Consider the following 224,363-nt stretch of genomic DNA (forward strand, 5'->3'; position numbering starts at 1 on the left):
CGTGGAGAAGGCCGTGTTCTGCGGCCACGACTGGGGCGGCATCATCGTCTGGGCCATGCCGCTTCTGCATCCCGACCGCTGCGCGGGGATCATCGGGCTCAATACGCCGTTCACGCCGCGTCTGCCGCTGGACCCGATCGAGATGTATCGCAACGCCTATGGCGACGCGATGTACATCGTCCACTTCCAGACGCCCGGCGTGGCCGACGCGCAGCTGGGCGCCGATCCGGAAAAGACCATCCGCTTCTTCATGCGCGCGCCCGGAGACAGCGTCGAGGCCTTCGAGGCCCGACCGGCCGAGCGCAAGAGCCTGGCCCTGCAGGAGGGTCTGGCGCGCTACGACCCGACCAATGATCCGCTGCAGTTTCTGCGCCCCGAGGAACTGGCGGTGTTCACCGAGAGCTTTCAGCGCACGGGCTTCACCGGCGGCATCAACTGGTATCGCAACTTCACGCGCAACTGGGAGCGATCCGAAGCCCTGCCCCGCCGGATCGACGGGATACCCTGCCTGATGATCATGGCCGAGCATGACGTGGTCCTGCCCCCGTCCCTGTGCGACCGCATGGGCGAGCAGATCGAGGACCTGGAGAAGGTGCTGATCCGGGGCAGCGGCCACTGGACCCAGCAGGAAAAGCCCGGCGAGGTGAACGCGGCTCTGATCGACTGGCTGGACCGGCGGTTCCCGAACGGGGAGCTATCGCCTCCAGATCAGGCGTCAAAAGCCTAGCCTTCCTGGGCCTTGTGCCCAGGATCCAGGGCGCCGCTGATGCGAGTTTGGGTCAGTGTTGCGGGACGTTCAGCCGCGAATAGAGCCCAAATCAAAGCCTGCCTCAACCATGGGTCCTGGGCACAAGGCCCAGGAAGGCAAGAGTCTTAGAGCTCCACCCAAGCTTGAACCCGTCAATCGCCCATAGGCGATAGCCCTTCCCGAACGAACCGGCTAGTTGACGCCGTCGGCCATTTGCTGGGCGCGGCGACGCATGGCGGCGGCCAGTTGCAGCAGGGCGATGGCCGAGGTCTCGTCCCTCTGGACGGCGCGCAGCGAATAGACTTGGGCCAGGGCGAACAGCGCCTCGGCGCGATCGACGCCGCCGTCGGCGAACGTCTCGCCGATCGTGCGATTCAGCTCCGCCAGTTGATAGGGCGTGAGCATGTCCAGCAGCTCTTCGTCAGTGAGATCTTCAGGCGAGTCCATGCCCCTAACATAGCAAGTCGCTGGCCCGACGCATCCATGAAGGCTTCGCCGGCGATCTTCCGTTCACAGGATGACGTCCAGGCTCTAGGCTTGGCGCATGGATCGTCATGCTTCCTCCACCGTCATGTCCTCAAGCGGCCGGCGCGGCCTGTTTCGCGAGGTCGAGCCCTATTCCTTCGGTTGGATGCCCACCGGCGGGCCGCACGAGATCTACTATGAGGAATGCGGCAATCCGCGCGGCAAGCCGTGCGTGATCCTGCATGGCGGTCCCGGCGGGGCGGTGAATCCGACCATGCGGCGGTTCTTCGATCCGGCCAAATGGCGCATGGCGCTGTTCGACCAGCGCGGCTGCGGCCGCTCGCGCCCCAACGCCAGTCTCGACGACAACACCACCTGGAGCCTGATCGAGGATATCGAGCGGCTTCGCGAACATCTGGGCGTCGAGAAGTGGACCGTGTTTGGCGGCTCCTGGGGCTCGACCCTGGCCCTGGCCTACGCCATCAAGCACCCTGACCGGGTGGAGGGCCTGGTGCTGCGCGGTATCTTCCTGCTGACCCAGAAAGAGTTGCACTGGTTCTACCAGGACGGCGCCTCGATGCTGTTTCCCGACGCCTGGGAACGCTTCCTGGCCCCCATCCCCGAAGACGAACGCGGCGACCTGATGGCCGCCTATCACCGCCGGCTGGTCGCCCAGGATCGCAAGGTGCAGCTGGAAGCCGCCGCCGCTTGGAGCCAGTGGGAGGGCGACACCATTTCGCTGCGAGGGCCGGAGGCCCGTCCTCCGAAATTCAACGAGGAAGACTTCGCCATCGCCTTCGCGCGGATCGAGTGTCACTTCTTCACCAACAAGGGGTTCTTCGACCACGACGGCTGGATCCTGAAGAACATCGACAAGATCAAGCACATCCCCGGATGGATCGTGCAGGGCCGCTTTGACGTGGTCACGCCGCTCGACAGCGCCTGGAGCCTGCACAAGGCCTGGCCGGAAGCCCGCTTCGATATCATCTGGGACGCCGGCCACGCCTCGACCGAGCCCGGCGTCATCGATGGCCTGGTGCGGGCGACCGAAGCGGCGCTGGTCTCCTAGGACGCTTCGGGACGATCCACGACGCACACGCCGCACCATTCCCACCGGTCGCGGGCCAGGGAGTGCGCCAGACGCTGACCGCCGGGGCTCATGCCCAGGCGTTGCATGACCGCGAACGAGGCCTTGTTCTCAAGCTGGGCGACCGCCTCGATCCGCTGGATCGGCATCATGTCCCACAGGATGGCGATCGCCGCCCGCCCCGCCTCGGTCATATAGCCCTGGCCATGGGCGTGTTCGGCCAGGTGATAGCCGATCTCGAAGGTCTCGCCGGTCGGATCGATGTCGCCGCCAAAGCCGCCGATCAGGACGCCGTCCGACAACCGCTCGACGCCGTATCCGACATGCCAGCCGACCCGGGCGCCCTCGCGGGCGATCTCGATCCGCTGGGCCGCCAGTTCGACGGTGACCGGGTCCGGCCAGGTGGCCAGCCAGCGCGTGACCGCGGGCGTCAGATTGGCGGCGAGGCTCGGCGCGTCGCGGGCCTCGAAACACCGCAGGCGCAGGCGCGGCGTCTCGATGACGGGCAGAAGGGAGCCCGCCTTCGTCATCACATCAGCGAGCCCTTGCCGCTGGTGACCTCGGTATAGCGGTGCACCCGCACGGCCTGAACCAGGCCAAAACCGATCATCACCGTCAGCATGACGGTGCCGCCATAGGACAGCATCGGCATCGGCACGCCCACGACCGGCGCCAGACCCATGACCATGGCCCCGTTGATCAGGACATAGAGCGCGAAGGTGGCTGTGGAGCCGGCGGCGGCGAGCCGGCCAAAGTGGCTGTGGCTGATCGAGGCGATGCGCAGGGCCATGAAGATCACCGCGCCATACAAGAACAGCACGGCGAAACAGCCCAGGAAGCCGAACTCCTCGGCCAGGGTGGCGAAGATGAAGTCGGTCTGCTTTTCGGGCAGGAAGTTCAGCTGGCTTTGCGATCCGAGACCAAAACCCTTGCCCATCAGCCCACCCGAACCCAGGGCGATCTTCGACTGCATGATGTGATAGCCGTTGCCCGACGGATCGTTCTCGGGATGCAGGAAGGTCAGGATGCGGTTGCGCTGGTAGTCGTGCAGCACGAACAGCACGAACGGGGGGATGGCCACCAGGGCCGCCGCCACGCCGGCCGCCATGACCCGCCAGTCGAGGCCGGCCAGGACCACGATGGCCAGGCCCGTGAGCGCGATCAGCATCGCGGTGCCAAGGTCGGGCTGGTGGGCGACCAGCAGCACCGGGGCCCCGATCATCATCACCGGCACGATCAGTCGCCAGGACAGCCGGGCGCTATCAGCCGACAGCCCATGATAGTACCGGGCCAGGGCCAGGACGACGCCGACCTTCATCACCTCCGACGGCTGGAAGCGGAAGCCGCCGATCGACAGCCAGCGCTGGGCGCCCAGCGAGGTGTCACCGACCGCCGCCACCGCCACCAGCAGCAGCAGTCCGACGCCATAGACCGGATAGGCGATCATGAACCAGATGCGCAGATCGACCATGGCCAGGGCGACCATGATGATGAAATAGATGCCGAACCGGATCAGGTGCCGCGCCGCCCAGGGCTCCCATTGCGCGCCGGCGATCGAGAACAGCATCAGGGCGCCCGTGCCCGCGATCATGCAAAGCGCCAGACAGAACGTCCAGTCGATCTCCATGAACTTGATGATCGGCCGGTCCCGTTCACCAGGCCGGCTAAGGCCGCCGCTGAGGGTCATATATGCTGTCCTTGCGGCGGGGGCGGCGTGCCATCGGTCGGATCTTCGGGCGCGGCCCCCTCGATCACGTCCTCGACGGGCGCTGCTGGTAGAGGCATCGGCTTTTCAATGCGGGCGCGGATCTCGGGATCCTTCAGCAGGGCGACGCGCATTACTTCCCGAGCGCGCGGCGCGCCGGCGGTGCCGCCGCCCAAGCCGCCGTGCTCGACAATGACCGACACGGCGTAGCGCGGATCGTCATAGGGCGCGAAGGCGACGAACAGATTGTGGTCCTTCAGGCGCCAGCGCACGTCCTTGCTGTTGCGCGACACGCCCTTGTCGAAGCTGCGCACCTGGGCCGTACCGGTCTTGCCGGCCATCTGGATGTCACCCAGACCCAGCTGGCTGCCGGCAAAGGCCGTGCCGCCCGCGGCGGACACCGCCGCCATGCCGCCCCGCACAAGAGCCAGATGCTCGGCCGAGAACGGCATGTCGGGCACCGCGGCGCCGCTGGGCTGCTCAACCCCGCCCACCGACTTGATCAGGCGGGGCACCAGGGCCTTCCTGCCGTTGGCCAGACGCGCGGTCATCACCGCCAGCTGCAGCGCATTGACGTTCAGGGCGCCCTGCCCGATGCCGTAGCTGGGCGTCTCGCCCGGAAACCAGATCTGGTTGGCGGGGTTGCGCTTGAACGCCCGCTTCTTCCATTCCCGGTCGGGCACCAGCCCCTTCTTCTGACCCGGAATGCCGATGTCGAAGATCTGGCCAAAGCCCATGGCGCGGGCGGCTTCGGCGATGACGTCCGGTCCGATCTTGAGCGCCGTCTGGTAAAAATAGATATCGCACGAGTTCTTGATCGCATCGTGCATGTTCTGCGGGCCATGGCCCCGTTTCTGCCAGCAACGCCAGGTGCGGCCGCCATAGTACCAACCGCCCGTGCAGTTGATCCGGACTTCCGGGTCGACGCCCGCCCGCAGCGCTGACAAAGCCACGGTCGGCTTGAAGGTGGATCCCGGCGGATAGGTGCCGGTCATCGCCTTGTCGAGCAGCGGCTTGCGCTCGTACTCGGCCAGGGCCTTGTACTCTGGACTGCTGAGCCCGCGCACAAAGCGGTTGGCGTCGAAACTGGGCGCCGAGACCATGCACAGAAGGTCGCCGTTGCGGATGTCCATCACCACGATGGCGCCGCTCTCCTCACCCATCACTTCCAGGGCGCGGTTCTGGATGTCGGCGTCGAGGGTGAGACGGATCTCCTTGCCCGGGGTCGGGCGGATGTCGCCTTCCGGGTCCAGCCGCACGACGCGGCCCTGGGAATCGACCTCGGCCTTGGTCGCGCCGGCCCGACCGCGCAGGGCGGTGTCAAAGGCCTTTTCCACGCCCTGCTTTCCGATCCGGAAGCCAGGATGGTGCAGCAGTTCCTGATCCTGGGCCGGATCCTTCTTGGCCGCCTCCAGGTCCCGGTCGGAGACCTTGGCGACATAGCCGATCACGTGGGCGAACGCGCCGCCGAACGGGTAGACCCGCACCTCGCCCATGTCGGCGGTCACGGCCGGCAGTTCGGGCGCACGGATATTGACCCGGGAAAACTCCTCCCAGGTCATGTCCTCCATGACCGCGACCGGGGCCTTGCGCGGGGCGCGGGCCAGATCCCTGATGATGCGCGCCCGGCGGGAACCGTCGATGGGCACCAGTTTGGCCAGGTCGTCGAGCGTCGCCTCGACGTCGAGCCCCTTGTCCTTGGTGACCATCAGCCGGAAGTTCGGGCGATTGGACGCCAGCGGCACACCGTTGCGGTCCAGGATCAGCCCGCGAGGCGGCGGCGTCAGGCGGTAATTGAACTGGTTGCCGGCTGACAGCTTCTGATAGCGCTGGGCCTCGACAAGCTGCAATTGGGCCAGACGGCCGCCGAGCGCCGCCAGGCCCAAGCCCGCCAGGCCACCCATCAGGAACGCCCGACGGTGGAACACCCCCTGGCGCTCATTGACCTCAAAAAACAGGATAGAGGGTTCGCTCATCGCCCTACCGGAAGCGCACGTCGGCGTCGTCGTAGCGATCGACCAGACGGTGGGCGAAGGGGAAGAGCAGCGCCGTGGCCAGGAACTGCCAGAACACGGCCAGCAGGCTGGGCATGGCCAGACTGTCGAGCATCGAAAACAGGAAGCCTGCGATCATGGTCACAGCCGAGACGCCGGCGAACCAAACCCACATCATCGGCCGGCTCTGACCGGTCATCATGTTGCGGGTGCTCAGCACCATGGCGTAGCCCACCAGGAGCGACAGGCCCCAAAGGCCGATCGGGCCGCCCCAGAACAGGTCCAGGAACAGGCCCAGCAGCAGGGTCGCGAACGGCGCCAGGATCGAGGGCCGGATCAGCGCCCAGCCAAAGGCGGGCACCATGGCGAAAACCGGCTCGGGAAGCTGCAGACCCCAGATCCGCAGCGGCGCGGCGAAGACGATCGTCGCGATGACACAGATCAACAGCGGGATGCCAAGCCAACGCGCCGGATGCAGCGGCCGGGCGCCATGCATGTTCATCGCGGCGCTCCGGTCTCGGCCGGCGCGGGCGTGGCGGATCTGGGAGCGGGCGGCCTGGGCGCGGTGACGGTCTGCGCGGCGGGTTGCGAGCCCGCGGGCCTCGCCCCCGAGGTGGTCGCGGGAGTCGGTCTGGAGGGAGGCTTCGCCTGCGTGGTCGTCGGCGCGGCGGGCTGGGAGCCCGGCGTCCGCGGCGCTGAGGCAGGCGGCCTGACGGCCTGGGGGACGATCGCCGTCGAACCCGGCGCCGTCGGTTGAGTGACGGCGGGCTTGGGCGCAGGAGTCGTGGGCGGCTTCGGCGCGGGCGGTTTGGCGGGCGGCGTGACCGGGCTGAGGATCGAGGCCTGCGGGTCTTCGGTGGTCACCGGCGGCAGGCTGCGCGTCTGCAACTGCTTTTCGTCCGCCAACTGAGCGAAATCCTTGAACAGCAGGATGCGCACGAAGTCGATCGCAGCGTCGTCGGAGAACAGCACCACGCGCCAGTGGCCGTCCAGGCCCTTGACCGCCGCGCCCACCGGCAGGCCGCGCGGCACGACGCCGCCATCGCCCGAGGTGACGACCCGGTCGCCCTGCTGGATCGGATCGACGCCGCGCAGATATTCGAGTTTGGGATTGGGCCCGCCGTCGCCCGTCAGGACGGCGCGGGCATTGGTGCGGTCGATCATCACCGGCATGCGCGAGGCGATATCGGTCAGTAGCAAGACGCGGCTGACGCCGCTCGAGACGCCGACCACGCGACCGACCAGGCCGCGCTCGTTCAGCACCGGATTGCCGACCATTACGCCCTGGTCCGCGCCGGCGTCCGCCAGGCGCGTATTGGCGAAAGGTCCGCGACTGTCGCTGACGACCCGCGCCGAAGCCATCGGGATCGGCGGATCCGTGCGCAGACCCAGCAGCGACTTGTAGCGATCATTGGTGTCTTGCAGCGCCAGGGCCCGATCACGCCACTGGCGCATTTCGGCGACCTCGGCTTTGAGCCGACGGTTCTCCGACGCGGTGAAGAAATAGCTGCGCGCGAAGTCGAGACCCAGGCCGGTCCACCGCCCCGGGGCGGCGATGACGCCGCTGACCGGTTTGGAGACGGTGTCGACCGTTTGGCGGGTCACGCCATAGGCATGGTCCTGAAGCGTCTCACGCCGGTCGGCCAACAGGAACGCCACCGCGATCACGACAGCGACGATCAACGCCACGGCCGCGGTCCAGGTAAGCGGCACTTTCAGGTCGCCAAGGGGACCTTCGCGAAAGGGCACGAACTGTTTCTCCTGACGCCCCCGGGGCGCCCTTGTCGGAAATTAGGCCTAGGCCAAGGTGGATTCCAGCACGCCCTTCATCCACTTGGGATGCTCGAGCACCTTGCCGCAGCCCAGGGCCACGCAGGACAGCGGATCATCGGCCACGGTGACCGGCAGGCCGGTGTGGTCGCGGATCTCGGCGTCAAGGCCGCGCAGCAGCGCGCCGCCGCCGGTCAGCATGATGCCCTTGTCGGCGATGTCGGAGGCCAGTTCAGGCGGCGTCGCTTCCAGGGCGACCTTCACGGCCTCGACGATCTGCCCGACCGGTTCGGCCAGGGCGTCGGCGGCTTGTTTCTCGCTGATGCGCACTTCGCGCGGCACGCCCTGCATCAGGTCGCGACCCTTGACGTCGATCGACAGGCCTTCGCCGTCGGCCGGGGCGCGGGCGGTGCCGATTTCCTTCTTGATCCGCTCGGCCGTGGTTTCGCCGATCAGCAGGTTATGGTGGCGGCGCATGTAGCTGATGATCGCCTCATCCATCTTGTCGCCGCCGACGCGGACCGAGCGCGAATAGACGATGCCCGACAGCGACAGCACGGCCACTTCGGTGGTGCCGCCGCCGATATCGACCACCATCGAGCCGGTCGGCTCGTGGATCGGCAGACCGGCGCCGATCGCGGCGGCCATCGGCTCGTCGATCAGGCCGACTCGGCGGGCCGAGGCGTTGAGGCAGGAATCGTTGATCGCGCGGCGTTCGACGGCGGTGGCCCCCGACGGCACGCAGACGATGACCTTGGGGTTCACGAAGCCCTTGCGGTTATGAACCTTGCGGATGAAATACTTGATCATCTCCTCGGCGACTTCGAAGTCGGCGATGACCCCGTCGCGCATCGGGCGGATGGCTTCCATATGGCCCGGCGTGCGGCCCAGCATTTGCTTGGCCTCGATCCCGACGGCATGGACGATCTTCCGACCACCGACATTACGGAGCGCCACCACCGAGGGCTCGTTCAGAACAATTCCCTTACCCTTCATATAGATAAGGGTATTGGCTGTTCCGAGATCGATGGCGATGTCGTTGGAGATCACGCCGAAGAGAGAAGAAAACATTGAAAGCCCTGACTGAGGGATAGAGGGGCACGACGCGGCAATTCAAGACAAAACAAGGATCAAAGACACCGGCACGACGCGAAGCAGACATCACGCGTGCAAGTTTCCTAAACCACTACCAGACAAGGACAACATGATTCCCCGAGAATCGCCGTCTCGTCCGGGCCTTGGCGCTTTAAAATGCGACGGAAGCGACACCCTTCGGCCGCGCTATCGCCTGACAACCCTAAAGCGCGTCGACCTTGCCCGTTTGCCCTGCGAAAGCGTTGATTTCAAGGTCTATTCGCGGCGCCGCCAAAGGCTTTTAACCGTAGCGCCCCGAACCAGCCGATCATGGCGAAATCTAGCCGAGCGCCGCCATGATTACGCCGATTGCTGTGATTACCCCCGCGACCAATTGAACCAGGCTCAGGCGCTCGGCGAACAGGCGCCGGCCCGCCAGGGCGGCGATCGGCATTTCGACGACGCCCACCGCCCGCACGGGCCCCACGGGGCTCATCGCCATGGCCGTGAACCAAAGGCCCGAGGCCGCGGCGCCGCAAAATCCCGCGCCCAGCGACTGCCGCCATGCCGCCGCTACCGCCCTCAAGGCCGCAGGGTTTCTGACCGCCAGAAAACCGGTCAGGGTCACGGTCTGGATCGCCTGTACGACCATCACCGTCACCAGAGCCGATGCGGCGGGATGACTGGGATCAAAGGCCAGGCTGGCCTGGCGGAAGCAGTTGGCGCTCAGGGCGAAGATCGCGCCGGAGCCCAGGCCGGCCAGAATAGCCCCGCGGCGCATGACCACCTCTCCCCGAGGCCAGGACAGGGCCGTCAGGCCCAGCGTGACCACCAGGCCGCCGATCCAGGCCCAAGGGCCGACATGATCCCCAAACAGCAGCACGCCCCAGACCAGGGCGAACGGCAGGCCGCTCTGCTGCATGGCCGTTCCCAGGGCGAAGGTCGAGCGGTGCATGGCGGTCAACAGCGCGGCGGTGGCCGCGATCTGCAGTCCCGCCCCAGCCGCGCACGCCAGCCAGAACCATAGTGTGGCGTGCGCCTGCGCGCCCGGCGTCGCCAGCCAGGCGACGGCCGCGAACACGGTGGCGAACGGCAAGCCAAACAGGAAACGCACAAGGGTCGCGCCCCACGGCCCCGCGGCCCCCATGACCGAGCGCTGGGCGGCATTGCGGGCCACCTGCAAGGCGGCCGCGCCGATGGTGATGGGGATCCACAACATGCTCTACCGCCGCGCCGCGATGATCAGGCCCGAAGCCCACGCGAGACTGACCGTCACCAGGTCCGGACGGCTTTTGAGACGCGCGGTGAGCTCATCAGCGCGCGCCTGATGTCCCTCCGGCCAGTTGGGTTGCGGCAGCATGTCGTCAACGACATAAAGCCCGCCAACCGCCAGCAGCGCCAGGGCCTCGTCCAGCCCCTCGTATTTGCCAGGCCAGGCGTCGGCGAAAATCAGGTCGAAAAGCCCCTGCCCCTGCCCTCTCAAGACATCGAGACCATCGGCGATCATGAAGGTCACACGCGGATCGCCGGCCAGGGCCTCGCGAGCGATGCTCTGGACACGGAAATCGGTGTCGACGCTGATCAGGGTCGACTCGGCGCCCATGCCCGCCGCCAGGCAGGCCGTCGCCAGACCTGTCCCCGTCCCCAGTTCCAGCAGCCTGCCGCCAGGCTTTGAGGCGGCCAACAGGCGCAGCATCGCGCCGGTGTCGGACTCGGACGGCATGTCGAAGCCGAGCGCGGCCGTGCGAACGCCGATCTGGCTCCACGACGCGGGCAAGGCGGCGGCATTGTCCTCGAACCCAGACGTTGTCGCGAAAGAGACAGGGGTCATCCGGTCACCCATTCATTTTCGGCGCGCGGGACAGCGCCCCATCGCTCGACGCGATGGGGAGCATGGCCAAAGCCGATGGATCTGTGAGGGCGCGAACGCCCCGCTCGGCGCCTAGAAGCCGCTGGCGATCGCCGCTTCGGGGCGGCTCTTTTCCTTGCGGGCGAAGAGGTTGTTGAGCGCGTTGACATAGGCCTTGGCCGAGGCGGTCAAGGTGTCGGTGTCGGCGGCCTGGCCGGTGGCGATCCGGCCGTCCTCTTCCAGACGCACCGAGACCTGGGCCTGGGCGTCGGTGCCTTCGGTGACCGCGTGCACCTGGAACAGGCGCAGGGCGGCCTTGTGCGGCACGACCTTGTGGATGGCGTTGAACACCGCGTCGACCGGACCATCGCCCGTCGCCTCGGCGGTGCGCTCCTGGCCGTCGACATCCAGGGTCAGTTCGGCCGACTGGCCCTCGGTGCCGGCCACGACGCGCAGGTGCAGAACGCGGATCTTTTCCGAGCCACGCGCCAAAGCGTCGTCGACCAGGGCGATGATGTCGTCGTCATAGACATGCTTCTTGCGGTCAGCCAGGTCCTTGAAGCGACCGAAGGCCTCCTTCAGCGCGTTCTGGCCCAGCTCGTAGCCCAGGTCCTTCAGCTTGGCGCGGAAGGCGTGGCTGCCCGAATGCTTGCCCATCACCAGGCTGGACGGAGCCTGCCCCACCGATTCCGGGGTCATGATCTCGTAGGTCTCGCGGTTCTTCAGCATCCCGTCCTGATGGATGCCGCTTTCATGCGCGAAGGCGTTCTTGCCGACGATGGCCTTGTTGTACTGCACCGGGAAGCCGGTGATGGCCGAGACGTAGCGGCTGGCGCGGGTGATGTGGGTCGTGTCGATCTTGGTCTCGTAAGGCAGGCGGTCGCCGCGCACCTTCAAGGCCATGACCACTTCTTCGAGGGCGGCGTTGCCGGCCCGCTCGCCCAGGCCGTTGATGGCGCATTCGATCTGACGCGCCCCGCCCTGCACGCCGGCCAGGCTGTTGGCCACGGCCAGGCCCAGGTCGTTGTGGCAGTGGGTCGAGAAGATCACCTTGTCGGCGCCCTCAACGTTCTGGGTCATCCAGGTAAACAGCTCGGCATATTCCGACGGGTAGGTGTAGCCGACCGTGTCGGGCAGATTGATCGTCGTGGCGCCGGCCTTGATGGCGGTCTCGATGGCGCGGCGCAGGAACTGGCGGTCGCTGCGGGTGGCGTCCTCGGCCGACCACTCGACATCATCGCGGAGGTTGCGGGCGTGGGTCACCGAGCGGGCGATGACGTCGATGACCGCGTCGGGCTCCATCTGCAGCTTGTGCTTCATGTGAAGATCGCTGGTGGCGATGACCACGTGGATGCGGCCGCGCTCCGTGGGCTTCAGCGCCTCGGCGCAACGGTCAATGTCGACCTGGTGGGCCCGGCACAGGCCGGCGATGGTGCTGGTCTTGACGATCTTGGCGATCTCGCGGACGGCCTCGAAGTCGCCGTTCGAGGCGATCGGGAAGCCGGCCTCGATGATGTCGACGCCCATTTCCTCGAGGATCTTGGCCAGTTCCAGCTTCTCGTCCAGCGACATCGAGGCGCCGGGCGATTGCTCGCCGTCGCGCATGGTGGTGTCGAAAATGACGACGTTGTCGCGCTTGTCGAAAGCGCCTGCGGATACGGTGGTCATGTGAATACTCGTCGGAAAGTGTCTGCGTGCGGGGCGGCGGCTGGGTCAAACATCCCCTGTGCGCCCGACCACGACAAAGCGCGGCCCTAGAGCGCCCAGGGGCTGATAAGCCGAAGCGGAAGGATGGCGCGCGCAACGTTCATGCGTACTTTCTACACAGAGCCCCCGAATCCAGCAAGCATTTTGCGCCACGCGCGCCTTTGGTCGCACGCGGCGCAAGTTCTATCCGAACCCGGCCTATTTCGGGCGCGTGACGATCGGAAAATCGGTCGGAAAGGCGTCAAACCACCCCGTCAGCCGCCCCATCGCGGCGCGATCGCCCGCCAGCTTGACCTCCCCCGTCAGGATCTTGGGCAGCAGCGGGGTCCCCCGAAACAGCGAGTCCAGAAACACCGGCCGCGCCACGGTCAGGGTGGCGTCGACGCCTTGGGTGTCCGTCGAGGCCTGGGCCACCAGGACGCGGTTTCGCACCTCGACCACGAAACGCTCGTTGCGGTCCGGGAAGACAAAGGCCAGCTTCAGTCGCGCGTCCTTGACCTTCTCGGGGTTCAATCGGATGGCCAGAACGTCGAAAATCATCTGGCTGGGCAGGCCCTGCACCATGTCCAGCGGCGCCAGCGAGTCCGGCAGCTTGCGCACGCCGCCGCGCAGTTCATCGGCCCCGGTCAGGTACATGTTGCGCCAGATGGCGTTCTCGGTCTGGTAGCCGAGCTGCTCATAGACGGCCGCCAGCTGGGTCTTGGCCGCACGGTCAGCGGCGTCGGCCATCACCAGGTGGTTGAGCAGGCTGGCCGCCCAGGCATAGTCGCCCGACGTCGCGGCGGTCCTGGCCATCGCCTTGACCTTGTCGGCGCCGCCCATCGCCTCGACATAGCGCCGCCCGGTCTCGGCCGGCGGCGCGGGATTGAGGTGGGCGGGATTGGCGTCGTACCAGCCCATATAGCGCTGATAGACCGCCCGGCTGTTGAAACTCATGTTTCCGTAGTAGCCGCGATTGTACCAATCGTTGGCGAGGCTGGGCGGCAGGGCGATCCGGTCGGCGATCTCGTCGCCGGTCAGGCCCTCATTGAGCATCCGCACCGACTGGTCGTGCAGATATTTGTAGGCGTCGCGGTGATCGGCCAGCACCGTCGCCACCGTCTCCTGTCCAAAGCGCGGCCAGCCATGGCTGGTGATCATGATGTCGGAGCCGCCCGCGAACAGCCGGATCGACTCGGTCAGGCCGTCGGCCCAGGCCTTGCTGTCGCGCACCAGCGCGCCGCGCGGCGTCAGCACATTGTGCATGGTGACATTGGCGTTCTCGGCCATGTCCAGGATCCGCAGGTCCGGGAGATAGAAGTTCATCTCGGCCGGCGCCTCGGTGTCGGGCGTGTACTGGAAGCGGAACCTGACGCCGTCGAGCACCAGCTCCTGACCCGTGTGGTCGATGATCTGGGTCGGCGGGATCAGGGTGATCGTGCCCTTGGGGATGGTCTGGCCGATGCCCGAGTTGATCTGGCCTTCCGGTCCAGGCGGCAGCAGGATGCCGAACTGATATTGGGCCCGGCGGCTCATGGCGTTGCCGGCCAGGACGTTCTCGCTGACCACCTCCTTCATGAAACCTTCGGGCGCGATGATCGCCACCTTGCCGGCCTCGACATCCTTCTGGTCGACGATGCCGCGCACGCCGCCAAAGTGGTCGGTGTGGCTATGGGTGTAGATGACCGCCCTGATCGGCAAGGCGCCCAGCTTTTCCGTGACCAGATCAAAGGCGGCCCGGGCCGTCTCGGCCGTGGTCAGCGGATCGACGACCACCCACCCGGTGTCGCCCTTGATGAAGGTGATATTGGCCAGATCAAAGCCCCTCACCTGCCAGACCCGGTCCGAGACCTGGAAAAGGCCATGGCGCGCCAGAAGCTGGGCCTGACGCCACAGGCTGGGATTGACGGTCGCGGGCGCGTCGCCCTTCAGGAAGTCATAGGCCGAAAGATTCCAGGCGACTCCGCCGTCAGCGCGCTTGATCAGGGGATCGGCCCGCGTACCCAAAAAGCCGCGATCGGCGAACTCGAAGTCCTGCCGGTCGGAGAAGGGCAGAGCCTGGGAGACCGCCGCCTGGTGCTGGGCTGTGACAGCCGACGCGGGCTCTCCCGCCTGCGCGATCAAGGGCGACACCAATAGCGCAAAGGTTGAAACCAAAAGCGTCGCCTTGAGGCTATACCTGCAACCTGACATCGAATCCGCCCTGACTTCTCTTATTGAAACTTTATAGTTTCATTTTGCATATCATCGAAGATGACCAACGAAAATCCTGTTCGAACACCCGCGCTCCGTGGTCGGCCCGGTCAACCCAAGCCCCGGGTGGATCGCGACGCGCGCGCTCAGGCGGTGCTCGACGCCGCTGTCATGGTCTTCACCGAAAGAGGCCTGCACGCCACCACGATGCAGCACATCGCCGACCGGGTGTGCATGGCGAAGATCCTCATCTACCGGCTCTATCCGTCCCGTCAGGCCCTGATCGACGCCCTGTTCAGCGATGTGCTGATCGAAATTGAATCCGTCGCCCGCCAGCCCTGGGGCGGCTATGGCTCAGGCTTGGCGGCTCTGATCGAACTGGGTCGAACCCGCTCCGCACCCATCCTGCTGTTGCTGCGTGATGCGCGGGGCGGACCCGAGACCGCCCCGTGGGCGACGGCCTGCGACGCCTTGCTCGCCGGACTGGCCGAGCCTTTCGTGGCGCCGCCACCCGACGCCTCCGACGCGTTGAAGGCCGCCTGCGCCCATGCGGCCCGATGCTTTTTGCCCTTCATCACCCAGACCTGGATCTCGGGCATCGAACAGAACGACGGCATGGCCGACGCGGCGCGGATCAGATGGTTCGCAAGCATGGTCAAGGCCTGGCGGGCCGCGACACGCGAAGCGCTCGGCCTCGCGGACGGGGCCGGTTCCCCCAACCAGCCTAGTCCGCAGCCTCACGCTTCTTGAGCCAGGCGCGCGCGACCAGACCCGCGCCGATCCAGATCAGAACGGCGACGCCCAGCAATATGATGTGCTGCTGACCACCGCCGCGCATCGCCTGAACGATCGAATTGCCGGCGAAGGCCGTCAGGGCGATCTTGGGGATAATGCCGACCGCCGTGCCGGCGGTGAAATCCCGCAGGCGCATGGGCGTCACGCCCGCCGCCATGTTGACGACGATGAACGGCGCGGACGGCACCAGGCGCACGATCAGGCTGGCCAGAAAGCCGTTCTTGCCGATAAGCCGCATGAACTTGGCCACGCCCTCGCCTGCGAAATCCCGCAGCACCTTGGCGCCAAAGGCCCTGCCGAGCCAAAAGCCCACCAGGGAAGAGACCAGCGTGCCGACCCAGCTGTAGAAGAAGCCGGTCCAGGGCCCGAACGCAACGACTGCGGCGGCGATCAAGACAAATTGCGGCACGCCCAGGAACGCGAGGAAGGCAAAAGCCCCGACGGCGACCGGCAAGGCCCAGGGACCGCTCGCCGCGCCCAGCCAGTGCTCGACCGTCGCCTCGCCGTTGAAGCCCAGGAACTGCGCGCCGAACAGGAAGACGATCCCCACGCCGCCGAACAGCACAAAGGACACCGCCACCGTGCGCCAGGCGCGGGCGTCCATATTGGTCACGAACTCGATCAGGCGGCGCATCACGTCCCTGCCTCGCCCAACGGCGCCTGCGGGTCAAGCACGCGAGCAGCCGCCAGCGCCTCATCTGCGGGCGCATTAGCCACGTTAGAGTCCCTATCTCTTGATTTTGAAGGGCCCGCACTCGCCCGTGGCGACAATTCGTTTGCCAAAACTTTCATATTACAGCGTTACTTATCCACAGGCCGGTGGGGCAAAAAACCGCGTCTGAACTGGAGTAAGCCGTGAAAACTGTCGCTTTGGTGTCCCGCAAGGGGGGGGCCGGCAAGACCACGCTGGCGGTCAATCTGGCTATCACCGCCCATCTCGCCGGATTCAAGACCATACTGGCCGATATCGATCCGCAGCGCTCGGCGACGGACGCCCTGAAGGCCCGCGTCGTCCCAGGCCCCATGGTTATGGATATCAACGCCGGAAAGCTGTTCCAGACCAAGGTTCACGCCCAGAATTCCGGCATTGACCTGCTGTTTGTCGACACCCCCGCCGCGCCTGAGACTGACGTCCTGCAAGCCGTCCAGTGCGCGGACCTGTGCATCCTGGTTTGCCGCCCCACCTTTCTGGACATTGCCTCAGTGGCGCGCTCGACCGAGGCGGTGCGGCGATTGGGAAAGCCGGGCATCATCGTGCTGAACCAGGCGCCGGCCAAACGGCTGGGCGAGGAACCGACGACGGTGCTGCAGGCGGTTCAGGCCCTGCGGTTCTGCGGCCTGCCCATCGCGCCGATCGGGCTGAGGGCGAGGTCCGCCTATCAGCACGCCATCGCCCGGGGTCTATCGGCCTGCGAATGGGCGCCGGGTGATCCCGCAAGCCAGGAAATTCAGCGACTGTGGGGTCACATCGAGACCCTGGCGCTCAGCACCCAGGACGTCCGACAAACCCAAGCCAACTGACACGGGCCGCGCCAGGATAGCCTGGCGCTGCGCAGTCGTGGAGGTTGTGTTTTCGTTTACCCCTTTTCGGTACCGTCAGTATGCTGCCGAGGTGCAGGCAGCTGAGAAATGGGGTGCACCAAAGGGCGGGGGCGTAGGCGAACAGTGAAAACCGTTACTGTGCTTTCAAGAAAAGGGGGTTCGGGCAAGACAACACTTGCAGTGAACCTGGCCATAACAGCTTACCTTCAAGGCCATAAGGTTATGCTGGCGGATATCGATCCGCAGAGATCGGCGTCACACGCCCTTCGAGCCCGAAAGACCCCCGGTCCAGTTCTGGCCGAAAGCTGCGCCGGCAAACTCTTCCACGCCCAGTCCGCCGCCATGCGAGACGGCATGGAGTGGCTGATCATCGATACCCCGGCGGCGCCGGAGAGCGACGTCGCCCAGGCGATCAATATTTCGGATCTCTGCCTTGTGATCGGCAGACCCTCCTTTCTGGATCTGGCTTCGATCGTGCGCACCGCCGACGCGGTTCGGCGCCTTGGACGGGACGGCATGGTGATCCTCAACCAGGCGCACACCAATCGCGCCGAGGTCGGTCCGGTGGCCTATCCGGACGTGATGGAGGCGTTGAAGCTCTGCGGCCTGCCCTTGTCGCCTTACGGCCTGCGGTCCCGCGAAGCGTTTCAACGCGCGATCGCCCAGGGACAGTCCGTCAGCGAATGGAATCCCGGTGGTCCGGCTGACGCCGACCTTCGCCGTCTCTGGAGCCACGTGCAGTCCAGCGTCTTCGGCGGCGCTCAGGTGTCGGAGTCTACGCCGCTGAGGGCGCGAGCCGGCTGATCCCTGGCGCGCTAGGGCGACCGAAATCTGATCGGACCGACAACAGGATCGGGCGGTCTGCCCCGCCGTAAATGGTAGCGCTCCCCCCGAAAGCGGGATGATGCGAGCGACGGCGTTCCCCTGCGCCTGTCGCCGAAAGGTCTCACACGCCTCAAGAGCGGCTCGCCTGCGTTGCGCCGCAGCAAGCAGAGGCGTAAAGACCGCCGCAATCCTGAAAACCGGTTTCCCAGGGGAGTCCCAAGATATGTCGCTCGAGTCCGCCGCCCTGCGGCGCATCGCACCGTCGGCCACCATCGCCATCAGCGCCAAGGCGCGCGCTCTGAAGGCCGCCGGTCGTGATATCATCGCCCTTTCCGCGGGCGAGCCGGACTTCGACACCCCGGACAATATCAAGGAAGCCGCGATCACGGCGATCCGCGCCGGCAAGACAAAGTACACCGACCCCGACGGCATGCCCGAGCTGAAGGCCGCGATCTGCGCCAAGTTCAAGCGCGAGAACGGCCTCGACTACAAGCCCAGCCAGGTCCACGTCGCCCCGGGCGGCAAGCCGGTGATCTATAACGCCCTGGTCGCAACCCTGAACGCCGGCGACGAAGTGATCATCCCCGCCCCTTACTGGGTGTCGTATCCCGACATGGTCCTGCTGGCCGGCGGAACGCCCGTGGCGGTCGAGACCACCGCCGAAAGCGGCTTCAAGCTGACGCCGGAAGCCCTGGAAAAGGTGATCACGCCCAAGTCCAAGTGGCTGATCATCAACAGCCCGTCCAACCCCTCGGGCGGCGCCTATACGCGCGCCGAGCTGCAGTCGATCGCCGATGTCCTGCTACGCCACCCGAAGGTCTGGGTGCTGACCGACGACATGTACGAGCACCTGGTGTTCGACGACTTCGAATTCACCACCATCGCCCAGGTCGAGCCCAAGCTCTATGACCGGACCCTGACGATGAACGGCGTGTCGAAGGCCTATGCCATGACCGGCTGGCGGATCGGCTATGCGGCCGGTCCCGAGCCGCTGATCAAGGCCATGGCCAAGATGATCAGCCAGACGACCTCCAACCCCTCGTCCATCTCGCAATGGGCGGCGCTGGAAGCGCTGAACGGCACGCAGGACTTCATCAAGCCCAACGCCAAGCTGTTCCAGGAACGTCGTGATCTGGTGGTGTCGATGCTGAACCAGGCGAGCGGCATCCACTGCCCGACCCCGGAAGGCGCCTTCTACGTCTATCCGTCCTGCGCCGGCCTGATCGGCAAGACCGCCCCCAGCGGCAAGGTCATTTCGAGCGATGAGGACTTCGCCGTCGAATTGCTGGAAACCGAAGGCGTGGCCGTGGTCCACGGCGCGGCGTTCGGCCTGTCGCCGTTCTTCCGCATCAGCTACGCCACCAGCAACGAGATTCTGGAAGACGCCTGCTCGCGCATCCAGCGCTTCTGCGGCAACGTGAAATAGCAAGACCGTACGGGAGGCCGCAAAGACCTTCCGGACGTTTCGTCCCACCGCGGCGGAAGGCTATCCTTCCGTCCCGTCATAAAATCGCAACCCTTGCCGCGCGAAGCGCGCTAAGGGAACGCCGTCGCGCTTTGAGCGACCAAAGGAGGTCTTAAATGGCGCGTACCCCGAACTATTCCTTCGAACGTCAAGAACGTGATCGTCAAAAGGCCCGCAAGGCTGCTGAAAAGGCCGCCGAAAAGGCCGCCGCCAAGCAGCAACAGGCTTCCGAAAACCCGCCTCCCCCGACCGACGATCAGTGAAAGACCGCTAGTGCCCACCCTGACCATGTACAATCACGAGACGGTGCCGCTGGACGGTGAGCACTTCTCGGACTGCGAGTTTCGTGGCTGCCGCCTGGTCTATGCCGGCGGTCCCTCGCCGACGTTCGACAACTGCCGCTTCGAGGATTGCGAGTGGAAGTTCGATGACGCCGCCGAACGCACCCTGGCGCACCTGAAGCTGGTGTGGAACCAGGGCGGCAAGGCCCCGGTCCAGGCGTTGATCAAGGAAATCACCGGCGGCGGACGCTAAACGCGGAGCCTTCGCATCGGTGGCGGGTTTCAGGTCTGTGACTCTGTCCTGATCGAGCCAAACCAAGATGCGAAGCGCGCAAGACTGCCTGACCATAGCCGATGATCTGGATCGTCAGGCTTCGGAGTGTGAGACGCCCTTCTTCCGGGCGGAGCTCATTGCGATGGGCAAGATCTGGCGCGATCTGGCGATACAGGCGCTTTGGCAAGATCGCTATACGGTCAAACCGATCGCCTGAGTCACACAGGTCACGACATCATTCCGGAAAGCGCGTAGAGCTGAACGATCGGCATCCATCCGCTGCCGTCCGCGCGCCCATCGTCGCGTCGAGGATTGGATCAAATCCCGCCGATGAAGCAATCGACACCCGGACCTGAAGACGCCCAGACTCTGGCCCAGGCCATTGTCGACACGATCCATGAGCCGCTTCTGGTTCTGGACGAACGCTTCAACGTTCTGGCGGCAAGTCGCTCATTCTACGAGATTTTTCAGGTCGACCCTCAGCACACCCTGGGTTGCCCGCTGTTCGCCCTGGGCGATGGTCAGTGGGATATCCCGGCCTTGCGCACCCTGCTCGAGACAATCATCCCCGAACACACCGCGATGGACGGGTTCGAGGTGGATCACGACTTCCCGGGTCTGGGACGCCGCACGATGCTGCTCAATGCGCGGAAGGTGGTCTACACCGCCAGCACAAACGCCACGATCCTGCTGGCCTTCACCGACATCACGGCCCGCCGCCTGATCGAGCGGGAAAAGGCGGATCTCCTCGAAAAAGCCGAGGAACTTCTGCGGCAAAAGCAGACGCTGCTGCAGGAAATGCAACATCGCGTCGCCAACAGCCTGCAGATCATCGCCAGCATCCTGATGCTCAAAGCGCGGGGCGTCACCTCGGAGGAAACCCGCTTCCATCTGAAGGACGCCCATCAGCGGGTGATCTCGGTGGCCGAGGTGCAATCCCATCTGCATGCCTCGGGCGGCGTCGACCAGATCGAGGTTCGCCCCTACCTGACCAAGCTGTGCAACAGCCTGGCCGCCTCAATGATCAATGCGGATCACCCGATCGCCCTTGATATCGATGCGGACCGCGGGCTGATCGGTTCGGACAAGGCCGTCAGCATCGGCCTGATCGTCACTGAACTGGTGATCAACGCCATCAAGTATGCCTTTCCCATCGACAAGGCGGGCGCCCGCATCACGGTGACCTTCACAAGCGACCTGTGCGACTGGGACCTGAGCGTGGTCGACAACGGGATTGGCAAGGCTGCGAGCGCCGGCTCCAAGGCTCACGGCGGCCTTGGCACAGTCATCGTTCAGGCCCTGGTCAAGCAGTTGGGCGCCAACATGACAGTGGACACGGCCGACGGCATGCGGGTGTCGATTACCCGACGCGACGCCCCACCCAGCATCGACAAGGCCGCCTAGCGCGTAGACCGGCTAGCCGTCGATCCAGTCTGTCAGGCCTTCACGGACATGCACCTCGCGCAGCGCAGGGCGCGACCGCATGCGATCGACATAAGACTTCAGGTTCGGCCAATCCGTCGCGGGCCGGGGCATGTTGCGGCTCCAGCGGCAGAGAATCGTCGCCAGCAGATCCACGGTGGAGAAGCGCTCGCCCACCAGGAACTCACGATCGGCCAGGCGAGCGTCAAGGCGCGACATCCCCGCCTCGATGCGCGCCCGGGCGCAGGCCTGGGCGGCGTCGCTGTTCTGAACGCCGGCGACCTCCTGCGGATAGAACCAGGCGCGGAAGGCCGGCTGCAGGCCGTTGGCCAGCCAGAAGCTCCAGCTCAGATAGGCGGCGCGATCCGGCGATCCGACGGCCGGGGCCAAACCCGCCTGGCCATGCCGTTCGGCCAGCAGGGTGGCGATCGCCGCCATCTCGGTCACCGGCGCGCCGTCCACGATCAAGGTCGGCACAACGCCATCAGGGTTGATCGCCAGATAGGCAGGCGCCTTGTGCTCGCCGGCCTCGAAGTCGAGCATCTGGATCTCGAACGGAACGCCCAGTTCCAACAGCAGCCAATGGATCGCCGTGCCCGCGGTGCTGGGCGAACCATAGAGCTTGTACATGCGAGACCTCAGAGGCTTGAATGGGCGCGTTCGAGCCCTCTTCTCCCCCAAGGTCACGCTGGAGGCAAGGCGCGCGGACCCGGCTTGCCGAAGCAGTTTGTTCCGCTTATGTTCGCGCCCAGATAGAGGAGACGCCCATGCTCACCCTGGTTCACGCACCGCGCTCGCGGTCGACGCGGTTTCTGTGGCTCCTTGAGGAGCTGGGTGCGCCCTATGAGGTGATGATCGTCGATATCCACCGGAGCACGGACGGGTCGGGCGCCCGCGATCCTCGCAACCCGCATCCACACGGCCAGGTGCCAGCCCTGATCGACGACGGCGTGCTGATCACGGAATCCGCCGCGATCGCGCTCTATCTGACCGACAAGTTCCCGGCCGCCGGTCTTGGCCCTCAGGTCGGCGATCCGCTGCGCGGCCCCTATCTCAGCTGGCTGGCCTACTATGCCGGCGTGCTGGAGCCGGCGGTGACCAATCTGTGGAAGCAGCGCCAGGACGACGAGGACAAGGCCCTCTATCAGGCGCTGGACGATCGCCTACGCACCACCCTGGAAAGTTCGCCCTGGCTGTTGGGCGAGGCCTTTTCGGCCGCCGACATGCTGTTTGTCAGTTTGCTGCAGTTCGCCCGCCAGATGCTGCCGCCCCATGCGGTCTATGACGACTGGCTGGCCCGCGCCAATGCCCGCCCCGCCCTCGCCCGGGCCCTCTCCAGGGACGCCGCCTGATGGCGCGGCGCGTGCGCATGGCGGCCTTCATTGCGGCGCTCGCGCTGCTGGGCCCCGCGACCTTGGCCCATGCCGATCCCGCGATCGGCGCGCGGGTCGATGCGGTGCTGGCTGACGACGCCGTGACGATCACCGAGGCGGGCAAGACGGTGCTGGTCTATCGCACCAAGCCCCTCGACCCGGCCAACGCGCCAGGACGGCTGAACTATGTCCACCCGCTCTATGCGCCGGACGGAACGGTGCTGACGGAAGACCAGCCCGCCGATCACCTGCACCAGCGCGGGGTGTTCTGGAGCTGGCATCAGGTGCTGGTGAACGGCAAGCGCGTCGCCGACGGCTGGTTCATGAAGGGCCTGACGTTCCACGTGCGGGAAAAGCGTTTCAAGGGCGACGCCCAGGGCGGCGGGACCCTGACGGTCAATGCCGACTGGATCGTCACCTCGGGGCCGGAGCTGGACTATGTGGCGCGCGAAACCACCCGCGTCAGGGTCTATCCGCTGAAGGATGGCGCCCGGCGGATCGACTTCGACACCCTGATCACCTCGCGGGTCGACGCGCTGGGCCTGGGCGGAAGCGATGACGCCAAGGGCTATGGCGGGTTCTCGATCCGGCTGATCCGACCCGATCACCTGGCGTTCGCCTCGGGCGGCAAGGCCGTCACGCCCACCGACACCGCCCTGGACGCGGGCCCGTCCATGGGCTTTGCCTGGCCCGCCGAAACCGGTTCGCCCGCCTGGACCGTGGGCCTGACCTGCAAGGCCAATGACCAGCCGATCAAGACCTGGGTCCTGCGCAAATCGCTATCGATGCAGAACTGCGTCTTCCCGGGCCGAGCGCCCTATGAGATCAAGAAGGGCGAGACCTTGCGCCTGCGCGAGACTCTGATCATCCGACCGTCGACCGCGCCCAACCCGAAGACGTCCTGACCCAGAGCCCCCGCCCCAAAGACGCCAACCCAGAGACGCTGACCATGGCCGAGATCCTCAATCTGAACCAGGCGCGCAAGGCCAAGGCCAAGGCCGAAGACAAGACCCGCGCGGCCGAGAACCGGGCCAAGTTCGGCCGGGCCAAGGCTGACAAGGCGCTGGACGCCGCCCGCGCCGACAAGCTGCGCCGCGACCTCGACGGGGCCAAGCGCGAGGACTGACGGCGCCTATTTCAGATGGCGGTTGATCGCCACCGAATACGGATAGGTCGCCAGGAACCGCTCGGCGACGAGATGCAGGATCACGTCCGGCTGTTCGCGATCGATCAGTTCGCCGATGACGTCGCCGTCGTGCCAGACGAAGACTGACCGCGAAAAATGCTCCGCCAGGAGATCGATGCTGAGCGTGGCGGTCGAATCCCGGAAGATCAGGGCGCGGGGCAGGCTCTTGTCATCCTGCTCCAGGATGATCGTTTCGCGCCCTCCGCCGCCAGGCATGTAGTCGGCCGGCGTGGCCACCACCCTCGCCTTGCGCTTGGGCTGCGGCAGAACGTGCATGATGGTGACCTCCAGCATGGCGCCGCTCCGCCCCAGGACCGCATCGAGCTCGAACTCGGCCTTGGCCGCCTCGGGCAACTGGACAAAAACATCGCCTTCCATGCCGGCGATGTGGTGCTTGAGTTCGCCAAAGGCGATGGGCGGCCCGACGGCCGCGCCCCGCGCCGCCAGCGCCAGGATGGATTCACGATAGAGGTGATAGCCGCCCAGCCAGTTGACGTGGGTGTCGCCCCGAAAATAGAGCAGGCCGAACCGCTTCAAGACCTCGAAACGCTCCGCCAGATACACCACCGCTTGGGGGAACATCCGCGCCATGGCCATGGCGGGTCGCTCCGGGCTCAGCGGCAGTTCGGCCAGGCCCGCCGGCAGCCACTCGGCATAGACCACGCTTTTTTCGGGACAGATCACCATCTGATAGCAGTGATCGCGCAGCACGCGGCTCCGTTCCGTCAGAAGCCCCTGAACCGCCGCCCCCTGAGCCGGCGTCCAGCGCTGCACGCCAAACTGCCAGCCGAGGAAGTCGTTGGTGTCGTTGATCAGGAACACCCAGCCGCCCGCGGCGGCGAGGCCCTTCGCGCCGTCCTGACCGAACTTGATCGCCTTCAGAACGGCTTCGGCGGCGCCGCTCGTGACGGGTCCGTCATCGCGCCCCTCATCCCCCTTCGGCGGCATCAAGACTTGCCCCAGCCCAGGCGTTGACGCCACCCGGGCGCCGTCTTGGCGACGGCGCGACTGCGCTCGACCACCGGATCGTCAAAATTACGCTGCCAGATCACGTTCTCGCGGACAATCCGGGCCGGCGAGCCCACGGCGACGACGCTTTCCGGCAAGGCGCCGACGACGGTCGAACTGGCCCCGACCACGGCGCCGGCGCCAATCCGGGCCCCTTTCAGCACCAGCACCCGCTGACCCAGCCAGACATGGTCGCCGATGATGATGGACCGGGCGGGATTGATGCGCTCCAGCGTATCGCCATCGTAGATCGGATGCATGTCGCTGACGTCCATATGGATATCGGTCGAGAACAGGCAGTCCTCGCCGATCAGGATCTCGCCCGTCTCGTGCATCGAAATGCCCACCGCGCCAAAGGTGGTCCCCGCCCCGATACGAATGACGCCGCCTTCCCCGCGAACGACGCGGATCATGCCCTCAATGATGCACCCATCGCCGATCTCGACAACCGTTCCGGTCCCTTGCAGCCATAGGCTGGCGTTGAGAACGACGTTCTTGCCGACGCGCAAGGTGTTGCGTTCGCCCTGGATGACCACGCGCCCTTGAGGCTCGCTCTGCAGCTCCAAAACTGTGCCGTCTACGGCATGTTCGATCACTCTGTGCCCCATTGTGACGGACTATCGCGCGGTCTTGTACGCCCGCGCTCGGTGACCTGACTATAGTGGGAGACGGGCCATGCAAAGCACGCAGCGGCGCGAGCGGGCAGGTCTGGCGCGCCGCCCCCCTTGGGAAGCCTTTGCGCGACGGGGCGCATCAGGCATCCTCCGGTCGGATCCGAGACGAAGACGCAGCGTCAGCGACGATCAGGAGGCGATCAGCCGGCTATGGGCAGTCTGAAGAAGCGATCGGTCAATCTGGCGGGTCACGCCACCTCGCTGGCGTTGGAACACGAGTTCTGGGCCGTGCTGGAGACCGCCGCCCAGGCCGACGCCCTGAGCCTGGCCGCCCTGATCCAGCGGATCGACAGCGGCCGGGGCGACCGTCCCCTTGCCTCGGCCTGCCGGGTCTTCGCGCTCAAGCGCGCAGCGCTGGGTCAGCCGGGATTGGGTGAAGCCGGCAGCGGAACCGGCTGAGGCTCGGGCATCGTCCGAGAGGGAACGGTCGGGGTCTTGAAATCGAGGCCCGGCGAAAGACCGGTCATCCCGCCCAGACGCCAGGCCATCCAAAGGGTCAGAGCCACGACCCCGATGACCAGGGCAGCCGTCCAAACTCCGAAGCCGCCTCGCGGCGATCGTGCCGATTTCACGGTCATCGTCCGCGATCGCGAGCGGCTGAAAGCTTGACGGTGGCGACGATCACCACCGGCCCGCTGACCGTGGCCGCCCGGCCGAACCGGCCGCTTCTGGAGTACTGAGCCATGCTGGCCTCCCGCGATTGATCTTTCAGATCAACGATGGTCCGCCATGGCGGTTCCCTAATCGCCGCCGAGGGGCTTAAGCCGGCGAGCGTTCGTGCTACATATGTTCCATGTCTTCAGGCTTCGACTCGCGCCCTCCTCAGGGCGACCTTCCCTCCCCGCGCATCTCCGATCTGGCCCGGCCTCGCGGTCCGGCCGGCGGCGCGACCGACTATCTTGAAGGGTTGAACCCCGAGCAGCGCGAGGCCGTGGAAACCACCGAGGGTCCGGTTCTGGTCCTGGCCGGCGCCGGCACCGGCAAGACCCGGGTTCTGACCACCCGCCTTGCCCACATCCTGACCACCGGTCGCGCCCGTCCCTGGGAACTTCTGGCCGTCACCTTCACCAACAAGGCCGCCCGCGAGATGCGCGAGCGGATCACCCATATCATCGGCCCGCAGGCCGAGGATCTGCGCTGGCTGGGCACCTTCCACTCGGTCGCCGCCCAGATCCTGCGCCGCCACGCCGAACTGGTGGGCCTGAAGTCCAGCTTCACCATCATCGACAACGACGATCAGGAGCGCCTGCTCAAGCAGCTGATCGAGGCCGCCAACATCGACGCCAAGCGCTGGACGCCCAAGATCCTGGCCGGCCTGATCGATCACTGGAAGAACCGTGGCTGGACGCCCGATCGCCTGCCCCCGGCCGAGGGCGGCGAGTTCGCCGGCGGAAAGGGCGCCACCCTCTATCGGCAGTATCAGGAGCGGATGCGGATCCTCAACGCCTGCGATTTCGGCGATCTGCTGCTGCACAACATCACCATCTTCACCAGCCACCCGGACGTCCTGACCGACTACCAGACCCGCTTCAAATACGTGCTGGTCGACGAGTATCAGGACACCAATATCGCCCAGTACCTGTGGCTGCGCCTGCTGGCCCAGGGACGGCAGAACGTGTGCTGCGTCGGCGACGACGACCAGTCGATCTATGGCTGGCGCGGGGCCGAGGTCGACAACATCCTGCGGTTCGAGCGCGACTTCCCGGGCGCCAAGGTGGTTCGCCTGGAGCGCAATTATCGGTCCACGGAACATATCCTGGCCGCGGCCTCGGGCCTGATCACCGCCAACAAGGACCGCCTGGGCAAGACCCTGTGGACCGAGGCCATGGGCGGCGAAAAGGTCAAGGTCAGCGGCGTCTGGGACGGCGAGGCCGAGAGCCGGATGGTCGCCGACGAGATCGAGAAGGCCAAGCGGGCCGGTCGCAAGTTCACCCAGATGGCCATTCTGGTGCGCGCCAGCTTCCAGATGCGCGCCTTCGAAGAGCGCTTCGTGATGCTGCAGATCCCCTACAAGGTGGTCGGCGGCCCGCGCTTCTTCGAACGGGCCGAGATCCGCGACGCCCACGCCTATCTGCGCCTGATCCAGTCGCCCGACGATGATCTGGCCTTCGAGCGCATCGTCAACACGCCCAAGCGCGGCATCGGCGACACCTCGGTGCAGAAGCTTCTGCACATCGCCCGGGCCGAAAGCCTGCCGGCGGTGGAGTCCGCTCGCGTCCTGGTCGGCAGCGACGAGCTTCCGGCCCGCACCCGCACGGCGCTGTCCAACTTCCTGCGCGATCTGGATCGCTGGCGGGCCCTGGCCCAGACCATGCCGCATCAGCGGGTGCTGGAAGCGGTGCTGGAAGAGAGCGGCTATACTGACGCCCTGCGCCTCGACAAGGGCCCCACCAGCCAGACGCGGCTGGAAAACCTCAAGGAGCTCGTCCAGTCGATGAGCGCCTTCGACACCCTGGAAAGCTATCTGGAGCACGTGTCGCTGGTCATGGACCTCGACAAGGGTTCCAGCGACGACTCGGTCTGGATCATGACCCTGCACGCGGCCAAGGGCCTGGAGTTCCCGCTGGTCTTCCTTCCCGGCTGGGAAGAAGGCGTGTTCCCCAGCCAGCGCAGCATGGACGACAAGGGGACCAAGGGCCTCGAGGAAGAGCGGCGTCTGGCCTATGTGGGCATCACCCGGGCCCGCGAAGAGGCCCGGATCAGCTTCGTGGCCAACCGGCAGGTCTATGGCCGCTGGACCAGCCAGCTGCCCAGCCGCTTCGTCGACGAACTGCCCCTGGCCCATGTCGAGGCGGCGTCCGAGACCGGCTATTACGGTGGCGGTCCCGGCATGCAGCAGACGGCGGCCTCGCGTTGGGATGACACCGGACAAAGCTCGTTTGGCGGCTCGGGCTATGACAGCCCCGGCTGGAAACGGGCCCAGGACCGCGTCGCCGCCCCGTCGTGGAGCAAGCCGCGCACCGGCGGATCTGGCGGGCGTTCCGCCCCGATCGAGGGCGAAGGCCGGCTGGTGGCGGTGTCGGCCAGCTCGGCCGCCAGCGCCTACAAGCGCGGCGACAGGGTGTTCCACGTCAAGTTCGGTTACGGCAAGGTCTCGGCCGTCGAGGGCAACAAGCTGTCGGTTTCGTTCGACAAGGCCGGCGACAAGAAGGTCATCGACAGTTTCGTCGAGAAGGCGTGACGGTCGGGCTCCGCTCAACGTCTTCGTCACTTGCCCCCTACTGACCGCTGACGCGGTCATCTTCCCCCTAAGGGGGAGGGCTATCGCATATGGGTTGCTGACGGACCCAAGCCTTTAACAAACTCAAAAATCTTGCCTTCCTGGGCCTTGTGCCCAGGACCCATGTTTGAGGCAGGCTTTGATTTGGGCGCTATTCGCGGCTGAACGGCCCGTAACACCGACCCAAGTCCGCATCGGCGGCGCCATGGGTCCTGGGCACAAGGCCCAGGAAGGCTGGGTCTTTTAGCGCCAGATCCATATGCGATAGCCCTGGCCTCCGGGGGGGAAGACGGCTTCGTAGCAGCCCGTAGGGGGCCAGCGCCCTCGGCCGGGACAGGCGAAGAAGGATTTCCCTCGCCCCGATCGAACGAAATCGCGCGCCAGGCGCTATCAGCGTCATGGACATCGACCTCCAGCCCCTGAAGACCTTCGTCCTGTCCCGGCCGGTGGCTTACGGCGCGCCCACGGCCGCCGTGTTGGGCGTGATCCTGGGCCTGATGATCCGCGTGGGCCCCCAGACGTCCCCCTCGGTCAGCATGGAACCCTATGCCGGCAGGCCTGCTGTTGAGGAAACCGCCGAGCCCATCTCGCTGCCGGCAGGGAAGATCCCGGACTATATGGTCGGGACCGACTTCGTCGCCTCCGCTCAAAAACGCCCGATCGAGCCTGCCGACTATGTTTACGAAGCCCGGACGATCGAGCCCCAAGAGGTCGAACCTCCGGCCCCGACCGTGATTTCCGTCGCGAACCCGGCGCGCGCGCCTCGCGACGAGACGCGATGGGCGTCCACCCGGGGCGATATTCTGGACGTTCGCTTGCCTGAAGACATTGCCGTCCCGTCCCAGTTTCAGGACTGATTTCGGCGCTCCGCGCCGCTTGGATCATCGCCAAGGCTCGCCTTTCGGCTCCGAGATGGCTACTGGAGCGGCATGACCGACTATACGCCCCAACAGATCGTGGCTCGTGGCCCCCGCGCCGACGCCGAAGCCGCCGCCGAAGCCATCGATAGCGATGTCGCGCTGGAAGGCGCCACCTACTCGATCCTGGAAGAGGACGAGGACAAGAACATCTGGCGGATCGACGCCTTCCCCACCACCCAGGCCGAGTCCGACGGCCTCAACCGGGTCCTGGCCGGCTTCAAGGTCAAAGTGACCACCGAGGTCCTGGCCGACGCCGACTGGCTGGCCATGGCGCTGTCGGGCCTGCCGCCGGTCAAGGCCGGCCGGTTCTTCGTCTATGGCATGCATGATCGCGGCCGCCTGCCGGCCAGCACGGTCAATCTGCGCATCGAGGCCGGCGCCGCCTTCGGCACGGGTCACCACGGCACCACGGTGGGCTGCCTGCAGGCCTATGACCGCCTGATCAAGGCGCGAAAGTTCAAGAAGGTGCTGGATGTCGGAGCCGGCACGGGCCTGCTGGCCATCGCCGCCGCCCGCACCGGCAGCAAGCTGGCCGTGGGCACCGACATCGACCGTCCCAGCGTGCGGATCGCGCGCGAGAACGCCAAGGTCAACCAGGCGAACGCCAGGTTCGTCCACGCCTCGGGCCTGGGCGATCGCCTGGTAGCCGACAACGCGCCCTATGATCTGGTGTTCGCCAATATCCTGGCCCGACCGCTGATCAGCCTGGCCCAGGACATCAAGCGCGCCCTGGTTCCGGGCGGCACGGTGATCCTGTCGGGCCTGCTGCGCACCCAGGAGCGGATGGTCAAGGCGGCCTATCTGTCGCGCGGCTTCCGCGTGAAGAGCCGCATTCACCGCGACGCCTGGGCGACGCTGGTGCTGCAACGCCCCTGAGACTTCAAGACCGTCCCGATCCGCATAGAGGATCGGGACAGTCTGACGTCAGGCGATGTCCTCGACCTTTCCGTCCAGAGACATCAAGCCCAGCTCGACCTCCAAATGCTCGTGGCGATGCTTGATCTCCGTGCGCAGGGCGTGAAGCGCCTTGGCATGCACGGCCAGTTCCATTTCAGGGGTAGCGACGGCGTCTGACCCAAGGATCACCTTGTAGGCGCCGCAATCACGGTGATCGAGCACCATGACCTTGTGGATGGCGTGCAAGCTAATGGCCACATCCAGATGGCTCCAGAAGGTCTCTCCCCAGCTGGGATATTTGTCCGTAAGCGCGCCCAGCGAAGCTCCGGCCAGAACAACGTGGTCGTATTTGTTTCGCAGTCCGCGCCCGTCCATATAGGTTTCCGTCTCGTCGATGAGACGATAGTCCATGCACGTGAGGAGCAGCATGTCAGTGTGACCGCGCGCGCGGGCGACGCTTGGCGCCAGGGTCGACATCAGACTGACTCCACCGCCCAAGGCGATCAATCCAAACGCTTGTCTGCGGGACAACCCCGATATCGTCGAGGAACAACAGCTCTTCATAAGGGTCTCTCCCAAAGCCAGGATCGCTCGTCCCAGCGCCTAGCTCCACAGTTGCAGGCGCCGCCCACGCTCGCTATGCGACCCGCCGCCGCACAATGTCGGTATTTCAGGAACAAGCCGGAGCGCGCTTGGTCTTTCGGAGTGCAGGCTCTAAATCTTGCGCTATGCGCCAGTCCTTCGATGAATCCACCGACCCGTCCTTTGGCCCCCGCCACGTTCCGCTGATCCGCGCCGCCATGGCCCGCCAGGGTCTGGATGGCTTCCTCGTGCCGCACGAGGACGAGCACCAGAACGAATACCTGCCCGCCGCCAATGATCGCCTGGCCTGGGCCAGCGGCTTCACCGGCAGCGCCGGAGCCGGGGTGATCCTCAGCGACCGCGCCGCCGTGTTCGTCGACGGCCGCTATACGCTTCAAGTTCGCGAGCAGATCGATCAGGGCGTGTTCGAGATCCGCGACCTCGTCGAGGGCGGTGTCCCCGCCTATCTGGAAACCGCCAAGGCCGGCGCGGTGATCGGCTATGACGCGCGCCTGCACAGCCCCCAGGCCCTGGACAGCCTCAAGGCCGCCGCCGCCAAGGCCGGCGCCCAGCTCAAGCCCGTCGTGACCAATCCGCTGGACGAGGCCTGGGGCGCCCAGCGCCCCGCCCAGCCCGCCGCGCCGATCGTGCCGCAACCGGTGGAGTATGCCGGCGAAGACTCCGCCTCCAAGCGCGGCCGCGTGGGCGTGGGCCTCAAGGCCCTCGGCGCCGACGCCGCCGTGATCACCGCCCCGGCCTCGATCGCCTGGCTGTTCAATGTGCGCGGCGGCGACGTCATCCGCTCGCCCCTGCCGCTGTCGCAGGCCATCGTCAACGCCGACGGTACGGCCCGGGTGTTCATTGATCCGGCCAAGGTCACCGACGAGCTTCCCGCCTGGCTGGGCAATCAGGTGTCGCTGGAAACCCCGGACGCCCTGGACGGCGCCCTGGCGGACTTGGCCGGCAAGGCCGTCCTGGTCGACCCGAGCCAATCCTCAGCCTGGTATTTCGACACCCTGGTCGCCGCCGGCGCCAAGGTGGTGCGCGGCATGGATCCCTGCACCCTGCCCCGCGCCTGCAAGAACGCCGTCGAGATCGAGGGCACGCGCGAGGCGCACCGCCGCGACGGCGCGGCCCTGACCCGCTTCCTGCACTGGCTGGCCACCGAGGGGCAGATCAACCCGCCGGACGAAAAGGAAGCCGTCGCCAAGCTGGAAGGCTTCCGCGAAGCCACCGGCGTGCTCAAGGACCTGTCGTTCGACACCATCGGCGCGGCCAATGGCCATGGCGCCCTGCCGCACTATCATCCGACCGAGCGCAGCAACCAGCGCGCGGCCCTGGGCTCGCTGCTGCTGGTCGACAGCGGCGGCCAATATCTGGACGGCACCACCGACGTCACCCGCACGGTGGCGATCGGCCAGCCCTCGGCCGAGATGATCCAGCGCAACACCCTGGTGCTGAAGGGCCACCTGGCCATCGCCCGCCTGCGATTCCCGGCCGGCACCACCGGCTCGGCCATCGACGCCTTCGCCCGCGCCGCGCTTTGGGCTCACGGCCTGGACTATGATCACGGCACCGGCCATGGCGTCGGCGTCTATCTGGGCGTCCACGAAGGCCCGCAGAGGATCAGCAAGGCGCCCAACACCATCGCCCTGCAGCCCGGCATGATCGTCTCCAACGAGCCCGGCTTCTACAAGGACGGCGAATACGGCATCCGCATCGAAAATCTGGAAGTGGTCATGCCGGCCGAGGACATCGCGGGGGGCGAGCGCCCGATGCATCGCTTCGAGGCCCTGACCCTGGCCCCGATCGACCGCCGCCTGGTCGACAAGGCCCTGCTGTCGGCCGAAGAGATCGCCCAATTCGACGCCTATCACGCCCGGGTGCTGCGCGAGATCGGCCCGCGGGTTGAGCCTGAAGTGCGGGCCTGGATGGAACAGGCCTGCGCGGCGCTTTAAACGCGACTGGCCCCTCCTGGCTGCTTCGCAGCCGTCCTCCCCCGTAGGGGGAAGACGAGATCATCTTCCCCCTACGGGGGAGGAGCGCCGCAGGCGCGGAGGGGGCAAGTGCTCGCCTCTACCTCACCCGGTTCCACACCTGGGTCTTGCACAGCGGCGCGACGATACAGCCCTTCAGCTTCAGCTGGTTGTCGCCGAGCATCTCGATCGTGCCCGAATAGGTGCCGCCGTCGTCGGGGTTATAGACCTTGCCGCCAGTCCACTTGGTGGGGCCGCCGGTGAAGTCATACAGCATCTGAAGGTTCTTGAGCGTGCGGCCGCGCTGGCCTGCGTCCTTGTTCCTGGCGTCCTTGACGCTCGGATCGTCCTTGATGTGCTGGGACGTCACCAGCTTGCCGCACAGGCCGGGACCGCAGCGGCTGATTTCCACCTGGCCTCCATTGGTCGGCGTGGCCCACAGGCCCGTAACGTCGGCGGCCAGGGCCGGGCTGGCCACCGCGCCCAAGGCAGCGACGGCGATCAAGGTGGCTCGGAACATGCTCAACTCCCTATAGGTTCGCTTCAATTGCGCGCTTGACCGCACGGTTGCGTCATTCGCGCAGTTGGGACAAGCGCCGCGGCGAAAACGAGGCGCGAATTCCGATTAGGGCGTTCCGCTTCACGCGCGGGCGCGACGCAAGCTGACCGCGCCGCGTGGCGGCGTATAGCCGTCAGGGTGCAGACGTCCCGGGGTCATGCCCAGGCAGCTCGGCAGATCACGAACATGCGCCAGGCTGTTGAGCGCGGTCGCCGCCAGCGCCACCCGCCCGCAGGCATAGGCGTCGGCCGCTGCGTCGTGGTGGGCGAAATCGACGCTGAGATGGCCACAGACCACGTTGAGCTTGTGCGACGGCAAGTCTGGCCAAGCGCCCCGCGCCACCTGCACCGTGCACAGATAGTCGAAGCTGGGCGATCGCACGCCATAGTGCTCGCAGGTCCGGCGGATGACGCTGATGTCGAACGAGGCGTTGTGCGCCAGGATCAGCGCGCCTTCAAGCTCGGGTCGCAGGCGATCCAGAAGGCTCGGAAACTCGTCGGCGTCCTCGACATGCTCGGGCCGGATGCCGTGGAACGCCATGTTGAACTTCGCAAACCGCATGCCCGGCGGGCGGATATAGTGGTGCTCGATCCGCGCCACCTCGCCATCCTCGATCCACGCCAGACCCATCGAGCAAGGGCTGGCCCGCGTCTCGTTGGCGGTCTCGAAGTCGATGGCGATGACCTTCATGTGGCGACCATCGCCAACCACGCGTCCTCAGTCATGACCTGAATGCCCAGCTCGGTGGCGGTCTTCAGCTTGGAGCCCGCCCCTGGCCCGGCCACGACAAGATCGGTCTTTTTGGATACCGACGACGCGACCTTGGCGCCCAGGGCCTCGGCCTGGGCCTTGGCCTCGTCGCGGGTCATCTTCTCCAGCGCCCCGGTAAACACCACGGTCTTGCCGGCCACGGCGGTGTCAGACTTTGGCTTGGCGACAGCCTGGATATCCAGCTCGCCAACAAGATTGGCGACCTTTTCCCGATTGTGCGCCTCGGTGAAGAAGCGCCCCAGCGACTGGGCGGCGACCGGGCCGACACCATCGATCGCGGCGAGATTGAGATAGGCCTCGCCCGGCGCGCCGGTCGCGGCCTCGACCAGAGCGGCCGCGAAGGCGTCCCAGGTCGCATAGCGCTCAGCCAGGGCCGCGCGGGCCGGCTTGGTCAGCTTGGGGACGGCATGGCCGATCTTGATGTCCAGACTGGCGGCCTCGGGCCACGGATCAGCCTTCAGCCCGCCGTTGCCGGCCTCGACCAGCAGATCCAGGGCCTTGGGCCCGACGCCGGGCGCAGTGGACAGTTCCAGATAGGTCGCGGTCGGCAGAGCGTTGGCCGCGAGGGTGGCCGCGTCCTGCAAATCCGCGAAACGGTCGAAATGACGGGCCAGAACGGTCGAGGTCGTCTCGCCGATGTCGCGAATGCCCAGGCCATAGATCAAACGGTCCAGGCCGATGGTTCGCCGCGCCTCGACGCCCTTGACCAGATTGGCCACCGAGGTCTCGCCATAGCCGTCCCGCGTGCGCAGGGCGTCAAGCTTGGCCTCGTCCTTGACCAGCCGGAAGATATCGGCGGGCTCCTTGATCCAGCCTTCGTCGAAAAAGGCCTGCAGCTGCTTCTCGCCCAGCCCCTCGATGTCGAAGGCGCGGCGCGACACGAAGTGGCGCAGGTGCTCGACGCGCTGGAACGGACAGGCGAACTCGCCGGTGCAGCGGCGCACCACCGACTCCGCCCCCGAGGCATTGGTCTCGCGGGCCAGGGGCGTCTTCAGCGGACAAGGGCAATGGGTCGGAAAGACGAAGGGCTCGGGCGCGGGATCAGGCCGCGCGTCCAGGGCCACCTCGACAATCTGGGGGATGACGTCGCCGGCCCTCTGGATGACCACGGTATCGCCAATCCGCACGTCCAGCCGGGCGATCTCATCGCCATTGTGCAAGGTGGCGTTGGTCACCGAGACCCCGCCCACCGTCACCGGCTTGAGCCGCGCCACCGGGGTGATCGCGCCGGTGCGGCCCACCTGCAGGTCGATGGCCTCCAGAATCGTGCGGGCCTTCTGGGCGGGGAACTTGCGGGCGATGGCCCAGCGCGGCGAGCGCGAGACGAAGCCCAGGCGCTTCTGCAGTTCAAGGTCATCGACCTTGTAGACCACCCCGTCGATGTCGAAGCCGAGCTTGGGCCGCAGGATCTCGAACTCGGCATAAACGTCCAGCAGGCCCTGAGCGTTCTCGACCTGGCGGGCCGGCGGGGCCGTGGTGACGAACCCCCACAACTCCAGCTTGGCCAGGGCCTCCCACTGGCTGCCCGCGAAGCTGTCGCTGACCAGGCCCCAGGCATAGCCGAAGAACCGCAGCGGCCTCTGGGCGCTGATCTTGGGGTCGATCTGGCGCAGCGAACCGGCGGCGAAGTTGCGGGGATTGGCGTAGGTGCGCTGGCCGGCCTCTTCCGCCGCGGTGTTGAAGGCGGCGAAGGCTGCGAGCTCGACATAGACCTCGCCGCGCACCTCGATGACATCGGGCCAGCCTGAGCCTTTCAGGCGATGCGGAATATCGGCGATGGTGCGCAGATTGGCAGTGACGTCCTCGCCCGTCCGGCCGTCGCCCCGCGTCGCCCCCTGGACCAGTACGCCCTTCTCATAGCGCAGCGAGGCCGACAGGCCATCGATCTTGGGCTCGGCCGTGTAGGCCAGTGGCTCATGAGCCGACAGACGCAGGAAGCGCCGAACGCGGGCGTCGAACTCGGTGGCCTCCTCGTCAGAGAAGGCGTTATCGAGACTGAGCATCGGCACGCCGTGCTCGACCGGTGAGAACTGTTCGGAGCGCGCAGCGCCCACTTGGACAGACGGCGAGTTCTCGCGCACCAGATGCGGAAAGCGGGCCTCGATCTCGAGATTGCGACGCTTGAGGGCGTCGTACTCGGCGTCGGTGATCGTCGGCGCGTCCTGCTGGTGATAGCGCAGGTCGTGGGCGGCCAGTTCGTCGGCCAACAGCGCCAGTTCGTCGGCGGCGTCTGTCTCGGAAAGGTCGGCGACGGCGGTCGGGGTCACGGGCGAATCCGGCTCGAGGAGGTCAGGTCCCGGTTTTAACCGATGCCGACCCAAAACGCTCCTGCTGGCGCGCGGCTTGCTGACAGATCCGGGAAACTGGAGATCGGCATGTCGAACGTCGCCAAAACGTCCCGCAATGAGCCATGCGTTAAGGCGCGGGACCTCTCGCGCGGCGGCCCGCTGGACGCCCTGCGCTTCTTCGCGGCCTTCTTCATGGTGGTCTATCACTATGCCAACCAGGCGCCGGTAAGCCTGTTCCAGATCCATCCGGCGCTGGGACGCGGCTATCTGGCCACCGACTTCTTCCTGATGCTGTCGGGCTATGTGCTGGGCCGGGCCTATGGCGACCGGGTCGCCCAACGCCAGATCGGCGACCGTGAATTCCTGCTCAAGCGCATCGCGCGCGTGTGGCCGTCCCACCTGGTCATGCTGGCCGGCTTTGTCGCGCTGGTGCTGATCACCGGTCTGGTCGGGATCGCGCCGCAAAACCCGCAGTGGTTCCAGGGGTCGCAATTGCCCGCCCAGATCCTGCTGGTTCAGGCCTGGGGCTTTGACGGCCCGTCGGGCTGGAACACCCCGACCTGGACCCTGTCGGCCCTGATCTTCTGCTATGCCGCCTTCCCGCTGCTGTGGCGCGGCTTTGCCGCCATCCGCTCGCCGTGGATCGCCCTGGCCGTGGGCCTGACGATCTTCGCGGCCGTGGACATGATCTGCCGCCAGACCCTCGGCCAGCCGTCCTATCACCTGCCGCTGAAGTACGGCGTCATCCGCGCCCTGCCGCTGTTCCTAATCGGCGCCCTGATCGCCCGCCTGGGTCGCGAGGTCGTGATCAGCGCCCGCATGGCAGATGGCCTGGGCGCAGCCGCTGTCGCCGGCTTTGTCGCGCTACAGATGGTCGGTCCGTTCGACTATGCGAGCCTGGCGCTGCTCGGCGCGCTGATCTTCGCGGCCGGCGCCTCGGCACGGAAGGACTGGGGCTGGGCCAGGGCGGCGGGCCGTATCGCCTTCTCGCTCTATCTGACCAACCAGTTCGTCAGCGTGACCTGGTTTGGCGCGCAGCATCTGGCGGCCAGCAAGCTGGGTCTGAGCGACGGCGCCCTGTGGCTGACCTGGGCCTTGGCCTTCCCGGCCGCCGTGGTCTTCGCCGCCCTGTTCGAGCGTTTCGTCGACGGCCCGCTGCAGGCCTGGGTCAAGCCGCGCGTCAGCATCGCCGGCCTGAAGGCGATGTTCCGCACCAGCCCGACGATGTGGGCCAAGCGCAAGCTGTCTTCGGCTAGCTGATCAGCGCCCGGGCTGCGGCCCGGGCGGCTTCCGTGACCTCGGCGCCCGACAGCATGCGGGCGATCTCTTCCTCGCGCTGGGCGGGCGATAACGGCTCGACCCGGGTGCGGATCGACTGATCATCGCCGGACTTGGCGATCCGCCAATGGGTGTCGCTGCGCGCGGCCACCTGGGCTGAGTGGGTGACCACCAGGACCTGGGCGTTCTGGGCCAGGCGCTTGAGCCGCAGGCCCACGGCGTCGGCTACCGCGCCGCCGACGCCCTGATCGACCTCGTCGAAGATCATCAGCGGCTGAGGCCCCGCCCCGCGCCCCGCCAGCGCCGCCTTCAGCGCCAGGGCGAAGCGGGCCAGTTCGCCGCCCGAGGCGATGGCCTCCATCGGTCCGAACGGCGCGCCGGGGTTAGTCGCGATCTCGAAGGCGACGCGGTCCATGCCGGTGGGGCCTACCCGATCTTCAGGCAGAGGCTCGACCGCGACCCGGAACCGGGCCTTCTCCAGCTTCAACGGCGCCAGTTCGGCCTCAACGGCCAGGGCCAGACGGTCGCCGGCGGCTCGGCGCTCGGCCGACAGCGCCTCGGCGGCGAAGACATAGCCGTCGCGGGCCGAGGCGGCTTCTTCCTCAGCGGCCTTGAGCGCCTCGCCCGAGGTTTCGATGGCCTGCAGCCGCGCGGCGAACTCGGCGCGCACGGACGGCAGGTTTTCGGTGGCGACGCTCAGCTTGCGGGCCATGGCGCGCAGAGCGAACAGACGCTCCTCGGTCTTTTCCAGGCGATCGGGCTCGAACTCGAAGGTCTCGGCGACGGAGTCGATGGCGGCGCTGGCTTCCTGCGCCTCGACCAGGGCGCGGTCGACCGCGTCGCAAGCGGCGGTCAGACGCGTCATGGCCAGCCCGTCGGCGGGCGCGCCGGCGTGCAAAGCGCGCTCGCGGGCGCGTTCCAGGGCGCGAAAGGCCTGGGCCAGCTTGCCCGACAGCGCGTCGCCGCCCAGAGCGTCCTGGGCCGAGGCGATGTCGGCCAGGGCCTTCTCGGCCGAGCCCAGCAAGGCCCGCTCCTCGGCGAGAGCCGTTTCCTCGCCCTCGCGAGGGTCCAGCCGGTCCAGCTCGGACAGGCGCAGGGTCAGTTCCTCGGTCTCGGCGGCGGCCTGATTGGCGAGCGCGCGCAGGGCTTCGGCCTTTTCGCGCGCCGCCCGCCAGCCGCTCCAGGCCGAGGCGACGGCCGACACGGCGACGCCGCCGAAGGCGTCCAGCAGGGTGCGATGGGTGCGGGAGTCCAGCAGACCGACCGTCTCGTGCTGGCCATGCACCTCGAGCAGAAGGGCGCCCAGATCCTTGAGCACCCCGACGCTGGTGGCCTGGTCGTTGACGAAGGCCCGCGATCGACCGTCGGGCGACAGCTGGCGACGCAGGACCAGGTCCTCGTCGCGGCCATAGTCCAGGCCCTTCTCGTCCAGATAGGCAAAGGCGGGATGGTCGGCGGCCAGGGCGAAGATGGCGGTGGCCGAGGCCTGGCCAGAAGCCCCGCGCCGCACCAGGCCGGCGTCGGCGCGCGCGCCGGTCGCCAGGCCCAGGGCGTCGAGGATGATGGACTTGCCCGCCCCGGTTTCACCGGTCAGGGCGGTAAGGCCCGGCCCTATGGCCAGGTCCAGGCTCTCGATGAGCACGACGTCGCGGATGGAGAGACCGATCAGCATGTCGTGCAGGATCGCCGGGAATCACGATTTCTCAAAGCGCTCAGACGCTCTGATGTTCAGGATGTGTTCCGCGCCCTCGCAAAGGCCCTGGGACTAGAGCCCCAGGATCCCCCGCAGGCCGCCCTTCTTGGCCGGCTTTTCGCCCGGCGGGGTCAGGGTGGCGTTCTTGTCGTGGACCAGACGATCCAGCAGATTCTTCTTGGCGCCGGGGGTCAGGGGCTCGACGGCGGGCTTCAGGCCGGCATTGGTGAGCAGCTTATAGGCGTCGGAATACCAGCGATCGCCGGGGAAATTATAACCCAGCACCGCGCCGTTGCGCTTGGCTTCTTCGGTCAGGCCCAGGGTCAGATAGGCTTCGACCAGACGGAACAGGGCCTCAGGGGTGTGCGACGTGGTCTGGTGACGGTCGATCACGGTCTTGAACCGGCCGATCGCGGCCAGGGTCTGGCCCTGACGCAGATAGTAGCGGCCGATGGCCATTTCCTTGCCGGCCAGCTGGTCATTGACCATGTCGATCTTCAGGCGGGCGTCCTGAGCGTATTCACTATCAGGATAACGCTGAACCACGTCCCGCAGCGCGCCGAGCGCCTGCTCCGTCGCGGCTTGGTCGCGATTGACGTCGACGATCTGCTCGAAATAGCAGACGGACTTCAGATAGTAGGCGTAGGAGGCCGAAGGGTTGCCCGGATAGAGCGAGATGAAGCGATCCGCGTCGCCGATCGCATCTGCGTATTGGTTGCCCTGATAGTGCGCAAAGCCCGTCATCAGGATCGAGCGGCGCGACCATTCCGAATAGGGATGCTGGCGCTCGACCTCGCGGAAATAGTCGACGGCCTCGTTCCAGTTGCCGCGGTCGAGACGATCCGCGCCCGTGGCGTAGAGCAGTTCCACCGGACGCTCTTCATAGGCCAGGGTCGGCTTCTTGGACTTGCCTGCGCAGCCCGCGACAGAGACGGCGACGAGAAGGGCGGCGAAGACGACTGCCGAACGACCCGGAAATTTAAGAAGCACGGACTATCACCCTCGAAGCAACGCGCGCCTCGGCGCCGTGGAAGGCTTCTACACCACGCCGCTTGGGGCGCAAATGAGAAGGCTCGACGATGCCGGTCGCGCTTATCTAGACCGCCTCGGCCAGTTCCAACGCATGAGTGCGAAGGCGCCAGGCGCGCGGCTGGGCCAGCAACGCCCGAACCACGGCGTTATTGAGGCCGTGACCGGCCAGCACGCCTTCAAAGCGACCGATAATCGGCGCGCCCAGAACATAGAGATCGCCCACCGCGTCCAGCGCCTTGTGGCGCACGAACTCGTCGGAACGGCGCAGACCTTCAGGATTGAGCACCCGATCGCCGTCGATCACGACGGCGTTCTCCATCGAACCGCCCCGCGCCAGGCCTATAGCGCGCAGCGCCTCAACATCCCGGAGAAAGCCGAAGGTGCGGCAGTTGGACAGCTCGGACCGGAAGGTTTCCTCATCAACCGTGAAATCAACGCGCTGACGGCCGATGGCCTGGCTGTCGAAGGCGATCTCGAAGGCGACCTCGAAGCGATCGGACGGCGCCAGGCTGGCGAACTTGTCGCCCTCCTCAACCCGGATCGGCTCCAGAATCTCGATATAGTTGCGCGCGGCTTCCTGCTTGCGGCGGCCGGCGCGGTCCAGGATCTGCACGAACGGTTCCGAAGACCCGTCCATGATCGGAACCTCAGGGCCATCCAGTTCGACAATGCAGTTGTCGATCGACAGAGCGGCCAGAGCGGCCATCAGATGCTCGATGGTCGAGACCCGCACGTCGGCGGCATTATTGATCACGGTGCCCAGCTGGGTCTGGCAGACCGCATCAGGCTTCACGGCCACGCGGTTATCGCGATCACGAACGTCGGTGCGCACGAACATGATCCCGGCGTCGATCGCTGCCGGGCGCACCGCGACACGGACGTGCTCGCCGGTGTGCAGGCCAATCCCCGCAAAGATCACCGGTCCCGCGACCGTGTGCTGAAAATACGCCGAAGCCGACACGAAAAACCCTTATCAATCTGTTCGAGCACGGCCCTGCGGCCGCTCTAAACCTTGTGTACCATTTAGGGACTTCGCCGCAGTGCGGCAAAGCAAGTCGTGTTTCGGATTGTTACCGGACAAACCCTTGTAATCATGACATTTTTTCGCCGCAAAATGGCCCTGAAAAATAGAGCGACGTTCGGCGAGACCGGGCTCGATCGCGCCCCCTGCCCCCTAGCCTTGAGCACATGCCCCCGGTAGGCTTGGCCGTCTTCAGGGAAAGAAAAAGGCCCAGATTTTGCGTTTGATGATCAACACCTTGCGTGTCGCCGCTTCGGCCATCGCCCTCTCCGCCGCCTTCACCGGCGCGGCCCTGGCCCAGACCCCCGTGTTCACCGCCAAGGACATGGCCAGCCTTGATCGCCTGGGCGATCCGCGCGTCTCGCCCGACGGCGCCTGGGTGCTCTATGATCTGCGCACCGTCGATTTCCCGGCCAACAAGAGCGCCCACGCGCTGTGGATCGCCGATGCGAAGGGCAAGACGCCGCCGCGCAAGCTGGCGGTCTCGACCGGCGGGATTGGCTCGGCGCGCTGGTCGGCCGACGGCAAGGCGATCTATTTCATCTCGGGACGCGCCGGCGGCGTCGATCAGGTGTTCCGCACCGATATGACCGGCGAGACCGCCGTCCAGGTGACGTCCATGCCGTTCGACGTTGGCGCCTACAAGGTTGCGCCCAACGGCAAAACCCTCGTGGTCAGCCAGGCGGTGTTCCCGGACTGTCCGGATCTGGGCTGCACAGCGGCCCGCCTGGACGCTCGCAAGGCCCAGAAGAACAGCGGCGTCGTCTATGACCGCCTGTTCGTCCGCCACTGGGACACCTGGGCCGACGGGACGCAGAACCATCTCTATGCCGTGACCCTGGACGACAAGGGCGTGGCCACCGGCGCGCCCGTCGCGCTGATGAACGGCTTCGACGGCGACTCGCCGACCAAGCCCTTCGGCGGCGATGAGGACTTCACCATCTCGCCCGACAGCAAGACGGTGGTGTTCTCGGCCAAGGTAGCCGGCCAGGACGAGTCCTGGACGACCAATTTCGATCAGTGGTCGGCCTCGCTGGACGGCTCGACCAAACTGCAGAACCTGACCGTCGCCAACAAGGCCTGGGACACCGCGCCTGTGTTCTCGGCCGACGGCAAGTGGGCGGCCTATCGCGCCATGAAACGCCCGGGCTTCGAGGCGGACCGCTTCGGGATCATCCTGCGCGACCAGACCACCGGCCAGGAGCGCGAACTGGCCGCCGACTGGGACCGCTCGGCCGACGCCATCGCCTTCAGCCCCGACGGCAAGACGATCTACGCCCAGGCCGGCGATGTGGGGCAGGTCAGGATCTTCGCCATCGACATCAAGACCGGCAAGGTCACGCCGCTGACCGGCGATGGCCATGTGATCGCGTTCGAGGTCGCGCCCAAGGGCCTGATCTACACCGCCGATAGCCTCAAGGGGCCGGCCCAGCTGTTCAGCCTGCCCGCCAAGGGCGGCAAGCCGACCCAACTGACCACGATCGCCGCCGAGGCGCTCAAGGGCGTCGCCTGGGGCGAGCCCGAGCAGTTCAGCTTCAAGGGCTGGAATGACGAGACCGTGCATGGCTTCGTGATCAAGCCGGCCAATTTCGACCCGGCCCGCAAGTATCCGGTGGCCTTCCTGATCCATGGCGGCCCACAGGGGTCGTTCAACAACAGTTGGTCGTACCGCTGGAACCCGCAGATCTACGCCAATGCCGGCTACGCCGTGGTGATGGTCGATTTCCACGGCTCCACCGGCTACGGCCAGGCCTTCACCGATGCGATCAGCCAGCACTGGGGCGACCGCCCGCTGGAAGACCTGCAGAAGGGCTGGGCCTTCGCGACCAGCCAGTACAAATTCCTGGACGCCGACCGCGCCTGCGCCCTGGGCGCTTCATACGGCGGCTACATGATCAACTGGATCGCCGGCAACTGGAACGCGCCCTGGAAGTGCCTGGTCAATCACGACGGCGTCTTTGACCAGCGCGCCATGGGCTATTCGACCGAAGAGCTGTGGTTCACCGAGTGGGAAAACGGCGGCGCGTTCTATGACAAGCCCGAGGCCTATGAGCAGTTCAATCCGGTCGACCACGTCAAGGCGTGGAAGAAGCCGATGCTCGTGGTCCAGGGCGGCAAGGACTACCGCATCCCGATGGCCCAGGGCCTGGGGACCTTCACGGCCCTGCAGCGCCAGGGCGTCGAGAGCAAGTTCCTCTACTTCCCCGACGAGAACCACTGGGTGCTGAAGCCGCAGAATTCGGTGCAGTGGCATACCGAGGTGCTGGGCTGGCTGAACACGTACACCGCGCCGAAGAAGGCGCAGTAGAGGCGAACACTTGCCCCCTCCGGGCCTTCGGCCCTCCTCCCCCGTAGGGGGAAGATGAGGTCGCCGCGGTCAGGAGGGGGCAAGCGCCGTGAAGATCAGAAAAGGCCCGTCGCCACCGACCAGGTGAGGCGGGCCTTTTTCTCGAGCTCGCCGAGGTCGCGGCCCCGGGCATAGGCCTTGGCTAGGGCGACCGGCGCGACTGCCGGAAAAGCCGCCACCGGCAGGCCCTTGAGTTCCCCTCGCGCCGCCTTCAACTGCTCGCCGACCCGCCGCCCGACCTCGGCCTGGGTCCAGTCTTCCGGCAGACGCGAACGGCCCGCCTGTTTCAGCCGCCACAGCCCGGCCAGACCATAGGCGCGGGCCGCGCCCTTCACAGCATGCGGATCGGTTGCGGGATCCAGCCGACGCGCCGCCAGCACGGCCAGGGCGCCGGCGGTGGCGTCGACATAGGCCAGGGCTCCAGCCTCGTCGGCGGGCGGCGCGTCGTCCAGATCGGCGAACCGGGCTTCGGCCATCGCGGCCAGAGCCAGCGGGTCGATCCCCGAGGCGGCGATAGCCTCGACATTGGGATGCTTGCGTGGGGTCTTGCCGGCCGCGATCTCTTCCATGGCCTCACGCCACCAGGTCAGGCGGATCTCGCCCATCAGGGCGTTGGAGACCCCGCCGGCCACCCGAGCCAGTTCATAGTTGAAGCCGTAGAGCGCGATGACGGCGCCCCGCGCCCCGGGATCGGCGATGAAGCGGCTGGCCAGCCAGCGGTCGGGATCGACGCGGCGGACGAGGTCGTCGAGGGTTTCGGTATCGGCCATGGTCTCAAACGGAAAAAGGCCCGCTCAGCGCGAGCGGGCCCTTCCCTTACACGAGTCTGGCTCAGATTTAGCCGAACAGAGTCTGGTACATCGTCATGGTGGCCAGCATCGGGATGCTGAGCAGCGTGTTGATGCGGCTAAACAGCATGGCCATCTTGGCCGCCTTGGCCTTGGCGTCGGCGTCCACTTCGATGATGCCCAGCGCGCGCTTCTGGTTGGGCCAGATCACGCCCCAGACGTTCAGGAACATGATCGTCGCCAGCCACATGCCCAGGCCGATGAAGGTGAAGCCCATATCGACGCCGCGCTCATAGCCGCCCCAGAGGCCCAGGGTTGCAGCTTCGCCCAGATAGCCGCGGCTCAAGGCCAGGACCACGCCCATCACCCAGGTCGCCAGGGCCGACCAGCGGAACCAGAACAGAGCCTCAGGAGCGATATACTTGGAAACGGCGGGCTTCAGTTCGGCCGGGATCAGCGGCATCACGCGGATCTGCACGAAGTTGAAATAGTACAGCAGACCGATCCACAGGATACCGAAGAACACATGCATCCAGCGGAACACCGCCTGGAAATAGGCGACGTCGAAACCGTGCGGACTATGGCCAAAGCCAAAGATGATGACCAGCGCCAGCACGAAGCTGACGATCATCGTGTTGCGAAAATTGGAAAGCAGCCCAACCATTTCAGCCCCCTGAAGCTTAAGTCTTTGATCGAGCTATAGGCCGGTTCGAAGAGTCGGCAAAGAGCGCTCCGTCAGACCGCGATCAGGGCGGCGGCCAGACGGCGCCCCTCGCTGGCCAGCACATTGTAGGTTCGCGCCGCAGCCTCGGTGCTCATGAACTCCAGGCCCACGCCTGCGGCCTTCAGGGCGTCACGCACGGTCCGGGGCGGCAGAGCGTTGACCAGCCCGCCGCCCAGCAGCACGAATTCCACCGCGCCGCCGGCCAGGAAGACCTCTGCGAAGTCATTCGGCGTCAGGCTGGTCAGCGACGTCGCCGTCCAGTTCCGCGGCTGATCATCGATGATCAGCAGCGAGCCCGGCCGCCAGTCGCCGGAAACGCGAAAGCCGCCGCCGCCCCAGGCGTCAATCGAGGGCGGGCGGCGAAGCTCGGCCATCTTTACGGACGCGAAGCCGCGCCCAGCTTCTGGGGCGTAGCTTCCTCGTCATTGCGCTTGACGCCCCACATCAGAATGATCGGCGCGCCGACATAGATCGACGAATAGGTGCCGATCACGATGCCGAAGATCATCACGATGGAGAAGCTGAACAGGGCTTCGCCGCCGAAGATCGCCAGCCCCGCCAGGGCCATCACGGCGGTGAGGCCGGTAATGATGGTGCGCGACAGGGTTTCATTGATCGACAGGTCGATCACGTCGCCCAGTGGCAGTTTCTTGTACTTGCGCAGGTTCTCGCGCAGTCGGTCGAACACGACGACGGTGTCGTTCATCGAATAGCCGATCACCGTCAGCAGAGCCGCCACGGTGTTGAGGCTGAACTCGATCTTGAACAGCACGATGAAACCGAACGTCAGGATCAGGTCGTGCAGCAGGCCGGCCACGGCGCCCAGGCCAAACTGGGGCTCGAAGCGGAACCAGATGTAGAGAAACATCAGGCCGACGGCGAGCACGAGGGCCAGGATGCCGCTGCGGAACAGCTCACCGGAGACCTTGGGTCCGACGACGGAGGGGTTCAGGAACTGCACAGACTCACCCAGGGCCTGACGCAGTTCGCCCTGCACCTTGCGCATCGTGCCGTCGGCGTCCGCGCCGGTCGGCGTCTGGAAGCGGACCAGAGCATGGTTGTCCACGCCGAAGGCCTGGACCTGCACATCGCCAAGCCCCTGGGAGCCCAGGGTTTCGCGAACCTTGCCCAGGTCCAGGGCGCGCGGCGCGGTGGAGACTTCCATCACCGACCCGCCCTTGAAGTCGATGCCCAGGTTGAGGCCGGGATAGAACACGCTCACCAGCGAGGCGGCGCACAGCAGAACGCTGATCAGGCCCGCGAGGCGCGCGAACTTGACGAAGGTGAAGTTGGTTGTCTGCGGGAGCAGCTTGATCAGGGGCCAGGCCATGGGTTTGCTCACTCAGATCGGAAGTTTCTTGGGGCGGGCGGCGCGGAACCACCAACCGATGAGAAGCTGGCTGACCATCACCGCCGTGAACACCGAGGTGAACACGCCGATCGACAGCGTCCAGGCGAAGCCCCGCACGGGGCCTGCGCCGAAGACGAACATGATGGCGGCCGCCACCAGGGTCGTGACGTTGGCGTCGATGATCGTGCCCATGGCGCGGGAGAAGCCGGCGTCCGCCGCCATGATCGGCGACTTTCCGGCTCTCGCTTCATCGCGCATGCGCTCATAGATCAGCACGTTGGCGTCAACCGCGACCGCCAGGGTCAGGATCAGGCCGGCGATGCCGGGCAAGGTCAGGGTCGCCTGGGTCAGGGACATGGCCGCCACGATCATCATGCCGTTGATGACCAGGGCGATGACCGAGATGCCGCCAAACAGCATCCCGTAGCTGAGCAGCATGAACACCACGATGGTGACGAAGGCCACCAGGGTGGAAACCGCGCCGGCCTTGACGGCGTCAGCGCCCAGTTCAGCGCCGACCGTGCTGCGTTGCTCCACCTTTAGCGGCGCGGGCAAGGCGCCCGACCGCAGCAGCAGAGCCAGTTCGGAGGCGCTTTCCGGCGTAAAGTTCCCGGTGATGATCCCCGAACCGCCGGGCAGCGGGCCATTGATCACCGGCGCCGAGATCACCTTGCCGTCCAGGACGATGGCGAACTTCTTGCCGACATTGCGGGCCGTGGCGTCGCCAAACTTGCGACCGCCCTGGCCGTTGAACGCGAACGACACCGCCGGCGCGCCGTTTTGGTCAAAGGTCTGTTGCGAGCCCTTCAGCTCATCGCCGGACACCACGGCGCGCTTGCGCACCGCATAGACGGCGACATAGCGGTCCTCGCTGGGCAGAACCTCGGTGCCGGGGGGAATGCGTCCGGCGGCTATGTCATCGGGGGTCACCGATTCGTCGACCATCTGGAAGGTCAGCTTGGCGGTCTTGCCGACCACCGACATCAGCTTTTCAGGATCGCTCTCGCCGGCCGCCTGGATGACGATCCGGTCCACGCCCTGGCGGGTGATGGTCGGCTCCTTGGTGCCCAGGCTGTCGATCCGGCGGCGGATCGTCTCGATCGACTGTTCCACCGCCATCGAGGCGTCGGCCTTGGAGGCTTCCGGGACGAAGGCGATTTCCAGATACTGGTTGTCGCGTTCGTTGACCGAGATGTCGCGACCGCCGACCGCGCCGACCAGGGGCGCCCCCACCGACTTGCGCAGCAGGCTGGCCGCGTCCTTGACCTTGGCCGCATCGGTGATGCGCACCCTGACCACGCCGTCGACGCCGGCCAGCTCCCCGAACGCAATCTGCTCGCCGCGCAGACCCGTCCGCACATCCTCAACGAGGTTGGTCAGACGTTCCTTGCGCAAGGCCTCCGTATCGACGGCGTACATCAGGTACGAACCGCCTTGGAGGTCGAGGCCCAGATTGAGCTTCTGCTTGGGCAGCCAGCCCGGAAACGCATCAAGCGTCTTCTGCGGCAGCAGATTGGGCAGGGTGAACAGCAGGCCGAAGATCACCGACAAGGTGACGACGATGATCTTCCAGCGGGACAGTTTCAGCATGGATTACAGGCTCTGGACGACGCCTTGCGGCGCCTCGGTCGTGGGCGTTTGGACAATCAGCTCTTGGGATCGTTGGCCGGGGCGGGTTCGCCCTTGGCGCGGACCTCGGTGATCATGCCCTTGACGACCTTGACGGTGACGCCCTGGGCGATCTCGACGCCGACTTCCTTGTCCTCGACGCGCACGATCTTGCCCAGCATGCCGCTGGACAGCACGACATTGTCGCCGCGCTTCAGGTTGCCCAGCATCACCTGATGCTCCTTGGCGCGCTTCTGCTGCGGACGGATCAGCATGAAATAGAACAGCACCACCATCAGGATGATGGGGGCGATTTGCATAAGCTGCTGGCTCAGACCACCGGGCATGACGTCTCCAAATATCTGCGGGCGCGTCCCTCATATAGGGTCGCGCCAAGTCGGCGGAAGCTATGCGTTCACCTCCGCTTTTGCAATGAGCCGCCGGCGAGGATACGACCACGCCATGATTGACGCCCAAAACACCCTGCTCGCCCGCATCGCCGAAGCCCTGGAACGCCTGGCCCCGGCCGCGCCCAAGGCGCCCGATTTCAGCGCCGCGCGGCTGTTCCGGCACGACTCCGCCGCCGACGCCTTCATCGCCGCGCCCGACTATCCCATGGCGCTGGACCTGCTGGTCGGCGTCGAGCGGCAGAAAGATCGGTTCGTCGAGAATCTGAACCGCTTCGCCGTCGGCCTGCCCTGCAACCACATCCTGCTGTGGGGCGTGCGCGGCACGGGCAAGAGTTCGCTGACCAAGGCCGCCTTCATGGCGGTCAGCGCCGATCACGCCGGCCTCAAGCTGGTCGAGATCGATCGCGACGAGATCGCCGCCCTGCCCCCGCTGTTCGATCGGCTGCGCACGCGCCCCGAGCGCTTCGTGGTGCTGTGCGACGACCTGTCGTTCGAGGACGGCGCGGCCGCGGCCAAGGCCCTGAAGTCGGCCCTGGAAGGCGGTGTGGCCGGTCCGCCGGAAAACGTGCTGTTCGTCGCCACCTCCAACCGCCGCCATCTGATGCCCCGCGACCATGTCGAAAGCCAGGGCGCCATTGCCGCCGCCGAGGACGCCGAAGAGGAGATGAGCGTCTCCGACCGCTTCGGCCTGTGGATCGGCTTCCCGCCCATGGACCAGCCGACCTATCTGGAGGCGATCCGCACCTATGCGCAGCGCTTCGACCTCGTGGTCGACAATCTCGACCGCCGGGCTCTGCAGTGGTCGCAATTGCGCGGCGCCCGCTCGGGCCGCGTGGCCTGGCAGTTCATCCGCGACCTGGCCGGCGAGCAGGGCAAGCGCCTGCCGGGGTAAGGCGGGCCACGGCCCCCTACGGGCCGCTTCGCGACCATCTTCCCCCGGAGGGGGAAGATGAAACGCGCGGCCCCCATCTTCCCCCTCCGGGCAGGGCTATCGCATATGGATCTGGCGCTAAAAGACCCAGCCTTCCTGGGCCTTGTGCCCAGGACCCATGGCGCGGCGGATGCGGACTTGGGTCGGTGTTACGGGCCGTTCAGCCGCGAATAGCGCCCAAATCAAAGCCTGCCTCAAACATGGGTCCTGGGCACAAGGCCCAGGAAGGCAAGATTTTTGAGTTTGTTAAAGGCTTGGGTCCGTCAGCAACCCATATGCGATAGCCCTCCATTCGCGGGGAAGACGGTTAGCAGACGGCGCGGTCTCCCCCGCCCTCCAGGAGAGGGTTGTTTATCCCCGTCCCTGACCGGGGACGGCGCGATCGCTATCCCCGGTTTTGAGAGACGCGTCCCAGGAACGGGCCTATATTGATGCTGCAAATCCTCCAGGAGTTCGCCATGGGCAAGCCGTGGTTTCGGACCAAGCAATACGGTTTTGGCGCAGGCCTGCCCTGCCGTTGGCAAGGCTGGGCGTCCCTGGCCGTGTTCGGCGTCGCGATCATCGGCCTATCAGCCTTGCCCGAGACGATCACTGAGGCCCATCCCTCGCTGCCCCTCGGCCTGGGCGGCTTTCTGTTCGTCGGCTTTATCGTGCTGGTCTGGCGCAAGAGCGACAAGCCCTGGGGCTGGCGCTGGGGCGGCCAATAGAAGAAAGGCCCGCCTCTTTCGAAGCGGGCCTTCTGCAGTCTACTTCGGCAAAACCAGGGCCGGATCGACCGGCCGGGCCTTGTCCTTCACCGTCGGCGCATAGCGCATCTCGAAGTGCAGCTGGGCCTCCGTGACGCCGCCCGTGGCGCCCACCGTGCCCAGCTGCTGCCCCTTCACGACCTGCTGGCGCATCTTCACATCGGTCGAGCCCAGATGGGCATAGGCCGTGACCCAGCCGTCGGCGTGCTTGACCAGCACCAGATTGCCGAAGGTGGGCACCTGGTTGCCGGCATAGGCGATCTCGCCGTCGTCGGCCGACACCACGGGCGTACCCGCAGCGGCGCGGATGTTCAGGCCGTCATTGCGTTGGCCCGTGCCCTTGACCCCGAAGTCGGAAAGCACCTCGCCGCGCAGGGGCCAGATGAAGCGGCCCTTGCCGGAGGCGATGATCTCGGCCTCGGTCGGGGCGGCGCTGCTTTCGATGATCGTGCGGGTCGGCGCGGGGGGCGGCGAAACCGGCATGGCGGCGACCGGCGCGCTGGGCGTCGAGGCGCTGGGCCGATAGGGAATCGGCGCCGACGGGGTGCTGACCGGAGCCTCCGCCTGGGCGTAGGGGGTCGACGGCGCGCCGGGCCGGGTCGTGGTGGTCCTGATCGGGCCCTTGTCCTTGTAGCCGGCAGGCAGGCGGAGCTTCTGGCCTTTCTTGACCGAGGCGCTGGTCTTGAGGGTGTTGGCGGCGGCCAGCGCCTTGACGCTGACGCCGAAGCGCTGGGCGATCTGGGTCAGGGTGTCGCCGGACTGGGCGACATAGGCCTTGTAGCTGGTCGCGGGGCCCTTGATCTTGGCGCCCAGCTTCAGCGGCTTGTCCACGTTGAGATCGTTGACGTCGGCGACCTCCTTGACGCTCATGTCGAAGCGCCTGGCGATCGCGGTCAGGGTGTCGCCGGACTTCACCGTATAGACCTGACGCGGGCCCGTTACGCTCACCACAGAGCCGGTGACGCTGGTCGTGGTGGTGGTGACGCTGGCGGGCGGGGTCGAGACGGGCGGCGTCGAAACCGGCTGGGTCGTGGGCCGGGCGGCTTCCATCGGACGCGGCGCCGGAGCGGTTTCGCGAACGACCGTCGGGCTGCTGGACGGCGGCGGCGACACGGCGGTCTTGGTCGGCCCCTTGTCCTTGTAGCCTTCGGGCAGCAACAGCTTCTGTCCGACCCGGATCCCGTCGCCGATCTTGAAGTCGTTCAGGGCGGCCATTTCGTCGGGGTCGACGCTGAACCGCTTGGAGACGGCATACATCGTGTCGCCCGACTGGACGACATAGGCCTTGGCGTTGCTGGCCGGGCCGACGATCTTCTGACCCAGCTTCAGGCGATAAGGCGGCTTGAGGTCGTTGAGCTTGACCAGTTCGGCGCGGGTCGAACCAAAGCCGCGGGCGATGGCGTCCAGGGCGTCGCCGGACTCGACGATGCGAACCTTGGGCTTGCCCGCCACATCGATGACCGGGCCGGCCACGGACGTGACGATGATCGGGGCGACGGGACGGATCTGGGCCTGCGGCTGCGGCGCCGGCGGCGGCGGCGGAAGTTCCGTCCTCGAAACCGGCGGCTCGCGATAGGTGGGCTCGGCCGGGACCGGGATCGGCTCGCGGCGGATCACTTCGCTGGGCTCAGGCGTGGTGTCCAGCGGCTGGGCCTGACTGATCGGGAAGTTCGGCGTCGGGGCGCGAGAGGCCGGGCTGGGCGCCTGACCTTCGCGCGGAGGGTACTGGGGTTGCGAGGTCGTCTCGCAAGCGGCCAGGGTTCCAGCCGTCAGGGCGATCACCGCCGCGCGCGTCCACAACTGCCTCATAGCCTCTCCTTTCCCTGCGTGACCTTCAGACGGGCCCGCAAGGGTGAATCAATCGTTAAAACGAGGACGCGACGCAGGTCTCGTCCCCAATAATCGTCACTGGTCGCGGGCCACGCCGTCGAGCAACGGCACGAACCGGACGTCGCAAAGCGCCTCGACCTTGAAACCCCCCTTGCCGTCGCCGGCATAGCGGCGAAGGCTCTGCACCGGCCCCTTGCCGATCGGCGCCACGAGAACGCCGTTCGGCTTGAGCTGGGACAGCAGTCGCTTGGGATCATCTTCGGCTGCGGCCGTGACCATAATACGGTCAAACGGAGCCTGTTCGTTCCAGCCCTCGCCGCCATCGCCGAACTTGGTGATCACATTGGTCAGACCCAGCTTATGGAACCGCGCCTCGGCCTCCTTCATCAGGGTGCGATAGCGCTCGATCGTATAGACGAGGCGCGACACCTTGCTCAGAATGGTGGTCTGGTAGCCCGACCCGGTGCCGATCTCCAGCACGCGCGAGCGCGGCTCGATAGTCAGGGCCTGGGTCATCAGGCCCACGATATAGGGCTGGCTGATGGTCTGGCCGCAGGCGATCGGCAGGGCCGAATCTTCCCACGACCGGTCCTTGAACAGATCGGGTGTGAACAGGTCGCGCGGCGTGGTCTCGATGGCCTTCAGGACCTGGGGGTCGGTGATTCCCTGGTCGCGCAGCGCCTTCATCAGCCGGGGCAGATCAGCCGCCGCCGCGGCCTTGGCCTTGGTCATGCGTCCACACTGTCCTTGACGTCGGGCGCCTTGGGCGGCGCGCCGCCCAGCAGGCCCTTCAGGGCATAGACCGTCTCGTTATGGGTGAGATCGATGTGCAGCGGCGTCACCGAGATCTTGCCCTCATACACCGCCTTCAGATCGGTGCCCTCCTTGGGCGCGGACGCCGTGGCGGTGAAGCCCATCCAGTAATAGTCGCGACCGCGCAGGTCGGTGCGCTTGTCCCAGTGGCGCAGGTGACCGTCGCGGAAGCCCTGGCGCGTAACCTCGACGGTCGTCACCGCTTCCGGCGGCAGGGCCGGGAAGTTGACGTTCATGATCACGTCATTGGGCCAGCCCACGTCCAGCAGGCGCTGGATGATGCCCGGACCATAGGTTTCAGCCGTCTCCCAATGGGCGACGACCTCGTCGTGGAAATAGTTCATCGCCTGCGACAGGGCGATCGACGGAATACCCAGGGCCATGCCCTCGATGGCGCCGGCCACGGTGCCCGACAGGGTGACGTCTTCGGCCAGGTTCTGGCCGCGATTGACGCCCGACAACACCAGATCCGGCGCGGGCCCCTCGATCAGTTGCTGCACGGCCATCATCACGCAGTCAGTGGGCGTGCCCTCGACGGCGAAGCGCTGGGGGTCGAGGCGGCGCACCCGCAGCGGATCGGCCAGGGTCAGGGCCCGGCTGGCGCCCGACTGCTCGTATTCCGGCGCGCAGATCCAGACGTCATCGCTGAGGGCGCGGGCGATCTTCTCCAGCGCGACGAGGCCCGGCGCGTGAATGCCGTCGTCGTTGGTGAGGAGGATACGCATGCGGCTCAGGCCTGCCCGCCGATATGCGTCACGCCGCCCATATAGGGCACGAGGACATCGGGGATGGTGATGCGGCCGCTTTCGTCCTGGTAGTTTTCCAGCACCGCCACCAGGGTGCGCCCCACCGCCAGGCCCGAACCGTTGAGGGTATGGACATGGTGGCCGCCCTTCTCGCCGGTCTTGCGATAGCGGGCGTCCATGCGGCGGGCCTGGAAGTCGCCGCAGTTGGAGCACGAGCTGATCTCGCGGAAGGTGTTTTGCGACGGCAGCCAGACCTCCAGGTCATAGGTCTTGCGGGCGCTGAACCCCATGTCGCCGGCGCACAGCAGCATGGTGCGGAACGGCAGGTTCAGGGCCTTCAGCACCGCCTCGGCGCAGCCGACCATGCGCTCGTGCTCGGCCTCGCTCTGGTCGGGCGTGGTGATCGAGACCAGCTCGACCTTGTAGAACTGGTGCTGGCGGATCATGCCGCGCGTGTCGCGACCAGCCGACCCGGCTTCCGAGCGGAAGCTGGGCGTCAGGGCGGTCATCCGCATCGGCAGCTCGTCCTCGGCGGTGATCTGCTCGCGGATGATGTTGGTCAGGGAGACTTCGGCGGTGGGGATCAGCCAGTGATCCACCGTGGTCTTGAAGAGGTCATCGGCGAACTTCGGCAGCTGCCCCGTGCCAAACAGCGCCTCGTCCTTGACCAGCAGCGGCGGGCTGATCTCGACATAGCCATGCTGCACAGTCTGCAGGTCCAGCATGAACTGGCCGATGGCGCGTTCCAGCCGGGCGATCTGGCCCTTCAGCACCACGAAGCGCGAGCCGCTCATCCGGGCGGCGGCTTCAAAGTCCATGCCGCCCAGGGCCGCGCCGAGCTCGACATGGTCCTTGGGGGCGTTCAGGCGGCCGGCGGGCAGCTTGGAGGCGTCGCCCCAGCGGCGGATCTCGATATTGCCGGCCTCGTCCTCCCCCGGCGGCACATCGTGGGCCGGGATATTGGGCAGGCTGGCCAGCAGGTCGCGTAGCTGGCCGCCGGCCTCGGCTTCCAGCACAGCGGCGTCCGCCATCAGGGTCTTGAGGGTCTCGACCTCGGCCATCAGGGCCTGGGCTTCCACCTCGTCCTTCTTGGCCTTGGCCATGCCGATGCGCTTGGAGGCCTCGTTGCGCTTGGCCTGGCTTTCCTGCAGCGCCGTCTGGGCCGCGCGCAGCTGGGCGTCCAGCTTGACGGCCTCGGCGGCCGCGCCGGACCGCCCCTTGGCCGACCACGCGGCTTCGAAGACGTCGGGATTATCGCGGATGGCCTTGATGTCGTGCATCGGAAGTGGGCTCGAGGAGTGCGTAGGGAGACGACCTCTCTAAGGCGCGTCGTGAATGGCGCCAACCTTTTCGGCCCAAGGCTCCACAACCGCCGCCGAAAGCGCCCCGAGCTGAAAATGGAGCAGACTTTAATATAGATCGGCGGCAGCACACCGAACGTCGGCGCGCTCAAATCGAAGACGCCGCACCCTTAGAGTTCAAACGCAACAGAGATGGAGAAATTTCCCTATTGCGAAGTCATAAGACCTGCATTTTTTACAGGTAATTTTCGTTAATATTGTTTTTGCACCTTGATTTAAGGCGGACATGAAAAACAGCGCGCCAAGTAACCAGCGTCACGATTTCAAACAACAAACAACAGGATAAAAACCTTGAAGAAGTTCGTCGCCCTGACCGCCCTCGTCACCCTCTCCGCCGCCATCGCCGCGCCCGCCAGCGCCGCCACGCTTGTTCGCATTTCCCTGGCCAACAAGTCCGAAGCTCAGATCACCGGCGAGATCAAGACCGCGGCCCAGACCGTCTGCGCGACCGAAAAGGCCGGCTATGTCGAAGACTGCGTCAATGGCACGGTGTTCAACGCGACCCGCCAGCTGAACAGCATCATCAAGGCCCGCACCACGCCCAAGGCGATCGAGAGCAACGAAGTCGTGAGCGTCGTCCGCGTTTCGCTGAAGGGGAAGTCTTCCGACCAGATCCAGACCGAAATCCGCTCCGCCGCTGAACAGGTCTGCAAGGCCGACAACATCAGCCGCTACGACTACACCATGTGCGTCAGCGCCACGGTCCGTTCGGCCAAGGCCCAGGTTCAGGCCATGAACGCCGGCCAAACCAAGACCGCCGCCTAAACCGGTCTTTCTGTCCGATCGTATCAATGCGATCGGTTACAGACTCTCAGGAGACCAGGACAAGCCTCCGCCCTTTTCGAGGGCGGGGGTTTTTCTTTTTCAGACCCAGGCTGAGCCGCGCGTCTAGAGCGTGGCGATCTCGTTGCGCTCGCTCTCGGTCTTGGCCCGGCTGCGCTCGATCAACCACACGCACCAGATGCCGATCTCGTAGAGCAGCACCATCGGCAGGGCCAGGGTCATCTGGCTGATCGGATCGGGCGGGGTCAGGATCGCCGCGGCGATGAACACGCCGACGATGGCGTAGCGACGCCCCTCGCGCAGAAGCTTGCTGCTGATGATGCCCGCCACGCCCAGCAGCGACACCACCACCGGAAGCTGGAAACACAGGCCAAAGGCCAGAAGCAGCGAGGTCACCAGGGTCAGATAGTCGCTGACCTTGGGCAGGAGCTGGATGTTGATACCCGCCGTCGACACCTGCTGGCTCAGGGCGAACCACAGCACGAAGGGCAGCATCACGAAATAGACCAGGGCCGCGCCCAGGAAGAACATTACCGGCGAGGCCAGCAGGAACGGCAGGAAGGCGCCGCGCTCGTTCTTGTACAGCCCCGGGGCCACGAAACGGTAGAGCTGCCAGGCCAGGACCGGGAAGGTCAGCACCACCGCGCCGAAGCCGGCCAGCTTCAGCTTGGTGAAGAAGAACTCCAGCGCCGCCGTATAGACCAGGTCCAGGGCCTTGGTGGAGCCGACAGGAATGTCCTTCAGGCCCAGCAGGGCCAGCAGCAGATCGAACGGGCCATGGTTGCCGCCCGCATGCTGTACGCCGAGCAGTTGCTGGGCCACGGTGAACGGCTTGACCAGAAACAGGAAGATCTGGTCGGCAAAGGCGAAACAGATCCCGAACCCGACCATCAGCGCCAGCACGCAGATGATCAGGCGCGTGCGCAGCTCCACCAGATGCTCCAGCAGCGGGGCGCGCGAGGCCTCGATCTCGTCTTCGGGCTCATGGCCGATAGCGTTCGTCACGAGGCGATATCCGAAGTGGTCGAACCGCCAGCCTTGGCCGCGCGCTTGCGCGGGGCCCGGGTCGGCTTGGGCGCGTCAATCGTCGTCCCGGTCTTGCCGGCGCGCTTGCGGGGCGCCTCGGAGACAGCGGGGGCGGCGCGCTTGCGCGGCGCCTTGGAGGCAGCGGGTTCGACGATGGCGGGGGTCTTCGCGGCGCGGGGCTTGCGAGGCTTGGCGGCGACCGGTTGATCCACGCGCTCCGCAGCCGCTTCCGGCGGCAGGATCGACGGCTCGGAGGGCTGATAGCCGGCATAGGGGTGCGCCTGGACGGTCCCGCTGTTCAGGCTGGCGTCGATCTCGGCGAAGGTCTGGTCGACGCCGACGTCCTTGGCCTGATCGGCCGCCTCGTGCAGCGGAGCGGTATATTGCCCCGAGCGCATGGCCTCGACCTCGCGGCGCAGGTCTTCCAGTTCCGACTGGCGGGCCATTTCGTCGAAACTGGCGCGAAACTCCGACGCCATGCCGCGCATCTTGGCGACGAACTGGCCGAGCTTGCGCAGCAACAGGGGCAGATCCTTGGGCCCCACCACGATCAGAGCGACCGCGGCGATGACCAGGAGTTCTGTGCCGCCGACATCAGGAAGCATGGACGCGCCTTAGAGCGAGGCGGACCAGCCGCCCTCGCCAAATGAAGGGGACGCGCGCGACGGATCAGCCCGCGCGCCCGGAGAATTAGGACTTACGCAGATCTTCTTCTTCGGCCTTGGTGCGCGGCAGCGCGCCCTTGGCCTTGTTGTCGGCGACTTCGTCGCTGACGTCATCCTTCAGGCCGTCCTTGAACGCCTTGATGCCCTTGGCCGCGTCGCCCATGATTCCCGACAGCTTGCCGCGACCGCCAAACAGCAGGGCCACGACCGCGAGGACGATCACCCAGTGAATCCAGCTCATGCTACCCATAGCGACCATGCTCCTTGCGACAGCGGCCCATTAGCCGCTGCGGCGCGTCGTTACAATCTCTCATGCAATATAGGCGGTCGCGAGGCGCAGCGCCAAGGGCTGTAAGTCGTCGCCGCTTTTTACTTCTGCCCTTCTCGCCACAAGGGCGTGTGTTCACCGGGACCGACAAGGCCTCCTGGTCGCGATCTGAAGGTCTGGTTTCAGGGGCTGTGCTGAAGGCCGCCCGCCAGCCTGGGCGACTGTTGACGTCGTGCGTCCTTCGAGGCCCGCTGCGCGGGCGCCTCAGGATGAGGCGCTTTTTGGCGACTGAAGTCCTCATCCTGAGGTGCGAGGCGAAGCCGAGCCTCGAAGGACGCAAGGTGGTGGCGGACATCCACCCCGAACAGACGATGAGAAGGTCCGCTGTCAGGGGCCCCAAAGAGGAATCACCCCTTCTCGATCTCCCCCAGGAAGTCCTGAGCGAACTCCGGCGCGTCGTCGCCGTCTTCCAGGGGGTCCTCGTCCTCGCCGGGGCGCAGGCCCAGAGGATCGGGCACGGAGAACCCGGGCGGCAAGTTCATTTCCAGCAGGCCCGCGGCCTTCATCTCGGTGACGCCCGGCAGGTCTGACAGGGTGGCCAGGCCGTAGTGCTCGAGAAAGGCGTCGGTGGTGCCGAAGGTCACCGGCCGGCCCGGCGTGCGTCGGCGGCCGCGCATGCGCACAAGACCCAGCTCCAGCAGCACGTCGAGGGTGCCGCGACTGGCCTGAACGCCGCGCACGGCCTCGATCTCGGCCCGGGTGACGGGCTGGTGATAGGCGATGATGGCCAGGGTTTCCTGGGCGGCCTTGGACAGCCGGCGCGGCTCCTCGCGCTCCTGCGTCATCAGGAAGGCCAGGTCCGTCGCGGTCTGGAAGCGCCAGCGATTGGCGACGCAGACCAGCGCGATCCCCCGCCCCTCATAGCGCGCACGCAAGGCCGCGATCCCGGCCTGGATGTCCGCGCCTTCTGGCAGACGCTTGGCCAGGTCGACGTCGCTGAGCGGCTCGGCGGCGGCGAACAGCAGCGCCTCGATGCAGCGCTCGGTCAGGAGGGGGTCGAGGGTCATCAGGCCAAGCACACCAAAGTCGTTGTCATCCCGGACAAGCGAAGCGCAGATCCGGGACCGCCGGAAGCGCCGTCGTTCACGCGTCGGTCCCGGATCTTCGCGCTACGCGCTCGTCCGGGATGACAGGCTGTGTTGGAAACGCTCACGCCTCAGCCTCCATCGGCTCAGCCCGCGTGCGCAGGTAGATGTCCGAGAACGCTTCCAGCTGGCGCGCCTCCAGCACGCCCTCCTTCACCAGTTCCAGCGACGCCGCCAGGGTCGAGGCCAGGTACGAGGCCGGCGAGGGGCCCTCGTCTTCATCCTCCTCCAGCCAGCGCTCCATCGGGGCGACGACCGACAGGGTCGTCCAGTCGTCCATCTTCGGCAGCATCGACCTCAGGCGGTCGCGGGCGTCCTCCAGCGGATAGGCCGTGGGCGGCCGCGGCGCGTAGTAGCGGCTGTGCTCGCGTTTGCGCTGGCTGATATAGGCGCTCATCAGGCTGTAGAGATCGCCCTCCAGCCGGGCGGAGGAGATGATGCTGACGGCGTCGGGATCGCCGCGCATGAACACGTCGCGCTTCAGCACCGGGCGCTCCTTCAGGGCCTCGACGGCCTGACGCATGACGTCCAGCTTGGCCAGGCGGAAGGCCAGCTGCGCGGCCATTTCCTCAGCCGGCGGCTCCTCGGCCTTGGCGCGGTCGGGCTTGGGCAGCAGCAGGCGGGACTTCAGATAGGCCAGCCAGGCGGCCATCACCAGATAGTCCGCCGCCAGCGAGAAACGCACCCGCCGGGCCTGTTGCACGAAGGCCAGATACTGCTCGGCCAGCTTGGTGATCGACAGCTGCAGCAGGTCGACCTTCTGGCTGCGCGCCAGGGCCAGCAGCACGTGCAGCGGCCCTTCATAGCCGTCGATGTCGATGACCAGCGCCGCGCCGTCTTCCGCCGCCGCGTGGGCGGCTTCGAAATCAAGCGTGGGCTGGAACCCCGTTGTCACGCAAACTTCCCGTCAAACGCGGCGTCGAACCGGGCCCGGGCCTCGGCGACATCGAAGGGCTCGACCACCTTGACCAGGCGGTTCATCACCGCCTGCGACCGGCGCCGGGCCTCGCGGGACAGACCGCCGACCCCGGACATCACGGCCTTCATCTCGCCCATGTCGCCATTGCAGTGCAAAACAACGTCACAGCCGGCCGACAGGCTGTCCCTGGCGCGCTGCTTGAAGTCGCCGGACAGGGCCTTCATCGACAGGTCGTCGCTCATCAGCAGGCCGTCGAAGCCGAGGGACTCGCGAATGATCTTCTTGATGGCCTTTTTCGAGGTCGTGGCCGGATGCTTGCGGTCGATGGCCGTGTAGACGACGTGGGCGGTCATCGCCATCGGCATGTCGGACAGCACCCGGAACGGCGCGAAGTCCCGGGCGTCCAGCTCGGCCAGCTTGGCCTTGACCACCGGCAGTTCCAGATGGCTGTCGCTCAGGGCGCGGCCGTGGCCGGGGATGTGCTTGATGATCGGCAACACGCCGCCGGCCAGCAGCCCCTCGGCGGCGGCCCGGCCCAGCGTCGCCACTTGCTCGGGCGTGTCGCCATAGGCGCGGTCGCCGATGATCTCGTGGCCCTGGGGATCGGGCACGTCCAGCACCGGCACGCAGTCGACATTGACGCCGATGGCGCGCAGGTCGTGGGCGATCAGACGCGCGCCCAGACGGGTGATCTCGCGGGCGACCAGCGGATCATTGGCCACCAGCGCGCCATAGGCGCGGCCGGGCGGATAGGTCTTCCAGTGCGGGGGTTGCAGGCGGGCGACGCGGCCGCCCTCCTGGTCGATCAGGATCGGCGCGTCCGGCCGGCCGACCGTGTCGCGCAGGGCGCTGGTCAGGGCCCTCACCTGCTCCAGGTCGGCGATATTGCGCTTGAACAGGATGAAGCCCCAGGGCTTCACGTCCCTGAAAAAGGCGGCTTCCTCGGCCGACAGGGTGGTCCCGGCGCAGCCGAAGATCGCGGCGGAGATGCTCAAGCGCCCGCTCCTACTTCACAAAGCAGGACTTGCCCGCAGCCGAGATCGCATCACAGAACGCCTTGGCGGACTCGCGGCTGGCGAAGCCCGTGACCGAGGTGCGGTAGAGCGTCTTGCCGTCCTTGTCGATCGCCTCGACCTTCTTGCCCTTGCCGGCGGCCAGGCCGGGGGCCAGGCGCGCGGCGTCGTTCCAGGCCTTGTCGGCCAGGGCGGTGGATGACAGGGCGCCGATCTGGACCATCGCCGAACCGCTGGCCGTGGTGACAGGCTTGGGCGCGGCGGCGGTGGCGACGACCTTGGGCTTGGGTGGCGCGGGCTTGGGCGCAGCGGCTTGCGGCGCGATCGCGGCGGTCGCCAGGGCTTCGATGGTCGGCGCCGGCTGGGCTACGGCCGGTTTGGCCGGCGGCGGCGCGGCGGCTTCGACCGGGCGGGCCAGCGGCGTCTCGGGCTGAGCGGCGAAGGTCGGCGACGGAGCGGATTCCTCGTTACGATAGATCTGCAGACCCGAGGCCGGATCGCTGGGCTGGCTGCCGGCCGGCGGCGGCGTCTTCATATCGGCCACCTGGTTTCCCACCGTGCGCGGCGGCTCATTGGGGCCGCGCACGCCGCCGCGATAGATCAGGACCACGGCGACCACGAGGGTCAACAGCACCACGGCGCTGATGATCAGGGTCATGGGCAGCGGGCGCGAGCCGCGCACCGGCTGACGCGCATCGAACGACAGGGGCGCATCGGTCGGCGGCGTATAGGCGCCGCGGTGGGGATCGGACATCGCGATGAGGCTCCAGAAGACAACGCACGCGGCTCGACCCGCCGAATCACGCCTGCGCGAACATAGTTTACCGAACCGGCGCGCGCGCCATAAGCATGCGCACACCTTCCTGCAGCCAGGAAGTTCTCACGAGCCCCCGAAAAATGGCGGTCGCGAGGGTCCCTAGTTCCAGACGTCGAGCTGGAACAACTTCCGGTGTTCCTCGATGGCGAAGCGATCGGTCATGCCCGCGATATAGTCGCAGACCACGCGAGCGCGCCCGGCCTCGTCGCGGTTCTGCGACTTCTCGAACCACACCGTCGGCAGGACGTCCGGCTCAGCCAGAAACAAGCTGAACATCTCGGCCAGAATACGACGCGCCTGGCTGCGCGTGCGGTTGACGCGCCAGTGGCGATACATGCGGGCGTGCAGGAACTGGCGCAGCCGCGCCAGATCCTCGGCCATGTCCGGCGAGAAGGCGACCAGAGCGTGATCCAGGCCCCGCACCTCATCGGCGGTCTGCACGCCGGTGGCGGCGGCCCGCTGCAGGGTCTCGCCCATCACGTCGTCGACCATGGCCCCGATCATCCGCCGCACGGCCTCCAGCCGGGTCAGACGCAGGTCCAGGTCCGGGCGCTCGCTGCGCACCGCGAACAGGATCGGGCCGATCAGCGGCACGTCCATCAGCTCGTCCAGGGTGAACAGGCCCGCCTCAACGCCGTCGTCGACGTCGTGATTGTTGTAGGCGATGTCATCGGCCAGGGCCGCGACCTGGGCCTCGGCCGAAGCCCAGGTGTTGAGGCCCAGATTGTAGTCGTTGTCGTACTTGGCGATGGCCTTCCAGGACGGCTTGCCCAGCTTTTCGGTCACCGGACCGTTGTGCTTGATGATGCCTTCCAGGGTTTCCCAGGTCAGGTTCAGGCCCAGAAAGTCCGGATAGCGGTGCTCCAGCTCGGTCACCACCCGGAAGGTCTGGACGTTGTGATCAAAGCCGCCGAACGGCTTCATCTTGTCCTGCAGCTCGTCCTCGCCGGCATGACCGAACGGCGGATGGCCGATGTCGTGGCCCAGGGCGATGGTTTCGGCCAGGTCGGAATCGAGGCCCAGGGCCGTGGCCAGCGAGCGCGCCACCTGGGCCACCTCCAGCGAATGGGTCAGGCGGGTGCGGAAATTGTCGCCCTCGTGCGCCACGAAGACCTGGGTCTTTTCCTTCAGGCGGCGAAAGGCCGAGGTATGGATGATCCGGTCGCGGTCACGGGCGAACGGCGTGCGCGTGCGGCTTTCGTCTTCCTTGAACCGCCGCCCGCGCGAGAGGGCCGGGTCTTCGGCATAGGGGGCGCGCGCGACGTGATAGGGAGAAGACGACATGAATCGCTCTTGGACCGTTCTTGGGCTTTCGCCCCTTCCGTTGAGACGCTGATATCCTCATATAGGTGAACGATGAGTTTTCCACAGTCATGACCGAACCCAACATCACGCTTTCACCCAACGCTGCGCGCCGCATCCACGCCATCGGCCAGACCGAGGGCCACCCCGTCATGCTGCGCGTCGCCGTGGACGGCGGCGGGTGCTCGGGCTTTCAGTACCGCTTCGATCTGGTCGAGACCGCCGAGGCTGATGACCTGCGGATCGAACGCGACGGCGCCGCGGCGCTGATCGACGAGATGTCGATGGTGCTGCTGAAGGGCTCGGAGATCGATTTCGTCGACGAGCTGGCCGGCGCCGAGTTCCGGGTGCGCAACCCCAACGCCAAGTCCAGCTGCGGCTGCGGCGTCAGCTTCTCGATCTAGCCCGGCACAAACTGCAGGACGGTGAGCGTCAGGGCCGCCCAGGCCGCCGGCGCGGCCATCGCCGCCCACGCCTCGGTGGGCTTGCCCTTGCGCCACTGCATCCAGCCGACCAGCGGCCCGATCAGGCAGACGGCCCAGAACAGCGCCCCCAGCAGGAAGCCGAGCCAGGCTATGGGATTCCTGACATTGCCCGGACCATCGAAGACGAGCGGCGAGAACACCGCCAAAACGGCGCCGATCGCCGCCGCCGCCAGCCAAGCCAAGGAGATCAGGGCCAGCAGCATTCGCTGTCCCTTGGCTGAAATCCTGAAGGCCGACTTGAGCGTACGCGTCATGCGCCCTAGCCTTCCGCCCGCCCCTTGGAGCCGTCAATGCGTATCGCCACCTGGAACGTGAATTCCGTCAATGCTCGCCTGGAAGGGGTGCTGGCCTGGTTCGAGGCGCAGGCGCCCGACGTGGCCGTGTTGCAGGAAATCAAGTGCATCGATGAAAAGTTCCCCAGCGAAGCCTTTGAAAGGCTTGGCTATAATGTCGCCGTCCATGGCCAGAAGACCTATAACGGCGTCGCGCTGTTGTCGAAATACCCGCTGGAAGACGTGCGACGCGGCCTTCCGTTCCTGAGCGCCGACGAGACCGACGAACAGGCGCGCTATATCGAGGCGGTGATCGCCGCCCCCCAACCGGTGCGGGTCTGCGGCATCTATCTGCCCAATGGCAATCCGATCGGGACCGAGAAGTTCGACTACAAGCTGGCCTGGATGCGCCGCCTGCACGCCCACGCCCAGACGCTTCTGGCCTTTGAGGAGCCCCTGGTCATTCTGGGCGACTACAATGTCATTCCCGAAGCCGAGGACGTGGCCAATCCCGAGGCCTGGACCGGCGACGCCCTGTTCCAGCCCGAAAGCCGCGCCGCGTTCCGGGCGCTGAAAAACCTGGGCTTCACCGACGCCTATATGCAGGCTGACGGCGCGCCGGGCGGCTATACCTTCTGGGACTATCAGGCCGGCGCCTGGCCCCGCAATCTGGGCATCCGCATCGACCACCTGCTGCTGTCGCCCCAGGCCGCCGACAAACTCGTGGATGTGGTGATCCACCGCGACGAGCGCGACAAGGAAAAGCCGTCGGACCATGTGCCCGTCGTGGCGGCGCTAAACCTGTAGTCACTGTTAGTCTCTGTTGCGAATCCCGGATTCTCTCTAGCTTCACCGCCCATGAGCGAACTCGCCCGCCTTTTGCTGCTCGTCGCCCTCGCTGGATCAGCGGTGACGTTCATGGGCAGCGCGGCCATCTGGTTCATGGACGAAGACCGGCGCGTGCGCCGCGCCCTGCGCCATGTGCTCCGGGGCGAGCCCGAAGTTCTGATCCTGGCGCGCGGCCGCGGCCGGGGGGCGGGCTTTTCCTTCGCGACCGGCCTGTCCGCCGTCGCCTGGGACAGCGGCGCCTGGTGCCTGATCTATCGCATCGACGAACTGATGGGCGCCGAACTGCTGATCGACGGCCAGGTGGCCGGCCGGGTGTTTCGCGGCGAGGCCCGGCGAGCGCTGGACCAGGTGGCGCCGCAGGCCAGTCAGGTCAGCCTGAGACTGATCTTTGACGACCCCCGTCATCCGGATTTCGATCTGGATCTGTGGATGCCGGGCGACGCGCAACGTCGCGAAAGCCGGTCTCCCGCCGACGCCGTTCAGGAAGCCAACCGCTGGCTGGCCCGGTGCGAAGCGATTGTCCGACGTCCGCAACCGCCCCGCGTCGCGCCCGTCGTCCAGGCCCCGCCCCCTGCGCCTGAACCAGCGCCGGCTCCGGCTCCGGCTCCGGCTCCTGCGCCTGCGCCTGCGCCAGCACGAGCTCCGACTCCGGCTCCACCCACGCCGCCGCCGCCGCCGCCAATCCCCGCGCCAGACGACGCATTCGATGACGACCACGAGCCGGCGTTCGATCTGGATGAACCGCCCTGGGAGATGGATCCCTCCCCGCCCCTGGCGTCGGCTTACAAGCCGGTGTCCAAGGCCCGCCGCGAACGCGACAACCCGCAGAGCGACCTGCCCTTCGATCTTGATGACTAGGGCGCGGCGTCATTTGATCGCCATAGGCGGATAGGCCATGGTCCCGGCCATGCCGAGCCTGTCCCTTTCCCCCTTCGACGCCGCCGCCATCCTGATCGTGCTGGCGGCGACGCTGGGCTATCTCAATCACAGGATCTTTGGCCTGCCGTCCTCGGTCGGCATGACGATCATGGGGGCTGTGGCCTCGCTGCTGGTAGTCGGCGCCGACGCCCTGCTGCCCGGCAGTCGGCTCGCGCCGACCGTCGTCGAGTTTCTGGCCGGCATCGATTTCCACAGAACCCTGATGGACGGCATGCTGTCCTTCCTGTTGTTCGCCGGGGCCCTGCATGTCGACTGGAGCCAGATGCGGCGCGGGCGCGTGCCCATCCTGGTGCTCAGCACAGTCGGCGTCGCGATTTCAACAGCGATCGTCGGCGCCGGATTCTATGCGGTGTCCAGCCTGCTGGGGCTGGGCGTGCCGCTCCTCTGGTGCCTGGTGTTCGGGGCCCTGATCAGCCCGACCGATCCGGTGGCGGTGATGGGGGTGCTGAAGCGCTCCAATGTTCCGCCCCTGCTGCAAGCCACCGTGGCCGGCGAAAGCCTGTTCAATGACGGGGTCGGGGTGGTGATCTTCTCCATCCTGCTGACCATGGCGATGGGCGGCCATGAGCTGTCCCTGGGTCAGGCCGGGATCGAGTTTCTGACCGAAGCCGGCGGCGGCGTGCTGCTGGGCCTGACCGCCGGCTGGATCGGTTTCCGCGCCATGCGCAGCATCGACGACTACAATGTCGAGGTGATGATCAGCCTGGCCGTGGTGATGGGTGGCTACAGCCTGGCCAACAGCCTGCATGTCAGCGGTCCGGTGGCCATGGCCGTGGCGGGTCTGGTGATCGGCAACGCCGGCGTCGCCTACGCCATGAGCGACGTCACGCGCGACTATCTGCTCAAGTTCTGGGCCCTGATCGACGACATCCTCAACGCCGTCCTGTTCCTGCTGATCGGCCTGGAGATCATCGCCGTGCCGATGGATATGCGCATCCTGCTGGCGGGCCTGGCGGCGATCCCCCTGGCGCTGATCGCGCGCTCGATCTCGGTGGGCGCGCCCTTCATCCTGATGCGGCCCTGGCTGTCCCTGGGCAAGCCCGCCCTGCCCACCCTGATCTGGGGCGGCCTGCGCGGCGGCATCTCGGTGGCCCTGGCCCTGTCGCTTCCCGATACGCCGATGCGCGGCCCGATCCTGGCGGCAACCTATATCACGGTGCTGTTCTCGGTGATCGCCCAGGGCGGCAGCATCGGCTGGCTGATCGAGAAGCTCTCCAAGCCCGCGCCGGAAAAGCCCGCCTGACGGGCGCGCCGAAGGTGGAGACCACCTTCGGCGTCCTGACCTACAGGTCGGCGTAGATGTGGGTCTCGCCGTCGGAGCCGGGATGGGTGGTCGCGCCCAGATGGGCCGGGCCCACCAGTTGGGCGAACTTCCAGATGGCGCCGCTGTTGTAGTTGGTCTTGCGCGGCGCCCAGGCGGCCTTGCGGCGCGCCAGCTCTTCGGGCTCGACTTCCAGATCCAGAATGCCGGCGTCGGCGTCGATATTGATGATGTCGCCGTCCTGGATCAAAGCGATCGGGCCGCCGGCCTGGGCCTCGGGACCCACATGGCCGACGCACAGGCCGCGCGTGCCGCCCGAGAAGCGGCCGTCGGTGATCAGGGCCACCTTGTCGCCGCGTCCCTGGCCCGACAGGGCCGCCGTGGTCGACAGCATCTCGCGCATGCCCGGGCCGCCCTTGGGCCCTTCATAGCGAATGACCAGGACGTCGCCGTCCTGATAGTCGCCGGCCTCGACAGCGGCGAAACAGGCGTCCTCGCCCTCGAAGCAGCGGGCCGGACCGCGATGGCTGCGGTGCGACTGCATGCCCGCCACCTTGACGATCGAGCCGTCCGGAGCCAGCGAGCCCCACAGGCCGACCACGCCGCCGGTCGGCGACAGCGGGTTGCTGACCGGGCGGATCACCACCTGGTCGTCGCGCCATTTCACGTCTTTCAGGTTCTCGGCCATGGTCTTGCCGGTCACCGTCATGCAGTCGCCGTGGATGTGGCCGCCTTCCAGCAGGGTCTTGAGCAGCACCGGCATGCCGCCGGCCTCGCCCATGTCCTTGGCCACATACTGGCCGCCGGGCTTCAGGTCGGCCAGATACGGGGTGCGCTTGAAGATCTCGGCGACGTCGCGCAGCGTGAATTCGATGCCGCACTCATGGGCCATGGCCGGCAGGTGCAGGCCGCCATTGGTCGAGCCGCCCGTGGCCGCCACGACGACGGCGGCGTTCTCGAACGCCTTGCGGGTGCAGATGTCGCGCGGGCGCAGATTGGTCTCGATCAGCCGCATCACCGCCTCGCCCGAGGCCACGGCATATTCGTCGCGGCTGAGATAGGGCGCCGGCAGCGAGGCCGACAGCGGCAGGGCCAGGCCGATGGCTTCGGAGACGCAGGCCATGGTGTTGGCGGTGAACTGGCCGCCGCAGGCGCCGTCCGACGGACAGGCGTGGGTTTCCAGGTCGCAGAGGTCGTCCAGGGTCATCTTGCCGGCCGAGTGCATGCCCACGCCCTCGAACACGTCGACCACGGTGACGTCCTTGCCGTGCCAGCGACCGGGCAGGATCGAACCGCCATAGAGGAACACCGACGGCACGTTGAGGCGCAGCATCGACATCATCATGCCGGGCAGGCTCTTGTCGCAGCCGGCGATGCCGACCAGGGCGTCATAGCCGTGGCCACGCATGGTCAGTTCCACCGAGTCGGCGATCAGGTCGCGGCTGACCAGGGATGAGCGCATGCCCTCATGGCCCATGGCGATACCGTCGGTGACGGTGATGGTGCAGAACTCGCGCGGCGTGCCGCCGGCCGCCTTGACGCCCTTGGACACCGCGTGCGCCTGGCGCATCAGGGCGGTGTTGCAGGGGGCCGCCTCGTTCCAGCACGAGGCTACGCCGACGAAGGGTTGGGCGATCTCGCGGGTGCCCAGACCCATGGCGTAATAGTAGGAGCGGTGCGGCGCGCGGGCCGGCCCCTCGGTCACGTGCCGGCTCGGCAGTTTGGACTTGTCCCAGCTTCCGTCGGGTTTCCTGGTCATGACGCACGCCCTTTAGAATGAAGAGGGTGTGGTTAGCCCACGCGGCGGCGCGACGAAAGGGTTTGGCGCTCAGTTTTTACCGGGAATTGGCGAGAGGCGCGGATTTCATTGCGACTGGCTCGCGACTAAGGCATCGCAGACGCACGATCACACCCTAGCCGATCGTTTGGGCGACGATGGCTCACATCGCTTCGCCCCAGCCTTCGCCCCCTGCGGAGACGGTCTCAAGCTTGCGGCGCCTCCTTTCGGAGACGCCGCGCGCGAGAGTCTTACATCTTGTAGCGAACGCCGAACATGATCGTGCGGCCGAAGTGGTTGTATTCGTAGTTCCGCTTCGCCTCGAGATCGGTGAAACGATCGCGATATTCGTCGGTCAGGTTGTTACCTTCGAGCGAGACCTCGAAGTTGTCGTTGATGCGGTAACGCATGGAGGCGTCAACATTGAGCGAGCTGTTGTAACCTTCGAAAAGGTTGCCGGTGCCGCTGGTGTTGTCGATGAAGCCGCTGCGATAGGCCGCCGAGGCGCGGGCGCTGAACTTGTCGGCTTCATAGTAAAGCGTGACATTGTAGGCGCGACGCGACAGATCGAAGAGACGCTCGTCGAGGCTGATGGCCGACGCCAGGGTCGGGAACGAACTCGCCGTCGGGTTGGTCGCCGCGCCGCGCAGACCGTCATAGGTGACGTCGGAATCAACCAGCGTGACGTTGGCGATCCCCCCGAAGTTCGACAGGAAGCCGGGCAGGAAGCGGAACGGCCCTTGAACCGCAAATTCCACCCCGTTCAACTTGCCGCCCTGACCGTTGACCGTCGTATTGATGGTCCAGGGCTGCCCCTCGGGATTGGCGGCGGCCGGCGAACTGGCGAGGATCAGCGACAGCGGCAGGCCGGTGGAGGCGTAGGTGCCGGTGGTCGAAACGCCGACCGGGAAGCTGACGATATCCTTGCGGAAGACGGCGACCGAGAAGATCGACTCCCGCGCGAAATACCACTCCACCGAAGCGTCATAGGCGGTGGCGCGGAACGGATCCAGATTTGGGTTGCCCGAGGTGATCCGGTAGTTGAAGCCATCAACCGAACCGCCTGGGGTCAGGTTGCTCAGGCCCGGACGGGTCATGACCTTGGCGATCGCGCCGCGGATGATCAGGTCTTCCCGCGGATAGATCGCCAGGTTGGCGGCCGGAAGCCAGTCTTCATAGGCGCGTTCGATGGTCACGCTCTGGCCGTTGCTGATGCCCGTGGACGCCTGCTCGGTCTTCACATAGCGAACGCCGCCGTTCAACGCATAGTCCAGGCCAGCGAACTGGCTCTTCACGTCGAACTGCAAGAAGGCGCCCGTGTCCTTTTCGGTCACCGAACGGTCATTGCCGGCCGAAAGCGTGAGCGGGCGCTGATAGAGCCCGATCAGGTCGGTCGTCGCCTGCAGGTTGGGCACGATCCAGCTGGTCGTCGTCCCGGCCGGCGCATTGGCCCCCGTGAGGCTGAAGTCGGACGCCAGGGCCGCCGTAACCGGGAGACCGTTGGTGCCCGCCGCGCAGGTGAACGCGGCGCAGTAGGTCGAGTCCCGCGTGCTCATCGTGGTGTCGAACGTATATTCCCGATACGAGCCGCCCGTCTTCCAGGTCAGTTCGTCGGTGATCGCCCAGTCAGCGTTCAGGGCGAAGGTCTTGAACTCGTTGGTGGTGTTCGAGGGGCGATCCCGGAATTCGGCGAATTCGAAATTCGTCGGATCGGAAACGCTGGTGCCGAACGTCAGCACCGGCTTGGCCATATCCGTATAGTCGTAGCTATAGCCGTTCGCGTTCCGGTCATCGAAGGCGATCGTGGTTTCGTACGGGATATCGGCGTCAGACTTGGAAACCCCGGCCAGGACCTGGATCTTGAACTGGTCGTTGAACTCATGGGTCAGGTTGCCGCTGAGTTGGTAGAAGGTCGTTTCCAGCTCACGCTCGTAGTGTTCGATACGCGCGTAGGCGTTATTGAACGTACCCTTGACCATGTTGTTGTTGCCGTCGACCGTATAGTCGACAACATCAATCGATCGCTCGTTCGAACGGAACAGGACTTCGGCCCACTTCTCGTTGCGGATTTCCTTGTACTTCGAATACAGGGCGTCAACAGAGAGCTTGGTGCGATCGGTCGGCGCATATTGAACGCTGCCGGTCAGGCCCAGGCGCTCGCGGTTGTGGTTCACTTCGCCATAGCGCGGAATGCGCGGGTGGAAGGCCAGGGCGGCCTTGTCACAGGCCGCGCTCGACACGTAGGTTCCGCCCGACGTCGGCCTGGTGAAGCAGTTGGTTCCGCCCACCGAGTTGAAGCGCGCCTGCGCCCAACGCACGGTGTTGTTGGTGGCTTCGACCTGTTCCTGCTTGGAATAGGCGCCCGACATCGAGGCGGCCCAGACGCCGCTCGGCGCACGGTAGGAGACCAGCCCGGCCAGACGCGGACCCAGTTCCTTGTTCAGGTCGTTATATTGACCCTGCGCGCTCAGCGCCAAGGTGAAGCCGTCCTTGCCGGCCAGCGGATTGCCGGTGTTCAGATCGACGACCGCGCCCAGCGACCCTTCGTCGAGCGAGGCTTCCGCCGTCTTGTGCACGACCAGCGAGCTGAAGAGTTCCGAGGCGAAGACGTTGAAGTCAAAGCCGCGCTCGCGGTTGTTGCTGGCGCCGTCAGAGGTCGTCGCCGTGGCTTCCATGCCGTTGACGCGAACGCGCGTGTACTGCGAGCCCAGACCCCGCACCGTGATGGCGCGACCTTCGCCGCCGTCGCGGACGATCGAGATGCCGGGAATCCGCTGCAGGGATTCGGCGAGGTTCTGGTCGGGGAACTTGGCGATGTCTTCGGCCACGATCACATCGACGGCCGCCACGGACTGCCGCTTGACAGCCAGGGCCTGGTCCAGTGAGCGCCGGAAGCCGGTGACGACCACTTCTTCGACGGCCGTGTCAGCCTCGGTCGAAGCCGGCGCCGTTTGGGCCGATGCGGCGCTTGCCAGAACAAGGGCGATGGCCCCGCTCGAAACGCCGTATTGAAGCGCCCTGATGGCACGCCGCTTGATATGTTGAGACACGGTTTTCCTCCCTTAGACCTGTTTAAAGCGATGCTCTCGCATCACCTGGTCAAGCTGTCGGTCGCGCTTCTTCCCACGCAGCCGCTCTTGGCCGTCATTTTATGCGTCAGATTGAAGATCGACGGATTTCCCCGCCCGATCTGCAGATTCTGACAATGACACCGGTAGCAAGACCGCGGCTCGGCGACAAGCCTTTAGGTCAGCGGTGAAATGTGTGTGTTGAAAATGTGGCTTTAGGGACGCAGTTCGCCGTATGCCGTCAGAGCTTGATCGGCCGGCGACTATGAAAATCTGAACGCTTTGGGGTGGTTATGGAAACCGGTGGCGCGCGCCGCTAACCGCCAGCGGCCTGCTCTACAGCCAGGGCCAGATCCAGCGCCCTGGCCGCTTCTTCGCCCGTCACCACCGGACGTGGACTCTCGCCGCGCACGGCCGCCAGGAAGCCGGCCACGCTGGCGCCCAGAGGGTCCTTGCCGGCCGGGGTTTCGGTGAAGTCCTCGACCAGCGGGAACGGGGTGGTGTTGCGGAACGTCCGCGCCAGGAAGTCGATCTCGACCTCGCCGGAGGGATAGACCACCTTCATGGTCCGCTCGCGGGCCTCGGCGACGCGCGAGGCGTCGAACACGGCGATAAAGCCGTTCTCGAACATCGCCTCGACCTTCACCCAGTCTAGAGACTCCGAGCGGGTGATCGCGCCCTCGCCGTCCACCGTCATCGGCTGGGCCTCGCACAGGGCCAGGGCCAGGTCGATGTCATGGATCATCAGGTCCAGCACCACCGAAACGTCGAGATTGCGGTCCGACGGCGTGCCGCGGCGCACGGCTTCCAGCCGCAGGGGCTGTTCGGGAATGTCCAGCAGACCCATGGCCTGGAACACCACCCGCTCCTGGTGGCCGCAGGCCAGGGGCACGCCGGCCTTCATCGCCGCGGCGACCATGGCGTCGGCGTCTTCCGGCGTCACCGCCAGGGGCTTTTCCGAATAGACCGGCTTGCCCGCCTTCAGCGCCGCCAGCGCCGCCCTGGCGTGGTGGACGGCGGGCGTGGCGACCGTGACCACGTCGACGGCGGCCAGGAAGGCGGCCATGTCGTCATAGGCGGCCGCGCCCAGTGGCTCTGCCAGGGCCTTGGCGCGCGTCAGGTCGATGTCGAACACAGCAGCCAGTTCGACGCCGGGGAGTTCGACATACTTCTTGGCGTGATAGCCGCCGAACACGCCGGCGCCCACGACGCCTGCCTTCAAGGAAACTTGGGTCATGGCGCTGTCTAACCCGGTTCGCCTGTCCCCGGAAGCGCTGGAACCGGCGCCCGCATCGCGCTAAACAACCGTTTAAATCAAAACAGCTCTGGGAGAGCGTCCATGACCGTTTCACGCGAAATTCGCCTGAAGAACCGCCCCGTCGGCGTTCCGGCCCCCTCAGACTTCGAACTGGCCAGCGTCGATCTGGCCGCGCCAGGCCCCGGCGAGGTGCAGGTCAAGAACCTGTGGATGTCGGTCGATCCCTATATGCGCGGTCGGATGTATGACCGGCCCAGCTATTCTCCGCCCTTCGAGCTGGGCAAGGCGATGCAGGGCGGCGCGATCGGCGAGATCGTGATCTCCAATGATCCCGACTTCGCGGTCGGCGATATCGTCAGCTCGATGTTCGGCTGGCGCGAGGCCTTCAACGTCTCGCCCAAGGCCATGGCGGCGGCGGGCCCGATGGGCGCCCTGACCAAGATCGACACCCATGGCCTGCCACCCCAGACCTTTCTGGGCATCCTCGGCATGCCCGGCATGACCGCCTATACGGGCCTGCTGCGGATCGCGGCGCTCAAGGACGGCGACGTGGTCTTCGTCTCGGCCGCGGCCGGCGCCGTGGGCTCGATCGTCTGCCAGATCGCCAAGCTGAAGGGCCATACCGTGATCGGTTCGGCCGGCGGGGCCGAAAAGGTCGCCTTCCTCAAGTCGATCGGCGTCGATCACGTCATCGACTACAAGGCGACGCCGGACGTGGTGGCGGAACTGGCCAAGGTCGCGCCCAAGGGCATCGACGTCTATTTCGAGAATGTCGGCGGGGTTCACCTGGAGGCCGCGATCAATTCGGCTCGCCCCTTCGCCCGCTTCGCCCTGTGCGGCATGATCTCGCAATATAACGAGACCGGAAAGCCGACCGGCCCCGCCAATATCATTATGGCCGTCGGCAAGAGCCTGCGCCTGGAAGGCTTCATCGTCTCCAACCACTACGATCTCTATCCGGCCTTCGTGAAGGACATGGCCGCCTGGATCGGCGCCGGAAAACTGAAGTGGGAAGAGACCGTCGAGGACGGCATCGAGCGTGCGCCCGACGCCTTCCTCAAACTGTTCAGCGGCCAGAACCTGGGCAAGATGCTGGTCAAGCTGGCCTAGCCGATATCAGCGGGCCTTGAGCTCCACGAGCTCGAGGCCCGCCTTCGCCTTGCGGAACTTGAACGTGACACGCTGGCCCGGAGTCAGCGGCGCCTCGGCCAGCACATCGGCAAAGCCGATGAAGTCGTTGCGGCCCGCGGGGATCTGCGCCGCGCTCGCGCCCTCGTGATCGAGCGTGAGAATCAAGCCGTTCACGGCCGAAATCACGCCGGCAGAGTCGTAGGTGGGGAGCGTTTCAGTCGCTTCCGCAGCCACTTTGGGCGCTGTTTCGGAGGTCGAGCCCTTTTGCTGGGGGCCACAAGAGGCCAAGGCCAGACCCGCAAAAATGGCGATAAAGGTTATATTTTTCATGGCTTTGAATAGATTCCCCAGCTAGGCGAGCGCCGCTCGCGCACGACGTCATCCAAGTTTTTTGCCGCAATTGCGAGATAGGCGTGATTTCCGGTAGCGATTTCGTGATCGAAGTTTTACTGTAGGCGCACCGACGGCTCTCCACGTCGGAAATCGACGCCCTGCAGACGCCGTACGCCACGACCACCGATTCCTAGCGGACGGTTGCTCCAGCGTGAAGGGCGAACCTGAGGCGGCGAAGCGCCCGTGAGAGCCCGGCTCTGGCCGGACAGACCGAGACGATGACCCCATGAGCGATCGCTCCGCCCTTTTCGACATCCGCACCTCGACGAGCGTGTCCTTCGATCAGGTTGTTCAACATCGCGAGACCGTGGAAATCCCGGCCGAAGCCCCGTTGGCCATGCCGGTGCAGCACCTGGCGTTCTGGCAAGGCGGCGCCCGCCGCGCCGGCGCCTTGGCCGCCAACATCACCGCGCGCCGCTGGATCATCTTCCTGGCCACCGCCTTCATGGGCGTCGCCGGCTGGAAGGCGACGTTCGACACCATCGCCCTGGGCGGCGTCACCCGTCTGGAAGCCATCTGCCTGACCCTGCTGGCCCCGCTGTTCCTGGCCCTGTCGCTGTGGTTCTGCACCGCCGTCGCCGGGTTCGTGATCCTGCTGGGCAAGCCCAAGGATCCGCTGGGCATCGACAGCGCCAAGCCGATGCCCAAGCTGCGGGCCCGCACCGCCATCCTGATGCCGGTCCATAACGAGGACGCCGCCGAGGTGTTCGCTCGCCTGCGCGCCATGGACGCCTCGCTGCACGAGACCGGCGCCAGCCGCGCCTTCGACATCTTCGTCCTCAGCGACACCCGCGACGCCGCCGTGGCCCTGGCCGAGCAGGCCTGTTTCGCCCGCTTCCGCCGCGAGGCCCATTCGACCGTCTATTATCGCGTCCGCCAGGAAAACAAGGGCCGCAAGGCCGGCAATGTCGCCGACTGGGTGTCCCGCTGGGGCAGCGCCTATGAGCACATGCTGGTGCTGGACGCCGACAGCCTGATGACCGGCGACGCCATGGTCCGCCTGGCCGACGCCATGGAACGTCACCCCGGCGCGGGTCTGATCCAGACCATGCCGATGCTGATCAACGGTCAGACGATCTTCGCCCGCACCCTGCAGTTCGCCACGCGCCTGTATGGCCGCGTCGCCTGGACCGGTCTGGCCTGGTGGTCGGGTTCGGAGAGCTCCTTCTGGGGCCACAACGCCATCATCCGCACCCGCGCCTTCGCCGAGACCTGCGGCCTGCCCTCGCTGGACGGCCCCAAGCCGTTCGGCGGCGAAGTGATGAGCCACGACGCCCTGGAAAGCGCCCTGCTGCGCCGCGGCGGCTGGAGCGTCCATCTGGCGCCCTATCTGGAAGGCTCCTACGAAGAGAGCCCCTCCAACCTGCTCGACTTCGCCACCCGTGACCGTCGCTGGTGCCGGGGCAATGTCCAGCACATCCCGCTGGTCGCCCTGCCCGGCCTGCATTGGCTGAGCCGCATGCACCTGGTCATCGGCGTGCTGAGCTACGTCCTGTCGCCCCTGTGGTTCATGGCCCTGTCGGCCGGCGTCATCTCGCGCCTGCTGCTGCCGTCGCTGAAGAAGGCGGCCTTCACCATGGCCGACCTGCAGGCCGCCGCGCACGCCCTGATCGACTGGCGCGAGATCCAGGCCACCGCCTGGGCGATGATCATCACCTTCGTGCTGCTGTTTGGCCCCAAGATCCTGGGCTCGATCCTGGTCATGTCGCGCCCCAACGAGCGCAAGGGCTTTGGCGGCCGTCGCCGCATCATGGCCGGCCTGGGCGTCGAGATGCTGCTGTCGGCCCTCGTCGCGCCGATGCTGATGTTCACCCAGACCCGCGCCCTGGTCGAGATCCTGTGCGGCAAGGTCGGCGGATGGGCCACCCAGCGCCGCGACGCCGACAAGGTCACCGGCCAGGAAGCCTTCCGCGCCATGGGCTGGATCAGCGTCACCGGCCTGGTCCTGGCCACGCTGTTCTGGTTCACCCCCGACCTGCTGACCAGCACCCTGCCGATCCTGGCCGGCCTGATCCTGGCCGTGCCGCTGACCATGCTGGGCGCCCACAAGATCGCCGGCCTCAAGGTCAAGGCCAATGGCCTGTTCATGACCCCGGAAGAGCGCCGCCCGCCGGCCATCGTCCGCGCGGCCCTGGGTTCGGTGTGCGAGCCGCCCGCCCGCTGGTTCGCCCGCGACGGCCGCATCGCCCCGCCGACCGAGCCGGTCGCCGAGCGGACCGCCGCCTAGGCAGCCTAATACGCCCGACAGGCGAACGGCGGCTGGTCCCGAGCGCCGGACCGGAGTAGAAGCGCGGCTTCCCTTCTGCTGCCGACGGAGCCTGCCGTGTCGCGCCTGTTCAGCGCCTATGTGATCGTCGACTGGAGCGCCGCGGCCAAACCGACCACGGGCGCGGACTCCGTCTGGATCGGCGTGCTCAAGCGCGACGTGCGCTTCCGTCTGTCCTTCGAGTCCTTCAATCCCGCCACGCGCCAGGAGGCTGAGCTCAAGCTCGCGGCCATTCTCGACGACTTCAAGAAGCGCGGCGAGCGGGCCCTGGTGGGCTTCGATTTCCCATTGGGCTTCCCGCGCGGCTTCGCCAAGGCGTTGAGCCTGCCGGGTGAGGCGCCCTGGCGCGCGGTCTGGGACCAACTGGCCAAGATGGTCAAGGACAAGGCCGACAACACCAATAACCGCTTCGGCGTCGGGTCCGAGATCAACCGGCGCCTGACCGGCGGCCCCTTCCCGTTCTGGGGCTGTCCGCCCAAGGACACCCTGACGACCCTGCAGCCCAAGCGCACCCGCGAGCATGGTCCCGATGACCTGCCGGAATTCCGCTACGCCGACGAGGCGGCCAAAGGGGCGCACTCGATCTGGAAGCTCTATTACAACGGCTCGGTCGGCGGCCAGGCGATCATGGGCATCCCCGCCGCCCGTCGCCTGAAAGACGCCCGCGGCGACGCGGCGCGGGTCTGGCCGTTCGAGACCGGGTTCAAGGCCCTCACCGAGGCCGACCTCGAAGAGGTTCTAGTCGTGATCGCCGAAGTCTATCCGTCGCTGCTGAAGGCTGTTCCGGCTCCGGGCGAGGTCAAGGACCTGGCCCAGGTGCGCGCCCAGGCCGAACACTTCGCCAAGCTGGACGAGGCCGGCAAGCTGGCCGCGCTGTTCGCGGGGCCGAAGGCGTCGGATGACGTGGTTGAAGCGGCTCAAGCCGAAGAAGGCTGGATCCTGGGGGCGTAGCGCTCCGCCACTAGCCCCCTCCGGATGCTGCGCATCCTCCTCCCCCGGAGGGGGAAGACGAAATCATCTTCCCCCTCCGGGGGAGGAGCGCCGCAGGCGCGGAGGGGGCGAGTGGCTAAACCCCTGCCTCCCTCACATCCAGCATCCGGAACCGCGCCAGCAGGAACGCCGCCGAGACGAAGCTGGTCACCACCACCGACCAGACGATGCCGTTGACGCCCAAGCCCATCGGCAGGGCCAGCCACCAGGCCAGCGGGCCCATGATCGCGCCGTAGCTGATCAGGTGGGTGAAGGCCGGAACCCACACCTCGCCGCGGGCCCGCAGGGCCTGGGCCGCCACCACCTGCACGGCGTCAGGCGCCACGAACAGACAGGTCAGGGCCAGGGCCGGCGCGATCAGGCTCAGGGCGTGCGGGTCGGCGGTATAGGCCGAGGCCACCCAGTCTCGCGTTGGGAAGAGCACTAGCGCGGCGACCAGCCCGACCACCGCCGTGAAGCCGAACGAGACCCAGCCGGCACGGGTGATGCCCGCCGGATCGCGCGCGCCATGGGCCCGCCCGACCTGAACCGACGTCGCCGTGGCGATGCCCAGGGGCAGCATGAAGATCACCGAGGCGACATTGACCACCACCGCCCAGGCCGCCACCGACAGACCGCCGATCCAGCCGGCCACCAGACTCATGCCGGCGAAGGCCGCGACCTCGAAGAAGTTCGACGCGCCCGCGCCATAGCCCACCCGCCGCTGGTCGATTTCGGCCGGCCGGTCGCGGGCGGGCTTGTCGAACACGCCCAAGGCCCGGGCGTCTTTCAGGCGCAGGACATAGATCCCCAGCATCAGGGTCAGGGCGGCCCGCGCGGTGAAGGTGGCCCACGCCGCGCCCACCGCGCCCAGGGCCGGCAGGCCGAAGGTTCCCGGAACCAGCAGCAGGTTGACCGCCAGGTTCAGCCCATTGGCCCCCCACATGGCGATCGTCACCGGACTGGGGCGCGACAGACCTTCCAGCCAGAAGCTCAGAACCACCGAAACGGCATAGAGCGGCATCGACAGGGAAAAGACGATCAGCGGCGCCGTCGCGCCATCGGCCAGGGCCTTGGGCAGGTGAACGGCATGCAGCAGAAGCGGTCCCAGGGCCACCAGGGCCAACGCGGAGACCAGGCCGACCTGGAGGCCATAGACGAGGCCGCGTCGCAGCACCGCGCCGGTCTCGTGCGGCTTTTCCGCCCCGAGGGCGCGCGAGGTCATCACCTGCACCCCAACCAGCAGGCCGACAGCCATGGTCACGAACACCGAAGTCGGCGCCCAGGCCATGGCGTGAAAGCCCAGTTGCTGCGCCGAATAGCGCCCCACCACGATGGCGTCGGTCAGGCCCATGACCATGATGCCCAGGCGCGACAGGACGACGGGTCCCGACAGCCGCATCAGTTCGATCAGATCGGTTTGGAGCGCGCCGCGGGGCCGTTGCGGCGACGGCGTCGAGGCCGCGGCGTCGCGGGACATGGGCAGGGCCTTTCAGAGGGGCCGGCAAAGTGGCCCAGGGCGCAGCTTGCGGCAAGGTCGGGGCCAACTCTTTGGCGCATCTGTCCGCGCCCGTGGCTTTCGGGCCGCAGCGGCGCTGATCACACGTCCTGGCCTGACACGTGATAGGAGGCCTTCTGCAAAGGAGTTCTCATGGCCCGCCGCCTTGCCCAACTGTCCCTGCTCGTCGCCGACTATGACGCGGCTATCGCCTTCTATGTCGGCAAGCTGGGGTTCGACCTCATCGAGGACAGCGATCTGGGCGACGGCAAACGCTGGGTGGTGATCTCGCCCGGTGACGGCGGCGCCCGCCTCCTGCTGGCCAGGGCGACGGGCGATCAGGCCGCGATGATCGGCGCCCAGGGCGGCGGGCGGGTCTGGCTGTTCCTCCACACCGATGACTTCGCCGCCGATCACGCCCGGATGACCGCCGCCGGCGTGCGCTTCCTGGAGGCGCCGCGCCACGAAGCCTATGGCAGCGTCGCCGTGTTCGAGGACCTCTACGGCAACCGCTGGGACCTGCTTCAGCCCAGGGGCTGAAGCGCCTAGGTCGCCGCCCGGTCCGCGCCAAACGCCTCGCCCGCCAAACGGCGGAGTTGGGCGGCGATATCGGCGGGCCAGGCCGCGATCTGGGCTTCAAACCCCGCATCATCGCCCGCGAACAGCGCGCGCGTGGCCGCCTCGAAGCCGGGGCGATCGCCCGCCATCACCGACGCGAAACGATAGGTCGCCTCGCGCGCGCGGCGGATGCGGTCCGGCCCCTCGGCCTCGCGCCGGGCGGCCTCGACCAGCTTGCGCAACGCCACCGACGCCCCGCCCGGCTGGCCGGCCAGCCAGTCCCAGTGGCGCGGCAACATTGTGACCTCGCGCGGGACCACGCCCAGCTTGGGCCGGCCACGTCCCCGTGGCGCGGCCTCCTGCGGCATGGTCGGCGCGAACCTTGCGGCGACATCGGCGGGGGCCCCGCTGAGGTCGAAATCCACCTGACGGCCTTCGGCGTCAAAGATCAGCACCGGATCGCCGGAGGCCTCCGCCGTCAAACGCTGGGCGACCAGGGCCACCTCGAGGTCAGAACCCTCGGCGACCCGCTCGGCGCCCTTGAAAACCACATGGCTCATCGGTTCAGTCCCCTGGCGCCCAGCGCCTCGATCCAGGCCGCACGCCGATCCTTCAACAGTGATGAGCGGCCCAGCGGTCCCAGGGCCTCGTCGTCAATCGCTTCCAGGGGCTCGTAGGTGAAAGCGTCCTCGCCATGGGCGCTCCAGGCGGCCTGCAAGGTCTTTTCCATATGCCTGCCGTGACGGAGGGTGAGCCATAGACCATTCCGACGGGTCGCTAGCTCGGGCGTGGCGCCGACCCAGACCTCGCCCGTCACCCCGCAACGCACAGCGTAGATTCCCGCCTCGACCTTGCGATCACGATACTCGCGCATCAGCGCCTTGCGTCCGTTCATGGGACCCTCCTGCGCCGAGCTTTCTATCCGGATAATTTACCGAGTCAATATTATCCGGGTATATATTCGCCTGGCCGTGGTCAGGTCTTTCCCGGCATGGCGCGGAAGACAACATAGCCGCGCTCAACCATCCGCCGCATGGCCTCATAGGCTTCCGCCAGTTCCTCATAGGCCACACGCATATGGGCCAGTTTGGCGATCTGATCGGGCGTCGGCGTATGGCCGGTTTCGGTCATGGACACCGCGGCGGCGACCCACTGGGCCCGCGCCTGGGCGGCCGCGACCGCCATGTGCTGGAAGTGCGTGGCGTCCACATGGCCCAGAGCCTGGCCGATCAGGGCCTTGTTCGAGGCAAAGGCGGTATAGTCGATCTGCTCGAGCGTGCCGCGCAGCCGACGCTGGATCTGGGGATCGTCGTCCGCCGGTTCGAAATGATCAAGGCCGCGGCGGCGAAAGCTGGATGTTACGGTCGACGACATGGCGTCCTCCCACCCGGCGTTTCTTCTCGCGATAGCCGGATCTCCCTTAAGATTGCGCCTGACTGCTTAAGAGTATCTTTCCATTAAAAGCCCGCGCCGGTGACAAACGCCGAGGCTGTTCCTCCAACTTACCGAACCGGCGAATACTCGAAATGAGCACACTTACTGGCTGGCCCCGCGCCATTTAGGTGCGCGTTAATCGAGCTGACCGTAACTGCGGCCGCGTTTCACGTATGATTTCGCAGAATGGGGAACTATGTCCAAGTCCAAGGAAGCCAACGGTCAACGCCCTTTGGAGCGTTTCATCACGCTGATGGTCGTCGGCCTGACCCTGTTTTGCGTCGCTTCCGCCGGCATGGGCGTCGTTTCGCTCGAGCGCCAGAGAGAGGCCCGGGCCGCGGAGTCGGCGCGCGACGAGATTTCGGCGGCCAAGACGCTCGAACTGGCGGTGCTGATGAAGCAGATCCAGCTCGAAATCGTTCAGGTGCAGCAATTCCTGACCGACGTGTCGGCGACGCGCGGCCTGGCGGGCCTGGACGATGGCTGGGACCTGGCCGAACAGAACGCCAAGGCGTTCAAGGCCGATGTGGCCCGCGCGCGCGGCCTGGCCAAGGACCTGCAGACCCAGAGCCTGGTCACCGCCCTCGACAACGTGGAAGCCGCCTTCCCCGCCTACTACGCCAATGGCCAGGCCATGGCCCACGCCTATGTGGACACCGGCACGGACGCCGGCAACGCTCTGATGGGGACTTTCGACGACTCCAGCATCGCCCTGGCCGCCCAGATGGACGGGGCCCGCGCCGCGATCAAGGCGATGAAGGCGGAAAAGGCCGAGCATGACATCGCTATTGAGGCTCGCCTCCGCGCCGACCAGACGCTTTCAATGATCCTGTGCGGCGCCATGGCGCTGGCCGCCTGCGTGCTCGGCGTCTTTGTCGTGGCCTTGACCCGCAAGCGGCTGCTGCGCCCCCTGTCGATCCTCAGCGACTATATGGGCCGGCTGGCGGAAGGCGACTACGAGAAGGAACCTCCGTTCCGCAACCGGGTGGACGAGTTGGGGACGATGGCGCGCTCGATCGCCGTCTTCCGGGGCGCGGCCATTGAACGCCGTCAGGCGCGCGAGGCCCAGGAGGCTGATCGCGACGCCATGGACACCGAGCGCCGTCAAACCGAGCAGGAGCGGGCGACAACCGAAGCCGAACGCACGCGGGTCGTCGGACGTCTGGCCGAAGCGCTGGGCAAGCTGTCGGACGGCGATCTGAGCACCCAGATCGAAACCCCCTTCCCGCCCGCGTTCGAGGTTCTGCGCGGCGACTTCAACAGCGCCGTCACGCGCCTCTCGGCCGCGCTCGGGGCCATCGCCAACGGCGCGGCGTCGATGCAGAACGGCTCAGAGGAAATCGCCTCGGCCGCCGACGACCTGTCGCGCCGCACCGAACAGCAGGCGGCCAGCCTGGAAGAAACCGCCGCTGCCCTGGGCGAGATCGCCGAGACGGTGAACCGCGCGACCGCCGGCGCCAAGGAGGCGGCCTCGGTGGTCGCCCAGGCCAAGTCCGACGCCGAACGGTCCGGCGACGTCGTCAACCGCGCCGTCGCCGCGATGAGTGAAATTGAAAACTCCTCCACCCAGATCAGCCGGATCATCGGCGTGATCGACGAGATCGCCTTCCAGACCAATCTTCTGGCCCTCAATGCCGGTGTCGAGGCGGCGCGGGCCGGCGAGTCCGGCCGAGGGTTCGCCGTTGTCGCACAGGAAGTGCGAGCGCTGGCCCAGCGCTCGGCGGACGCGGCCAAGCAGATCAAGGCACTGATCACCCAGTCCGGGGCCCAGGTCGCCTCCGGCGTCGATCTGGTCGGCCAGACCGGCAAGACCCTGCACAAGATCGTTCAGGAGGTCATTCGCGTCGACACCCTGGTCAACGACATCGCCCGGTCAGCCGAAGAGCAGTCGATCGGACTTCGTCAGGTGAACACCGCGGTCAACCACATGGACCAGGTCACCCAGCAGAATGCGGCCATGGTCGAGCAGACCACAGCGGCCACCCACTCCTTGCGGACGGAAGCCCTGGACCTGGCTCGACAGGTCGCGGGATTCAAGCTCGGCGGGTCCGCGACATCCAACCTGCGAAAGGTCGCCTGAGCCCCGTCGCAGCCAATACCCGAAATGAGTGTGTTTACAACATATAAATCAGTAACTTAACCGGAAATAAGGCAAGTCCTGCCATCCTGACCCTAGAGATCCCACGACGGGTCCGGGGTTGGATGGTGAAGGCTATGAACGACTCAAAGGGCTCGATGTGGGTGCTTGTCAGCATGGCGTGCGGCGCGGCCATGGCCGCCGCGACGCCGGCCGCCGCTCAGGATGATCCGGCGCTGAAGCTCAGCCTGGACTTTACGGGCGATGTCAGCGGCGTCATCGCAGGCGGCGTCGCCCAGCGCGGTCGCGTGCTGGACGACCTGCAAATCGGCGCCGATATCGACCTGGGCAAGGCCCTGGGCTGGTCTGGCGCTACGGCGCACCTGACCCTTCTGAACAATTCCGGCGGCATCCCCAATGACGCCGCCGGCGCCCTGCAGGGCATCAACAATATCGAGGTCAGCCAGCAGCGCACGCGCCTGTTTGAGGCCTGGATCGAACAGAGCTTTGGCGGCGACCAGGGTTCGATCCTGGCGGGCCTCTATGACGTCAACAGTGACTTCTACGCCAATGACAGCGCCGGTCTGCTGATCGCGCCGGCCTTCGGCATCGGCTCGGAACTGGCCGCCACCGGCCCCAATGGACCGTCCATCTTCCCCTCCACCGCCCTGGCCGTGCGTCTGCGCTGGCAGGCGGGGGAGTCGAGCTATGTCCAGGCCGCCATCATCAACGCCCAGGCCGGCGTGCTGGGCGACCCCGGCGGCGTCGACCTGAGCTTCGACAACGGAACCCTGGTCATCGCCGAAACCGGCTGGACCTCGGCGACGGCTGGAAAGCTGGCGGCCGGCGCCTGGACCTACAGCCAAAAGCAGGACGACTGGCGCGCGGTGACCGCTGCCGGCGATCCGGTCCAACAGCGCGCGGGCGGCGTCTATCTCCTCGCGGAACGCCGACTGGCGGGCGAAGAGGACGGCCCCCGTCGCACCACCGGCTTTGCCCGGATCGGCGTGTCCGACGGCGCCACCTCGCCGTTTGAAGGCGGCTGGCAGGCCGGCGTACTGATCGAGGAGGTCTTCGCCCAACGGCCGGACAGCGCGCTGTCCCTGGGCGTCAACCAGGCCTTCATCAGCGGTCGCGAACGCGACAACAGCGTCGACGCGGGCCGCAATATCGGGCGTACGGAGACCGCCTTCGAAATCACCTATTCCGACAGCCTGACCGAGCATGTGAGCCTGCAGCCCGACCTGCAATATATCGTGCGGCCGGCCGGTGACCGCGACATCGACAACGCCGTCGTCGCCACCCTGAGGCTGAAGATCTCGTACTGAACGGCCTAGGGGCGCAGCGCCTTCCAGCCGAAGTCCAGCAGCGGCCGGGCGTCGGCGGCGAAACGGGCGATGACCTCGGGCAGGTCCGGGCCCGCGACCTCCGCCCCTGACAGGTCACGGCGGACCAGCCAGCGGGTGCGCTTCAGGACGGCCTCCAGCGGACCGCCGGCCTGATCCTCGAACCCCTTGGGCATGCGCTTGACCGGATCACCGGGCTCGATCTCCAGCCCCTTGGCCGTCAGGGCCTTCTCGACCGCCGCCCAGCCCTTGGGATCAGCGACGAGAGCATGGCGGAAGGCGTCGATCTGCGGACGCTCCGACAGATAGAACCCCGCCGCCGCGAAGGCCCCGCGACCCGCATAGCCGTCATGGCTTCCCTGGGCGGACGGCAGGGTCGAGGGATCCAGCGGATCGATGGTCTGCGGATCGAAGGCCGGCGTCGCGCCGCCTTCCGGCTCGATATGCACATACAGCATGCCCGGCGACATCTTCTGGCCGTCGCGCGTCAGGGTGGCCGAGACATGGGTCTTGTAGGGCGTCTTGTCCTTGGAGAACCGGGTGTCGCGATGGATGCGGAACACGGTGTGCTTGGGATGCCCCGCCAGGAGCAGGCCCCGGGCGTCCAGGGTTTCGTTCAGGGCCAGGATCAGGGCCGCGAGCGTGGGTTTCAGCCCCGCGTCAAAGGGGGCGCGATGGGCGGCGAACCAGTCTCGATCATTGTGCGCGGCCAGATCGGTCAGGAAGGCGAGATCGGCGGCGGCGAAGCCGGGGAACGGGGCGTGACTCATGGGCGCGACGGTAGCGGAAAACCATCAGGCCTGTCTGCTGCCAGCCACTGTCAGCAACCTGCATCCATTAGAACAAAAAGCGAACATATGGACTTGAACAATCCGGTTTGCCGAGAGAGGGTCGCCGTCGCCAACCCCTCTCTTCAGGAGCTCACCATGACTGTTCAAGACATCGCCGCCGATCTCGTGACCCTCTGCAAGGCTGGAGACTTCGACACCCCCGGGAAAAAATACTGGGCCGACGACGTCGTCAGCCTCGAGGCCATGCCCGGCGACATGGCCCGCATGCAGGGCAAGGCCGCGGTCACCGGCAAGGGCGAATGGTGGGCCGCCAATCACGAGGTCCACAGCGTCGAGGTGACCGGCCCCTATATCAACGGCGACCAGTTCGCGGTCGGCTTCAAGATGGACGTGACCCCCAAGTCCAGCGGCGAGCGCATCACCATGGATGAAGTGGCGGTCTATACCGTTCTCGACGGCAAGATTGTCGAGGAGAAGTTCTTCTACTGAAGCACGCCGGCGCGGTCATTCAACGCTGAGCGGCCGCGCTTCTCTTTGCGGGTCGGATGACGTCTGTCACCGGCTTGGAGGCGATGAATTTTCCGGAGCGCTCTTCACGCGTGCCATGGGTCGCGATCCAGGCGGCGTCTCGCATGGCCTTGGCGATGCTTTCGGGATCTGGCGTCTTGGTCATGACGAACTCCTATCGATCAAGGTAGTCGTTCCATCGCCACTTTCCCAGACTTCCCAACGATCGACCAGCGTCTTGTAGATTTCCAGATTGGCGAGACTGCGCTGAAAGCGTCGACGAAGGTCGATCTCCGGTACGGGATGACCACCCATGCTTACCCGATGGGCGACGCGAGCTATTGACGCCTCGACATCCGGCAATCGCACATAGATCAGCACGACGCTGTATCGGGCCTCGCGCCATTCAGGGATGCGCCGGGCATAGAGCCGACTGGACAGGGTTGTTTCCAGAACGATGTCCGCGCCTTCACTGATGTAAGCGTTGAGATTTTCCAGCATGACACGCCCGGCGCGCATGTCGCGCTCCGTCGAGGAGAGCGCCGGTTCGGTCAAACGCCGAGCAATCTCATCGGCATTGGCAAAGACGTAGTTCGGCGCGCTGGCATTGATCCAGCGTGTCGCGAAAGTTGTTTTACCCGCGCCATTCGGGCCCGCAACGATCAGTATGGTCGGCAAGGTCGCGCTCCAACACCCAAGCGCGACTACCGCATAACGGTAGTCTATGCGACAGCTCTACAACTCCAGGAACGCCTCGAACCCGCCGAAGATCATGCGTTTGCCGTCGAAGGGCATGTTGTCCATGTACGGCTTCATGCGCTCGTCGGCCATCACCTTGGCCATCACCGCGTCGCGCGCGGCGCGGTCGGCATAGGTGATCCAGGAAAAGACGACGATCTCCTCGTCGGTGGCCTGCACGGCGCGCGGGAACGAGGTGACCTCGCCATAGGGCGTGTCTTCACCGAAGCACTCGACGTAGGACAGAGCCCCGTGCTCCATCCACACCTTGCCGCCCAGCCGGGCCATGTCCTTGTAGGCCTCGATATTGGCTTTCGGAACGGCGAGCACGAAACCATCGACATAAGCCATGAGCAGTCCTCCCTGTCGTCGTTGACGAGACTAGAACGAACGGGCGCGATAGGTTCCGACAAGCGGGCGAGAAAACGGCGCGCCGCCGCCACGCTCAGGCTGAAAGTACCGCCGAAACCGGCCGCCGCAAAGACCTCGGCATGGCGGGGCCCGCGCCGAAGCGCACCACCAGATCGGGGCGTCGGACGGGGTCGCCCAGCCAGGCCGCCAGTTCCGCGCGGGTCGGCGCATTCTCGACGGGCTGGTTGAGGAAGGCCAGTTTCAGCCCCCGGGCGGTGGCGGTCAGGGCGAAGCGGGTGAAGGCCCGCCCAGCAGCCACCCAGCCGGCCGGATCGTCGGAGGGCCCGGTGAACACCGCCGCGCCGGCGGTCTGGGCCATCTGGTGGGCGATCTTGTCGGCGGAGCTCTTGACGGTGAACGCGAGGTCAAACATCCGCGAGCCTAGCCAGCGCGGTAGGGCGGGATTGCCCGAAGAGCGCGTGAACAGGCCGTCACGCCGGGCCAGGGCCTCGGCGGCGTCGAAACGGATCCAGGTCATCAGTTCGCGGCGAAAGGCCGGATCGGCGACCTGGGCCTTGTCGCCCTCGATGATCAAGGCTGTCAGCGCGTCGAGGCGGGGACGGTCGGTGATCAGGCTCAGCGCTACGTCGGGGCCGGCGCTGACCGCCAGGGCTCGCAAGGTCGCGGCCGGGACGGGACGCGGATCATAGTCGCCGCGGGTTGAGGCGCGATGGGCGATGGCCGCGAACAGGGGATCGGGGCCCAGATGACGCGGCGACAGCGTGACGGCGACGCCCTCGACGGGTCCCAGGAACCGCGCCTCGCCCGACCAGCCATAGCCGGTGGCGGCGTGCAGCAGGGTCTCGGCGGCGCAGCCCAGGCTGACGAACAGGTGATGGTCGTCGGGATCGACCACCGGGGTGCGTCGCGACAGGTCCGGCTGGAGGATGAGGTCGCGGCCCCGCACGAGGAACCGCCAGGGCTGGGTGTTGTGGCCGCTGGCGGCCAGCGTGGCGGCATGGACCAAGGCCTGAACCGGCAGCCCGGTCGTCGGCCCGATCGGGGGCAAGGCCCAGGTGGCGGCGACCGCCTCGGCATAGGCGTCCCCGCCGGCGGCGCAGCCGGTCGCGCCGATGAACGGCAGAACTCCCAGAACAGCGCGGCGGGTGGTCATCGACAAGGCCTCCAGAAGAGTCCCCACGATTGCCCGCTCCTGCCCGCCCGGCCTTGACGCGGATCAAGGCCGGGCGAAACAAGCCCTATTCGGTCTTCAGATAGATCTCCGAGCCCTGCTCGCGGAACTTCTCGCTCATCTCGGCCATGCCCAGAGCCGCCGCCTCGTTCGGGGCCTGAGCGGCGGCAAATTCCCGCACCTCGTGGCTGATCTTCATCGAGCAGAACTTGGGGCCGCACATCGAGCAGAAGTGCGCAGTCTTGTGCGCCTCCTTGGGCAGGGTCTCGTCGTGGAACTTGCGGGCGGTTTCCGGATCGAGGGCCAGGTTGAACTGGTCTTCCCAGCGGAACTCGAACCGCGCCCGGCTGATGGCGTCGTCCCACATGGCCGCGCCCGGGTGACCCTTGGCCAGGTCGGCGGCGTGGGCGGCCAGCTTGTAGGTGATGACGCCGGTCTTGACGTCGTCGCGGTCCGGCAGACCCAGGTGCTCCTTGGGCGTGACGTAGCAGAGCATGGCCGTGCCGAACCAGCCGATCATCGCCGCGCCGATCGCCGAGGTGATGTGGTCGTAGCCAGGGGCGATGTCGGTGGTCAACGGGCCCAAGGTGTAGAAGGGGGCCTCGTGGCAGTGCTTGAGCTGCTCGTCCATGTTGGCCTTGATCTTGTGCATGGCCACGTGGCCCGGCCCTTCGATCATCACCTGAACGCCCTTGTTCCAGGCCACCTTGGTCAGCTCGCCCAGGGTGCGCAGTTCCGAGAACTGGGCCTCGTCATTGGCGTCGGCGGTCGAGCCGGGACGCAGGCCGTCGCCCAGCGAGAACGACACGTCATACTGGCGCATGATGTCGCAGATCTCGTCGAAGCGCTCGTAGAGGAAGTTCTCCTTGTGGTGCGCCAGGCACCACTTGGCCATGATCGAGCCGCCGCGCGAGACGATGCCGGTGACCCGCTTGGCGGTCATCGGGATGAACGGCAGCCTCACGCCGGCGTGGATGGTGAAGTAGTCGACGCCCTGCTCGGCCTGTTCGATCAGGGTGTCGCGGAAGACCTCCCAGTTCAGGTCCTCGGCCACGCCGTTGACCTTTTCCAGCGCCTGATAGATCGGCACCGTGCCGATCGGCACGCTGCTGTTGCGGATGATCCAGTCGCGGATGTTGTGGATGTTGCGGCCGGTCGACAGGTCCATGACCGTGTCGGCGCCCCAGCGGGTGGCCCAAACCAGCTTGTCGACCTCGTCGGCGACGGTGCTCAGCACCGCCGAATTGCCGATATTGGCGTTGATCTTGACCAGGAAGTTGCGGCCGATCGCCATCGGCTCAAGTTCGCCGTGGTTGATGTTGGCCGGGATGATGGCGCGGCCGCGGGCCACTTCCTGGCGCACGAATTCCGGCGTCACGAAGTCGGGGATCGAGGCGCCGAAGTCGTCGCCGTCGCGCACGCAGGGGCGGTCCTGCTCGCGGCGCAGGTTCTCGCGGATGGCGACATATTCCATCTCGGCGGTGATCTTGCCGGCGTTGGCGTATTCGTACTGGGTGATCAGCGCGCCCGGCTTGCCGCGATAGATCGTGCGGCCAACGGCCGGGAACTGCGGGGCCAGGTGCTTGCCTTGCGCAAAGCCGTTGTCCTCGGGCTTCACCGCGCGGGGCGTTTCCACCACCTCGACATCGCCGCGCGCCACGACGAAGGCTTCGCGGGTGCGCTCAAGCCCCTTCTCGATGTCGATCGTCGCGGTGGGATCGCTATAGGGGCCCGACGGGTCATAGACCGTCACCGGCGGCTCGTTGGCCGACGGGTGGACGGCCACTTCGCGGAACGGCACGCGGATATCGGGGAACAGCTCGCCGGCCTGATAGACCTTGCGCGAGCCGGGGATGGGGCCGGTCGAGATGGTCTCGGCGACGGCCTTGATGGTGGACTGGACGTTCATTTTCGGGCGCTCCTTGGCGTAAAGGAGACCCGGACGTGTCGCGCTAAGTCGGTGTGCGAAGGCGGGCTTTCGCCAGGCTTCGCGTTCCCTCCCTTCGCCGGCATGACCCGGATCAGGTTCGACGGGTCAGGGCCAAGACCCAATCTCAGCCGCGCAAGCGACCCCCCGGTGAACAGGGGGACACTAGGCCGACTGACGTGAGGGTCAAGGCTTGCCGCGCATCCCGCCTTGGTAGGTTCGCGCTCAAGGAGAATCGTTGACCCTTCAGCCCGCTTCACCGTCTAATTTAAGCATCGGAAGTTTCGAGTCGTGATCGGAACGCCGATGGGTTCTTGGCCGTTGACACCATGAGGGCACGTGCACATATGCGCGCGTAAGGAATTGTTAACGTGGCTGGTGTTTCTAAACACAGAGTCACAGCGTTCCATTGCGCCTTGCGTGCGGGTCGATTTGGAGAAGAGTTGCATGACTAAAATCAAAATCGCCGAGGGCTGGGGTGGGTTGAGCTAACCCTCTAGTCAGACAACAGATGGTTGATTAATTTGCCCTCCGGTTCGACGCCGGGGGGCATTTTGCTATGGGCAATAGCGCAACAGTAGCCAGCACCTTTCTGGGCTTGCATGAAGTACATGCAGTGTTCATCACAGCCGCCTTGGCGGCAACGATCGCATGCTGGGGCATCTTGAGCCAAAGAGCACTGGCTTGTCGTCAGGCCACACTGGATATGATCACTGCGTCGGAGTCAGACCGGCAACTGATCGACGCTAGACTGACCTTTATACGGCTAGCGAAGGAGAACGGAGGATTGGCGGTATGGGCCGAGCCTCAAAACGAAGCCACGGTAGAATCTCAAGCCATCCGGCTAGTACTCAACCAGTTTGAACTGGCGGCCATAGGCATTTCACGTAAAATTTTAGATTATCAATTATACGTGCGCTGGTGCGGGTCATCGGCACAAAAGACTTGGGAGCACGCCGATCCCTACGTCCGACTATTACGTCAACGCCAGGCTAGAAATACCTATTTCGGAGAATTCGAAAGCTTGGTGGAGCGTTTAAAAACAGACCCTCCCAGACATCAGAATAAAAGCCCAAAGAAAGCATAGCCAAAACTCTACAGCCGCGCCGAGCCAAACGTGTCGCACGCCGCCGGATCGCCGCGCTCATAGCCGCGCGTGAACCAGCGCATGCGCTGGGCGCTGGTGCCGTGGGTGAAGCTGTCGGGCACGACCTGGCCCTGGGTCTTGGACTGGATCGCATCATCGCCCACGGCCGAGGCCGCGCCCAGGCCGTCCTCGATGTCGGCGGGGTTGATGACGATCTGGCCGCCAGAGGTTTCGCCGGCGTGCGCGGCCCAGACCCCGGCATAGCAGTCGGCCTGCAGTTCCAGTCGCACCGAACCGCTCTGCTCGCCCCGCGCGCCCAACCGTCGGGCCTGGTCGGAGGTCCCCAGCAGGGTCTGCACGTGATGGCCGATCTCGTGGCTGATCACATAGGCGCGGGCGAACTCGCCCTTGGCGCCGTACTTGGTCTCAAGATCGTTCCAGAAGGTCAGGTCCAGATAGACCGTGCGGTCGGCCGGGCAATAGAACGGCCCCATGGCCGACTGGCCGGTTCCGCAGCCCGTCTGCGTGGCGTTGTCATACAGGACCACCGCCTCAGGCGGCGTGTAGCGCACGTTCTGTCGGGCGAAGATCGGACCCCAGACGTCGGTGTTGGAGGTCTCGATGGCGTCAACGAATTGGCCCTTCTCGTCGGACGCTGTCCCACGAACGCCCGCCTCCTGCTGGCCCTGCCCCTGGATCTGCTGGGTCGCCTGCAAGGTGGTCTGCGGATCAATGCCGAACACGAAATAGCCCACCGCCGCCAGGACCAGCGCCCCGATCCCGCCGCCGGCCAGGCCCACGCCGCCCATCCCGCGGCGATCCTCGATATTGCCCTCGCGACGGGCGCCTTTCCATTCCATGAGGTCGTCCTGTCAGTGGTCACTGGCCGGGCGCACGGCCCGGATTCGCGCGTTGCTCCGCGCCAGGGCATCCTGCGTCAGGCGCTCCGTGCGGTCCATTTGCTGCGTGATCGAGTCCGCCGGACTCTCAGGCGGCGCGTCTGATGGCGCGACCGGCGATACGGTCACGCCCGGCGGGTCGGCGCCCGCCCCTTCCAGTTCGCGCAGGACCAGCGCCGTCCGCGCCTGGCCCTGTTGAGCCTGGATCTGGCTCTGAAAGGCCGGCAGGTCCTGACGAGTGATCTCCGCGCCGTGGCCGGCGGCGTTCTGGGCCGTCAGTTCGCGCAGAACATCCTCCTGGGCAGACGCGCCGTCGGCGGTCGCCACGAACGCAAGGCCGCCGGCAATCGCCCATTTCATGCCCCGCATTGACGCTCCTTCGCCTTGAACCCAGCCGGAGCCTCGGCGTGTTTCAGGGCCGCTTGACGGTGAAACGCATCAGCTCACGTTTCGGTGCATCCCACTGGGGATCCAGTTCCGCCGCCTTGGAATAGTCCTGATAGGCCGAGCTCAGATCGCCCAGGCCTTCATTGGCCATGCCGCGATTGAACCAGGCCTTTTCCGGGTCCTTGACCCCCAGGGCCAGGCCCTTGTCGATCTGACCCAGGGCGTCGCCATAGCGTTCCTCGCCGACATAGGTGGCGCCGCGATTGACCCACGCCTCGCCGAGATCCGGATCGATCCTGGAGGCGGCGTCGAAATCGGCCCGCGCATTGGAAAAATCCCTCTGGCGCATCTGCAGCACGCCCCGGTTCACATAGGTGCGGGCCCGGTCGCGGAAATTCAGGTTCTCGGTCTCCAGCGCCGTGGTGCAGGTGAGCACCGATTTCTGGTCGGCCCGCCCGTCAATGGCGGCGACCGAACAATCCTTGGCCGCGCCGCCGCCGAGCACCAGGGTCGAGGCCATCGCCCCGCCCGTCGTCAAAAAGGTCGCCGTCAACGCACTCGCGACCAGAAGGCTTCTTGGCGTCATGTCTTCCTCCCTGTGGCGAGGTCCTTCTGACGGGTGGGCGGAGAAACCTTGTCCCCTCGCCACACCGCGCCGGGCCGCGCTCAACGACGGCAAATCTGCGCTCGAACGACAGCGCCGTCGATATGGATAATAGCACGGTCCCGCGCCGGGCTCAGAGCGGGCCCGGCAAAAAAAACACCTGGCGCGGCGCTTAAACGCCGGCGCCCCGCGCCGGCAGGCTGTCGTCGCAGGCCTCGATCATCCCGGCCAGGGCGGCGGCGCCGCGCGAAGTCTGGGCCATGCGACGCAGGGCGGCCCGGGCATGGCTGCTGTCGGCGATTTCCGCCTGGCGCTCGAGCCGTTCGGCCTCACGGAGATGATCAGTTCGGGTGCGCATGGGATAAATGTTTACAGATTGTAAACTTCATCGCCATGCGACCGCTGGCCGCACGACGCGATTCCCGCCCCATTTCAAGCCCTGCGGACAGGGTCGCGCGAACGCCGCAGTCGCGGTCAATCAGGTCGGCGAAGCCGCACAATAGCGGTCCAGGAAGGCCTGATGGTGAGGCATCCGCTCGACGGCCTGGGCGATATTGCCCTTCAGGTCGTCCAGCGCCCGGCGCAGCTGTCCGGGCGGGATCATGCGGCCCATATGGTGGTGGCCTTTGGGCTCCAGCCTCTGGCCCAGCATCACCTGCAGCCAGGAGTCGACCTGGAACAGTTCGCCCGGCGCCTGGAACACCTGGGCGTTGTCGCGGAACAGGGCGATGCGATGGACCAGGCTGTCGGGGATCTCCATGGTCCGGCAATAGTCCCAGAACGGGCTGTCGGTGCGCTCGGTCAGCGTATAGTGCAGGATGATGAAGTCGCGGATCTTCTCCAGCTCGTCCTCGGCCAGGCGGTTGTAGCGGGCGATCACCGCCTCGTTGACCCCGTCGAACGGGAACAGCTGCATCAGCCGCGTCACCCCGATCATGATCATGTGGATCGAGGTGGATTCCAGCGGCTCGACAAAGCCGCTGGCCAGGCCCAGGGCGATGCAGTTCTTGTCCCAGGTCTTGCGACGCCGGCCGGTGCGATAGCGCAGCAGCCGAGGCTCGGTCAGCGGCTCGGCGTCGATCTGCTGCAGCAGCAGCGCATGGGCCTCGTCGTCCGACAGGTGCTCGCTGCTATAGACGAGGCCATTGCCCACCCGGTGCTGCAACGGGATCTTCCACTGCCACCCCGCCCGGTGGGCGCTGGCGCGGGTGTAGGGAATGGCGGGGCCCGTGGAGCGGGTCTGCACCGCCAGGGCGCTGTTGGTCGGCAGCCAGTGGTTCCAGTCCTCGAAGCCGGCCTTCAGGGTCTGTTCGATCAGCAGGCCGCGAAAGCCCGTGCAGTCGATGAACAGGTCCCCCGCGATCACCTCGCCCGACGCCAGGACCAGGGCCTCGATGAAGCCGTCCTCCGGCCGCTGCCGGACACTGGTGATCTTGCCCTCCTGTCGCCGGACCCCGGCGGCCTCGCTCATCTTGCGCAGGAACTGGCCATAGAGGGTGGCGTCCAGATGGTAGGCGTAGTTGATCGAGGCGTTCTCATCGGTGAAAAAACGCTCGGCCTTGGCCGCCTGCAGTTCGAAACAATAGTCGCCCAGATCGCCGGCGAAGCCTTCGGCGCGGGCCTGCAGCCAGAAATGGTGAAAGCCGCCCATCCAGGTGGATTTGCCGACCTGGCCGAACGAGTGAATGTAGCGGTCGCCGATCTGGCCCCAGTTCTCGAACGAAATCCCCAGCTTGAAGGTCGACTGGGTGGCCCGCATGAACTCGGCTTCGTCGATCCCCAGCAGGGCGTTGAAGGTGCGCGCCGTCGGGATGGTCGACTCCCCTACCCCCACCGTGCCGATCTCGTCGGACTCGACCACGACGATGTCGAGCAGCGGGCCCAACTGCTTGGACAGCGCCGCCGCCGCCATCCACCCGGCCGTCCCGCCCCCGGCGACGACCACCTTCTTCACGACCTGACCGCTCACACCCTGCTCCATCGTTCCTATCGGTTCAGCCGGTCCAGAAGATCGGCGCGCAGCCGACGCGCCTTCATGAGGTCCATCGGCCCCAGAACGCCCCGCGCCGGCTCGGGCAGGTGCGCGCCCGCGCGCTCGGCGGGACCGAAGAGGTAGTAGTCAAACAGCGCCTTCCAGCCCTGCTTCTCGTGCTCGGGGCGGTCGCGCAGGCTCAGCAGGCCGTGCCGCAGGGTGTTCATGGGCGTATCCATGAAGCCCGGCGCCGCGTTCCACCAGTAATTGATCAGCACATTGAACGGGTCCAGCGCCTCGACCTGGTGCCACCACAGGGCCGGATAGACCAGCACGTCGCCGGGCTCCAGCTCGGCCACCTGGGCGGCGGCCAGGGCGTCACGGAAACCGGGATGGCGATCGAAGTCCGGCGCGTCGAAATCCACCAGGCTGACCGCCTGGCCGCCTGGCGTGGGCTCCAGCGGTCCCGGATACAGGTTGGCCACCTGGTCGGGCGGAAACAGCGTGAAGCGACGCCGGCCCACGGCGCAGACCGCGATGTTGTTGGACATGTCGTAATGGGCCGCCGCCACGGTGCGGTTGCCCATCCACAGGCTGGCCATCGGCGGCTCGGCGCCAAAGGTCTCGGGACCAAGGCCCAGATCGTTCTCCGCGCGCAGCGTCGGGAAATAGGCGTCCAGATCGGTCGAGCCGACATAGAGGGCCGGACCGTCGGCCTCGTCCAGCCCTGCCGCGATCCGCGCCAGAATGTCGCCAAGGCCCGCCCGTTCGGTCCGGAAGTTCAGGCCGGTGCGGCTCTCATCATGAAAGAAGCGGCCCTTGATCGCCGGGTCGCCTACATAGACCAGCAGCCGCCCCCCGCGATCCTGGGCCGACAGATAGGCCATCGCCGCCTGGGGAGACTCCAGCCCCGCCTGAACCAGCGGCCAGTCGCGCGACAGGCCGCGGAAGATCATCGGCGTCTGGCCCTCGATCACCGCCGCGAACGGGATGTCTCCGGGCGAGGCGACCGTGGTTTCCAGCACCCTGCGGGCGACATCGCTCATGACGCCGGCCGCCCCTCGCCGGCGCTCAGCGCCGCCCGCTGCGCATTCTTCAGTTCGACCAGGCGCTGGATATTGCCCATCGACGACAAGATCCATTGCGCGGCGCGCAGCAGGCCCGACTGGTGCATCCGCTCCAGATCGGCTCCCGCCAGCGCCGCCAGTCGATCAGCGGCGATGGTGTGGAAATCGGGCAGGTCATAGGACGCGCCGTCGTCCAGCTGGATTTCGATCGACACCGGCGTGATCAGGTCCAGCTCAACAAAGGCCGAAAACATCGGCTTGCTGATTTCCAGCCCGTCATAGATCGCGCCCAGGACGCCGATCATGTGCTGCAGATACGGCGCATTGCCGCCGGCGGGCAGGAACAGGGGCTCGCCCTGGGTGGTGCTGATGCGGGGATGATCCAGATCGACATGGATCATGGGCTTGGCCGGCTCGCCGTCGTCGGCGTCGCGCAGGGCGATGGAAAACGCGCCCCTTTGCTGCACGGCCGGCACATAGCGGGCCCGCCATTCGCCGTCGTGGAGAAACAGGTTCTCGTCCCGGTCCAGGCCCAGAAGCGCCACGGCCTGATAGTCGCCGTTCGGGTCCTTGCGCAGCAGGATCGGATAGTCGCGCTGCGCCGCCTCGAACTCGGTCGGGAGCAGCAGCGCCTGATTGATGTTGTCGCCGAAGCCGGCTCCGTAGCCGACGATCGCCTTCAGATCGGCGTGGTCGACATTGTTAAGCAGCACTCTTTTGGTCATGCGCGCCTTTCGCGTCGGGCGGTCGTTTGGTCGATCCTACGCCGTTTTGGAAGAAAAAGGCCGCTGCGTGAGCAGCGGCCTCTCCCAGTCTCCAGCGTGCGTGTCGTCTAGAAGCGGTAGCGCGCGCCGAGCAGGATACGGCGATCCAGCTCTTGAGCGAACCACAGCTCATGTTCGCTACGACCGTAGGTCCGCAGGCTTTCGCGCGTCAGGTTGATCCCTTCCAGCGAGACGGCCAGCTTCTCGGTCACGTCGTAGCTGACGTTGAAGTCCAGCTGACCGAAAGGTGCGACGAACACCGGGTTACGCGAACCCCCGCGGTTGGTCTGTTGCAGGAACCGGTCACGCCAGTTGTAGGCCAGACGCGCCGAGAGCCCGTTCTTGTCGTAGATCAAGGTGGCGTTGGCCGTGTCGCTCAGGCCCAGCAGGGCGAACTGGTCCTGGCTGGGGTCGGCGCCGATGTTGAAATCAACATCGCCGCGAACCATGGTGTAGGCGCCGGCGACGCCGAAGCCCGAGTCGCCGAAGAAGTGCTGACCGGCGATTTCAAACCCGTGGATCTTGCCGGTCTTGTTGTTGATCGGCTGCGAGACCTGGAAGTTGAACAGCGGGTCCGACGAGTTCGGCTCGATGTCATAGGCCGCCAGGATCTGGTCGACGAAGGCCTGATTGAGGTCGCCGCCCGCACCGCGATTGGCCTGGTACTGAGCGGAAGCCGCAGCCACCGAACCGAGTTGGTCAATCAGGGCCGTCATCGTGAACAGGTTCACGTCGGTCTGATCCGCACCGATGGCGGTGAGTTGCGCCTTGGCGTCGCCCGAGCGGGTGCCCGCCGCGCCGGAGCTGGCGTCACGCAGACCAAACAGGTTCTGGCTGACTGTGCCGGTGCCGACGAAGTTGTTGACGCGCTTTTCGAAGAAGCCCGCCGAGATGTAGCTGCTGGGCTTGTAGTACCACTCCAGCGAGACATCGAAGTTGTCCGAGATCAGCGGCGCGAGGTTGGGGTTACCGCTGCTGCCCAACGGGATGGCGCCGTTGGCCACCGGACGGTTGGGAGCCCCAGCCGACCTGGAGGCGAACAGGTTGCCATAGTCCGGACGGGCGATGGTGCGGCTGAACGAGAAGCGGCCGACGACGTCGTCCCGCAGATCGATCTGGAAGTCCAGGGACGGCAGCAGGTTGTCGTAATCGCCTTCGCCGGAGACCGGCACATAGGTCGCCGTCGTATCGATGCGGAAGTCGTTATCGGCGGTCCAGACGATGGCCCGCGGCGAACGGATCAGCGAGACGGACTTGACCTTGGTCTTCTCATAACGCGCGCCGGCGACCAGGGTCGCGGGACGACCCGCCAGGTCCGCCTTCCAGGTGAGCTGGGCATAGGCGGCGGTGATGTCTTCATCGACCCGATTGTTGTCCTGACCGGTGACGCCCACGGGATTGCCCGCCGCCACATAGACCGGCGACAGCGCGTCATACAGCTTGATCGCGTCGGCGCGGAACGAGGTCAGGCCCTGGCCGGTTTGATGCGCGTCATAGGTGTTGAACTGGCAGGACAGGCAGAAGCTGCTGACCAGGCTGTTGGCGTATTGCGCCACGTCGCCGGGATTGGAGATGCCCCAGCTGCCCAGGTCCTGTTGGGTGTTCAGGGTGGTCTGGATCATCTTCGAGGTGCGGTAGTCCGCCCCGAAGTCGAACCGGCTGCCATTGTCATCCAGATCCCAGGTCACGTCGGCCCGGATTTCCTTGATGTCATTGCGCTGGCGCTGGGCCGAGGTGCGGGCCACCTGGCTGCCCAGGTCGCCGGCGTCCAGCACGCCGTTACCGTTGCCGCGCGGCGCGGCGTCGTTGATCGTGAACGACTGCACCGGAATATCACCGCTGTAGTCGACCGAGTGGCTGGAGATGATCGGCGCGCCGATGCTGACCGAGGTCATGCTGGTGCCGTTGGGCGCGTCAGGGGCGCTGTCAGCCTTCGAAACGTGCCCATCGACCGCGACGTGGAAGCGGTCATTGATGTCCCAGACACCGTTCAGGCCGAACGACTTGAGCGTGTCCTTGTTGGCCCGATACTGCTGCTCAAAGCCCATATCCTTGGTGCCGCTGAGGGTTTCCTGCAGCAGAACCGCCGTGGCGACTGTGGGGTTGTCGTCGAACGTCACCTTGTCGAACGGCCGGTTGAACCAGTTGGTGCTGTCGTTGCGGCGTTCGAAGGACTTGTTTTGCGCATACAGCGCGTCGGCGGTGATCAGCAGGTTCTCGACCGGGCGATACTGAACCGACATCTGACCATTGATGCGTTCCCGCTCGCCTTCGGCGAAGTGGTAGCGGCTGTCATTGGGGATCGCCACCCAGGTGTCGCCGCTGGCCGGCGCATTGGTGATCTGGGTCGCGCCGCCGTTGCGGACGAAGCCGTTCGCCGGGTTGAGGAAGTCCGAATAGCGACGGATGTTCCAGTCGTTGGAGGTGGCGGCGCGGCTGGTGAAGTTGCGCTTCTGATAGCTGCCGAACAGGCTGACGCCGAACTTCTCGGAATCATCCATCCAGTTGAGCAGGCCCGAGATTTCCGGCGTGATCTTGTCAGCGCCATCGAGGGACTTGTCAGCGCCTTCGTCATAGACGGCCTTGGCGCCGAGGCTGCCGCTGAAGCCGGTCTCGCGCGCTTCAAGCGGGCGACGGGTCTTGACGTTGATGGTGGCGCCGATGCCGCCCGACGGGATCGCCGCGCGGCCGGTCTTGTAGACTTCCAGCGTGGTGACGCCTTCCGACGCCAGGTTGGAGAAGTCGAAGGAGCGGCTGGTGCCGCTGGCGAAATCCGCCGACTGGTCGCCGCCGACCGTGGCGACATTCGCACCCGGCATCGTGCGGCCGTTCAGGGTCACCAGGTTGAAGCCGCCGCCGAAGCCGCGAACCGTGACCTGCGAGCCTTCGCCGTTGGTGCGGTCGATCGACACGCCGGTGATGCGCTGCAGCGATTCAGCCAGGTTGGTGTCGGGGAACTTGCCCATGTCTTCGGCGGAAATCGCGTCGACGACGCCGCTGTTGGAGCGCTTGATCGCGATCGAGCGTTCCAGCGAAGCCCGGATACCCGTGACGACGATTTCCTCGACCGCGTTTTCGGAGGCCTGCTGAGCGAAAGCCTGCCCCGCGCCCAGCATGGCTGACAGCGCTATCAAAGATGCAGACATAGTAAGGCGACGTTGCCGCTTCATGATCGTTTCCCCGCATAATGCGCCCCAATGGAATGGGGCATGTTTGTTTTTATCCGTGACGCCAAAAACGTATTTCAGGGCGGACACAAGGACCGACATGAACGCCTTGGCGGCGACGACACAGGTAGCGGTAACATCGGTATGTGGCACTGGTCAAGCCAAGAGGTGACCAGAAACTGAATTTTGACAGCGCTGTTTATCGTATAAATGCTGCTTCAGGGGCCATTCTTGACCAAGATCGAAAAAAGCCTACTTTTTGTCAATACTGATAAAATCTGAAACCTGTCCGCCCCAGATCGCCGCCGGGCGGACCGTTCCAACGTGCGATAGGCGAGCCAGAGGCAGGGCTTGCGCCCCTTCCTGAGCCACCCAACCGCCGCGAGCCGCCATCATGACCCCTCGTCCCGCCCTCGATCGCCGTCAGCTCCTGGCCGCGGGTGCGGGCCTCATCGCAGCGCCTGCGGTCCTCAGGGCCGAGACCCTTTCGGCCGAGCCGGTGATCATCGAATCGGCTGAGGGGCGCCTGCGCGGTCAGCGGGTCGACGGCGTCGAGATCTTCCGGGGCGTGCCCTATGGCGACAGCGTCACCGGGGCGGCGCGATTCAGGCCCGCGCGTCAGGCTCCGGCCTGGACCGGCGTGCGCGATGCGATCCAGTTGGGCGCACCGTCGCTGCAGCATCCCAATAGCGTGTATGGCGTCAATGAACCCGCACCCGCCGAAGACTGCCTGGTGCTCAATATCTGGAAGCCGGCGGGCGGCGGCCGGGGTCGACCGGTGATGGTCTACAGTCATGGCGGGGGCTTCACCACCGGCTCGGCGGGCAGCACCGCCCAGGACGGGAGCCGCCTGGCCCGCGACCATGACGTGGTGGTGGTGGCGACCAATCACCGCCTGGGCCTGCTGGGCTATCTGTATCTGGAGGAGCTGGGCGGCCCCGCCTATGCCGGCTCTGGCAATCAGGGCCTGTCCGACATTGTCCTGGCGCTGCAATGGGTGGCGCGCAACATCGCCGCGTTCGGCGGCGATCCCGACAATGTCATGCTCTTTGGCGAGTCCGGCGGCGGCGCCAAGACCGCCTGCCTGTACGCCATGCCGTCGGTCGCGCCACTGTTCTCGAAGGCGGCGATCCAGAGCGGCCCCGCCGTGCGCATCGGTACGCGTGATGCGGCCGCCGCAACGACGCGCCTGCTGCTGGCCGAGCTGGACATCGCCCCCGCTGATTGGCGGCGATTGCTGGACGTCCCCGCCCCTCGCCTGCTCCAGGCCCAGGACGCCCTGGCCAAGCGCGCAAGCGGCGGCACAGGCCACGGCTGGCGCGGCATCCAGACGGTAGGACCCGGCTTCTACGGCCCGATGATGGACGGCGCGCTTCTGCCCCATCATCCCTTCGATCCCACCGCTCCCGCCTCGGCGCGCGACAAGCCCCTGATGATCGGCTGGCTGGACAACGAGGCGGCGTTCTTCGCCTGGCAGAACAAGGACGCTGAAGCGTTCAGGCTGGATTGGAGCGGCTTAAGGGGGCGCCTGGCCGAAAAGCTGGGCGACAGTACCGACGCCGTGATGACCACCTATCGCGCCGGCCGCCCGGACGCCTCGCCGACGGACCTCTATCTGGCCATCGCCAGCGCCGCCGACATGGGCTCAGGCTCGATCGTCACCGCCGAGCGAAAGGCCGTCCAGGGCGGCGCGCCGGTCTATTATTACAATCTGGCCTATCGCTCGAACATCAAGCCGCCCGGCTCGGACTATGAGCTGGGCGCGATGCACGCCAGCGACATTCCGCTGGTCTTCAACCAGGTGGGTCCGACCACGACCCTGGCCGGCAGCCGCCCCGATCGGGCGCTGGCCGCAGCCAACGCCAGCGCCCTGTTCGCCAATTTCGCGCGCGATGGGATCCCCTCCGCGCCCGGCCAGCCCGCGTGGCCGGCCTATGACCTGACGCGGCGCGCGACCATGGTCATCGACGTCGATTGCAAGGTCGTCGACGACCGGTTCGGCGCCGAGCGGCGTCTCTGGGAAACCCTGGAGCGCCCCGACGGGCGGCGACCGCCCGCCTGATCGATCAGACCGGGTGCACCCAGCCATAGGGATCAGCCGCGCGGCCGCGCTGGATGCCGATCAGGGCGTTGCGCAGGCGCTCGGTCATCTCGCCCTCCGCACCATTGGCGATCGTGAAGTCGCCCGAGGCGGTGCGCACCGTGCCGATCCCGGTCAGAACCGCCGCCGTTCCGCAGGCGAACACCTCGCGCAGGCGGCCGCTGGCGGCGTCGGCGCGCCAGGCGTCGAGGCTGTAGGGCTGCTCGCGCACCTCGATACCCTGGTCGCGCGCCAGGGTGATGATCGAGGCCCGGGTGATGCCCGGCAGGATTGTGCCCCCCAGGGGCGGGGTGATCAGGCTGCCGTCATCCATTCGGAAAAAGACGTTCATGCCGCCCAGTTCCTCGATCCAGCGGCGCTCGACCGCGTCGAGGAACACCACCTGGTCGCAGCCATGGGCGATGGCCTCGGACTGGGCCTGCAGGCTGGCGGCGTAGTTGCCGCCGCACTTGGCCGCGCCCGTGCCGCCCGGGGCCGCCCGGGTAAAGGTCTCCGAAACCCAGACGGAGATCGCCGAGGCCTTGGTCTTGAAATAGGCCCCGACCGGCGAGGCCAGCACCACGAACAGATATTCGCTGGCCGGCTTGACGCCCAGGAACACCTCGGTGGCGAACATGAAGGGCCGCAGATAGAGGCTGCCCTCGCCTTCCGGGATCCAGTCGCGGTCGACGGCGATCAGCTGCTCGACCGCCTCGACGAACAGGGCCTCGGGCAGCTCGGCCATGGCCATGCGCCGGGCCGACTCCTGAAAGCGCCGGGCGTTCTCTTCCGGCCGGAACAGGGCCGCCCCGCCGTCAGCCGTGCGATAGGCCTTCATGCCCTCGAAGATTTCCTGGGCGTAGTGCAGCACTGACGAGGCCGGATCCATTGGAATGGGCCCGCGCGGCTGCACCTTGGCGTCGTGCCAGCCTTCAGCCTGTGAATAGCGAATGGTCACCATGTGGTCGGTAAAGACACGACCAAAACCCGGATCAGCCAGCAGGGCGGCGCGACGCTCGGGCGAGGTCGGCGCGGGATGCGGCAGGTGCTGGAAGGTCGGGGCTGGGGCTGACGTCATGGGAAGCCTGGGTCTGGTTTAGAGGCGGCGGGGTCTCGCCGCTGCGGTGGAAGCGGAACGGCCGACGCTGATCATCCTTGGCCGCGCAGGTAAAGACCGCGGACGTCACTTTTTTGGAGAATACCCACGCGCCCATGCCTGACGCCGCAGGGTTGGGCCGCGCTCACCGCGATCGGGATCAGGCCGACAGGCGGGGCGCGAGGCCTTTCAGCGTGACCAGGCCCATCGCGGTCATCAGCCGATCGGCGGTGACGCCCTCAATGTTGGGGACCCACCTGGCCAGCCAGATCAACATGCCCAGGAGCAGTTGCACCACCAGTTCGGTTTCACAGGGGACGATCGATCCGTCGACAATGCCCTCTTTCACGAACCGCTCAAGCTCATCGGTCAGCCTCTCGCCCCAGGCCGAAACCTCATCGCGTTGAGTTTCCGTTAGGTAAGAGAGGTCGCCAAAATAGAGTTGGGGTCCACTTTTTGCAGAATCGACCAACAGGGCGCGCAGCAGACGCTCGAGTTTTTCGGCCCCCGTCCCACCTTTCCGGTCGGATTCGCTCAGCAGGTTCTGGAATCGCTGCAAAGAACGAAGATGGCACGCAAAGGCCAGAGCTTGCTTGTTGGGAAAATAATAATAAAGCGCGGCATCCCGCAAACCAAGTTTCGCGGCGATCTCCGACATTGTCGCCAGGGCGAAACTCTTGGTGTTTATGATCTCAATAGCGGCGCGGAGGATCGCATCGCGCTTCTTTACGGACTTTTGACTGTGGGACAGCGCCTTGGAGCCTTCAGATCCGGCTGTCGTGTCAGGGTCTTCGCCCCTCAAAATGCGCTCCTCCCGTTCGCCTGTTCGCGGCGATTGGGACTTTATTGAAACGGATAACGCCGGATCGCAAGCGCGCGACTAAAAGTCTAACTTGCATTAAAATATCTAGTTGCTCATAAAAACGGGTAATGCGGCCAGCTCACGAAGTTGGCCCGAATAAAAAAGTTCAGGGAGGTTTACATGAAGAAGATCCAGTTTCTGGGTGTCTCGCTCGCCGCTTTGATGGCCAGCGGTTCGGCGTTCGCACAAAGCGCCGCCCAAGCCCCGACCGTCGACGAAATCATCGTGACGGCGACCAAGCGCGAGCAAACCCTGCAGGACGTGCCGATCTCGGTGTCGGTGACCGGCGCCCTGGCGGTGGAGCGGGCTCAGATCCGCGACCTGATCGACCTGCAATCCCTGGTGCCTTCGCTGAAGGTTTCCCAGTTCAACACCGTCGGCCAAACCAATTTCGTCATCCGCGGCTTCGGCAACGGCAATGGCAATGACGGCATCGAAAGCTCGGTCGGCGTCTTCATCGACGGCGTCTATCGCTCGCGCTCCTCTTCGGCGCTGGACGACCTGCCCGAGATCGAGCGCATCGAGGTCCTGCGCGGTCCGCAATCGACCCTGTTTGGCAAGAACGTCTCGGCCGGCGCCATCAGCATCGTGACCAAGCAGCCCCAGTTCGAGTTCGGCGGCAAGGCCGAGGCCACCCTGGGCAACTACAACCAGAGGCAGTTTAAGGCGACGGTCACCGGCCCGCTCAGCGACACCCTGGCCCTGCGGGTGTCCGGCGGCGTCAACAAGCGTGACGGCTTCGCCACCAACACGGTCACCGGCAGCGACGTCAACAACCGCGACCGCTGGTCAATGCGCGCCGACGCGCTGTGGCTGCCGAACGATGAGACCTCGGTGCGGGTGATCGCCGACTACAACAAGATCAACGAAATCTGCTGCGCCGTGGTGTCGCTGCTGAACGGCCCTGCGACGCAGTTCATCGCCGCGCCCGCGCCCTTTGGCCTGGGAAGGCCGGTCGGCAACCCCGCCACCAAGTTTGACCGGGACGTTGTCTTCAACACCGACCCGGAAAACACCCTGAAGGGCCAGGGCGTGTCGGCCCAGGTCGATCATGACTTCGGCTTCGCGGCCCTGACCTCGATCACCGCCTATCGCAAACAGACCAGCCACTCGTTTCAGGACATCGACTTTACCGGCGCCGACATCGCCAACAACGACCTGGGCAACGACATCAAGACCTTCACCCAGGAAGTGCGGCTGGCGTCGAAGGGCGCGGGTCCGTTCAGCTGGTTGGTGGGCGGCTTCTATCAGAACGAGAAGCTGTCGACCGGCCGCACCATCACCAACGGTAGCGATATACGTGGGTTCGCCGAAGGCCTGAGCGGCCAGGTTCCGGCCGCGCTGCTCGGCGCCCTGCCCGCGGCCCTGCGTCCCGCCCTGACCGGCAAGTCAAATCTCTATGCGCTGGAATTCCTGCAGAGCCTGGTGACTCCGTCGATCGTGCCCGGATCGACCTATTTCACGGCGGGTCCGGCCATCGACGACTATTACTCGATGAAGCAGACCTCGTTCTCGCTGTTCAGCCAGGCCGACTATCAGGTCACAGATCATCTGACGATCACCGGCGGCCTCGCCTATCTGAGCGACAAGAAGAACACGACCTCCAATGTCGTGCTGTACGACAAGTTCTCGGCCCTGAACCTGCAATCGGTTCCGCAACTGACGGCGCTGGGCCTGCCGGGCAACCTCTACGGCGCCTTGGGAGCGCTGCAGTTCTACTACGGCAACACCACCAACCATGCGCCGGTCAACTATCCCAACGCCACAGAGTCGGGACAGCTGAAGGGTAACAAGGTCACCTATGCGGTGCGCGCGGCCTATGACTTCGGCGCGATCAACGCCTATGTCAGCTATTCGACGGGTTGGAAGGCCGGGGCGTTCAACCTGTCGTCCGACAGCCGTCCGCCGAACGCCAATGGCGTGGGCCGCACCGCCGACCCCGAGGATGTCAGCGTCTATGAAGCCGGCCTGAAGGCCAACTTCCCGGGCGGCTATTTCAACCTCGCGGTCTTCGACCAGTCGATCAAGGGCTTCCAGTCCAACGCCTTCACCGGCCTGGGCTACAGCCTGGTCAATGCCGGCGAGGAGTCGGTGCGCGGCTTCGAAGTCGACAGCGCCTATCGCCCGACCTCGTGGCTGGCCCTGACCGGCGCCGTGACCTATCTGGACCCCAAGTTCGACTCCTTCACCGGAGCGGCCTGCGTGAACTATGACACCGTCCGCTGCCCGGTTGATCCGGCCACCGGCCGACGTCCGAACTTCCGCGACCTGACCGGCGACAAGCCGGCGGCCATTCCGACCTGGACCCTGTCGACCTCGGCGACCATCAACCACGATTTCGGCAACGGCTATTCGGGCTATCTGCGGGCCGAATATGACTACACCAGCAAGACCCAGCTGACCGAGACCACCCCGCCCGAGCTGTCGACCTGGGGTCAGAACAACATCAATGCCAGCCTGGGCCTGACCAATGCCGCGCACCAGTTGGAAGTGACCCTGTGGGGCCGCAACCTGACAGACGACGAGAGCCTGATCGCCACCTTCCCGACGGTCGCCCAGGACGGCAGCTACAGCGGCTATCCCACGGCGCCCCGGACCTACGGCGTGACCGTGCGCAAGACGTTCTAAACCTCGGATGAATACCGCCCGGCCACACTGGTCGGGCGGTATCTTTCAGATGACGGCGGACGTCGCGGCCAGATCGACCGACGATCGTCTGGCCCTAGGAGGCCGTCCACGGAGGCCATGGTCAGTTTATCTATATCATGCGATATAGAAAATTGGCCCGGGCGACCGCGCGGGTCAGGCTGTTCGGCCACCGAGGATCAAGCGCTTGTCCAGACCCAAGGGCTCCCGCGACGCGGGCCATGAGGCCAAACGGCGGGATCTGCTCGCCAAGATGACCCTGCACATGGTCCGCCGGGACGGCGCCCGCCCCAGCCTGCGGGAATTGGCGGTCGCCGCTGAGGTCTCGGTTCCGACCCTGCGCCACTATTTCGGCGATCGCGCCCAGACGATCGACGCTGTCCTGGCCGAATGCCTGCGCCGAGGCCGTCCGGCCCTGGATGCGCAACGCCACAGCGACAAACCCTTCGCCCAGTCCATCAGCGACTACGCCGACGACCTCGTCCTGGCGCTCACCGCGCCCAAGACGGTGCGGCTGGGCGATGTGTTCGCGATCAGCCTGGCCGAAGGCTTTCTGGACCCGGCCATGGGATCGTCAGCCCTCACCCACATTGTTGATCCCACGATCGAGGCTCTGCAGGCCCGGCTGGCCGACCACATCGCGCGCGGAGACATGATCGCCACCGACCTGCGGGCCGCCGCCATGGTCCTGGTCTCGCCCCTGCTGATCGCCTGTCTGCACCAGCAGCAGCTTTGCGGCCACGCCACCAGCCCGCTGGAGATGACCCGGCTGGTCGAGGACGTGGTCGCCGCCTTCGTGCGCGCCTACGCCACGCCGCCCCGACCCGACGCTCCCCGACACGACGCTCCCCGCCCCGCGATCAACCTGGCGGCATAATGCCACTTTTCTATATCTCAGTTGAGATATAGAACTCCAGAGATAGCACACGTGCTTCGTGGAGACCTCGATGTCGTCAGCGTTCAAGTCCGCCGTAGCCCACCGCGCCAGCCCCGCCCCTGTCCGGCCCACCCAGGCCCAGGCCGAGGACGCCGTGCGGTTGCTGATCGCCTGGGCCGGCGACGACCCCACCCGCGAGGGCCTTCTGGACACGCCCGCCCGGGTCGCGCGCTCCTATGCCGAACTCTTCAGCGGCTATGGCGAGGACCCGCGCACGCACCTGACGCGCACGTTCGAGGAAACCGGCGGCTATGACGACATGGTCGTGCTGTCCAACATCCGGGTGGTCAGCTGTTGCGAGCACCACATGCTGCCGGTCATCGGCCGCGCCCATGTGGGCTACCTGCCCGGCGCCCGCGTGGTCGGCATCTCCAAGCTGGCGCGGGTCGTGTCGGGCTTTTCCCGCCGCCTGCAGATCCAGGAGAAGCTGACCACCGACATCGCCAATGCCATCCAGGACAGCCTGGACCCGCGCGGCGTGGGCGTGGTGATCGAGGCCGAGCACAGCTGCATGACCCTGCGCGGCGTCGATACGCCCGGCTCCATGCTGACCACCAGCCGCCTGCTGGGCCGGATGCGCGATGATCCCCAGACCCGCGAAGAATTCCTCAGCCTGGTTCGCCAGGCCAGAAGCTGATGCGGCCGGCCCTCTACAACGAAGGCAGACCATGAGCGCCGAGGCCTTTCCGGCCGAGGCGCGCGCGCCGGGCGTGCCGCCCCTGCTGAGCGCCCTGGGAGCCCTGGGCGTCGCGCCCTTCTGGCTGCCCGTTCTGGCGGGACTGGCCTGGCCGGCGTTTCAAACTGTCACGATCGCGGCTCTGGCGGCCTATGGCGCCGTGATCCTGTCCTTTCTGGCCGGCGCCCGCATGGGCATGACGCTGATGACCCTTCGCCCCGACGCCTCAACCCTTGTCGTGTCGATGGCGCCGCCGATCCTGGCCTGGATCCTAGTCTTCGCCCCCATCGCGCCGCCCGCCGTGCGGCTGATCCTTCTGGCCCTGGCCCTGCTGGCCCATGCGGTGTGGGACGGCGGCGCCAGGTCCGCGCCGCAGGGCTATGGCCGGCTGCGGTGGCGTCTGACCCTGGGGGCCGTGACCGGTCTGCTGGCGGGCGCGGCGGTGCTGCATGGCTGAGCCGGCGTCAATCGCGGTGGTCGTCGGCGTCAGCGGCGGGCTGGGCGGCGCCCTGGCCCGGACGCTGGGCGCCGAGGGTCGCTATGATCAGGTGGTCGGCCTGGCCCGGCGACGCCCGGACGACTGGCCCGACGATCCCGCCTGGCCCTTCATCCAGGCCGATATCCTGCAGGACGCCGACCTCGCGGCGGCCGCTCAAACCCTGAGCGGCCTGGGCGCGCTGGACCGTGTGGTCGTCGCCACCGGCCTGTTGCACGGCCCCGGCGTCGCGCCCGAAAAGTCGATGCGGTCCCTCGACGCCGCGACCCTGACCCAGCTCTTCGCGGTCAACGCCGTGGCCCCGGCCCTGATCGCCAAGCACCTGCTGCCCCTGACGCCCAAGGATCGCCCCAGCGTCTTCGCGGCCCTGTCGGCGCGCGTGGGCAGCATTTCCGACAATGGCCTGGGCGGCTGGTACGGCTATCGCGCCTCCAAGGCGGCGCTGAACATGCTGATCGCCACCCTGGCCATCGAGCACCGCCGCACGCGGCCGCTGGGGGTCTGCGTCGCCCTGCACCCCGGCACCGTCCAGACCGGCCTCAGCGCGCCGTTCCGAAAGGACGGGCCGGCCGACACCGCCTTCACCCCCGCCCGTTCGGCCCAGGCCCTGGTCGCGGTGATGGACGGCCTGCAGCCGGAAGACAACGGCGGGTTCTTCGCCTGGGATGGGAGGCCGATCGCATGGTGATCGCGTCATCACAGACGAGTCCTCGCCGGGTCGCGATCATCGGCGCCGGCCTGGCCGGGCTGGCCTGCGCCGAGCGCCTGACCCAGGCGGGTCTTGCCGTGCGTCTGCTGGACAAGGGTCGCGGGGTCGGCGGCCGGATGTCGACGCGCCGGATCCAGACCCTGGCCGGCGAAGCCTGTTTCGACCACGGCGCGACCGCCTTCACCGCGCAGGACCCGGCCTTCCGGCAGTATGTCGACGACTGGGTGCGCCGCGGGCTCGCCGCGCCCTGGCCCGAGGCGGGTCCTGGCGCGATCGTGGGGACGCCGACCATGAACGCCCCGCTCAAGGCCCTGGCGGAGGGCCTGCAGGTCGACTGGTCCACGCAGGTCACGGGCCTGACGCCTGCCCCCTCAGGCTGGAGCCTGAACATCCTGGGGCGCGCCCCGGGGTCCGAGGGACCGTTCGACATTGTGGTTCTGGCGATCCCGCCCGAACAGGCCACGCCCCTTCCGGCTCAACACGCCTTCGATCTCTCCGTCCGCGCCGCCATGGCCCAATCCGACCCGGTCTGGTCGGCCATGGTGGTGTTCGACGGCCGCCTGCCGACGGACGCCGGGCGTCTTGACGATTGCGACACCCTGGCCGCAGCGATCCGAGAGACCAGCAAGCCGGGGCGCTCGGGCCCCGAAGCCTGGACCCTGCAGGCGACCAGCCCGTGGTCCCGTCGCTATCTGGGCGCCTCGCCAGCCGAGGTGGCCGACCGCCTGATGGCGGCCCTGGCCCGGCGCTTCGACGCCCCCCTGCCCCAGGTCTTAGCCCTGCAAGCCCATCGCTGGCGCTATGCGCGCCCCGCCAGTCCCTCATCCGGTCCCATCTGGCGCGCCTCTTTGGGTCTGGGCCTGTGCGGCGACTGGGTGGCCGGCGATGGCGTCGAGGCGGCCTGGCGCTCCGGCGTCCGACTGGCCGAGCGCATCAGCGGCCGGATGGGCGGTCGGTATGAACACCCATCCCGACTCTGCGTAGAGCCCTAGCCGAGCGATGACAGGCCAGATTGGTCGACACCGCAAAGCGCACGCTCTTCGAGCGTCGCAGAGATCGAACGCCGCCCAGCGGCGTCCGCTTCAAGGTTCGCGGCTAAAACTCGTCCCAACCGCCACTGGACTGCGGCGCCGGAGCGGCGCCCATTCCCGCCGCCAGCTTGGCCCTTTGTTGCGCGACGGGGTTCTGTCCGGGACCAGCGTGTCCCGACTGAACCAGCTGCGGACGGGTCCGCGCCACGCCGCCCTTCGTCTGGAACTGCGCCATCAGTCGGTTGAGCTCCTTCGAGTTGCTCCTCAGACTGACCGCAGCGGCGGTGGCTTCCTCGACCATGGCGGCGTTCTGCTGGGTCACCTGATCCATCTGATTGACGGCGGTGTTGACCTCATGCAGGCCCGTAGCCTGTTCCTGGGAAGATTTCGCGATCTCGGAAATCAGGGCGTCGATCTCGGCCACCATGGTCACGATGCCGGTCAGGGACCGCCCGGTCTCGTCCACCAGCTTCACGCCGCGTTCGACCTGGGCGCTGGAGGTGGCGATCAGGATCTTGATCTCCTTGGCGGCGTCGGCCGAGCGCTGGGCCAGGGCCCGCACTTCCTGAGCCACCACGGCGAAGCCGCGCCCCGCGTCGCCGGCCCGGGCCGCTTCGACGCCGGCGTTCAGGGCCAGGAGGTTGGTCTGGAAGGCGATCTCGTCGATGACACCGATGATCTGGGTGATCTGGCGCGAGGAGCTGTCGATCTCGCCCATCGCCGCGACCGCTTGGCCGACGACCTCGCCGGATTTCGTGGCGTCGGACCGCGCATTGGAGGCTGCGGTGGACGCCTGTTTGGCGCCCTCGGCGCTGCGTCTCACCGTGGCGGTGATTTCGTCAAGCGCCGCGGCGGTTTCTTCCAGGCTGGCCGCCTGCTGCTCGGTGCGGCGCGACAGATCCGACGAGGCCGCGGCGATCTGCTCGGCGCCGCTGCCCACGCCATCGGTCGCACCGGCGACCGACCTCATGGTCTCATCCAGCATGTTCATGGCGACATTGAAGTCGTTGCGCACCTTTTCGAAGGCCGGTTCGACAGCCGCCTCGATCCGGTAGCTCAGATTGTTCTGCGCCAGTTGCGCCAGGCCGGACGCCACCGCCTCGACGGCGCGAACGCGCGGCGTGACGTCGGTGGCGAACTTGACCACCTTGATCACCCGTTTCTGGCTGTCGAAGATCGGGTTGTAGGAGGCCTGGATCCAGACCTCGCGGCCGCCCTTGCCGATGCGCTTGAACTCGTCGGCGACAAACTCGCCGTTGTTCAGCTTTTTCCAGAGGTCCTGGTACTCGGACGACTGCGCCAGAGCCGGCTCCACAAAGATACGGTGGTGCTGACCCTGAACCTCGGACAGGACATAGCCCATCGCGTTCAGAAAGTTCTCATTGGCCGTGATGATCTTGCCGTCGGGGGTGAATTCGATCATCGCCTGGGCGCGCGAGATGGCGTCGATCTTTCCTTCAAACTCCGCATTGCGCAGCTTTTCAGCCGTGATCACCGTCGCGACCTTGATGACCCGGGTCACCACGCCCCGGCCATTTCGAACGGGGTTGTAGGAGGCCTGGATCCAGACCTCCGCGCCGCCTTTGCCGATGCGCAGATATTCCTGCGCATCGAATTCGCCCCGCCCCAGCTTGGCCCAGAAGGCGGCATATTCGGGGCTGCGCGCGTATGCCGCGTCGACGAACAGGCTGTGATGCTGGCCTTTGATCTCGGAAAGACCGTAGCCCAGCGCGGCGCAGAAATTCTCGTTCGCGGTGAGAATTTTTCCGGTTGGGTCAAACTCGATGATCGCCAAGGCCCGGCCGATCGCGGCCAGGGCCTGCGAAGCTTCCGCACCGGATTTGGACTGGATACCGAACACGTAGTCTCCGATGTATTCTTGGTGCGGCAGAATTTTAAATTATAAATCGAGAATGGGAGAGTTTTCTTAAGTCGAAAATTACCCTTCCCCACCTATATCAAGCTGAAGTAAATCGGTTATGAGTTCCATTTTCATCAATCGTGTTCCAAACGCGCAAATTTCCAATAGGCTGCATTTTTGGAATATTCAGATCCGACCCGGAACATTTTTCTATGTTTGAGGTAGCAAGTGAATTAAACAATTTTGGATTGATCGAAAAGGCTACCGGAGTGGACAGGCCAAAGCCGCACGAAGACCCCTCACCCTTGGCGTCCTGGCCGATCTTTCAAGCGACGGATCGCGAGACCTTGGCCCGGACTCTTTGGTCCACGTATGGGGCGAGACTGGTCAACACCCCGCTTGACGCAACGCCGTTTTTTGCGTCGGCGAACCGGGTCGAGATCGGCAGCGTGTGCCTGCACTATTGCCGCTATGACGCCCCCGTCGAGATCCATTTCTCCAGCATGGTCGGCGTGAGACAGTTCCTTTGCCTGTCGAGCCAGGGGAGGATCACCTCGGGCGGCCGCCAGCTAGAAATCAATGCCGACACCACCACGATCATCCCGCCCGACTCCTCGTTCGAGGCCCATTATGGGGCGGGCTATCAGCACATTGTCTTGCAGTTCGACGAGGCCGTGCTGCGCCGAAAGGCCGAAGCCATACTCGGCTCCTCACTGCCAGGCCCCTTGGCCCTGCCGGTGCTGGAAGCGCTGCCGACCGCATCGCGCCGTCGCTCCGAGGAAATCGCCAGAGCGTTGGGGCGCATTCTTGCGACACAAGACAGTATCGATTTGCCCTCTGTCGAAATGAGCCAGGCGCTCAGCACCGCATTTCTTTTCGAGAATCTCATCGGATTTCGGGAGCGCATGGTGCAGGACCCCAAGAGCGCTTCCGTCGTCCACGTCAGGGCGCTTGAGGCCTACATCCAGGCCCACTGGAACCAGCCCCTGACGGTCGAAGGCATAGCGGCGGCCTGTAACGTCAGCGTCAGGAGCGTTTTTGCCCGGTTCAAACAACACCGCGGGATCGCGCCCCTGACCTATCTGCGCGAACTTCGCCTCGATCATGCCCATCAACAGCTCCTGGGCGAGGGGGAGGACTCGGTGATCAGCATCGCCATGGCCTGCGGCTTTTCCAGCTTCGGCCATTTCGCCCGGCGCTACCGGGAACGGTTTGGCGAACTCCCCTCCGCCACCCGCGCCCGCAGGTCGCAGACCTGGTAGGGTCCCAGGCGATGCTCGCGGCGTGACATAGAGCGTGATAGCCGAAAGTGTACGCGGTTTCGGCGGCTATCACGCTCTAAATGTTTGATTTAGAGCCTTTTTTAGACGCCTCACATGATTCCATGTGAGGCTAAAAGGCTCTAGGGGCCGTGCCGCCCGCCCCTCATCCGCCGAACATCTTGCGTTCCTCGTCCGTCCAGCCCAGCCCCTCGGGGTCCTTCAGCGTGCCGTCGGGGTTCCAGTAGCGGCGACCCCAGCCGCCGTCCCAGCCGTGCTGGAAGTCTTCGGCGGCCACCGCCGGGCCCATGTGCTTGGCGCGCCAGGCGAACACCTTGCGCGACAGGAAGGCCGGACCGCCGCCCCGGGTGACCATGGCGTGGGCGATGACCATCGCCTTGTCGGCGATCTGGGTCCAGATCGCCTCGGGCTTCAGGTTGGCGTCGGCCTGGGCCTGTTCCACGGCGCGCTGGCGTTGCACGTCCTGCATCCGGTGGCGCATCTTCAGATAGTGCTCGGCCGCCTGCATCAGCCGCAGGGCCTCGGCCCCGCGACCGGCCCGCAGGGCGGCCTCGGCCTCGACCATGGCCAAGGGGAAGGTCATGGCGGGGTCCGGCTCGGTTTTGGCCTCCTCGCTCCCCGGCCCTTCCCTCCCCGGTTCCGGCGGGGGCGCGCTGACCGCCGAGCGGGCCGCAGCATAGGCCTTCTTGGTCCAGCCCTCCCGGCTGGCCCGTCGCTCCAGGGCGGCGGGGGTGACGTCGAAGCGCCTGGCGACGGCGCGGGCGGTGTCGCCGCCCAGATAGGCGGCGCGGATCAGGGCCCAGGTTTCGGGCGAGCGGATCTTGTAAGGCTGGCGTATCGTCATGCCCCCTAGACTAAGGCGGCCGCGAACACCGGGGATAAGTATCGGAAAACTATCCGGTAAGTCTCTGGAATATCGGGATTTGTGGTGTCCGGTTTATGGGGATGGCGGTGCAAGAAAGCTGTCTGTCCGCGATCGCCCGTTGGGCATCAGCTGGCGGGTGGCGACGCCGGTTTCCAGCAGGCTCTTGAGCGCCGACAGGATCACCGGCCAGGCCTCGGCGGCGCTGTGGCGCACCAAGCTGCCGCGCGGAAAACCGTCATGGGTCAGGGTCAGGCGCACCACCCCGTCCAGGGCCTCGATCTGAAAACTGACCCTCGATGGGCCCTCGTCCTGGCCGATATCGGCGTCCAGAAAGGTGAAGGCCAGACCGCCGGACGGGTCGCTCTGCAGCACCACGCCGGTGAAGTCGATCGCGCCGCGAGGTCCGTACATCACCACCGGCGATCCGACCGTCCAGGCGCTGTCGACCCGCGCCCCGAACCAGTAGCGCGCCGTAAGGTCAGGCTCGGTCAGGGCCAGCCAGACCGCTTCGCGCGCGGCGCGGATATAGACGACATAGACGAAGGCTTGGTCGTTCAAGGGGCGGTCTCGAGGTGGATCGTCAGGGCTTGGTCCTCTGATCGCGCGCTACAGGCCCGACCGCTCCAGGGCGTCGCGCACGACGTCCGGAGCATGGTCGATGACCCGCAGATAGGCGGTCAGGGCGGCGTCGGGCCGAGTATCGCCCTGTTCGAGGGCCGACAGCAAATCCGCATCGATGTGAAAGGCGCGGGCGAACTGCGTAGCCGACAGGCCGCTGCGCCAGCGCACGGCGCGCACCAGGGCGCGGGCCGAATAGGTCTGGGCCGGGGCGGCGGTCTCGTCGATCGCGGGATCGGCGGGATGGGCGGATCGGGTCATCGGAACGCTCCTCTTGGGGAGCCCCTCGTCTAGACCGCAGGCGGCGCGGAAGTTCGGCGGGTTTGAGGCTGCGATAAGATCCTAATGTTGCAGCAGCATCGTCTGGGCCTTCGACTCCACCCGTTCAACACCGCGCAGGGCGTCGCCCGAGGCCTCCAGCATGGTGTTGAAGGTGCGCAGGTCGGTGGTCTGGATGCGCTTGATCCGGCGGTCGCGAGCCCATTCCAGGCCGATCATCTGGCCCAGCCGGCAGGCCTTGGGCAGCAGGATGTCGCGCTCGCTCGGACCACCCCGGATCAGCAGCTTGCCGACCACCTCGTTCCAGTTGGGCGAGCCCGGAAAGCAGAAGCTCAGATCCTCGCAGGCGCCGGTCCAGAAGCGCTTGTACCAGAGGGCGTGCTGGGCCGTTTCGAACCGCAGGCTCTGGGTCGCCTGAACGGTCGACCGACAGTCATGACGGACAAAGTCTTCCGCCCCGGCTTCGCCGGCGACCAGCAGCGCCGCCAAGGCCAGACCCCAAGCTCGAATCATCTGCGCCTCCAAGGCCTTAGACCCAAGGACGACGTCTACCCGCCAAGTGTGACGCTCAAGTCTCGGTCAAGAATCCGGCCGTGGCCTCGATGGCCTCGACAAGGCTCATGCGCTCGACGGTGACGCCTTCCGGCAAGCCCGAGAATAGTCGCGTCGGCGCGGCGGCGTCCAGCATCACGAACACGCCGCGGTCGTCCGCCCGGCGGATCAGCCGGCCAAAAGCTTGACTGATACGCGCCCTTGCGGTAGAGTCATCGTAGCCTTTTCCACCAAAGCGAGCACGTCGCGCTTTGTGTAGAATATCGGGTCTGGGCCACGGCACCCGGTCGAAAACCAGCAAACGCAGGCTTCGACCCGGAACATCGATCCCGTCGCGGATGGCGTCGGTGCCCAGCAGACAGGCGTCCTGCTCGGCCCGGAAGATGTCAACCAGGGCCCCCGCCTCCAGCGGATCCACATGCTGGGCGTACAGCGCCAGGCCCTGATCGGCCAGCGGCGCGGCGATGCGCTCGTGCACGGCCTTCAGCCGCCGGATGGCCGTGAACAGCCCCAGCCCGCCGCCGCCCGCCGCCAGGAACAGCTCGCGCATGGCCGCCGAGACCTGCCGCGCATCCTCCTTGTTGACGTCGGTGACCACGATCGCCCGGGCGTTCTTCTCATAGTCGAACGGCGAGACCAGCCGCAAAACCTTGGGCGCCTGGGGCATGCGCGCCGCGCCGGTGCGCATCTCGGCCAGGGCGAACGGATCCTCCAGGGCCGGATCGGTCAGGGTGGCGCTGGTCACCAGCACCCCGTGGGCCGGGCTCAGAACGGCCGCCCGCAGGGGCTCGGTCGGATCCACCCAGTGCCGCCGGCACGCGGCGTCGACCACGCGCCCGTAGAGGAACGTCGCTTCGAACCAGTCCACGAACTCCGGGTCGTCCTCGGCGTCTTCGTCGATCGCCTTGAGGATCGAACGCCAGGCCGGCAGGGTCATCCGGGCCCGGCGATCCAGACCGCGCAAGGCCCCCTCGATGCGGGCCCGTTCCGATGTGCCCAGGTGCTCGGCGTCCTCGTCGAGCACGTCCTCCAGTTGCCGCGCCAGGGCCAGGAGCGGCGCCTCGATCCCGGCCAGAGCCCGGGCGGCCTCGCCGGCCCGCTCGCGCACCAGGTCCACCGCCGGCCGGGCGGCGCATTGCAGCCCCTGCTCGAACCCGCCGCGCTCACCGCTGCGGGCCCGCAATTGCTCGATCACCGCCACCAGATAGGTCTCGATCGGCCCGATCGGATTGGCCTGGCCATCCGGCGGCGCGATCCGGCCCGACCAGCCCTCGCCCGGCAAGGCGACGGCCGCGTGCAGCACCGCCGTCAGGGCCTGACGCGCGCCCTCGCGATCGCCCAAAATGTCGAGCAGCCGCGCCTCAAGGCCCCGGCCCCGCCGACCGCGCCCCTCGGGTCCGCGGATCCAGCGCCGCAGCTCGGCCGCCTCGGCCCCGGACAAAGCCGCCGAAAAGGCGCTGTCGGCCGCGTCGAACAGGTGGTGGCCCTCGTCGAACACCACACGCTTGACCGCCGTGGTCTCGTTGTCGCCCTTCAGCCCCCGAGCCGCCCGCGCCCCGTCAAAGGCCGCCTGGGTCAGGACCAGCGCATGGTTGGCGATGACGATGTCGGCCCGCTTGGAGGCTCGCACCGCCTTCTCGATGAAGCAGATGCGATAGTGCTGGCAGCCAGCATGGACGCATTCGCCGCGCCGGTCGACCAGGTTGGCGGCGCTGGCCTGCAGCGACGGCGCGGTCGCGAACAGGGTCGGCAGCCAGGCCGGGAAGTCCCCGCCGGTCATGTCGCCGTCGCGGGTCGCCCGGGCCCAGCGGGCGGTCAGGGCCAGACCGATCAGATCGCCATTGCCCAGTTGGGCGCCGTTGATCTGCTCCTGGAAATTCAACAGGCACACATAGTTCTCGCGGCCCTTGCGGACCACCGCCTTGCGGGCGCGGACGGCCGGATCGGGATAGATCGACTGGCTCTCGCGCTCGATCTGGCGCTGCAGAGCCCGCGTATAGGTGCTGATCCAGACGGAAGGCCCATTGGCCTCGGCCCACAGCGAAGCCGGCGCCAGATAGCCCAGGGTCTTGCCAACCCCGGTGCCGGCCTCGGCCAGCATCATGCGCGGCTCGCCCTCGTGTTCGCGCGGCTGGAAGACGAAGGCCGCCTCGCGGGCATAGGTGGCCTGGGCCTCGCGCACCTCGTCCAGGCCCGAGCGTTGCAGCAGCTCGGTCAGGCGCTCGCCGGCCCGTTCGGGATCGATCGGCCGCGTGCCGGACTCGCCCAGCGGGGCCTGGTCTTCCCATTCCGTGATGCGCGCCCAGACATCGAGACCCGAGCTGCGAAACTGGTTGCCGACCGGCGCCGAGCGCAAGGCGCCGATCACCGCCGGGCCCCAGGCCCAGCCGGCCTTGGCCAGGGTCTCGGCGACCGCCAGGGCCTCTTCCCGCGACGGCTGAGGGGTCAGGCGCAACTCGCCCAGCAGGGCGTCGGCCGAAAGCCTCAGGCTGGCGGCCTGCTCCGCCGCGCCCTTGGGCTCGGCCAGGCCCAGGGCCATCGACAGACCCACCGCCGACGGCGCGCAGAAGGTCGCCGGTCGCACGAAGGCATAGAGCTCCAGAACATCGAACAGCCGACCGCTGCGGGCCGGGGCGTGCAGGTTCAGCCTCTTGGCGGTCATCGCAGCATGGGCGACCAGGACGGGGCCGTGTTCCAGCAGATCGCGCGCGTCCGGCGCACGCAGCAGCCGGCCGTCGCCCTCGCCGTCCGCATAGCCGGCGCGGGGCCCGGGCAGCACGACGAGCGCGGGCGCGAGATCGAGAGTCGGCGGCGAAGCGGTCACCCGAGTCTGTTAGCACCTTGGCGGCGGAAACAGAATGCGAACAGCGTCAGACGATGCGCGGGTCGTCGTCGTCGCCGCGTTCCAGCCGGTCGATCGCCGTCTGGGCCTGCTGACGCACGGCCGGATCGTCGCTGTCGGCGGCGCGGCGATACATCTCCAGGGCGGTGTCCAGATCGTAGCGGATCCCCTCGCCCGCCTCGCACATCGCCCCCAGACGGTAATAGGCCGGCAGATAGCCGTTGTCGGCCGCCATCTGATACCAGCGTATGGACTCGACATAGTCGACCGGCACGCCCTCGCCGTTGTGGTGCACCACCGCGACATTGGCCATGGCGATGGCCGAGCCGTTGCGCGCGGCGGCCACGAACAGTCGCAGCGCCTCGGCGTCATCCTGGGGCACACCGTCGCCATCCGAATAGAGCGCGCCCAGATCATTCATCGCGCCGGACGATCCCGCCACCACCGCCTTGCGCAGCCAGTAGACAGCCTGGGCCAGATCGGCGCGCACGCCCCGTCCGTGATGATAGGCGTTGGCCACCTGGAACATGCCCAGTTCAGACCCGGCGTCCGCCGCCCGCCGATACCAGCGCAGGGCTTCCTTCAAGTTCTCGGCGACGCCGCCCCCGCCCTCATAGACGATGCCGACATTGTAGAGCCCGTCCAGACTCCCCAGATCTGCGGCGCGGCGATAGAGGTCCAGCGCCTTGCGGCGGTCCTGCGCCAGCCTGTCGCCGTCGAAATAGAGATTACCCAGCTCGACAAGAGCCTCGGGATCACGGGCCGCGGCGCCCGCCGTCAGCCAGCGCACGGCTTCCTCGACGTCGTACCGGGGATTGTCCTCGTCCAGATAGCCGAACGCCAGATCGACATAGGCCGTGACGTCGCTCGCCTTCCCCCGCTTGAGCAGGGCTGAGAAGGCAGGATCCTCCACCGCCTGGATCGCAGACGGCGTCGCGGCCTGACGCGCATGGGCGGGAACCGCCCCGCTCATCGCCAATCCGGCCAGCCCGACCGCGAACACCCTGGAAAACATGATCACCCCAGACAATCCCGGCGATTGTTGCGCGCGGAACGCGTCCGTCAAGCGTTGCAGCGCGAGAGGCGAGTTCGTCAGCGCCCCGCACGCTTCGTCTGGAAACGGAACGGGAACATGCTATATCGGCGGGCAATGCACGCGGCCGCCGCCCTACCTCCCCGCTTTCAGGATTGGTTCACCGCGCGCGGCTGGGCGCCGCGGGCCCATCAACTCGAGATGCTGGCCAAGGCGCGCGAGGGCAAAAGCGCTCTGCTGATCGCGCCCACCGGCGGCGGCAAGACCCTGGCCGGCTTCCTGCCCAGCCTGATCGACCTGTCCGAACGCCCGCCGCGCAACACCCCGGCCGGGATCCACACCCTCTACATCTCGCCGCTCAAGGCCCTGGCGGTCGATGTCGAGCGCAACCTGATGACCCCGATCCGCGAGATGGGCCTGAAGGTCGTCGCTGAAAGCCGCACCGGCGACACCGGGGAGAGCCGCAAGGCCCGTCAGAGGATACGGCCGCCCGACATTCTGCTGACCACACCCGAGCAGTTGGCCCTGTTCTGCGCCTGGGAAGGCGCGCGAGACTATTTCGCAGACCTCTCCTGCGTGATCATCGACGAAGCCCACGCCCTGTGGCCATCCAAGCGCGGCGACCTGCTGGCTCTGCACCTGGCCCGGCTGCAGCTGTTCGCGCCGAACATGCGCCGCGTGGGGCTGTCGGCGACGGTGGAAGATTCCGACCTGGTGCGGCGCTGGCTGGGGGGGCATCGCAGGGAAGAAGATCCTCCCCCTCTGGGGGAGGTGTCGGCGAAGCCGACGGAGGGGGACAGAGCGGCCGTTTCCGAGCTAGCCCCCTCCGGCCCTCCGGGCCACCTCCCCCAGCGGGGGAGGAGCACTGATTTCTCCGTCGATCTCGTCCTCGGCTCGGGCGGTGCGCCGCCGGTGGTCGAGGTGCTGGTGTCCGGCGGCAAGGTGCCATGGGCGGGTCATACCGCCGAGCACGCCATGGCCGAGGTCTATGAGATCATCAAGGGCGCGAATACGGCCCTGGTCTTCGTCAATACCCGCTTCCAGGCCGAGTTTGCGTTCCAGCGCCTGTGGGAGCTGAACGACGAAGGCCTGCCCATCGCCCTGCACCACGGCAGCCTGTCGGCCGAGCAACGCCGCAAGGTCGAGGCGGCCATGGCGCGCGGCGAATTGCGGGCCGTCGTCTGCACCTCGACCCTGGACATGGGCATCGACTGGGGCGACGTCGATCTGGTCATCCAACTGGCCGCGCCGAAAGGCGCCTCACGCATGGTCCAGCGGATCGGCCGCGCCAACCACCGCCTGGACGAGCCCAGCCGCGCCCTGTTCGTGCCGGCCAGCCGCTTCGAGATGCTGGAATGCCGCGCCGCCGCCGACGCCATTCTGGAGAACCATCTCGACGGCGAACTGGAACGCCTCGGCGCTCTGGACGTGCTGGCCCAGCACATCATGGGCTGCGCCTGTTCCGAGCCCTTTGATCTGGTGGCCCTGCACGACGAGATCCGCACCGCCGGACCCTATGCTGACCTGTCCTGGGAAGACTTCGAGACCGTCGTCGATTTCGTCTCGACCGGCGGCTACGCCCTGAAGACCTACGACAAGTTTCGCCGCATCGTGCCGGGCCCCGACGGCCTGTGGCGGGCTCGCAACGCCCAGACCGTGCAGCGCCACCGCATGAACGTCGGGGCGATCGTCACGGCCGCCACCGTCAATGTCAGGATCGGCGGCGGCAAGCGCCCCATGGGCGGGCGCAAGATCGGCGAGGCTGAGGAAGGCTATTTCGAGCAACTGGCCCCCGGCGACACCTTCGTGTTCGCGGGGCAGGTCTGGCGCTTCAACAGCCTGGTCGGAGCCGACGCCTTCGTCAGTCCCGCGCCCCATAACGACCCCAAGATGCCCAGCTGGGGCGGCTCGAAGTTTCCACTCTCAACCTACCTGGCCAGCCGCGTGCGCAAGATGATGCACGACGAAGCCGAATGGGTCGCCCTGCCCCAGGACGTCCAGGAATGGCTAGCCTGGCAAAAGGTGCGCTCAGCCCTGCCGGGCGAGGATCAGATGCTGCTTGAGACCTTCCCACGGGGGAAGCGCTTCCACATGGTCTGCTATCCGTTCGAGGGGCGCCTGGCCCACACCACCCTGGCCATGTTGCTGACCCGGCGGCTGGACCGGCTGGGCGTCGGGCCCCTGGGTTTTGTCTGCAACGACTACGCCCTGAACCTGTGGTCGCTGAAGCCCATGGACGATCTGGACCTCGACGCCCTGTTCGACCAGGACATGCTGGGCGATGATCTCGAGGCCTGGCTGGAGGAAAGCTTCATGATGAAGCGCAGCTTCAAGGCCTGCGCCCTGATCGCCGGCCTGATCGAGCGGCGCTATCCGGGCGAAGAGAAGTCGGGCCGCCAGGTGACCTTCTCGACCGACCTGATCTACGATGTCCTGCGCCGCCACCAGCCCGACCACCTGCTGCTGCGTTGCGCGCGCCAGGACGCCGCCACCGGCCTGCTGGACGTCGCGCGGCTGGGCGACATGCTGGCCCGCGTGAAGGGCAATATCCGCAATGTCCGGCTGGACCGCGTCTCGCCCTTCGCCGTCCCCCTGATGCTGGAGATCGGCCGTGAGCGCGCGCCGGGCGACGCTGCAGGCGAAGCGATTCTAGCCGAGGCTGAAGAAGACCTGATCGCGGAAGCCATGGCATGACCCGGTTCGAAACCAACGCCTGCGGCGGCCTGAGGATCGAGCTGGCCGGGACCAGCGTCGTGCTGCGCGGTTCTGGCGCCCTGTGGTTGGAGGGGGAGCGCACTCTGGTGGTCGCCGATCTGCATTTCGAGAAAGGCAGCAGCTACGCCGCCCGCTTCGGCCAAATGCTGCCGCCATACGACACCCGGGAGACCCTCGACCGGCTGGATCGGGAGGTCGCGGCGCTGTCTCCCGCACGCCTGATCTTTCTGGGCGACAGTTTCCACGACGGCGACGGTGAAAACCGGCTGGCCGCCGATGACGCCGAGCGCCTGGCCGGCCTGGCGCGCGGCCGCGAACTGGTCTGGGCGGTCGGCAATCACGATGAGGAGGGTCCGCGTATCCTGCCGGGCGAGGTGATCGCCGAGACCGCTATATTGGGCCTGATCCTGCGCCACGAACCCCAGGCCGGGCTACAGCCCGGTGAGGTGGCCGGCCACCTGCACCCCGCAGCGCGCGTTACAAGCGGTCGCGGCAGCGTGCGGCGACGCTGCTTCGTCACCGACGGCTCACGCCTGATCCTGCCGGCGTTCGGCGCCTATACCGGCGGATTGAATATTCTGGACCAGGCCTTTTCAGGCTTTTTTGGCGGGCCTGTGCTGGCGGCCGCCTTGGGTTCGACACGCGTACACGCCGTAGGGCCGAAATCACTGCGGCCGGATTGAGCGCTCTTATTGGCTGGCGGCCGCGATCGCGGCGTAGAGCTGCTCCAGCGTGCGGTAGCCAGGCTCGAGCTTTCTACCGTTGATCTCGAAGGTCGGCGTAGCGTTCACGTTGTGGTCCCGAGCATTGGTCTCCACCCGCTTGTTCAGGGCCTTGATCTGGTCCTCGTTCAGAACGCATTTGTTGAACTGCGCCTCGTTCATGCCCACGGACTTGGCGATATCTTCAAGCGTCTCCCGAGGCGAGATGAACACGCCCGGATGGCTGGCGAAGATCGCGTCATTGACGGCGAAGTACTTGTCCTTGCCGGCGCAGCGCGCCAACAGAAACCCGGCCGAAGCCACGGTGACTTCCGAGCCGCCGCCGACCAGCATCTCGCGAAACACGTAGTGCACCTTGCCGGTGTCGATATATTTCGCCTTAAAGGCCGGATAGACGTCCTTTTGCCAGGCTGCGCAGATCGGGCATCCGACGGACGCGTACTCGACGACGGTGATCTTGGCGTTCCTGTCGCCCATATCCATGTCGTCCGGCAGCGCCGTATAGGCCTTGGACTTGCCGCAGGCGGCCAAGCCAAGCGCGATCAGAGCAAAGACCGCGATTTTCAGAGAGCGCATCAGACAGGGACCCTGCGAACAGAAGCTCTACCTTAGGCGCTGTCCATCGAGTCGCAACCACTTGGGCGGCAGGCCGGATGCGGGGCCTACATATGCAGCGCCTGCTCAAGGGCGAAAGCCAGCGACACCGCGGCGCCGGATGTCAGAAGGGTGCGCATGCGCGGGCGCCAGGCCGGCCCATCGTGGTCGGTGACGTCCCAGACCCATTGCAGCAGGAAGACCAGCAGGAAACCTGAAAGTTGCCAGGCCGGATCAAAGCGAAGCTCACCCAGCAGAAGGCCGAAACCGGCCAGGGGGAACAACAACGACAGGCCCAGCACCCGCCAGCGAGGGCTGGGATTTTCAATTTCGAGCCCAGTTCGGACGCCGCCGAAATAGGAGACCATGGCCGTGGAATAGGCCAGCAACGAGATCAGGGCTCCATCCTGTATGCTCGGCGGACCGTAGCAAAACAGACCCGAAGCCACGAAAAACGGGATCAGGGTCGAGAGCCCGAACACCCAGACTGCCGGCGGCGCCGGTACGCGATCCGCCACAGGCTCGCTCATGACTCAACTCCTTCGGAAGGCCGCCGCCGCGACATTCCTTATGCTGGGCGCGACTATAACGAGACACGCCCATAGGTCCACGGACGAAATTGGACCAACAGATTCAGCGGTGACGGGCAAAAGACGACGGAAAACCGACCCAGAACGGGTGGTTGTGATTCAACGCGCGTAGACCGAGAGCCGGCTCAAGGTCTCGCCGTCAAGGGCTCCGGATGACGGCAGCCCCTGGTCGCGCTGGTAGGCCGCGATCGCCATGCGCAGGCCCGGAGAACTCACCCCGTCACGAGGGCCCTGGTAGTAGCCCAGCTGCGACAGGACACGCTGCGCGGTCCCAAGACCGGCGCTGGCGGAAGCGCCCGTGGTGTTCGCCGCTACGGTTGCGCCAACGGTCTGAGCGCGAAAGGCGTAGGCGGAACGATCAGCGGTGCGCTGGGCTTCCGCCGTCAGTTGCGGGCGCAGCGCGGCGGCTCGAGCCTTTGAGGTCGCGTCTCCGGCCCGCGCGGCGATCACATACCACTTATAGGCTTCCGCCGGGTTCTGACTGACACCCCAGCCCCCTTCGTAGAGCTGGGCCAGATTGAACTGGCTATCGACCAGACCCTGATCGGCGGCCTTGCGGAACCAGATGGCGGCCGTGGTCGAGTTCTTGGGGCCGCCCTCGCCCTTGAAGTAGAACAGGGCCAGATTGTGCATGGCCCGCGGATCGCCGGCCGTCGCGGCCCGCTCGGTCCAGCGACGGGCCTCGGCGAGGTCCTTTTTCACGCCGCCCTCGCCAAGCTCGTACAGCTTGCCCAGATAGAACTGGGCGCGCGGCAGGCCGAGATTGGCGGCCTTGCGCATGGTCTCGAGGCCCGAGCGGTCCTTGGCGTCGATCTTGTTGACCGCTTCGTCGAACAGCGCCTGGGCGTCTTCTTGAGACTGAGCCGGCGTCGGCGCCGTTTCGGCAGGGTTTGCGGGCGATGCGACCAGTTGCGGCGACAGAGCGACAGCCGCCCGCGCCGTGCCCGGCGCGGTGTCCGCTTCGCCGGTGCGAATCTCGACATCGGATTTACGGCCGGCAATGGCCTGGGCCACCCGATCAGGTGTCTGGCTCTCGCCGCCATCCGGCAGAAGCAGCAGTCCGGTGCCGCCGCCCAAGGCGCCGGCGACACCGAACACCATCAAAGCCGTAGTGAGGGCAGACCCGACCCGACGCTTCGGCTTGACCGAGGCCTTTGAGCCGAAGCCTGAGAACAAAGGCGCGCGCGCAGGCTTGTCCTTCGCCTTGTCCTTTTTGTCCTTCTTGGGCTTTGCTTCCACAGCGGCTGCGGCGCGGGCGGCGGCGCGCGCCTGCTCGATCACCTCACGCGTCGACAGGGGACGCGCCGGATCGGCGGCCTCGGGCGCGGAGAAGCTTTCAAAATCGGACGCCGGCGCGAAGCTTTCGACAGCGGCCGAGGGTTGCTGGCCGACGAAACCGTCAGCGGCCTCATAGTCCTCGTCGTCGAAACTGGGGGGCTCAGGATCAACCGCCGGGAAAGCAGCCGTCTCGAAAGCCGGCGCGCGAGCTACGGGCGGCGGCGCGTCGAAAACGTCCTCTTCCACGACGGCGTCGCCGCCGAAGGAATAGCTGCTGGTCGCGAACGGGGAGGCCGGGGGGCGAGCCGCTGGCGTGGGCGCCGGCGGGGGAACGACCTGCTCGGCCAGCTTGCGCTGCGCGTCGCTGAGACGGGTGTCGATCTTTTCCCGCGCCTCGTCGAGCATGCGCGCCGTGCGCTCTTCGCTCTGGCGAATGCGGTCGATCAGTTCCTGCGACGAGCGCTCATGACGCTGGTTCAAGCGATCGGTGACGCGCGTGACCTGCTCGCCGACATCGTCGATGGCCAGAGCGTTGCGACGCTCGGCGCTGCCGATGCGTTCGGCCAGCTTTTCGGTGATGCGGGCGATTTCAGCGCCCAGCTTTTCCAAGGCCTGGGCCTGGACGCTATCAGCGCGATTGAGCTTGTGTTCGACGGTCGAGGCGATGCGGGCGACTTCACCGCCCACCTGTTCGATGGCGGCGGTGTTGCGGCTCTCGGCGGCCTGGATGCGGCGGTTGAACGCGTCGGCGACGCCGACGACTTCGCGTCCCATGCGCTCGATGGCCTGGGCCGAACGTTGCTCGGCGGCCTGCACGTGGGCGGCCATCTCTCCGAGCTTCTTCTCCATGCGATCGAAACGACCATCGGCGCTGTCGCGGAGCTTGGTCGCCATTTCCAGGCGCGCTGCTTCCATGCGCTTGGTCAGATCGCCGGCCAGTTGGTCGAGGCGTTCCTGCACGCCGCTCGTCGGGTTTGCGCCCTCGACCGACTGCAAACGGCCGTCCAGAGCGGAAAAGGACGCGCCCAGTTCACGCAGCGCCTCGGCGGTGCGCGTTTCGGCTGCTTCCAGACGTTGGCCCAGCCGCGCCACCACTTCATCGACCAGGGCGTTGGGATCGCTGGCCGTGACGGGTTGAGCGTCGAGACGCGCTTCGAGCGCGGCTATGGCTTCGCGTGTGCGGGCTTCGCCGTCATAAAGATGGCCCGCGACCTTGCCGAGCGCCCCCTCAAGAGCGCGCAGGGCTTCGGCAGAGCGCGGCCCCACGGCTTCGGCTTCCATGCGACGCAGACGTTCGGAGGACCGGACCTGCTCGGTCTTGATCTCGTCGACAACGCCCTCGAAACGGGCGGCCACGGCGATCTGTTCACGCTCGGACAGGGCCAGGCGGCTTAGAGCGCCACGCACCGATTGATCGATACCCGAAATGGCGGCGGCCGAGCGGCCTTCCGCAGCCTCGATGCGATCGGTCAGCCGGTCCAGAGCGATCGCCACCCGTCCGACTTCATCGGCGGGGTGTTCGGCGATCTCGATACGCGGCGGCGCATCATCATCCTTGGCGATGTGAAGATAGGGACGCGCCGAACGGTCCTGGGCTCCGCCACCGAAAGTGTCAGCAACAGCAGCGTCGCCGCCCTGCCCTTCGCCCTCGATAATCATGCGATTGAGCCACTCGCCCAACGTCATGCCAGAGCGACGCGCGAGGTCCTTTGCGACCTCCCGTGCCTTGGGGTCTATCCCCTTTACGCTCCATGGCGCCGCGGCCGTCATACGAATCGTTCTCCCCGCACTTGGGGACCAACGCTAGTCACCGATTCCTAGGGTGTAAACGCGACCAAATCGCTAAATGTAGTGGGTGCGCGATTCATAAGTGGAAGAATCAGAACACAGCTCTGACCTTGTTTATCGTGGTTCAAAAGCAAGAGGGTTAATGCGTGTTAACCAATTGCCAGGCCGATTGTCGCAGGCCATGGAAAGCTCATGACCCTCACCATGACCGTGATCAGCCTTGTCCTGCTGATAGCCCTGGCCGTCTTGTGCGGATGGCGCGGAGCCCGCCCGGCCAATATCCTCAAGGGCCCGCGCATGGTGCCATGGCGTCCGCTGATGATGGTCTGCGTGGTCGCGATGTTGCTGCTTGTGGTTCATCTTCTGAACCTGCTTGGCATGCAGACGGGCGCCCCGGCGCGCTATTAGGTCGCGGGCCGTTTGGGCCGCTTGGTCAGGCCGCCCACGCCGCCCGAAGACAGCAGACCGATGTCAGCGAGCAGGAAAGGGATCGCCCATTTCCGCGGAGCGGCAATATAGCGCGGCTGCCAGACGGGGTCATATTTGTCCTTGTAGCGACGAACGCCCTGGAAATTGTAGATCTCTTCTCCACGCTCATAGAGCAGACGCCCCACGCGCGACATGATCGGCGCCAAAGGTCGATCTTCCAGGCCCGCCAGCGGCGCCATGCCGAACTCGAACGCCTGATAGCCCTCGTCCTTGCCCCACTGCAGAAGCTCGACGAACAGATAGTCCATCACGTTCTTGGGCGCGTCGTCCGAATAGCGCATCAGATCCATGGAGAACGCGGCCTTCTGCGCTGTCGTCCAGAGGGTGGCGAAAGCGACGATGCGCCCCTCAAAGCGCACCAAGGCCACGGGAAACTCCGACACATAGCGCGGCTCGAAGCCGCCCATCGAAAAGCCCTTTTCCCCGCCTGCATGGTGCCCCAACCACGCATCCGAGATCGCCTTGAGCTCATCCATCACCGCAGCGGCGCCGCCCACGGGCAGAACCTCAAAGGCCGCCCCACCCTCGCCGGCCTTACGCCAGTTGCGTCGCAGAACCTCGCGCCGTCGGCCGGCCAGGGAAAACGCCTCCAGCGGCACAGCCGCGCTCTCGCCGGTCTTCTGAATGGCCAGCCCCAGGTCGACGCTATCGGGAAGATCATCAGGGCCCAGCGCGTAGAACCCCGCTCGCGCCGCATGCGCGTCAGCCAGTTCGCGAAACCGCCAGAACAGCTCCATGCGCTCGTCGCGACGACCGATCGGCGGGCCCATCGCGATCCATGACCGCTTGCGCACCCCAAACATCAGAAAGCTCTCGCCCGAAGCGGAGAACAGGAAGCGCTTGTCCCCCAGCAACGCCAGGTTCGATCCGGGGTCAACGCCTTCGGCCTTGGCCAGGATCGCTCGAACGCGATCAAAGGCCTGATCGGTGTCATCGACCACGGGCGGCATGGCGGGGGTTGAGATCATACGCCAGACGCCGATGGCCAGAAGCAGGACCCCGGCGGCCGCGGACGAGCGAATAGCCCGCGCGGCGTCCTGATTGCCCATGACGCGCATCCATGACTGATCGGCGTAGGCGGTATGGGTGAAGATCCACCAGCCCGACAGCGTCACCCCCGCCAGAGCAGCGCCGGCCGATAACAGCCAGGCCGGCGTGATCTCCATGCGGAACAGCGCGGCCTTACGATGGAAGGCTTCGTGGAAGGGCAGGATCAGCAACAGGCAGATGGTCAGAAGCGTCGTCTCTTCCCAGTTCAGCCCCTTGAAAATCGCCAGTACGGCGGCCGCGCCCAGGCAGATGACCGCCGCCCACCAGGCGCCGTCGAGGCGAGAGCGCAGGCCGAAAGCCAGGAGAAGCAGAACCAGCCCAAGGATCGACGACACGAAGTGGCTGATCTCGATCAGCAGACTGGGCGCGAAGGCCAGCAGCAGGGCAAAACGGGTAGGTTCCGACGGCGTGGCGCCGGACGCCAGCAGCATTACCCCGGCAGACGCCGCCAGTATCGCGGCCAGGGTCGGCGCGATTGCCAGGGCCGCGGGTCTCAGTTCAGGCGCGGACATCAAAATTCCGGTTCGGCGAATCCCCAGCGGGACCCCACGGTTGGCCTAGTTATACGCCGGAACGCCTCGGAAGGTCGCGCCCCTTGCGGCAAACGACCGTTTGAATCAACTTGCCCAGCGCGCACGGTCGCGTAGTCTGACGACGAGCGGCGCGCGCAACGCGCCCACAAAGAACGATCCTAAGGGAGAGACGATCATGGCCGACTTCGGGGGAACCGAAATCGACGCCTTCCGCGCAGAGACGCGCGCGTGGCTGGAAGCCAACTATCCGCCATCGCTGAAGGCGCCCATGGGTGAGGACGACGCCCCCTGGGGTGGTCGCAAGATGGTCTGGAAAAATCCCGACGCCAAGCTTTGGCTGGACCGCATGGCCGAACGGGGTTGGACCGCGCCGACCTGGCCCAAAGAGTATGGCGGCGGCGGCCTCTCCAAAGAGCAGGCCAAGATCCTGGAGCAGGAGCTGCGCCGCATCAAAGCACGCCCCGCCTTGATGAGCTTCGGCGTCTGGATGCTGGGCCCGGTGCTGCTGGAATACGCCACCGAAGAACAGAAGAAGCGCTTCCTGCCGTCCATCGTGCGCGGCGAAACCCGATGGTGCCAGGGCTATTCCGAGCCAGGCGCGGGCTCGGACCTCGCCGCCTTGCAGACCAAGTGCGAGGACAAGGGCGACCACTATCTGATCAACGGCCAGAAGGTCTGGACCAGCTACGCCGACCAGGCCGACTGGATCTTCTGCCTGGTGCGCACCGACACGACCAAGAAGCACGAAGGCATCTCGTTCGTGCTGTTCGACATGACCACACCCGGCGTCGACGCGCGGCCGATCAAGCTGATCAGCGGTTCCTCGCCCTTCTGCGAAACCTTCTTCGACAATGTGAAGGTTCCCAAAGAGCAGTTGGTCGGCAAGCTGAACGGCGGCTGGGACATCGCCAAGCGGCTGCTGCAGTACGAACGCCAGAACATCTCGGCCAGCGGCTTCGGCGGCGGCGGCGGGCTCGACGTGGTCGAGGCGGCCAAGTCCGAGGTCGGCGTCGATGATCAGGGTCGCATTGCCGACGGTGATTTGCGCGCCCGCATCGCGGCCCACCGCATGGACGCCCACGCCTTCCTGCTGACGGTGCGCAGGGCTGAAACAGAGTCGAAGACCGGCAAAGGCCCCAGCGCCGCCGTCTCGATCATCAAATACGCCGCCGCCAAGATGAACCAGGACCGCACAGAGCTTCTGGTCGAAGCCCTGGGCCTGCAAGGTCTGGGCTGGGAAGGGCCGGGCTTCAACGCCGAAGAACTTGCCGCCATGCGCGCGATGCTGCGCGCCAAGGGCAACTCGATCGAAGGCGGCACCAGCGAGGTGAACCTCAACGTGGTCGCCAAGCGTGTGCTTGGCCTGCTGGACCACCAATAGGGCCATGCTCACCTTCTGGTACGAGTTCGCCTCGACCTACTCCTACCCGGCGGCCATGCGCATCGAGCGCCTGGCCGAGGAGGCGGGCGTGGCCGTCGCCTGGCGGCCGTTTCTGGTCGGGCCGCTGTTCCATGAGCAGCAGGGACTGACCGACAGCCCCTTCAACAGCTTCCCGGTCAAGGGCGCCTATATGTGGCGCGATCTGGAACGGGTGTGTGACCGCGAGGGCCTGCCGCTGGTTCGTCCCAGCCAGTTCCCGCGCAATGGCCTGCTGGCGGCGCGGGTGGCGATCGTCGGCCTAGAAGACGGCTGGACCCCGGCCTTCACCCGGGCCGTCTATCAGGCCAACTTCGTTGAAGATCGCGACATCAGCGACCCGGCCGTACTCGCGCCGTTGATCGCGTCGGTCGGCGCAGGCCCCGACCACGTCCTGGCCGCCGCCCAGTCCGATCCCGTCAAGGCGCGCCTCAAGAGTCACGTCGCCGAAGCCCGCGCCCAAGGCGTATTCGGCGCCCCCAGTTTCGTCACCGCCGACGGCGAGCTCTTCTGGGGCAACGACCGGCTAGAACAGGCCCTCGAATGGGCCGTCCATCATCAATCAAGGGAGCACGCCTGACATGGCCGTCCTGACCGAAGAACAGACGATGCTGCGCGACGCGGCCAAAGGCTGGACCACCGACAGCGCCCCGGTCGGCGCCCTGCGCAAGCTGCGCGACAGCAAGTCCGGCAAGAGCTTTGACGCCGCTGCCTGGGCCGAGATGGGTCAGATGGGCTGGGCGGGCGTGATCGTTCCCGAAGAGCATGGCGGTTCGGCCTTCGGCTATCTGGGCCTGGGCCTGGTGCTGGAGGAAACGGGTCGCAACCTGGTGGCCTCCCCCCTGCTCTCCACGGCCCTGATCGCGGCCTCGGCCCTGACCCTGGCGGGCACGGACGCGCAGAAGACCGCCTGGCTCGACAAGATCGCCCTGGGCGAGGCCGTGGCCACCCTGGCCGTCGACGAAGGCTCGCACCACGCGCCCGCCAAGGTGGCCCTGACCGCGACCAACAGCGGCGAAGGCTACGTGCTGAACGGCGCCAAGACCTTCGTCCTCGACGGTGACGCCGCTGACCTGCTGATCGTCGTGGCCCGCACCAGCGGCAAGCCCGGCGACACCGAGGGCCTGACCCTGTTCCTCGTGCCCGGCGACGCCGCGGGTGTTACCCGCACCCATCTGGCCCTGGCGGACTCTCGCGGCGCCGCGCGTATCGATTTCAAGGACGTCTCGGTGGGCCCCGACGCCATGCTGGGCAAGATCGACCAGGGCTGGGGCGTTCTGGAGCCGGTGCTGGATCGCGCCTATGCCGGCCTGGCGGCCGAGATGCTCGGCACGGCGACCGCCGCCTTTGACGTCACCCTGGACTATCTCAAGACCCGGACGCAGTTCGGCCAGGTGATCGGCACGTTCCAGGCGCTGCAGCACCGCGCTTCGAAACTGTTCACCGACCTGGAGACTACACGGTCCTGCGTGGAAGCCGCCCTTGAGGCGATCGACGCGGGAGGCGACACTCACGCCCTTGCCTCACTGGCCAAGGCCAAGGCGACCGAAGTTCTGCACCTGGCCACCAACGAAATGGTCCAGATGCACGGCGGCATCGGCATGACCGACGCCCATGACTCCGGCCTGTATATGAAGCGGGCGCGCGTCGCGGAGACGCTGTTCGGCGGGGCGTCGTTCCACCGTGACCGCTACGCACGGCTGCAAGGCTTCTGAGTCCTCGCCCATCCCCAAGGCGGGATGGGCGGAACCCTCAACGGCTGGTTGGCCGCTTGCGCACGGGCATCGGCGCATGGGCCAAACGCAGAAGATTGGCGGCGCCCGGCGCGCCAAAGGGCGTGCCGGCGACGATCAGCAGGCGCTCGCCGGGCGCCACAAGGCCCAGTTCCAGCGCGCGGCTGGCCGCATCGGTCGTGACCACTTCCAGGCTATCGGGTTGGGCGCTGACCCGCGGCTCGACGCCCCAGACCAGGGTCATGCGGCGCACGGCGTCGATCTGAGGCGACAGGGCGAGGACCGGCTGCAGCGGACGTTCGCGCGCCAGGCGACGCGCCGTGGCCCCGGTGGTCGTGAAGGCCACCAGACACTTGGTCGAGCCGGCCTTGGCCGCCTGGGCGGCCGCCACGACCAGCACGTCGGCGTCATCGTCAGCGTGCGGCTGCTCGGCCTGCATCAGTTCAGGCCAGCGCGGATCGCGCTCCACCCGCTCGATGATGCGATTCATCATCGCCACTGATTCCTCGGGATATTCGCCGGCGGCGGACTCTGCCGACAGCATGACCGCATCCGCGCCCTCATAGACCGCATTGGCGACATCAGAGGCCTCGGCCCGGGTCGGGGTCGGCGAGGTGGTCATCGATTCCAGCATCTGGGTGGCGACGATCACGGGGATCCCCCGCTCGCGGGCCGCCCGCAGAATGATCTTCTGGGCGACAGGCACCTCTTCGGGCGCCATTTCGACACCCAGGTCACCGCGCGCCACCATAACGCCGTCACACAGGTCCATGATCGCGCCCAGACATTCCAGCGCCTGCGGCTTTTCGATCTTGGCCAGCACCGAGGCGCGGCCTTCAACGATCCGGCGCAGTTCGGCCATGTCCTCGGGCGCCTGGACGAAGGACAGCGCGATCCAGTCCACGCCAAGACGCAGGGCGAAGGCCAGGTCCTCGCGGTCCTTGGGTGTCAGCGGCGACATCGGGATGACGACGTCGGGCACGGCGACGCCCTTGCGCTCCGACAGCTTGCCGCCGTTGACGACCTTGGTGTCGGCCCAGCCCGGACCGGCCCGGGTGACCGTCATCCGCAGCTTGCCATCGTCCAGCAGCAGGGTCGCGCCGGGGCGCATGGCCACCAGAATCTCGGGGTGCGGCAGATACACGCGCGTTTCGTCGCCGGGCGTCGGGTCGTCGTCAAAACGGAAGGCCTGACCGGCCTTCAGTTGCACCGGACCATTGGCGAACTTGCCGACCCGCAGCTTGGGGCCCTGCAGGTCGGCCAGGATGCCCAGCGGCCGGCCGACGATCGGCTCGGCGGCCCGGATAGCGGCATAGACCGCCGCATGATTGTCATGCGTGCCGTGGCTGAAGTTCAGGCGGAAGACATCCGCCCCGGCCTTGGCCAGGGTGATGATCATCTCCGGCGAACTGCTGGCGGGACCGATCGTGGCGACGATGCGGGAACGACGCGCGCGGATCATGCGGCCGCTCCTCTGGTATGGATCTGGGCGGGTGAAGTCAGGGTACGGGACAGAATGCGTCGCCTTCGTTGGAGGCGAGCTGGATTTCGGTGAAGGTCAAAGCAAAGCGTCCCGATGTCGAAAGCGCGAAGGGGGACGAAACTTGCGTCATATCCGCGCCCTTGGCCTTGAAACAGGAGAGTTTGATCTTGGCAGTGCGCCATTCACCGATCTTCGCGCCTGAGAAAGTTGACGTAACGTCTAGCCCCGCGCCGCAGGATTCGCCACAGGCGATCGCCAGGGTAACCGGTTTCTCCGGAGCCGCCTCAACCCGGTAGCGAAGCATCACCGCCATGTCGCCCGTCGTCTGCCGGGACAGATCCACGGGTTGCCCCAACACCGTCAGGGCGCCGGCGCCCTCCCCGGTCCATTCGGCCAACCGAGCGTTTTCCTGCGCGCCGGCGTCGACGGGCTTCACCGCCACAGCGCCGCCCACGTTCAGCGTCCAGGGCGCCGGTGCGCGGCCGGCGATGAAGTAGCGATCGACATTGACCGCCGTCGAAGTCACGCCGGGGTCTTCAGACAGCGCGGCCACCTTGCCCGGCTTAGCGTAGCTGAGGCCGTAACCGTAGGCGAACTGGGGATCATAGCCGGTCTCGCCGCGATTGAGCGGAACCTGGTTGGCGCGCTTCGGCCAGGAGAAAGACAGCGCGCCCTTGAAATCGTGGCGCGGTTTGCCGGTCTTGTCGCCGACCAGCACGTCTGCCACCCCGCCCCCCTCACTGCCCGGCAGCCAGGCGGCGACAAAGGCGTCGGCGGCGTTGATCTCGGGATTGGTCCAAAGCGGGCGGCCACTCAGAAATACCGCCACCACCGGCACGCCCTGGGCCTTGAGACTCTTGAGCAGCGCCAGATCGGTCTTGTCGCCGGGCTGATATTCCAGATTGATCAGATCGCCCTGGAACTCGGCATAGGGGTTCTCTCCAAACACAACCACGGCCACGTCGGGCTTGTCCTTGAACGCGCCGTCCCTCGACAGCTCGACTTGGCCGCCGCCAGCCTTCACCGCCTCGGCGATGCCGGCATAGATCGACTGGCCGCCCGGAAAGTCGCTGTTCTTGTTGCCCGTGCCCTGCCAGGTCAGGGTCCAGCCACCGGACTGCTTGCCGATGTCGTCTGCGCCGTCGCCGGTCACCAGCACCCGCGCCGAACTCTTGATCGGCAACACACCCTGGTTCTTCAGCAACACGAGGGATTTACGAACCGCTTCACGCGCCACGGCCCGGTGCTCCGGCGAGCCCAGCAGATCAAATCGACTTTCCAGCGGGCGCTTGTCGGCGAACAGGCCCGCCTTGACCTTGACCCGCAGGACGCGACGCACGGCGTCATCCAGCCGCGCCATGGGGATCGTGCCGTCCTTCACCTGGGCCAGGGTGTTCTCGAACAGACCCTTCCAGCTGTCGGGGGCCATGACCATGTCCATGCCGGCCAGATAGGCCTGCGGACAATTGGTGTTGCTGCAGCCTTCGACCTGGCCGTGGGCGTTCCAGTCGCCGACCACGAAGCCCTGGAAGCCCATTCGTCCCTTCAGCACGTCGGTCTGCAGGCTCTTGTTGCCGCTGTGCTTGACGCCGTTCCAGCTGGAGAAGGACACCATCACCGTCAGGATGCCAGCGTCGATCGCCGGCGGGTAGCCCTGGGCATGGAGGCGGATCAGGTCTGACTCAGAAATCTGGGCGTCGCCCTGATCCTTGCCGCCCTCGGTGCCGCCATCAGCCAGAAAGTGCTTGGCGGAGCCGACGACATGGCTGGCCGCCAGCGGCTGGCCGGCCTTCAGTACACCCTGCAAACCCAAAGTCATGGGACCGGCATAGGTCTTCACCACTTCGGGGTCCTCGGCATAGCCCTCATAGGCTCGCCCCCAGCGTTCGTCGCGGGGCACGGCCACTGTCGGACCAAAGGTCCAGTCCGCCCCGGTCGCGGCCACTTCCTCAGCGGTCACCGCCCCAATCCGGCGGATCAGATCGGGATCGCGCGCGGCCCCCAGACCGACATTGTGCGGAAAGACCGTGGCCCCGACGATGTTGTTGTGGCCGTGGACGGCGTCAATGCCGAAGATGATCGGGATCGGCGTGTGTCCCTCGCGCGGCTCCAGCGCCACAGCGCGATAGGCCTTGATCCACTCCACCCACCTGGCGGGCGCGGCGCGGTCATCGCCGTCGGGGGCGGTATTGCCGCCGGCTTCCACCGACCCCAGCGGATACTGGCGCAACTCTTCGGGCGTGATCGAAGCGCCGTCGGCCTGGATCGTCTGCCCGACCTTCTCCTCCAGACTCATGCGCGACATCAGATCGGTGATGAAGGCCTCGGTCTTTGCGTCTGTGATCGCGGCGGGGCTGGCCGCCTTGGGCCACAGGTCAGGATGAGCGGTCGCTGACGGCGTCTGGGCCATCACCGCGCCGCCGAGACTCCCCGATAACAGCAGAGCGATAACCGAGGCGTTGGCGATACGGCGACGAGCGGACATGGGACTTCCCTTGATGTGCTGAGACAGACCCCGATCAAGCCGACACACTAAAAAGCTCGTCGCGGCGATCGCAGGTCCGCCGCGACGAGAAGCATGACGCCTGGACGCCCCAACGTGGGGACGAGGACCAGCGACAAGCGCGGCCCGGCGAGAATGGGGTCGAAATCTCTGTTTCCTCCGGACGTCGCTCCAACGGGCGACGCTCTTGATTAACGCGATGAGACCGCAATCAGACAGCGCTGTCAACAATGAACCGCCGCTGGAACGGCGAGCCGATCCTAAACCGCCGCCGGACCAGTGGATTCTCGGATGACGAGTTCAAAATCGAGAAGCTTGGACGGGGGCGCATCGCCCTCTTCCCAGGACAGGCCATTCAGAAGCATGTCGGTGGCCGCCCCCGCCATGGCCGCGATGGGCTGGCGCACCGTGGTCAGTTGCGGCCAGACGACCTTGGCGCCCGGCGTGTCGTCGAAACCGGCTACCGACAGGGTCTCTGGAACATTGAGCCGCAGGCGGTTGGCGACCGCCATGACACCCAGGGCCATGTCGTCATTGCTGGCAAAGACGGCTGTAGGTCGATCCTCGCCCCCAAGCAGGCGCTCAGCCGCCTCGAACCCCGATCGGAACGAGAAGTAGCCCTGCTCCACCCGTTCGGGCCGAACGCTCAATCCACTGTCGGCCATAGCCGCCAGGAAACCCTCACGGCGCAGATGCGAGGCGCCGTGGTCGGGGTGGCCGATGATGAAGCCGATGTCGCGGTGGCCCAGGCCGATCAGGTGCTTGGTCATCTCATAGGCGGCGAGCTGATCGTCCATGCCGACCCTGGCCGACCGCTCCAGATCGCTGCCAGGGGAAATGCGCACATAGGGTACGCCTTCACGCTCGAGGACCGCCAACACCACGGGGTGATCACAGACCGGCGCTGTCAGGATGACGCCATCCATCCGCAGCGTCGCGAGCATCGGCGCGATCTGCGCCTCGAGATCGGCAGCAGCGGAATCGAGCGGCTCGACAATGAGGTGATAGCCCTCCTGCCGGCACCGCGCGATCGCCCCCAGCTGGACGTCGGTGATGTAGCCCGGGCTGGGGTTGTCGAAGAACACCCCGATCAGATAGGCCTTCGAACCGGCCAGGCTGCGGGCCGAAATATTGGGGCGGTACTGCAGCGCCGCCACGGCCGCCTGAACCCGATCACGGGTGTCGGCCTTGACGTTGGGCTCACGATTGAGGACCCGGGACACTGTCTTGATCGACACGCCCGACTGGCGCGCGACGTCGTGGATCGTGATCTTCGCGTTCAAGTCCGCCCCTCGTGACGCCGAGTCATTCAGCTTGGCTGGCAATAAGCCATGACAGCCTTGTCATGGCGAGCCCCGCCTGCGGTGAAACGTCGTCGACCCTAGCTGATCGACGCACGCCCCTCCGGGGTCATCGCCACAGCCGCTCCGATCAGGGCGGTATGGGGATGCATGATTACGTGAGTCGGGATCGCCTTCATGTAGTCGACGAACCGACCCTTGGCCTCGAAGCGGGCGCGGAACGGGCCAGCCTCCAGCAGATCAATGATCCGGGGCGCGATGCCTCCCGCAATAAAGACCCCGCCTCGCGCGCCCAGCGCCAGGGCGGCGTCGCCGGCGGTCGAGCCGAGGATCGCGCAGAACCGGTCGACGGTCGCCAAACTGTCGGCGCAGCCCTCGATCGCGCGCTCGGTGATCTGGTGGGCGGGCAAGGCCTCAACCGTGCGGCCTTCGGCCTCGGCCAAGGACAGGTGCAGGTCTTCCATGCCGGGGCCCGATAGAATGCGCTCCACCGAAACGCGGCCGAACGACTTCATCAGCGAACGCAAGATCTCGATCTCGATCTCGTCGGTCGGCGCGAAGGCGATATGACCGCCCTCGGTGGTCAGCGGCGTGTCGACGCCATGACGGCGCACCATGCCGGCCGCGCCGAACCCGGTGCCAGGACCGATGATGGCAAGGTTCCCCTCGCCCGAGGTCTGCAGCGGCCCGATCTGACGCAGGTCCTTCGGCGAAAGACGCGGCGCCGCCAGGGCTTGGGCGGTGAAGTCATTGATCAACTTGGCGGTCCGAAAACCGCCTGCGCGACGCAGACTGTCCTCGGAAATCCGCCAGTCCAGATTGGTCATGTGAACCGATCCGTGCTCGATCGGCCCAGCGACGGCCACGACGGCCTGGTCGGGATGACGCACGCCCACCTTGGCCAGGTAGTGCTCCACGGCGTCTTCGGCGGTGGCGTAGTCCTCGCCCTTGTAGGTCATCGGCTCGATCAGACGCGGATCAGGCCCGTCGAACTCCACGAGGGCGAAACGCGCATTGGTGCCGCCAATGTCCCCGACCAGGCCGAGCCCGCCGCTATTCAAGCCGTTCATCTAGACCGCTTCCTCAAGCAAACAGCGCAGATGCGCCGGTGTCGGCCGAACCGACCCCCGCCCGCATCCAGCCGAACAATTCCCGCCCAAAGCCCGGCTTGGACGCCGGGACGTTCGCCGGCGTGCGGGCGCGCAGGGTCGCCTCGTCCACCAGGATTTTCAGATCGCCGTTCGCGGCGTCGACCGTGATCACATCGCCGTCCTGGACATAGGCCAGCAGCCCGCCCTTGGCCGCCTCGGGCGTCACGTGGATCGCAGCCGGCGTCTTACCCGACGCGCCAGACATCCGGCCATCCGTGACCAGGGCCACCTTGTAGCCGCGGTCCAGCAGCACCGAGATCGACGGCGACAGGTTATGCAGCTCGGGCATGCCATTGGCGGCCGGCCCCTGGAAGCGCATCACCACCACGACATCACGGTCGAGTTCGCCGCGCTTGAAGGCGGCGATGAAGTCTTCCTGCTCCTGGAACACCGCCGCCGGGGCGGTGATCGTGTGATGCTCAGGCTTGACGGCCGAGATCTTCATCACGCCGCGACCCAGATTGCCGCCCAGCAGGCGCAGGCCGCCCTCGGGGCTGAAGGGGTCCGACAGCGGCCGAACGATGGCCAGGTCGAGCGACGCGTCCGCGCCGTCCCGCCACGTCAGCTCACCGTCTTCGAGCACGGGTTCCTGAGTGTACCGCGACAGGCCCGGCCCGGCGATGGTCAGGACGTCCTCGTGGACCAGGCCGCCCTTCAGCAGTTCCCGGATCACGAAGGCCATGCCGCCGGCAGCCTGGAAGTGGTTCACGTCGGCCGAACCATTGGGGTAGACGCGCGCCAGCAGCGGCGTCGCGCGCGAAATCTCGTCGAGATCCTCAAGCGTCAGGAAGACGCCGGCCGCGTGGGCCATGGCCACCAGGTGCAAGGCCAGATTGGTCGAGCCGCCCGTGGCCATCAGGCCGACGACGCCGTTTACGATCGACTTCTCGTCGATCATCCGACCGACCGGAATAAATTCATTGCCCTTGTTGGTCACGGCGGCGATGCGGCGAGCGGCCTCCTTGACCAGAGCCTCGCGCAGCGGCGTGTTGGGATGCACGAAGGCCGAGCCCGGCAAGTGCAGGCCCATCAACTCCATCAGCATCTGATTGGTGTTGGCCGTGCCGTAGAAGGTGCAGGTGCCGGGGCCATGATACGAGGCGCTCTCGGCCTTCAGCAGTTCGTCGCGGCCGACCTTGCCCTCGGCATAGAGGGCGCGGATGCGGGCCTTTTCGGAATTGGGCAGGCCGGAGGTCATCGGCCCCGCCGGTACGAAAAGCGCCGGCAAATGGCTGAAGGTCAGGGCGCCGATCACCAGGCCTGGTACGATCTTGTCGCAGACGCCCAGATAGAGGGCGCTGTCGAAGGCGTCATGGCTGAGGGCCACAGCGGTAGCCATGGCGATGACGTCGCGCGAGAACAGCGACAGCTCCATGCCCGGGCGGCCCTGGGTGACGCCGTCGCACATGGCGGGCACGCCGCCGGCGAATTGAGCGGTGGCGCCGACCTCGCGCGCCGCGGCCTTGATCAGCGCCGGATAGGCCTCCAGGGGCTGGTGAGCCGACAGCATGTCGTTATAGGCCGAGACAATGCCGATATTGGGCGCGTTGGGATCCAGCGCCCGCACCTTGTCGACGCCCGGAGAGGCGGCGAAAGCATGGGCCCAATTGGCGCAGGACAGCTTGGCGCGGCCCGGCTGCGACGCGATCGCCGCTTCCATGTTGGCGAGATAGGCCGAACGGCTCTCACGACTGCGCGCGATGATCCGGTCGGTGACCTTGGCGATGACGGGATGGAGGGTCATGATGCTATTCCGCCCAAAGGATACGGACCTTGGCGCGGTCCTGTTTGAGAATGGCCGCGATCGGCAGGGCCGGATCGACCGGTCCTTCCAGCAGCGCCTTCTTGGCCTGGCCGGTGACCAGCAACACGATCAGGTCCGCGCGGGTCAGGGCGCTGAAGGTGAGACTGAGGCGCTGAATATCGGGCGCGGGCGAGCCGGCGGGAACGGCGAGCACCAGGCGCTCGGAATCGGCCTTGAGACCGTCCGCCAGCACGGCCGAGCCCGGAAACAGCGAAGCGAAGTGACCGTCAGGACCGACACCCAGCAGAACCGCGCCAAAGGGCGCGGCGGCGCCCACCCCGACCTCGGCCTGCAGCGCTGAAGCCTCGGGGCTGACGCCGGCAAAATAGAGCGGCGCAAAGCTGGCCTTGGCGGCCTCGCCGACCAGCAGATGCCGGCGAACCAGGCCTTCATTGCTGCTGGGGTCAGACGGCGGCACCCAACGTTCATCGGTCAGGGTGACCGTGATCTTGTCCCATGGGGCCGTCATCGTGGCCAGGCGGTCATAGACCGGCGCCGGGGTGGTGCCGCCCGTCGCCGCAAACCCGGTTTTGCCATGCTTGGCGATAGCCGTGGTCAGCGCCGCGATCAGCACCGAGGCCGCGGCGTCGTAGAGATCGTCTCGCGAGGCGAAGGTTTCGATGCTGGGTTGGCTCATGATCAGGCCTTCCAGGCTCGACCGCCGGGCGCGATCAGGCCGGCCGAAGATTGTGGCCCCCAGGTGCCCGCCGCATAGGGCGCGGGCTCGATATTGGCCTCGCGCCAGGCGGCCGAAACGCCGTCGATGAACTTCCAGGCCTGCTCCACCTCATCACGACGCACGAACAGGGTGCCGTCGCCGCGGAAGACGTCGAGGAACAGCTTTTCATAGGCGATGCGGCGGCGGCCGCCGCTCTGGCTGAACGACAGCGACAGCGGCAGGGATTGCAGACGCATCCCCTCTTCCGACAGTCCGGGCCGCTTGTTCATCAGGGTCAGGACGATGTTTTCATCCGGTTGCAAGTCGATCACCAGCCGGTTGGCGCTCAGGTCGCCGTCGGTCGCCGCGCCGAAGATATTGTGCGGCAACGGCTTGAACTGGACGATGATCTGCGTCCGACGATCCGGCAGATTCTTGCCCGTGCGCAGGAAGAACGGCACGCCGTCCCAACGCCAGTTGTCGATCGCCACCTTCATGGCCACGAAGGTCTCGGTCTTGCTCGGCTTGCCGACTTCCTCGAGATAGCCGGCGCGCGCGCCGCCCTCGACGACCCCGGCCACATACTGACCGCGCACTGTGTCATGCGCGACCGTGTCCTTGGTGAAGCGACGCAGGCTGCGCAGCACCTTGACCTTTTCATCGCGGACAGCGTCCGGATCAAAGCCCGACGGCGCCTCCATCGCCACCAGACACAGCAGCTGCAGCATATGGTTCTGCACCATGTCCCGCAGGGCGCCGTACTCATCGTAATAGGGCCAGCGATCGCCGACCTTCTCGGTCTCGGCGATGGTGATCTGGACGTGGTCGATGGTGTTGCGGTCCCACAGCGGCTCGAACAGCACGTTGGCGAAGCGCAGGGCGGTCAGGTTCTGGACGGTCTCCTTGCCCAGATAGTGATCGATCCGGAAGATCTGGCTTTCATCGACGATCGCGCCGACGGCGGCGTTGGTCGCCTGCGAACTTTCCAGATCCCGGCCGATGGGCTTTTCGAGCACGAGGCGCGTGTTCGCGCCGGTCAGCCCGGCCGACTGCAGCGCCGCGCAGGCCGGGCCATAGAGGCTGGGCGACAGCGAGAAGAAGATGACCAGCGATCCGTGCTCGCCGACGCGCTCGGCCAGCTTGGCCGCGCCCTCGTCCTTGGTGATATCAACGGAAACATAGTCCAGACGGGCGGCGAGACGGGTCCAGGCCGCCTCTTCCACCGTCGCGCGCTTGCCCAACTGCTCGCGAACAAGAGCCTTGTAGCCAGCGGCGTCATGCTCGCCTCGGGCCACGCCGATGATCCTCAGATCATGAGGAAGGAGGCGATCAACCTCGAGAAAATAGAGGGAGGGCAGCAGCATACGCAATGCCAGGTCCCCGGCGCCGCCAAGCAGCACCAAAACCTCGCGGCCATTCTCGCCGTCGTTGGTCATATTCACTAGATCTTCCACCCTATGACAACGTTGTCATGGCATGCCTACCCAAGCTTGGCAAGGCATTGACCCTCAACGTTCCGCCCGGGAAGTCGGGCAGGCCTTACCTAGGCCAAACGCGCAAGGCTCGCCACCAGACCAATGGATTTTCACAAACAGTTTGACGCACGCGAGAGCCAAAGCGCGCGACCGCGTCCAGACCGGCGGACACTCAAGGACCGCAGGCGGGCCTGGTGAGGGTGTAGGCCCAAGGGAAGAGAGGTTATCCGGTCGGACGGGCCGCGCGGAACCGGTCCTTCATCTTTCCGACCCAGCCGCCGAAGGCCTCATTATCAGCCGTCACACGAGCGAAATCGCTGCTGGACAGCGATTCGACGTTCATCCCCGACAAGGCGATCCGAAGCCCCGCGGGATTGCTCGATCCTTCGACAAAGCCGGAATAGCGCTGACGAAGGCGCGCCAGACCCGCATCGTCGTCCGCCAGGCTATAGGCGACACCGGCCCGCAGCAGCCGCGACTCATCATCCACCGCCAGGGCCCCCTGCCCTTTCCAGCGGTCGCCCAGCGACTTCTCGTACAGGCCGGCGGCGACAGGCCAGGTCCGCTGCTTCCAGGCGATCTCGGCGCGAATATCCTGAGAGTCGCGGCTGTTGTCGGTTTCGACGAGCTCCAGCGCGGCGTCATAGCGGCCGAGCCCCATATAGGCGCGCGCGGTGGCCTGGCGGCGTTCAGCGTTCAGACGCGGCGGCAAGATCGTGGTGCGGGTGTCATTGATGGCCTGCAGCGCATTCTCAGGCTGCTTGTTCATTAAATAGATCCAGGCCAGATCCGTCGCGACCTGGGCCTTGGGTACGCCGTTCAGGCGGTTGTCGACCTGATATTTCAGCAGCTTGGCGGCCTCGTCGAGCAGATCGACATCGACCAGACGACGAACGAGGTTTCGCACCATCTGGTCGCCATCGGCGCCCAGCGGGGTCAGGTCCTGGAAATCATAGAACAGACCCACGGCCTGGATCGGCTGCATGCCGTCGGCGAGTCCGTCCAGGAACAACGACCGGAACGCTGTGTTGAGGTCGTTGCGGAGCGCGATCGCCTGAGGGTGGTCGGGCTGGTTGTTTCCGGCCGAGTGGAGGACTTCCAGCGCCTCGCGATAGCGCCCCTGATCGATAAAGAGCTTGCCCAGCCCCCGCATGGTCTCGAGTTCAACGCCGTCGCCGCGCCAGCGGAAGCGGAGCTGGTTGAGCTCGTTAGCCGCCGTGCTCGCGTCGATCTGCCCTTTGGCCAGTCGCAGCTGCGTGGCGTGCAGCATGGCCGGCGCCGCGATCCTGTCGATCGGCGCCTTGGCGATGGCCTGAAACATGCGCAGGGCCCGCATTTTTTCGCCCTTGGCCTCAAACATCCGCGCCTGGGTGAGGCGGATATCGAGCTGATCCTCGATGGGAACCTTGGGCTGCTTCAGGGCGTCGGCGATCAGGCGCGCCGCAGCAGCGAGGTCGCCGGTTCCCAAGGCGGCCTTGGCCTGGGCGTGCAGGAAGCGCGCGCGCCAAAGCGGTGGAAACAGATCAAGCGCCCGGCCCGCATTGGCGAACTTGGCACGCGCATCGGCCCACTCGTTCTGCTGGGCGGCGATATAGCCACGCCACTGGGCGGCTGACGGATCGTCCGCCAGGACCGGCGAGGCGAAATCATTTTCGGCCTCACCCAGACGATTGGCCATAACCCGAGCCATGCCGCGCAAACCGCGAAACTCGCTGTCGCCCAAAAGGGTCTGGTGCTTGCGGGCCGCCGCATTCAGCACCCCAATCGCTTCGTAGGACATGCCCGATCCCACCAGGAATCGCGCCAGCGCCATGCGCGCGCCGATGTCGCCGTTCTTGTCGTCCCCCTCGCTGGCGGCGGGAATGGCGCCCTGAAGCGCATTGTAGCGCGCGAGGAATCCGCCGGACCCGGTCTTGGGCCAATCTTCCAGGTCGATCAGGGCCGGCATGGCCATCGGTTGCGGCGCGCCGGCCGCGGCCTCCTCGGGTGCGCGGGTGACCGAGAGCGGCGACAGCACCAGACCCTTGGGCCTGCCAATACGCAACAGATCGCCGTCAACCGAGACCATCAGATCGCTGGCATAGGCCTCCGCGGCCAAGCCCTGCGCCGAGGGCAGCAGCGCCATCTCGACATATTCACGGCGCGAAGGCAGGCCCTTGGACGGCGCCAGGGCCGGAGCGACCAGCAGGCGATCGCCAACAGCGCCGTCATTGACCCAGACCGCCTTGGTGACGCCGGCCAGGGCGGCTGTCAGCGTGGCGGGCGTGACGGTTTCGTCGCGGGCGACGCGGATCGCATCAGGCGTATCTTGCGAACCCGGGCCCAGATTGATCGACCAATTGCTTCCCATGCCCTGGGCTGAATAGGGCGTTCCATGGGGCGTCACGATCCGCAGCGCGCTGTAGTCGCTGCCCTTAAAGACCTGAATCTTCGAATAGAAGGGGCTGGCGGTCGGGAACTTGGAAATGTCGAGGCGGGCGGGCGTATCAAAAACCACCCACACCGCTTCGCCGCGCCGGAACACCGCAGCGCCGGCGGGCGCGGCCCAGTTGAAGCTCAGGCGGATCTGGGAGTCGACCTTCTCGAACCCGCCCTTGACCACCCCGCCCTGCGGCATCGGATTGGCGCGCCCGACGGGAGCGACAGGCGCCGCCGGATGGGCCGCGTCCGCCATGGCGCCGGCCCGAGCGAAGATATTGACGAAGTCCGCGCCGTCGGCGTTCCCCAGACGCACGTCGGCGTCGTCGGTCAGGGTGAGGATGATCTCCAGCGCCCCGCCCTCATGGCGGGCCTCGGCCGACTTCACCCAGCGCGGTGGCGTCAGGCGCAGCACGCTCATGTCCGGATTGGCGTCACGGCTGAAGCGCAGGGTCAGAACCTGACCGTCGCGCTTGGACGTCAGGCGCGCGCCGCCGGTCCAGTGGAATTCGAGGCGGCTGAAATCCGCCGCCTGCGCAACACGCAGGTCCAGCGATCCGCGCGACGCCGCTGCGGGACCGGCGGCGTTAACCGACGGCGCCGCCACGCTGGCGATGCAAACCGCCGCGACACCGGACCGCAGGATCGCGCGAAGACTCATCGAGCGCCTAACCGGCCTTCTTGGGGGCGGCGGCGCCCGCCAGCGAGGCGTCGGCCGCCTGCTTGGCCTGCGCGTCACCCGCAGACGCGCCGGCATTGTCGGCGATCGCAGCCTTGCCCTTGTTGATAGCGTCGTTGGCGAAACGATTGGCGAGGCGCTCGGTCAGGGTCTTGGCGTCGGCCGGCGACATATTGGCCAGGATCAAGCTCAGCGTCCGCTCTTTCATCTTGGCGGCGATCGGCAGGCGTACGGCGTCTTCGAGGATCGACATTCGCGCGGCGGCGTCCTTGGGCTTCATGCTCGAGAACACGGTCACCATCCGGTCGACCTCGGCCGACTTCTGGCTGTCAGCCTGGCCCAGCAATCCCTGGATATCGCCCTTCAGGCCGTTCAACGCCTTGACCTTGGCGTCCAGCTTGGCCTCAGCGGCCGCCAACAGCTGAAGCTGGACATCGATGTCCTGTTCGCGCTGGTCAAGCTGACCGCGACGCGCGCCCAGGCTCTGCAAGATACGAAGCTCAGCGGGCGACAGGCCCGCTTCGCGCGCCAAATCGGTGGCCGAAGGCGCGCAGACACGCGGCGGCGGAGCCGTCGAGGCCGCCGCGTCATGCCCTGCGGATTCGGCCGACGGCGCCTCTTCGCCATGGCCAGACTTGGCGTCCGGCTTGGCCACGCCCTCAGCGAAGGCCTTCGCTCCGCTAAGCATATCGGGCACAGACTTGGCGCCCGCCAAAGCGTTGATCGCCAGGACGCCGCCTACGGCGACGCCGACGAGTGGCAGGATACGGGGAATGTTCTTCATCACCGGGCTCTGAAATTGGGTCCGGGACGCGGCGGATCGACCGGGCCCTCGAAGAGGTCATCATCAACCCGCGCCCGTGAACGTGGGGTTTCCGGGGCGGGACGGGGTCGCGAAACCGGCGCAGGGGGCGCGGAGGGATCCACAGGCCGCGCGGCCCTGGCTTCCCGATCCAGCAAACGCTCGAAATCCTCAGCCTTGAGGCGACGGTCGGGCTTGGGCTCCTGCTCGGGGCGCGACTGTCCCGCGGCTGGAGCCGCGGCCGGCGGCGGCGTGACCAACGGGCGATTGATCCGCTCGTCGAGCTTGGCGGCAAGGGCCGTGGCGCGCTCGATGCGATCGGCCAGGGTCTCGGACGCCTCATCGGTCGCGGCGCGCAGATCGGCAAGCCCCTGCTCGGCCCGCGCCGCAGCGCCATCGAGATCGGCCACAGCCTTGGCAAAGCCCGCATGACTGTCGCGCAAGGCTTTCAGTCGGCGCTCCAGGCGCCAGCCAAAGCCCAGAGCCACGATCAGCAGAACCGCTAGCAGAGCGTTGAGGGCAAGGGCCGCGATACTCATTTCAGCTTCTGAACCGCTTTCTTGGCCGCCGGCGTCAGCGGCGCCTCGGCGCGGATTGCGATCGAGTGGTTGCGCCGGCCCATGCGACCGCGCGTCAGCGGAATGGCGCCCGCCCGCAGCTCGACGAGGCTGTCAGGCGTCGCGTTCAGCATGAGGGTGTCGCCGACCTGCAGATTCAGGACCCGCGACAAGGGCAACTGCTGCTCATCGAGAACGGCGCGCACCTCCATCTGGGTGGTCCACAGCTCGGTGGCCAAGTGGCCTTCCCAGATGTTGTCGCGGCCGAACTTCTCACCCATGAACTGCTGCAGCAGCATTTTCCGGATCGGTTCGAGAGTCGCGTAGGGCAGCAGCAGCTCGATACGGCCGCCGCGATCCTCCATATCGATACGCAACTTGACCAGGATGGCGGCGTTGGCCGGCCGGGCGATCGCGGCGAAGCGCGGATTGGTCTCCAGGCGATCCAGGCTGAACGAGACCGGGTGCAGGGGCTCAAAAGCCGCCTTGGCGTCGTTCAGCACCACCTCGACCATCCGCTGCACCAGCACCCGTTCGATGGTGGTGTAGGGCCGGCCTTCAATGCGCATCGCGGCGGTGCCGCGGCGACCGCCCAACAGCACGTCGACGATCGAGTAGATCAGGTTGGAGTCGACGGTCAGCAGGCCGTAGTTGTCGAGCTCCTCGGCCCGGAACACCGCCAGGATGGCCGGCAGCGGTATCGAGTTCAGATAGTCGCCGAACCGGATCGAACTGATGTTGTCGAGACTGACCTCGACGTTGTCGCTGGTGAAGTTCCGCAGAGAGGTCGTCATCAACCGCACCAGGCGATCGAAGACGATTTCGAGCATCGGCAGACGCTCGTAGCTGACCAGCGCCGAGTTGATGATCGCCCGGATGCCGGTGCGATCGTCATTGCCGTCGCCGGACAGATCGAAGCCCAGCAGGCTATCGATTTCGTCCTGGTTCAGGATGCGCTCGGTGCCAGCTCCATCGCCGCCGCCGCCATCATCCCAGCCGCCGCCGGCCATGCCGCCGCCCATGCCGCCGCTGAAGTCACCGAACTCGCCAGCGGCGTCGCCGCCCGGCTGACCGCCCGGCGGGTTCTCCGAAGCCCATTGGGCCATCGCGGCCTGATCGTCGAGTTCGTCCGCCATATGGGTTCGCCCAACCAGCTCCCGAAGGGGCTAGTTGATCAGCATCTCCTCGATCAGGACAGCATTCACCTTGGACGGCGCCGCGACGAGATTGACGCGGCGCAGCAGCTCGATGCGGAGCTGGAAGGTGCCCTGACTGCCGTTAAGATCTTCCGGACGTAGCTCGCGCAGGAAGGTCTGGAACATGTCCTGCAGCCTGGGCAGATTCGGGGTCAGCGCCTCGGCCGTTTCCTCGTCAGGGAGCTCAAAGGTCAGTTTCAGCTTCAGGAAGGTCGACTTGCCGTCCGCCGTCTGCATGTTCACGACAATGTCGGGCAAGGTGTAGAACACCACGCCATCGGGCCCCTCCTTGACGATCGGCACCCCAGCGCCGCCTTCGCCGGCCTTGGCCTCGCCGCCACCGCCATGGCCGCCTTCCTTCTCCTTCTCTTTTTTCTTTTCCTTCTTTTCCTTGCCGTGCTCTTCAGCGCCAGCCTCCCCGTGAGCGGCCGGCTTTGGCTTCATCAAAAAGAAGGCGGCCGCCCCGCCGCCGCCCAGAACGAGCACGCCAGCGGCGGCCGCGATCAGCACGATCGGCGGCTTTTTCTTGGCCGGAGCTTCGCCTTCTACAGCGCCCTCTTCGCCTTCGGGGGCGGCTTCCTTCGGGGGTTTCTTGGCCACGCGCGCGGTTCCTTGGAATCTACCTGCATACTCATGCGCGACCATGGTTAACGATGTGTTTTGGAGGCCATTTCGCCGCAGGCTGAATCTGCCCGGCAGACTCCGACCAACACCCCCTCGTTAACCTTCCTATTCCTTGTTTTTACTTGGCTTTTCGAGTTGGCCCGAAGGTTGCAGTAACCCTGTCGGCGCATTTTTCGCGCCAGCCGCCCGAGTTAACTCGTCATGGACAACGCGCTGTATGTGGGCCTGTCGCGGCAGATGACCCTTCGTCGCGAGCTCGACATCGTGGCGAACAACATCGCCAACGCCAACACCACCGGTTTCAAGACCGAGGATCTGATGGTCCGAACCGAGGCGGCCAAGCCCGCCAGAACCCTGGGCGGCTCGAACCCCGTCAGGTTCGTGCTCGACGACGGCGTGACCCGCGATTTCACCCAGGGTGCGATGACCAAGACGGGTGGCGATTTTGATGTGGCCATCGAGGGCAAGGGCTTCTTCAAGGTCCAGACCGCCGGCGGCGAGCGCTATACCCGCGACGGCCGCTTCACCACCAACCCCGAAGGCAAGCTGGTCACCCAACTGGGCGCACCGGTGCTGGACGAAGGCGGCGGCGAGATCCTGATCGATCCCAAGCAAGGCCCCGTCACCATCGGCAAGGACGGTATCATCAGCCAGGGCGCCCTGAGCGTCGGCAAGATCGGCGTCGTCCGTCCCGACGATCTGGCCGTGCTCAGCAAGGACGGCGACAACCTCTATCGCAACACCTCGAACGCCACGCTCCAGCCCGCCCCGGACGCCGTCGTCCATCAGGGCATGCTGGAAGCGTCCAACGTCCAGTCCGTGGTCCAGATCACCAAGCTGATCGAGGTGCAGCGCGCCTACGAGAGCATGGCCAAGATGATGGACAACACCGCCGAACTGACGCGCTCCGCCGTCGAGCGCCTCGGCAAAGTCAACTAGGGAACATAGGTCATGCAAGCTCTACGCACCGCCGCGTCCGGCATGTCGGCCCAACAGCTGAACGTCGAAGTCATTTCGAACAACATCGCCAACATGAATACGGTTGGCTTCAAGCGTCAGCGGGCCGAGTTCCAGGACCTGCTCTACCAGACCATCGAACGGGCCGGCGCCCAGTCGTCCAGCGACGGCAATGTGGTCCCGACCGGCGTTCAGGTCGGCGGCGGCGTGAAAGCCGGATCGGTCTATCGGATCACCGAACAGGGCACGCCCACCATGACCAACAATGAGTTGGACGTGGCCATTCAGGGCAAGGGCTATCTGCAGGTTCTGCTGCCCACCGGCGAAACCGCCTATACCCGGGCCGGCAACTTCTCGACCAATGACCAGGGTCAGGTGGTCACCGACGACGGCTATCTGGTCCAGCCCGGCATCACCATTCCGCAAAACGCCGTCGCCACCACCATCGGCAAGACCGGCCTGGTGCAGGTGACCCTTTCGGGTCAGGTCGCGCCGCAGACGATCGGGCAGATCGAACTGGCCAACTTCATGAACGAAGGCGGCCTAGAAGCCATCGGCGACAACCTCTTCCTCGAGAGCGGCGGCTCCGGCCCGGCCAATATCGCCGCCCCCGGCCAGCCCGGCTTCGGCACCCTTCTGCAGAACTACACCGAAGCCTCCAACGTCGACTCGGTGAGCGAAATTACCGCCCTGATCGTCGCCCAGCGCGCCTACGAAATGAATTCGAAGGTGATCACCACGGCCGACCAGATGCTCCAGGCCACCTCGCAGCTGAGGTCCTAGGCTCATGAAGCGCCTCCTGATCACGGCCTGCGTCCTGACCTTGGCGAGCCCTGCCCTCGCCGGCCAGGCCGTATCGCTGAAGTTCGACACCACAGACTCCGACGGCCGCATCACCCTGGGCGACCTGTTCGATGGGGCCGGTTCGGCCTCGTCCCTTCAGGTCGCCGTCCGCGTGGGACCGACGGCGGTTCTCGAGGCCTCCCGGGTGCAGTCTTTCGCCCACCGCGCCGGGCTGGACTGGACCAATCCGCAAGGTATTCGCCGGATCATCGTTCGCCAGGGCGTCGAGAGCGACGGCGTCGTCGCCGGCGCCAGCCGCGCCAAGGGCAATGTGGAAGTTCTTGCCTATGCCCGCAGCATCGCGGCCGGCGAAATCGTCCAGCCTCAGGATCTGATCTGGACCAAGGTCGCCGCCGCAGCCTCGGACGCCCCGCAAGACGTCGACGCCCTCATCGGCATGAGCGCCCGCCGCCCGCTGCGCGAAGGCGCGGTCGCTTCGCTGCGTGACGTCTCTGCGGCGCAGGTCATCAAGAACGGTGATCTGGTCTCGGTCACCTATGAAGACGGCGGCATTTCACTGACCCTGCAGGGCAAGGCCATGGCCGTCGCTGCGGTCGGCGACAGCTTCGCCGTCCAGAACAGCCTGTCCAAGAAGATCATCGAGGCCGTCGCTACAGGCCCCGGCTCCGCCATCGTCGGTCCCCAGGCCCAGCGCCTGAGGGCCAGCCGCTCCCCTTCCCGCTACGCCGCTCGCTAGAGGTCATCGCCATGCGTCCCGCCCTGCTCGCCATCGCCCTGCTCAGCCTCGCCCCGCTCGCCGGCTGCTCGACCGTCAGCGAAGCGGTGAAGGGGCCTCAGTTGGCGCCCGTCGGTTATCCAGCCCAGCTGGCTCCGATGACCTCGCAATTCGTATCCAGCCGCGAACCCACCCCGCAGGCCGCTTCGGCCAATTCCCTGTGGCGGGTCGGCGCGCGCGCCTTCTTCAACGACCAGCGCGCCAGCCGGGTCGGCGACATCCTGACCGTTCAGATCGACATCGACGACAGCGCCAGCACCAAGAACAATACCGCCAGTTCGCGGACGTCCAGCGGATCGGCGGGCGTCAGCAATTTCCTGGGTCTTGAATCCAGCCTCGGCAAGTTCCTGCCCGGCGGTTTTGATCCGGCCAACGCCATCGGGACCGGCTCGGCCTTCAGCAATGCCGGCGGCGGAAGCGTCAGCCGTTCGGAAAAGATCAGCCTGACGATCGCCGCCGTGGTCAGCCAGGTCATGCCCAACGGCAACATGGTGATCCAGGGCACGCAGGAAGTCCGCACCAACGCCGAACTGCGCCAGTTGACCGTCGCCGGTATCGTGCGGCCGGAAGACATCTCCTCGGCCAACACCATCAAGCACACCCAGATCGCTGAAGCCCGGATCAGCTACGGCGGCCGGGGCGACATCAGCCGCGTGCAGAAGACCCCGGCCGGCCAGGCCCTGGTCGAGAAGTTCTCGCCCTTCTAGCCGGCCCCCAGCAAGGCGTCACAAGCCGCCTTCGATCTTGATGACACGCAGGCGCGGCCACCGCAGGGTAGCCGCGCCTGCCGCATTTGAACCACAGCGCCCCGATCGCGTTTCCTCAGTCAGGAGAACCGCCATGGGACGCTCGATCACCGCCTTCATTGCTCTGGGCTTGCTGACAGCCGGGCTCGCAGGCTTGTCCGGCTGCGCATCGCGCAATGTGGCGACGAGCGACTATCGCTGGGTGCACCTTGCCAACGCCGACGAAGCGCCACGTCTGGCCTATGGCCGGCCGTCGAGTGACGATGTGGTGCTGATGCTGAGTTGTTCGCCAGGCGCCGACAATGTCCGCATCTCGGCCGTCGGCCTCACCGGCGGCGAAATCGTTCTGGCGTCGGACCGCGCGCAGAGTCGCTTCATCGCCGAGAAGACCGATAGCCCAATGCTCGAAGCCGGCTTACTGGAGGCCTCAGGACGGATGAGTTCAGCCGCCCTGGCGGGTTTTCAGCTGACAGGCGATCTGGCGGTGCTCACCCATGGCGGGCGTCACAAGCTCAACGCGATCCGTAAAGATCGCGGCGAAGTGAAAGCGTTCTTCCGATCTTGCGCCGGCTAGAGACGTCTGGCCTCGCTAGGCCCGCCGTCCCGCTGCGCTGACATTGTCGATGCCGAGGGCCGACAAGGCGCCCCGCAGGATACCCTCGGCGTCGAGACCCGCCTGAGCATACATCAGCTCGGGCTTGTCCTGATCCTGGAAGACATCGGGAAGCGCCAGGGTGCGGATCTTCAGGCCGCGATCCAGAGCCCCGTGCTGGGCCAGGGCCTGCAACACAAAGGCGCCGAAGCCGCCCATAGCGCCTTCTTCGACCGTAACGATGGCCTCGTGCTCGCGCGCCAGCCGCAGCAGCAGGTCAATATCCAGAGGCTTGGCGAACCGCGCGTCGCAGACCGTGGCCGACAGGCCGCGCGCCGTCAGCATATCGGCGGCCTTCAGGCTTTCCGCCAGGCGCGTGCCGAACGAGACGATTGCGACGCTGGTCCCCTCGCGGACGATGCGGCCCTTGCCGATCTCCAGCGGATCGGCGCAGCCCACGGGCATATCGAGGCCCAGACCCTCGCCGCGCGGATAACGGAAGGCGCTGGGACGGTCGTCGATCTCAACAGCCGTGGCGACCATGCGGGCCAGCTCCAGCTCGTCGGCGGCGGCCATCAGCACCATGCCGGGCAAGGCGCCCATGAAACCGACGTCGAACGTGCCTGCATGGGTCGGACCATCGGCGCCGACCAGTCCCGCGCGGTCCATGGCGAAGCGCACCGGCAGACGCTGAATGGCCACGTCGTGGACCACCTGATCGTAGCCGCGCTGCAGGAAGGTGGAATAGATCGCCGCGAAAGGCTTCATGCCATCGGCGGCCAGGCCGGCGGCGAACGTCACGGCGTGTTGCTCGGCGATGCCGACGTCGAACGTCCGCTCGGGGAAGACTTTGCCGAAAATGTCCAGGCCCGTGCCCGAAGGCATGGCGGCGGTGATGGCGACGATCTTGGGATCGCGCTCCGCCTGCCTGACCAGTTCCTGGGCGAACACCTTGGTGTAGCTGGGCGGCCCGGCGGCGGCCTTGTGCTGCTGGCCGGTGACAACGTCGAACTTGACCACGGCGTGCAGCTTGTCGTCGGCGCCCTCGGCCGGGGCATAGCCCTTGCCCTTCTGGGTGACGACGTGGACCAGAACCGGCTTGTCCTGAAACTCGCGGGCGTTCTTCAGCACGCTGACCAGGGCGTCCATGTCGTGGCCGTCAATCGGGCCGACATAGTGGAAGCCCAACTCTTCGAAGAAGGTGCCGCCGGTGACCATGCCGCGCGCATATTCCTCGGCCTTGCGAGCCGCTTCGCGCATCGGGGTCGGCAGTTTCTCGACCACCGTCTTGCCGAGCTTGCGAACCTTCCGGTACGCGCCGCCCGAAACCAGGTTGGCCAGATAGGCGCTCATCCCGCCCACGGGCGGGGCGATCGACATGTCGTTGTCGTTGAGGATGACGGTCAGTTGCTTGGTCGTATCGGTCGCCGCGTTCATCGCCTCATAGGCCATGCCGGCGCTCATCGAACCGTCGCCGATCACGGCCACGACCTTGTTGGTCTCGCCCTTCTGGTCACGCGCGGCGCAGAAGCCCAGCGCCGCCGAGATCGAGGTGGCCGCATGGGCCGCGCCGAAGGGGTCGTATTCGCTCTCGGCCCGCTTGGTGAAGCCCGACAGCCCGCCGCCCTGGCGAAGCGTCTTGATACGGTCGCGCCGGCCGGTGAGGATCTTGTGCGGATAGGCCTGGTGACCGACGTCCCAGATCAGGATGTCCTTGGGCGTTTCGAAGACGTGGTGCAGCGCGACGGTCAGCTCGACCACGCCCAGACCCGCGCCCAGATGGCCGCCGGTGACGGAGACTGCGTCGATGGTCGCGGCGCGGACCTCGGTCGCCAGTTGCTTGAGTTCAGCCACGGAAAGGCCGCGCGTGTCGGCGGGCGAAGCGATCTTGTCGAGGAGTGGAGTCACGAGGGTCATGTCCGAAGAAAGCGCGGTCAGTTGCGCCGGTCCAGCACGAAATCAACGCTGCGACGCAGATGGTCGGCGCGTTCGCCGAAAATATCGAGGTGAGACTTGGTCTGGGCGGCCAAAAGCGTCACGCGTTCCTTGGCCGCATCCAGGCCCAGAAGGGTGACATAGTTGGCCTTGCCCTTGGCGGCGTCCTTGCCGCCGGCGGCTTTTCCGAGGATCGCCTCGTCGCCCTCGGCGTCGAGAATGTCGTCGACGATCTGATAGGCCAGCCCCAGGTCCTGAGCGAAACCCATCAGGGCGGCGCGCTCGGAATCTTTTGCCCGGGCGATGATCAGCGGGATCTCGAAGGCGAAAGCGATCAGGGCGCCGGTCTTCAGGCGCTGCATCCGGGCCACCGCGCCCAGGTCGTCGCGCACGCCCAGCAGGTCAATCATCTGGCCGCCGCACATGCCCTTGGCGCCTGAGGCGATGGCCAGCTTGCGCACCAGCTCAGAACGGATGTTGCCATCGTCATGCGTGTCGACGTGAGCCATGATCTCGAAGGCGGCGGTCTGCAGGGCGTCGCCGGCCAGGATGGCGGTGGCCTGATCGTACTGGATATGAACGGTCGGACGACCGCGCCGCATGTCGTCATCGTCCATGGCCGGCAGATCGTCATGCACCAGACTATAGGCGTGGATGCATTCCAGGGCGCAGGCGGCGCGCAACACCGGGCGCTCCGCCAGATCGAACATCTTGCCGGTTTCCAGGGCGAAGAACGGCCGCAGACGCTTGCCGGGCCCCAGAGCGGCGTAGCGCATGGCCTCGGTCAGCCGGCTTTCCGGCCCATCAGCGCGGGGCAGCAGCTCATCGAGCGCGACGGTGACGATATCGGCCGCCTGAACAATGCGCCGTTCCAGATCGATCAAAACAGTTTCCCCCCGTCCGGCGCCGGACGATCCACGCCAAGCAGCACCACATCGCCCTTCGCGTCCGGGAACCCCAGGCACAACACCTCGGACATCACCGGACCGATCTGACGCGGCGGAAAATTGACCACCGCCGCCACCTGGCGACCGACCAGTTCATCCAGGGCGTAGTGTTTGGTCACCTGGGCCGAGGATTTCTTGACGCCGATCAGCGGCCCGAAATCGATGGTCAGCTTGTAGGCAGGCTTGCGCGCCTCCGGAAACGCTTCGGCCTTGATGACGGTCCCAATGCGGATGTCGACCTTGTCGAAGTCGTCATAGGTGATCGGCGCTGAACCCATCAGCTAAAGTCCGCCGACTCGGCGGTCACCGCACCGCCCTGCCCCAGCACGATCTTCTCGACCTTCAGGCGGGCGGCCTCGAGTTTCTTCTCGCAGTGGGCCTTCAGGGCCGCGCCGCGCTCATAGATGTCGATCGACCGTTCCAGCGGCGCCTGACCGGATTCGAGCTCGGACACGATCTTTTCAAGCTCGGCCAGGGCCTGCTCGAAGCTCAAACCGGCGAGATCTCCGTCCATGGCTTTCGAGGCGTCGGTCATTTCAACTCCAAAGGGAATGATGCGCACCCTAGTGGCGCGAGAAGAGAGGGGCAACGACGGAGAGCGGGGTGAACGGAAGGAAAGTCCGAATGGCGAGGGGAAATCCCGCGAAGACGTCTAGGGCCGAGCGAAGCGCTTGACGCTCCAGTAGCCGTGACCTTCGTCAACCGACTTGCGCAGACCCTTTTTGATCAGGGATCGGGCGATCATCCAGTTGAAGAACCCGTGCGCCAGAACCAGAATATCCTGTCCGTTGGCGGAAAGCTCGATCAGCAGATCGGCCGCCTGATCCGCGCGCAGTTCGGCCTGGGCGCGGCTCTCCTGACCTGCGTGATTGTCGAAAAACCACCACCAGAACCGGGCGAAGAATCCCAGGTGGCTGGGCTTCATCCTGATCCAGGCCGGCCAGGGCGGCGGCGGCAGGGGGGCCTCGATGAACAGCGGATCAGTCGCGAAGGCGCGGCCGTCGCACACAGCCTGCGCGGTTTCGATCGAGCGGCGGCGGGTCGAGGCGATGACAGCGCCGGCATGTCGGGCGGCCTCGACCAGAGAGACCGGCGGCGTTTGACCGGGCTTCAATCCGCCGATCTCATAACGCGCCCACCATTCGCCATAAGCGGCGCTGTTGAAGCGGACCTTCCGCGACAGCGCCGGCTCGCCGTGGCGCGCCAGGGTGATGAGGCCCGACGGTGCGGGCTTGTCCTGCGCGAGGACCTGGTCGGCGTGAGTTGCGTCGGCCATGTTCCCAAAGGTGCGGAGGCTGGCCTCCGGTCCCTTCATCCCTCCTGCAGAGCGCTGACATGCGCGGCGGCTGAGCGCCCCAGCGCCTGCAGGTCGTAGCCGCCCTCGAGCGAGGAAACAATACGCCCCCGCGACCTTGCCTGGGCGACGGAGACGATCGCCCGCGTCGCCCAGGCGAAATCCTCGGCCTCGAGGTTCTGCGCCGACAGGGGATCGCGCACATGGGCGTCGAAGCCGGCCGAGACCAAAATCAGGTCGGGCGAGAAGGCGTCGACCTTGTCCATCAGGCCCGAGAAGCCCGCCCGCCAGAGTTCGGCCGAAGCCTGGGGCGGGACGATGGCGTTGGCTATATTGCCCAGCCCCGTCTCAGACGGATCACCGGTGCCGGGATACAGCGGTGACTGGTGGATCGAAGCGACAAAGACGGTCGGGTCGTTCTCGAACGCCGCCTGGGAGCCGTTGCCGTGGTGGACGTCGAAATCGACGATGGCGACGCGTTTCAAACCCGACGCCTGGGCCACGCGCGCCGCGATCGCCACGTTGGAGAACACGCAAAAGCCCATCGCCGTGGCAGGCTCGGCATGATGTCCAGGAGGACGCACCGCGCAGAAAGCCCGCCTGGCCTGGCCCGCCGCCACGCGCCGAACCGCCGCGACCGTCGCCCCGGCCGCCCGTCGCGCGGCCCTGAGACTGCCGGGCGACAGTACGGTGTCCGGATCCAGGGCGTGCTGGCCCGTGCTGGGGCCCGCGGCGAGAATCCGATCGATGAAAGCCTGTGGGTGCACCAGGGCCAGGTCGGCGAGATCGACCAGAGGCGCCTCGAGCGTTTCCAGATCCAGATTGGGATCATCCTCCAGCGCGTCGATCACCGCCCGAAGACGCTCGGGCCGCTCGGCATGGTCCGGGCCCGGCCTGTGGTCGAGCATGTCCAGATGGGTGAACAGCGTGAGGCTCATGACCTCAAGCTATCGCGGACCGCCGTTGGACGAAATGGGCCGATCAAGGTTATCACGCGCAATATGAGCCTTTCTCTCCGCCGCGCCACCGCCCTTGACGCTGATACGGTCTCCAGCCTGGGAGCCCGGACCTTCAGCCAGACCTTCGGCCACCTCTATCCGCCGCAGGATCTGGAGACCTTCCTGGCCTATGCCTATGGCCTGGAGCGGACCCGCGACAGCTTGGCGGATCCAGCCAAGGCCACCTGGCTGCTGGAAGACGACGGTGAGGCGGTCGGTTACGCCCATGCCGGTCCCTGCGATCTGCCCCATCCTGACGTCCAGCCCGGCCACGGCGAACTCAAGCGCATTTATGTGCTGAAGGAACATCAGGGCGGCGGCGAAGGCTCCAGGCTGCTGAACACCGCCCTGAACTGGCTGAACGAGTCCGGCTCGCGCACCCTCTGGATCGGGGTCTGGTCGGAAAACCTGGGAGCCCAGAAGCTGTATGGCCGGCTGGGTTTCGAGAAGGTCGGCGAATACATCTTCCCGGTCGGCGAGACCCTGGATCAGGAGTTCATCCTGAGGCGCGACTCGCCCCCTCCGCGCTGACGCGCTCCTCCCCCGGGAGGGGCAGGGCAATCGCGACCAAAACGGCTGTCATCCCGGACGAGCGCGCGGCGCGAAGATCCGGGACCGACGCCTGAGCGCCGCCTTCCAGATCGGTCCCGGATCGGCGCCCGGCTTCGCCAGGCTTGTCCGGGATGACAAATTTTTCGCGCCTGATCCCTATGCGATAGCCCTGCCCGTAGGGGGAAGATGAAACCGTCTCCCCCCTACGGGGGAGGACGACCGCGAAGCGGTCAGGAGGGGGCGAGTAACACCGCAACCAGTTGCGTCTCGATAGAGAACCCTCCACACTCCGAACATCTGTTCGAAAGTCCGCGCCGATGTTCCTTCGCTTCTTCTCCGAGCTTCGCCAGGCCAAGGTGCCGGTGTCCCTGCGCGAATATCTGATGCTGATGGAGGCCCTGGATAAGGACGTGATCGATCGCTCGGTCGAGGACTTCTATTTCCTCTCGCGCGCCACCCTGGTGAAGGACGAGAAGAACCTCGACAAATTCGACCGGGTCTTCGGCCACGTCTTCAAGGGCCTGGAAACCGTTAGTGACGGCATCGCAGCCGACATCCCGGAAGAGTGGCTCAAGGCCCTCACAGAGAAATTCCTGACCGACGAGGAGAAGGCGGCGATCGAAGCCATGGGCGGCTTCGAGAAGCTGATGGAGACCCTGCAGGAACGCCTGAAGGAACAGAAGAAACGCCACGAGGGCGGCAACAAGATGATCGGCTCGGGCGGCACCAGCCCGTTCGGCAACAACGGCTACAATCCCGAAGGCGTGCGTATCGGCCAGGACAAGAGCCGTCATGGCCGAGCCGTGAAGGTCTGGGACAAACGCGAATACAAGAACCTCGACGACAGCGTCGAACTGGGCACCCGCAACATCAAGGTCGCCCTGCGCCGCCTGCGCAAGTTCGCCCGCCAGGGCGCGGCCGAGGAACTGGACCTGAACGGCACCATCCGCGGCACGGCCGAGAAGGGCTATCTGGATATCCAGTTGCGCCCCGAGCGGCGCAACAGCATCAAGGTGCTGATCTTCTTCGACATCGGCGGCTCGATGGACGGCCATATCAAGCTCTGCGAGGAGCTGTTCAGCGCCGCCCGCACCGAGTTCAAGAACCTGGAATTCTACTATTTCCACAACTGCCTCTACGAGTCGGTGTGGAAGGACAATCGCCGCCGGCAGGTGGAGAAGATCCCGACCTGGGACGTGCTCCACAAGTTCCCCGCCGACTACAAGGTGATCTTCGTCGGCGACGCCACGATGAGCCCCTACGAGATCACCTATCCGGGCGGCAGCGTGGAACACTGGAACGAGGAGCCGGGCGCGATCTGGATGCAGCGCGTGGCCGACATCTATCAGAGCTGCATCTGGCTCAATCCCACCCCCGAACGCCACTGGGACTACACCCAGTCGATCGGCGTGATGAAGCAGTTGATGACCGACCGGATGTTCCCCCTGACCATCGAGGGCCTGGACAAGGCCATGCGGGAACTGGTGCGGGGATAGGCTTTCAAGGCCGCCGGCGCCGAACGCCCCTTCCGTAGCCTCATCCGGAGCCTAGACAATCTGGTCGCAGCGCCGGCATTTCATCAGCCTAAGGCCCATCTTGACGCTTGCGCCAATTTCGAACGCCCGTAAGACTTCCCCACGGGTAAAGGGGAATATCGTAGTGAGTCCGACCACCGACGCCGCCGCCTCGTCTCTTCATAACGACGGGGGGGTTGAGGCCGCCGAAACCGAAGCCGCGACAAAGAACCTGGTGTTCGTCGCCGCCGAACGGCTCTTCGCCTTGCATGGCTTCCAGAACGTGTCGGTGCGCGACATCACCGCCGCCGCGGGCGTAAATCTGGCCTCAGTGAACTATCACTTCGGGTCCAAGGACGCCCTGCTGTTCGAGATCTTCCGTCGTCGTACGGCGGAGCTGAACCGCGAACGCGCCCGCATGCTGCACGAGGCCAATGATCGCAACGCCGGCAAGCCGCCGGTGCGCGAGGTGCTGGCCGCCCTGCTGACCCCGCCCCTGCGCTGGCTGGCGCCGGATCATGAACGCCGCATCTCGCTGCAGTTCCTGATCCGGGCCCGTAGCGAGGGCACCGACGAGATCCGCCAGATCCTCAAAACCGACGTCTCCCATCTGCGCCGCTTCTCCGACGCCCTGCTCGCCGCCCGGCCGGACCTTTCGCCTGAAGAGGTCTATTGGCGCCTGCACTTCACGCTGGGCATGCTGCATAATAACCGGTTCGCCGAGTTCGATCGTCTGAACGTGCTGTCGGAAGGCACGACCCAGGAAGACGACGTGGAAGGCCTGCTGGCCCGCATGCTGGCCTTCGCCGAGGCCGGTTTCGCAGCCTAGACCAAGGCGCGTGAAGGCGCGCTCTGGATTGCAATCCCGGGTTAGCCATGCGCTGCATGGCTATGGTTGGGGAACGAACACGCCGCGTCAGGGTTGATCTCGCCGATGGCGCGCCTCCGGATCCTGCACGAAACGCGATACGACTATGATCGCCCGGTCAGCTTTGGCGCGCACCGCCTGCTGATCCGGCCGCGTGACAGTCACGCCCTGCGCCTTGTCGAGGCGTCCTTGAATGTCTCGCCCCCCGGGCCGACCCGCTGGGCCTATGACGCGCACGGCAACTGCGTGTGTCTGTTCAATCCCCGCGGACAGTCGAACACGCTGAGCATCATCAGCGAGCTGGTCATCGACCGCTTCCCCGCCCCGCTGTCGCCTTTGCAGATCGACAATCCCCACACCCTGACGCCGATCGTCTATGGCCGGGAGGACCACGCCACCCTGGCGCCGTTCATCGCCCCCGAGACCGACGATCCCGATGGGATCCTGCTCAAGTGGCTGCGCGGCCTGAACGAGCGGCTGGATGAACCGGCGCTGGATTTCCTGCTTCGGGTCAATTCGGTGATCCACAGCCAATTCGACTACGTCAACCGCTATGAGGAAGGCGTCCAAAGCCCGCTGGAAACCCTGACCAGCGGACAGGGCGCGTGTCGGGATCTGGCCTGGCTGATGGTCGAGGGGATGCGCCGTCTGGGCTACGCGGCCCTGTTCGCCACCGGTTACATCTATTCGCCCGGCGCGGCGCACATTCGCGGGGCCGGCGCGACCCACGCCTGGTGCGAGGTGTTCCTGCCCGATCTGGGCTGGCTGGAATTCGATCCGACCAACGGCCTGGCGGAGTCGCCGGACCTGATCCGCGTGGCGACGACCCGCACCCCGTCACAGGCCCTGCCGGTGTCGGGCGCCATCATCGGCGATCCCGGCGCGGCCAGACTTCACGTCTCCGTGGATGTCCGCTTGCTCGATGCGCGCCCAGAGGCCGCGTGATAGGGTGACGCTCCGCCAGGGAGGAAAAGCCATGACCAACGGCTTTCAAAATCAAAACCCCATGAAAACGGCTGACGGCGCCCCGAAGTCCGAGCCCAAGGCTCAGCATGGTCGCAAGCCCGACGAAGCCTGCCTGAAAATAAAGGAAAAACGGACCTTTCAACCCAGGCCCGGACACTGAGGCGGGATTAGCCACGCACGTTTGAAACACGAGCGCATACAGAATTTCACATTTACGTCTTGCGTTCGGACTGTACAGGCGCGACGCGCTTAAGCATTCTTACACTTATCGCCATCGGGGGATGCGCGCGGGGGACTTTGGAATCTATGCGAGGCTGGGCCATCTACAGCGCGCTGATCGCGACGGGCTTGGCCGTCGCCGCAACCGCGGCCACAGCGCTGTCCGTGCACGCTCCCACGCCCTATGATCAAGGCCTGACCCTGGCCGGTGGCGAGACCGTCATCGATCCCGACGCCCCGATCAGCACCGCCCGCTATGGCGACGCGCCCCGCGGGACCGCCACGTCGCCCTCGCCGATCGATCTGGCCGGCGCCCCCTCGAACACATCGCTGGCCGGCGACGCGAGCCAGGCTGCGCCCGGCAAGCCTCCCATTTTAATTGCTGAAGCCCGCGTCGCGCCACGCGAGATCCAGGCCGTATCCCAACCGCGCAGAGGCGAGACGCGCACAGGCCTACGGACACGCCCCGTGGCCCTGGCGTCCGTCAAGCCGTCGATGACCTACGCCGCTGTCGCCAAGCTGGACGCACCCGAGACGCAACCCTTCGTGCCGCAGAGCCAGCAGTCAGCGATGAAGCGCCTTTCGGTCAACGCCTCCGCCCTGATGGGCAAGGCCGGGACCTCGACACAGGATTCCCGGCGTGGCCGCTGGATGCTGTTCGCCGCCAGTTCGGGCAAGGCCCTGGGTCTGAACATGATCCGCGACTCCCTGGGCGGCTGGCGCGGGGCGGGTTGGTCTCAGGAACGTCTTGCCCGCTATGGCACGCACCAGCTTGGCCTCGGCTGGCGCAAGGACAACAAGCAGATCTCGCTCAGCGCCACGCGCCGCAAGCTTTCGGCCCAGGACTTTTCCGAAAAGGACGTCGTTTACGGCGTCACCCTGTCGATCAAGCCACGCTGAGGCTTGAGCCGGCGGCGCGCCCGGCCTAAGCCCGGGTCGTGCCGGATCCAGCGCCCTCCTTGCCCGCCTCGCCGCGCGCCACCCGGCTGATCGCGATCGCCGTGGCCAGCGCGCTGTTCATGGAGTTCATCGACTCCACCGCCCTGTCGACCGCCCTGCCCACGCTGGCCCGGGCGTTCGCCGTGGATCCGATCCATCTGAAGCTGGCCCTGACCTCCTACATTCTGGCCCTGGCCGTCTTCACCCCGGCCAGCGGCTGGGCGGCCGAGCGTTTCGGGTCACGGCGGGTGTTCATCGCGGCGATGATCGTCTTCCTGCTGGGCTCCGCCCTTTGCGGGCTGTCGCGGAACCTCGAGGCCCTGGTCGCCTCGCGCATCCTGCAGGGCCTGGGCGGTGCGATGATGACGCCGGTGGCGCGGCTGATCGTCGTGGGCTCGACACCGCGCGAAAAGCTGATCACCGCCATGGGCTGGTTCACCATGCCGGCCCTGCTGGGACCGCTGATGGGGCCGCCCTTGGCGGGTCTGGTGCTGACCGTCGCTGACTGGCCCTGGATCTTCTATCTGAACCTGCCGGTGGGCGTGCTGGGCATAATCGCGGTCAAGCGGTTCGTGCCGGCCGGGACCCGCCAGGCCGACGCCCGCTTCGACTGGACTGGCTTTCTGCTGTCGGCCACGGCGGTCAGCGGCCTGGTGATCGTGGCCGAGACGGCGGGCCTTGATCTGCTGCCTCACCCAGGCCAGATCGCGATCCTGTCGGCGGCCCTGCTGGCCGGCTGGGCCTATCTGCGCCACGCCAGGCGCGCCGCCCGGCCGATCCTCGACGTGTCCCTGATGCGATACCCGACCTTTCGCGCCAGCCTTCTGGGCGGAGCCTTCGTGCGCCTGGGCATCGGAGCCAGTCCATTCCTGCTGCCGCTGTTGCTGCAGGTGGCCCTGGGCTGGACGCCGCTGCACGCCGCCCTCGTGACCATCGCGGCCGGCGGCGGCGTCCTGCTGGCCCGTCCCGTCGCGACCTGGGCCCTGCCGCGGTTCGGCTTCCGCACCGCCCTGGCCGTGGCCCTGACCCTGACGGCGATCTTCACCGCCGCCCCGGGCTTCTTCACGGCCGCGACGCCGGTGTGGGTGATGATCGTCCTGATGACCCTGGGCGGCTTCTTCCGCTCCAACCAGTTCATCGCCGCCAACACCATCGCCTATGCCGATGTTCCCGAGCGCTCGGTGGCCGCCGCCTCGACCCTGGCGGCCGTGGCCCAACAGGTGGGGCTGGCCCTGGGCGTCAGCTTCGGAGGAGCAATGCTGCACCTGGCCCGCGGCGCCGACAACGGCGCACTGACACCCGATCGCTTCGTCCTGCCCTATCTGGCGGTGGGCGCGGTGACGATGCTGGCCCTGCCGCTCTACCTGTCGCTCGACCGCGATGCGGGCGCCAACATCAGCGGACGGCCGGCGAAACCCTAGCCCTTTCGACGCCGCCCGCCCTTCGAATGGCCGGCGGTCATCGGATCGGGCTTCCGGGGTGCCACCCAGCCTTCCGGCGGTTGATAGACCTGCTGGTCGGAGCCCAGACCCATCTTTCCGGGAACCTGTCGCGTGAAATAGGAGGCCTGGGCGGGCGCCTCGACGCCGCGCACCAGGTTGTCGCGGCGCACGCTGTCGATCTGATCGCGCAGCCTGCCCGCCGTCTCGAAATCCTCGGCGTCGACCGCTTGCTGCATCTGCCGCTTCAAGTCGTCGAGATGAGTATTGGGCATGGCGCGCTCCCGGGTCGGACTCACAAAACGCCCAAGGCGGCAAAAAGTCACCGGCCGGCTCGGATAGGGGCGTTACCCGGCGTCCCGCGAACGGAATACAAACCACGGCCTGTCGACCTCACGCGGATCACCGCTGAAGGGATGGGAAGAGCTGCGGAGCGTCCGGGCCTCGCCCGGAATATTGAGTTTTAAGTACCGTTTCGACGAAGACGAACGCTCCGCGTAGCCGTTATTCGGGAGCATCGCCGGGATTGGCGGGGTTTTAACCCGCTCCGGTAGCTAGGCCCCCGACGGGCAGGGTGTTGGCGCACCCTGGACCGCATGGGCGATTTCAGCCCATGCCTGTTGCGCGTCATCGGGCGTCGGCGAGGGGAGTTCCCGGCGGTCCGGGCCTGGCCTCAACACGGGACGGTCCTCGAGGGGTGTCCACGCTCCGCCAGACCCCGCCGGGCCTTCGACGACGGCCGACAGGCGCTACCCGCTCGACCACCCCTGCCAGTCGCAACGGTCGCCGTACGTGCGCCCTTCCCGTGCTGTCAGGTGAGATTGATTATGCGGGCGGTTTGAACGCCGGGGATTGGCGCGCTCGACTATTTTGTAGAGCGTTGATTGGGTTCAGGTTTGATCCGGAATCGACGGGGATAAACTGCGCCCAATCCCCATACTTGCCCCCTCCGCGCCTGGCGGCGCTCCTCCCCCGGAGGGGGAAGATGAAGGGCGCGGATCTCATCTTCCCCCTTCAGGGGGAGGACGACCGCGCAGCGGTCAGGAGGGGGCCTGCGGCGTTGGCCGGGAAGCTCCTCCCCCCAGCCCGCTAGGCCTTGGCCCGGGCGATCCGGGCGCGGGCGATCTCGTCGGCCACCAGATTGGCCGGGCGCTTCTCGGCGATCGACTGGTCGATGACCTCGCCCAGGGTCTGGGCCAGGCGATCCAGCTTTGTCGCCACCCAGTCGCCGTCGAACGCGCCATCGGCCGCCAGGGCCCGGATCTCGGCCGCGACATTGATGATGCCGCCGCCGTTGATGACATAGTCGGGGGCGTAGAGGATGCCGCGATCAAACACCGTCTGACCGATCATCGCGTCGGCCAGCTGGTTGTTGGCGCCGCCGGCGATGACCTTGACCTTCAGGCGCGGCAGGGTGGCGGCCGAAATCGCGCCGCCCAGGGCGCAGGGCGCGAAGACGTCGGCCTCGACATCAAAGATGGCGTCGGTCGGCACGATGGTCGCGCCGGTCCTGGCGGCCACCGCATTGAGCGCCGTCTGATTGACGTCGGCGATGATCAGCTCGGCGCCGGCCGCATGCAGCTTTTCGGCCAGATAGGCGCCGACATGGCCTACGCCCTGGATCGCCACCCGCACGCCCTTGAGGTCGCGGTTCAGGGCCCGTTCGACGCACAGGCGCACGCCGCGGAACACGCCTTCGGCGGTGACCGGCGACGGATCGCCCGACGCGGCGGCGCCGCCTTCAAGACCGGCGACATAGCGCGTGGTCTTGCGGGTGCTTTCCAGATCCGACGGCGAGACGCCGACGTCCTCGGCGGTCCAGTACGCACCGTTCAGGCTGTCGACCGCACGGCCGAAGGCTTCGAACAGTTCGGGCGTCTTCTGGCTGCGGCTGTCGCCGAGGATCACGGCCTTGCCGCCGCCAAACTCCAGGCCGGCCATGGCGTTCTTGAACGACATGCCGCGCGACAGGCGCAGGGCGTCGGTCAGGGCCGCCTCGCTGCTGCTGTAATCCCACATCCGGCAGCCGCCGGCGGCCGGACCCAGGGCGGTGGAGTGAATGGCGATGATCGACTTGAGACCGGTTTTTTCGTCGAAGAAGGTGTGGACGCCTTCATGTCCCTCAAAATCGGGGGAATCGAACAAGGTCATGCCGCTTGTCTCGCCAAAGTCAGAAAGAATTCGGCGGGGTGTACGCTCCGGCGCCCGGGCTCACAAGCCCGAAGCGGTCATCTGCGACTTTGGAACCATCGCCTCCATCGCCTTGACGGTGGACGGGATGGGCGGCGCGCCCGACGGCCAGGGCGCGGCCGGATCGCGCAGGAAGCTTTCCGCGTCGCGCCAGACCGTCCGGGCCTGACGATCGACCAGCAGCAGATGCCAGCCCTCGGCGTAGCACGCCGTGCGTTGTCCGGCCTTCAGCCGGCCTGCGGCCTCGACCGCCGGTTCCTTGGGAATGATCCGGTCATTGACCCCGTAGAAATAGGCGGTGGGAACCGCCAGTCGGCCGGTCGAGCGCCAGGCCTGCTCCATCAGCCCCACCAGCCCATAGATCGTATCGGTGCGCGCACCCCAGATCATCATCGGGTCACGGCCCATGCGGCGCAGTTCATCGAGATTGTCGCTGGGCATGACTTCGCGCACGAGCCATTCGGGCGGCTTGATCACCCAGCTTCCCACCGTGTGCGAGGTGATCCACAGGCTGGTGCGGTTGGGCAAGGGCTGCTGCGACCAGCCCCAGACGGCGGGCGAGAACAGCAGCAGCCGATCGACGACCGGCGGATCGGGATCGGTCATGGCGGCGATGGCCAGGCCGCCGCCCATGCTGACCCCGGCCAGCGCGATCCTGGCCCCCGGATGCCGCTCGCGCACCAGAGCGACGCAGGTGCGGACATCCTCGATGACCATGCCCACCGGCGCCCAGACGCCGCGCTCGGGCGAGCGGCCAAAGCCCCGCACGTCGAAGGCGTAGGTGGCGATCCCCTGCCCGGCCCACCAGTCGCCGGCCAGATGGAAGGCGTTGGCATAGTCGTTCATGCCGTGCAGGCCGATGATCACCCAGTCGGGCTCGCGCCCGACCGGCAGCCAGGTCTTCAGGCCCAGCCGGGCGCCATCGAAGCTGACGAGGTCATCGCCGTCAAAGCGCGGCCCGCGAAAGCCCAGCGGGGCCAGGTCCAGCCTCTGGGTCAGGGGCGCGCAGGCGCTCAGCGTGGCGGCGGAAGCGGTGAAGATCAGAGCCCGACGGTTCATGCGCCCAGAATGCCCGCCACACGCTCACGAAGATAGGGCGTGACCTCGTCCTCGAACCACGGATTGCGCTTCAGCCAGGCCGTGTTGCGCCAGGACGGGTGCGGCAGGGGCAGGACATTGGCGCCGAACGTGCGCCAGGCGGCGACGGTGTCGGTCATGGTCTTCCCGGCACGGTCGCCCAGCGCCCAGGCCTGGGAATAGCTGCCGACCAGCAGGGTGAGTTCCACCTGGGGCAGGCGTTCCAGCAGTTGCGCCCGCCACAGGGCCGCGCAGCGCGGCGGCGGCGGATAGTCGCCGCCCTTGGGATTGGTCCCGGGAAAGCAGAAGGCCATGGCCGCCACCCCGATTTCGGCGCGGCCATAGAAGGTCTCGCGGTCGATGCCCATCCACTGGCGCAGGCGCACCCCGGAGGGATCGTTGAACGGCAGTCCGGTCTCGTGGACCAGTCGCCCCGGCGCCTGGCCGCAGATCAGGATGCGGGTTTCAGCCGCGACCCGCACCACCGGCCGCGGCGAATGCGGCAGGTAAGGCGCGCAGGCCCGGCAGGCGGCGATGTCGGACAGGAGTGCGTCGAGGGCCATGGGCACAATCTAGGGCGCGGCGACGCCAATCCAAGCGGCGCCGCGCCGCCTGACCTTAGCCGCCCAGGAAGCCGCGCTCCTTGGCGATCACCGCCGCGAACGATGGCCGGGCCAGGATGGCGTCGGCCCAGGCCTTGGTCTTGGGCCACCTGGAAAAGTCAAAACCGCAATGGATCAGGTTGGCGAACGGGCTGGCGACGGCGATGTCGGCCAGGGTCAGCCGGTCCTCGATCAGGAAGCCCGACGCGGGGATGATCTTCTCCAGATAGTCGAGCACCGGCGGCATCTCTTCAGTCTCGGCCTTCTCGATGGCGGCCAGGTCGCCCTCGACGCCCATAAAGCGGGGGCCGACGATCTTGTTGAAGAAGATCTTGCCCGCCGCTGCGACGAAGATGGTGTCAGCGAATTCCTCGAACCAGATGGTCTTGGCGCGGGCTTTAGGCTCCAGCGGAATCAGGTTGGGCTCGGGATGGGCCGCTTCCAGATAGGTGACGATGGCGGTGGAGTCAGAGATCCTGAAATCGCCGTCCTGGAAGCCGGGGATCTTCTTGAACGGGCTGCAGTCCAGGAAGTCGGGATCAGGCTGGCCCGGCCGTCCGACCTTGTTTTCGTAGGCCAGCCCCTTTTCGGTGGCGAAGGCCATGGTCTTGCGCACGAACGGCGATAGCGACGAGCCGTGGATGATCATCGATGAACTCTCCTGAGGTTGGGGCTCATAATTCATCGATTAAGTTTCGTTTCAAGACTTAGCCTTCGGCGCGCCCCATCTTGACGCCCTTGGGCGATGGCCGTTCAGTCTTGGTCCGGCAAGGAGGCTGAGCCATGGCGGACCCGCAGATCGAGATCGCGAACATGATCGCCAATCTCGAGGCCAAGACCGGAAAAACCCTCGCGACCTGGATCGCCGCCGTACGGGCTAGCGGACACGAGAAGCACAAGGCTGTCGTCGACTGGCTGAAGGCCGAGCACGGCCTGGGTCATGGCTACGCCAATATGGTCGCACACAAGACTTTCGCCTCTGATGCCGGCTCAAGCGAGGACGAGGCCCTGGTGGAGGCCATGTTTGCGGGACCGAAGGCCGCCATGCGGCCGGTCTATGAGCAAGTGGCGGCGATCGTCGAGGCTTTGGAGGGCGCCAGTTTCGCCCCCAAGAAGACCTATGTCAGCTTCCGGCGCGCCAAGCAGTTTGGCCTGGCGCAGCCCTCGACCAAGGACCGTCTGGACCTGGGTCTGAACCTCAAGGGCGTGGCGCCGGCCGGCCGGCTGGAGGCCTCGGGGTCGTTCAACGCCATGGTCAGCCATCGCGTGCGTCTGGCCTCGCCCGACGACGTGGACGCCGAGGTCGCGTCCTGGATCCGGAAGGCCTGGGAAGGCGCCTAGCCTTCGTCGTCCTCGACGTCATCGACCGGCGTCTCGAACGTGCTCGGATCGCCCGGCAGGCGGGTGCGCAGGCGATAGACGCCGCGGAATTTGTCCGGATCGACCGGCTTGTTATGACGCAGGATGACGATCGTTCCGGCCTTGGCCAGCTCGATAGCGTTGGTCCGCACATGGCCCAGCAGGCGCTGCCAGCGCTCGGGTTCCACGGCCTTGGCGACCGACATGGGGTCGATGGACTTGCCGTCCGGCAGGCCGGCCAGTTGCGAAAGGATGATGTCTTGGATCGGGGAAGTCATGGGCGGCTCCATGCCATGGATCGTCGCCTTACGCGAGGGACGGCTTGCGCGCCTTTCGCCGCGCCTCTAGCTCAGGGCGGCACACAAGGGGATGACGTTCATGGACGGCGGTAGTGAGGCGCCCGGCGGGCCACGCCTGGTCGAGACCGGCGACTGGGCCGGCTGGCGCACCTGGTCGGGGCTGGATCCGTTCGAGGATCAGGCCGGGCCGTTCTACTTCAAGGAAGACGAGGCCGGCGTGGTGACCACCGCCTTCCGGGCCGAGCCCCGCCATATGAACGGCGGCGGCTTCATGCACGGCGGCTGCATGCTGACCTTCGCCGACTTCTCGCTGTTCGCGATCGCGCACAGGGTGATGGCGGGACAACATGGCGTGACGGTCAGCCTGAACGGAGACTTCATGGGCCCCGCCCAGCCGGGTGATCTGGTGACGGCCACCGGCGAAGTCTCCAAGGCCGGCGGTTCGCTGCTCTTCGTGCGCGGCGTGGTGTCGACGGGCGGCGCGCCGATGCTGGGCTTTTCCGGCGTGATCAAGAAGATCCGGGCGCGGTAGGCGCTGGCCCCCTACGGATCGCTTCGCGATCGTCTTCCCCCGGAGGGGGAAGATGAAACGCGCCGACCTTCATCTTCCCCCTCCGGGGGAAGAGCGCCGAAGGCGCGGAGGGGGCAAGTGGTCGCTACACCCCCGCCTTGGCCGCCGGCCGGTCCATCATCGCCGTCAGCCAGCGTCCCACATTCTCCAGCTCCGCAGCGGGCCGGAACTTGACCATCCGGGCGAAGTCGATGCCGGTAACGGCCAGGATGTCGGCGATCGTCACGCGATCGGCCGCGATGAATTCGCTCTCGGCCAGGCGGCGATCAAACACCTTCAGCGCCCGTTCCGCGGCCTTGCGGTTGGTGTCGGCGATCTCGGGGACCTGGGTCTCGATGGCGGCCAGGGCCGGATGGGCGTGGCGCACGGCCATCATCAGCGGCGTCGACAGCAGCATCTCGGCCCGTCGGGTCCACATCTCGATGACCGCGGTTTCCAGCGGATCGCGGCCGAACAGGTTCGGCTCGGGATAGACGCTTTCCAGATAGCGGCAGATGGCCACCGACTCGGTGATCGTGGTGGCCCCGTCGATCTCCAGCGCCGGCACATTGGGCAGGCCGGCCTTGGCGAGGTAGTCGGGGGTGCGATGCTGGCCGCCGAAGATGTCGATATCGACGATCTCGATATCCTCGATCCCCTTCTCGGCCATGAACCAGCGCACGCGACGCGGATTGGGGGCGCGGCGGCTGTCATAGAGCTTCATACGAAAATCCTCCCGGCTTTTGACCGGGAGGATGATGGGTTTTCGCAGCGGAAGGAAAGGCCCGAGCTTAGAGCCCGAACAGCGCCCTCGGCATCAGGCCGATCAGCGAGCCGGTCAGGCAGGTGGCGAGGAAACCCGCCATCATCGCCTTCCAGACCAGGCTCAGAACTTCCTGGCGGCGGTGAGGCACCAGCACACTGAAGCCGGCCACGTTCATGCCGACCGAACCGACATTGGCGAAGCCGCACAGGGCGTAGGTCATGATCATCCGCGTGCGCTCGTCCAGCAGGGTCACGCCGGTCTTGGACAGCTGGATGAAGGCCGTGAACTCGGTGAGGATCAGCTTGACCCCCAGCAGGCCGCCGGCGGTGCCGGCTTCCTTCCAGGGAATGCCCATCGACCAGGCCAGGGGCGCGAAGACCACGCCCAGGCCGCGGGCGATGCTCAGCGGCTGGCCGCCGACCATCGGCATGACGCCCAGGATCTTGTCGACCATGGTGGCCAGGGCGACAAAGACGATCAGGGTCGCGCCGACGTTCAGGGCGATCTGCAGACCGTCGGTCGTGCCCTTCATCACCGCGTCGATGGCGCTGCCATAGGTCTTGTCCTCGGTCGCCAGATCCAGATCAGCGCCCTTCTCCATCGGGTCGGCCGGCACGATGATCCGCGCCAGCAGCACGCCGGCCGGGGCCGAGATGATCGAGGCGGTCAGGACGTGGGCGGCGGCGTTGGGCAGGACGTCGGCCAGGATGGTGGCGTAGGCGACCATGGTCGAGCCGCTGACGCAGGCCATGCCGACCGCGATCAGCATGAACAGCTCCGAACGCGAGAGCTTGTCGAGATAGGCGCGGATGAAGATCGGGCCTTCGATCTGGCCCATGAAGATGGTGGCGGCGGTGGCCAGGGCGGGCGGGCCGCGCAGGCCCAGGGTCTTCTGGAAGACGAAGCCGAAGCCCCGCGCCGCCAGCTTCAGGATCCCCCAGTGCCACAGCAGCGCCGACAGGGCGCAGACCACCAGGATCACCGGCATCACCCGGAAGGCGAAGACGAAGGCCGCGCCGGGATTGGCGGCGTTAAAGGCCTGATCGCCGCCGGCCAGGAAGCCGAACACGAAGGCGGTGCCGGCCTGGGACGACGAGGCGAGCCCTTCGACCGCGCCGTTGACGCCGCGCATCATCGCCTGGGCCTGGGGCAGTCCGAACAGCAGTAGCACCAGACCGACCTGGACGATGATCGCCCCGAGGGCCAGCACCCAGGGGAAACGCTTGCGATTTTCGGAAACCAGCCAGCAAAGGCCGAGGGTGAGCGCCAGACCCGCCAGGGCCTGAACGTTCTCGGGAAGAAAGATCAAGACGGAAGAACCTTTGAACTAGGTGACGCCCCCGCGACGTCGGCCAAGTGGCGAGATTGACACCAAGTTTACGCCTCTAGGCAAGCGCCTTGCGCGGCGCGGCCCGAAGGAATGGCGCTTTGCCGGGTTGTAAGGCGGCGCTTACCACCCTGGACCGCGTCATCCCGGCGCCCGGCCAGCCGGGGCCACCGGGATGACGCCTGTGGCCTAGGCCGTCGCGCTGACGGTCGAGCCGGAGCTCGACCTGGACGCCAGGGCGCTGTCGAGTTGCGCCAGAAGCTTGCTCATCAGGTCCGAAGCCAGGGTGGAGCTGGAGAGCACGCTGGACAGGGTCGAGGCGCTGTCCGTGGACGTCGAGGACGTTTTGGCGGCGTCCAGCATGTCGGCGAACTCCGAGCCCGAAAGCGCGCCGTCGCCGTCCGAGTCGCTGGCCGAGATCAGATCGGCGGCGGCCGAGGCGGCATCCGTCGAGTCGGTGTCGGCGGCCGCCAGTTCGGAGGCCGAGACCGTGCCGTCCTGATTGGTGTCGAGCGCCTCGAACACACCGCTGGAACCCGTCGCGCTGGCCGAGGACGACGCGCCCCCCTCGCCGCCCGACGGCGGAGGACCCGGCGGCGGACCGCGCATGCCCTGCATCGCCGACTGCGCGGTTTGCGCGGCCGTCAGCCCGCTGGTGATCTCGTCGGACGACAAGGAGCCGTCGCTGTCGGTGTCGAGGGCCGAGATCATGTCGCTGGCCATCTGGTCTTCCAGCCCGAGGCCCTCGGCGCCGGCCGGGGCGTTGGCCGACAGCGCCGAAGCGATCTCGTCGGCCGACAACAGCCCGTCGCTGTTGCTGTCGCCGCTGGTCAGGATCGAACCGGAGTCCGAGCCCAGCATCTGCACCGACATCAAGGAGCGCAGTGTGTCACCGCTGAAATTGGCGGCCCCGTTGCTGGACCCCGTCAAGGCCGAAGCGGTGGAGCTTTTGCCGCCCCCCTGCACATTCTGCCCAATGGACTGGAACTCGCTGAGCGACAGCGAGCCATCGCTATCGGCGTCGGCGGTCTTGAACAGCGACTGCTGAAGCTGTTGCAGTTGCTGGGTTAGGCTAGAGGAACCGACACTGGAGACGGTCATCGAACTCTCCTTTCTCGTTTCTGCGCTTTGACCGAATGACCAGAGCGCCTGCGCCGGAGGATCCGACACGGTGCAAGGGGAGCGAAAAACATTCCAAGTTTCAGTATGTTGCAGTTTGGAAATGCTTCGAAGGCCTGAACGAAGCCCCAGCCTTCGCCGGCGGCGATCCTGGGCGCTTCAGGCTGCTTCCAAGGCCGCGGAGACGGCAAGACCCGCTCATGACCCAAGCGGCCGGCGATCAGATCGCCCCCTGAAAAAGCCTTACCCCGATTTAACTTGGCCGTTTCGCGATCACCGTTATTGCTGCAACTCTGAATTGGGGGAGCGTAGTTCGCATGTCGCTGGCCTTGGCCACCTTGTTGTACGAGTGGCGTCGATATATGGCGGCCGTTGTCGCCCTGGCGTTCTCGGGCCTGCTGGTGCTGGCCCAGGTCGGCATGTTCGTCGGCATCGGCAAGGGCTTCACCGCCCAGATCGACCGGGCCCGCGCTGACATCATGGTGCTGGGTCCCGGCGCCAAGGCGCTGTTCGGCGGCCCCTCGGGCCTGCCCCGCCGCATGATCCCCCTGGTTTACAGCCACCCCGAAGTGACCCAGGTCGCGCCGCTCGACGGGTCTGGCGGTCGCTTCCAGAACATCCTGACACCCGAGGAGCAGGCCAAGATGGAGGCCCGCGCCAAGACGGGCGGCAAGGGCGCCGGCGGCGGCGGACGCAAGACCGAGTTCGTCAATGTCACGGTGATCGACGCCATCCCCGGCTATGTCACCGTGCCCACCGACTACACCCAGCCGATGGTCGAGGCCCTGCGTCGTCCCTATGCCGTGGCCGTCGACCAGACCGCGCTGAAGCGCCTGGGCGTCAAGAAGGGCGACAAGGCCATCTATAACGGCAAGACCATCAATATCGCCGTGGTCACCACCGGCTATCCCAACATCATCCAGCCCACCCTGGTGATGTCGCGCGACACCCTGCGGATGCTGGGCGAGGCCGACACCGGCCAGCGTGTGGGTCCGCTGATGGTGCAGATCCGCGACCCGGCCCGGGCCGAGGTCGTCGCCGCCCAGCTCAACAAGAAGGCCGACGGCAAGTTCCGCGCCTGGACCCGCCAGGAACTGGCCGACGCCAATTCCAGCGCCATGCTGGACGACCAGATCATCGGCATCATGCTGGGCTTCTCGGCCTTTCTGGGCCTGCTGATCGGCGTGGCCATCACCTGGCAGACCCTGCGCGGCGCGATCATGGCCAATATCAAGGAGTTCGCCTCCCTGCGCGCCCTGGGCGTGTCGATGGGCGACCTGCGCAACATCGTCATGGAGCTCAGCTTCTGGGTCGGCATCGTCGGGGTCGGCGCCGCCGGCCTGCTGACCTGGCTGGTCACCCTGCTGGCCAGCGCCGGCGGCGTGCCGATGTATTTCCCGCCCAGCCTGATCGTCATCGTCGCCGTCTTCCTGGTGGTCATCGCCATGCTCTCCGGCTTCCTGTCGCTGGGCATCCTGAAGAACAGCCAACCTGCGGACCTGCTGCGATGAGCAACGATCACAGCCACAAACGCGGCGAGAGCGCCCTGTCCGCCCACGGCATCGTCAAGCGGTTCAAGACCGGCCGCACCTTCATCGAGGTGCTCAAGGGCGTGGACTTCGACGCCAAGCACGGCGACGTGACCATGGTCATGGGTCCCTCGGGTTCGGGCAAGTCGACCCTGGTGGCCGCCCTTTCGGGCCTGCTGAAGCCTGACGAAGGCAAGGTCTCGGCCCTGGAAGCCAAGGACCTCTGGTCGCTGTCCAGCGGCAAGATCGACAAGTTCCGCCTGGATCACTGCGGCTTCATCTTCCAGGGCTTCAACCTGTTCCCGGCCCTCACGGCCAAGCAGCAGGTGATGACCGTCCTGAAGTACCAGGACATCGGTCCGGGCGAGGCCTCGCGCCGCGCCCAGGCGGCCCTGGAGTCAGTGGGACTTGGCCCGCGCGTCAACCAGCGCCCGTCTGAACTGTCCGGCGGAGAGAAGCAGCGCGTCGCCATCGCCCGCGCCCTGGCCAAGAACCCCAACCTGATCTTCGCCGACGAACCGACCTCGGCCCTCGACGGCAAGAGCGGTGAAACGGTGATCAAGCTGCTGCGCGCCGCCGCCACCGAGCGCGGCGCGGCGGTGATCTGCGTGACCCACGACCCGCGGCTGGAGGCTTATGCCGACCGCGTCATCCACATCGAAGACGGCCGGATCCTGGACGACGTGCGTAGAACGCCCGACGCCAACCCCGCGTCGCTCAGCCACTGATTTCTGGGGGAATTTACATGTTCGGCTTTCTGCGCCGCCCGATGTTCTGGATCATCATCGTCGTGCTCGCCGTCGGCGGCGGCGGCTTCTTCTATATGAAGGGCCAGGCCGCCGAGAAGAAGAAGAAGCTCGAGGTGGCCGCGGCTCAGGAAGAGCCCTCCCCCTACGCGGCCATCGCCAACGGCAAGGCTGACGTCGAAGGCGGCGTCATCCAGGTGGCCGCGCGCCGGCAGGGCATCGTCCGCGAAGTGTTCGTGCAGGAAGGCGACGTTGTCGTCGCCGGCCAGCCGCTGGCCAAGCAGGAAGACGACGAGCCGCGCCTGGCCGCCCAGACCGCCTCGGCCAACCTGGCCTCGGCCAAGGCCCAGCTGGCGCTGTATCAGGTGCAGCAGCGCACCGCCCAGCGCGAGTACAAGCGTCTGCAGGGCCTGGCGCCGTCCAATTTCGTGGCCGGTCAGAAGCTTGACGGCGCGCGCGACCAGATCTCTCAGGCCGAAGCCAATATCGGAGCCCAGCGCGCCGCCATCAGCGTGGCGACCGCCCAGCTCGACCAATCGAAGTACCAGCAGGAGCTGACGGTGATCCGCGCGCCGGCCAATGGCCGTATCGCCCGTCGCTACGCCAATCCCGGCGCCGGCGCCTCGACCCTGAACGTCACCTCGATGTTCGACCTTGAGCCCGACACCCAGCGCATCGTCCGCGCCGAGATCGTCGAGGCCGACATCCCCAATGTCAAAACCGGTCAGGAAGTCGAGATCACCCCGGAAAGCGATCCCGACAAGGTGTTCCTGGGCAAGGTCCTGCGCCGAGCCGCCGTGTTCGGGGCCCGCAAGCTGGCCTCCGACGATCCCAGCCAGCGCAGCGACGAGCGCGTGGTCGAGGTGGTGGTCAGCGCCGACGGCGCCCCGCTGCTGGTCGGCCAGCGCGTGCTGGTCAAGTTCATGAAGCCCGGCCAGAAGGCCGGCTTGAAGCGCGACAAGCCGGCGCAGCCGGTGGGCGGCGGGATGAGCAAGAAGTAGTAGAAAGACCCTTCTCCCCTTGCGGGAGAAGGTGGTCCGCAGGACCGGATGAGGGGTTGCTCGGCATGACCGGTGTGACCCCTCACCCGACCCCGGCTCCGCCGGGGCCACCCTCTCCCGCGAGGGGAGAGGGATCAGAACAGCCACCCTTGACGCCTCCCCTCCCGCGCCGCACAAACGCGCCAAACCAAACACGCGTTTGAGGGAGACTAAGGCATGTCGGACATCCGTTTTGACGGCAAGGTGGCGATCGTGACCGGCGCGGGCGGCGGCCTTGGCCGACAGCACGCCCTGGAACTGGCCCGTCGCGGCGCCAAGGTGGTGGTCAATGACCTGGGCGGCAGCGTCGACGGCTCGGGCGGCTCGTCCGACGCGGCGATGAAGGTCGTCGAGGAGATCAAGGCGGCCGGCGGCGAAGCCATCGCCCATGGCGCCTCGGTGACCGACGACGCCGGCGTCGCGGCCATGGTCAAGACCACCATGGATGCGTGGGGCCGCATCGACATCCTGATCGCCAACGCCGGCATCCTGCGCGACAAGACCCTGACCAAGATGGAACTGGCCGACTTCGAGGCGGTCATGCAGGTCCACGTCTGGGGCACCTTCAAGCCGATCAAGGCGGTGTGGGACATCATGAAGGCCCAGAACTACGGCCGCATCGTCGTCACCACCTCGTCGTCGGGCATGTACGGCAACTTTGGCCAGTCCAACTATGGCGCGGCCAAGATGGCGGTGCTGGGCCTGATGAATACGCTCAAGCTGGAAGGCCAGAAGAACAACGTCCACATCAACGCCATCAGCCCTGTCGCGGCCACCCGCATGACCGAGGGCCTGATGCCGCCTGAAGTGCTGGCCAAGCTGGCGCCCGAGGCCGTGACGCCAGGCGTCGTCTATCTGGCGTCAGACGAAGCCCCCACCGGCGCGATCCTGACCGCCGGCGCCGGCGCCTTCGCCCTGTCGCGGATCTATGAGACCGAAGGCGTCTATCTCAGCGACGGCGATCTCTCGGCCGAAGGGGTGCGCGACCACTGGAGCCAGATCACCGACGAAGCAGGCCAGAAAGCTTATTTCAATGGCGGCGAGCAGGGTCAGAAGTTCTTCCGCAAGATGTCGGGCGGTTAAAGATAGTTCTGGTATGAAAGTGACACTCGCGTAGCCACATTCTCGCCATTACTGACATAACAGCGATTGAAGCGGGGCCTCACGGCCCCGTTTCTTTGACCGCTCGAACAAAATTCATCATTCCGCGAAAAAATAGCAACGGTTTCTGACACAGTACGTTAAACGCGGCGCTCCTCAAGCGCCGTAAGGCGCTTGGCGGTCTTCTCCTCCCCAAGAAGGTCTCGTCAGTCCCATGTCTATTTCGCGTAACAGCCTCGCCGCTGGCGTGGCCTTCGGCGTTCTCATCGCCGCCACCCAGGCCTCGGCTTCGGCCTTCTATATCCAGGAACAATCGGTGCGCGGCACGGGCCGGGCCTATTCCGGCGAAGTCGCCGACACCGGCGTCGCCAGCCTGTGGTGGAACCCCGCCGCGATCGCCGGCGTCGAGCACGCCGAAGTCTATGGCGGCCTGCACAGCATCGTGATCTCGTCGCAAGCCAACAACAACGGCTCGACCATCACCCGGCCTGGCCAGGCCACCACCGCGATCAGCGGCGACGACCGCGCCAGCAATCCGCTGCTCAGCGGCTTGGTGCCCAATCTGGGCGGCGCCTGGCGCCTGAACGACAAGATCGTCGTGGGTCTCTCGACCGCCGCGCCCTACAATTTCACCACCAAGTACGGCTCCAACAGCGTCGCGCGATATGACGCGCTGAAGTCGCGCCTGAACTCGGTGGATATTCAAGGCACGGTCGCCTATCGCCTGAACGACAAGCTCGACCTGGGCGTCGGCGTCAGCGCCCAATATATGGACGCCAACCTGACCAACGCCCTGCCGCAGATCTCCCCGCTGCTGGCCGACACCGGCCGCCAGGCGCTGACCGGCGATGGTTGGGACTATGGCTGGAGCGCGGGCGCGCAATATCACCCGACCTCGAACCTGACCTTCGGCGCCAGCTATCGCTCCAAGATCGAGCACAACCTGAAGGGCAAGATTGACGTCTCGGGCCTGGCCAGCCTGCTGGCGGCCAGCAATGGCTCGTTCGACGGCGAGGCCAACATCACCACGCCCTGGATCGCCACCGTCGGCGGTCGCTGGACCGTGATGCCCAAGACCACCCTGAACGCTTCGGTCAGCCGGATCGGCTGGAGCGAATTTGACGCCATCCGCGTCACCCGCGCAGCGGGCACGTCGGTGATCGAACAAAACTACAAGGACGTCACCACGGTGTCCGTTGGCGTGGACTACCAGTACAGCCCGCGCCTGACTCTGCGCGCCGGCGTGCAGAAAGACCCGACCCCGACCCCGGACGTCGGCCGCACCGCCCGCGTGCCGGACGGCGATCGCATGATGTACTCGACCGGCGCCACCTGGGCGGCCAAGCCGAACCTGAACCTGGACGTCGCGGCGACCTATATCGACTTCGCCAGCAGCAAGATCGACCGCACCGACGTCGCCTATGCGGGCACCGCCGCCGCTACGACGACCTCGCTCCAAGCCGCCGCCACAGGCTCGGGCATCGTGCTGTCGGCCGGCGCACGCTACAGCTTCTAGAGTTGACGTAAGCTTGAACTAGAAAAGCCGCCCGGAGCGATCCGGGCGGCTTTTTCTTGAGTTCAGGAGGCTGGCTGACCCATCAGGGCGCGACGGTCTTCCAAAGGGCGCTGGCCGCCTCGACAAAGGCCTTGGCCGCCGCGCTGTCCGGCGCGCCCAGCACCACCGGAACCCCGCCGTCGCCGCCTTCGCGGACCGCCAGTTCGATCGGCACCTGAGCCAGCACCGGCACACCCAGCACCTTGGCCTCGGCCACGCCGCCGCCAGCGCCGAAGATCGGGATCGGAGCGCCGGTGGCGGGATCGGCGAAGAAGGCCATGTTCTCGATCAGCCCCAGGATCGGGGTCGCGGTCTTGCCGAACATCACCGCCGCGCGGCGGGCGTCGATCAGGGCGATCTCCTGCGGTGTGGTCACCAGCACCGCGCCGTCGATGCGCAGTTTCTGCACGAGGGTGAGCTGAACGTCGCCGGTGCCCGGCGGCAGATCGACAACCAGCACGTCCAGAGGCGCGGCGTCCGAGCCCCAAGCGACGTCATGGATCATCTGGCGCACCGCCGACGAGGCCATCGGCCCGCGCCAGATCATCGCCTTGCCCTCATCGACCAGGAAGCCGATCGACATGATCTTGATCCCGTGGGCCTCCAGGGGCTGAAGTTTCCCGTCCTCAAACGCGGGCTCACCGTCAACGCCCATCATTCTGGGGCCCGACGGGCCGTAGATGTCGGCGTCCAGCAGACCAACCTTCAGACCCATGGCCTGGAACGCGCAGGCCAGATTGGTGGCGACCGTGGACTTGCCCACGCCGCCCTTGCCGGAGGCCACCGCGATCACGTGTTTCACATGGGCGGGCTTTTCGGCTTCCGGCGGCGGGACCATGCGGGCCTGCGGATCCTCGCTGACCCTGGCGCCCTTGCGCACCCGGGTTGCGCCTTCGACGGCCTGTGCGGTCAGCACCACCTGAGCGATCTCGACCCCCGGCAGGGCGGCCAGGGCCTTCTCGGCGGCTTCGCGCACCGGCCCGTAGGCGGCGGCCTGCGCTGCGGGAACCTCCAGCATGAAGCCGGCGCGGCCGTTGCGCACGACCAGACCCTGAACCAGGCCAGCCGCGACCAGCCCCTGGCCGCTGACTGGATCCAGGATGCGATCCAGCGCAGAACGGGCGTCGTCGAGGGGGGTGGAAGCAGCGGCGGTCACGTGCAAGTCTTGTCTCACTAAGCGGGCGACCTCATATCCGCGTGCGGGGGATGTTTTACAACCCCGATCAAAATAAGCCGACGGGAAGACAACACCGCTCATGCCTTGGAATGACAATGCCGGCCCTGGTCCCTGGGGTTCTCCGCCGTCTGGCGGCGATAAGGACAAGTCCGATCGCCCCAATCCTGGTCCGCGCCGCCCCATGGGTGGTCCGCAAGGTCCAGTCGACCTGAATCAGATCTTGGAAGACCTCACCGAACGGCTGCGTCGCAATTTCCAGGGGCCTGAACGCCCGCGCGCCATCGCCGCGACCGCCGCCGGCCTCATCGTGTTGTGGGGCCTGACGGGCATCTACATGATCCAGCCCAAGCAACAGGGCGTGGTCACCACCTTCGGCGCGTTTTCACGCACCGCGGCGCCCGGCCTGCGCTATCACCTGCCCTTCCCGATCGAGTCCGTCGAAAAGGTGTCCGTCACGGCCATCCAGACGACCGACATCGGCGGCGGCGACGACGCTCAGGGCAGCGATGAGCGTCTGATGCTGACCAGCGACGAGAACATCGTCGATCTCAGCTTCAAGGTGCAGTGGCGCATCTCCAGCGCGCCCAAATATCTGTTCAATGTCCGCGATCCCGACACCGTGATCCGGGCGATCGGCGAAAGCGCCATGCGCGAAGTGGTCGGCAAGACCGCCCTGACGCCGATCCTGACCACAGGCCGCGGCCAGGTGCAGGAATCGGCCAAGGTGCTGATCCAGCAAATCCTCGACCGTTATGACGCCGGGGTCTTTGTCGAAAGCGTGCAGATCCAGACCGCAACCCCGCCGCCGCCGGTCATCGACGCCTTCCGCGACGTCCAGCGCGCCAGCCAGAACGCCCAGTCCGCCGCCAATATCGCGCGCGGCCAGGGCGCCCAGATCGTCCAGCAGGCCAAGGGCTATAACGCCCAGGTCGTGCGCGGCGCGGCCGGTGAAGCCGCACGCTTCAACCAGGTCTATGACCAGTACAAGCTGGCCCCCGCCGTCACCCGCGAACGTCTCTACATCGAGACCATGCAGCGGGTGCTCTCCAATTCGAACAAGGTCATCATCGACAGCAAGGGCGCCAGCGCCCCGGTGATCCTGCCGCCCGACGCATTCAGACCCAAGACCGCCACCGTGATCAAGCCCGTCGACGGAGCCGCCCAATGAGCCGTCCTCAAAACCGTCTGACCGCCATCGGCGTCGCCGCCGGCGCCGTTCTCGTGCTGATGGGCATGACCGTCTATCAGGTCGAGCAACGCCAGCAGGCCCTGGTTGTCCGCTTCGGCGATCCGATCCGGGTGGTCCGCACGCCGGGCCTGCACCTGAAGGCGCCGTTCCTCGACCGCGTGGTCAAGTTCGACAATCGTAACATCGAACTCAACGCCGCCCGGGAAGAGGTGATCGCCGCCGACCAGGAACGCCTGGTGGTCGACGCCTTCGTCCGTTACCGGATCACCGATCCCCGGCAGTTCTATCGCACCCTGGGGGATGAAGGCGTGGCCGCCGATCGTCTCGATTCGATCGTCAACGCCGCGCTGCGCCAGACCATCGGCCGCGCGACGTCCAAGGAGGTCATCGCCCAGAAGCGCGCCCAGGTCATGGCCCAGATCCGTAACGAGGTGGCGCAACAGGCCAAGGCGTCCGACCTCGGGGTCGAGATCATCGACGTGCGCATCAAGCGCGCCGACCTGCCCGAGGCCAACCAGAAAGCGGTGTTCGAGCGCATGCAAACCGCCCGCCAGCAGGAAGCCGCCGAGATCCGGGCCATCGGCGAGCAGCGCAAGCGCGAGATCATCGCCACGGCCACCGAAGAAGGCGAAAAGATCCGCGGCGAAGGCGACGCGCAACGCTCGGAGCTCTACGCTTCAAGCTTTGGACGTGATCCCAGCTTCGCGGCGTTCTATCGCTCGATGCAGGCTTATGAGGCGTCTCTTGGCCAAGGCGACGCCACCCTGGTGCTTTCGCCCGACAGCGCCTTCTTCAAGTACTTCCAGAAGGGCCCGCAGGGCTAGTAAGACGCGGGGGCTGCGGGATTCTCTCGCAGCCCCTGTTCTTGCCAAGGAAGCCCATGCGTCGTTTCACGGCTCTCGCCTGTCTGCTGGTTGCGTGCCTGACAGCCGCCCCCGCCCTCGCTGCGCCGCTGGAGGTGCGGGTCGTGGTGGTCACCGCTTTCGAGATCGGCGAGGACACCGGCGACAAGGCCGGCGAATTCCAGGCCTGGGCCCAGACCATGCCCGAGACGCTGCCCTTCAAGGCCGGCTTCCGCAACCTCCGCTATGATCCGGCCCGCAAGACCCTGCTGCTGTCGACCGGCATGGGCACCAGCCGCGCGGCGATCTCGACCCTGGCCCTGGGCCTGGACCCGCGCTTTGACCTCTCCAAGGCCTACTGGCTGGTGGCGGCCATCGCCGGGGTCAATCCCGACAAGGGCTCGGTGGGTTCGGCCGCCTGGATCGGCGCGGTGATCGACAGCGACTTCGGCTACGCCATCGACCCGCGCGAGACGCCCAAGGGCTGGACGACCGGCCAGATCCCGTTCGAGCGCAAGGCGCCCTACGAAACCCCTGCCCCCGCCCTGCCCAATTCAAACCTGTTCCCGCTGAACACCGGCCTGCGCGACTGGGCCTTCGACCTGACGCGCGACGCGGCCATCCCCGACAATGTCGCGCTGCAGGCGATGCGCGCGCCCTATGTCGGTCTGCCCAAGGCCCAGACCCCGCCCATGGTGCTGAAGGGCGACGAGGTCAGCGGCCAGGCCTTCTGGCACGGCGCGATCCTCAACCAGCATTTCGAGGCCTGGTCCAATTACTGGACCGGCGGTCAGGACGGCTTCGTGATGACCGGCATGGAAGACACCGGAGTTGTGGCCGCCCTCGACGCCCTGGGCCGCATCGGCCGCGCCGATCCCAAGCGCGTTCTGGTGCTGCGCACCGCCAGCAACTACACGACCCCACCGCCCGGCGGCGACGCGGCGGCCAATCTGCTGGGCGAGCATACGGGCGTTCCGGCCCTGCAATCCTCGCTGGACGCGGCCTTCAAGGTCGGCGGCGTGGTGGTCGAGGAACTGGTGACGAACTGGCCGCGCTATGCCGACACGGTTCCGGGCGGCCAATAGCGTAAGCCCTCAAACACCCGCTCTTCCCGGCGAAGGCCGGGGAGAGCGGAGGATTGTGACAGCTCCTCCACACTATCGAGCGGCAGCAACGCTCAAACTGACGCCTTCAACAGGTCCAGCACCACGTGCAGGCTGTCGGCGATGTGGACGCACTTGTCGTGCATTTCCTCGGTCGGATCGAGAATGTCGGGCACCATCACCGTCATCATGCCTGCGGCATGGGCGGCGCGGACGCCGGGGTGGGAGTCCTCAAGCGCCAGGCACACGGCGGGATCGATACTGATGCGACGCGCGGCTTCCAGATAGGGATCCGGATGCGGCTTGTGGCGCGTGACGTCGGCATGAGCGACCACCGCATTGAAGCGGGGCAGCAGACCAAACCGACCCAGATACTTCTCGACCGCGCCGAAGCCGTTCGAGGTGGCGATGGCGCGCGGCAGGCCGATGTCGTCCAGATAGTCGAGGATCTCGATCACGCCGGTCTTCAGCCTGGTTTCAGCCTCGAGCAGATCCTCGACATCGTTCCAGACCCGTTCGAAATAGGCCTGGACCGGAAAGGTCTCGCCATACAGGCCGCGCAGCATCACCCCGCACTCGGGATTGGTCTTGCCGACCATCGAGGCATAGACCTCGCCAGTGAAGCCGATACCGAAGGTCGCGCCCGCCTCGATCATGGCCGCGCGATAGACGATCTCGGTGTCCAGCAGCAGGCCGTCCATGTCGAAGACCACCGCCTCGACGCGGCGCGGAAAGCTCACGAGACGAACTCCGAAGCCTTGTAGCCCTGGAAGTAGAGCAAGGCGGTGAGGTCGGCGTGGTCGACCTTGGCGTGAGCCTGGGCCGCCACGATCGGCTTGGCGCGATAGGCGACGCCCAGGCCGGCGACCTCGATCATCGCCAGATCATTGGCGCCGTCACCGACCGCCAGGGCGTCGGCCGGCGTCAGGCCCAGGGCGGCCGTCTCTTCGCGCAGGGCGGCCAGCTTGGCCTCCTTGCCCAGGATCGGATCGCCGACCTGACCGGTCAGCTTGCCGTCCGCCTCGATCAGGGTGTTGGCGCGGTTGAGGTGAAAGCCCGCCGCCGCCGCCACGCGGCCGGTGAAGAAGGTGAAACCGCCCGACACCAGGGCGCAGCGCGCGCCATGGGCCGCCATGGTCTCAACCAGGGTCTTGGCGCCGGGATTGAGCCGCACGCGCTCGTCATAGCAGGTTTGCAGGGCGTCAACCGACAGGCCCGTCAGCATGCCGACCCGCTCACGCAGGGCCCCTTCGAAGGCCAGCTCGCCGCGCATGGCCCGCTCGGTGATCTCCGAGACCCTGGCCTTGACGCCGGCGAAGTCGGCCAGCTCGTCCAGGCATTCGACATTGATGATCGTGGAGTCCATGTCGGCGATCAGCAACCGCTTCCTGCGGTTCTCGGCCGAAGTCACCGCGAAGTCGACCGGCAGGCCATCGGTCGCCGTCTTGGCGGCCGCATCCAGCGCAGCCGCCTCACCTTCGACCGCGATCTCGACCGCGTCGGGGCCCAGAACCTCGCCCGCGCCGCGACCAAACAAGGCGACGGCGCGCGCCAGGGCGCTGGCGTCAGGGCTCACGAAGACGACAATCTGGACCATGGCGCGGGGCGTAGACCGGCGCGCCGTCCAGATCAACCTTCCCTCGGCCGGGATTGATGCTAAGGCCAAGCTCAAGGCAATCCGGAAGGACCTTATGGCCGCGAACCGAACCGAGGATCTGGCGACACCCGCCGCGATCGGCGTCGTCGCCGCCTTTGTCGCCACGATGGGGCGCGGCCTGACTTGACCTGCGGCCTTTGTCGACCAAGGGTCCGCGCATGACCGTTTCGCCCGTCACCCTGATCGCCGGCCCCACCGCCAGCGGCAAGTCGGCCTTCGCCCTGAAGCTGGCCCGCGAGACCGGGGCCGAGATCGTCAACGCCGACTCCATGCAGATCTATGCCGGCCTGCGGGTGCTGACCGCCGGACCTTCGCCGGACGAGATGGCCGCCGTTCCGCACCATCTGTTCGGCGCGGTGGACGCTGCGCAAAGCTGGTCGGTGGCCAAGTGGCTGGAAGCGGCGATGGCGGCGCTGCGCGACATCGATCATCGCGGCAAGCGGGCCATCGTGGTGGGCGGCACCGGCCTCTATTTCCGCGCCCTGACCCATGGCCTGGCCGATGTGCCGGCGGTTTCGGAGACCCAGCGCGAGATCTCGGGCCTGCTCTACGCCGCCAAGGGCGAACCCGAATTTCGCGACCTGCTCAGTGAACTCGATCCCGAGGCGGCGGAGCGGATCGAGATCGGCGACCGCCAGCGCCTGGTTCGCGCCCATGCCGTCGCCATCGCCACGGGCCGTTCCCTGACCGCCTGGCAGAAGGACACCCGTCCCGCCCTGGCGCCGGACAGCTGGACGGGCCGGGTGCTCGACATCCCGCGGGCCGATCTTTACGCCCGCTGCGACGCCCGCCTCGCGATCATGGTCGAGCATGGGGCCCTGGACGAGGTGGCGGCGATGGAAGCCCGCAAACTGAGCCCCGCCCTGCCCGCCCTCAAGGCCCTGGGCTATCCGCAACTGGCCGCCCATCTGCGCGGCGAGGTCAGCCTGGACCAGGCCCTGGACGCCGCGCGACAGGAAACCCGTCGCTACGCCAAGCGCCAACTGACCTGGTTCAGGAACCAGACGCCCGACTGGGCGCGGGTTTCGGGGACGGATCCAAATTCGTAAGGAAAATCCCATGTCCGACCTCAACGCCCTGGCCGAACGGGTCGCCCAGCGGCTGACCGAGCGCGGCGAAACCCTCGCCATCGCCGAGTCCTCGGCCGGCGGCCTGATCTCGGCGGCCCTGCTGGCCGTGCCCGGCGCTTCGAAATTCTATGTCGGCGGGGCGGTCGTCTATACGGCCCGGGCGCGCCTGACCCTGATGGACATCCCGCAGAAGGCCATGGACGGTCTGCGCTCGGCCAGCGAGCCCTATGCCGTGATGCTGGCCCGCGTGGCGCGCAAGAATCTGAAAGCGACCTGGGGTCTTTCCGAGACCGGCGCGGCCGGACCCGACGGCAACCGCTATGGCGACCTGCCCGGCCACTGCTGCATGGCCGTGGTGGGCGAAGAGGCCTCGGTCAGCGCCACCCTGGAAACCGGCAGCGATGACCGGCCGGCCAACATGCAGGCCTTCGCCCGGGCCGCGTTAAAGCTGCTGCTCGACACGCTCGAAAGCTGAAACGGGACCGCAGGGCACATCCTTGCCTTAAAACCCGCCTTGACGCTCCCCATTGCGCATGGCATGACCCTTTCCGTAGCTTTGGAGCAAAACTCGTGCGCAAAACCATGATCGTACTTATGGAGCGGCCGTCCGCGATGTGACCTCGAAGTCACGTCGTAGTTCGGTCGCGCGCGCAAAAAGGTCCTTCGGGGCCTTTTTTCTTTTCAACTTTCCCCTTCCAGCCTTCCCCATCGGACCCGTCCCATGACCGCCCACCAGACCATCGAGAGCCAGGCTCCCGCCGCCGCCGACACCTCCCGCGCCATGACCGGCGCCGAGATCGTGGTTCGCGGCCTTGTGGACCAGGGCGTCGAGGTGCTGTTCGGCTATCCGGGCGGCGCCGTCCTGCCGATCTATGACGCGCTGTTCCATGAGCCGCGCCTGCAGCACATCCTGGTTCGCCATGAACAGGGCGCGACCCACGCGGCCGAAGGCTATGCGCGCAGCTCGGGCAAGCCCGGCGTCGTCCTGGTCACTTCGGGCCCCGGCGCGACCAACGCCATCACCGGCATCATGGACGCCCTGATGGACTCCATCCCGATGGTCGTCATCACCGGCCAGGTCCCCACCCACCTGATCGGCACCGACGCCTTCCAGGAAGCCGACACGGTCGGCATGACCCGCTCGTGCACCAAGCACAACTATCTGGTCAAAGACGTCCGCGACCTGCCGCAGATCATCCATGAGGCCTTCAAGATCGCCACCACAGGGCGTCCGGGCCCCGTGCTGATCGACATCCCCAAGGACGTCCAGTTCGCCCAGGGCGAATATTACGGCCCGACGGAAGTCAGCTCGACCCACGCCTACAGCCCCAAGACCAAGGGCGAGCAGGGCCGTATCGCAGAGGCCGCCAGGCTGATCGCCGGCGCGCGCCGGCCGATCTTCTACACCGGCGGCGGCGTCATCAACGCCGGCCCCAAGGCCAGCGCACTGCTGCGCGAATTCCAGGCGATGACCGGCGCGCCGGTCACCTCGACCCTGATGGGCCTGGGCGCCTTCCCGGCGGCGGATCCCGCCTGGCTGGGCATGCTGGGCATGCACGGCACCTTCGAAGCCAACAACGCCATGCACGATTGCGACGTGATGATCTGCGTCGGCGCCCGCTTCGATGACCGCGTCACCGGTCGGCTGGACGCCTTCTCGCCCGGCAGCAAGAAGATCCACATCGATATCGACGCCTCGTCGATCAACAAGAATGTCCGCGTCGACCTGCCGATCATCGGCGACGCCGCCAGCATCCTGGAAGACCTGATCGCCGCCTGGAAAGCCGCCGGCCATCAGCCCAACAAGGCCGCCCTGAGCGACTGGTGGGCCCAGATCGACACTTGGCGGGCGCGTCAGTGCCTGAACTATCGGGGCTCTGACACCACCATCAAGCCGCAGTACGCCATCGAGCGCCTGTACGCCCTGACCAAGGATCGCGACAGCTACATCACCACCGAGGTCGGCCAGCACCAGATGTGGGCCGCGCAGTTCTATCGCTTCGAGGAACCCAATCGCTGGATGACCTCCGGCGGCCTGGGCACGATGGGCTACGGCCTGCCCGCCGCCATCGGCGTGCAACTGGCCCATCCCGGTTCGCTGGTCATCGACATCGCCGGCGAAGCCTCGATCCAGATGTGCATTCAGGAGCTGTCGACGGCCATCCAGTTCAACCTGCCGGTCAAGATCTTCATCCTCAACAACGAATGGATGGGCATGGTCCGCCAGTGGCAGCAACTGCTGCACGGCGAGCGCTACAGCCACTCCTATTCCGACAGCCTGCCTGACTTCGTGAAGCTGGCCGAGGCCTATGGCGCCGTCGGCATCCGCTGCAGCGACCCGGCCGAGCTGGACGGCAAGATCCTGGAGATGATCAACAGCGACAAGGTCGTGGTGTTCGACTGCCGCGTCGAGAAGCACGAGAACTGCCTGCCGATGATCCCCTCGGGCAAGGCCCACAACGAGATGATCATGGGCGACGTCGAGGATATCGGCAACGTCATCGGCGAGGCCGGCGCGGGGCTGGTCTAAAAGGCGGTGCGTCCTTCGAGGCCCTCCTGCGGAGGGCGCCTCAGGATGAGGTAAAAAGTAGAAGCGGCGTTTTTCTGCTTTCGGGACCCGTACAAATTTCCTCATCCTGAGGTGCTCGCCCCGGCGAGCCTCGAAGGACGCAGGGCCGATGTACGATCTCCACAGCGCCTGGGTGTACATGCTGAGATGTCGCGATGGCTCTTACTATGTTGGGTCTCATCGCGGTGCAGACGTCGAGACGCGTATCGCCCAACACCAGGATGGTCGCGGAGGGAACTATACCTCCTGCCGCCTACCGGTGGAGCTTGTCTGGTGTGAAGCTTTTCAGTTCATCACCGACGCCATCACCGCGGAACGTCGCATCAAGGGTTGGTCCCGAGCCAAGAAAGAGGCGATGATGAGAGGCGAATGGGATGCGCTACCTTCCTTGTCGCGTCGCCGTGGCGGCAAACCAAAACAACAAGAGCACATAGAACAGAGCGCCCTGATGACCAACGCCCCCTCCGCCTCCGGTTCCGCCTATGACATGCCCGCCGCCGCCCAGGCCGAGCAGACGGCGACCTTCGCCCTGCTGGTCGACAACGAACCGGGCGTGCTGCACCGCGTGGTCGGGCTGTTCGCCGCGCGCGGCTACAATATCGAGAGCCTCACGGTCGCCGAGACCGACCACAACGCCCATACCAGCCGCATCACCGTGGTGACGCGCGGCACGCGCCAGACCCTGGACCAGATCGAAGCCCAGCTTCACAAGGTGGTCAGCGTTCGCCGGGTGCACGACGTGACCCGCGACCCCAATGGTGTCGAGCGCGAACTGGCCCTGATCAAGGTGCGCGGCTCGGGCGCCGATCGGGTCGAGGCCCTGCGCATCGCCGACATCTTCCGCGCCAAGCCGGTCGACACCACCCTGGAAAGCTTCGTGTTCGAGATCTCGGGCGCGCCGTCCAAGATCGACAAGTTCCTGGATCTGATGCGCCCGCTGGGTCTTGTGGAACTGTCGCGCACCGGCGTGCTGTCCATCGAGCGCGGCTTCGAAGGGATGTAGCGGCCCAGGGGCGGAGATGTGACGATGGGCCTGGCTGGATTGATCGCGGGCCTGGTCCTCGCCGCCCAGCAGGCGCCACAGCCGCTAGCGCCCGACCTGCCGCCGCCCGCCCCAGATCCGGCCGCCTGGTGGTCAGCCGACTCGCCGAAGCCCTCGCCTGACGTCGATCCGCTCTATGGCCGTCGCCTGGGTCGGCATGAAGAGCCCATCCCGATCGCAAACGGCGTCGATCCCCTGCTCTATCGCCTGTGGGGCCTGCAGCCGCTGCAGAACCAGCTGGTGCGGCGCGGTGAGATGATCCTCGAAGTCTGGGCGCGGCCGGCGCGCGGCGTTCGCCAGGCGGTGATCCGGGTGACGATGCGGCGCGACGGTCGCGCCTTCGTCCAGGCCCGCGCCGGCCTGGGCTGCTGCGCGCCGGAGATCGAGCGGCGGGTCGATATCAACGCCGAGCTGCCCTCCGACCAGATCCCCCCGCTCAGAGCCCTGAGCGGAGCGGCCCTGTGGAGCGCCCCCCGGGACGTGACCATCGACTATGGCGACGGTTCAGTGTCGCCGGTGTGCCTGGACGGCGTGGCCTGGGACGTCACCCTTGTGGTCGCGGGGCAGGCCCGGCATCTGCGGCGGGCCTGTGACGACGCGGAGGTGGGCTCAATCGCGCAAGCCCTGTCCCTGGCGCTGGGCGCGGCGGTCGGGCGCGACGCCCGCTTCGACGCGCTGTTTCCCCGAGGCGCGGACTTCTCGCCGCAGAAGGCCGCCCATGACGACCTGATCGCCTCTGGCGGCGCCTTGAAGCCCGCCGCCAACGCCCGGCCCCAGCCGCCCGCCGTGCCGGCGCCGCCGGACGATGAAGCCGGCGACGCCCCGCCCGATCCGGTCAACCCGCGCCCGACGCCCTGAGCCGCAGGCCGGCCGCTCGCGGCGCCGTCCGAGCCTGGAGCAAGGCGCGTGAAATCGGACTCACGCACCTTGCTCCAGGTTTTTGTTTTCGCATCGTTTTTGCGGAAAGCCGGCGTCCACTTTTCCGCACGATGCTTTAGGTTTCCAGCACCATATCGGGAAGCTCGCGCAGCCGCGCGGCGTCCCTCAGCGGCGGCGCGCCGAACAGCCGGGCATATTCGCGGCTGAACTGGGAAGGACTGTCATAGCCCACCGTGTGCCCCGCCGTGGCGCAGTCCAGATGCTGAACCAGGATCAGTCGCCGCGCTTCCTGCAGCCGAAGCTGCTTCTGGTACTGCAGGGGCGATAAGGCGGTCACCGCCTTGAAATGCTGATGCAGGGCCGAGGCGCTCATCCTGGCCTCGGCGGCCACGTCCTCGATGCTGAACGGCTGGGAGAAGTTGCGCTTGATCCAGCCGATCGCGCGGTTGATCTGGCGCAACCGGCCATCGGCGCGCGCGATCTGGGCCAGGCGAGGCCCCTGCTCTCCGGTCAACAGCCGATAGAGGATCTCGCGCTCGATCAACGGCGCCAGCACGGCGGCGTGTTCGGGGGCTTCCATCAGCCTCACCATGCGGCAGACGGCGTCGAACAGGTCCGGCGTCATGGCGCCGGCCGACATGCCGCCCACCAGCGGCGCGGACGCATCCAGCCGCCCGGCCATGCCGGTCTCCATGATCATCTCGCTGATCATGTTGGGGTCCAGCGTGATGCGGAAGCTCAGATAGGGCGCCTCGGGCGAGGCCTCGATCACCTGCCCGACCACCGGGACATCCACCGAGGCCAGGAAAAAATTGTGGTCGTCATAGTGGTGCACGGCGTCGCCCACCAGCACCCGCTTGCGTCCCTGGGCCAGGACGCAAAAGGCCGGTTCATGCACCGCATGGACGGGTTCGCTCGGTTGGCTGACGCGGTAAAGCCCCACCCGGGGTCCGCAACAGGTCTCGTGCGCACCCTCGTTCGGCGCGAATCGTTCAATCAGGGCGGCGAGCGCCTCGCGCGTGCTCATGGAAATTCCGTTGTCTGCATGAGGCTATTCATAAGCCTTGCACGATCCTCCGTCACGCGACGCTGATCGGTTCTGCAGGATCGTGCAATCAAGTCGGAGCATCTGTCTACCAACTGGACGCGCCCGCCCGGCATAGTGAGCCCGTTCCGCTCCTCGACGCGGCAGCTCCCAAAATCTGAGTCCATGATGAGACGCTACACGCCCCCACGCGGCGCTGCGGCTCCGCGATGGTTCGTCGCCGTCCTGCTGGGCGGCGCGGCCGTGCTGACCGCCGCTACAGCCCTGCTTCCCGCTCCGGCTTTCGCCCCTACCCCTTCGTCCTGGAGGATTGCCCCATGATCGTTTCCGCCATAGTTCGGCACATGCCCGTTTCCGGCGTCTGGACCTCGCCAGACGGCTGTATCTGCCTTGAACTCCGCCCGGACGGGCGCTTTGTCGAAACACGCGACAAGCCGTTCAATCGCTTCACCGGGGTCTATGTCCTGACGGGTGAAACCCTGAAGCTGTTCGAAGATTCCGGGGCGGTCGCCACGGGGACTCTGGCCGATGGCCGCCTCAGCATCGGCCCTGTGGCGCAACGCGCCTTCCATCCCGCGCACTAAGCCCCTATATTGGATCTGTCCGGTCTCGGCCGGACTATGGGGATAAACGCGCACGTAATAAGCGGACTGGACCCGGGTGCGATTCCCGGCGGCTCCACCAATCTCTCCCAAGTTATCATGGGACTGCATGGGGCCGATCAGCATCGACAGACGTGTAAAGGTGTAATGCTTTCTCTCGGCGTGGCTCACCGTATCGGGCCGCTAAACTAACTGCGAACGATAACTTCGCTGAAGAGTTCGCTATCGCCGCGTAATGCGGTTCTAGTGAATTCGTGACTTAAGTCCTGGGGGTTCAGATCCTCAGGCGGGGCCCGGAGGGAGCCTGCCAACAGAATCCCTCCACTTTCCACCGTGGCAGCCGAGGCTCCCTCCTCTCTTTTGCGAGGAGGCATGGGGGAGCCTGCCAACAGAATCCCTCCACTTTCCACCGTGGCAGCCGAGGCTCCCTCCTCTCTTTGCGGAGAGGAACAAGGAAAGCGCGCCAGCGGATTTCGGTCTCTTAACCTTGTCGCCGAAATTTGTAGGTCAACCGAAGGTTTGCGCACCTTTGCCGGACGGCCGTGACGCGCTAGGCTGGGCATCTTGTTTCAGTTCCCAGTTCTTGACGGACCGCATGGCCCCAACCAACCCGCCTGAAGACCTTATGCAATACGAGGCCATGGCCCAGGACGCCCTGCGCGGCGTCGTGAAGGCGGCCCTTCGCAAGGCGGCGGCGCCCGGCGGCCTGCCTGAACCGCATCATCTGTACATCACCTTCAAGACCCAGGCGCCGGGCGTGTCGGGCCCGCAGGATCTGCTGGGCAAGTACCCTGACGAGATGACGATCATCCTGCAGCACCAGTACTGGGACCTGGCGCCGGGCGAGACCTTCTTCTCGGTGACCCTGAAGTTCGGCGGCCAACCCAAGCGCCTGTCGGTGCCCTATGCGGCCGTGACGCGATTCTATGATCCCTCGGTGCAGTTCGCCCTGCAGTTCGAAGCGCCCGATATCGTGCCGCCGGAACCGACCGTCGAGCCCGAGCCCGAAACCACCGCCGAGACCGGCGGCGATGACGACGCGCCCAAGATCATTTCTCTCGATCAGTTCCGGAAGAAGTAGCCGGTGAGCGAGGTCGCGGCGGACGAGCCCCAGGTTCTGACCGACGAGGCGATCCTCGAACGCTTTCGCGCCTCAAAAAACGCGCCCTCGGGTTCGCGGACCCTGGGCTTCCAACTCCTGGCCGTGCGTCAGGCGGATCGCGAGGTCGAGGTCGGCTTCGAGGCGCGCGCCGATCTGCTGTGCAACCCGATGGGCCAGATCCAGGGCGGCTATGTCTGCGCCATGCTGGATGAGTGCATGTCGGTGGCCGGCATGATCAGCTCGGGCATGACCCACGTGGTCCCGACCCTGGAGATGAAGACCAGCTTCCTGCGCCCCGCCCTGCCCGGCGCCCTGCGGGGCGTCGGCCGGGTCGTGAAGTGGGGCAAGACGGTCTGCTTCACCGAAGGCGAACTGTATGACGGCGAGGGCCGGCTTCTGGCCAAGGCCTCCGGTACGGCCATTCCGACGCCCTTCGCGCGGTTCAGGAAATAGCGCCGCAGAGCGCCTCAGGTTTCGCCGCGCCCTGCCCTTCTGCATGCCCGCTCATGAACGTCACTGAGGCGCACTCAGGAATAGACGCTGATCGTGCACGCCGCCCTTTGAACCCGGGACGAAGCGCCCTAGAACACGGATAGAACACTGTTCAGTCCTAGGGGTCGGTCCTTGACGTCGCGCCTTTCGTCCAGAGTCGCCGTGATGGCGACCATGATCGCCTTGCTATCGTCCATGGGTTCCGCCCAGGCGCAGGACACGGCCTCGCCTCCGGCCGCCGAGACCTCAGCGCCGGCTCAGGCGCTCCCGGATGCTCCCGTCCCCTACAGGACCCTGAAGCGTCGCCCGACGCGCCTGTCGGCCACGCGAGCCCGCACAGCCTCGCCAGCCGCTGCTCCTCCGGCCGCGACCAACACCCCGCAGCCTGCTCGCGTCGCCGGCGTCGCCCCCCTGCCCGCCGGTGAGCTGGAGGCCTTTGTGGACGGCCTGATCCGTCGCAGCATGACCGAGGACCACATCGCCGGCGCGACGATCGCGGTTGTTCAGAACGGCCAGGTGGTGCTGAAAAAAGGCTATGGTGTCGCCAGCCTGACAGACGGCCGCGCGGTCGATCCCGACAAGACGCTGTTCCGCATCGCCTCGATTTCCAAGACCTTCACCTGGATCGCCCTGATGAACCAGATCGAGTCCGGCCGCATGCGGCTGGACGGTCCGGTCAATCTGTATCTGCCCGAACCGCTTCAGGTGCGCGGCAAGGACAAGGCGCCGGTGCGACTTCGCGACCTGATGACCCACACGGCCGGGTTCGAGGACCGGGCCATGGGCCAGCTTTTCGAACAGGACTGGCGCCGCGTGCGGCCGCTGAACGAATATCTGCGCCAGGAACGGCCCAAGCGGGTGCGTGAGCCTGGAGCCCTGCCGGCCTATTCCAACTATGGCGCGGCCCTGGCCGGCGCCGCGGTCTCCAACGTCACCGGCAAGCGATTCGAACAGTTGATGGCGGAGGAGATCCTCTTTCCGGCCGGCATGACCCACACCACGTTCCGCGACGCCCGTCCCTGGCGCGACGATCTGCCGGCGCCGATGTCGCCCGCGCTCGCCGCAGAACGCTCCGCCGGCTTCCGCTGGACGCAGCTGGGCTGGCGCGAGCAACTGCCCGAATTGACCGGCCAGATCGCCCCGGCCGGCGGCGCCTCTTCGACGGCGGCCGACATGGCGCGCTACATGCTGCTGCTGCTGGGCGACGGAACCCTGGACGGCAAGACCATCTATTCGCCGCGTATCGCCCAGGCCTTCCGCACGACGATGTATCGCCCCACGCCGGATGCGGCGGGCTGGAACGCCGGCTTCCAGGACATCGCCCTGCCCGGCGGCCGGCGCGGCTTCGGTCACGAAGGCGACACCCTGTGGTTCCACTCCAACATGGTCCTGGTTCCCGAGTTGGGCCTGGGGATCTTCATCGCCGAGAACACCGACACCGGCGCCGACCTGCCCGGGGTGGCGCCGTCCGCCATCATTGAGCGCTTCTATTCGCCACGGCCGGCGGTGCCGGTGATCCAGCCTCTCAGCACAGAGACGGCCAGGATCTATGAAGGCGAATATCTCAGCACACGCCGCGCCTATTTTGGACTTGAGGCCTTTGTCGGTCGGTTAATCCGCACCGCCAGGGTGCGGATGACGCCAGACGGCCAATTGGCCATTCTCGTCGACGGCAAGCCCACCCTATGGAACGCCACCGACAAGCCGGGCGTCTTCAAATCCGCCGACGGCCCCAGGATCGTCGCCTTCGAAATCCAGGGCGGGCGCGCAACACGCTTCTACCCGGCCAACGGTTTGTCGGCCTTCGAGCGCGTCCGTTTCCCGCTCGGGTCGGGATTGCTGATCTGGATCGTGTCTCTGTCGGCCCTGGCGGCGATCGCCACCCTGGCGGGCGTGTTCATCCGCGATCGACGCGAGACCCGTCAAACGCCGACCCAGACCCGTGCCAACCTGTTGCAGACCACCCAGGCGGCGCTGTGGCTGATCTCGCTGGGTTGCGTGGGCGCGTTCGCCAGTAAATCCAATGACATGGCCGCGGTCTTCTTCGGCTGGCCCAGCGGCTGGCTGGTGACCGCCTCGGCCTGCGCCCTGGTGGCCAGCGTCCTCACCGCCGTGACCCTGGTCATGGCGCCGGTGGTCTGGCGCGGCGGCCGCCGGGTCGACAGCTGGACCACCCTGCGCAAGCTGGCCTTCACCTTTACGGCCCTGCTCTACACCGTGCTGGCCGTCCTGCTGGCGATGTGGAACTTCCTGCTGCCGTGGAGCAGCTGAAGCCCGCCGCACGGCGCTGAAATTGCACCGCTGCCTCCTGGGAAAGCCTTGGGAGGGGATGACGTGTCAAAACAGGACGGTTTGGTGTTTGGCGGCGCGGGCTTGGGGGCCTGGCTCGCCGCGACCTTGTTCTATGCGGCGTTCGGCGGGGCGGTGCTGGAAAGCACCTTCTGGTTCTACGCCATCAACGCCTTTCTGGCGGCGGCGTTCGGAACGTTCGTCTTTCACATCACCGCGCGACTTCGTCACATTCGGCGCGGCAAGCGGATGTTGCCGATGCTGGCCTTCATCACGCCGGGGCTGATCGGCAGCGCGCTGGTGATCGGCCAGTTCGAGAACCTGATGCCATTCGCCGATCCCGTCAGCGTCGGTCGCTACGGCGCCTTCCTGGCGGTGCTGTTCACCGCCCTGGCGGCGTCAGTCTTCGAGCGTCCGTCTCAAAAGGCCTGACGCGCGCTTTCGCACGAGGATGATGATCCGCTCGCGATCCCCCGGCCGGCGCTCCACCAGCAGCCGGCCGACCTGGGCGTCGTCGTGAAAGGCGTAACCCTTGATCGAGTCGAGCAAGGCCTTGGCCAGGTTATCCAGATCCATCCACGGCGGCTCGCCGACATAGTCCATGAAGATGTCGACCTCGAACTCGCCCCAGGCCGGGCGGGAACCGCGCCAGACCTTGCGGAAGAACTCGTAGATCAACGGCTTGTAGTACTTGCCCTGGGTGGTCAGGCCGTCGACCACCAGGGTCAGCTCGCCGGCGCCCTCGCGGGCGCGAACCTTGCCGTGGTGGGTCCAGTCAGCGCCGTCCAGGTCAAGGCTCCCCTTCTCCGGGATCATTGGCCGACCATCTGGGCCAGCTTTTGAACCGTGTTCCAATTGCGGGTCGTACCGGTGGGATAGCGCTTGGTCTTCTTCCAGTCGCGATCCAGCATCGACTCGCCGATGCCGTCCTTGAAGTCGATATAGAGCTCGCGCCCGTCAGCGTGAAACTCCTCTCGACCCGTGATGGCCGCACGCAGAATCGCGACCGCATCGTCGGCGATCGGTTCTTTGAGGAAATTGACCAGCAGGTGGTTGGGCCGCGTGATCGCCTGGTCGTGGAACGGATTGGCGGCGATGACCGCCTTCAGCTCGGCCGGCGAACGCACCATGAAGTCGGTGCGCAGACCCATGCGCTTTTCCAGGCCGTCCTCCAGGCGCTGCTCCAGCGCCGCGCCGCCCTCGGACGCGCCCCACAGCACCAGGTTGCCGCTCGCCAGCAGGGTCTTGGCTTGATCAAAGCCCATGTCCCTGGCCAGGCCCAGCAGATCCTCCTTGAGCACCTTGCGGCCGCCGACATTGACGCCGCGTAAGAGAGCGATGTGCGGGCTCATGGGCTAGAGGCGCTCGACCTTGACGGCCGCGCCGTAAGCCAGCACCTCGTTGATCCCACGGACGAGGCCGACGTGGGACACGACCCGATAGCCGGGCAGATCATTGGTCGTAGCGACGAGCATGGCGCTCCTCCTTGCGTCAGTTGGGTATATCCAACCGCATTGCGCCGCACCATGCCGTTGCGAACCGCGGCCGTGAGGGTTAGACCGCGCCATCACGCCTTAAGGATCCTGCCGCATGACCGCCACGCGCACCGAGACCGACACCTTTGGCCCGATCGCCGTCGAAGCCGACAAGTATTGGGGCGCTCAGGCCCAGCGCAGCCTCGGCAACTTCAAGATCGGCTGGGAAAAGCAGCCTCTGCCGATCGTGCGCGCCCTGGGCATCGTCAAGCGCGCCGCCGCCGAGGCCAATCTGGCCCTGGGCAAGCTGGACCCCAAGATCGCCGAAACGATCATCGCCGCCGCCAATGAAGTGATCGACGGCAAGCTGAACGATCACTTCCCGCTGGTGGTCTGGCAGACCGGGTCGGGCACCCAGTCGAACATGAACGCCAATGAGGTGATCTCCAACCGCGCCATCGAGATGCTGGGCGGCGAGATGGGCTCCAAGAAGCCCGTCCACCCCAACGACCACGTCAATATGAGCCAGTCGTCGAACGACACCTTCCCGACGGCCATGCACATCGCCTGCGCCGAGCAGGTGGTCCACGACCTGATCCCGGCCCTCAAGCACCTGCACACGGCCCTCGCCGCCAAGGCCGCCGAGTGGAAAGACATCATCAAGATCGGCCGCACCCATACCCAGGACGCCACGCCCCTGACCCTGGGCCAGGAGTTCGGCGGCTATGCCCAGCAGATCGAGAACGGCATCGCCCGCCTCGAGATGACCCTGCCGATGCTGATGCAACTGGCCCAGGGCGGCACCGCCGTCGGCACCGGTCTGAACGCCCCCGTCGGTTTTGCGGAGCTGGTCGCTGAAAAGATCGCCGGCGTCACCGGCCTGCCCTTCACCACCGCCCCCAACAAGTTCGAGGCCCTGGCGGCCCACGACGCCATGGTCTTCACCCACGGCGCCATCAACACCGTGGCCGCCTCGCTGTTCAAGATCGCCAACGACATCCGCTTCCTGGGCTCGGGCCCGCGCGCCGGTCTGGGCGAGCTGTCCCTGCCCGAGAACGAGCCGGGCTCCTCGATCATGCCGGGCAAGGTCAATCCGACCCAGTCCGAAGCCCTGACCCAGGTCTGCGCCCAGGTGTTCGGCAACCACGCCACCATCACCTTCGCCGACAGCCAGGGCCATTTCGAGCTGAACGTCTTCAACCCGGTGATGGCCTACAACTTCCTGCAATCGGTGCGCCTGGTGGCCGACGCCGCGATCAGCTTCACCGACAACTGCGTGGTCGGCATCGAGCCGCGCATCGACAACATCAAGAAGGGCGTCGAGAACAGCCTGATGCTGGTCACGGCCCTGAACGGCAAGCTGGGCTACGACGCCTGCGCCAAGATCGCCAAGACCGCGCACAAGAACGGCACCACCCTGCGCGAGGAAGCCGTCGGCGGCGGCTACCTGACCAACGAAGAGTTCGACCAGTATGTGCGGCCGGAGAAGATGATCTCGCCGGGCTGAGCCTGACTTGCTCCAGCTGGTCAGGATCTTTGACGACCTGCCGGAGGACTTCGACGACCTCGTCGCGGAGGCCTCCGGCGAAGGCGCGCCGGAAATGGCCGTGCTGGCTCAAGGCTGGCGGGCAGGCCCGCGCTTTCAGAACGATGGTGAGGCCCTGCTCGCGGCTTTCCTGGCCGGGACCCTGGCGGGTGTCGGCGGCCTCGCCATCGAACCGCTGGCAAACGAACCCGCCCGCAGACTTGAGCCCCTCTATGTTCGCCCCGCCTTTCGGAGGCGAGGCGTCGGCTCCGCCCTCGCCTCGGCCCTGATCCACGAGGGATTCGACAGCGTGGGCCTGCTCACCGTCAACACCGCAGCCTCATCAGCCGCTGTTGCGTTCTGGGCGGCGCAAGGGTTCCACGCCGACACGCCGGGTCCATGGACTCGCGTCTTGCGAAAGACCTGAGACACTCACCTTTTAATTGCGCCAGGCCACCAATATGCAACCTTAAGAAAATTGCCTCAGGAACCCTTCGATGGCCGGCTGGCTTCCTGGAGGTGCCGCTGTCGGAGGATGACGAGGAATGATAATCTCCCGTCCCATGGACGCCCCTGAACGCGACATCGGCATAGACCCGGAACTGCTGGCCCAGGCCCAGCGGCTGGGCATCTCGATCACCGGCATGAGCGAAACCCAGCTTCGTCTGCATCTGCAGAAAGTCGATCCGGCCGGCGCAGAGGAACGCGCGCGGCGCTGGGCCGAAGAGAACGCCGAGGCGTTAAAGGCATACCGCGAACACATCGAGCGACGCGGGGTGTTTGGTGATGATCTAAGAACGTGGTGATCCGCCAGTTCGACGTTTTCCCGAACCCATCGATCCGCAGTCGAGGCAGCGCGCCTTACGTGATTGTCCTGCAATCGCATCACGCCGGTGATCTACCGACCGTTATCGTCGCGCCGCTCTATCACGTGGCCGGGTTCGAAGGCCTGACGAAACTCACCGTCGAAGTGGCCTGCGACGGGATTGACCTTGTCATGTCCCTTCCGCAGTTGGCGGCTATCAATGCAACATTGCTCCAGCGCAAAACAGCCAATCTCGCCGCCTATGAAGACGACATCCGCCGCGCGCTGGACCGCCTGTTCACCGGCTTCTGAAACCTACCGCCGGACCACCACCACTTCGCGGCCGATCGGGGCCAGGGCGATCAGCGCCAGCTGGAAGTCCTTGATGGCGAAGGGGATGCCGATGATCGTGATGGCCTCGGCAAAGGCGATCATCAGGTGGCTCAGAGCGACGTACCAGCCGCCCAGCAGGAACCAGATCACATTGAGCACGAAGCCCAGCGGCCCGGTGCCTAGGTCATGCCTGCCCGTGACGATCTCGCGGCTGACGATCTCCTTGCCGAACGGCCAGAAGGCGAAGCCGGCGATGCGCCACGCCGCGGCCGTATAGGGCAGACCAACGATGGTGATGGCCAGCAGGCCTCCGGCCAAAAGCCACAGCAGGCCGGAAATCCAGCCGCCCATGATGAACCACAGGATGTTCAAGATCAGTCGGATCATCGCGCCCATACCCTAAAACCAGACCCAGACGTGGCCATGATCGCATCATTTGTCGAGGCCGCGCGCGCCAGGTTACGGCGAATTCACGCCTTGGGCTCAGTCGCGCGACTTGATCAACTGCCACCGCCGGGCCCACTGGCCGCGTCCAATTCCGTTCAGGGCCAGCATGTAGAGGCCCGCATAGATCACCGTCAGCACGCCCATCACGGCCCAGGTCCAGGGGCTGGGCATACTCAGGGTCGGCGCAGTCGTCACCCAGTCATGGGGCGGCGAGCTGAATTCCAGCCACAGCCCGCCCACCCAGGCCGACGCGCAAAGGGTGACAATCGGATAACGCAAAAGCGGACTGCGCTGGATCAGCAGCCAGGCCAGCAGCAAGCTCGCGCCAGTGAAGGCGGCCAGGCCCGCCGCCCAGGGCTGCCAGGGGCCGGACACGAATCGCGCCACCCGCAACCCCGCCCAGACCGGCGCCCACAGCACCGGCCCAAACAGAAGCACCAGCAGGACAAACCCGACCAGAACGCCCACGCCGCCGCCAATGATCTTCCCCGCCGTCTCGCCGGCGCGATGCGCGCGGATATTGGGGTCGCCCCCGGGATTCTCGGGGGTCGAGATCATGCCCGGCGACTGACCGCGAAATCAGCCAGGCTCTCGAGCGCCGAACGCCAGTCGTTGTCCGGGAAGCTCGCCAGGGCCAGCTTGGCCTTGTCGGCATAGTCGGCGGCCAGGTCGAGGGTGGCGTCCAGGGCGCCCGAGCCGATGATCAGTTCACGGGCGCGGCGGAAATCGGTCTCGGTCTGCTCGCGGCGACCGATGGCCCGCTCCCAGAATTCGGCCTCGCGCGGACCCGACCGGGCGATGGCCAGCAGCAGCGGCAGGGTGGCCTTGCCCTCGCGGAAATCGTCGCCGGCGTTCTTGCCCAGGGTCTCGGTGACGCCGCCATAGTCGAGAGCGTCATCGGCCAGCTGGAACGCCAGGCCCAGGTTCAGGCCATAGGCGCGCAGGGCGTCAGACTTGGTCGCGTCCACACCGGCCGAAACCCCGCCCGCCTCTGAGGCGGCGGCGAACAGCTCAGCGGTCTTGGCGGCGATGATGTCGAGATAGATGGCCTGCGACAGGTTGAGGTCGTGGCTGCGGGTCAGTTGCAGCACTTCGCCCTCGGCGATGACACGGCTGGCGCGGGCCAGAATCTCCAGCGCCTTGATCGAGCCGGTTTCGACCATCAGCTCGAAGGCGCGGGCGAACAGGAAATCGCCGACCAGAACGCTCTGCGCCGCGCCCCAGATCAGGTGGGCGGCGACCTTGCCGCGCCGCAGCTGGCTGCCGTCGACCACGTCGTCATGCAGCAGGGTGGCGGTGTGAATGAACTCGACCGAGGCGGCCAGCTTGAGACAGGCGTCATTGTCCGACCCGGCCAGACGCGCGGCGGCCACGGTCAGCAGCGGGCGCAGGCGCTTGCCGCCGGCGGCGATCAGATGCTCGGCCAGCGCCGGAATGACCGGCACATCGCTCTGCATGCGTTCAGTGATCAGGCGGTTGACCCCGTCCATATCGACGGCGGCCAGACGCGCGAGACGATCCACCGATCCCGGCTCTCGGGCGAGGGTCGCTGCAACTGCGTCCAAGACCATACTCTCCTTGACCCACGCCTGAAGGCGACCGGGGCTTGCATCCGCCCCCAACAGGATCAGCCGTTGCGAGGGACAATGGTGGCGGGATAGGTCACGGTCAAGGCAAGCACAAGGCTTGATGCGTTGGACGATACTCAGGTGACCGAAGATTTGGTGCTGAACGGCCGGATTCGCCTGCGCCAGAGGGTCGGCGGATATCGCGCCGGCATGGACGCGGCGCTGCTGGCGGCCGCCTGTGACGCCGGTCCGGGTCAGCGGGTGGTCGAGGCCGGCTGCGGAGTCGGCGGCGCCTTGCTGGCCGCGGCGGCGCGGCGCCCGCAGACCCGATTCGAGGGCGTCGAGCGCGATCCCCAGGCCGCCGCCCTGGCGCGGGAAAACATCGCGCTCAATGACATGTCCGACCGCGTCGCGATCACCACCGGCGACATCGAGGCCGGCTTTCGCGCTCTGGACCTGCCGGTGTTCGACGCGGCGATCAGCAATCCGCCGTTTTTCGATGATCCCGGCGCCCTGCGCGCGCCCTCCCCCGCCAAGTCCGGCGCCTGGATGGCCGACGGCGGCCTGGCGGCCTGGACCGGCTTCCTGCTGAAAGCCGTGCGCGAGGGCGGAACGATCACGATCATCCACCGGGCCGACCGTCTGGCCGACATCCTGGCCCTGCTGGCCCCCAAGGCCGGCTCGTTCCGGATCCGGCCGATCCAGCCCTTCGCCGACGCACCGGCCAAGCGGGTGATCGTGCGGGCGATCAAGACCGGCAAGGCCCCGCTGGTGCTGTTGCCGGCCCTCGTGTTGCACGACCGCGCCCTGGGCTCAGAGGGAGGGGGTGGACAGCACGCGGCGGCGGCGGAGGCGATTCTGCGGGGTGAGGCAGGGCTGGAGTGGTGACGACTGGCCCCCTCCGCGCCTGCGGCGCTCCTCCCCCGTAGGGGGAAGATGAAAACGCGCGGACCTCATCTTCCCCCTACGGGGGAGGACGACCGCGTAGCGGTCAGGAGGGGGCCAGTAGCCCCCTACTCCGCGTAGAGCCTCAGCGCCTCGAGACACAGCTCCAGACCCGTCAGGTCGTGCAGCGGATCGGCGGTGACGATCACGAACAGCCGCCGGGCCTCGGCCCACAACATCACCGTTTCGGGCAGGCCGTAGTTTTCGACCACACAGCCGTCGCCGTCGCGCCAGACGCCCGCCTCGTCGCGCTGGGCGCCGACGAACGCGTCCACCCGGTCGACATATTCAGCCTGGGTCTCGTCGGGCACATTGAGATAGGCGAAGATCGGGCGGCCCAAACCGGCCAGCACCCCGGTCTCGAACGCCGCGCCGGGATCGGCCGAGGGTCCGCGCCAGGGCGTCAGATTGACCACGCCGGCGTCGGCCTGACGCAATCGCGCCATCCGCGCGGCGTAGAGTTCACGCGCTTCCAGTTCCGAGCCCGCCTCTGACGCCAGAGGCAGAGGTTCAGGCGTCAGGCCCTCGAACCCCGCCTCAATGCAATGGGCGCGCTGGCGGGCCGCCTGGGCGGCGGAATCGGGGAGCCAGACATCAGGGCCGGCCAGCCATATGGAACGCACGGGACGCATGGGCCTTAGAGGTTGGTCCATGGGGGATCTGTCAATCACTGTTCAGAGTCACGATGCCGAGAATTCTCAGAAGAACCCTGCTGACCATCCCCTTCGCCCTGGCGGCCGGCGGGGCGCGCGCCGCCAACCTCGCGCCCTGGCTGGCCTATGAGCGACGGCTGCGGGCCGGCTTGTCGGACGCCGCCGGCGGCGACTTCGACGGTGATTTCGAAGACACCCTGGCCGATCTCAACGCCCTGATGCGCGACCGCCAGGGCCTGGGCGTCCTGCGGCCCGATCCCGGCCTGACCCTGGCCGCCCGCGCTCACGCCGCCGACATGGCCGCCACCGGACGTTTCGAACACGCCACAGCCGACGGCTTCACCCCCGCGGGCCGGGTGGGCCTGCTGGCCCGCGACCTGGTCGGGGCGCCGGGCGAGAACATCGCCATGCGCCGCAACGCCTCTGGGCCCGTCACGCCCGACCAGATCATGAACCAGTGGCGAACCAGCCCCGGCCATCGCGCCAACCTGCTGGCGCCGGGCTTCACCCATGTCGGCTATGGCGTGCTGCGCCAGGGGCCGCGCGTGATCGCCGTGGGCGCCTATGCCGAGGTGGCCGCACGACTGGAACGCCCCGCGCCGCTGAGGGTGGGCTCGGTGGAGCAGATCGCGACGGCCCTGGCCCGCGCCACCCCCACAATCGCCCAGTTCTCGGTGTCCGAACCCGGCGGCGAGGTGCTGACCATGACCTATGTCGAGGGTCGTCAGCCGCCTGCCGTCCTGCCCAAAGGGACCTGGCAGCTACGCCCGCACCTGTCGTCAGGGGAGCACCGCTACCAGGTGGCCTGGGGGCCGGTGTTCTTTCTGGACTAGCCTACTGGGCGACCGCCAGGGCTTCGATGCGGATGGCGACGTTGTCACCGATCACGCCGGCGGCGTTGGCGCTGCCGAAGGCCTTGCGGCTGATCGAACCGGTGATGGTGAAGCCGGCCTGCTTCTTCTGATTGTTGGGCGCCGCGCCGATCTTGTTCAGCTTGACGTCCAGGGTGGCCGGCTGGGTTACGCCCATGATGGTCATGTCGCCGGTCACCTTGGCGGTGTCGGGTCCGGTCTTTTCCACCCTGGTCGACTTGAAGGTCATGGTCGGGTTCTTGGCGGCGTTCAGCCAGCGCTCGCCCGTCAGATGACCGTCGCGGGCGGTGTCGGCCGAGAGCAGGCTGGCGACCTGGACGGTGGCCTCGACGCGCGACTTCTCGGGCGCGGCCTCGTCCAGCCAGATCGTGCCTTCCGACTTGGCGAAGATGCCGATGATGGAGGTGAAGCCGAAGCGGTCGATGACGAAGGTCGTCTCGGTGTGCGACGGATCGATCGTGTAGGCGACCTCGGCGGCGAAGGCCGGTGCGGCGGCGGCCGACAACGCGGCGCCGGCGATCATGGCGGCGAGCAGGCGGTTCATGGGGCGTCTCCTTCGTCATTCCCAAACGGGCCGGCGGGGACTGTTCATCGGTCCGAAGCGTCGCGCAAGCCGGAAACGAAGCCCTCGGCGGGGCCGAGGGCTTCGCGCGCCTCAGGCGCTGGCGAGCAACTCGACCAGCAGCACGTCCAGCTCCCCGAACTGCTCGGGCAGGCCCGCAGCCGAGCCCTGGATGGCCTCGTCGCAGGCTTCCTTGTCGGGATACAGCTCCGACAGCACCAGCAGCGTCTTGCCGCCCTGATCCTCGAAGGTGACGGTCGTCACCGCGCCCGCGTCGCCGCTTTCCTCATTGGTCCAGACGATGCGCGAGGGCGGTATCACCTCGATATACCGTCCGAAGAAGGCCATCGAATTGGCGGCGTCCAGCCCGAACTCGAGGCGGTACCCGCCCCCCGTACGCACATCCATCTCGCAGGCCCGCAGGGGAACGCCCAGCGACTTGGGAACCCACCAGCGCTGGAACAGCTCCGGCCGGCGCCAGGCCTCAAACACGATCTCCACCGGGCCGTCGAACAGGCGCGTCACAACCAGTTCCAGGTCAGACTTCCGCTCGACCAACGTGCTATTCTTTCCGTCCATTCGCTCTCTCCTGCTGTTTCAATTCCTCGACGATCTCGTCCAGCGCATCGAAGCGAAGATCCCAACGGCGCCGGTATCGCTCGATCCACGCCGCCTCGTCCTCCAGCCCTCCCGGAGAGAGCCGGCAGGTCCGTACGCGGCCGATCTTCTCCGTCGCCACCAGCCCCACCTGCTCCAGCAGGCTGACGTGCTTCTTCATGCCGGTGAGGGTCATGTTGAACCGCTCGGCGAGATCGGTGATCGAGGCCTCGCCGCGCCCAAGCTGCTCCAGAACGCCCCGACGGGTGGCGTCCGAAAGCGCGGCGAAGGCGGCGTCAAGGCGGGCGGCATTACACTGAACCATATGGTTCATTATTAGAGGTCGACGGCTGAACCGCAAGCCCAAAATGAAAAAGCCCCCGGCCGGGGGAGGCCGAGGGCTCTGACAACGATCCTGGAGAGGGACCGGCTAGTTCTTGGTGACGTCCACCAGCTTGTTCTTGGCGATCCAGGGCATCATGCCGCGCAGACGCGCGCCGACTTCCTCGATCTGGTGTTCGCCCGCGCGACGGCGGGTGGCCTTGAACGAGGGTTGGCCGACGGCGTTTTCCAGCATGAAGTCGCGGACGAACTTGCCCGACTGGATGTCTTCCAGCACGCGCTTCATCTCGGCCTTGGTCTCGGCGGTGACGATGCGCGGACCGGTGACATATTCGCCGTACTCGGCCGTGTTGCTGATCGAGTAGTTCATGTTGGCGATGCCGCCTTCATAGATCAGGTCGACGATCAGCTTCAGTTCGTGCAGGCACTCGAAATAGGCCATTTCCGGCGCGTAGCCGGCTTCGACCAGCACTTCGAAGCCGCAGCGGATCAGCTCGACCGTGCCGCCGCACAGGACGGCCTGCTCGCCGAACAGGTCGGTTTCGCATTCTTCGCGGAAGTTGGTCTCGATGATGCCCGAGCGGCCGCCGCCGATGGCCGACGCATAGGCCAGGCCCAGGTCGTGGGCGTTGCCGGTGGCGTTGTGGTGCACCGCGATCAGGCAGGGCACGCCGCCGCCCTTTTGATATTCGCCGCGCACGGTGTGGCCGGGGCCCTTGGGCGCGACCATCAGGACGTCGATGGTGTCCTTGGGCTCGATCAGGCCGAAGTGGACGTTCAGGCCGTGGGCGAACAGCAGGGCCGCGCCGTCACGGATGTTGGGGGCGATGTCGGTCTTGTAGATCGCGGCCTGATGCTCGTCGGGCGCCAGGATCATGATCAGGTCGGCCCAGGCGGCGGCGTCAGCCACGGTCATGACCTTCAGGCCTTCGCCCTCGGCCTTCTTGGCGGTAGGCGAGCCGGCGCGCAGAGCGACGGCGACGTTCTTGGCGCCCGAGTCCCGGAGGTTGAGGGCGTGCGCGTGACCTTGCGAACCATAGCCTACGATCGCGATCTTCTTGTCCAAGATGCGGGCGAGGTCGGCGTCGCGATCATAATAGACGCGCATGTTTATTCTCCAAGGACTGGTCAAATTGGCCGCTCCACGCAACAGCGAAGCGACAAAGGCCGGGCGTTTGAGCGTTTTTTTGCCGTTTCGTCAAGGCGACGACGACACAACACCGTGACGGATAAGCCTCTGTGGCGAGGTTTTAACCGCAGAGGCCCGCCTCCGCCATGCTTCAGGCGTCGCGCCAGGGAAATAGCGGCCGCAAGCGCGCATCCCGCAGCCATAGGCCGCCCCACATCACCAGGCCCAGATAGAGGCCAAAAAGCACATGACTGAACAGCGGATTGTCCACCCGCACCTGGGTGGCCATGGCCCCGCCCAGAAGGCCGGTCATCAAGATCGCGCCGAAGACGGCGGTGCGCGGGATCAGATACAGGACCAGGAACGCCAGCTCCAGAATCCCGATCATCAGCACCTTGTCGGCCTTCCATCCCAGCGCGACCAGGGTGTCGGCCGCCACCGTCATGCCGGTCAGCTTCGGATAGATCGACGCGCCCAGCATGAAGAGGGCGAAGAGACCGGTCAGGCCACGTCCGGTCCAGACCATCGGCGAGGCTTTGAACATCGTCATTCCTTTCAAGACCGCGACGCCTGATCGCGACCGGGACGGGGCCTTGGCCCCAAAGTCCCAGGACGATTGCCCAGGCCGCCGACCGACACGCGCCAATTAAAAACTTGGAACGGCGCCGGGGCCAAGAGCCGCGCTTGAAACAAAAAAGCCCGGGCCGACCTGACAGGTCCGCCCGGGCTCTTCGACGGCCAGATCGCCGCCTACCAGAACAGGTCGTAATAGACGCTCAGCACCCGGCCGGACCACACGTCGACGAGGATGGCGTCGTCGCCCACCCGGACCCATTCGCAGCCGATCGGCGGCTGGGGAAGGCCATAGCGATACCAGTCCAGATAGTAGTGGCTCGAATACCAGCCGCCCGGCAGGTAGTCACCAAACGACCAGCGGCTGACGTACCAGCCGCGCGGCGCGCGATAGGACCCGACGCGATAGCGCTGCGAGGCGTGGAAGCTGGGACGATAGCGGCGCTGGTCATACTGCGGACGACCGTGGTCGCGATCGCGGTACTGACCGCCATGCCCTGGCCGGCCCCGATCGTCGCCGCGTCCATTGTGGTCACGCCCGCCGTTCCAGCCGCCATTGCCACGGTTCCAGTCGCGGCTGTCATTGCGGTCGCCGCCAGGACGACCTTGATCCGGCCGGCCCTGATCCGGACGGCCGCCCTGGCCAGGACGGTTCTGGTCTGGACGGCCCTGATTGCCGCGATCCCGGTCGCCGCCATTGCCGCCCGGCCGACCGCCACGGTCACCACGGTTCCAGTCCTGCTGGCGCGGCGGCTGGGCCTGCGGCGCCTGGGGCGGCAGCCCGGGCTGCGACGGCGTCTGGGCCTGAGGCGCGGGACGGCCGCCGCCGTTCCAGTCGGGCCGGCCACCGCGATCACCGCCACGGTCCCCGCGATCGCCGCGATCACCGCGATCGCCGCTGGGCTGGCCACGATCCTGCTGTCCACGGTTGGGCTGACCTCCGCCCTGGCGGTCACCGCCACGGTCTCCGCGCTCACGTTGCTGCTGCTGCGCGGCGACTGCGCCAGCAGATCCGGCCTCAGCCGCCGCGCCGCCGAGCAGCGACAGGACCAAGGCGGTCGAAATCAGACGCTTCATTTCATGCTCCAAGGGGCCTTGTGCGCGGCCCCGGCTTTGTCCCTTGATAGCAACATCGGCCGTCGCGGATGAACCGCGTTTGAACGGATAGGCCAGGGCTTGAGTATGACCGCGCACCCTATGGATATTATTGGCTTCTGGCGCGCCGCCGGGCCCCGGAAATGGTTCGCCAAGGACCCTGCGTTCGATGCCGCCATCGCCCTGAAATTCGAGCAGACCCACTACCGCGCCGCTCAGCGCCGCTATGACCGCTGGGCCGAGACCCCCGAAGGCGCCCTGGCCCTGATGATCCTGCTGGATCAGTTTCCGCGCAATCTCTATCGCGGCACCGCCCACGCCTTCGCCACCGATCCGCTGGCCAGGATGTTCGCCCGCGCCGCCATCGCCGCCGGCCACGACCAGGCCGTGGACGCCGAGCTGCGGCCGTTCTTCTACCTGCCGTTCGAACACTCTGAATCCCTGGTCGATCAGGAGTTCAGCGTCGAGCTGTGCGCCGCCCTTCAGGCCGACAGCGGTGATGAGAACACCATCAAATGGGCCCTGGAGCACCGCGACGTCATCGCCCGCTTTGGCCGCTTCCCCCATCGCAACCCCGTGCTGGGCCGAGAAACGACGCCCGCCGAGCAGACATTCCTCGACGAGGGCGGCTTCGCGGGCTGAAACCCCACAAACCGGTTGGCGACCCCTGAGGGCGTCAGTAAAGTCCCGGCCTCGTCCGGGGAGTCCTAAAGATGAAGAAGTTGTCCGGGTTGCTGGCGCTGAGCGCCGCGATCGTCGCCCTTGCTCCGGCTGCGGCCCTGGCCCAAGCCAAGGCCAAGGCCAGCAAGGCCCAGCAGATGCAGACCCAGGCCGTCGCCGAGATCCCGCGCTGCGCCCGCAAGCTGGGCACGCTGTCGATCATCGACGGCGACGATACGCGCGGCTGGATGCAGTACAATCTGGCCTCGCCGCAAAAGCTGCTGAAGGCCATGGTCCAGAAGTCGGGCTGCTTCAATCTGGTCGATCGGGGCGCGGGCCTCAACGCCGCCCAGATCGAACGCAACATCGGCGGCAATCTGGGTCTGCAGCGCGGCTCGAACGTCGGACAGGGCCAGGTCAAGGCCGCCGACTACGTGCTGGTGGCTGAAGTTCAGGCCAGCGACAGCAACGCCGGCGGCGGCGCGGTGGCCGGCGCCATCGGCGGTCTGATCGGCGGTCGCGCCGGCGGCCTGATCGGCGGCATCAAGACCAAGAAGCTGGAAGCCAACACCGTTCTCTCCCTGACCAACGTGCGCACAACCGAGACCGTGGCCGTTCAGGAAGGCTATGCCGTCAAGAACGATATCAGCTGGGGCGCGGGCGGCGGCATCGGCTTCGCCGGCGCGGTCGGCGGCGGCTATGAAGACACCGAGATCGGCCGCATCGTCACGCTGTCGTTCATCAACAGCTACACCAAGCTGGTCTCCGAACTCGGGCTCCTGTCGTCCGACGTCCCGGCCGCCCAGGCCGCGCCGTCCAAGACCTTCGTCGCCACCCGGGTCGTCAATCTGCGCGCTACGCCTGTCGCCGGCGGCAAACTGCTGCGCGCCCTTCCCGCCGGCGCCCTGGTCTATCCGACCGGCAAGAAGCAGGAGATGTGGTGGGAAGTGGCCGATGAGAACGACAATGTCGGCTGGGTCCTGAACGCCGGGTTGGAGCCGGCGCGGTAGAACATTTTATAAGCCTAAGCACTGATCCCAACGCAAAAGTGGTTTGGATCAGTGTGAAAGCCCGTTCCGGCCAGAAGCCAAACGACTTCTGAATGCTCCTTCTGGAGAGAAATCGAGAATCGGGCCACACGTATTTCCATTAACAGCTGCCTGTTGATAACCAGTGAGTAACTAAGTTATGCACAGGTGGCTGTTCACTGGCGGTGAGCAGCCGACTCTAAGTCGTGAGCCGTAATGTACGATGCAATTTGTATCATCGCGCGCAAACGTGGGTCGCGGCACACCAGTAGGTCAGCCTAGTTGGTGCCATATGAACTTTCACACTCCGCTCAAGCCTCGTGCATCCGCCCACCATCCCGAGTGGCAGTACCTCGACCTCCTTCAGGATATTCTCGATAATGGTGTGCGCCGCGACGATCGCACCGGCACTGGCACTCTGGGCGTATTCGGCCGTCAAATTCGGTTCGATCTAGCGCAGGGTTTCCCTGTTCTAACGACGAAGAAACTGCACCTTCGCTCGATCTTTATCGAGCTGCTGTGGTTCCTGAAAGGCGATACTAACATCGCCTATCTGAAGGAAAACGGCGTACGAATTTGGGATGCATGGGCCGATGAGAAGGGCTGCTTGGGCCCTGTCTATGGCAAGCAGTGGCGCTCTTGGGCAATGCCCAACGGAGAGTCCATCGACCAAATTGAAATCCTCATTGAGGGTCTGAAGACCAATCCCAACAGCCGCCGCCACATCGTCAGCGCCTGGAACCCGGCCGATGTCGAGGACATGGCCCTGCCGCCCTGCCACTGCCTGTTCCAGTTCTTCGTCGCCGATGGAAAGCTCAGCTGCCAGCTCTATCAGCGCAGCGCCGACGTCTTCCTGGGCGTGCCGTTCAACATCGCCTCCTACGCCCTGCTGACCCTGATGGTCGCCAAGGTGGTGGGGCTGGAGCCCGGCGAGTTCGTCCACACCTTCGGCGACGCCCACCTGTATCTCAACCACCTCGACCAGGCCCGCGAACAGCTGACCCGCGAGCCGTTCCCCTTCCCCACCCTGACCATCGCCGACAAGCGCGACCTGTTCGCCTTCGAGTATGCGGACTTCAAGCTGGAGGGCTATGAAGCCCACCCGCACATCAAGGCCGAGGTTTCGGTCTGACCTGGGCCACCGACCGCCTGGATCAGCTGAAGGCCGGCGACACGGCCTTCCCGCCCGTCGTTCAGACGTTGCAATTGGGCGGGCTGGACGACTGGGGACCGGGCTGGGCGAGAAAGGTCTGGCAGCCCTCGCCGGATCTCCTCAACAGCGATGGCTCGATGTTCGGCGGCTATCTGGCGGCGCTGGCCGACCAGATCCTGGCCTTCGCGGCCATGACCGCGGCGCCGGCCGACGCCATGTTCCGCACCAGCCATCTGAAGATCGACTTCATCCGCGTGGGCAAGGCCGAGCCCCTGCGCCTCGAAGGCCGGGTCGTGGCCAAGACCCGATCGATCATCCATGTCGAAGCCGATTTCTTCCGGCCCGACGGCGAACTGATCGCCCGCGCCAGCGCCCAGCAGATCATCGTCCCCTTCGGCGGCGCCTAGAGCCCTTTCCGACCTGATGGCTTCATCAGGGTCGGGCGAAAAGGGCTCTAAATCAAAAGTTTAGAGCATTTTTCGATCCGATAACCGTTTCACACTTATCGGAAAATGCTCTAGGGCTTCAACACGATCTTCCCCGCAACCTTGGTCGACTGCAGCAACTCCTGCGCCTTGGCCGCCTCGGCCAGCGGGAAGGTCGCGCCGATCTGCGGGTCGATCTTCCCCGCCCCGATCAGGGCCAGCACGGCGGCCAGATCCTGCCGATAGGCGTCCGGCCGCGCATCGCGCCACGAGGTGACATTGTAGCCGACCACGCCTTGGCTGGTCGAAAACAGCGTCATCGCTGACAGTCGGTCGGCCAGCAGCATGCCGATCATCGCGCCGGGCCGCAGCTTGCCGCCCCGGGTGGCGTCATAGCCGCCATAGAGCACCGCCGTACCGCCCGCGCGCAGGGCGGCGATCGAGGCCGTCTTCAGGTGAGCCCCGCCCACGTGATCAAAGGCCGCCACCACGCCGCCGCCGGAGATCTCCAGAGCCCGCTTGGCCACCGGCGCGCTGCGATAGTCGAGATGGACGCCGCCCTTGGCCTCGACCACCGCGCGCTTGCCCGCCGAGGCGGCGCCGATCGCCCTCACTCCGGCAAGGCGCGCCAGGTCCAGCAGCAGCCCGCCGACCCCGCCCGCCGCGCCGTGCACCAGCACCCATTCCCCGGGCTGGGCCGAGGCGATGCGATGAAACATCTGCCAGGCGGTCAGGCCGTTCAGCACGCCGGCCACCAGGGCCTCCGCGGCGACGCCTTCGGGCGCGGCGACCAGATAGCGGGCCTCGACATTGCGACGATCGGCATAGGAGCCGGTGACCGTCAGGGCCGCCACCCGCTGGCCGACAGCAAAACCCTCGACGCCAGGCCCCAGGGCCTCGATACGGCCGACCAGATCATAGCCCGGCGTCACCGGCGCCTTGACCCCGGGATAGAGCCCTGTGCGCATGACGATGTCGGCAAAGGCGACGCCGGCCGCCTCGATCGCCACCCGCGCCTCGCCCGCCCCGGGCGGGGCCAGGTCGACGGCGCGCCCCTGCAACACCTCGACGCCGCCCGTTCGGGCCATGTGCATTTCGAAGGCCGAGATCGTCATGATGTTTTTCTCCCCACCCCAACTTAACGACGCTCAGATCTCTGGCAAGCGCTCTTGGCTGGCGTCGGCGCCGGGGCGAGGCTAAAGCAGCAGCATGACCCCGATCCTGTCCCTCGTCGTCGCCCGCGCCGCCAATGGCGTCATTGGCCGTGACGGCGACCTGCCGTGGCGGCTGAAGTCGGACCTGGCCCTGTTCAAGGCCAATACCCTGGGCAAGCCGATCATCATGGGTCGCAAGACCTGGGACAGCCTGCCCCGCAAGCCCCTGCCCGGCCGGATGAACGTGGTGCTGTCGCGCGACGGCAGCTTCGAGCCGGCCCAGGCCGTGGTGTGCGAAAGCTTCCTGGAGGCCGTGCAGATGGCCAAGGAACAGGCCGAGGACGACGGTGTCGACGAGGTGTGCGTGATCGGCGGCCGCGCCCTGTTCGAGATGGCCCTGCCCAAGGCCAAGCGGCTGTACCTGACCGAGGTCTCGGCCGAGGTCGACGGCGACGTCACCTTCCCCGACTTCGACGAAGCCGCCTGGACCGAGGTCCGGCGCGAGGCCTACCCCGCCGGCGACGGCGACGACCACGCGTTTGTGTTCCGGGTGCTGGAGCGGCGTTAGCCAATCCAGACGGCGCTTACGGCTGCGCCTCGAAACGCCGGATGATTTGCAACTCTAGGCGCTTGAGCTCACGCACCAGCCGGTTGGCCTGGAACGTCGGCCACAGCGCCATCTTCATCACCAGCGCGCAGATCAGCAGCACCACCGCCGGCAACCCCCAACGCAGGGCCGTCAGAACGTCCCCGGCATTGAAGAACTTCAAGGCCGCGATCACACCGCCCACGAACATCAACCCCTGAACGATCATCAGGGTCAGGTTCACCCAGCCGGTGCGCCCGTCAAAGATCGCCATGGCTTGAGCCAGATAGCCCGGCTCCTCGTCGATCTGACGGAGAAGCTCGCGTTCCTGAGCGGCTAGAGCGTCATCAATCATCCGGTCAGCATCACTCATGGTGTTCTCCTTCCAGCAGGGCGCGCAATCGACGCCGTGCGTGCAACAGGCGGGTCTTTATCGTGCCCGCGGGGACATCCAGGGCCACGGCGATCTCGGGGATGCTCATGTCATGGAAATGAAAAAGGGCGATCGCAGCGCGCTGCACGCCGGGAAGCTGCGCGATGGCGGCCTCCAGTTGATGGCGGGCCGCCAGTCGCTCCTGCTCTGGCGCGTTGAACGCCGGCTCCGGCTGCGCTTCAAAAGCGCTGATGAAGGCCCGCTCCTCGATCCTGGTCTTGATCATGCGGGCGCAGCGGCGCGAAACGATCCGATACGCCCAGGCGGGAAAGGCCCGCTCGTCGCGGAGATGCGGCAACCCCTTGGCGATCTCGACCCAACTGGCCTGGGCGACGTCCTTGGCCGCCTCGCCGTCCCCGATCAGACGCCAGGCATGGGCGACGAGGCGCTTGTGCCAGCGGCGGACCAGCTTCTCGAACGCAACGCGATCACCGGCCCTGGCGCAGACGGTCAGGTATTCATCCAGAATCTGACCCGCCAAAGCCACCATCGCCTCACTCATCTGCGTTGTTGAAAGCTAGGTGGCGCGGAAGACGCGAACGGTTCAATGACCGCGTTCGATCTTTGCAGCCTCTACCTCCGCGTCACCCTAGCGGCGACTTCAAACACCCGTTTATAGTCCTCTCCTTCGCGCGCCAGACGCGATCAGGGAGAGACGCATGGACATCCAACTCGTCGCCGAAGGTCTGCTGTTTCCGGAGGGCCCGATCGCCATGGCCGATGGTTCGGTGATCCTCACCGAGATCCAGGGCCAGAGGCTGAGCCGCATCACCCCCGACGGCAAACGCCAGACGGTGGCGGAGACCGGCGGCGGACCCAATGGCGCGGCGATCGGTCCGGACGGGGCGATCTATGTCACCAACAACGGCGGCAGCTTCCAGTTCATCGATATGGGCGGCCTCAATGTGCCGGGCCCGACGCCGCCCAGCCACACGGGCGGCTTGATCCAGCGGGTGGACCTGAAGTCCGGCAAGGTGACGACGCTGTACACAGAGTGCGACGGCAAGCCGCTGGTCGGGCCCAATGATCTGGTCTTCGACAGGCAGGGCGGGTTCTGGTTCACCGACCATGGCTGCTCGACGCCCGACGGCCGCAAGTTCGGCGCCCTCTACTACGCCCTCACAGACGGCTCGAAGATCACCCGGGCGCGCGACCACTTCGTCTCGCCCAACGGCGTGGGTCTCTCGCCCGACGAGACGACCGTCTACATGGCCGACACCACCCTGGGACGGCTTTGGTCCTTCGATATCGCCGAGCCCGGCGTCCTGGCGCCCGCGGCGGGGTTCGCGCCCGGCAATGTGGTCTGCACCCTGCCCGGCTATCAGTTGCTGGACAGCCTGGCGGTCGAGGCCGGCGGCAAGGTCTGCGTGGCGACGATCATCAATGGCGGGATCACCGCGTTCGACCCCAATGGCTCGACCGAGCACTTCGCCTTCCCGGATGTGATCGTCACCAATATCTGCTTTGGCGGGGCCGACATGCGCGACGCCTGGATCACGGCGTCGGGCACCGGCAAGCTCTACAAGGCGCGCTGGCCGCGGCCGGGGCTGACGCTGAACTTCAACGGGTAATCCCCTTCTCCCCTCGCGGGAGAAGGTGTCGCGAAGCGACGGATGAGGGGGCGGCCGGGTCAGCCGAGCGCGGCTGACCGATCCGAGAACCCCTCATCCGACCCCGGCATTCGCCGGGGCCACCTTCTCCCGCAAGGGGAGAAGGACAAGGGCCTAGTAAAGAACCCCCAGCGCCTCGCGTTCGAAGTTCTTCAGTTCGTCCTGACGACCATCGCGGATCTTCACGACCCAGTCAGGGTCCTGCAGCAGGGCGCGGCCGACGCCGACCAGATCGAACTCGCCGCGATCCAGGCGCTCCAGCAGGCCGTCGATCGAGGCAGGCTGGCTGCCCTCGCCGCCGAAGGCCGCGATGAACTCGCCCGACAGGCCCACCGAGCCCACGGTGATCGTCGGGGCGCCGGTCAGCTTCTTGGCCCAGCCGGCGAAGTTCAGGTCGGAGCCTTCGAATTCCGGCTCCCAGAAACGGCGCTGCGAGCAGTGGAAGATGTCGGCGCCGGCGTCGGCCAGCGGCTGAAGCCAGGCTTCCAGCTCTTGAGGCGTGGCGGCGTTCTTGACGGCGTAGTCCTGCTGCTTCCACTGCGACAGCCGGATGATCACCGGATAGTCGGGGCCCACGGCGACACGGACGGCCTTGAGGATCTCGGCGGCGAAGGTGCTGCGTTCGCCGATGGTCGGGCCGCCGAAGGCGTCGCCGCGCACATTGGTGCCTTCCCAGAAGAACTGGTCGATCAGATAGCCGTGGGCGCCGTGCAGTTCGATGGCGTCGAAGCCCAGCAGCTTGGCGTTACGGGCGGCGTCGGCGAAGGCGGCGATGGTGTCGGCCACCTCGGCGTCGGTCATCGGCTCGGTGAAGGGGTTGCCGCCCTTCTTGGACAGGCCCGAGGGGCTGTCGATCTTGCCCAGGACGTCTTTGCCCTTGGCGGCGCCGACGTGCCAAAGCTGCGGCGCGATCAGGCCATCGGCGGCGTGAACCTCGTCCACGACCTTCTTCCAGGCCGCCAGTTCCTTTTCGCCATGGAAGCGCGGGACATTGGCGTCATTGAGCGAGGCGTCGCGCGCCACGCCCGTGCCCTCGGTGATGATCAGACCGACCTGACCTTCGGCGCGGCGACGATAATAGGCCGCCACGTCATCAGTCGGCACGCCGCCCGGCGAGAACGACCGGGTCATCGGGGCCATCACCACCCGGTTGGGCAGTTTCAGCGACTTGAATTCAAACGGCTTGAAGAGGGCGTCGAGGGCCATGGAGCGCTTTCGGAAAGGTCGGTGTTGGGGGAATTATGGGGCGGGTTGCGATTATGGACTATCCAGAAAAACTACAACCCGGATGGTGTGTTGTTCAGCCGCCCTGCGTCCTTCGAGGCTCGGCGACGCCTCGCGCCTCAGGATGAGGAAATCAGAAAAAGGTCCTCATCCTGAGGCGCCCGCGCAGCGGGCCTCGAAGGACGCACGGGCTCAAAGCCCCAGGACCAGCTTGGCCATGATGTTGCGCTGGATCTCGTTGGAGCCGGCATAGATCGAGGCCTTGCGGTAGCTGAAATAGGTCGGGGCCGCGGGCGCGGCGTAGTCAGGGCCGGCGCGGCCTTCATTGCTGGGCGCCAAGGTGTCGCGCACGAAGGGCGCGGCATAGGTTCCCACCGCTTCCAGGGTCAGTTCGGTGATCGCCTGCTGGGCTTCGGAGCCGGCGCATTTCAGCATCGACGAGGCCGGCCCCACGGCCTTGCCCGCGTCCCGGCCCGAGAAGATCCGCAGTTCGGCCGCGTTCAGGGCCGCGACCGAAATCTCCAGATTGGCGATCTTGGACCGGAAGTCCGGATCGTCGATCAGCCGGCCGCCATCATCGGCCAGTTCTGTCGAGGCGATCTTGCGCACCTTCTTGATCATGTTCATCAGGCCGGGCGCATAGGCGTTGCCGCGTTCGAACTCGAGCAGGTACTTGGCGTAGGTCCAGCCCTTGTTCTCCTCGCCGATGCGGTTGGCGATCGGCACCCGCACATTGTCGAAGAACACCTGATTGATCTCCTGCTGGCCCTCGGCGGGACCATCCAGGGTGGGCAGCGGCTTGATCTGGATGCCGGGGGTGTCCATGCGCAGCAGCAGGAACGAGATGCCGTTCTGCGGCTTGCCCTCGGTCGAGGTGCGCACCAGGCAGAACATCCAGTCCGCCCACTGGGCGTGGGTGGTCCAGATCTTGGAGCCGTTGAGGATATAGTCGTCGCCGTCGCGCTCGGCCTTCATCTGCAGCGAGGCCAGATCCGACCCGGCGCCGGGCTCGGAATAGCCCTGGCACCACCAGATGTCCGACGACAGGATCGGCGGCAGGTGCTGTCGCTTCTGCTCTTCGGTGCCAAACGCCAGGACCACCGGCGCGCACATCTTCAGGCCCATCGGCGAAGGGGTGGGCGTGCCGGCCAGGCTCAGTTCCATGTTGTAGATGTAGCGCTGCGAGGGGGTGAAGCCCGCCCCGCCCCACTCCACCGGCCAGTCGGGGGCCGCCCAGCCGCGCTCGGCCAGCTTCTTCTGCCATTTCACCTGCCCGGCCTTGTCCAGATAGCCGTTCTTGGACTGGCTCATCTTGTGGCGCAGGTCATCGTCATAGGCGGTCGCGATCCAGTCGCGGACCTCCTGCTGGAAGGCCAGATCCTCGGGCGATAAGGCGAGATCCATGGCGGCTACTCCACCGCGTCCAGATATTCGATCTCGGGGCGGCCGGCCATGAACGGTCCCATCGCCACGCCGCCGGCCTTGAAATAGTCGGTGCCGCCGTGCGCCTTCAGATCGTCCATCGTGGCGTAGAGCTCCAGCACCTTGTAGGTCCCGGCCTCGGTCTTGGACTTGGTGAGTTGGTAGAGCAGGCAGCCAGACTCGTTGGCCTTCACCTTGGCGGCCAAATCGAGGAACACCGCCTCAAACTCTGAGGTCTTGTCGACCTGGACCTTCAAGGTCGCAACGACACCGATCATGCTCGCCTCCCAACAACTGTTTGAAAGCAGCATCAACTAGGCAGCCGCGCGCCGCAAGGCCGACGTTGCGGAAGTCTTCGCGATGAGGACGTTTGCTAGGGCCGGTCGTTCCAGCCGTAGGCCACCCAGGAATGGCCGCCGACGTGGCGCGCTTCAATCAGCGACGGATCGGCGCCGGCCTTGGCCTTGACGGTGCGGCGGGCCCGCAGGGCCAGCGCCACCAGGCCAAACAGCGCGCTGCCCATGAAGCCGATGACCACGACGGTGGCGGCGAAGACAACGGCGAGCACGGAACCGATCACCACGGCGGCGGATGTCGCCAACGCACCGGCGAGCCACGCCAGACTACGCAAAGCAGACCCCCCGGTCATGGATGTCGAACCCGTCATCAAGCGTTCCTTCCCGGCGCGAACGCCGATTCTTGGCCCATCTCGTCAGCCACGTCTGGTTCACGTGGGCCTACTGTTAACTCAACACCCGCGCGATCGATCTGAAAAGCCCATTTCTTCCGAGACATAACGTCTCGGCCGAAATGCCTGTCTCAGCCCGCCGCCGCCAGGCCCAGTTCCCGCCGCTCGCGCATCACGGTGGCGAAGGCTTCGTTGATGGTGGCCGACTTGGCCTCGGCCACCTCGATGAACTCGCTGGGCAAACCCCGCGCCCGCGCGCGATCGGGGTGCGCCGACGACAGGGCCGTCTTCCAGGCGCGGCGCACCGCTGCGTCGTCGGCGTCGGCGGCGATCTCGAGGATCACATAGGGGTCGTTGGCGCAGACCCCCACATGGAGAGCGCGCAGCCGGCGGAAGGCCAGCGGCGACAGGCCAAAGAGGTCCGAGACCCGTTCCAGATAGTCGAGCTCGTCCTGGGTGACGACGCCATCGGCCTTGGCGATGTGGAACAGGCCCTCGACCACATCCTCCAGAAGCTGCGGACAGGTGCGATAGCGCTTGGCCAGCCGCTTGGCGTAGCTTTCGAAACCGTGGGTGGTCTGGCGCGCCAGATCATAGAGCCGGTGGATATTGTCTTCCGAGGCCGGATCGGGCTGGAACACCTCGCTGAAGGCGGCGAACTCCTGCCCGTCCGCGCGGCCATCGGCCTTGGCCAGCTTGGCGCCCAGAGCCGTCACAGCCGTCGAGAACGCCGGATCCTCGCCCGGCAACCCGGCCGGACAGTCCGGGCACTCGGCCAGGTCAAGCCGGCGCGCGGCCAAGGTTGCGATGTTGCGCCAGAAGGTCATGAAGGGATTGAAAGCCCAGAAGCGTGACGGGAATAGGACGAAGCAGATACGCGCGACAGCGCGATAAGGATCACGCCCCCAGGCCGCCTTCTAGCATATTTCGGCGCGCGCCCCAGCCCCAGGGCGCGCTCATGAACCCGAATTCATGGTGGAGCTTTTCGCGTCCTCGTCCGTTACGGCTCGGCTCGTGATGGTCAATCCTCGTCATTGGGCGCCATCCTGTGGTCCCAATCAGACCCGAAATGCTCTAATCAAAGCGTCGCTTATCCAAAAAGGACTTCCGCCCTCATGGGGACCGCTCTCTTTCTCGCCCTGGCCATGATGGGCCAATCGCCCATCGCGCCCGTCGCCGCAGCGCCCACCGACGAGTACGGCTATGTCGCCTGGTGCTATGGCGCGCTGGGCGGCTATGTCGATCTGTATGATCAGGTCATGCCCGAAGTGACCCGCATCGAGAAGGCCTTCCCCGGCCCCGACGGCGTCGCCGCGTCGCTGAAGACCTATCCGGAGATGCGCGCCCAGGCCCGCAACGACCTCAAGACCTTCTCGTCGGCGATCACCGCGGCCGAAAAGGCCAGTCCGCGCCAGATCTCGGAATATGGCGGCGCCGCGGTCAAGAAGGGCCGCTCGGTGTGGACCGGCGCGGATTCGGCCAACAAGGCCCGTCTGGCCCAGGTGTGGATGAGCTGGTCGCCGCCCGGCGACTGCGAAACCCGCGCCAAGGCCCTTGAAAGACGCTCCAACATCCTGGGCCGGGCGCTGATCTACAACGCCGCCAAGGCGCCCGAACCCGCGCCTGAGCCCCCCGTCGAGCCCCCTGTCCCGGCCACGGCAGAGCCAACCGCGCCGATCGCGGCCGCCGAACCGGCGCCTCGTCCTGCGGTCGAGCCGGCCATGACCGAAAAGCCTGCGCCGCCTCCGCTCGCCAAGGCCGAATTCGTTATCGACGCCGCCGACCCCAAGCCCTGCCCTGGCCGCCTGGAACCCGCCAAGCGCGACGGCAAGCCGGTTCTGGTCTGCAAGCCGGACTAGGGGTCTGGCCCGTCAGGGGGAGGACGGCAGCGTCCCGTTCTCCGCCAGCGCCTTGAACCAGGCATAGGACGCCTTGGGCGTCCGTGCGCCCGTGGCGCGGTCGTGCGCCACCAGGCCAAATTTCGAGGTGTAGCCCAGGTCCCACTCGAAATTGTCCAGCAGGGTCCAGCAGAAATAGCCGCCGACCGGGGAGCCCGCCTCGCGGGCCGCCAGCACCGCCTCCAGATGACGGCGCAGATAGCGGATGCGGAACGTATCCTCGTTGATCGCCGGCCCCTGGCCGAAGGGATCCGAGCAGCCATTTTCGGTGATCAGCACCGGCGGATTGCCATAGTCGCGACGCACCCTTTGTAACACCTCGAACAGTCCCGAAGGGTCGATATGGCGGCCGAAGGCGTCAAGCTCGACGCCCTTGGGCGGCTGGGCGGGCGCGATGCGGCTGGGTGAAGACAGATCCAGCCGCACATAGGCGGGCGCATAGTAATTCACCCCCAGAAAATCGATGGGCTGGCGGATCGTCGCCATGTCGCCGTCCCGCACCACCCCGCCCTTGAGGAAATCCTGCAGGGCCTTGGGATAAACGCCCTTGAACAGGGGATCCAGCCAGGCCCCGTTCCACAGGGCGTCCAGACCGTCAGACGCGAGACGGTTCCAGAACGCCAGACCGCCGCCGGCCGGCCGACAGGGTTGCAGGGCCATGGTGGTGCCGACCGAAAGGTCGCCTCGCCCGGCGCGCAGAGCCTGGATCGCCAGGCCTTGCCCGAGGTTCATGTGGTGGATCACTGGCCCCAGCAGATTGATGTCCTTCAGGCCCGGCGCATGCTCGCCCAGCACATGGCCAAACACCGCATGCACCGCCGCCTCGTTGAGGATGATGTAGTGCTTGAGCCGGTCGCCCAGCCGATCGACCACCGCCTGGGCGTAGTCGGCGAAGCGCAGGGCGGTGTCGCGGTTCTTCCAGCCGCCCTTGTCCTGCAGGCCCTGGGGCAGGTCCCAATGGAACAGGGTGGCGTAGGGCGTGATCCCCTTGGCCAACAGGGCGTCGACCATGCGTGAATAGTGATCCAACCCCGCCGGATTGATCGCGCCCTCCCCGCTGGGCAGCACCCGCGACCAGGCCATCGAGAAGCGGTAGGCGTCCAGGTCGGCGCCGGCGATCAGGTCCACATCGTCGGCGTAGCGGCGATAGCTGTCGGTGGCGACGCTGGCGTCGGAGCCGTCGACAATGATGCCTGGCCTTTTCTCGAACACGTCCCAGACGCTGGGTCCGCGCCCGTCGACATCGAGCGCGCCTTCGGTCTGGAAGGCCGCCGAGGCCACGCCCCAGACAAAGTCCTTGGGAAACTGCCTGGACCTTGGATGGAGTTCGGTATCTGGCCGATCCTCGCACCCCGCCAGTCCGACCGCCGCCGCGCCCAGCGCGCCCGCACCGAGCAACTGGGCCGCAAGGCCTCGACGGCTAACGCCTTGATGATTCACGCTAGGTCCCTCCCGATATCGGAGGTCGACGCCTCCGTTGGATCAGAGGATGCCGCGCAAGATCGATGCTTGACCAGCCTTCGTTTTGGGGACGGCCAGCCCCCGTGACAACCCTACCGCAGCGCGCGCGTCGGGACCTTGGCCGAATTGGCGAG

At 66.4% G+C, this 224,363-nt stretch carries 224 protein-coding genes, 1 other RNA gene, 3 pseudogenes and 1 riboswitch (2 of these 229 running past the window's edge); of the genes and pseudogenes, 98 read left to right on the plus strand and 130 right to left on the minus strand.

Going from position 1 to position 224,363, the window contains the following annotated elements:
* Positions 1-727, plus strand: partial view of an alpha/beta fold hydrolase gene (locus ACW18B_RS16535; protein ID WP_492051754.1) — the 3' portion only. 272 nt of this gene lie to the left of the window's left edge; 727 of the gene's 999 nt are visible here — the last part of the coding sequence; its start codon lies beyond the left edge, outside the window; its stop codon occupies positions 725-727.
* A 213-nt stretch (positions 728-940) separates the two neighbouring features.
* Here ACW18B_RS16535 and ACW18B_RS16540 read toward each other — a convergent pair whose 3' ends face one another.
* Complete coding sequence (locus tag ACW18B_RS16540; RefSeq protein WP_492048107.1) at positions 941-1,195, minus strand: low temperature requirement protein A; 255 nt, start codon at positions 1,193-1,195, stop codon at positions 941-943.
* 97 nt (positions 1,196-1,292) lie between these two features.
* Between ACW18B_RS16540 and pip the strand changes: the two genes are divergently transcribed.
* Complete coding sequence (gene pip / locus ACW18B_RS16545) at positions 1,293-2,282, plus strand: prolyl aminopeptidase (protein ID WP_492048108.1); 990 nt, start codon at positions 1,293-1,295, stop codon at positions 2,280-2,282.
* Here the strand turns inward: pip and ACW18B_RS16550 are convergent.
* From ACW18B_RS16550 to ACW18B_RS16595, 10 genes and pseudogenes are all read right to left on the minus strand, one after another.
* Positions 2,279-2,830 carry a GNAT family N-acetyltransferase gene (locus tag ACW18B_RS16550; protein ID WP_492048109.1) on the minus strand — a complete coding sequence of 184 codons (552 nt, stop codon included), beginning with the start codon at positions 2,828-2,830 and terminating at the stop codon, positions 2,279-2,281. The genes pip and ACW18B_RS16550 overlap by 4 nt on opposite strands.
* The gene (gene rodA, locus ACW18B_RS16555; protein ID WP_492048110.1) at positions 2,830-3,987 is read right to left on the minus strand and encodes a rod shape-determining protein RodA; all 1,158 of its coding nucleotides are present in this window, start codon (positions 3,985-3,987) and stop codon (positions 2,830-2,832) included. Before rodA ends, ACW18B_RS16550 begins: the two co-directional genes overlap by 1 nt.
* A complete protein-coding gene (gene mrdA, locus ACW18B_RS16560; protein WP_492048111.1) occupies positions 3,984-5,981 on the minus strand; it encodes a penicillin-binding protein 2 in 1,998 nt (665 codons plus the stop codon). Before mrdA ends, rodA begins: the two co-directional genes overlap by 4 nt.
* 4 nt (positions 5,982-5,985) lie before the next feature.
* The gene (locus tag ACW18B_RS16565; RefSeq protein WP_492048112.1) at positions 5,986-6,501 is read right to left on the minus strand and encodes a hypothetical protein; all 516 of its coding nucleotides are present in this window, start codon (positions 6,499-6,501) and stop codon (positions 5,986-5,988) included.
* A gap of 185 nt (positions 6,502-6,686) precedes the next feature.
* Positions 6,687-7,748 (minus strand): annotated as a pseudogene (mreC, locus tag ACW18B_RS16570) (rod shape-determining protein MreC); the annotation flags it as partial.
* A 48-nt stretch (positions 7,749-7,796) separates the two neighbouring features.
* Positions 7,797-8,840: a rod shape-determining protein gene (locus ACW18B_RS16575; protein WP_004623009.1), complete on the minus strand. Its 1,044-nt coding sequence runs from the start codon at positions 8,838-8,840 to the stop codon at positions 7,797-7,799.
* Positions 8,841-9,183: 343 nt separating this feature from the next.
* Positions 9,184-10,062, minus strand: a complete 879-nt coding sequence (locus ACW18B_RS16580; RefSeq protein ID WP_492048113.1) for a DMT family transporter — start codon at positions 10,060-10,062, stop codon at positions 9,184-9,186.
* A gap of 3 nt (positions 10,063-10,065) precedes the next feature.
* Positions 10,066-10,674, minus strand: a complete 609-nt coding sequence (locus tag ACW18B_RS16585; protein ID WP_492048114.1) for an O-methyltransferase — start codon at positions 10,672-10,674, stop codon at positions 10,066-10,068.
* A gap of 111 nt (positions 10,675-10,785) precedes the next feature.
* A complete protein-coding gene (locus tag ACW18B_RS16590) occupies positions 10,786-12,360 on the minus strand; it encodes a 2-isopropylmalate synthase (RefSeq protein WP_492048115.1) in 1,575 nt (524 codons plus the stop codon).
* Positions 12,361-12,597: 237 nt separating this feature from the next.
* Positions 12,598-14,511, minus strand: a complete 1,914-nt coding sequence (locus ACW18B_RS16595) for an alkyl/aryl-sulfatase (protein ID WP_492048116.1) — start codon at positions 14,509-14,511, stop codon at positions 12,598-12,600.
* 186 nt (positions 14,512-14,697) lie between these two features.
* On the opposite strand from ACW18B_RS16595, the gene ACW18B_RS16600 reads away from it, so the two are divergent.
* Complete coding sequence (locus ACW18B_RS16600) at positions 14,698-15,321, plus strand: TetR/AcrR family transcriptional regulator (protein WP_492048117.1); 624 nt, start codon at positions 14,698-14,700, stop codon at positions 15,319-15,321.
* Here the strand turns inward: ACW18B_RS16600 and ACW18B_RS16605 are convergent.
* On the minus strand, positions 15,296-16,003 hold the full coding sequence (locus ACW18B_RS16605) for a TVP38/TMEM64 family protein (protein ID WP_492048118.1): 708 nt from the start codon (positions 16,001-16,003) through the stop codon (positions 15,296-15,298). The genes ACW18B_RS16600 and ACW18B_RS16605 overlap by 26 nt on opposite strands.
* A gap of 218 nt (positions 16,004-16,221) precedes the next feature.
* Between ACW18B_RS16605 and ACW18B_RS16610 the strand changes: the two genes are divergently transcribed.
* The 7 genes from ACW18B_RS16610 to ACW18B_RS16640 all read left to right on the plus strand — a co-directional run bounded on the left by ACW18B_RS16610 (position 16,222) and on the right by ACW18B_RS16640 (position 21,157).
* Positions 16,222-16,887, plus strand: coding sequence for a nucleotide-binding protein (locus ACW18B_RS16610; protein ID WP_492048119.1), 666 nt, complete (start codon positions 16,222-16,224; stop codon positions 16,885-16,887).
* A 108-nt stretch (positions 16,888-16,995) separates the two neighbouring features.
* Positions 16,996-17,712, plus strand: a complete 717-nt coding sequence (locus ACW18B_RS16615) for a nucleotide-binding protein (protein ID WP_492048120.1) — start codon at positions 16,996-16,998, stop codon at positions 17,710-17,712.
* Between the two features lie 244 nt (positions 17,713-17,956).
* On the plus strand, positions 17,957-19,159 hold the full coding sequence (locus ACW18B_RS16620) for a pyridoxal phosphate-dependent aminotransferase (RefSeq protein ID WP_492048121.1): 1,203 nt from the start codon (positions 17,957-17,959) through the stop codon (positions 19,157-19,159).
* A gap of 155 nt (positions 19,160-19,314) precedes the next feature.
* Entirely contained in the window at positions 19,315-19,461 is a 147-nt protein-coding gene (locus ACW18B_RS16625; RefSeq protein ID WP_492048122.1) for a hypothetical protein, read from the plus strand.
* Positions 19,462-19,471: 10 nt separating this feature from the next.
* Positions 19,472-19,732: a hypothetical protein gene (locus tag ACW18B_RS16630; protein WP_492048123.1), complete on the plus strand. Its 261-nt coding sequence runs from the start codon at positions 19,472-19,474 to the stop codon at positions 19,730-19,732.
* A gap of 67 nt (positions 19,733-19,799) precedes the next feature.
* Entirely contained in the window at positions 19,800-19,970 is a 171-nt protein-coding gene (locus ACW18B_RS16635) for a hypothetical protein (RefSeq protein WP_492048124.1), read from the plus strand.
* Positions 19,971-20,083: 113 nt separating this feature from the next.
* Positions 20,084-21,157, plus strand: a complete 1,074-nt coding sequence (locus ACW18B_RS16640; protein ID WP_492048125.1) for a sensor histidine kinase — start codon at positions 20,084-20,086, stop codon at positions 21,155-21,157.
* 12 nt (positions 21,158-21,169) lie between these two features.
* Here ACW18B_RS16640 and ACW18B_RS16645 read toward each other — a convergent pair whose 3' ends face one another.
* Positions 21,170-21,805: a glutathione S-transferase family protein gene (locus ACW18B_RS16645; RefSeq protein ID WP_492048126.1), complete on the minus strand. Its 636-nt coding sequence runs from the start codon at positions 21,803-21,805 to the stop codon at positions 21,170-21,172.
* 137 nt (positions 21,806-21,942) lie between these two features.
* Here ACW18B_RS16645 and ACW18B_RS16650 point away from each other — a divergent pair, with 137 nt between their 5' ends.
* From ACW18B_RS16650 to ACW18B_RS16660, 3 genes are read left to right on the plus strand one after another with little or no spacing between them, the layout of a single operon-like run.
* On the plus strand, positions 21,943-22,527 hold the full coding sequence (locus ACW18B_RS16650; RefSeq protein WP_492048127.1) for a glutathione S-transferase family protein: 585 nt from the start codon (positions 21,943-21,945) through the stop codon (positions 22,525-22,527).
* A gap of 17 nt (positions 22,528-22,544) precedes the next feature.
* Positions 22,545-23,453, plus strand: coding sequence for a DUF6807 family protein (locus ACW18B_RS16655; protein ID WP_492048128.1), 909 nt, complete (start codon positions 22,545-22,547; stop codon positions 23,451-23,453).
* Positions 23,454-23,497: 44 nt separating this feature from the next.
* Positions 23,498-23,674, plus strand: coding sequence for a DUF4169 family protein (locus tag ACW18B_RS16660; protein WP_492048129.1), 177 nt, complete (start codon positions 23,498-23,500; stop codon positions 23,672-23,674).
* Positions 23,675-23,680: 6 nt separating this feature from the next.
* Here ACW18B_RS16660 and ACW18B_RS16665 read toward each other — a convergent pair whose 3' ends face one another.
* The gene (locus ACW18B_RS16665) at positions 23,681-24,685 is read right to left on the minus strand and encodes an alginate O-acetyltransferase AlgX-related protein (RefSeq protein ID WP_492048130.1); all 1,005 of its coding nucleotides are present in this window, start codon (positions 24,683-24,685) and stop codon (positions 23,681-23,683) included.
* A complete protein-coding gene (locus ACW18B_RS16670; protein WP_492048131.1) occupies positions 24,682-25,338 on the minus strand; it encodes an acyltransferase in 657 nt (218 codons plus the stop codon). Before ACW18B_RS16670 ends, ACW18B_RS16665 begins: the two co-directional genes overlap by 4 nt.
* Positions 25,339-25,566: 228 nt before the next feature.
* Between ACW18B_RS16670 and ACW18B_RS16675 the strand changes: the two genes are divergently transcribed.
* The 4 genes from ACW18B_RS16675 to ACW18B_RS16690 all read left to right on the plus strand — a co-directional run bounded on the left by ACW18B_RS16675 (position 25,567) and on the right by ACW18B_RS16690 (position 30,432).
* Positions 25,567-25,815 carry a ribbon-helix-helix domain-containing protein gene (locus tag ACW18B_RS16675; RefSeq protein ID WP_492048132.1) on the plus strand — a complete coding sequence of 83 codons (249 nt, stop codon included), beginning with the start codon at positions 25,567-25,569 and terminating at the stop codon, positions 25,813-25,815.
* Positions 25,816-26,209: 394 nt separating this feature from the next.
* Complete coding sequence (locus ACW18B_RS16680; protein WP_492048133.1) at positions 26,210-28,597, plus strand: ATP-dependent helicase; 2,388 nt, start codon at positions 26,210-26,212, stop codon at positions 28,595-28,597.
* Between the two features lie 437 nt (positions 28,598-29,034).
* Positions 29,035-29,493 (plus strand): hypothetical protein, encoded by a 459-nt coding sequence (locus ACW18B_RS16685; protein WP_492048134.1) that lies wholly within the window; start codon positions 29,035-29,037, stop codon positions 29,491-29,493.
* Between the two features lie 72 nt (positions 29,494-29,565).
* The gene (locus tag ACW18B_RS16690) at positions 29,566-30,432 is read left to right on the plus strand and encodes a 50S ribosomal protein L11 methyltransferase (RefSeq protein WP_492048135.1); all 867 of its coding nucleotides are present in this window, start codon (positions 29,566-29,568) and stop codon (positions 30,430-30,432) included.
* A gap of 48 nt (positions 30,433-30,480) precedes the next feature.
* Here ACW18B_RS16690 and ACW18B_RS16695 read toward each other — a convergent pair whose 3' ends face one another.
* A complete protein-coding gene (locus ACW18B_RS16695; RefSeq protein ID WP_492048136.1) occupies positions 30,481-30,930 on the minus strand; it encodes a carbonic anhydrase in 450 nt (149 codons plus the stop codon).
* Between the two features lie 251 nt (positions 30,931-31,181).
* Here ACW18B_RS16695 and ACW18B_RS16700 point away from each other — a divergent pair, with 251 nt between their 5' ends.
* On the plus strand, positions 31,182-32,993 hold the full coding sequence (locus tag ACW18B_RS16700) for an aminopeptidase P family protein (protein ID WP_492048137.1): 1,812 nt from the start codon (positions 31,182-31,184) through the stop codon (positions 32,991-32,993).
* Positions 32,994-33,111: 118 nt separating this feature from the next.
* On the opposite strand, the gene ACW18B_RS16705 is transcribed toward ACW18B_RS16700, so the two are convergent.
* The 3 genes from ACW18B_RS16705 to ligA all read right to left on the minus strand — a co-directional run bounded on the left by ACW18B_RS16705 (position 33,112) and on the right by ligA (position 36,608).
* The gene (locus ACW18B_RS16705) at positions 33,112-33,531 is read right to left on the minus strand and encodes a DUF2147 domain-containing protein (protein WP_492048138.1); all 420 of its coding nucleotides are present in this window, start codon (positions 33,529-33,531) and stop codon (positions 33,112-33,114) included.
* A gap of 120 nt (positions 33,532-33,651) precedes the next feature.
* Positions 33,652-34,260, minus strand: a complete 609-nt coding sequence (locus ACW18B_RS16710; RefSeq protein ID WP_492048139.1) for a 3'-5' exonuclease — start codon at positions 34,258-34,260, stop codon at positions 33,652-33,654.
* The gene (ligA, locus tag ACW18B_RS16715; protein ID WP_492048140.1) at positions 34,257-36,608 is read right to left on the minus strand and encodes an NAD-dependent DNA ligase LigA; all 2,352 of its coding nucleotides are present in this window, start codon (positions 36,606-36,608) and stop codon (positions 34,257-34,259) included. The genes ACW18B_RS16710 and ligA overlap by 4 nt, the downstream gene beginning before the upstream one ends.
* A 108-nt stretch (positions 36,609-36,716) precedes the next feature.
* On the opposite strand from ligA, the gene ACW18B_RS16720 reads away from it, so the two are divergent.
* Positions 36,717-37,889, plus strand: coding sequence for an acyltransferase family protein (locus ACW18B_RS16720; RefSeq protein WP_492048141.1), 1,173 nt, complete (start codon positions 36,717-36,719; stop codon positions 37,887-37,889).
* On the opposite strand, the gene recN is transcribed toward ACW18B_RS16720, so the two are convergent.
* The 3 genes from recN to lpxC all read right to left on the minus strand — a co-directional run bounded on the left by recN (position 37,882) and on the right by lpxC (position 41,593).
* Positions 37,882-39,579: a DNA repair protein RecN gene (gene recN / locus ACW18B_RS16725; protein ID WP_492048142.1), complete on the minus strand. Its 1,698-nt coding sequence runs from the start codon at positions 39,577-39,579 to the stop codon at positions 37,882-37,884. The two genes, ACW18B_RS16720 and recN, sit on opposite strands and share 8 nt — an antisense overlap.
* Before the next feature lie 93 nt (positions 39,580-39,672).
* The gene (locus ACW18B_RS16730) at positions 39,673-40,590 is read right to left on the minus strand and encodes an outer membrane protein assembly factor BamD (protein WP_492048143.1); all 918 of its coding nucleotides are present in this window, start codon (positions 40,588-40,590) and stop codon (positions 39,673-39,675) included.
* Between the two features lie 106 nt (positions 40,591-40,696).
* The gene (lpxC, locus tag ACW18B_RS16735) at positions 40,697-41,593 is read right to left on the minus strand and encodes a UDP-3-O-acyl-N-acetylglucosamine deacetylase (RefSeq protein WP_492048144.1); all 897 of its coding nucleotides are present in this window, start codon (positions 41,591-41,593) and stop codon (positions 40,697-40,699) included.
* Positions 41,594-41,879: 286 nt separating this feature from the next.
* Between lpxC and ACW18B_RS16740 the strand changes: the two genes are divergently transcribed.
* On the plus strand, positions 41,880-43,961 hold the full coding sequence (locus ACW18B_RS16740; protein ID WP_492048145.1) for a S9 family peptidase: 2,082 nt from the start codon (positions 41,880-41,882) through the stop codon (positions 43,959-43,961).
* Between the two features lie 95 nt (positions 43,962-44,056).
* On the opposite strand, the gene ACW18B_RS16745 is transcribed toward ACW18B_RS16740, so the two are convergent.
* The 6 genes from ACW18B_RS16745 to yajC all read right to left on the minus strand — a co-directional run bounded on the left by ACW18B_RS16745 (position 44,057) and on the right by yajC (position 48,818).
* A complete protein-coding gene (locus tag ACW18B_RS16745; RefSeq protein ID WP_492048146.1) occupies positions 44,057-44,770 on the minus strand; it encodes a squalene/phytoene synthase family protein in 714 nt (237 codons plus the stop codon).
* A gap of 67 nt (positions 44,771-44,837) precedes the next feature.
* The gene (locus ACW18B_RS16750) at positions 44,838-45,452 is read right to left on the minus strand and encodes a urate hydroxylase PuuD (protein ID WP_492048147.1); all 615 of its coding nucleotides are present in this window, start codon (positions 45,450-45,452) and stop codon (positions 44,838-44,840) included.
* 71 nt (positions 45,453-45,523) lie between these two features.
* On the minus strand, positions 45,524-45,886 hold the full coding sequence (locus ACW18B_RS16755) for an Mth938-like domain-containing protein (protein ID WP_492048148.1): 363 nt from the start codon (positions 45,884-45,886) through the stop codon (positions 45,524-45,526).
* A 2-nt stretch (positions 45,887-45,888) separates the two neighbouring features.
* Entirely contained in the window at positions 45,889-46,854 is a 966-nt protein-coding gene (secF, locus tag ACW18B_RS16760; RefSeq protein WP_492048149.1) for a protein translocase subunit SecF, read from the minus strand.
* The gene (gene secD / locus ACW18B_RS16765) at positions 46,855-48,453 is read right to left on the minus strand and encodes a protein translocase subunit SecD (protein WP_492048150.1); all 1,599 of its coding nucleotides are present in this window, start codon (positions 48,451-48,453) and stop codon (positions 46,855-46,857) included.
* A gap of 56 nt (positions 48,454-48,509) precedes the next feature.
* On the minus strand, positions 48,510-48,818 hold the full coding sequence (yajC, locus tag ACW18B_RS16770) for a preprotein translocase subunit YajC (RefSeq protein ID WP_492048151.1): 309 nt from the start codon (positions 48,816-48,818) through the stop codon (positions 48,510-48,512).
* A gap of 115 nt (positions 48,819-48,933) precedes the next feature.
* On the opposite strand from yajC, the gene ACW18B_RS16775 reads away from it, so the two are divergent.
* Entirely contained in the window at positions 48,934-49,773 is an 840-nt protein-coding gene (locus ACW18B_RS16775; RefSeq protein ID WP_492048152.1) for an ATP-binding protein, read from the plus strand.
* A gap of 470 nt (positions 49,774-50,243) precedes the next feature.
* Positions 50,244-50,519, plus strand: a complete 276-nt coding sequence (locus ACW18B_RS16780; RefSeq protein ID WP_492048153.1) for a hypothetical protein — start codon at positions 50,244-50,246, stop codon at positions 50,517-50,519.
* Between the two features lie 39 nt (positions 50,520-50,558).
* On the opposite strand, the gene dipM is transcribed toward ACW18B_RS16780, so the two are convergent.
* The 4 genes from dipM to serS form a co-directional block, all read right to left on the minus strand.
* Positions 50,559-52,367 (minus strand): cell division endopeptidase DipM, encoded by a 1,809-nt coding sequence (gene dipM / locus ACW18B_RS16785; RefSeq protein ID WP_492048154.1) that lies wholly within the window; start codon positions 52,365-52,367, stop codon positions 50,559-50,561.
* Positions 52,368-52,463: 96 nt separating this feature from the next.
* The gene (locus ACW18B_RS16790) at positions 52,464-53,120 is read right to left on the minus strand and encodes a protein-L-isoaspartate(D-aspartate) O-methyltransferase (RefSeq protein WP_492048155.1); all 657 of its coding nucleotides are present in this window, start codon (positions 53,118-53,120) and stop codon (positions 52,464-52,466) included.
* Positions 53,117-53,926, minus strand: a complete 810-nt coding sequence (surE, locus tag ACW18B_RS16795; RefSeq protein ID WP_492048156.1) for a 5'/3'-nucleotidase SurE — start codon at positions 53,924-53,926, stop codon at positions 53,117-53,119. The genes ACW18B_RS16790 and surE overlap by 4 nt, the downstream gene beginning before the upstream one ends.
* A gap of 5 nt (positions 53,927-53,931) precedes the next feature.
* Entirely contained in the window at positions 53,932-55,227 is a 1,296-nt protein-coding gene (serS, locus tag ACW18B_RS16800; RefSeq protein ID WP_492048157.1) for a serine--tRNA ligase, read from the minus strand.
* 372 nt (positions 55,228-55,599) lie between these two features.
* On the opposite strand from serS, the gene ACW18B_RS16805 reads away from it, so the two are divergent.
* A complete protein-coding gene (locus tag ACW18B_RS16805; RefSeq protein WP_492048158.1) occupies positions 55,600-56,073 on the plus strand; it encodes a hypothetical protein in 474 nt (157 codons plus the stop codon).
* Positions 56,074-56,196: 123 nt separating this feature from the next.
* Here the strand turns inward: ACW18B_RS16805 and tatC are convergent, their stop codons facing one another.
* From tatC to ACW18B_RS16850, 9 genes are all read right to left on the minus strand, one after another.
* The gene (tatC, locus tag ACW18B_RS16810; RefSeq protein ID WP_492048159.1) at positions 56,197-57,096 is read right to left on the minus strand and encodes a twin-arginine translocase subunit TatC; all 900 of its coding nucleotides are present in this window, start codon (positions 57,094-57,096) and stop codon (positions 56,197-56,199) included.
* Positions 57,093-57,722, minus strand: a complete 630-nt coding sequence (gene tatB, locus ACW18B_RS16815; RefSeq protein ID WP_492048160.1) for a Sec-independent protein translocase protein TatB — start codon at positions 57,720-57,722, stop codon at positions 57,093-57,095. The genes tatC and tatB overlap by 4 nt, the downstream gene beginning before the upstream one ends.
* 85 nt (positions 57,723-57,807) lie before the next feature.
* The gene (locus ACW18B_RS16820; protein WP_492048161.1) at positions 57,808-58,032 is read right to left on the minus strand and encodes a twin-arginine translocase TatA/TatE family subunit; all 225 of its coding nucleotides are present in this window, start codon (positions 58,030-58,032) and stop codon (positions 57,808-57,810) included.
* Between the two features lie 200 nt (positions 58,033-58,232).
* The gene (locus ACW18B_RS16825; RefSeq protein WP_492048162.1) at positions 58,233-58,409 is read right to left on the minus strand and encodes a hypothetical protein; all 177 of its coding nucleotides are present in this window, start codon (positions 58,407-58,409) and stop codon (positions 58,233-58,235) included.
* Between the two features lie 48 nt (positions 58,410-58,457).
* A complete protein-coding gene (gene scpB / locus ACW18B_RS16830) occupies positions 58,458-59,120 on the minus strand; it encodes an SMC-Scp complex subunit ScpB (protein ID WP_492051756.1) in 663 nt (220 codons plus the stop codon).
* 139 nt (positions 59,121-59,259) lie between these two features.
* The gene (locus ACW18B_RS16835) at positions 59,260-60,090 is read right to left on the minus strand and encodes a segregation and condensation protein A (protein WP_492048163.1); all 831 of its coding nucleotides are present in this window, start codon (positions 60,088-60,090) and stop codon (positions 59,260-59,262) included.
* Positions 60,087-61,109 carry a beta-N-acetylhexosaminidase gene (nagZ, locus tag ACW18B_RS16840; RefSeq protein WP_492048164.1) on the minus strand — a complete coding sequence of 341 codons (1,023 nt, stop codon included), beginning with the start codon at positions 61,107-61,109 and terminating at the stop codon, positions 60,087-60,089. The genes ACW18B_RS16835 and nagZ overlap by 4 nt, the downstream gene beginning before the upstream one ends.
* 10 nt (positions 61,110-61,119) lie before the next feature.
* A complete protein-coding gene (gene ftsN / locus ACW18B_RS16845) occupies positions 61,120-61,881 on the minus strand; it encodes a cell division protein FtsN (RefSeq protein ID WP_492048165.1) in 762 nt (253 codons plus the stop codon).
* 162 nt (positions 61,882-62,043) lie between these two features.
* Positions 62,044-63,228: a deoxyguanosinetriphosphate triphosphohydrolase gene (locus tag ACW18B_RS16850; protein WP_492048166.1), complete on the minus strand. Its 1,185-nt coding sequence runs from the start codon at positions 63,226-63,228 to the stop codon at positions 62,044-62,046.
* Between the two features lie 89 nt (positions 63,229-63,317).
* Here ACW18B_RS16850 and erpA point away from each other — a divergent pair, with 89 nt between their 5' ends.
* Positions 63,318-63,650 carry an iron-sulfur cluster insertion protein ErpA gene (gene erpA / locus ACW18B_RS16855; protein WP_492048167.1) on the plus strand — a complete coding sequence of 111 codons (333 nt, stop codon included), beginning with the start codon at positions 63,318-63,320 and terminating at the stop codon, positions 63,648-63,650.
* Here erpA and ACW18B_RS16860 read toward each other — a convergent pair.
* Complete coding sequence (locus ACW18B_RS16860; protein ID WP_492048168.1) at positions 63,647-63,985, minus strand: hypothetical protein; 339 nt, start codon at positions 63,983-63,985, stop codon at positions 63,647-63,649. The two genes, erpA and ACW18B_RS16860, sit on opposite strands and share 4 nt — an antisense overlap.
* 36 nt (positions 63,986-64,021) lie before the next feature.
* Between ACW18B_RS16860 and xth the strand changes: the two genes are divergently transcribed.
* From xth to ACW18B_RS16875, 3 genes are read left to right on the plus strand one after another with little or no spacing between them, the layout of a single operon-like run.
* Positions 64,022-64,810, plus strand: a complete 789-nt coding sequence (gene xth / locus ACW18B_RS16865) for an exodeoxyribonuclease III (protein ID WP_492048169.1) — start codon at positions 64,022-64,024, stop codon at positions 64,808-64,810.
* 51 nt (positions 64,811-64,861) lie between these two features.
* Positions 64,862-65,710, plus strand: a complete 849-nt coding sequence (locus ACW18B_RS16870) for a hypothetical protein (protein WP_492048170.1) — start codon at positions 64,862-64,864, stop codon at positions 65,708-65,710.
* Positions 65,711-65,747: 37 nt separating this feature from the next.
* Positions 65,748-67,034, plus strand: coding sequence for a cation:proton antiporter (locus tag ACW18B_RS16875; RefSeq protein WP_492048171.1), 1,287 nt, complete (start codon positions 65,748-65,750; stop codon positions 67,032-67,034).
* 40 nt (positions 67,035-67,074) lie between these two features.
* Here ACW18B_RS16875 and ilvD read toward each other — a convergent pair whose 3' ends face one another.
* From ilvD to ACW18B_RS16890, 3 genes are all read right to left on the minus strand, one after another.
* Positions 67,075-68,811: a dihydroxy-acid dehydratase gene (gene ilvD / locus ACW18B_RS16880; protein WP_492048172.1), complete on the minus strand. Its 1,737-nt coding sequence runs from the start codon at positions 68,809-68,811 to the stop codon at positions 67,075-67,077.
* A 269-nt stretch (positions 68,812-69,080) separates the two neighbouring features.
* The gene (locus tag ACW18B_RS16885; RefSeq protein ID WP_492048173.1) at positions 69,081-71,879 is read right to left on the minus strand and encodes a TonB-dependent receptor; all 2,799 of its coding nucleotides are present in this window, start codon (positions 71,877-71,879) and stop codon (positions 69,081-69,083) included.
* Positions 71,880-72,213: 334 nt separating this feature from the next.
* The gene (locus ACW18B_RS16890; protein WP_492048174.1) at positions 72,214-73,134 is read right to left on the minus strand and encodes a Gfo/Idh/MocA family protein; all 921 of its coding nucleotides are present in this window, start codon (positions 73,132-73,134) and stop codon (positions 72,214-72,216) included.
* Positions 73,135-73,236: 102 nt separating this feature from the next.
* Between ACW18B_RS16890 and ACW18B_RS16895 the strand changes: the two genes are divergently transcribed.
* Positions 73,237-74,265 carry an NADP-dependent oxidoreductase gene (locus ACW18B_RS16895; RefSeq protein WP_492048175.1) on the plus strand — a complete coding sequence of 343 codons (1,029 nt, stop codon included), beginning with the start codon at positions 73,237-73,239 and terminating at the stop codon, positions 74,263-74,265.
* A 6-nt stretch (positions 74,266-74,271) separates the two neighbouring features.
* Here ACW18B_RS16895 and ACW18B_RS16900 read toward each other — a convergent pair whose 3' ends face one another.
* Positions 74,272-74,616: a copper-binding protein gene (locus ACW18B_RS16900; protein WP_492048176.1), complete on the minus strand. Its 345-nt coding sequence runs from the start codon at positions 74,614-74,616 to the stop codon at positions 74,272-74,274.
* A 289-nt stretch (positions 74,617-74,905) separates the two neighbouring features.
* Between ACW18B_RS16900 and mdoH the strand changes: the two genes are divergently transcribed.
* The gene (mdoH, locus tag ACW18B_RS16905; RefSeq protein WP_492048177.1) at positions 74,906-76,906 is read left to right on the plus strand and encodes a glucans biosynthesis glucosyltransferase MdoH; all 2,001 of its coding nucleotides are present in this window, start codon (positions 74,906-74,908) and stop codon (positions 76,904-76,906) included.
* Positions 76,907-77,002: 96 nt separating this feature from the next.
* The gene (locus ACW18B_RS16910) at positions 77,003-77,896 is read left to right on the plus strand and encodes a cobalamin biosynthesis protein CbiG (RefSeq protein ID WP_492048178.1); all 894 of its coding nucleotides are present in this window, start codon (positions 77,003-77,005) and stop codon (positions 77,894-77,896) included.
* 115 nt (positions 77,897-78,011) lie between these two features.
* Here the strand turns inward: ACW18B_RS16910 and ACW18B_RS16915 are convergent, their stop codons facing one another.
* Positions 78,012-79,394 (minus strand): MATE family efflux transporter, encoded by a 1,383-nt coding sequence (locus ACW18B_RS16915; RefSeq protein ID WP_492048179.1) that lies wholly within the window; start codon positions 79,392-79,394, stop codon positions 78,012-78,014.
* A 171-nt stretch (positions 79,395-79,565) separates the two neighbouring features.
* On the opposite strand from ACW18B_RS16915, the gene ACW18B_RS16920 reads away from it, so the two are divergent.
* Positions 79,566-79,952 (plus strand): VOC family protein, encoded by a 387-nt coding sequence (locus ACW18B_RS16920; RefSeq protein ID WP_492048180.1) that lies wholly within the window; start codon positions 79,566-79,568, stop codon positions 79,950-79,952.
* A 5-nt stretch (positions 79,953-79,957) separates the two neighbouring features.
* On the opposite strand, the gene ACW18B_RS16925 is transcribed toward ACW18B_RS16920, so the two are convergent.
* From ACW18B_RS16925 to ACW18B_RS16935, 3 genes are all read right to left on the minus strand, one after another.
* A complete protein-coding gene (locus ACW18B_RS16925; RefSeq protein WP_492048181.1) occupies positions 79,958-80,530 on the minus strand; it encodes a DUF2239 family protein in 573 nt (190 codons plus the stop codon).
* Positions 80,527-80,865, minus strand: coding sequence for a GIY-YIG nuclease family protein (locus ACW18B_RS16930; protein ID WP_492048182.1), 339 nt, complete (start codon positions 80,863-80,865; stop codon positions 80,527-80,529). The genes ACW18B_RS16925 and ACW18B_RS16930 overlap by 4 nt, the downstream gene beginning before the upstream one ends.
* 80 nt (positions 80,866-80,945) lie before the next feature.
* The gene (locus tag ACW18B_RS16935; protein WP_492048183.1) at positions 80,946-81,344 is read right to left on the minus strand and encodes a hypothetical protein; all 399 of its coding nucleotides are present in this window, start codon (positions 81,342-81,344) and stop codon (positions 80,946-80,948) included.
* A 256-nt stretch (positions 81,345-81,600) separates the two neighbouring features.
* Here ACW18B_RS16935 and ACW18B_RS16940 point away from each other — a divergent pair, with 256 nt between their 5' ends.
* Entirely contained in the window at positions 81,601-83,484 is a 1,884-nt protein-coding gene (locus ACW18B_RS16940) for a methyl-accepting chemotaxis protein (RefSeq protein WP_492048184.1), read from the plus strand.
* 134 nt (positions 83,485-83,618) lie between these two features.
* Positions 83,619-84,809, plus strand: coding sequence for a carbohydrate porin (locus ACW18B_RS16945; protein WP_492048185.1), 1,191 nt, complete (start codon positions 83,619-83,621; stop codon positions 84,807-84,809).
* A gap of 5 nt (positions 84,810-84,814) precedes the next feature.
* Here the strand turns inward: ACW18B_RS16945 and ACW18B_RS16950 are convergent, their stop codons facing one another.
* The gene (locus ACW18B_RS16950) at positions 84,815-85,597 is read right to left on the minus strand and encodes a DUF2461 domain-containing protein (protein WP_492048186.1); all 783 of its coding nucleotides are present in this window, start codon (positions 85,595-85,597) and stop codon (positions 84,815-84,817) included.
* Between the two features lie 156 nt (positions 85,598-85,753).
* Here ACW18B_RS16950 and ACW18B_RS16955 point away from each other — a divergent pair, with 156 nt between their 5' ends.
* Positions 85,754-86,107 (plus strand): SnoaL-like domain-containing protein, encoded by a 354-nt coding sequence (locus ACW18B_RS16955; protein WP_492048187.1) that lies wholly within the window; start codon positions 85,754-85,756, stop codon positions 86,105-86,107.
* Positions 86,108-86,126: 19 nt separating this feature from the next.
* Here ACW18B_RS16955 and ACW18B_RS16960 read toward each other — a convergent pair whose 3' ends face one another.
* The 5 genes from ACW18B_RS16960 to thiC form a co-directional block, all read right to left on the minus strand.
* Positions 86,127-86,291, minus strand: a complete 165-nt coding sequence (locus tag ACW18B_RS16960; RefSeq protein WP_492048188.1) for a hypothetical protein — start codon at positions 86,289-86,291, stop codon at positions 86,127-86,129.
* Positions 86,288-86,803: an ATPase gene (locus ACW18B_RS16965; RefSeq protein ID WP_492048189.1), complete on the minus strand. Its 516-nt coding sequence runs from the start codon at positions 86,801-86,803 to the stop codon at positions 86,288-86,290. Before ACW18B_RS16965 ends, ACW18B_RS16960 begins: the two co-directional genes overlap by 4 nt.
* Positions 86,804-86,860: 57 nt before the next feature.
* Positions 86,861-87,214 (minus strand): DUF1428 domain-containing protein, encoded by a 354-nt coding sequence (locus ACW18B_RS16970; RefSeq protein ID WP_492048190.1) that lies wholly within the window; start codon positions 87,212-87,214, stop codon positions 86,861-86,863.
* Between the two features lie 94 nt (positions 87,215-87,308).
* Positions 87,309-88,415 (minus strand): Acg family FMN-binding oxidoreductase, encoded by a 1,107-nt coding sequence (locus tag ACW18B_RS16975; protein ID WP_492048191.1) that lies wholly within the window; start codon positions 88,413-88,415, stop codon positions 87,309-87,311.
* Positions 88,416-88,473: 58 nt separating this feature from the next.
* Complete coding sequence (gene thiC, locus ACW18B_RS16980; protein ID WP_492048192.1) at positions 88,474-90,315, minus strand: phosphomethylpyrimidine synthase ThiC; 1,842 nt, start codon at positions 90,313-90,315, stop codon at positions 88,474-88,476.
* Positions 90,316-90,387: 72 nt separating this feature from the next.
* Positions 90,388-90,493: riboswitch (TPP riboswitch) on the minus strand.
* Between the two features lie 399 nt (positions 90,494-90,892).
* On the opposite strand from thiC, the gene ACW18B_RS16985 reads away from it, so the two are divergent.
* The gene (locus ACW18B_RS16985; RefSeq protein WP_492048193.1) at positions 90,893-91,420 is read left to right on the plus strand and encodes a DUF4760 domain-containing protein; all 528 of its coding nucleotides are present in this window, start codon (positions 90,893-90,895) and stop codon (positions 91,418-91,420) included.
* A gap of 8 nt (positions 91,421-91,428) precedes the next feature.
* Here ACW18B_RS16985 and ypfJ read toward each other — a convergent pair whose 3' ends face one another.
* The 8 genes from ypfJ to ACW18B_RS17025 all read right to left on the minus strand — a co-directional run bounded on the left by ypfJ (position 91,429) and on the right by ACW18B_RS17025 (position 100,283).
* Positions 91,429-92,280, minus strand: coding sequence for a KPN_02809 family neutral zinc metallopeptidase (ypfJ, locus tag ACW18B_RS16990; RefSeq protein ID WP_492048194.1), 852 nt, complete (start codon positions 92,278-92,280; stop codon positions 91,429-91,431).
* 12 nt (positions 92,281-92,292) lie between these two features.
* On the minus strand, positions 92,293-92,679 hold the full coding sequence (locus tag ACW18B_RS16995; protein WP_492048195.1) for a hypothetical protein: 387 nt from the start codon (positions 92,677-92,679) through the stop codon (positions 92,293-92,295).
* A gap of 52 nt (positions 92,680-92,731) precedes the next feature.
* On the minus strand, positions 92,732-93,292 hold the full coding sequence (locus tag ACW18B_RS17000; RefSeq protein ID WP_492048196.1) for a tetratricopeptide repeat protein: 561 nt from the start codon (positions 93,290-93,292) through the stop codon (positions 92,732-92,734).
* Positions 93,293-93,482: 190 nt separating this feature from the next.
* Positions 93,483-93,668, minus strand: a complete 186-nt coding sequence (locus tag ACW18B_RS17005) for a hypothetical protein (protein ID WP_492048197.1) — start codon at positions 93,666-93,668, stop codon at positions 93,483-93,485.
* Positions 93,669-93,788: 120 nt separating this feature from the next.
* A complete protein-coding gene (locus tag ACW18B_RS17010; protein WP_492048198.1) occupies positions 93,789-95,279 on the minus strand; it encodes a tryptophan halogenase family protein in 1,491 nt (496 codons plus the stop codon).
* Positions 95,280-95,296: 17 nt separating this feature from the next.
* A complete protein-coding gene (locus ACW18B_RS17015) occupies positions 95,297-96,328 on the minus strand; it encodes a cupin-like domain-containing protein (RefSeq protein ID WP_492048199.1) in 1,032 nt (343 codons plus the stop codon).
* Positions 96,325-97,074 carry a SapC family protein gene (locus ACW18B_RS17020; protein ID WP_492048200.1) on the minus strand — a complete coding sequence of 250 codons (750 nt, stop codon included), beginning with the start codon at positions 97,072-97,074 and terminating at the stop codon, positions 96,325-96,327. Before ACW18B_RS17020 ends, ACW18B_RS17015 begins: the two co-directional genes overlap by 4 nt.
* A 107-nt stretch (positions 97,075-97,181) precedes the next feature.
* Positions 97,182-100,283, minus strand: coding sequence for a TonB-dependent receptor (locus ACW18B_RS17025; RefSeq protein ID WP_492048201.1), 3,102 nt, complete (start codon positions 100,281-100,283; stop codon positions 97,182-97,184).
* 391 nt (positions 100,284-100,674) lie between these two features.
* On the opposite strand from ACW18B_RS17025, the gene ACW18B_RS17030 reads away from it, so the two are divergent.
* A complete protein-coding gene (locus tag ACW18B_RS17030) occupies positions 100,675-102,342 on the plus strand; it encodes a carboxylesterase/lipase family protein (RefSeq protein ID WP_492048202.1) in 1,668 nt (555 codons plus the stop codon).
* Between the two features lie 4 nt (positions 102,343-102,346).
* Here ACW18B_RS17030 and ACW18B_RS17035 read toward each other — a convergent pair whose 3' ends face one another.
* Complete coding sequence (locus ACW18B_RS17035) at positions 102,347-103,438, minus strand: branched-chain amino acid aminotransferase (RefSeq protein ID WP_492048203.1); 1,092 nt, start codon at positions 103,436-103,438, stop codon at positions 102,347-102,349.
* 178 nt (positions 103,439-103,616) lie between these two features.
* On the minus strand, positions 103,617-104,258 hold the full coding sequence (locus ACW18B_RS17040) for a TetR/AcrR family transcriptional regulator (RefSeq protein WP_492048204.1): 642 nt from the start codon (positions 104,256-104,258) through the stop codon (positions 103,617-103,619).
* Between the two features lie 180 nt (positions 104,259-104,438).
* Between ACW18B_RS17040 and ACW18B_RS17045 the strand changes: the two genes are divergently transcribed.
* The 6 genes from ACW18B_RS17045 to ACW18B_RS17070 all read left to right on the plus strand — a co-directional run bounded on the left by ACW18B_RS17045 (position 104,439) and on the right by ACW18B_RS17070 (position 110,774).
* Positions 104,439-106,946, plus strand: coding sequence for a TonB-dependent receptor (locus tag ACW18B_RS17045; protein WP_492048205.1), 2,508 nt, complete (start codon positions 104,439-104,441; stop codon positions 106,944-106,946).
* A 205-nt stretch (positions 106,947-107,151) separates the two neighbouring features.
* On the plus strand, positions 107,152-107,841 hold the full coding sequence (locus tag ACW18B_RS17050) for a TetR/AcrR family transcriptional regulator (RefSeq protein ID WP_492048206.1): 690 nt from the start codon (positions 107,152-107,154) through the stop codon (positions 107,839-107,841).
* A 70-nt stretch (positions 107,842-107,911) separates the two neighbouring features.
* A complete protein-coding gene (gene folE, locus ACW18B_RS17055) occupies positions 107,912-108,538 on the plus strand; it encodes a GTP cyclohydrolase I FolE (RefSeq protein ID WP_492048207.1) in 627 nt (208 codons plus the stop codon).
* A 31-nt stretch (positions 108,539-108,569) separates the two neighbouring features.
* Complete coding sequence (locus ACW18B_RS17060) at positions 108,570-109,034, plus strand: DUF3429 domain-containing protein (RefSeq protein WP_492048208.1); 465 nt, start codon at positions 108,570-108,572, stop codon at positions 109,032-109,034.
* Positions 109,027-109,761: an SDR family NAD(P)-dependent oxidoreductase gene (locus ACW18B_RS17065; RefSeq protein WP_492048209.1), complete on the plus strand. Its 735-nt coding sequence runs from the start codon at positions 109,027-109,029 to the stop codon at positions 109,759-109,761. The genes ACW18B_RS17060 and ACW18B_RS17065 overlap by 8 nt, the downstream gene beginning before the upstream one ends.
* On the plus strand, positions 109,755-110,774 hold the full coding sequence (locus ACW18B_RS17070) for an NAD(P)/FAD-dependent oxidoreductase (protein ID WP_492048210.1): 1,020 nt from the start codon (positions 109,755-109,757) through the stop codon (positions 110,772-110,774). The genes ACW18B_RS17065 and ACW18B_RS17070 overlap by 7 nt, the downstream gene beginning before the upstream one ends.
* A 103-nt stretch (positions 110,775-110,877) precedes the next feature.
* Here the strand turns inward: ACW18B_RS17070 and ACW18B_RS17075 are convergent, their stop codons facing one another.
* Complete coding sequence (locus tag ACW18B_RS17075) at positions 110,878-112,674, minus strand: methyl-accepting chemotaxis protein (RefSeq protein WP_492048211.1); 1,797 nt, start codon at positions 112,672-112,674, stop codon at positions 110,878-110,880.
* A gap of 212 nt (positions 112,675-112,886) precedes the next feature.
* Here ACW18B_RS17075 and ACW18B_RS17080 point away from each other — a divergent pair, with 212 nt between their 5' ends.
* Positions 112,887-113,936 (plus strand): AraC family transcriptional regulator, encoded by a 1,050-nt coding sequence (locus ACW18B_RS17080; protein WP_492048212.1) that lies wholly within the window; start codon positions 112,887-112,889, stop codon positions 113,934-113,936.
* A 163-nt stretch (positions 113,937-114,099) separates the two neighbouring features.
* Here ACW18B_RS17080 and ACW18B_RS17085 read toward each other — a convergent pair whose 3' ends face one another.
* From ACW18B_RS17085 to ACW18B_RS17110, 6 genes are all read right to left on the minus strand, one after another.
* Positions 114,100-114,798, minus strand: a complete 699-nt coding sequence (locus ACW18B_RS17085) for a hypothetical protein (RefSeq protein WP_492048213.1) — start codon at positions 114,796-114,798, stop codon at positions 114,100-114,102.
* Positions 114,799-114,891: 93 nt separating this feature from the next.
* Complete coding sequence (locus ACW18B_RS17090) at positions 114,892-115,377, minus strand: SRPBCC family protein (protein WP_492048214.1); 486 nt, start codon at positions 115,375-115,377, stop codon at positions 114,892-114,894.
* 48 nt (positions 115,378-115,425) lie between these two features.
* Positions 115,426-115,698, minus strand: coding sequence for a helix-turn-helix domain-containing protein (locus ACW18B_RS17095; protein ID WP_492048215.1), 273 nt, complete (start codon positions 115,696-115,698; stop codon positions 115,426-115,428).
* An 81-nt stretch (positions 115,699-115,779) separates the two neighbouring features.
* The gene (locus tag ACW18B_RS17100; protein WP_492048216.1) at positions 115,780-116,229 is read right to left on the minus strand and encodes a hypothetical protein; all 450 of its coding nucleotides are present in this window, start codon (positions 116,227-116,229) and stop codon (positions 115,780-115,782) included.
* 55 nt (positions 116,230-116,284) lie between these two features.
* A complete protein-coding gene (locus ACW18B_RS17105; protein ID WP_492048217.1) occupies positions 116,285-119,092 on the minus strand; it encodes an ATP-dependent DNA helicase in 2,808 nt (935 codons plus the stop codon).
* A gap of 46 nt (positions 119,093-119,138) precedes the next feature.
* Complete coding sequence (locus tag ACW18B_RS17110; protein ID WP_492051758.1) at positions 119,139-120,125, minus strand: tetratricopeptide repeat protein; 987 nt, start codon at positions 120,123-120,125, stop codon at positions 119,139-119,141.
* A 135-nt stretch (positions 120,126-120,260) separates the two neighbouring features.
* Between ACW18B_RS17110 and ACW18B_RS17115 the strand changes: the two genes are divergently transcribed.
* Together ACW18B_RS17115 and pdeM are read left to right on the plus strand one after the other, a co-directional pair.
* On the plus strand, positions 120,261-122,837 hold the full coding sequence (locus ACW18B_RS17115; protein ID WP_492051760.1) for a ligase-associated DNA damage response DEXH box helicase: 2,577 nt from the start codon (positions 120,261-120,263) through the stop codon (positions 122,835-122,837).
* Positions 122,834-123,541, plus strand: a complete 708-nt coding sequence (pdeM, locus tag ACW18B_RS17120; protein ID WP_492048218.1) for a ligase-associated DNA damage response endonuclease PdeM — start codon at positions 122,834-122,836, stop codon at positions 123,539-123,541. The genes ACW18B_RS17115 and pdeM overlap by 4 nt, the downstream gene beginning before the upstream one ends.
* A 6-nt stretch (positions 123,542-123,547) precedes the next feature.
* Here the strand turns inward: pdeM and ACW18B_RS17125 are convergent, their stop codons facing one another.
* From ACW18B_RS17125 to ACW18B_RS17135, 3 genes are all read right to left on the minus strand, one after another.
* Positions 123,548-124,156, minus strand: a complete 609-nt coding sequence (locus ACW18B_RS17125) for a thioredoxin domain-containing protein (RefSeq protein ID WP_492048219.1) — start codon at positions 124,154-124,156, stop codon at positions 123,548-123,550.
* Between the two features lie 86 nt (positions 124,157-124,242).
* Positions 124,243-124,704 (minus strand): DUF3429 domain-containing protein, encoded by a 462-nt coding sequence (locus ACW18B_RS17130; protein ID WP_492048220.1) that lies wholly within the window; start codon positions 124,702-124,704, stop codon positions 124,243-124,245.
* 159 nt (positions 124,705-124,863) lie between these two features.
* On the minus strand, positions 124,864-127,812 hold the full coding sequence (locus ACW18B_RS17135) for an SEL1-like repeat protein (protein ID WP_492048221.1): 2,949 nt from the start codon (positions 127,810-127,812) through the stop codon (positions 124,864-124,866).
* Positions 127,813-128,022: 210 nt separating this feature from the next.
* On the opposite strand from ACW18B_RS17135, the gene ACW18B_RS17140 reads away from it, so the two are divergent.
* Positions 128,023-128,238 carry a hypothetical protein gene (locus ACW18B_RS17140; protein ID WP_492048222.1) on the plus strand — a complete coding sequence of 72 codons (216 nt, stop codon included), beginning with the start codon at positions 128,023-128,025 and terminating at the stop codon, positions 128,236-128,238.
* Here ACW18B_RS17140 and ACW18B_RS17145 read toward each other — a convergent pair.
* Entirely contained in the window at positions 128,235-129,881 is a 1,647-nt protein-coding gene (locus ACW18B_RS17145; protein ID WP_492048223.1) for a phosphatidylglycerol lysyltransferase domain-containing protein, read from the minus strand. The genes ACW18B_RS17140 and ACW18B_RS17145 overlap by 4 nt on opposite strands.
* A gap of 196 nt (positions 129,882-130,077) precedes the next feature.
* On the opposite strand from ACW18B_RS17145, the gene ACW18B_RS17150 reads away from it, so the two are divergent.
* Genes ACW18B_RS17150 through ACW18B_RS17160 form a run of 3 tightly spaced genes read left to right on the plus strand, consistent with a single transcriptional unit; the run spans position 130,078 to position 133,034 of the window.
* The gene (locus ACW18B_RS17150; protein ID WP_492048224.1) at positions 130,078-131,283 is read left to right on the plus strand and encodes an acyl-CoA dehydrogenase family protein; all 1,206 of its coding nucleotides are present in this window, start codon (positions 130,078-130,080) and stop codon (positions 131,281-131,283) included.
* A gap of 4 nt (positions 131,284-131,287) precedes the next feature.
* A complete protein-coding gene (locus ACW18B_RS17155; RefSeq protein ID WP_492048225.1) occupies positions 131,288-131,899 on the plus strand; it encodes a 2-hydroxychromene-2-carboxylate isomerase in 612 nt (203 codons plus the stop codon).
* A gap of 1 nt (position 131,900) precedes the next feature.
* On the plus strand, positions 131,901-133,034 hold the full coding sequence (locus ACW18B_RS17160) for an acyl-CoA dehydrogenase family protein (protein ID WP_492048226.1): 1,134 nt from the start codon (positions 131,901-131,903) through the stop codon (positions 133,032-133,034).
* Between the two features lie 37 nt (positions 133,035-133,071).
* Here ACW18B_RS17160 and pyk read toward each other — a convergent pair whose 3' ends face one another.
* From pyk to fliL, 12 genes are all read right to left on the minus strand, one after another.
* Positions 133,072-134,514 (minus strand): pyruvate kinase, encoded by a 1,443-nt coding sequence (gene pyk / locus ACW18B_RS17165; RefSeq protein ID WP_492048227.1) that lies wholly within the window; start codon positions 134,512-134,514, stop codon positions 133,072-133,074.
* Positions 134,515-134,551: 37 nt separating this feature from the next.
* Entirely contained in the window at positions 134,552-137,020 is a 2,469-nt protein-coding gene (locus tag ACW18B_RS17170) for a glycoside hydrolase family 3 protein (RefSeq protein ID WP_492048228.1), read from the minus strand.
* A gap of 278 nt (positions 137,021-137,298) precedes the next feature.
* Positions 137,299-138,321 carry a LacI family DNA-binding transcriptional regulator gene (locus tag ACW18B_RS17175; protein ID WP_492048229.1) on the minus strand — a complete coding sequence of 341 codons (1,023 nt, stop codon included), beginning with the start codon at positions 138,319-138,321 and terminating at the stop codon, positions 137,299-137,301.
* Positions 138,322-138,419: 98 nt separating this feature from the next.
* Positions 138,420-139,409, minus strand: a complete 990-nt coding sequence (gene glk, locus ACW18B_RS17180) for a glucokinase (RefSeq protein WP_492048230.1) — start codon at positions 139,407-139,409, stop codon at positions 138,420-138,422.
* Between the two features lie 13 nt (positions 139,410-139,422).
* A complete protein-coding gene (edd, locus tag ACW18B_RS17185) occupies positions 139,423-141,234 on the minus strand; it encodes a phosphogluconate dehydratase (protein WP_492048231.1) in 1,812 nt (603 codons plus the stop codon).
* Positions 141,235-141,238: 4 nt separating this feature from the next.
* Positions 141,239-141,931 carry a 6-phosphogluconolactonase gene (gene pgl / locus ACW18B_RS17190; RefSeq protein WP_492048232.1) on the minus strand — a complete coding sequence of 231 codons (693 nt, stop codon included), beginning with the start codon at positions 141,929-141,931 and terminating at the stop codon, positions 141,239-141,241.
* Between the two features lie 2 nt (positions 141,932-141,933).
* Entirely contained in the window at positions 141,934-143,388 is a 1,455-nt protein-coding gene (gene zwf, locus ACW18B_RS17195) for a glucose-6-phosphate dehydrogenase (protein WP_492048233.1), read from the minus strand.
* Positions 143,389-143,650: 262 nt separating this feature from the next.
* On the minus strand, positions 143,651-146,506 hold the full coding sequence (locus ACW18B_RS17200) for a tetratricopeptide repeat protein (protein ID WP_492048234.1): 2,856 nt from the start codon (positions 146,504-146,506) through the stop codon (positions 143,651-143,653).
* A gap of 7 nt (positions 146,507-146,513) precedes the next feature.
* Positions 146,514-147,308 (minus strand): MotE family protein, encoded by a 795-nt coding sequence (locus tag ACW18B_RS17205; protein ID WP_492048235.1) that lies wholly within the window; start codon positions 147,306-147,308, stop codon positions 146,514-146,516.
* On the minus strand, positions 147,308-147,865 hold the full coding sequence (locus ACW18B_RS17210; RefSeq protein WP_492048236.1) for a DUF6468 domain-containing protein: 558 nt from the start codon (positions 147,863-147,865) through the stop codon (positions 147,308-147,310). Before ACW18B_RS17210 ends, ACW18B_RS17205 begins: the two co-directional genes overlap by 1 nt.
* Positions 147,862-149,019: a flagellar motor switch protein FliM gene (gene fliM / locus ACW18B_RS17215; protein ID WP_492048237.1), complete on the minus strand. Its 1,158-nt coding sequence runs from the start codon at positions 149,017-149,019 to the stop codon at positions 147,862-147,864. The genes ACW18B_RS17210 and fliM overlap by 4 nt, the downstream gene beginning before the upstream one ends.
* 30 nt (positions 149,020-149,049) lie before the next feature.
* Positions 149,050-149,679, minus strand: a complete 630-nt coding sequence (fliL, locus tag ACW18B_RS17220) for a flagellar basal body-associated protein FliL (RefSeq protein ID WP_492051762.1) — start codon at positions 149,677-149,679, stop codon at positions 149,050-149,052.
* A 225-nt stretch (positions 149,680-149,904) separates the two neighbouring features.
* Here fliL and flgF point away from each other — a divergent pair, with 225 nt between their 5' ends.
* The 5 genes from flgF (at position 149,905) to ACW18B_RS17245 (ending at position 153,559) form a co-directional block, all read left to right on the plus strand.
* Positions 149,905-150,642, plus strand: coding sequence for a flagellar basal-body rod protein FlgF (gene flgF / locus ACW18B_RS17225; RefSeq protein ID WP_492048238.1), 738 nt, complete (start codon positions 149,905-149,907; stop codon positions 150,640-150,642).
* 12 nt (positions 150,643-150,654) lie between these two features.
* Positions 150,655-151,443 (plus strand): flagellar basal-body rod protein FlgG, encoded by a 789-nt coding sequence (gene flgG / locus ACW18B_RS17230; RefSeq protein WP_492048239.1) that lies wholly within the window; start codon positions 150,655-150,657, stop codon positions 151,441-151,443.
* Between the two features lie 4 nt (positions 151,444-151,447).
* Positions 151,448-152,200, plus strand: a complete 753-nt coding sequence (gene flgA / locus ACW18B_RS17235) for a flagellar basal body P-ring formation chaperone FlgA (protein WP_492048240.1) — start codon at positions 151,448-151,450, stop codon at positions 152,198-152,200.
* Positions 152,201-152,211: 11 nt separating this feature from the next.
* Positions 152,212-152,946, plus strand: a complete 735-nt coding sequence (flgH, locus tag ACW18B_RS17240) for a flagellar basal body L-ring protein FlgH (protein ID WP_492048241.1) — start codon at positions 152,212-152,214, stop codon at positions 152,944-152,946.
* A gap of 133 nt (positions 152,947-153,079) precedes the next feature.
* Complete coding sequence (locus ACW18B_RS17245) at positions 153,080-153,559, plus strand: hypothetical protein (RefSeq protein ID WP_492048242.1); 480 nt, start codon at positions 153,080-153,082, stop codon at positions 153,557-153,559.
* A 15-nt stretch (positions 153,560-153,574) separates the two neighbouring features.
* Here the strand turns inward: ACW18B_RS17245 and dxs are convergent, their stop codons facing one another.
* The 6 genes from dxs to ACW18B_RS17275 all read right to left on the minus strand — a co-directional run bounded on the left by dxs (position 153,575) and on the right by ACW18B_RS17275 (position 158,691).
* Entirely contained in the window at positions 153,575-155,494 is a 1,920-nt protein-coding gene (dxs, locus tag ACW18B_RS17250; protein WP_492048243.1) for a 1-deoxy-D-xylulose-5-phosphate synthase, read from the minus strand.
* A gap of 17 nt (positions 155,495-155,511) precedes the next feature.
* Positions 155,512-156,396, minus strand: coding sequence for a polyprenyl synthetase family protein (locus tag ACW18B_RS17255; RefSeq protein ID WP_492048244.1), 885 nt, complete (start codon positions 156,394-156,396; stop codon positions 155,512-155,514).
* Complete coding sequence (locus ACW18B_RS17260; protein WP_492048245.1) at positions 156,393-156,737, minus strand: tRNA-binding protein; 345 nt, start codon at positions 156,735-156,737, stop codon at positions 156,393-156,395. Before ACW18B_RS17260 ends, ACW18B_RS17255 begins: the two co-directional genes overlap by 4 nt.
* Positions 156,737-156,994 (minus strand): exodeoxyribonuclease VII small subunit, encoded by a 258-nt coding sequence (locus ACW18B_RS17265; RefSeq protein WP_492048246.1) that lies wholly within the window; start codon positions 156,992-156,994, stop codon positions 156,737-156,739. The genes ACW18B_RS17260 and ACW18B_RS17265 overlap by 1 nt, the downstream gene beginning before the upstream one ends.
* A gap of 117 nt (positions 156,995-157,111) precedes the next feature.
* A complete protein-coding gene (locus ACW18B_RS17270) occupies positions 157,112-157,735 on the minus strand; it encodes a histidine phosphatase family protein (protein WP_492048247.1) in 624 nt (207 codons plus the stop codon).
* Between the two features lie 35 nt (positions 157,736-157,770).
* A complete protein-coding gene (locus tag ACW18B_RS17275; RefSeq protein WP_492048248.1) occupies positions 157,771-158,691 on the minus strand; it encodes a histone deacetylase family protein in 921 nt (306 codons plus the stop codon).
* A gap of 63 nt (positions 158,692-158,754) precedes the next feature.
* On the opposite strand from ACW18B_RS17275, the gene ACW18B_RS17280 reads away from it, so the two are divergent.
* The 7 genes from ACW18B_RS17280 to ACW18B_RS17310 all read left to right on the plus strand — a co-directional run bounded on the left by ACW18B_RS17280 (position 158,755) and on the right by ACW18B_RS17310 (position 165,230).
* A complete protein-coding gene (locus tag ACW18B_RS17280) occupies positions 158,755-159,282 on the plus strand; it encodes a GNAT family N-acetyltransferase (protein ID WP_492048249.1) in 528 nt (175 codons plus the stop codon).
* A 338-nt stretch (positions 159,283-159,620) separates the two neighbouring features.
* Positions 159,621-160,799, plus strand: a complete 1,179-nt coding sequence (locus ACW18B_RS17285) for a vWA domain-containing protein (RefSeq protein WP_492048250.1) — start codon at positions 159,621-159,623, stop codon at positions 160,797-160,799.
* Positions 160,800-160,962: 163 nt separating this feature from the next.
* Positions 160,963-161,646 (plus strand): TetR/AcrR family transcriptional regulator, encoded by a 684-nt coding sequence (locus ACW18B_RS17290; RefSeq protein ID WP_492048251.1) that lies wholly within the window; start codon positions 160,963-160,965, stop codon positions 161,644-161,646.
* A 105-nt stretch (positions 161,647-161,751) separates the two neighbouring features.
* Positions 161,752-162,630, plus strand: coding sequence for a transglutaminase family protein (locus tag ACW18B_RS17295; protein WP_492048252.1), 879 nt, complete (start codon positions 161,752-161,754; stop codon positions 162,628-162,630).
* A 31-nt stretch (positions 162,631-162,661) separates the two neighbouring features.
* Positions 162,662-162,811 (plus strand): hypothetical protein, encoded by a 150-nt coding sequence (locus ACW18B_RS17300; protein ID WP_492048253.1) that lies wholly within the window; start codon positions 162,662-162,664, stop codon positions 162,809-162,811.
* A gap of 146 nt (positions 162,812-162,957) precedes the next feature.
* Positions 162,958-163,770, plus strand: a complete 813-nt coding sequence (locus tag ACW18B_RS17305; RefSeq protein WP_492048254.1) for a hypothetical protein — start codon at positions 162,958-162,960, stop codon at positions 163,768-163,770.
* 59 nt (positions 163,771-163,829) lie between these two features.
* Positions 163,830-165,230 (plus strand): MFS transporter, encoded by a 1,401-nt coding sequence (locus tag ACW18B_RS17310; protein ID WP_492048255.1) that lies wholly within the window; start codon positions 163,830-163,832, stop codon positions 165,228-165,230.
* Here the strand turns inward: ACW18B_RS17310 and ACW18B_RS17315 are convergent.
* The 5 genes from ACW18B_RS17315 to ACW18B_RS17335 all read right to left on the minus strand — a co-directional run bounded on the left by ACW18B_RS17315 (position 165,227) and on the right by ACW18B_RS17335 (position 169,766).
* Positions 165,227-165,523: a UvrB/UvrC motif-containing protein gene (locus ACW18B_RS17315; protein ID WP_492048256.1), complete on the minus strand. Its 297-nt coding sequence runs from the start codon at positions 165,521-165,523 to the stop codon at positions 165,227-165,229. The two genes, ACW18B_RS17310 and ACW18B_RS17315, sit on opposite strands and share 4 nt — an antisense overlap.
* Positions 165,524-166,337: 814 nt before the next feature.
* Positions 166,338-167,399, minus strand: coding sequence for a Leu/Phe/Val dehydrogenase (locus ACW18B_RS17320; protein WP_492048257.1), 1,062 nt, complete (start codon positions 167,397-167,399; stop codon positions 166,338-166,340).
* A gap of 60 nt (positions 167,400-167,459) precedes the next feature.
* Positions 167,460-168,497: an alpha/beta fold hydrolase gene (locus ACW18B_RS17325; RefSeq protein ID WP_492048258.1), complete on the minus strand. Its 1,038-nt coding sequence runs from the start codon at positions 168,495-168,497 to the stop codon at positions 167,460-167,462.
* Positions 168,494-169,078: a uracil-DNA glycosylase family protein gene (locus tag ACW18B_RS17330; RefSeq protein WP_492048259.1), complete on the minus strand. Its 585-nt coding sequence runs from the start codon at positions 169,076-169,078 to the stop codon at positions 168,494-168,496. Before ACW18B_RS17330 ends, ACW18B_RS17325 begins: the two co-directional genes overlap by 4 nt.
* A gap of 55 nt (positions 169,079-169,133) precedes the next feature.
* A complete protein-coding gene (locus ACW18B_RS17335; protein WP_492048260.1) occupies positions 169,134-169,766 on the minus strand; it encodes a glutathione S-transferase family protein in 633 nt (210 codons plus the stop codon).
* 134 nt (positions 169,767-169,900) lie between these two features.
* Here ACW18B_RS17335 and ACW18B_RS17340 point away from each other — a divergent pair, with 134 nt between their 5' ends.
* Entirely contained in the window at positions 169,901-170,458 is a 558-nt protein-coding gene (locus tag ACW18B_RS17340) for a DUF4287 domain-containing protein (RefSeq protein WP_492048261.1), read from the plus strand.
* Here the strand turns inward: ACW18B_RS17340 and ACW18B_RS17345 are convergent.
* Positions 170,455-170,754 (minus strand): DUF3253 domain-containing protein, encoded by a 300-nt coding sequence (locus tag ACW18B_RS17345; RefSeq protein ID WP_492048262.1) that lies wholly within the window; start codon positions 170,752-170,754, stop codon positions 170,455-170,457. The two genes, ACW18B_RS17340 and ACW18B_RS17345, sit on opposite strands and share 4 nt — an antisense overlap.
* A 100-nt stretch (positions 170,755-170,854) precedes the next feature.
* On the opposite strand from ACW18B_RS17345, the gene ACW18B_RS17350 reads away from it, so the two are divergent.
* Positions 170,855-171,307 (plus strand): PaaI family thioesterase, encoded by a 453-nt coding sequence (locus ACW18B_RS17350; RefSeq protein ID WP_492048263.1) that lies wholly within the window; start codon positions 170,855-170,857, stop codon positions 171,305-171,307.
* 124 nt (positions 171,308-171,431) lie between these two features.
* Here ACW18B_RS17350 and ACW18B_RS17355 read toward each other — a convergent pair whose 3' ends face one another.
* The 3 genes from ACW18B_RS17355 to ACW18B_RS17365 form a co-directional block, all read right to left on the minus strand.
* Positions 171,432-172,049: a glutathione S-transferase family protein gene (locus tag ACW18B_RS17355; protein WP_492048264.1), complete on the minus strand. Its 618-nt coding sequence runs from the start codon at positions 172,047-172,049 to the stop codon at positions 171,432-171,434.
* Positions 172,050-172,116: 67 nt separating this feature from the next.
* Entirely contained in the window at positions 172,117-173,397 is a 1,281-nt protein-coding gene (locus tag ACW18B_RS17360) for a NupC/NupG family nucleoside CNT transporter (RefSeq protein ID WP_492051764.1), read from the minus strand.
* Positions 173,398-173,607: 210 nt separating this feature from the next.
* Positions 173,608-174,519, minus strand: a complete 912-nt coding sequence (locus tag ACW18B_RS17365; RefSeq protein WP_492048265.1) for an EF-hand domain-containing protein — start codon at positions 174,517-174,519, stop codon at positions 173,608-173,610.
* Between the two features lie 335 nt (positions 174,520-174,854).
* Between ACW18B_RS17365 and ACW18B_RS17370 the strand changes: the two genes are divergently transcribed.
* From ACW18B_RS17370 to ACW18B_RS17390, 5 genes are all read left to right on the plus strand, one after another.
* Positions 174,855-176,048, plus strand: a complete 1,194-nt coding sequence (locus ACW18B_RS17370; protein ID WP_492048266.1) for an ABC transporter permease — start codon at positions 174,855-174,857, stop codon at positions 176,046-176,048.
* Positions 176,045-176,794 carry an ABC transporter ATP-binding protein gene (locus ACW18B_RS17375; RefSeq protein WP_492048267.1) on the plus strand — a complete coding sequence of 250 codons (750 nt, stop codon included), beginning with the start codon at positions 176,045-176,047 and terminating at the stop codon, positions 176,792-176,794. The genes ACW18B_RS17370 and ACW18B_RS17375 overlap by 4 nt, the downstream gene beginning before the upstream one ends.
* Before the next feature lie 17 nt (positions 176,795-176,811).
* Positions 176,812-177,813, plus strand: a complete 1,002-nt coding sequence (locus ACW18B_RS17380; protein WP_492048268.1) for an HlyD family secretion protein — start codon at positions 176,812-176,814, stop codon at positions 177,811-177,813.
* A 216-nt stretch (positions 177,814-178,029) separates the two neighbouring features.
* Positions 178,030-178,935: an SDR family NAD(P)-dependent oxidoreductase gene (locus ACW18B_RS17385; RefSeq protein ID WP_492048269.1), complete on the plus strand. Its 906-nt coding sequence runs from the start codon at positions 178,030-178,032 to the stop codon at positions 178,933-178,935.
* Positions 178,936-179,167: 232 nt separating this feature from the next.
* A complete protein-coding gene (locus ACW18B_RS17390; protein WP_492048270.1) occupies positions 179,168-180,469 on the plus strand; it encodes an OmpP1/FadL family transporter in 1,302 nt (433 codons plus the stop codon).
* Between the two features lie 82 nt (positions 180,470-180,551).
* On the opposite strand, the gene ACW18B_RS17395 is transcribed toward ACW18B_RS17390, so the two are convergent.
* Positions 180,552-181,664: an Mrp/NBP35 family ATP-binding protein gene (locus ACW18B_RS17395; RefSeq protein ID WP_492048271.1), complete on the minus strand. Its 1,113-nt coding sequence runs from the start codon at positions 181,662-181,664 to the stop codon at positions 180,552-180,554.
* 241 nt (positions 181,665-181,905) lie between these two features.
* Between ACW18B_RS17395 and hflK the strand changes: the two genes are divergently transcribed.
* The 3 genes from hflK to ACW18B_RS17410 are packed head-to-tail and all read left to right on the plus strand — an operon-like array spanning position 181,906 to position 184,801.
* Positions 181,906-182,853: an FtsH protease activity modulator HflK gene (hflK, locus tag ACW18B_RS17400; RefSeq protein WP_492048272.1), complete on the plus strand. Its 948-nt coding sequence runs from the start codon at positions 181,906-181,908 to the stop codon at positions 182,851-182,853.
* On the plus strand, positions 182,850-183,698 hold the full coding sequence (gene hflC / locus ACW18B_RS17405) for a protease modulator HflC (RefSeq protein WP_492048273.1): 849 nt from the start codon (positions 182,850-182,852) through the stop codon (positions 183,696-183,698). The genes hflK and hflC overlap by 4 nt, the downstream gene beginning before the upstream one ends.
* A gap of 56 nt (positions 183,699-183,754) precedes the next feature.
* Complete coding sequence (locus ACW18B_RS17410) at positions 183,755-184,801, plus strand: purine nucleoside permease (protein ID WP_492048274.1); 1,047 nt, start codon at positions 183,755-183,757, stop codon at positions 184,799-184,801.
* Positions 184,802-184,893: 92 nt separating this feature from the next.
* Here ACW18B_RS17410 and ACW18B_RS17415 read toward each other — a convergent pair whose 3' ends face one another.
* Both ACW18B_RS17415 and serB read right to left on the minus strand, forming a co-directional pair.
* Positions 184,894-185,559 (minus strand): HAD family hydrolase, encoded by a 666-nt coding sequence (locus ACW18B_RS17415; protein ID WP_492048275.1) that lies wholly within the window; start codon positions 185,557-185,559, stop codon positions 184,894-184,896.
* On the minus strand, positions 185,556-186,416 hold the full coding sequence (gene serB / locus ACW18B_RS17420; protein ID WP_492048276.1) for a phosphoserine phosphatase SerB: 861 nt from the start codon (positions 186,414-186,416) through the stop codon (positions 185,556-185,558). The genes ACW18B_RS17415 and serB overlap by 4 nt, the downstream gene beginning before the upstream one ends.
* A gap of 218 nt (positions 186,417-186,634) precedes the next feature.
* Between serB and miaA the strand changes: the two genes are divergently transcribed.
* The 7 genes and pseudogenes from miaA (at position 186,635) to ACW18B_RS17455 (ending at position 192,015) form a co-directional block, all read left to right on the plus strand.
* Positions 186,635-187,525: a tRNA (adenosine(37)-N6)-dimethylallyltransferase MiaA gene (gene miaA / locus ACW18B_RS17425; protein WP_492048277.1), complete on the plus strand. Its 891-nt coding sequence runs from the start codon at positions 186,635-186,637 to the stop codon at positions 187,523-187,525.
* A 10-nt stretch (positions 187,526-187,535) separates the two neighbouring features.
* Positions 187,536-188,021, plus strand: a complete 486-nt coding sequence (locus tag ACW18B_RS17430) for a CinA family protein (RefSeq protein ID WP_492048278.1) — start codon at positions 187,536-187,538, stop codon at positions 188,019-188,021.
* Between the two features lie 95 nt (positions 188,022-188,116).
* Positions 188,117-188,164: a hypothetical protein gene (locus ACW18B_RS17435; RefSeq protein WP_492051766.1), complete on the plus strand. Its 48-nt coding sequence runs from the start codon at positions 188,117-188,119 to the stop codon at positions 188,162-188,164.
* A 103-nt stretch (positions 188,165-188,267) separates the two neighbouring features.
* Positions 188,268-190,076, plus strand: coding sequence for an acetolactate synthase 3 large subunit (locus ACW18B_RS17440; protein ID WP_492048279.1), 1,809 nt, complete (start codon positions 188,268-188,270; stop codon positions 190,074-190,076).
* Positions 190,077-190,254: 178 nt separating this feature from the next.
* A pseudogene (locus tag ACW18B_RS17445) lies at positions 190,255-190,452 on the plus strand (GIY-YIG nuclease family protein); the annotation flags it as partial.
* Positions 190,453-190,563: 111 nt separating this feature from the next.
* Positions 190,564-191,118, plus strand: a complete 555-nt coding sequence (gene ilvN / locus ACW18B_RS17450; RefSeq protein WP_492051768.1) for an acetolactate synthase small subunit — start codon at positions 190,564-190,566, stop codon at positions 191,116-191,118.
* A gap of 24 nt (positions 191,119-191,142) precedes the next feature.
* Positions 191,143-192,015 carry a hypothetical protein gene (locus tag ACW18B_RS17455; RefSeq protein WP_492048280.1) on the plus strand — a complete coding sequence of 291 codons (873 nt, stop codon included), beginning with the start codon at positions 191,143-191,145 and terminating at the stop codon, positions 192,013-192,015.
* Positions 192,016-192,151: 136 nt separating this feature from the next.
* On the opposite strand, the gene ACW18B_RS17460 is transcribed toward ACW18B_RS17455, so the two are convergent.
* On the minus strand, positions 192,152-193,063 hold the full coding sequence (locus ACW18B_RS17460; RefSeq protein ID WP_492048281.1) for an AraC family transcriptional regulator: 912 nt from the start codon (positions 193,061-193,063) through the stop codon (positions 192,152-192,154).
* Between the two features lie 335 nt (positions 193,064-193,398).
* On the opposite strand from ACW18B_RS17460, the gene ACW18B_RS17465 reads away from it, so the two are divergent.
* From ACW18B_RS17465 to ACW18B_RS17490, 6 genes are all read left to right on the plus strand, one after another.
* Positions 193,399-193,665, plus strand: coding sequence for an Atu4866 domain-containing protein (locus ACW18B_RS17465; protein WP_492048282.1), 267 nt, complete (start codon positions 193,399-193,401; stop codon positions 193,663-193,665).
* Positions 193,644-194,009: a transfer-messenger RNA gene (gene ssrA / locus ACW18B_RS17470) on the plus strand. The genes ACW18B_RS17465 and ssrA overlap by 22 nt, the downstream gene beginning before the upstream one ends.
* A 269-nt stretch (positions 194,010-194,278) precedes the next feature.
* On the plus strand, positions 194,279-194,764 hold the full coding sequence (locus ACW18B_RS17475) for an SspB family protein (RefSeq protein WP_492048283.1): 486 nt from the start codon (positions 194,279-194,281) through the stop codon (positions 194,762-194,764).
* A 3-nt stretch (positions 194,765-194,767) separates the two neighbouring features.
* On the plus strand, positions 194,768-195,238 hold the full coding sequence (locus tag ACW18B_RS17480; RefSeq protein WP_492048284.1) for a PaaI family thioesterase: 471 nt from the start codon (positions 194,768-194,770) through the stop codon (positions 195,236-195,238).
* Between the two features lie 204 nt (positions 195,239-195,442).
* The gene (locus ACW18B_RS17485) at positions 195,443-197,548 is read left to right on the plus strand and encodes a serine hydrolase domain-containing protein (RefSeq protein ID WP_492048285.1); all 2,106 of its coding nucleotides are present in this window, start codon (positions 195,443-195,445) and stop codon (positions 197,546-197,548) included.
* Positions 197,549-197,611: 63 nt separating this feature from the next.
* Positions 197,612-197,998, plus strand: coding sequence for a hypothetical protein (locus ACW18B_RS17490; protein ID WP_492048286.1), 387 nt, complete (start codon positions 197,612-197,614; stop codon positions 197,996-197,998).
* Here the strand turns inward: ACW18B_RS17490 and ACW18B_RS17495 are convergent.
* Positions 197,966-198,382, minus strand: coding sequence for a RusA family crossover junction endodeoxyribonuclease (locus tag ACW18B_RS17495; protein ID WP_492048287.1), 417 nt, complete (start codon positions 198,380-198,382; stop codon positions 197,966-197,968). The two genes, ACW18B_RS17490 and ACW18B_RS17495, sit on opposite strands and share 33 nt — an antisense overlap.
* Positions 198,379-198,918, minus strand: coding sequence for a DUF1697 domain-containing protein (locus ACW18B_RS17500; RefSeq protein ID WP_492048288.1), 540 nt, complete (start codon positions 198,916-198,918; stop codon positions 198,379-198,381). Before ACW18B_RS17500 ends, ACW18B_RS17495 begins: the two co-directional genes overlap by 4 nt.
* A 238-nt stretch (positions 198,919-199,156) precedes the next feature.
* Between ACW18B_RS17500 and fumC the strand changes: the two genes are divergently transcribed.
* The 4 genes from fumC (at position 199,157) to ACW18B_RS17520 (ending at position 201,683) form a co-directional block, all read left to right on the plus strand.
* On the plus strand, positions 199,157-200,548 hold the full coding sequence (gene fumC / locus ACW18B_RS17505; protein ID WP_492048289.1) for a class II fumarate hydratase: 1,392 nt from the start codon (positions 199,157-199,159) through the stop codon (positions 200,546-200,548).
* A 7-nt stretch (positions 200,549-200,555) separates the two neighbouring features.
* Entirely contained in the window at positions 200,556-200,993 is a 438-nt protein-coding gene (locus ACW18B_RS17510) for a GNAT family N-acetyltransferase (protein ID WP_492048290.1), read from the plus strand.
* A gap of 136 nt (positions 200,994-201,129) precedes the next feature.
* Positions 201,130-201,372 carry a type II toxin-antitoxin system CcdA family antitoxin gene (locus tag ACW18B_RS17515; RefSeq protein WP_492048291.1) on the plus strand — a complete coding sequence of 81 codons (243 nt, stop codon included), beginning with the start codon at positions 201,130-201,132 and terminating at the stop codon, positions 201,370-201,372.
* Positions 201,369-201,683, plus strand: coding sequence for a CcdB family protein (locus ACW18B_RS17520; RefSeq protein WP_492048292.1), 315 nt, complete (start codon positions 201,369-201,371; stop codon positions 201,681-201,683). The genes ACW18B_RS17515 and ACW18B_RS17520 overlap by 4 nt, the downstream gene beginning before the upstream one ends.
* A gap of 3 nt (positions 201,684-201,686) precedes the next feature.
* Here the strand turns inward: ACW18B_RS17520 and ACW18B_RS17525 are convergent, their stop codons facing one another.
* The 3 genes from ACW18B_RS17525 to ACW18B_RS17535 form a co-directional block, all read right to left on the minus strand.
* On the minus strand, positions 201,687-202,091 hold the full coding sequence (locus tag ACW18B_RS17525; RefSeq protein ID WP_492048293.1) for a YccF domain-containing protein: 405 nt from the start codon (positions 202,089-202,091) through the stop codon (positions 201,687-201,689).
* A 96-nt stretch (positions 202,092-202,187) separates the two neighbouring features.
* A complete protein-coding gene (locus ACW18B_RS17530; RefSeq protein WP_492048294.1) occupies positions 202,188-202,709 on the minus strand; it encodes a hypothetical protein in 522 nt (173 codons plus the stop codon).
* The gene (locus ACW18B_RS17535) at positions 202,706-203,716 is read right to left on the minus strand and encodes a polyprenyl synthetase family protein (protein ID WP_492048295.1); all 1,011 of its coding nucleotides are present in this window, start codon (positions 203,714-203,716) and stop codon (positions 202,706-202,708) included. The genes ACW18B_RS17530 and ACW18B_RS17535 overlap by 4 nt, the downstream gene beginning before the upstream one ends.
* Before the next feature lie 129 nt (positions 203,717-203,845).
* Between ACW18B_RS17535 and ACW18B_RS17540 the strand changes: the two genes are divergently transcribed.
* Positions 203,846-204,607: a tRNA1(Val) (adenine(37)-N6)-methyltransferase gene (locus ACW18B_RS17540; protein ID WP_492048296.1), complete on the plus strand. Its 762-nt coding sequence runs from the start codon at positions 203,846-203,848 to the stop codon at positions 204,605-204,607.
* A gap of 125 nt (positions 204,608-204,732) precedes the next feature.
* Here the strand turns inward: ACW18B_RS17540 and ACW18B_RS17545 are convergent, their stop codons facing one another.
* A complete protein-coding gene (locus ACW18B_RS17545; RefSeq protein ID WP_492048297.1) occupies positions 204,733-205,296 on the minus strand; it encodes a nucleoside 2-deoxyribosyltransferase in 564 nt (187 codons plus the stop codon).
* A gap of 53 nt (positions 205,297-205,349) precedes the next feature.
* On the opposite strand from ACW18B_RS17545, the gene ACW18B_RS17550 reads away from it, so the two are divergent.
* Entirely contained in the window at positions 205,350-206,150 is an 801-nt protein-coding gene (locus ACW18B_RS17550; RefSeq protein WP_492048298.1) for a CAP domain-containing protein, read from the plus strand.
* Between the two features lies 1 nt (position 206,151).
* Here the strand turns inward: ACW18B_RS17550 and ACW18B_RS17555 are convergent, their stop codons facing one another.
* From ACW18B_RS17555 to ACW18B_RS17580, 6 genes are all read right to left on the minus strand, one after another.
* On the minus strand, positions 206,152-206,733 hold the full coding sequence (locus ACW18B_RS17555; protein ID WP_492048299.1) for a YceI family protein: 582 nt from the start codon (positions 206,731-206,733) through the stop codon (positions 206,152-206,154).
* 111 nt (positions 206,734-206,844) lie between these two features.
* Positions 206,845-207,330 (minus strand): SRPBCC family protein, encoded by a 486-nt coding sequence (locus tag ACW18B_RS17560; RefSeq protein WP_492048300.1) that lies wholly within the window; start codon positions 207,328-207,330, stop codon positions 206,845-206,847.
* Positions 207,314-207,673 carry an ArsR/SmtB family transcription factor gene (locus ACW18B_RS17565; RefSeq protein ID WP_492051770.1) on the minus strand — a complete coding sequence of 120 codons (360 nt, stop codon included), beginning with the start codon at positions 207,671-207,673 and terminating at the stop codon, positions 207,314-207,316. The genes ACW18B_RS17560 and ACW18B_RS17565 overlap by 17 nt, the downstream gene beginning before the upstream one ends.
* Positions 207,674-207,778: 105 nt before the next feature.
* Positions 207,779-208,798, minus strand: a complete 1,020-nt coding sequence (gene ilvC / locus ACW18B_RS17570; RefSeq protein WP_492048301.1) for a ketol-acid reductoisomerase — start codon at positions 208,796-208,798, stop codon at positions 207,779-207,781.
* Positions 208,799-208,970: 172 nt separating this feature from the next.
* Positions 208,971-209,363 (minus strand): DoxX family protein, encoded by a 393-nt coding sequence (locus ACW18B_RS17575; protein ID WP_492048302.1) that lies wholly within the window; start codon positions 209,361-209,363, stop codon positions 208,971-208,973.
* Between the two features lie 206 nt (positions 209,364-209,569).
* A complete protein-coding gene (locus tag ACW18B_RS17580; RefSeq protein ID WP_492048303.1) occupies positions 209,570-210,469 on the minus strand; it encodes an RcnB family protein in 900 nt (299 codons plus the stop codon).
* A 105-nt stretch (positions 210,470-210,574) separates the two neighbouring features.
* Here ACW18B_RS17580 and ACW18B_RS17585 point away from each other — a divergent pair, with 105 nt between their 5' ends.
* From ACW18B_RS17585 to ACW18B_RS17600, 4 genes are all read left to right on the plus strand, one after another.
* On the plus strand, positions 210,575-211,129 hold the full coding sequence (locus ACW18B_RS17585) for a DUF924 family protein (protein ID WP_492048304.1): 555 nt from the start codon (positions 210,575-210,577) through the stop codon (positions 211,127-211,129).
* Between the two features lie 71 nt (positions 211,130-211,200).
* Complete coding sequence (locus tag ACW18B_RS17590; protein WP_492048305.1) at positions 211,201-212,157, plus strand: CsgG/HfaB family protein; 957 nt, start codon at positions 211,201-211,203, stop codon at positions 212,155-212,157.
* 310 nt (positions 212,158-212,467) lie between these two features.
* Complete coding sequence (locus tag ACW18B_RS17595; protein ID WP_492048306.1) at positions 212,468-213,307, plus strand: thymidylate synthase; 840 nt, start codon at positions 212,468-212,470, stop codon at positions 213,305-213,307.
* Between the two features lie 74 nt (positions 213,308-213,381).
* Complete coding sequence (locus ACW18B_RS17600) at positions 213,382-213,735, plus strand: PaaI family thioesterase (protein ID WP_492048307.1); 354 nt, start codon at positions 213,382-213,384, stop codon at positions 213,733-213,735.
* 110 nt (positions 213,736-213,845) lie between these two features.
* Here the strand turns inward: ACW18B_RS17600 and ACW18B_RS17605 are convergent, their stop codons facing one another.
* The gene (locus tag ACW18B_RS17605) at positions 213,846-214,868 is read right to left on the minus strand and encodes a zinc-binding dehydrogenase (protein WP_492048308.1); all 1,023 of its coding nucleotides are present in this window, start codon (positions 214,866-214,868) and stop codon (positions 213,846-213,848) included.
* Between the two features lie 94 nt (positions 214,869-214,962).
* Here ACW18B_RS17605 and ACW18B_RS17610 point away from each other — a divergent pair, with 94 nt between their 5' ends.
* On the plus strand, positions 214,963-215,475 hold the full coding sequence (locus tag ACW18B_RS17610) for a dihydrofolate reductase (RefSeq protein WP_492048309.1): 513 nt from the start codon (positions 214,963-214,965) through the stop codon (positions 215,473-215,475).
* A gap of 16 nt (positions 215,476-215,491) precedes the next feature.
* On the opposite strand, the gene ACW18B_RS17615 is transcribed toward ACW18B_RS17610, so the two are convergent.
* Both ACW18B_RS17615 and ACW18B_RS17620 read right to left on the minus strand, forming a co-directional pair.
* Positions 215,492-215,866 carry a DUF6768 family protein gene (locus tag ACW18B_RS17615; RefSeq protein ID WP_492048310.1) on the minus strand — a complete coding sequence of 125 codons (375 nt, stop codon included), beginning with the start codon at positions 215,864-215,866 and terminating at the stop codon, positions 215,492-215,494.
* On the minus strand, positions 215,859-216,416 hold the full coding sequence (locus ACW18B_RS17620; RefSeq protein ID WP_492048311.1) for an RNA polymerase sigma factor: 558 nt from the start codon (positions 216,414-216,416) through the stop codon (positions 215,859-215,861). The genes ACW18B_RS17615 and ACW18B_RS17620 overlap by 8 nt, the downstream gene beginning before the upstream one ends.
* A 169-nt stretch (positions 216,417-216,585) precedes the next feature.
* Here ACW18B_RS17620 and ACW18B_RS17625 point away from each other — a divergent pair, with 169 nt between their 5' ends.
* Complete coding sequence (locus ACW18B_RS17625) at positions 216,586-217,497, plus strand: SMP-30/gluconolactonase/LRE family protein (protein WP_492048312.1); 912 nt, start codon at positions 216,586-216,588, stop codon at positions 217,495-217,497.
* 153 nt (positions 217,498-217,650) lie between these two features.
* On the opposite strand, the gene ACW18B_RS17630 is transcribed toward ACW18B_RS17625, so the two are convergent.
* Positions 217,651-218,742: an NADH:flavin oxidoreductase gene (locus ACW18B_RS17630; RefSeq protein ID WP_492048313.1), complete on the minus strand. Its 1,092-nt coding sequence runs from the start codon at positions 218,740-218,742 to the stop codon at positions 217,651-217,653.
* A gap of 90 nt (positions 218,743-218,832) precedes the next feature.
* On the opposite strand from ACW18B_RS17630, the pseudogene ACW18B_RS17635 reads away from it, so the two are divergent.
* Positions 218,833-218,947, plus strand: a pseudogene (locus ACW18B_RS17635) (hypothetical protein); the annotation flags it as partial.
* A 5-nt stretch (positions 218,948-218,952) separates the two neighbouring features.
* Here the strand turns inward: ACW18B_RS17635 and ACW18B_RS17640 are convergent.
* The 4 genes from ACW18B_RS17640 to ACW18B_RS17655 form a co-directional block, all read right to left on the minus strand.
* The gene (locus ACW18B_RS17640) at positions 218,953-220,164 is read right to left on the minus strand and encodes an acyl-CoA dehydrogenase family protein (protein WP_492048314.1); all 1,212 of its coding nucleotides are present in this window, start codon (positions 220,162-220,164) and stop codon (positions 218,953-218,955) included.
* Positions 220,165-220,169: 5 nt separating this feature from the next.
* Positions 220,170-220,460, minus strand: a complete 291-nt coding sequence (locus tag ACW18B_RS17645; RefSeq protein WP_492048315.1) for a putative quinol monooxygenase — start codon at positions 220,458-220,460, stop codon at positions 220,170-220,172.
* Positions 220,461-220,555: 95 nt separating this feature from the next.
* Positions 220,556-220,849, minus strand: a complete 294-nt coding sequence (locus ACW18B_RS17650; RefSeq protein ID WP_492048316.1) for a hypothetical protein — start codon at positions 220,847-220,849, stop codon at positions 220,556-220,558.
* A 152-nt stretch (positions 220,850-221,001) separates the two neighbouring features.
* The gene (locus ACW18B_RS17655; RefSeq protein WP_492048317.1) at positions 221,002-221,697 is read right to left on the minus strand and encodes a TerB family tellurite resistance protein; all 696 of its coding nucleotides are present in this window, start codon (positions 221,695-221,697) and stop codon (positions 221,002-221,004) included.
* Between the two features lie 288 nt (positions 221,698-221,985).
* Between ACW18B_RS17655 and ACW18B_RS17660 the strand changes: the two genes are divergently transcribed.
* A complete protein-coding gene (locus ACW18B_RS17660) occupies positions 221,986-222,729 on the plus strand; it encodes a hypothetical protein (protein ID WP_492048318.1) in 744 nt (247 codons plus the stop codon).
* Between the two features lie 12 nt (positions 222,730-222,741).
* On the opposite strand, the gene ACW18B_RS17665 is transcribed toward ACW18B_RS17660, so the two are convergent.
* Both ACW18B_RS17665 and ACW18B_RS17670 read right to left on the minus strand, forming a co-directional pair.
* A complete protein-coding gene (locus ACW18B_RS17665) occupies positions 222,742-224,166 on the minus strand; it encodes a GH1 family beta-glucosidase (RefSeq protein ID WP_492051772.1) in 1,425 nt (474 codons plus the stop codon).
* 155 nt (positions 224,167-224,321) lie between these two features.
* Positions 224,322-224,363, minus strand: the end of a protein-coding gene (locus ACW18B_RS17670; RefSeq protein WP_492048319.1) for a bifunctional diguanylate cyclase/phosphodiesterase. It continues 2,160 nt past the right edge of the window; only the last 42 of its 2,202 coding nucleotides appear in the window; the start codon falls outside the window, past its right edge; it ends in the stop codon at positions 224,322-224,324.

It is taken from the genome of Caulobacter sp. FV2ps19, from assembly GCF_058681035.1.

Coding starts and splice junctions, on each gene's coding strand:
- ACW18B_RS17640 (WP_492048314.1), bottom strand. CDS start 220,164: ATGGATCTCGCCTTATCGCCCGAGGATCTGGCCTTCCAGCAGGAGGTC.
- ypfJ (WP_492048194.1), bottom strand. CDS start 92,280: ATGGAATGGAAAGGCGCCCGTCGCGAGGGCAATATCGAGGATCGCCGC.
- ACW18B_RS17370 (WP_492048266.1), top strand. CDS start 174,855: ATGTCGCTGGCCTTGGCCACCTTGTTGTACGAGTGGCGTCGATATATG.
- secD (WP_492048150.1), bottom strand. CDS start 48,453: ATGCTGAAACTGTCCCGCTGGAAGATCATCGTCGTCACCTTGTCGGTG.
- ACW18B_RS17265 (WP_492048246.1), bottom strand. CDS start 156,994: ATGACCGACGCCTCGAAAGCCATGGACGGAGATCTCGCCGGTTTGAGC.
- ACW18B_RS17080 (WP_492048212.1), top strand. CDS start 112,887: ATGTTTGAGGTAGCAAGTGAATTAAACAATTTTGGATTGATCGAAAAG.
- ACW18B_RS17200 (WP_492048234.1), bottom strand. CDS start 146,506: ATGAGTCTTCGCGCGATCCTGCGGTCCGGTGTCGCGGCGGTTTGCATC.
- ACW18B_RS17560 (WP_492048300.1), bottom strand. CDS start 207,330: ATGGACGGAAAGAATAGCACGTTGGTCGAGCGGAAGTCTGACCTGGAA.
- ACW18B_RS17595 (WP_492048306.1), top strand. CDS start 212,468: ATGAACTTTCACACTCCGCTCAAGCCTCGTGCATCCGCCCACCATCCC.
- ACW18B_RS17035 (WP_492048203.1), bottom strand. CDS start 103,438: ATGACGTCAGCCCCAGCCCCGACCTTCCAGCACCTGCCGCATCCCGCG.
- ACW18B_RS16925 (WP_492048181.1), bottom strand. CDS start 80,530: ATGAGCCATGTGGTTTTCAAGGGCGCCGAGCGGGTCGCCGAGGGTTCT.
- ACW18B_RS17060 (WP_492048208.1), top strand. CDS start 108,570: ATGAGCGCCGAGGCCTTTCCGGCCGAGGCGCGCGCGCCGGGCGTGCCG.
- ACW18B_RS17345 (WP_492048262.1), bottom strand. CDS start 170,754: ATGACTTCCCCGATCCAAGACATCATCCTTTCGCAACTGGCCGGCCTG.
- ACW18B_RS16950 (WP_492048186.1), bottom strand. CDS start 85,597: ATGAGTCACGCCCCGTTCCCCGGCTTCGCCGCCGCCGATCTCGCCTTC.
- ACW18B_RS17630 (WP_492048313.1), bottom strand. CDS start 218,742: ATGGCCCTCGACGCCCTCTTCAAGCCGTTTGAATTCAAGTCGCTGAAA.
- ACW18B_RS16580 (WP_492048113.1), bottom strand. CDS start 10,062: ATGTTGTGGATCCCCATCACCATCGGCGCGGCCGCCTTGCAGGTGGCC.
- ACW18B_RS17135 (WP_492048221.1), bottom strand. CDS start 127,812: ATGACGGCCGCGGCGCCATGGAGCGTAAAGGGGATAGACCCCAAGGCA.
- ACW18B_RS16935 (WP_492048183.1), bottom strand. CDS start 81,344: ATGTCGTCGACCGTAACATCCAGCTTTCGCCGCCGCGGCCTTGATCAT.
- ACW18B_RS16860 (WP_492048168.1), bottom strand. CDS start 63,985: ATGACGCGTACGCTCAAGTCGGCCTTCAGGATTTCAGCCAAGGGACAG.
- ACW18B_RS17495 (WP_492048287.1), bottom strand. CDS start 198,382: ATGATCCCGGAGAAGGGGAGCCTTGACCTGGACGGCGCTGACTGGACC.
- ACW18B_RS16920 (WP_492048180.1), top strand. CDS start 79,566: ATGGCCCGCCGCCTTGCCCAACTGTCCCTGCTCGTCGCCGACTATGAC.
- ACW18B_RS17390 (WP_492048270.1), top strand. CDS start 179,168: ATGTCTATTTCGCGTAACAGCCTCGCCGCTGGCGTGGCCTTCGGCGTT.
- ACW18B_RS17145 (WP_492048223.1), bottom strand. CDS start 129,881: ATGTCCGCGCCTGAACTGAGACCCGCGGCCCTGGCAATCGCGCCGACC.
- ACW18B_RS16780 (WP_492048153.1), top strand. CDS start 50,244: ATGCTGCAAATCCTCCAGGAGTTCGCCATGGGCAAGCCGTGGTTTCGG.
- ACW18B_RS16620 (WP_492048121.1), top strand. CDS start 17,957: ATGTCGCTCGAGTCCGCCGCCCTGCGGCGCATCGCACCGTCGGCCACC.
- ACW18B_RS16750 (WP_492048147.1), bottom strand. CDS start 45,452: ATGGTTGGGCTGCTTTCCAATTTTCGCAACACGATGATCGTCAGCTTC.
- ACW18B_RS16820 (WP_492048161.1), bottom strand. CDS start 58,032: ATGGGTAGCATGAGCTGGATTCACTGGGTGATCGTCCTCGCGGTCGTG.
- ACW18B_RS17315 (WP_492048256.1), bottom strand. CDS start 165,523: ATGCCCAATACTCATCTCGACGACTTGAAGCGGCAGATGCAGCAAGCG.
- ACW18B_RS17015 (WP_492048199.1), bottom strand. CDS start 96,328: ATGAGCGATGTCGCCCGCAGGGTGCTGGAAACCACGGTCGCCTCGCCC.
- ACW18B_RS17605 (WP_492048308.1), bottom strand. CDS start 214,868: ATGACGATCTCGGCCTTCGAAATGCACATGGCCCGAACGGGCGGCGTC.
- ACW18B_RS17110 (WP_492051758.1), bottom strand. CDS start 120,125: ATGTTTTCCAGGGTGTTCGCGGTCGGGCTGGCCGGATTGGCGATGAGC.
- ACW18B_RS17095 (WP_492048215.1), bottom strand. CDS start 115,698: ATGACCCGATCCGCCCATCCCGCCGATCCCGCGATCGACGAGACCGCC.
- ACW18B_RS17005 (WP_492048197.1), bottom strand. CDS start 93,668: ATGCGCACCCGAACTGATCATCTCCGTGAGGCCGAACGGCTCGAGCGC.
- ACW18B_RS16685 (WP_492048134.1), top strand. CDS start 29,035: ATGGACATCGACCTCCAGCCCCTGAAGACCTTCGTCCTGTCCCGGCCG.
- ACW18B_RS17660 (WP_492048318.1), top strand. CDS start 221,986: ATGGGGACCGCTCTCTTTCTCGCCCTGGCCATGATGGGCCAATCGCCC.
- ACW18B_RS17555 (WP_492048299.1), bottom strand. CDS start 206,733: ATGAACCGCCTGCTCGCCGCCATGATCGCCGGCGCCGCGTTGTCGGCC.
- ACW18B_RS17140 (WP_492048222.1), top strand. CDS start 128,023: ATGACCCTCACCATGACCGTGATCAGCCTTGTCCTGCTGATAGCCCTG.
- ACW18B_RS17020 (WP_492048200.1), bottom strand. CDS start 97,074: ATGACCAAAAGAGTGCTGCTTAACAATGTCGACCACGCCGATCTGAAG.
- ACW18B_RS17115 (WP_492051760.1), top strand. CDS start 120,261: ATGCACGCGGCCGCCGCCCTACCTCCCCGCTTTCAGGATTGGTTCACC.
- ACW18B_RS17280 (WP_492048249.1), top strand. CDS start 158,755: ATGAGCCTTTCTCTCCGCCGCGCCACCGCCCTTGACGCTGATACGGTC.
- ACW18B_RS17160 (WP_492048226.1), top strand. CDS start 131,901: ATGGCCGTCCTGACCGAAGAACAGACGATGCTGCGCGACGCGGCCAAA.
- ACW18B_RS16625 (WP_492048122.1), top strand. CDS start 19,315: ATGGCGCGTACCCCGAACTATTCCTTCGAACGTCAAGAACGTGATCGT.
- ACW18B_RS17610 (WP_492048309.1), top strand. CDS start 214,963: ATGACCCCGATCCTGTCCCTCGTCGTCGCCCGCGCCGCCAATGGCGTC.
- ACW18B_RS17085 (WP_492048213.1), bottom strand. CDS start 114,798: ATGACGATACGCCAGCCTTACAAGATCCGCTCGCCCGAAACCTGGGCC.
- ACW18B_RS17455 (WP_492048280.1), top strand. CDS start 191,143: ATGGGCCTGGCTGGATTGATCGCGGGCCTGGTCCTCGCCGCCCAGCAG.
- thiC (WP_492048192.1), bottom strand. CDS start 90,315: ATGAACGTCCAGTCCACCATCAAGGCCGTCGCCGAGACCATCTCGACC.
- ACW18B_RS16590 (WP_492048115.1), bottom strand. CDS start 12,360: ATGACCACCGTATCCGCAGGCGCTTTCGACAAGCGCGACAACGTCGTC.
- fliM (WP_492048237.1), bottom strand. CDS start 149,019: ATGGCGGACGAACTCGACGATCAGGCCGCGATGGCCCAATGGGCTTCG.
- ACW18B_RS16985 (WP_492048193.1), top strand. CDS start 90,893: ATGGGCAATAGCGCAACAGTAGCCAGCACCTTTCTGGGCTTGCATGAA.
- mrdA (WP_492048111.1), bottom strand. CDS start 5,981: ATGAGCGAACCCTCTATCCTGTTTTTTGAGGTCAATGAGCGCCAGGGG.
- ACW18B_RS16850 (WP_492048166.1), bottom strand. CDS start 63,228: ATGTCGTCTTCTCCCTATCACGTCGCGCGCGCCCCCTATGCCGAAGAC.
- ACW18B_RS16585 (WP_492048114.1), bottom strand. CDS start 10,674: ATGACCCCTGTCTCTTTCGCGACAACGTCTGGGTTCGAGGACAATGCC.
- ACW18B_RS16710 (WP_492048139.1), bottom strand. CDS start 34,260: ATGAAGGTCATCGCCATCGACTTCGAGACCGCCAACGAGACGCGGGCC.
- ACW18B_RS16635 (WP_492048124.1), top strand. CDS start 19,800: ATGCGAAGCGCGCAAGACTGCCTGACCATAGCCGATGATCTGGATCGT.
- ACW18B_RS17585 (WP_492048304.1), top strand. CDS start 210,575: ATGACCGCGCACCCTATGGATATTATTGGCTTCTGGCGCGCCGCCGGG.
- ACW18B_RS17575 (WP_492048302.1), bottom strand. CDS start 209,363: ATGTTCAAAGCCTCGCCGATGGTCTGGACCGGACGTGGCCTGACCGGT.
- yajC (WP_492048151.1), bottom strand. CDS start 48,818: ATGCCCGGTGGTCTGAGCCAGCAGCTTATGCAAATCGCCCCCATCATC.
- ACW18B_RS17100 (WP_492048216.1), bottom strand. CDS start 116,229: ATGATTCGAGCTTGGGGTCTGGCCTTGGCGGCGCTGCTGGTCGCCGGC.
- ACW18B_RS17530 (WP_492048294.1), bottom strand. CDS start 202,709: ATGATCTCGACCCCCGAGAATCCCGGGGGCGACCCCAATATCCGCGCG.
- ACW18B_RS16890 (WP_492048174.1), bottom strand. CDS start 73,134: ATGACCCAAGTTTCCTTGAAGGCAGGCGTCGTGGGCGCCGGCGTGTTC.
- ACW18B_RS17590 (WP_492048305.1), top strand. CDS start 211,201: ATGAAGAAGTTGTCCGGGTTGCTGGCGCTGAGCGCCGCGATCGTCGCC.
- hflC (WP_492048273.1), top strand. CDS start 182,850: ATGAGCCGTCCTCAAAACCGTCTGACCGCCATCGGCGTCGCCGCCGGC.
- zwf (WP_492048233.1), bottom strand. CDS start 143,388: ATGACCAACGACGGCGAGAATGGCCGCGAGGTTTTGGTGCTGCTTGGC.
- ACW18B_RS17300 (WP_492048253.1), top strand. CDS start 162,662: ATGACCAACGGCTTTCAAAATCAAAACCCCATGAAAACGGCTGACGGC.
- surE (WP_492048156.1), bottom strand. CDS start 53,926: ATGCGTATCCTCCTCACCAACGACGACGGCATTCACGCGCCGGGCCTC.
- flgF (WP_492048238.1), top strand. CDS start 149,905: ATGGACAACGCGCTGTATGTGGGCCTGTCGCGGCAGATGACCCTTCGT.
- ACW18B_RS17525 (WP_492048293.1), bottom strand. CDS start 202,091: ATGATCCGACTGATCTTGAACATCCTGTGGTTCATCATGGGCGGCTGG.
- ACW18B_RS16675 (WP_492048132.1), top strand. CDS start 25,567: ATGGGCAGTCTGAAGAAGCGATCGGTCAATCTGGCGGGTCACGCCACC.
- ACW18B_RS17620 (WP_492048311.1), bottom strand. CDS start 216,416: ATGGTGGCTTTGGCGGGTCAGATTCTGGATGAATACCTGACCGTCTGC.
- ACW18B_RS17460 (WP_492048281.1), bottom strand. CDS start 193,063: ATGAGCACGCGCGAGGCGCTCGCCGCCCTGATTGAACGATTCGCGCCG.
- glk (WP_492048230.1), bottom strand. CDS start 139,409: ATGAACGGCTTGAATAGCGGCGGGCTCGGCCTGGTCGGGGACATTGGC.
- ACW18B_RS16755 (WP_492048148.1), bottom strand. CDS start 45,886: ATGGCCGAGCTTCGCCGCCCGCCCTCGATTGACGCCTGGGGCGGCGGC.
- tatB (WP_492048160.1), bottom strand. CDS start 57,722: ATGCTTCCTGATGTCGGCGGCACAGAACTCCTGGTCATCGCCGCGGTC.
- ACW18B_RS17545 (WP_492048297.1), bottom strand. CDS start 205,296: ATGCGTCCCGTGCGTTCCATATGGCTGGCCGGCCCTGATGTCTGGCTC.
- ACW18B_RS17655 (WP_492048317.1), bottom strand. CDS start 221,697: ATGACCTTCTGGCGCAACATCGCAACCTTGGCCGCGCGCCGGCTTGAC.
- flgA (WP_492048240.1), top strand. CDS start 151,448: ATGAAGCGCCTCCTGATCACGGCCTGCGTCCTGACCTTGGCGAGCCCT.
- ACW18B_RS17375 (WP_492048267.1), top strand. CDS start 176,045: ATGAGCAACGATCACAGCCACAAACGCGGCGAGAGCGCCCTGTCCGCC.
- ACW18B_RS17285 (WP_492048250.1), top strand. CDS start 159,621: ATGTTCCTTCGCTTCTTCTCCGAGCTTCGCCAGGCCAAGGTGCCGGTG.
- dxs (WP_492048243.1), bottom strand. CDS start 155,494: ATGACCCTCGTGACTCCACTCCTCGACAAGATCGCTTCGCCCGCCGAC.
- ilvD (WP_492048172.1), bottom strand. CDS start 68,811: ATGACCAGGAAACCCGACGGAAGCTGGGACAAGTCCAAACTGCCGAGC.
- ACW18B_RS17025 (WP_492048201.1), bottom strand. CDS start 100,283: ATGAAGCGGCAACGTCGCCTTACTATGTCTGCATCTTTGATAGCGCTG.
- ACW18B_RS16565 (WP_492048112.1), bottom strand. CDS start 6,501: ATGAACATGCATGGCGCCCGGCCGCTGCATCCGGCGCGTTGGCTTGGC.
- ACW18B_RS17565 (WP_492051770.1), bottom strand. CDS start 207,673: ATGGTTCAGTGTAATGCCGCCCGCCTTGACGCCGCCTTCGCCGCGCTT.
- ACW18B_RS17320 (WP_492048257.1), bottom strand. CDS start 167,399: ATGACCTTGTTCGATTCCCCCGATTTTGAGGGACATGAAGGCGTCCAC.
- ACW18B_RS17380 (WP_492048268.1), top strand. CDS start 176,812: ATGTTCGGCTTTCTGCGCCGCCCGATGTTCTGGATCATCATCGTCGTG.
- ACW18B_RS16700 (WP_492048137.1), top strand. CDS start 31,182: ATGCGCCAGTCCTTCGATGAATCCACCGACCCGTCCTTTGGCCCCCGC.
- ACW18B_RS16895 (WP_492048175.1), top strand. CDS start 73,237: ATGACCGTTTCACGCGAAATTCGCCTGAAGAACCGCCCCGTCGGCGTT.
- ACW18B_RS17030 (WP_492048202.1), top strand. CDS start 100,675: ATGACCCCTCGTCCCGCCCTCGATCGCCGTCAGCTCCTGGCCGCGGGT.
- ACW18B_RS16690 (WP_492048135.1), top strand. CDS start 29,566: ATGACCGACTATACGCCCCAACAGATCGTGGCTCGTGGCCCCCGCGCC.
- ACW18B_RS17330 (WP_492048259.1), bottom strand. CDS start 169,078: ATGGCCCTCGACGCACTCCTGTCCGACATCGCCGCCTGCCGGGCCTGC.
- serS (WP_492048157.1), bottom strand. CDS start 55,227: ATGCACGACATCAAGGCCATCCGCGATAATCCCGACGTCTTCGAAGCC.
- ACW18B_RS17045 (WP_492048205.1), top strand. CDS start 104,439: ATGAAGAAGATCCAGTTTCTGGGTGTCTCGCTCGCCGCTTTGATGGCC.
- ACW18B_RS16900 (WP_492048176.1), bottom strand. CDS start 74,616: ATGAAAAATATAACCTTTATCGCCATTTTTGCGGGTCTGGCCTTGGCC.
- ACW18B_RS17615 (WP_492048310.1), bottom strand. CDS start 215,866: ATGAGTGATGCTGACCGGATGATTGATGACGCTCTAGCCGCTCAGGAA.
- ACW18B_RS16870 (WP_492048170.1), top strand. CDS start 64,862: ATGAGCGAACTCGCCCGCCTTTTGCTGCTCGTCGCCCTCGCTGGATCA.
- ACW18B_RS17440 (WP_492048279.1), top strand. CDS start 188,268: ATGACCGCCCACCAGACCATCGAGAGCCAGGCTCCCGCCGCCGCCGAC.
- ACW18B_RS16575 (WP_004623009.1), bottom strand. CDS start 8,840: ATGTTTTCTTCTCTCTTCGGCGTGATCTCCAACGACATCGCCATCGAT.
- ACW18B_RS16995 (WP_492048195.1), bottom strand. CDS start 92,679: ATGAAATGGGCGATTGCCGGCGGCCTTGCGTTCGTGGCGACCGCCGAC.
- ACW18B_RS17465 (WP_492048282.1), top strand. CDS start 193,399: ATGATCGTTTCCGCCATAGTTCGGCACATGCCCGTTTCCGGCGTCTGG.
- ACW18B_RS17130 (WP_492048220.1), bottom strand. CDS start 124,704: ATGAGCGAGCCTGTGGCGGATCGCGTACCGGCGCCGCCGGCAGTCTGG.
- ACW18B_RS17485 (WP_492048285.1), top strand. CDS start 195,443: ATGGCGACCATGATCGCCTTGCTATCGTCCATGGGTTCCGCCCAGGCG.
- ACW18B_RS17150 (WP_492048224.1), top strand. CDS start 130,078: ATGGCCGACTTCGGGGGAACCGAAATCGACGCCTTCCGCGCAGAGACG.
- ACW18B_RS16540 (WP_492048107.1), bottom strand. CDS start 1,195: ATGGACTCGCCTGAAGATCTCACTGACGAAGAGCTGCTGGACATGCTC.
- ACW18B_RS16745 (WP_492048146.1), bottom strand. CDS start 44,770: ATGGCCGATACCGAAACCCTCGACGACCTCGTCCGCCGCGTCGATCCC.
- ACW18B_RS17550 (WP_492048298.1), top strand. CDS start 205,350: ATGCCGAGAATTCTCAGAAGAACCCTGCTGACCATCCCCTTCGCCCTG.
- ACW18B_RS16720 (WP_492048141.1), top strand. CDS start 36,717: ATGTCGAACGTCGCCAAAACGTCCCGCAATGAGCCATGCGTTAAGGCG.
- ACW18B_RS16640 (WP_492048125.1), top strand. CDS start 20,084: ATGAAGCAATCGACACCCGGACCTGAAGACGCCCAGACTCTGGCCCAG.
- ACW18B_RS16945 (WP_492048185.1), top strand. CDS start 83,619: ATGAACGACTCAAAGGGCTCGATGTGGGTGCTTGTCAGCATGGCGTGC.
- ACW18B_RS16645 (WP_492048126.1), bottom strand. CDS start 21,805: ATGTACAAGCTCTATGGTTCGCCCAGCACCGCGGGCACGGCGATCCAT.
- ACW18B_RS16940 (WP_492048184.1), top strand. CDS start 81,601: ATGTCCAAGTCCAAGGAAGCCAACGGTCAACGCCCTTTGGAGCGTTTC.
- ACW18B_RS17065 (WP_492048209.1), top strand. CDS start 109,027: ATGGCTGAGCCGGCGTCAATCGCGGTGGTCGTCGGCGTCAGCGGCGGG.
- ACW18B_RS17410 (WP_492048274.1), top strand. CDS start 183,755: ATGCGTCGTTTCACGGCTCTCGCCTGTCTGCTGGTTGCGTGCCTGACA.
- ACW18B_RS17430 (WP_492048278.1), top strand. CDS start 187,536: ATGTCCGACCTCAACGCCCTGGCCGAACGGGTCGCCCAGCGGCTGACC.
- ACW18B_RS16970 (WP_492048190.1), bottom strand. CDS start 87,214: ATGGCTTATGTCGATGGTTTCGTGCTCGCCGTTCCGAAAGCCAATATC.
- ACW18B_RS16875 (WP_492048171.1), top strand. CDS start 65,748: ATGGTCCCGGCCATGCCGAGCCTGTCCCTTTCCCCCTTCGACGCCGCC.
- pdeM (WP_492048218.1), top strand. CDS start 122,834: ATGACCCGGTTCGAAACCAACGCCTGCGGCGGCCTGAGGATCGAGCTG.
- ilvC (WP_492048301.1), bottom strand. CDS start 208,798: ATGCGCGTCTATTATGATCGCGACGCCGACCTCGCCCGCATCTTGGAC.
- ACW18B_RS17625 (WP_492048312.1), top strand. CDS start 216,586: ATGGACATCCAACTCGTCGCCGAAGGTCTGCTGTTTCCGGAGGGCCCG.
- erpA (WP_492048167.1), top strand. CDS start 63,318: ATGACCGAACCCAACATCACGCTTTCACCCAACGCTGCGCGCCGCATC.
- pgl (WP_492048232.1), bottom strand. CDS start 141,931: ATGAGCCAACCCAGCATCGAAACCTTCGCCTCGCGAGACGATCTCTAC.
- ACW18B_RS17645 (WP_492048315.1), bottom strand. CDS start 220,460: ATGATCGGTGTCGTTGCGACCTTGAAGGTCCAGGTCGACAAGACCTCA.
- ACW18B_RS17385 (WP_492048269.1), top strand. CDS start 178,030: ATGTCGGACATCCGTTTTGACGGCAAGGTGGCGATCGTGACCGGCGCG.
- ACW18B_RS17070 (WP_492048210.1), top strand. CDS start 109,755: ATGGTGATCGCGTCATCACAGACGAGTCCTCGCCGGGTCGCGATCATC.
- ACW18B_RS17260 (WP_492048245.1), bottom strand. CDS start 156,737: ATGGGTTCAGCGCCGATCACCTATGACGACTTCGACAAGGTCGACATC.
- fumC (WP_492048289.1), top strand. CDS start 199,157: ATGACCGCCACGCGCACCGAGACCGACACCTTTGGCCCGATCGCCGTC.
- flgH (WP_492048241.1), top strand. CDS start 152,212: ATGCGTCCCGCCCTGCTCGCCATCGCCCTGCTCAGCCTCGCCCCGCTC.
- ACW18B_RS16955 (WP_492048187.1), top strand. CDS start 85,754: ATGACTGTTCAAGACATCGCCGCCGATCTCGTGACCCTCTGCAAGGCT.
- ACW18B_RS17365 (WP_492048265.1), bottom strand. CDS start 174,519: ATGACCGTCTCCAGTGTCGGTTCCTCTAGCCTAACCCAGCAACTGCAA.
- ACW18B_RS17580 (WP_492048303.1), bottom strand. CDS start 210,469: ATGAAGCGTCTGATTTCGACCGCCTTGGTCCTGTCGCTGCTCGGCGGC.
- ACW18B_RS16775 (WP_492048152.1), top strand. CDS start 48,934: ATGATTGACGCCCAAAACACCCTGCTCGCCCGCATCGCCGAAGCCCTG.
- xth (WP_492048169.1), top strand. CDS start 64,022: ATGCGTATCGCCACCTGGAACGTGAATTCCGTCAATGCTCGCCTGGAA.
- ACW18B_RS17155 (WP_492048225.1), top strand. CDS start 131,288: ATGCTCACCTTCTGGTACGAGTTCGCCTCGACCTACTCCTACCCGGCG.
- ACW18B_RS17515 (WP_492048291.1), top strand. CDS start 201,130: ATGGACGCCCCTGAACGCGACATCGGCATAGACCCGGAACTGCTGGCC.
- mdoH (WP_492048177.1), top strand. CDS start 74,906: ATGAGCGATCGCTCCGCCCTTTTCGACATCCGCACCTCGACGAGCGTG.
- ACW18B_RS17205 (WP_492048235.1), bottom strand. CDS start 147,308: ATGAAGAACATTCCCCGTATCCTGCCACTCGTCGGCGTCGCCGTAGGC.
- ACW18B_RS16615 (WP_492048120.1), top strand. CDS start 16,996: ATGGGGTGCACCAAAGGGCGGGGGCGTAGGCGAACAGTGAAAACCGTT.
- ACW18B_RS16680 (WP_492048133.1), top strand. CDS start 26,210: ATGTCTTCAGGCTTCGACTCGCGCCCTCCTCAGGGCGACCTTCCCTCC.
- ACW18B_RS17275 (WP_492048248.1), bottom strand. CDS start 158,691: ATGAGCCTCACGCTGTTCACCCATCTGGACATGCTCGACCACAGGCCG.
- ACW18B_RS17340 (WP_492048261.1), top strand. CDS start 169,901: ATGGCGGACCCGCAGATCGAGATCGCGAACATGATCGCCAATCTCGAG.
- ACW18B_RS17125 (WP_492048219.1), bottom strand. CDS start 124,156: ATGCGCTCTCTGAAAATCGCGGTCTTTGCTCTGATCGCGCTTGGCTTG.
- ACW18B_RS16790 (WP_492048155.1), bottom strand. CDS start 53,120: ATGACCAAGGCCAAGGCCGCGGCGGCGGCTGATCTGCCCCGGCTGATG.
- ACW18B_RS16650 (WP_492048127.1), top strand. CDS start 21,943: ATGCTCACCCTGGTTCACGCACCGCGCTCGCGGTCGACGCGGTTTCTG.
- ACW18B_RS17475 (WP_492048283.1), top strand. CDS start 194,279: ATGGCCCCAACCAACCCGCCTGAAGACCTTATGCAATACGAGGCCATG.
- miaA (WP_492048277.1), top strand. CDS start 186,635: ATGACCGTTTCGCCCGTCACCCTGATCGCCGGCCCCACCGCCAGCGGC.
- serB (WP_492048276.1), bottom strand. CDS start 186,416: ATGGTCCAGATTGTCGTCTTCGTGAGCCCTGACGCCAGCGCCCTGGCG.
- ilvN (WP_492051768.1), top strand. CDS start 190,564: ATGACCAACGCCCCCTCCGCCTCCGGTTCCGCCTATGACATGCCCGCC.
- pip (WP_492048108.1), top strand. CDS start 1,293: ATGGATCGTCATGCTTCCTCCACCGTCATGTCCTCAAGCGGCCGGCGC.
- flgG (WP_492048239.1), top strand. CDS start 150,655: ATGCAAGCTCTACGCACCGCCGCGTCCGGCATGTCGGCCCAACAGCTG.
- ACW18B_RS16930 (WP_492048182.1), bottom strand. CDS start 80,865: ATGAACGGACGCAAGGCGCTGATGCGCGAGTATCGTGATCGCAAGGTC.
- ACW18B_RS17000 (WP_492048196.1), bottom strand. CDS start 93,292: ATGACGCCAAGAAGCCTTCTGGTCGCGAGTGCGTTGACGGCGACCTTT.
- ACW18B_RS16655 (WP_492048128.1), top strand. CDS start 22,545: ATGGCGGCCTTCATTGCGGCGCTCGCGCTGCTGGGCCCCGCGACCTTG.
- ACW18B_RS17335 (WP_492048260.1), bottom strand. CDS start 169,766: ATGATCATCCACGGCTCGTCGCTATCGCCGTTCGTGCGCAAGACCATG.
- pyk (WP_492048227.1), bottom strand. CDS start 134,514: ATGATCCGCGCGCGTCGTTCCCGCATCGTCGCCACGATCGGTCCCGCC.
- ACW18B_RS16915 (WP_492048179.1), bottom strand. CDS start 79,394: ATGTCCCGCGACGCCGCGGCCTCGACGCCGTCGCCGCAACGGCCCCGC.
- ACW18B_RS16705 (WP_492048138.1), bottom strand. CDS start 33,531: ATGTTCCGAGCCACCTTGATCGCCGTCGCTGCCTTGGGCGCGGTGGCC.
- recN (WP_492048142.1), bottom strand. CDS start 39,579: ATGCTGATCGGTCTCTCCATCCGCGACGTCGTGCTCATCGAGAGCCTG.
- ACW18B_RS17355 (WP_492048264.1), bottom strand. CDS start 172,049: ATGAAGCTCTATGACAGCCGCCGCGCCCCCAATCCGCGTCGCGTGCGC.
- ACW18B_RS16550 (WP_492048109.1), bottom strand. CDS start 2,830: ATGACGAAGGCGGGCTCCCTTCTGCCCGTCATCGAGACGCCGCGCCTG.
- ftsN (WP_492048165.1), bottom strand. CDS start 61,881: ATGTCCGATCCCCACCGCGGCGCCTATACGCCGCCGACCGATGCGCCC.
- ACW18B_RS17325 (WP_492048258.1), bottom strand. CDS start 168,497: ATGAACCGTCGGGCTCTGATCTTCACCGCTTCCGCCGCCACGCTGAGC.
- ACW18B_RS17305 (WP_492048254.1), top strand. CDS start 162,958: ATGCGAGGCTGGGCCATCTACAGCGCGCTGATCGCGACGGGCTTGGCC.
- edd (WP_492048231.1), bottom strand. CDS start 141,234: ATGACCCTCCATCCCGTCATCGCCAAGGTCACCGACCGGATCATCGCG.
- ACW18B_RS17650 (WP_492048316.1), bottom strand. CDS start 220,849: ATGACGGGTTCGACATCCATGACCGGGGGGTCTGCTTTGCGTAGTCTG.
- folE (WP_492048207.1), top strand. CDS start 107,912: ATGTCGTCAGCGTTCAAGTCCGCCGTAGCCCACCGCGCCAGCCCCGCC.
- ACW18B_RS17270 (WP_492048247.1), bottom strand. CDS start 157,735: ATGGCCGACGCAACTCACGCCGACCAGGTCCTCGCGCAGGACAAGCCC.
- ACW18B_RS17170 (WP_492048228.1), bottom strand. CDS start 137,020: ATGTCCGCTCGTCGCCGTATCGCCAACGCCTCGGTTATCGCTCTGCTG.
- ACW18B_RS17350 (WP_492048263.1), top strand. CDS start 170,855: ATGGACGGCGGTAGTGAGGCGCCCGGCGGGCCACGCCTGGTCGAGACC.
- ACW18B_RS17245 (WP_492048242.1), top strand. CDS start 153,080: ATGGGACGCTCGATCACCGCCTTCATTGCTCTGGGCTTGCTGACAGCC.
- ACW18B_RS17295 (WP_492048252.1), top strand. CDS start 161,752: ATGGCGCGCCTCCGGATCCTGCACGAAACGCGATACGACTATGATCGC.
- dipM (WP_492048154.1), bottom strand. CDS start 52,367: ATGAGGCAGTTGTGGACGCGCGCGGCGGTGATCGCCCTGACGGCTGGA.
- ACW18B_RS17500 (WP_492048288.1), bottom strand. CDS start 198,918: ATGAGCCCGCACATCGCTCTCTTACGCGGCGTCAATGTCGGCGGCCGC.
- rodA (WP_492048110.1), bottom strand. CDS start 3,987: ATGACCCTCAGCGGCGGCCTTAGCCGGCCTGGTGAACGGGACCGGCCG.
- ACW18B_RS16960 (WP_492048188.1), bottom strand. CDS start 86,291: ATGACCAAGACGCCAGATCCCGAAAGCATCGCCAAGGCCATGCGAGAC.
- ACW18B_RS17210 (WP_492048236.1), bottom strand. CDS start 147,865: ATGAGTATCGCGGCCCTTGCCCTCAACGCTCTGCTAGCGGTTCTGCTG.
- ACW18B_RS16695 (WP_492048136.1), bottom strand. CDS start 30,930: ATGTCGACCCTGGCGCCAAGCGTCGCCCGCGCGCGCGGTCACACTGAC.
- ACW18B_RS16660 (WP_492048129.1), top strand. CDS start 23,498: ATGGCCGAGATCCTCAATCTGAACCAGGCGCGCAAGGCCAAGGCCAAG.
- ACW18B_RS16740 (WP_492048145.1), top strand. CDS start 41,880: ATGATCAACACCTTGCGTGTCGCCGCTTCGGCCATCGCCCTCTCCGCC.